The organism is Mesorhizobium sp. B2-3-4 (assembly GCF_006442315.1).
In the GTDB taxonomy this organism is placed as follows: domain Bacteria; phylum Pseudomonadota; class Alphaproteobacteria; order Rhizobiales; family Rhizobiaceae; genus Mesorhizobium.
Window position 1 is genome coordinate 52,893 of record NZ_VFVY01000007.1, and the last position, 230,686, is coordinate 283,578.

Genomic DNA, 230,686 nt, shown 5'->3' on the forward strand with positions numbered 1-230,686 from the left:
GCAGCCGGCGAGGGCGGCGGTCATGAGGACGGCCAAAATCGCCTTCTTGAGTATCATCTGGGAAACCTCCTTTTGAGGCCACGCGGGCCGATTGCGCCCAAGTGCGGTCGCATTGCGGCGGAACGGCGGCGCGCTTTCTCACGATGTGAGTCATGGTTTCTCGGGCGTTGATCGGCCGATGACGGCAAACACGCCTTTTCGAACAAGGCGATAGCGCCGCTTGCTGGCAGATCGATTCAGGCTCTTTTCGTCCGCGCCCGGCCGGCCGTCGCTTTGCCTTCGCTCCGGACGCTCGTCGTTCGGCACGCGAGGCAATTGGGTTGCCGGGCGCATGCCACACCACTTCCCGCCCCACCAACAATGGAGACATGAAATGACGCGTGGCCTTCCCCGCACACTCGCCAGAGCCGCTGCCCGCGAGGCCGGCCTTGCCCCGCCCAAGCTCGGCCTGAAGGCCGTGACCATCGGGCAGGGCGGCGCGTTCCGTACCGTGTTCACTTTCGCCGGCATGCAGGTGCCGGTCACCGATGCGCAGGCCTATGCCTCGCAGAAGATCTTCGACTTTTCCGACGGCAAGGTGCGCATCAAGGGCGGCACGGCCAGGTTGCAGTTCGCGGTGACGACCACGCGCGCATCGACCATCAACGACGCCGCCGCGCTTACCTGGTCGCTGGGTTCGGCAGCCGCGTCGAGCGCCACGCTTGCCGGCAGCATGGTCAATGTGCTGGCGGCCACCGGCCGCACGCTGGACGGCGTCGGCGCGGCACTCTCGTCGGCCTCCACCGCCGATATCGCGGCAGCCTCGACGCTGGACGGCAGCGTCACGCCGGTCGACCTCTATCTCAACCTTGCCTTCGCCACCGGCGCCGACATCGACGCCGACGGAACGCTCGCCGTGACCGGCACGATCACGCTGCTTTGGGAAAACTGGGGCGATAACGTCTAGGTGCTGACGCTCTTCCTTCTCCCCTTGTGGGAGAAGGTGGCCGTGCGGAGCGCGGTCGGATGAGGGGTGCTTCAGCTTGGCGCAACCTCATCCAACCGGCGACACGATCGCCGAGGTCTCCCATTCCTTCACCCAACCCTCAACCGTCTCGGTGCTGACGCGCCGATCGACCTTCTCCCACAAGGGGAGAAGGAGAAAAAGGAAAAAAGGAAAAATCACATGACAGATCTGGCAGATGCCGGGTCCGTGGCGGCGCGTGCGCTACCGGCGGGCAACCCAGTCGGGCCATCGGCGGCCGCGGATACCGGGTCCGCCGCACCGGCCGCGAAAAGTTGGTTTGACGGTCTTTCCGAAGGCAACCGCAAGCTTGCTGAAGCCAAGGGCTGGACCAAGGCCGAAAACCTCGATCGGGTTTTCACATCCTATGCGGAGCTGGAACGGCAGCAGGGCGAGAGCCTGCGCGTTCCGGCCAAGGACGCATCCAGGGAAGACTGGGACAAGTTCCACGCCCGGCTGCCCGAGCAGATGCGTCCGCTGACATCGGCCGAAAGGGTCGAGTACCGGCGTCCGGAAGGATTGCCGGAAAACTTCGCCTATTCGGACGATCTCGCCAGCGCCTCCAAGGCCTGGGCGGTCGAAGCGGGCGCCAGCCCCAGAACCGCGCAGGCCTATCATGACAAGTTCGTCGGCTACATGGCCGAGCAGGCTCAAGCGCAGCAGATCGCGCTCGCCCGCTCGGTCGAGGCCACCCATGACGATCTGGTCAAAGAGTGGGGGCCGACCGACAGCGACGGCTTTCGCCGCAAGCTCGAGGTCGCCAACCGGGCGATGAAGAAGCTCGGCCTGGTCGATGCCTACAAGGCCAAGGGCATCCTTTTGCCTGACGGGGCGCTGACCGATCCGCAAATCGCCAAGGCGTTCCACGCCATTGGCGATGCGATGTTCAGGGAAGACACGATCGACGCCGGCGCCCGTTCGAGCGGAGGCAATCCGTTCAAGCGCAACGCGACCGGTGACCGCAACCTGACGGCCATCTCGGCCCTCGTCAAAAGCGACCCAGCCCGCGCCCGGCGGCTGGCTCGCGAAGCGGGCGAGAATCCCGACCGCTGGATGCCCAACAACCCCCTCTAGTCCGTCCGGAAACTCTACTCCGGCGGCTATCCACCCAACCCACCTGAAAGGAAGAGAAAAATGGCAGATGCCTACACCCGTATCGCGGACGCGATCGTTCCGTCCGTCTATGCGCAATATGCTTTCGAGGAACACGTCCAGTCGCTCGAGATCTACCAGGCCGGAATCCTGTTTTCCGACCCGGCGATCTCGTCCAAACTGTCGATGGGCGGCCGCTCCGTCGACATGCCCGGCTGGAAGGATCTCGGTAACGACCCGTCCGAGCCGGTCAATGACGATCCGGCCGATTCCATCGAGATGAAGAAGGTCGGCTCGCGCCGCGAGGTCGCCGCCCGCAATGTCCGCGCCCAGGCGTGGGGCGTGCCGGACCTGACCTCGATCCTGGCCGGCGACGATCCGCAGAAGCTGATCGTCAAGCGGCAGACCGAGTACTGGCAGCGCGCCAACAAGCTGACGCTGCTCGGCATCCTGAAAGGCGTCGTCGCCGACAACATCGCCAATGACGGCGGCGACCTGGTGCGAACCACCGGCGCCTCCATCGTCGACACCGACATCATCGAGGCCGCCTATCTGATGGGCGACCGCGCCGACAAGTTCAAGACGATCTGGATGCACTCCAAGCAGATGAAGGCGCTGAAGCTCGCCGACCTCATCGACTACGTGCCGTCCTCCGAGCAGGGCGGGCCGCTCATCCCCTACTATATGGGGCTGCGCTGCGTGGTCGACGACGACATTCCGCAGGCCGCGGGCGTCTACACCGCCTTCATGTTCAAGGACAAGGCGATCCTGTGGAACGAGCTGCCGGTCAACACCGAGGGCGGCCCGCTCGAGTTCGACCGCAAGCCGCGCCAGGGCCATGGCGGCGGCGTCACCGAAATGGTCGGCCGCCGGCATTTCGTGCCGCACGTGCCCGGCACCCGCTTCCTCGACGCCTCCTCGGCCGGCGAGTTCGCCACCGACGCCGAACTCGCGCTGGCGGCGAACTGGGACCGCACGGCGTCCAGCGTCAAGAACATGACCTTCATCGCGCTGAAGACCACCGAGGCTTGAACCGAGGCGAGGGGGCGGGGGCTAGGAGCTCCCGCCCAATCTCGTCTGGACTGCATTTCTTCGCGCAAAGGGTCGAGACTTGGCCGACCCGAAATCAATGGAGGCGCTGACCCATGGCCATCACCCCGCTCGATATCGCCAACATGGCGCTCGCCGTGCTTGACGAGGCGCCGATCGACAGCCTCGACCAGGACGTCAAGGCGGCACGCCTGCTCAACCTGCATTTCGATCTGACGCGCGAAGGCGAACTGACCAGGCACGCCTGGGTGTTCGCGATCCTGCGCGCCACGGTCGCCGGGTCGTTCGCCGGCGACGGCGCCTGCGCGCTGAACTTCGCCTATGAGCTTCCCGCCGACTGCCTGCGCCCCTTGCCGCTGACCCACAATGCCGAACCGGACGGCGTGCCGGTCTCATGGCGACAGGAGGCGGGGCTGATCTACTCGGACCAGCCCGGGCCGCTGATCATCCGCTACATCGCCAATCTCACCGATCCCAACGATTGGGACGCGCTGTTCACCGAGGTGCTGGTGGCCGCGCTCGCCGTCAAGGTGGCGCATCCGTTGACGCACAAGTCGGGCATGATCGACATTGCCCGCTCGGCCTATGACCGGGCGCTGGACGCCGCCTTCAACGCCAATGCCGTCCAGCGCGGCGGGCGTCTCTACGACGGGTCATGGTCCATGCAGCGCGGCGACGTCAGGAGGGCGCGCTGATGGCCGCGCTCTATCCCGTCCAGGACGTCTTCACCCGTGGCGAGATCAGTCCGCGTCTGCATGCCCGTGCCTCGCTCGATTTCTACCGCGCAGCGCTCGCCAGATGCGAGAACTTCGTCACCTTGCCGCATGGCGGCATCCGCAAGCGCGGCGGCACCTATTTCGCCGGCGAGGTCAAGATCTCGGCAGGGAAGACGCGGCTGATCCCCTTCATCTTCTCGGCCGACCAGGCCTATGCGCTCGAATTCGGCGACCAGTATATCCGCGTCTATGCCTATGGTGCGCGCGTCGGCACGGTGGAGATGGCTTCGCCCTATCTGGAGGCGGACCTGTTCGAGCTCGCCTACGTCCAGTCGGCCGACCAGATGTGGATCACCCATCGCGACTATCCGCCCAAGGTGCTGACGCGCAGCGCACACATGGTATGGGCGCTCGACGACTACGATTTTCTCGACGGTCCCTATGATCCGATCAACGACACGGCCACGACGCTGAGGCCATCGAGCACGGGGCATGCGACGCCGAGGATGACCTCTTCGACGGCGCCGAGCGGCACCGTCACCGACGACGGCTCGGGCACCAACAGCTACAAGGTGTTCGACCGCGACATCACCCAGCAGATCGCCATCACCACGGGCAGCAGCGGCTTTGTCCAATACCAGTTTCCGGGCGGGCAGGGCAAAGCGGTGAACGCCTACTGGCTCGCCGCGTCCGATAATGTCGCCTCCAATGGCGACATGGCGACCCAATGGACGCTCTCGGCCTCCAATGACGGGGTCAACTACATCTCGCTCGACAGCCGCGCCGGCGAGGTCGGCTGGTCGGGTTCGGAAGTGCGCTTCTACGAGTTCCAGAACAAGTCTGCCTACGAATATTACAAATTCGCCTTTTCGGGCGGCGGGGGCGGCGATGCCGACATTACCAGCCTGGCGGAGATCGCCATGGCCGAGAGCGGCGACACGATGGCGCCGTTCGACCTGACGGCATCCTCGGTCACCGGCATCAATGGCGATACCGGCTTCCAGGCCAGCGATGTCGGCCGCGCCATCCGCCTGCTCGGCGCCGACAATGTCTGGCGCTGGGCGAGGATCACCAGCCGCACCAGCACGACTGTGGTGAAGATCCGGCTTTTCGGTCACGCACTGCCCGACGCCTCGCCGATAACGCGCTGGCGGCTCGGCACCTTCGTGCCCGGCAAATTTGTCGAGAGCGGATCGCTCTATGAGGAGCGGCTCGCGTTCAGCCGGCGGTTTTCCGTCTATGCGTCGGCGACCGGCGATTTCGACAATTTCGCGCTCGGCGAAAAGGATGACGATGCGCTGGAATTCATCCAGGCCGGTGGCGGCCAGGCCAACGACATCGTCTGGATCACCGATTCCGACGGAGCGCTGCTGATCGGCACATCGGGCGGCGTGCGCGCGCTGTCGGGCTCGGGCATAGACGAGGCGCTGACGCCGTCCTCATTCAAGAACCGGCGCTCGCGCACCTTCGGCTGCGCCCGCATCCGCCCGGTCGATGCCGGCCAGTCGTTCCTTTATGTGACGCGCTCGCGCAGATCGATCGCCGAACTGACGCAGACCGCGCAGAGCCGCTTCACCTCCGACGATGTCGGCCAGATCTCCGAGCATATTCCCAAGCAAGGCGTGGTCGAGCTGGCCTTCCAGACCGATCCCGACCCCTTGCTTTGGTTTCCGCTCGATAATGGCGAGCTCGGCGGCTACACGCACCAGCCGAGCCAGGAAGTGCGCGGAATGCACCGGCATCGCCTCGGCGGCAGCTTCAGCGGTATTGGCTGGGCGGTCGTCGAAAGTGCCGTAGTGACGCCTGGCCAGGACGGCAATGACGACCTTTGGCTGGTCGTCAAGCGCACCATTGGCGGCGTGACGAAGCGCTACATCGAGATCAAGACCGCGCCGTTCGAATATGTCGCCGTCACTGATGCCTTCGAGGTCGATTGCGGCCTGACTTATGTTGGTGCCGCGGTGACCACAGTCGGCGGCGCCATGCATCTCGCCGGCCAGTCCGTCGATGTGCTGGCCGACGGCAAGGTCTACCGCGGCCTTACCGTCAGCGGCGGCGGCACGGTGACGCTGCCTGGCGGCGCGACCGCCGCCAGATGGCAGCTCGGCCTGCCCTATGCCGCGGCCGCCGACACGCTGGAGCTCGATGTCGGCGGCCGCGACGGCTCCCTCATCGGACGCCGCAAGAAGGTGGCGAAGGCGATCCTGTCGCTGCTCGAGACCGACACGACCGGGCTGGAAGTGCAATCCCTGATGCGTGGTCTCTGGGAACCGGTGCGCCTGCCCTCGATCGTCGCACCCGACGGGCGGGCGACTTTGTTCACCGGCAATGTCGAGGTGCCGATCGACGACAGCTGGGAAGGGCAGGGCCGGGTGCGCATCCGCCATGTCAACCCGACGCCCTGCACGATCCGGGCGTTCACGCCGGTGTTTGACGCCGAGCCGTAGGAGCCGGCGCCGGAACTGCCGATCTCCCACCAAGTGGGGGAGATACCCCCCTTCGCCGGCCCACACTCCAAAAAGGACATCCCAATGACATCCCCCCATGCCGAACAGCTCGGCAGGGCGCGGACGGCTGCCGAATTCGCGGCCGTCATCGCCTTGCTCGACACCGACCTCAACGACGCGATCACCCGCAAGGGCGAACTGGCCGAGGCAGAGGACCGCGCGGTCTTCGGCGATGGCGACCTGGCCGCCGCGCGTGCGGCGCTCGACGACTGCAACGACCAGATCGCGCTTCTCGAAAAAGCCATCGACGCTGCCGGCAAGCGCCGCGCGGAGGCGGCGCTAAGCGAAGCCCGCGCCGACATCGCGGCCCTTGGCGAGGAGATCAAGACCAGGGCAATCCTGCTTGGCGAACGCTGGCGCGGCGTGCACCGGCTGGTCGAGCAGTTGCGCCAGGAACTGTTCGAGGCCGATGCGCTCGCCCGCGCCATCACCACCGCCAACGGCCTGTTCGATGCCGCCGGCGTCCGCGATCTGAAGGTGAACCTGACCACCACCCGCCGCGCCGCCATGGCTGGCGCGCGAGCGCCAGCACCCGCCCGGCTCAGCCGGCCGGCACTGCAGGCCGACAGGCTGCTTTTGTCCTTCCTAAGCCCCGGCGGCGCGCTCGACCCGCGCCCGCCGCTCGGCGCGCCCGTGGACGGCGTCAAAAGCAAATTCATTCCCGCAACTCCCTCTCTGAACGAACGAGGCTGAACTATGTGCACACTTGCCCTTCTTGGACTGGCAGGCACGGCCCTGTCGGTCGGCGGCGCGCTGATGGAAGGCCAGCAGCAGAAGCAGATGGCCGACTACCGGGCCAGGGCCTATGAGCAGCAGGCGCGGGCCGAGGCGCAGAGTTCCGCCTTCGAACAGAGCCAGGAGCGCCACAAGCAGGACCTGCTGCAGGCCCAAGCGCGCGCCCAGGCCGGCGCCTCCGGCGTCGGCATAGCGGGTTCGCCGACCGAGGTGCTGGCCGCCAACGCCAGGCAGGACCAGATGGACCTTAAGGCACTTCAGTACAGCTCGCAGCTGCGCCAGAACAACCTCAACGACCAGGCCACCATCTCGCGCTTCTCCGGCAAGCAGGCGGCCACGGCATCGATCTTCAGCGCCGGCAGCAATCTCGTTGGCGGCCTCTCCAAAATCTACGACCCGACGAAGGCCGTGACCTTTGGCAGTCCGGCATTTTCGCCTCGGGCGAGCGCGGCCATAGCCAACGGCTATTCGGGGCTTTACTAAAATGGTCCACGTCATCCCCCTTTCCGTTGGCCAGCGCCGGCTCGATACCGGCAATGCGCCGCGATATCCCCAGGGCTCGCCGATCGGCGGCGCCATGCAGGGTTTCGGCGACGAGCTTTCCGCTCTCGCCGAGCATTACCGGCAGATGACAGAGCGGCAGGAAGCGTTCGACGCCGAACTGGCGCGTCGCAAGTTCAATGGCCAGATCGCGCAGGCGGAAGACGAGGCGACGGCGAACGCGCCGGCCGACGGTGCCGGCCTGCATGACGCTATGTATGGCCTGGTCGATCCGCGCACCGGCCGGGTGGTGAAGACAGGCCTGTTCGACAAGCTGTTCGACAAGTTCCTGCCGACCATGCCCGAAAGCCAGCGTGCAAACTTCGCCCGACAGAAGGAGCCGATGCGCGCGATCGGCTCGCCGCGCATGGCGCTGCGGCAGAAGACGAGACGCGACGACTACGAGCTGGCCGAGTGGACCAAGGTCGACACCATGTCCACCAGCGCCATCGCGAACAGCGATCCGAACGACACCGCGAACTTCGAGGCGATCCGGCAGAGCGGGTCCAACCTGATCGCCAAGATCGGTAACCCGCTCATCAGGCAAGCGGCCGAAGTGGCCTGGCGCACCAACACCGCCAAGGCGCTGGTCCAGGCAATGATCGCCAAGGACCCGAAGCGCGCCGCGGAGATGCTGGGCGCGGCGCAGGGCCGGACGAAGGACGATGCCGCAGAGGTGGCTGGTGGTTCGCAACAAATCGGTGCCAGTCGCGAGAACGAGACCAGCGCTGTGGGCAGCACGGCGGCAGCTCCTTTGAATACCGACTCCACAGCGCCGGCGGTTGCGGCGGACAGAACCGCCGTCCTTGCGGCAGCTCCGTGGATTGCCGATCTGCCGCAGAACGATCTGCAGGATCTTGGCCAGAAGGCCCAAGTTGCGATGACGACACAACTCTTCGATGCGCGCACCAATGTCCAACTCGCTCACCAGTATGCACCGGACGCCCTCATGTACACCGGCTCTTACTCCGGCAAGAGACCGGACGATGCAGACTTCGCTGCGGTCTATGGCGCCGAGGAGGGCGGCAAACAGTCTCTGGATCTCGAACGGACGTTCAAGGTCGGCCACCAGGCATTCGACATGGTCAGAATGCCGAAAGATGCCATCGAGGCAAAAGTGCTCGCTGCCACGCCAAAGCCGGGCAGTGACACTTCGGAGCAGGATCAGGCAGAGTTTGACATAACGGCGGCCGCTGCCAGGCAGGTGTTGCAGGCTCGCGCCGCCGCTCCCGCCGACTTTGTTCGCAAGATTGATCCGACAGCGGACGCATACTGGAATGCGGTATCGAGCAAAGACAGCTACGATCCGAGCGATCTCCCGAAGGCGATCGCCCGCTCTGTCGCGGTTCAGCTGCAGCTTGGATTCAAGCAAGTCCAGCCGCTGCCGCCGTCTATCGTCAAAAACCTGGTCGACACCTTGAACGACGAGAAAATCCCACAGCGTGAGCGGGATGGCGTGCTGCAGGATTTATTTGCGGGCACGTCTGATCAGGGTGTCCTGGCAGCCATGGCGTTGCAACTGAGCAACGAGAACCAGTCTCGGATTGCGCGAAGCATTGCGAACAACGCAATTCCTGTATCCGCGGAGGAACGTGTCAACCGAAATCTGGCTGCCTTCGATGTCTTGCCTGCGCCCCTGAAGGCGCTCGTAGCGCTCAATGACACCGTACGTCTGATGGCGGACGGAGCGACATTTGGGTACGCGGACAAATTCGCCGCCACCATGAATTCGCTGATCTCGGGCAGCAGCTACGAGGAAGAACTCGCCGCTCAACGTGCCGGGACACAGGATTCGAGAGATCGAGCCAACTCTGCCGGGATCGTTGCGGAGGCACTTGGTGCGTATCTGACCGGCCGGGGCCTTGGAGAGTCCGGCATCACACTTACCGGCCGGTTTGGCACAGCTACGATGGAGGGCTTGTCCGGCGTTCTCGCTCGCGCAGGCCTTATGGGCATCGAGGGGGCGGCTTATGGCGGCGTCGAAGCGGCCGGTCACGATGAGCCGATCGGCAGCGGTATGGCATCCGGCGCGCTATGGGGCGCCGGCACTCAATTTTTGAAAGAAAAGGCAAATGTAATTCACAACGAGTTGCCGGGCTGGCTAGGAGGCCGCTCAAAGCCTCTTCGTAAGAAGTGGGAAATCGAGTATAATAAAGACTGGCCCATAGATCCCGATACAGGCCGGAATATGGATCTCCATCATAAGCGTCCACGGTCTGCGGGCGGGACAGACGACGTGTGGAATTATGAGCCTCTCAGTAGAGCCGACCACATCAAGCATCACAAAGAACAGGGCCACTTTAAGATTTGGGGCGGCTGGAGCAGAGGTAACAGAGGATCAAAACCGTGACAACAAGCCTGGATGATGCCAGCCCTGATTTGAATAGCGTAAAGCCTCTGGCGCCCGACGATCGGCGTTGGAGTGTAGAATTTAGGGATGCCCGCCGTCGGGCGCGACGATATCTTGAATCTCACAACTGGGTATCGGCTATCAAAGGTGAATACCTTGGATATCGGCTAGACGGCGTCATATACGTCTTCCTCTTCGAATTCTTGCCCGCTGAGCCCGATGTACCGTCATGGACATGGGTGATCATTGGCGATGTGCCTTCGGCTTACATTAGCTGTCACCATGCCAAGACGCCCTATGTGGCGCTGGACGGCTACATTGGCGCCATGGAAGAGTGGGTCGAAGCAGCCCGCGAGGGAAACTCGGTCGAAGACATTATCCCTGTGAACGTGCCTGCAACGCCTGCCTATGCAGAGATGCTTGCGAGCCGGCTCAAATTCATCGACGAGCAGATCCTGCCGCTGCTTCCGCACTGATTTTCCATACGTGGTCGTACGCGAACGCTCTTAGGTAGTGCACTCTTAACGATCTCCACGTGATTGGAGACCGACCCGTGGAAAAGAGTGCACTGTCACCGTAATTCCCATGGGGCGAAGATCAACAAAGTCACGATTGGAGATCGCTAGTGTTCGAGAGATTCCGGCGAATTTTTCTCATGGATGATGAGCGAACGCCTCCAATTAATAACCTTCCACTCGATACAAAAGTGGCTGGACTGAATGAATTGCTGGCAGAGTTCGGTGGCGCTTCGTTCAACCGTGGTTTGTACCGAATGGTTCGCGCATCAGACGTGGCGGATTGGAACGCCCGTGTCTGCCTGGGTTTCCCTAAATTCACTGGGCGCATCACCTGCTTTGGTTATGATTGGCAAGGAACGGCATTTGCCACTGACGCGTGGCGGTTGGAGCAAGGAGAGCCAGGCGTGGTGATGTTCGAGCCGGGCACCGGAAAGGCCCTGCAGATACCGGCCAATGTCCGAACTTTCCACGAGGTCGAGCTGATACAGGACGAAGACGCTGCGTTGGCCGCAAACATATACACTGATTGGCGCAGGGCTGGCGGCGCTGAGCCGTCCTACAACCAATGCATAGGTTACAAGAAGCCGCTGTTCCTAAATGGAAAAGACGAAATTGATAACCTGGAATTGTGGGACATTGATATATACTGGCATTTGATGGGGCAAATCTTGGTTCAGACCAAAGACTTGCCGCATGGAAGTTCCGTTCAAGTCAATCTTAGCTGAGAAAGATCGCGATAGAGGCAGTGTTGAGCTTCGGGTGGCATCACGCCCCCGAATCCAGAGTGATGCAACTCATCCCTAGATCTCAAAATTGCCTGCCAGGCGTTTGTGAGTTTTATGTGCTCAAGGCGGTCGGGGAGCTCTCTCGGGAGCCGGAGAATTCCCTGAATGCAATGGCTCCGAAATTGCAGGCATCTACCGGGGCGGCGGACGGTGGGATGACGCCATCGCCCTGGGCTCTTCACATGCCCGGCACGATGCCGAAGGCAGTTCGAGATATGGCCTCACCTGAGGTCCGGTCTCGACAAGACCAAACTTGCCGGAAAGAAAAGGCAGGGTTCAAGGTTCATATAGCGATTGGCTATCAGGCCTTTGGCCGCTGGTGAATTAGCGCAAGCGGCCTTGGCCCCCGCCTTCGGCATCGCTGTCCTGCAGCCGGCGGTTGTTCGACCACCAGATCAGATACAACGAGCCCATTTTCATGACCGGCACGCGGCGTTGCCGTTCGGGGCTGCGCAGTTCCCGGTAGAACTTTATCTTCAAGGTGCCACCCGGCAATCTGATGCGCACTGCCATCGGCTCGAACCTTTATGTGTGAGCCAATACTAAGACGATGTTGCCTGCCGCCGGGTCAACGTCTTGCCGTTGACTATTTCTGGGAGGGGTCGGTTGACCGTGACCTCCGCAACCGAACCCGCCACACGATCATCAATAAGTACCCGCCTGTGCGCGGCCTTTCATGGAGCAAGCCTCATGGCCCGACCTGCAACCGCTGCCGTTCGCCTGTTGACCGGCGAGCGCGAACCCGTGCGCCTGGCCACCACCGGCAATCTGGAGACGATCATCGTTGACGGGATTGCATGGATAGAAGGCCTAAAGTCCGTCGACGGCGTCCAGACCGCGGTTGGCGATCGCGTGCTGGTCAAGGACCAGGACGACGCCAGGCTGAACGGCATCTATACCGCCTCGGAAGGTTTCTGGTATCGCGCGGCCGATGCCCGCACCAGCCGCACGATGCAGAAGGGCACAACCGTGCACGTGCAGGAGGGCGCGGTGTCGGCCGGTTTCGTCTATGCCTTCCAGGCCCTGGCGCCGGCCGTGGGCCGCGACGAGATCACGCTTGCCTTCTTCAGTTCCGACGATCTGGTCGGCGATGCGACAGCCGCGGTGCGGGACGAACTGGCCGCCATCATCGCCGAGGCCGGGCACGCCCGCGACCTTGCCCAGCAATATGCCGCCGACGCCGCCATGGTGTCGGGCGTCAATGTGCCGATCTATGTCTCCGTCGCGGCGGCGGCCGGAGCCACCATCGCCGCCGGCGTGAAAGCCATCCGCACGCAGTTCTATGCCCCGGTGTTCACCACGCCGGCAACCCTTGTGGGAGGCGCGAACTATGCCCGCATGGCGCTATCGGCAATCACCGCAGGCAATTACCCGGCGCTATCCTGGTTCCGCTCGACGGACCGTTTCATGCCGGACGGAACCGTGAACTCGGTGGATGGCGGGTATTGGGTGCTGAGGGAGGGTGTTATCGACCTTCGCATGCTCGGCGCTGGTTTGGGAAACGCCAACGCTGACACGGCGGCGATGATTGCTGCTGTGCAGATCGTCGATGGGAAGAACTGCGGCAACATTCGACTGCCTCCTTCTGCCATCACGATCAACCAAACGATCGATATCACGCTCGGACTGTTCGATATCGAAGGTTTTGGCCGCAGCATATCGACCGTTGCCAGCGCAATGGTCAATGGAGCGCCGCTTTTCCGGCTCGTCGGCCATGCCTTGCGGCTTGGCTTTCACGATTTCAAGGTGTTGGGCAACCAACTGACCGGCGCTGCCGGCAATGGTCACGCTTTTGCGCTTTGGGACACTGACGGCATCGGCGTCGGCTCTGCGCTTCCACAGTCGGTGATTATGGAGCGAGTTGTCATCGACGGCTTTCGCGGCACAGGCCCGGAGGGAGGACCATTAGACAGCATCGGATCGATACCAGCATGCGGCGTCAACAACAAAGGCGGTTTAGGTTGCATTTTCCGCGATATCGAGATTCTACGTTGCGGCGGCGGTATCTATATGGGGAACACTCAAAACTGCTTGATAGACAACCCACTGTTCTCGCAAATCGACCGGTTTGGCATTCTGGATTACCGCTCTGCCTCATTACGCGTAATCAATGGTGACGTTCAAGATTGCTGTGGAGACGGAACGGATCTGACGGTGCCGGCAGCGATCCCTACGGGCAATATCGTCTCGTATTTCGGCAATGGAACAATCATTGAAGGTGTGAAGACCAAGGGTGCCGGTGGTAATTGCCAGATTTATGTTCGGGATGGAGCCGGCGTGAAAATCCGGAAATGCTGGCTTCAAGTCTACATGCTCGCGGACGTGGCTCATAACGGCATTATCATCCATCGCACGACCGGCTTCGCAGTTAATGACAACATGTTTGATATGTCGCAGTCGCCGTACGTGGCGACCCAGAAGAACCAGGGCATTCAGATCACTAATGATCAGGCCAACGACCCAGTCAGCGGCTCAGTAAGCGGCAACCAGTTTCGATTTTCTCCCGGCATGGGGATTTCGTCGTTCATTCGGATCGGCGCACCCTCGGGCAATCGCCTTTTTGGGGGCTTAGTGGTCGAGAATAACGTCTTCGGTGGCTTCCTCGCACCAAGCTCGGGCTGCACGGTCGATGACGGAATTCTTGTGCAGAACGCAAAGCTTGCTGGCTGCCGGATAGTCAACAATGTTTTCGACGCTACGACAGGAGTGACATTCACCAACGGCATTCGCTTCACAAACGTTACCGACGGTGGGAAGAACTGGCTTGGTGGAAACGCTATGAATGTCAGTGGTGGTGCGATTACGGCCGCCTTCAGCGGCATCACTGAAAGTGAGTTGCGTACGGTTGGGCAGACATTTGTCAATCCAACGCCCAGCATCCCCACCGGTACGACGCTAACTGTTCAGGTCGCTGTGCCAGGAGCGGCGCGTGGTGATCTAGTGATAGGTGTTGGCTTCACAGCCGATCTCCTCGGCTGCACTATACGAGATGCTCGCGTGATCACGGCCGACAACGTCGACATCATCATCGCAAACGACACTGGGGCTACGAAGGATCCCGGTAGCGGTGTGATGACTATTGTCGTTCGCAAGTGGCAGTTTGGTGGTTGATCATCGTAGTAGAGTGTCACCGAATAACATCGCTACGATGTTGCCGACAATCATTAGCCAAAAGAACGCCTGGAAGAAGGCGTTGCGCCAGATTGGGCCGAAAACCTCAACGAAAGCTGTCCGCCACCGGTCGATCTCCGCCAAATATTGCTCGGCTATCCAGCGGATCGACTTCATTACAAAATGCCCTTGGCCCAGTAACCGAAGAAAATTATCTGAGAGGCCACGGCTGCCGTGAGTGTGAGGCGGCGCCATTGAACATCGGGTATACCAGAGATTGCCACCGCCAAGGCGGGGAGCGCAAGGGCGACGAACCTAATGCCGTTCTGGTTATAGAGATACATCGCAAAGCAGAGCGATGATGCAAGCAGGACCATGAAGGCCGCAAATTTCCGACTAAACATCTGATTGAAGAACATAAACGGCACGGCATAAGCGGTGACCATGATCGTTAGTAGGAAGCCGCTAGTGTTCACCTCGATCATAGCGCGCCTGTCCCCGATAGAGCCGAGTAAGTAACTTTTGAGGAGGGTTGCAGCGACGACGACAGCGCCGATATAGCCAGCCGATATCAGGATGTGATGCCGTCGAGCCACGTTAAAACGAGTGATCAACTGGCCGACCGCAAACGCTCCAACGAAGACCAGAACGGCCGAATGGATGAAGGCGGCCACCGCAACGAACCCGTACTTGAGAAGGCGCCAAGGTAACAGTAGTGCCAGATAGATCGCCGCCATTGCCGTAGCGGATCGCACCTGTGAAAAAGCTAGATCGATTAGCTGCGGGTGAATTAACAGGAGAAGATAGGCAGGAGCAGAAGCCTTAACCGCCACATATGTGCTGAAAATCAACAGCGCAATCAGTGCCAACACGGAAAAAATGCTGCCGAGCTCGAAGCTTTCCTTGAGCGCATAGATGCTTTTTCGCCATAAATATTCTTGGGCATACCACTCAACCACTGAGGCCGCGTCTGGAGACACGTAGTAAGCACCCTTGTCGAAATTCATGATATAGTTTTGCAGATCCGGGAAAGGTGCTCCTCGGATTGAGACCCAATCAACCATCCAAACAGCAAGTGCGAACGTCGTCCCAATTGCGAGCTTTATGAGTAATTCGGCTCGTCCGCCATTTGTGTTCTGTATTCCGGGCGATGACGCGTATAACTGGCTCATTGACGTCTAACCCCCCAGGCATAGGCCCTCGAGTCAGACGCCACGAGTCGGCGAATCTCATATGCTCCCTGCTGTTCGATCTGCTCTACCGCTTCGACCACACCTTCGAATTGGCCCGGCGTGACGTCGTCGAAGACGATCATGTCGCCGACTTGCTGAAGGGCGGCGACCGCTTGATATTCGAGCAGAACGTTCTTCTTCGTGTGCTGCGCGTCGATGAAAGCGAAATGGATGCGGTTGACGCCGACCTTCGGCAGCTGGAACAGGGAATCGCCCTGCAGGAAGACGATCCGGTCGGCCAACGTCCGCCAGGGCTGAAGCAGTTCGGCTCGTGTCTTCCTGCCTTCATGATCGTCAATGCAGTTCCAGTAGATGCGGTGTTGATGCGGGAGAACGTCGAGCGTGACGATATGGCCGGCGGCGCCGGCATCGGCCATCGCCTTGGCCATGCAGATCGCTGAAAAACCACGCGCCGTGCCGGTCTCGACAATGGTGGTGAACGGCTCGGGCTTGTCCGCCAACCGGCGGCGAAGCAGGCTGTAGAGCACACGCCCGTGCGGGTAGGCCAGCGCGCTCGTCTTGACGGTGATCTGGGTGTGAAGGGCGAGTTCATCGAGCCAATCGCGGTCGATGGCGTAGCCGGTTTCGGCCTCCAGCCTGTCGATCTCCGCAAACGGCACCTGTCGTGCCGCTTCGAACAGTTGGAGATAGTCCGCCTTCGATGCACGCGGCGCCGCACCCAGCGGATCGGTGCTGTGCCGGCGATCGATGACAGCCGCCAGCCTGTTGAAGACCAGGCGTTGCGCGGCGCCAACATAGTTTCTCATCCGAAACCCATTCGTCCTGACAATGGATTTTTTCTAGCATGCGTCGGCCCGCGTGCAAGGCGGCATGCCCGACAACGCACAGTTACCGAGGCCGGGACGCTTTGCTTTTGGGCTGGCGCTCTTGAAAGACGGCATGGCCTGCTTCGCGTATTCAGCCAAAATCATCACAATCCGAAAGGAAACTCCCATGGACCGCAACTTCGCGCGGGCGCTTGCACTCGTCTTGAAATCCGAGGGTGGCTGGTCGGACAATCCGGCCGATCCCGGCGGCGCCACGATGAAGGGTGTCACGCTCACGAACTTCCGCCGCTATGTGAAAGCCGACGCCAGCAAGGCCGACCTTCACAAGATCGGCGATGAACAGGTGGCAACGGTTTTTCGCCGTTTTTACTGGGATGCGGTGCTGGGCGCCGAACTGCCGGACGGCGTCGACTTCGCCGTTTTCGACTTCGCGGTGAACAGCGGCCCGGGCAGGGCGGCGAAGTATCTGCAGGCGGTGGTGGGGGCTGTACAGGACGGCCGCATCGGGCCGGCTACGCTTGCCGCGGCCAGGGCAAAGCCGGCAGGCGTGGTGATCGACCAGCTCTGCAACGCGCGGCTGGCGTTCCTGCGCCGCTTGCCGACATGGGCGACATTCGGGCGCGGCTGGTCCGACCGGGTCAAGTCGGTACGGGCAGAGGCCCTGCTGATGTCGGCGCCGTCGGCCGTGCCAGCGCCGCTGCCCGCGCGGCCGGCGCCGGAAGCGGCTCCGCCAAAGGCTGGACCAGCGCAGGTTCATGCGCCGGAAGCCACGTCGGTACCGCCTGACAATTCCGGGATGCCGATGGCTGCCAGGATGGGCGGGATCATTGCCGCCTGCATGCTGGTCCTCCTTGCTGCCTGGCACCATGTCGCGGCTGCGCTTGAAAGGATATTCTGATCATGGCCACAGTCACCCAGCCGACCATTCGTCCGACCAACAAGCTGACGGCCGCCACCATCGCGGCCGCGGCCGTTTCCGTTTCCGGCGTCGTCGTGCGCAACCTCTGGCCGTCCTGGTATGACGCCGAGACATGGGCCACGCTCCTGCCGGTCGCGGTGTTTGCCGTCGGATACCTCGTCAGGGATGAGGCAAACCGATGAGCGCGCTGGTCAATTTCCTGCTCACCAATCCGGGCATTCTGGGCATTGGTGCCGCCATCGTGGCGGCGCTCGGCTGGGGGCTTCGCCAGCGGCTGGCCGGCGAACGCGCAGAGCGGGACCGGCAGGCCGCCGGCGAGGCCGCGGCGCGCGAAATTGCCGATCAGGTTCAGAACGATATCGGCGCGTTGCCCGCGGCAGCCGCCCGAAAGGAGCTCAAGTCATGGGCAAGGGATTGATGCTCGCCCTGGTTCTGGCTGCCACGGCCGGCTGCACCACCGCCAAGGGTGGATTTTGCGCGGTGTCGAGCCCGCTGCGCCTGTCGGTGGGCGCGGTCGACGCGTTGTCGGATGCCGAGGTCAAGCCGTTGCTGGCGCACAACCGCAAGGGCGAAAGACTATGCGAGTGGAAACCATGAGCGCGAGGGCGGTGGAATGATGCATGATCTCTTCGACCTGCTCGGCATCAAGGGGCCGGTCGTTGCCGCCGGTCTCGCCGGCGGCGTCCTGCGGGCCTTGTCGCGTCATCGCTACAAGTTGCGCGAAATGGTCGCGTCGCCAATCTGCGGGGCGCTGGCGGCGGCGTATCTGACACTGCCGGTGGTCCAGTATGCCCGCGCCACCGGGCTGCCGCTGGCCAATGACGACACGACGACGCTGGCCGCCGCCTTTCTCATCGGTGTCTGCGCGATGTGGATCTCGGACATCCTGGTCGAGCTCGTCGTCCGCCGGCTGAGACCCACCGTCGAGGAGTGATCCATCACCTGCAGCCAAGCCCGCTCCGGCACGCCGGGGGGCTTTTTGCGTTGTAGCGACCGCCAAGTTAATCATTCAGGTTATGCATAATCATTATTGTTAATTTTCGATTGAATTCCTTAAATTCGACAAAGACTTGAGCCAAATGTTTGTTCATATATTGTTAAGCAAGAGGTAGAACACGAAAGACGGAAGCCATTTCCATCAATCGAACGGGAGTAGCTTTCATGAACAAGTTCATTGTTATTTTCGCCGCAGTCGCAGTCGCATCCTCCGTCGGGGCCGCCGAGGCCGGATGCGGATCCGGCGGTTCGGGCGGATGGGGAGGCGGATCAAGCAGCCTGATCAACATTTCGCCGTCCATCGACCTCGGCAAGGTGGATGTGCTCAACGGCGTGCTGAACGGCAACAACGTCCTGAGCGGCAATCTCGTCTCGGGCATTCTGAGCGGCAACAAGACCGGCCTTGTCGGCGGTGTCCTGAGCGGCATCGGCATCAATCTGGCCGGAGGCAACGATTACAGGATCGGCAAGCGTCATTAGAGACCGGCATCCTCGTCGTCGACACCGAATAGCCCGTTCCGGTTCGCCGGGCGGGCTATTTCGCGTTTGCGGCGGCGGCCTCACACCGCAGCCACCGGCCTAGGCAAGGATGTTGACGGCGCGGGCCGCGACCAGCGCGATCGTCAGCAGCGAGATCATTGCCTCCGCCATCATCAACAGCTTGGCGCGTTGGGAAAGCGGCAAGGTGTCGGTCGGCGAGAATGCCGTCGCATTGGTGAAGGCGAGGAAGAAATAGTCGACGAAGCCGGGCAGCCAGTCGCGAATCTCGCGATCGTTGAGGGTCATCTGCGGGAACAGGAAATCGGAATGGGCGCGGTTGACGAGGCCGCAGGTCGGCGGCCCGCCGCGGTCGGTGCTCCAGAACCACAAGGCGAAGACGATGATGTTGGTGAGCCAGATGTTGAGCGCGTCGATCAGCAGCGTCTGGCCGCTTGAGCCGGCATGGCCCGCCAGCAAGGCGCGCACCAGAAGCACCAGCGAACCGCAGTTCATGACGCTGACGACGCCGGTCATCACCAGGGCCGTCCGGCGGATCAGGACGCGAAAGCGGCCGACCAGATGCCAGTGTTCCTCCTCGACCGCTTTCTGGGTGGCGACTTGCGTCCAGGCGGTGGCCACCGAAAGAGGTATGAGCAGGGCGGCCTCGATTGCCGGCGCCAGCCAGCGGGGGCCGAACGAAAGATCGTTGATGACCAGAAGCTGCAGGCAGATGATGACGAGGACCGCCGTGCGCGCCAGCCAGAAGTCGAGCGCGCGGTGGTGAATTACGGCATGGGGGTGGCGCATCGAATGTCCGGGATGTTCAGGCGAGATCGGGCGTACGGGCTATTCTGCCCCGGGCGGAGCAATGAGGCGTCGAAGTTGCCGCTCAATCTTGGTGTTGCAATGGCACGCAAGTATACATTTTTGTAAGCTTTGACGTTGGGGCTGTTCGACAATCCGGGCGATGTGGTTTAAGCGCCGCATGACGGGAATTGACGACTCCATGGATGGTTGGGCGCCGGCGGGATTGCCTGCCGTAGGGCTGGACTCGTCGTCGATCTGGTCCGCCCTGCTGCGGCAACCATGGTGTCTGCTGGCGCTTTTGTGCCTGGCGCAGATCCTGTGCTGGACGATGGTGCCGACACTCATCGATCCCGCGCCGCCCGGGGACGTTGTCGAAGGCTTCATGTGGGGCCGCGAATGGGTGCTTTTGACCTACAAACACCCGCAACTTCCCGGCTGGCTGCTCGAGACCAGTCATCTCCTGACCGGATCGTTCCGCTGGCCGCAATATCTGCTGTCTCAACTGACGATCTCGGCCACTTTCGTCCTTGTCTATTTGCTCGCGCGCGACATGCTGGGGCGCAGGAGTGCGCTGGCTGCCGTGCTGCTGATGCCGTCGGTCTATTTCTTCGGCTGGCCGACGCCGCAGTTCAACCACGACTATGCGCAGATGCCGTTCTGGGCCGCGATCTGCTGGCTGCTTTGGCGCGCCGGCCGTGGCGGCGGGCCGGGTTGGTGGCTGGCGCTCGGAATGGTGTCCGGGGTCGGGCTGTACGCCAAGTTCTCCACCGGCCTGCTGCTTGCTTTCGGCGCGCTGTGGCTGCTTTACGATCCACGCGCGCGCAGCCGGCTGGCGAGCCCCTGGCCATGGTTCGGCCTGGCCGTTTTTCTCGCGGTCGCCGCACCGCTGGCCGTCGCACTTTACCGTATCGACTTCCTGCCCCTGACCTATTTCGCCGGCCGCGACGCGTGGGTGAGCGAACATCGTGCGCGGCTCTATTATATCGGTGTCCAGATGGCGGGCCTTTGCGGCTTTCTCCTGGTGTTGGCGATATCGGGATTGTTGCGGCGCTCGCCACCGGCGCAAGACCCTGGCGAGCGCGGCACGCTCGTCTACCTCTGCTGGATGGGGCTTGGGCCGGCTGTTCTGATCATGGTGGCCTCGTTGTTCACCGGCACCGGCGAGGCTTGGGGCGCGCCCATGTACAACCTTGTCGGCGTCGTCGCGCTCGCCTTTCTCGGCCACCGGCTCGGCGCCGCCGAGATGCGACGGCTGGCGATCTGCGCTTTCATCTGCATCGTGGCCATGTCGAGCGCCTATGCCGCCATCCGCTGGACCGATTGCAATGTGCGCGGGCGCATGGACGCCGTCTGCTGGCCGGCGCGACCGATCTCGGACGAGGCCGAGGCGGTCTGGCATGCCGCGGTGCCGGGCCGGCTCGACATTGTCGGCGGCGACACCGAACTGGCCATGCTGGCCGGCCTCAATGCCTATGACAAGCCGTCGATTTTCACCGACCTCAACATGCGGTTCGCCCCCTGGATCACGAGGCAGCGGCTGCGCGACCACGGCATGCTGATGGTTTGGTCGGGCCGTCCGGTGCCGCCGGGGCTGCGGCCATGGCTGGACAACATCCCGGTCAAGACCGTTCTCTTCAACTGGTCGCGCAAGGCGCCGCCTGTGGCGATCAGCTTTGCCGCCATTCCGCCGGGCAGGCGATATCTGCCTGTCGCCGCCAGCAGCCGGACCCGGCATCCGCCCTTCTAAGGCGGGCGGCGTCATGTCCGCATAGCCGAATGGCCGCGCGTGCGACTGGACGAACCAGGCGACAATGCCCATTTATGGGATATCCAAATCTGTTGTCGCGCAATTCCCTTGGGAAAGCCGGTACTCTTTCCCCGGAATTGCTCTTTTGAGGAGACGTTACATGACGACTTCGAGCGAACGCGCAGTGCTTGCCGGCGGCTGTTTCTGGGGCATGCAGGATTTGATCCGGCGCATGCCCGGCGTCCTCGACACGCGTGTCGGCTATAGCGGGGGCGACGTGCCGAACGCCACCTATCGCAATCACGGCACGCATGCCGAAGCCATCGAGATCAGCTTCGATCCAGCGAAAATCAGCTTCCGCCAGCTTCTGGAATTTTTCTTCCAGATCCACGATCCGACGACGCGAAACCGCCAGGGCAACGATGTCGGCATGAGCTATCGCTCGGCGATCTACTACACGAGCGAGGAGCAAAAGCGCGTGGCGGAAGACACCATCGCCGATGTCGATGCTTCCGGCCTGTGGCCCGGCAAGGTTGTCACCGAACTCGCACCGGTCGGAGCGTTCTGGGAGGCCGAGCCCGAGCATCAGGACTATCTGGAGAAATATCCCAACGGTTACACTTGCCATTTCGTCAGGCCGGGCTGGAAGCTGCCGGTTCGTGAAAAGGCCGTTTCATAGGTTGGCGGGATCGGTCCTTGGCGGCGAGCCGACGTAAGCGCTTGCCGCAGGATCGCGAGAACTGCGGCTGTCGACCACTGCCCAGTGGTTGACAGCCCGCCGCGTTGCTGACCAACTGTGGCGGTTGATTTGGTCTCAGGGGTGAGCATGCGGAAGATTTACGAAAAACCTGTGTTGGTGAAGCGGGAAAGACTCTCCAGTGTCGCCGCGGCGGGGCCGCTTTCTCCCAAGCCAGGCTGACGGGCTCAGCCGGCCTTTGGGCCTGCCCGGACGGGTCCGTGACCGTGTCAGGATTGCTGGCGCATGGGCAGGCGATGCCTAGCCTCGCCGGGCACTGGAAATGACGTCCTCCAAGCCCGATGCCGCTGCCGGGCAGCTCAATGCGGTTTTCATACTGGATGTTTCTGCCTACACCGGGCCGTTGCTTTCCGGCTGGATCCAAGCGGGCAACCGTATCGGCGCGATCGTCGTGCCTGGCTTTCGGCGTCCATCCAGAGGTTTCAGCGTCGGCAATTTTCGGCGCAGGCTGAGGCGCCGGCTTCTGCTCAGGCGCTATCTCGGCGGCACGCCGGTCAAATTGATCGAATTCTCCCCGCCTTACGACTGGGACGAGCTTGCCCGGCAATTGCCCGACATCGCCGCGGATGTCCTGATCTGCTACGCTTTTGCGACCTTGATCCCCCAACAACTGCTCGGTCTCTTTCCCAAGGGCGGGCTTAATCTTCATCCGGCGCTGCTGCCCCACTACCGGGGGCCGCATCCTCTCCATCGCCTGGTAGCGGATGGGGAGCACGCCATCCATGGCGGCGTGACGCTGCACAAGATGTCCGCCAGTTTCGATGAAGGCGACATCCTTGGACAGGTGCCGTTCGGTGAAGCAAACTGGTCATCGCGGCGCGTCATGGTCGATAGCGTGGCGACAGCGATGCGCGGATTGGTGAGCGAGGTGGCGCCGGCCTATTGCAGGGACCAGGTGTCGGGGATGCGGCAGCCAACTGGAGATTTCGTCTGGGCGCGGCTTGAGCGGCACCACATGGCGATTTCATCCGACATGTCGATCGAGCACGTTGCCAGGCTGTGGCATGTGCTGGGATTCGATCCTGGTATCTATCTCAGGATTGCCGACCGCAAGGTCAGGTTGGCCTTCCAGGTCAAGCGGCTCGGACCGCGAACCGGAAAGGATCCGGTAAGGCGATGGGGCAGGGTGGAGTTCGATCTGGTCAACGGCCGGGTTCAGTTTCTGGTCTATGGTCGCCTGCTCAAACGGCTATTGAAAATGCACTTTAGACTCGCACGCGGGTCGGCTGCAAATTCCGCCCCTGAAATAAGGGTTTTCGGCAAGATGGACAGCGAAGCGACGCGTACGGTGAAGCGAGGCGAGGCTCCCGGGCACTGACATCGATGCAAATGAAAACCGCGAAGCCCGAGCTCCGCGGTTTCCTTGTGGTGATCGAACGCTATTTGCCGCAGTTGTTGTCGTTCACGGTCGGTGCCGTTGCATTGCCATTGGCATCCGATTGCGCGCCCTGCGGGCTAGTCGGGCAATTCTTGTCCGCATTGGAGTTCATGTCGCCCGGCGTGGTGGTCGTGCTATTGGTAGCGGCCGGGTCTACGGTATTGGGGGAAGCCGGGGTGCTCGGGTCGACGGTGATCGACTTGCTGCTGCCTCCAGACCCATCATTGTCAGTTGCGCCATTGCTTTGCGCCATGGCGGACGTTGCAAGGGCGATCGTGAAGGCCGAAGCCGCAAGGATTTTCATAAACGTCGTTGGTCTCCATTTTCTGTGAACCTGTCGCCTCGAACGGTGCAGTTCACTGGCGCGGCGAACCGCTTTGTCTCCTGGTTTTGACGCAAATCCCGACAGAAACCGTTTCACGATTTTCCTGAAATCGCGTCTGGCGACTGAGGGAACAACCTCTCGGTTCGGCGATAGTTCCAGACAAATTTACGCGCCGACGGCGCGCGGTCCTGCACGCCGGCGGTGCGCGATTGCCTGCGCGCTGGCGCAATGCTTTTGGTGCAGCTTGCTGAAAAAACAGCTTCCCCAACCGATCGAATGGTGCTTTAACGCGCCCATCCACAGGGGTGCTCCGTACGGTCGGGGCTGAGACGGGGGCGGCAAGCCCACAGACCCTAAAAGCTGATCTGGGTAATACCAGCGGAGCGAGGCGGGCGATGTTTTCAGGCGCACAGGTTTCCTTATATCCCATGACCGACGATTTCGTCGGCGTCATCCTTGGTGCGCTCGGCGCACTCGACCCCTGGCGCGACCGGCTCAGGATCGAGACCGACGACATATCGACCTTGCTGGTCGGGCCGCCCGAGGTGTTGTTTCCGGCGCTGCGCGACCTTTTCGTGGCAGCGTCCGGCAGCGGCAAGCATTGCGTGCTGTCAGCCGCCATTTCGCGTGGCTGCCCGGGCGAGCCGGACGATCCGATCTGCCACTCCGATAAGACAGGCGGACCTGCCGGACCGCTCGGCCCGCGCAAGCAAGCCGCCATCAGCGCCGTGCGCGGGGCGCCCGCAACCGGCCAGTCGGCAGCGGCGCAGTTCTCGCTCTATGTGATGGGCACGGGCGATCACATGGACGAGATTTACGGCTGCATCGACTTCCTGAAGCAGTCCGGCGTCTACGATCGCTCCAAGAATTTCTGCACCAAGCTGCGCGGCGATGCCGGCGCGATTTTCGCGGCGCTGAACGAAGCTTTTTGCCGCTTCGGACCGGGCGCCGGCCACGTAACCCTCGATGTCACGGTTTCGGCCAACAGTCCCACCGCCGTCTGATCCGCTCGCGCTGTCGCGCGACGGCCGTCAAGGGTCTCTCCTCTCGTGGCTTCATCGTCATTCAACCGCCCGCGCCAGTTTGCGGGCTTCTTCGCCAAGGCGGCGCCGCCAGTGATGTCGGTCGGTTTTCTGCTCGTGGCGTGGGAGCTCTACGCGAATCATTCCGGCATCAAGCCGACCATCCTTCCCGCGCCCTCGCGCGTCTTCGAACAGGCCGTGCTCAATCGCGAGGCGCTGATCGACAATGCCATCCCCACCATCCGAGCGACGCTGATCGGCTTTGCCTGCTCGCTCGGCGCCGCCTTCGTGCTGTCGATGCTGGTCGACTTCTTCCAGCCGTTGCGGCGCGCGCTGTTTCCTGTCTTCATCGTCAGCCAGACATTGCCGCTGGTTGCCATCGCGCCCCTGGTGGTGCTGTGGTTCGGTTTCGGGCTGACGCCCAAGATCATGCTGGTGGCGCTGGTCACCTTCTTCCCGATGCTGGTTGCCCTGGTACAGGGCTACGAGGCGACCGAGGCTGAGATCGGCCAGATGCTGCGCGTCATGGGGGCCGGGCGCTGGCGGGTCTTCATGCTGGCGCGGCTGCCTTCGGCGCTGCCATATTTCTTCGCCGGCCTCAGGATCTCCATCACCTATGCCGTGGTCGGCGCCATCTTCGCCGAGTATGCGGGCGCGGCCAAGGGGCTTGGCATCTACATGCTCAACGCCAAGAACAATTTCCGTCCCGACCTGGTGCTGGCCGCGGTCGGCGTCAGCGCCGGGCTGACCCTCGTCCTGTTTGGGCTGACGGTGCTGCTGCAGCGTCTTGCCATGCCCTGGGAGCGAGATGCCGGCAGGCAAATCGCTGGAAAGGGTCCGCGGCGATGACCCGGCTCGAATTGCGGCATGTGCGCAAGGCGTTTGGCGGGCTGGACGTGCTTGCCGACATTTCGCTCAGCGTTGGCGCTGGAGAGTTCGTCTCGATCCTTGGACCCTCCGGCGCCGGCAAGTCGACGCTGTTCCAGCTTGTGACGGGAGCGGAGCGGGGCCAGGGGGGCATGTTCTTCGACGGCGCCCCGCTCGACGACTATGGCAGGCATTTCGCCTTCATGCCGCAGCGCGACGCGCTGATGCCATGGAGGCGCATCCTCGACAACGCGACGCTCGGGCTCGAGGTGCAAGGCCTCGGCCGCAAGGCGGCGCGGATGCGGGTCGCGCCCCTGTTTGCCGAGTTTGGGCTTGCCGGCTTCGAGCGGCATTTTCCAGCACAGCTTTCAGGCGGCATGCGCCAGCGGGCGGCACTGCTGCGCACCGTGGTGCAGGAACGCGACATGTTGCTGCTCGACGAACCGTTCGGCGCGCTCGATGCGCTGACCCGCGCGGTCATGCAGCGCTGGCTCGAACAGATGTGGCGGCATCATCGCTGGACCGCGTTGCTGATCACCCATGACGTGCGCGAAGCCGTGTTCTTGTCCGACCGTATCTATGTGCTTTCCGCGCGGCCGGCCCGCGTCGTGCGCGAATTCAGCGTAGCGCTGCCACGTCCGCGCGACTCTACCGGCGTCGCCGGGCGGCGGGCCGGAACACTCGAGGCCGAGATTCTCGATGTTTTGCTCAACCTCCAGCCATCCAAAGGACATGACCATGACTGACTTGACGCGCAGGCAGGCCTTGCTGCTCGCCCTTGCCGGCAGCACTCCGCTGATCGTCGGATCGAGCCGGTCCTTCGCGGCCATGCAAAAGGTCACGGTTGCCCTCGACTGGACAGTGAACACCAACCATGTCGGGCTGTTCGTCGCCCGCGACAAGGGGTTTTACGGCGAGGCGGGTCTGGAGGTCGACATTGTGCCCTATAGCGATGCCGGCGCTGGCACGCTTGTCGCCAACCGCGTTGCCGATTTCGGCATCAACGGCACCATAAGCCTGTTCACCCAGAAGACTGCCGGCGCCGATTTGAAGGCCGTCTATGCCGTGGTGCAGTCAGAGACGGGCCGACTGGTGTTCAATGCGGCGCGCAGCGAGATCAGAAGCCCGAAGGATCTGGACGGCCTGACCTATGGCGGCTTCGGCAGCGCCTGGGAGAATGCGCTGATTTCGACCATCATCCGCCATGATGGCGGCAAGGGAGAATTCGAAACGGTGACGCTCGGCACTTCCGCTTACGAGGCGCTGGCCAACGGTTCGGTCGACTTCACGCTCGAAGTGTCGACCTGGGAGGGTGTCGAAGCCGAACTCAAAGGCGTCAGGCAGCGCAGCTTCGTCTATGCTGACCATGGCGTTCCCGACGAGCACACCACGCTCATCTCTTCGAGCGATGCGTATCTTCGGGAGAATCCCGAATTGGCGTCGTCCTTTGTCCAGGCAACGCGGCGCGGCTATCAGTTCGCCGTCGATCATCCAGGGGAAGCCGCCACAGTGCTCATCGCCGCCAACAAGGATGCCCTGACCAATCCGGCATTGATCTACGCCTCGCTTAAGGCGCTCATCGACGGGCACTATCTGCGCGGTCAAAACGGCACCATCGGCACCATGGATCCGGCCAAGATGGAAGCGATCGGCTCCTATCTCTTCGCCGCCGGCATCTTGCATGATGCCGATGGCAAGATCGTCGCGCAACGTCCAGATTTCGCGGAATATTTCAGCAATCTATATGTTGAATAGGGCGCCACGGCCCTACCGTTTCGCATTTCGACGGTTTGACGCCGATCTGATCGTCTCGGTTAACGGCGCGGCAATGCTTGTCGTGCAAAGGTCGCATGGAGGGACCACCGGGATACCTGCCTTGCTGATATCAAAAAGTGAAGCGCCTTCGCGTGCGGCCGACAACAGGCTTTTATCCACGGCACGCAAGCGCGAAATCATGCTTGACCTGCGCGAAGGCTTCTTTCGCGCTTGCGCGCTGTTGTGCGCGGGACTGTTCGTCTATCGTGGCGTTTCTCAACTTGTTGAAGATCCGACCCGGCTCAATGCCGCGCTGGTGGCGATTTCCGAGATACTCACCTTCACCTGGTTGCTACTGTCGCGCCGTCCGATGGAGCGCGATTGGAATCCGCTTACCGTCGTCGTCTCGGTGACAGCCAGTTTTGGCGTGGCGTTGGTAAGCCTCCAACCAGGCATTGCCATTATCCCCGTCCACGTCGCCGCGCCGCTGCAATTCATCGCGCTGTTGTTCGTCATCTGGGGCAAGATTTCGCTGGGGCGCTCTTTTGCCATCCTGCCCGGCAATCGCGGTGTGATGACGGGCGGCGCCTACCGGTTGGTGCGGCATCCCATCTATGCCGGCTATCTCGCCGGCCACGTGCTTTTCCTGCTGTCGGCCTTTTCCTTCCATAATCTCGCGGTCTATGCGGTGATCACCTACATGCAGCTTTACCGCATCTTGCGCGAGGAGGCGCTGTTGGCCGCCGCGCCTGAGTACCGCGCTTATATGGAACGTGTGCGCTACAGGCTGTTCTACCGGCTGTTCTGAGGTCGAGATCGCCGATCGCGGCACCAGTGCCAGTTCCGTCTGCCCGAGCAAAGGACAACGCCCGTCTGTGGTGCCTGGGCTTTCCTGGTTCGATTTGAGTATCGTCCACCGATGCAGGTAAGTGTCGGCACCATAGGGAGTGCCAAATCATAAAAACGTTTTTTTATTGAAATCCATCATTAAATCGATAATATTGATGTTGTCGGAAAAATATTTTTTACAAGGGTAATATACATTTATTATTTTTATCTCAACTGTATTTTTCTAATAAAAACCATCAGCTTTGCAAGCATCATTCTCTGTGAAACTGGAATTCGTCTTCTGCGTAGTTAGTTCTGCAATCGGCCGTGTGCCGACTGTCTTAGCGCAACTACAACAGGAGAGTGTTATGGCTTTTACGATCAAAACAGTCGCCAATGTGTTGGCAAGCAGTGCAATGGTCGTCGTCCTTTCCTTGCCGGCAAGCGCCGCGGGTCTTGGCGTCGGTGTCGGCGCTTCGGTTGGCGGTAGCGGCGGCGTCAATGCCGGCGTTGGCGCTTCCGTCGGTGGCGGTGGCGGTATCAGCGCCGGCGCCGGCGCATCGGTCGGTGGCAGCGGTGGTGTCAATGCCGGGGCCGGCGCCAATGTCGGTGGCTCTCGCGGCGTCAGCGCCGGGCTCGGCGCATCGGTTGGTGGCAGCAATGGCGTCAACGCCGGCCTCGGCGCCAATGTTGGTGGAACAGGCGGCATCAGCGCCGGACTTGGCGCGAATGGCGGCGGCACAAGCGGCATTGGTGTCGGCGTCGGGGTAGGTGTTGGCAACGGGACCAATCCCAGCAACCCGTCGAACCCGAGCAACCCGTCCAATCCCAGCCGCCCTGGCATTCCGGGTGCGGTGGCGCAGATGTCGGATGGCCAGGTGGCGCGCATGAAGAAGCGCTGCGTCGACGTCCTCAGCAGCGAAGGCACCTATGACCGGGACCTGCGCCAGCTCTGCCTGCTGATCGCACGCCGCTAGGGCTGAAGGATGAGGCTGCGGAACCAGCCGTGAGGCTCTGACCGCACTCTCCTGGCCTCCGGCCGGTCGGAAAGCCCGCCATTGTGGCGGGCTTTCTGCATCATGGGCCTAGCCCGGTTGCCTGCATTCCCGTTGAGGGCGGGTGGGATATTATTGATTTGCCGGCGCAGCTCCGGTTGCGCGCAACGCCAGCCAGGATCGGCGGAACGCTAATGCTGCTCGGACGTTCTTCGAACATCGCATGTAGCGATGTTCAACCGGCGTCAGCGCCACGGAGCGGGAAATCATGAGCTTAGGCACCATTCTCATCATCATTCTTGTCATTGCGCTGCTCGGCGGCTTCAGCGGTCTTGGCGGCGGTCCGTTCTACGGCACAGGCTACTATGGCGGTGGCGGGCTTGGCCTCGTCCTGTTGATTATCATCATCCTTGTCGTGCTCGGGCGCATCTAGCGGCCTCGATCGCAGGATAGTCGCGATCTCGTGAGGGTGTTGAGACGGGAGCGCACCGGATCGTGATGAAAGCAAGCCGGCTTGTGATCAGGCATTTTGCCGGACTCACGTATGGTGATTGCGGTCCACACCCCCCGTGGAAACAAGAGGAGAGGGTCCCACCCCTTCATCCTCCTCCAAGGCCCGCCCCGGTTTCCCGGAGCGGGCTTTCTTTTTCCTATCCGACCGTCGCGAAACGCACCGCCAGGGCTCGTTGACAGAATTCGCGCGCCAATATATTGAACAGGATCATACAGGTTCAATGAACAGGTACGCATATGAAGCGGCGGGCGGTTCAACTGTCTCCAGGCACGGGCAAGCCCGAGCAGATCGCCATAGTTCTCGAACATGAAATTCGCTCCGGCGTCCTGGGTTTCGGCGACCGCCTGCAAAGCGAGAATGAACTCGTTCAGCGCTTCTCCGTCAGCCGCAATACCGTCCGCAAGGGTCTTGAGGAACTCTCCAGCCGCGGACTGATCACCACCAAGGTCGGCATCGGCTCCTTCGTCACCTTTGATGGCAAGCCGGTCGATGACGCCATCGGCTGGTCGAGGGCGCTGGCTAATGCGGGCGCCAATGCGGAAACAAGAACGCTGCGGCTGGAGGTCATCGAGGATGCCGACCTGGCGACCTTGCTGGACGTCGAGAGCCCGTTCTTCATCGCTGTCGACCGGGTGCGCACCAATGCCAGCGACGGTCACGCAATCTCCATCGAACGCAGCCGCTTGCCGCTGTCGCCGGAGCTGGAGGACGTGCCGCTGCGTGGCCTGCGCGAGGGCTCGCTCCACCAGACGCTGCGCGGGGCAGGGTTGATACCGGACCACGGCGAGGAGTGGGTCGATATCGAGATGCTGAACGCCGATGACGCCGCCATTCTCGGCTGCCCACAGGGCACCCCGTTCCTGCGCGGCCGCCGGCTGACGCGTGCGGCCGATGAGAGGCCGATCGAATATGTCACCAGCCTGCTCAATCCCGCTCATTTCGCGCTGCATATGAGGTTCTGAGCGATGCCGGACAACATAACGCTTGATCGTGCCATCGGCGCGCTTGTCGGCGGGGCGCTGGGCGATGCGCTCGGCATGCCGACCCAGCTTTTGTCGCCGGCCCGTATTGCCGAACTCTACGGCCATGTCGAGGATTTCGTCGCGCCCTTCGCCGATCATCCGGTGTCGAAGGGACTGTCGGCCGGCACCATCACCGACGATACCGAACAGGCATTGCTGCTTGGCCGCATCCTGATCGAATCAGGCGATCGCTTCGACCATGGGCGCTGGGTCAACGCGCTGCTCGACTGGGAGCGCGAGGTCAAGGCGCGTGGCAGCTACGATCTCCTGGGGCCGTCGACCAAGCGTGCCATCGACGCCATCAACAATGGCGTGCCGGCGGAGGAGGCGGGGCGTAGCGGCGACACCAATGGCGCGGCCATGCGCATCGCACCGGTTGGCATCATGGTGCCGCTGCAGCCGCTCGACGCATTCGTGGCCAAGGTGGCGGAGACCTGCCGGGCGACGCACAACACGTCGATCGCCATTGCCTCCGCCGCGGCCGTTGCCGCCGCCGTGAGCCGTGGTGTTGCCGGCGGCGACTGGCGCGCGGCATGCGACAGCGCGGTCGCGGCGGCGCGGCGCGGAGCGACGCTCGGCCACTGGGTAACCGGCGGCGACATCGCCGCGCGCATCGTCTGGGCGCAGGATCTGGTGCGCGGCAAACTGAAGAGGGATGCGATCCGGCTGATTACCGACCTGGTCGGTACGGGCGTTGCCAGCCAGGAATCGGTTCCGGCGGCGTTCGCGGTGCTGGAAATCGCCGGCGGCGATCCGTGGCGAGCGGCTGAAATCAGCGCCAATCTCGGCGGCGACACCGACACGATCGGCGCCATCGCGGCCGGCATGGCTGGCGCCTGCACCGGCTTTTCACGCCTGCCGCAGGATCGCATCGTCGGCCTTAGGGGTATCGACATGGAGCAGGTTCGGGCGCTGGCCGCCGACCTTGTCGCGGCGCGGATGTCAAACGGTCACGTCGGCAAGGCCGGATCCGGCAAGGATGCGGCATGAGCGGGCGTCTCGTCCATGTCGGCAGCGCGGTGGTCGACTATGTCTACCGCATCGATGCCTTGCCTGCGCCCGGTACCGAGAAGACGGCGTCAAGCTATGCGCAGCTTGCGGGGGGCGGCTTCAACATGATGGCGGCTGCGGCGCGCACCGGCATGAAGGTGGTGTTTGGCGGCCAGCTCGGCAGCGGCCCGAATGGCGACTTCCTGCGTACCGCTTTCGCCGCCGAAGGTATCGAAACGCTGACGCCGCCATCGCCGGTCATGGACAGCGGCAATTGCGTCGCCATGATCTCGAGCGATGCCGAACGCACGTTCGTTTCGTGGCCGGGCGCGGAGAGCGTTCTTGGCCTCGACATGATGGCGCCGGTGGTGACCAGGCCCGAGGACTGGGTGTTCACGTCGGGCTACACGCTGAGCTATCCCCGAAGCCGCGATGCACTGACGGGTTGGATCGAGGCGTTGCCGGCGGACGTTCCCTTCGTCTTCGATCCGACGCCTGTCATTTCAGACATTCCGCGTGCCATTCTCGATCGCGTGCTCGCCCGCACGACCTGGCTGAGTTGCAACACGACGGAAGCGGCTGAGATTGCCGGCTCCGGCGACGCGCAAGTGCTCGCGGCGAGGCTTCTGAGGGATCATTGCCCAAAGGCCGATGGCGTCGTTATCCGGGCTGGAGCAGGAGGATGTCTGGTCCGGCTGGCCGACGGCACGGCACGGGCCGTCGCCGGCTTTAATGTGGCGGCCGTCGATACCAATGGCGCCGGCGATACGCATATCGGCGCCTTCGTCAGCGCGTTGGCGCGTGGCGTGCCTCCCTTCGAGGCGGCCATCTATGCCAATGCGGCGGCGGCTATTTCGGTGACACGCCATGGCGGCTCATCGGCGCCCACCGACGCTGAGATCCAGACTTTTCTGAGCCAGGCCGCTTTGACCGGCGCGCCGGGCCAGACGCGGAAGGCCCATCAGACAGCCTGACAAGCCCGGGAAGCGGGCAAACCAAAGAGAGGAACACATCCATGCGCATGCCTGACCTGACTGCTCTATTGACGGCGACCGCCGTCTTCACCTCCGCATTTGCCTTTACCGCCCAAGCCGGCGAGGTGCATGTGCTCAACTGGAAAGGTTACGGCGCCGACGAGCCGTGGGCCGTCGAGGCTTTCGAAAAGGCGACCGGCAACAAGGTCATCAACGATTTCTTCAATTCCGAACAGGAAATGCTGACCAAGATCCGGACCAATCCGGGACTTTACGACGTGGTCATGATCAACGCCGCCTTCAACGACCAGGCCATGGCGGAAAAGCTGATCCAGCCGATCGATACCTCCAAGCTGCCGAACTATGCCGATATCAGCAAGGACAAGGCCGGATCGCCGATGCTCGACCATGATGGCAAGGTCTATGGCGTGCCGTGGGTGTGGGGGCTGACGGCGCTCGCCATCAACGAAAAATCCTTCGACAAGGCGCCGACGTCGATCGCTGAAATGTGGGATCCCGCGCACAAGGGCCGCGTCGTCATCCGCGACGACGCCGTCGAGGCGGTGCAGTTCGGCGCCATCGCCACCGGCCAGAACATCAACGACATCAAGGATATGGACGCGGTCAAGACCAAGCTCACGTCGCTGATGCCGCAGATCAAGACCTTCTGGAGCTCGGAGAACGACTGGAACCAGATGGTCGCCTCCAACCAGATCGACATCGGCACTTATTGGAGCGGCTCGGCCGACCGCGCCAAGACGCATTTCAAGCTGCCGGTCTCGCTGGTCATCCCGCAGGAGGGCGCCGTCGCCTGGCTGGACGCCTTCTCCATTCCAGTAGGTTCCAAGAACGTCGGCGGCGCCGAGGCCTTCATCAACTACATGATCGACCCGAAATTCTATGTCGAATGGGTCACCAAGGTCGGCGCGCCGGTGTCGGCCAACACCAAGGCGGTGGAAGCGCTACCGGAGGATGCCTTCAACCGCAAGGTGATGGGTGATCCCGAGGTCGCCAAGCGAATCCAATTCCAGGCGCCGATCACCGACGCGCAGCGCGAAGTCTATCTGGCGCTCTGGCAGCAGCTCAAGGTCGATGTGAAGTAGGCTCATGTCCGGACCAGCCGGCGGTTGGCGCCGGCTGGTCTTCAATCCTGGGGAGGAGGGTAGCATGGCGGCACACGGCGCGGTCGCGGCGCGCGGCGGGCTGAGAAAGGCGTTGCCGCTTTTGGCGCCGGCCTATCTCTGGCTGACTGTGGCGATCTTCCTGCCGCTGTCGGCAATGGTCTTCTTCTCCTTCATGACCGACCTGCCGCTGACCGGAAAGCCGTGGGCGTTTACGCTTGGCAATTACGCCGCCTTCTTTTCGCAGAGCCTGTATCTGACCCTGCTGCTGGCCTCGCTGAGGCTTGGACTGGAAGTGACGCTGTGGTGCATCGTCATCGGCTATCCCGCGGCCTATGTGCTGGCCAAGGTGCTCAAGGGGCGCAGCCGAGAGGCGATCTTCCTGCTGGTCATCCTGCCGTTCTGGTCGAACGGGCTGGTGCGCATCTTCTCCTGGGCGATGGTGCTGCGCGAGGGCGGAATCCTCGACACGGCGCTCAACGCCGTGCTGCCGTTCAAGATCAACATCGATCTGATGTATTCCTATCCGGCGGTGATCATCGGGCTGGTGCACTCCTACGTGCCCTATATGGTGCTGACCTGCTATCTCACGCTGCAGGCGATCGACGACTCGCTGATCGAGGCCGGGCGCTCGCTTGGCGCCTCGCGACTACAGGTGCTGAAGCGGGTGATCATCCCGCTGTCGATGCCGGGACTGGTGGCCGGCGCGGCGCTGATCTTCGTGCCCGTCGTCGGCTCCTTCATGGAGCCGCGCATCCTTGGCGGCCGCACCGGCACATTCTACGGCACTGTCATCGAGGACCAGTTCGTCGCCGTGTTCAACTGGCCGCTCGGCGCGGCACTGTCCTTCATCCTGCTTGCCGTCGTTCTGGTCATCCTGGCGGTCGCTTCGCCGGTGCTGCGGAGGGCGACGTGATGGCGACGACGCGGATCCTCGAAGGGCTTGGCCGCCTCTACGTCTTCATGCTGCTCGCCTTCCTCTATCTGCCCATCATCATCATGGCGCTGATGTCGTTCAACGCCTCGCCTTTCTACCAGTTGCCGTTCGAATGGACTGTCGATTGGTATCAATCGCTCTGGCAGAACGGCCAACTGATCTCGGCGACCTGGAACAGCCTCGAGATCGCGGTCATCACCACCATCATCAGCGTGGTGCTCGGCACGGCGGCCTCACTGGCGCTCTATCGCTATGAATTCCGCGGCAAGAAACTGCTGCAGGCGCTGCTGTTTCCGCCTATCGCCATTCCATGGCTCATCACCGGCACGGCGATGCTGATCTTCTTCTTCGGCGTCGGCATCGGGCGCGGTCTGTTCGCCATACTCCTCGGCCATGTCGCGCTGGCGCTGCCCTATGTCATCGTCGTCGTCTCGGCGCGGCTGCAGACCTTCGCGCCGGAACTGGAAGAGGCAGCGCGCTCGCTCGGCGCCAACCAGTGGCAAGTGACGGCGCGTGTCACACTGCCATGGATCATGCCCGGCGTCATCGCCGGCGGGCTGTTCGCCTTCGCGGTGTCCTTCGACCAGTTCGTCGTCTCCTATTTCCTGTCGACGCCCGGGCAGACGACGCTGCCGGTCGAAATCTACGCCGCGATCCGCAAGGGCTTCACGCCCGAGATCAATGCGGTGTCGACCATCATCATCGTCGTGTCGATGGCGCTGATGCTGCTGACGGCGCGCTTCTTCAAATTCGGTGGAGAGAAATAATGGCCGGCGTCACCGTATCTGAAGTCTCGCGCCGTTTCGGCGCGCACAAGGCGCTGGACAATGTCTCCATCGATTTCGCCGATGGCGGCTTTTATGCGCTGCTCGGACCATCGGGCAGCGGCAAGACCACGCTGCTCAGGCAGATTGCCGGTTTCGATTTTCCCGACAGCGGCCGTATCTCGATCGGCGGCGAGAGTGTCGAGCGGGTGCCGGTCGAAAAACGGCGCATCGGCATGGTGTTCCAGAACTATGCGCTGTTCCCCAATATGAGCGTCGCCGACAATGTCGCCTTCGGCCTCTCGGTGCGCGGCGAGGCAAAGGCCGTTATCGCGACGGAAGTGCAGCGCGCGCTCGATCTCGTGCAGTTGGGCAAGCTCGGCGGACGGCGACCGCATCAGCTCTCCGGCGGCCAGCGCCAGCGTGTTGCGCTGGCACGCGCCATCGTCACCAAGCCGCGCGTGCTCCTGCTGGACGAGCCGCTCGGCGCGCTCGACAAGGCGCTGCGCGTCGACATGCAGATCGAGTTGAAACGCATCCAGCGCGAGATCGGCATCACCACCATCTTCGTCACTCACGATCAGGAAGAAGCGCTGACGATGAGCGACCGCATCGGTATCCTGCGTGACGGCAGGCTGGTGCAGGAAGGGCCGCCGGAGGAAATCTACGACCGGCCGAAAAGCGAATTCGCCGCCACTTTCCTCGGCGACGCCAACATCTTTCGCGGCGATGCCACCGCCAACGGTATCCGTCTGCCGGATGGCACGGCGATTGCCGCTGGGGTGGGAGACAGGCTCGCCGCCGGCGCCAAGGCGAGCTGCGCCGTGCGCCCCGAACGCATCCAAATTGCCACCGATGCCGGAGCTACGGACGGCGATGCAAATGTCCTGCGCGGTCAGGTGTCGAAACGAATCTTCGCAGGCAACAACAGCACCTATTTTGTCGATCGCGCCGGCCAGACGCTGAAGGTCATCGTTCAGAACACTGGTCTTGACCGGCTGGCGGAAGGGCAGGATGTGGTGTTGCGCTGGTCGCCCGAGAGCACGGTGTTGATCGCGGCGGCTGGCTGATCCACGTTTCGGCTCTTGCCAGACGACGGACAATGAGGAACGCATAGCCGGACGAAAGTCCGGAGCTGTGATGACCCTGGAACTGACCGCACGCGACCAATCCATGCTCGACGGCGGGCAAGGCCCATCCGCGGCCGCTGCCATGAAGATCCTGGTCGCGTTTTCCAATGCGGTCGGCGCCGAAAGCCTGCTCGACATATCGGGCGCCCATATCGATGGCTGCCTCTACCACGGCAAGGCCGGGCTCGATTTCGTCGAGCGGCTGGTCGAGGGCGGCGGGCGTGTCCAGGTGCCGACGACGCTCAATGTCGGCTCGTTCGACCTCATCCATCCCGGCATGGTAAAGATGCCTTCGAACGAAGAGGCTCCGGCGCGGCGGCTGATGAAGGCGCATCTGGAGCTCGGCTGTCAGGCGACTTTCACCTGCGCACCCTATCAGACCCGCTTCCGGCCTGAATTCGGCCAGCAGATCGCCTGGGGCGAATCCAATGCCATCGTCTTCGCCAATTCGGTGATAGGCGCGCGCACCAACCGCTATGGCGATTTCATCGACCTGTGCTGCGCCATGACCGGGCGTGCACCGGCCTGGGGCCTGCATCTCAGCGAGAACCGTCGCGGCCGCGTCCTGTTCGGACTGGATATCGCCGAGACAGAGCCAAGCGACAACCTGTTCGTCGGCGTCGGGCTGATCATCGGGCAAGCCAGTGGCGACCGCGTTCCGGTGATCGCGGGCCTGCCGGAACCACGTGATGAGGATCACCTGAAGGCGCTGGGCGCTGCGGCGGCGACGACCGGGGCCGTGGCGCTGTTTCATGCGGTTGGCATCACGCCGGAGGCCGGCACGCTCGACGAGGCTTTCCACGGCCGCGCCGCCGAGCAGACGATACGCATTACCCGCGCCGACATCGATCATGCGCTGGCCAGCCTGTCCGGTGTGCAGGATGGTGCGCCGCTTTCGGCCGTTTCGCTGGGCACGCCACATTTCTCGCATGAGGAATGGATGCGTCTGTTGCCGATGCTGCGTGAGGTCGCGCCGGGCAGAGGCATCCCGATCTACGTCAACACCGGACGCGCGACGCTGACGCGCTTGCAGGAGGAGGGTGCGCTTCTCGGCATGGAAGCATTCGGCTTGATCCCGGTCGCCGACACCTGCACCTATGTCACCTCGATCCTCGAACGGCTCGACGGCGTGGTGATGACCAATTCCGGCAAATGGGCGCATTACGCACCGGGCAATATCGGCGTGTCAGTCGCCTTCGCGGAGATGAAGGACTGCATTCGCTCCGCTGCCGTCGGGCATGTCGTGAGGGGGGCGGTATGACCCGGCTGGTGGAAGCCTTCGAAAGAGCTGGGACCTTTCAACTGGCCGGCAGCGCCGAGGGGCGGGCGCTGGTGTTTTCGCAGCCGCTCAGTTTCTGGGGCGGCGTCGATGCCGAGAGCGGCGAGATCATCGATCACTCGCATCCTGGCCTTGGCCAGAACGTCGCCGGCAGGATACTGGTGATGCCGAGCGGACGCGGCTCCTCGTCCTCGTCCTCCGTGCTGGCCGAAGCGATCCGCCGGGGTACGGCACCGGCCGGCATCCTTCTCGAGCGGCCGGACCCGATCCTGGCGGTGGGCGCCATCGTGGCGGAGTTTCTCTACGGGATCGGCATGCCGCTGGCGGTGTGCGACACTGCGAGCTTCGTCTCGGGTGAGCGCATCGTCATTGGCATTGGCGATGAAGGCGGAGCGATCGTGAGATCTTACCCCGCCATCAGCCCGGCGGCACCGCGCCGCCAGTAGGCCGCGGCCAGCGTCTGATCTCGGCCAAGCCGCAACGTGTCGCGCCAATATTCGCGTACGATCTTCGCGGCGGAAGCTTCCGCCGCGAACCAGCCGAAAGCCGAACCGTCTTGCGGCCACGCCACCGAGCGCACGGCTTCAGTCAGTAGCCGGTCTTCACCCGCCGGTACGCCGTCCCGCGTCAGCCAGTGCAGTTCGATGCCGGTGACGTTGTCGATTGTCTGCTTCTCGCGCTCGTCGGCGATTTCGACGAAGGCGACGCCCTTGGTCTCGGCGGGCAATGTTTCCAGCAGGCGTGCCAAGGCCGGCAGGCCGGTTTCATCGGCGCCCATGACATACCACTCGGCCTGCCGCACCGGGCGGCCGACCGGCCCCATGATGCCGACCTTCATCCCAGGCTTCGCCTGGATGGCCCAGGCGGAGCCGACGCTCTCGCCTGGGTGGACCAGGAAATCGACGTCGATGATGCCCTTGGCGACGTCGAGCGCACGGATCGTGTAGACGCGCGCCACCGGCTTGCGATCATCGGCCGGCCAGACCGGCAGGCCGTTGGCACCGAGCACGGGCCAGAGCGGATCGGGTACATCCATGGTCGGAAACAGCATGCGGATATGCATGCCGCCGAACTTGGCGAAGCGGCCTAGATCCTCGCCGGAGAAGCTGACGCGGCGCATATGCGCGGTGAGGTCGCGAACCTCAGTCACCGTCATCTCGCGGAACTGGGCCAGGCTGGTCTCGCCGGAGAGATCGCCGGTCCAGACGATCTCGGGATTTTCCGCCTTGGCATAGACCTGGACCGCGGTGGCGAGCAGGTCCTTGATGCGGGCGAGGCCGTCGCGGTCGGCGGCGTTGGCCCGCATCACGAGGCGCTCCATGTCGATGGACGCGCCTCCGAAGGCGAAGCGGAAATCGATGCGCTGTCCCTGATGGGACGCATCCGCCTCGAAGCTTTGCAGCCGGTCGGTGATGCTGTCCATGTAGTCGGGCAGATGCCGCAGTTTCAGCCGCGCCTCGCAGGCGAGTTCGCGCATCGATGTCTGGCTCATCCTTATCCTCCGATCCTGCCGGTCAGCGCCACCTTGAAGGTGCGGCCCTTGCCCTGTTCCGTTGCCGCCGTGGTCGACCATGCGCTTTGCGGGTCGGTGTAGGCGGTGTTGAAGACGTTATCGACGCCGAAATCGAGCTTGAGATTGTCGTTGATGGTCCAGTTGGCGAAGACGTTGACGAGGTCGAAACCGTCATCGACCACAGGCACCGCATTGGGATTGGTGCGGCTGGTCCGGGTGATCTTGCCGACGCTGAGATATTGCGCGCCGACGGTGAGCTGGTCTTCCAGCATGCGCAAGCCGAGTGTGGCCGAGAAACGGTCGAGCGGCGTGTTGTTCAGCGCCTGGCCGGAATAGACGCCGCTGACGACCTTGGCATCGATCAGCGCGCCGGCAAGGTTCACGAAGCCCGCGCCATAGTCATAGACCATCTCGGCCTCGACGCCTTTCAGGCGCGCATCACCGATGTTGATCGCCGTGCGGGGCAGCACGGTGAGGTCGACGTCAATGTAATCCTCGACATTGGTGTGGAAGACATTGAGCTTGGCGCGCACCCGGTCGCCGGCCGTCAGCACGTCGTCATACTTGACGTTGATGCCGGCTTCCCAGTTCTTTGCGGTCTCGGGTTGCAGCAGCAGGTTGGGGCGATAGCTGTCGCCGCCGCCATGGGCACCGCCGCCGCGGAAGACATCCTGCAGGCCCGGTGCCCGATAACCCTCGGAATAGGTGCCGTAGAGCTGAAAGCCTTCGAAAGGCGTGACGCCGACGGTCAGGCGCGGGGACCAGCGGTCGCCGGAGATGGAAGCCTGCTGCGGCGATGGCACGCGGGTCTCACCGTCCAGCTCATAGCCGTCGTAGCGCATGGCGGCGATGACCTGCAGCCAGTTGTCGTAGTCGCCCTGCCATTGCAGGAAGCCGCCATAGCCCTGCTGTTGCCCGGCTCCGAAATGCGCCGCTTCCGAGGACGCTTCGAGATAGTAATAGTCGAGACCGTAGGTCAGCGTATGGGCGATGCCCCAGGCATCGAAGCGCGAGGAGTTCTTCACGTTGAAACCCGATGTGGCGACATCGTAGAAGCGGAAATTGCCGATCGCGGAGGTCGGCCAGACCTGCGTTTGCTCGGCGCGGGTACGGTTGTGGTAGGCGTTGGCGCTGAGGTCGATCAGGTCGTTGTCGTCGGGCTTCCAGGTGTAGGCGGCGGTATAGGTCTGGTTGGTGGTGTTGGTGTCGTAGCGGCTGAGTGTCGGCGAGGTGGAGCCGCTCGAGCCGGTGATCTGGTCGTTGTAGCGTTGCAGGATGACGCCAAGCTTCAGCTCGTGGCCGTCGGCCGGCCGTAGCGTCGTCTTCAGATAGCCGCTGGTCACCCGCTCGCCGGTCCATGGCACGGTGTCGCCATTGCCGTCGGTGTAGCTGTCGCGGTCGCGATAGATGAGGTTGCCGATGATGTCGGCATCGTCGCTGAAGCGGTAGGCGCCGGTGGTGCTGGTGGTGAAACCGTCGCCATTGTCCTCATAGCCGAGCTTCTCGCTCAATGCCCAGCTTTCCCCGGACTTGAGGAAATCTCCGGCGTCCTTGGTCTCGAAGGAGACGACGCCGCCGATGCCGCCCGAACCATAGGCGTTGGACACCGGACCGCGGATGACGGTGGCTTCCTTGATCAGGTCCGGCTCGACATAGAAGGAGCCCGAGCCGTGGCCGACACGCCAGTAATCCTGGCGGGCGCTGTCAAGCGTCACGACGACACGGCCATATTGTTCCAGGCCACGGATGTTGATGGCGGTCGCGGGATCGTCGCCGTTCATGGAGGCCGCGACGCCGGGCGTGGTGCGGAAAATGTCCGCGGCCGTGTCGGGCTGGATGCGGTCGAGTTCGTCCTGGTCGACGGCGCTGATGGCGGCCATCGATTCGATGACGGCGGTCTTGATCATCGTCGCCGAGATGGTGATGACGTCGAGCATGGTCGCCGGCTGATTTTGCACCGCATTGGCCGGTGCCAGGCGGTCGGCCTTGGCGGCCTTTTTCTCCGGCTCCTGCTCCTGCGCGCTGGCGAAAGGCGCGGCGCAAAGGCCGAGCAAGAAGGCGAGCGCGGTGCTGGCCATCAAGGTCGTGTTTGTCGTCGTTCTCATGCAAAGCCCCCAAGCAAAGCAAACTGCTGGCGGCGGCTGAACGGCCCTGGCTGGCATGATTGAAATCCCGCGACCGAAACGGCCGGGGCAGGGGTCACATATTAAAACATGATGACACAAGTCAACTTTAAATTTATAGGCCAACCCATCGTCGAAAATGCATTTGGGCAAGGAGCAAAACATGGCTGGTGGTTTGGATGGGGCTGGACGGATGCCATGGTTCCAGCCGGGCAGGCTGGCAGCGATGCTGTTTCTGGCGCTGTCGGTGCTGGCGCCGTCCTGCGGCTTCAAGGCCATGGCCGCGGAGACCGTCGTCGATGCGCTGGGACGAACTGTCGCGCCGGGGCCAGCCACGCGAATCCTGACGCTTGGTTCCGATGTCACCGAGATCGTTTTCGCGCTTGGCGCCGGCGAGCGCATCATCGCTGTCGACCGGGGCAGCAAATATCCGCCCGAAGTGACCGGGAAGCCCAATGTCGGCTACCGCCGCCAGCTGTCTGTCGAGGGATTGGCGGGCCTGCGGCCCGACCTGATCCTGGCCGCCGAGGACAGCGGACCGCCCGAGGCGGTCGAGGTGCTGAAGTCGCTGGCGATCCCGATCGTCTTCATCCCGCAGGACAACACCCCGCAAGGCATCGAGCGCAAGATCACGCTGGTCGCGGCCAGTCTGGGGCTCGAGGACAAGGGCAAGTCGGTGTCGGCGGACGTGCTCGGCGCCTTTCAGGCAGCGGCCGACCTGGCTGCAAAAATCCCGCCGGAGCGGCGCAAGAAGGTGGTGTTCTTTCACGGGCTGGTAAAGCTGAGTGCCGCCGGCGCCGGCACTTCGGCCGACGCCATCATCCGCTATGCCGGTGGCCTCAACCCGATGGACGTCGTGCAAGGCTACAAGGCGGCGTCGGAGGAAAAGCTGGTCGAGATGGCGCCCGACGTGATTGTGATGATGAGCGACGGCAAGGGCGGCCCGACGCCGGAGCAGGTGTTCTCCAACCGGGCGCTGGCGACGACCCCGGCGGCGGCAAACAAGGCGCTGGTGGTGCTCGACGGCGCCTACATGATCGGTTTCGGCCCACGCACGGCGGACGCGATCCGCGACCTGGCGAAGGCGCTCTATCCGGAGACCGTCGATTAGAACTGGCGGTCAGATCTCCGGAATGTTCTCCTTGAAGATCACCTGCAGCCTGGGCTGGTGCAGTTCATAGGGCAGTCCGCGCACGGCATGGGTCAGGATGTTGAGCGCCTCGCGCGCCTCGACGCGCGGGTTCTGGTCGATGACCGCGTCGAGCGTGCCGTCGAGCAGCAGTTCCTTGGTGCCGTCCGTCGCCTCGTGGCCGAGGAAGACCATCGATTGCGCTCGGCCCCGTTCCTTGAGCGCGCGGGCGATGCCGGTGTTGCCGGCGCCGACATTGTAGATGGCGGCAAGGTCGGGGTGGCGCTCCAGAAGGGCCGAGGCCTCAGAATAGGCCTTCTCGCGGTCGTCGAGCATTTCGCGCATTTCGACGATCTCCAGATTGGGCGATTCCTCGGTCAGTATGTGCCGGAATCCCATCTCTCGTTCCTCATGGCCGCGATAGGAGAGCGAGCCGGCGAACAGCGCCACCTTGCCGGGACGGCCCGAGCCCATGAAACGGTTGAGCAGATAGCCGGCCAGGCGTCCGGCGGCGCGGTTGTCGATGCCGATATAGGCGACCCTCGGCACATGCAGGATATCGGAGGCGATGGTCACCACCTTGACGTCGTTGGCCGAGAGCGAGCGGATCGCCTCGCGGACCGTCGGATGGTCGAGCGCGATGACGCCGACGCCTTGCGTCTGGCCGCGCAATTCCTGCAGCAGGCGGGCGAGTCGATCGGGATTGAAGCCTTCTATGGTGGCGATATGGACATCGAGATCGGGGCGCGCCAGCGCCTGCGCCTCGATCTGACGATGCAGCATCTTGATGAAGGAGTTGGTGCCGGCCGGCAGCGCGAAGTCGAGCCGGATGACCTCGCCGGGCGAGGGCCTCGGCGGCGCTCCGTGCGGGCTCTCGGCGATGTAACCGAGGCGCTGCGCCATTTCGAGCACGATCTCGCGGGTGCGCGCCCGCACGCCGGGGCGGTTGTTGAGCACGCGATCGACGGTGGCGGCGGAGACGCCGGCTTCCCGGGCTATGTCGGTCAGGGTGGAACGCACCGTCTTCATCTCCTCAATGCATCAGGATCACGCAATGCCGGCTGCCGGTCCAATGCAGCCAATGCATCGCTATCCGCGATTCTGATGGGAAATGATGTATCCGGCCTTGGCCGATGTGCAAGCCGCCGGGCTAAATCAGCTCGCCCGGTACGATCATGTCGGGGCGGAAAAGCGCATTTCCCATCAAATCGAGGCATCTGGAGAGATGTATGGACCCCGGTATGACGCATTCTCTCGCCTCATTGCGATATTGTGAGGTGTTTTGACTATTTATGATGTTGACAGCCTTCCGATACTGCCGTCAATATCCCTCATGGGCTCGTGGAGGAAACGTTGGCCCTGAGGGAGGAATTCGAATGTCTGATCTGATCCGCATCTCGCGGCGCCGGCTGCTGGCGTCCGGAGGAAAGGCCGCGGTGTTCGTCGCGGCGACAGGTATCGCACCGCAATTCATTCGCCCCGGCCGCGCTTATGCCGCTGACGCACTGGCGCCCGGCATGATCGGCGGGCCGACCGGTTTCGAGGGCGCCGAGCGTTATCAGTATGGCGCCGACACGCCGGAAGGCCGCGCCGTCGAGGCCGCAAAGGCAATGAAGGGCGCCGGCAAGGCGCCGGCCAAGATCGTGCTCGGCCTCTCGGATGGCTCGATCGGCCAACTCACCCAGCCTTTCCCGGCCGGCGCGCCGTCGATCAAGGATCTGTGGGAAAAGGAGACGGGCATCCCGATCGAGATCGTCGGCCTGCCGAACGGTCAGGAATTCACCAAGACGATGCAGGACATCTCCACCAAGGGTGGAGCCTATGACATCTATTCGACCGAGTGGAACCGCCTTGGCGACCTTGCCGAGACCGGCGGCATCGCCAAGCTCGACGACTTCGTTGCCCAGTACAAGCCCGAATGGGACGATCCCAAGACCGGCTATGTCGACGGCGCCAAGGGCGTGTCGCTGCTCAACAAGTATCGCGGCTCGAACTATGGCGTGTCGCTGGACGGCGACTTCCAGACCTGGGTCTACCGCACCGACCTGTTCGGCGACGAGGCCGAGAAAAAGGCTTTCAAGGACAAATACGGCTACGATCTGGCGCCACCGAAGACCTGGAAACAGCACAGCGATGTCGCGGCCTTCTTCCAGCGTCCGGACAAGGGCTTGTTCGGCTCGACCGACCTGCGCAACCAGGGCTGGGGCTATACCAACTGGTACCAACGTTACGTCTCGATGGCCTCGCCCAACCAGTTCCTGTTCGGTGACGACGGCAAGCCGCTGATCAATTCCGAACACGGCATCGCCGCCACCAGCGAATATGTCGAGTCGCTCGTCCATCATTCGCCCGATGCGATCTCGTGGGGCTGGCCGGAGCAGTACGGCAATTTCGCCAAGGGTGGTGCGGCGATGACCTGCGCCTTTTCCAACCTGCCGAAATTCCTCGACAATGCCGGCAACAAGGATTCGAAGGTCACCGGCAAGGTCGGCACGATGCTGCCGCCCGGCCGCGAGATCGACGGCAAGCTGATCAGCCGCTCCGTGTTGTGGTTCTCGCTGACCGGCATGGTCTCGTCGCAGTCGAAGAACCAGGAGGCCGCCTATCTCCTGCTGCAATGGCTGGGCTCGGCCCGCATCTACGCCTGGATGAGCGCCAATCCCGGCGGTTATCTCGATCCGTTCCGGCTTTCGGATTTCTCCGATCCGCTGGTTCGCCAGACCTACCATGCCTACCACATGGACGTGGTGCGCGAGACGGTCGCCCGCACGGTGCCGACCATCAACTATCCCGGCGCCACCGCCTTCCACAATGCGCTTGACGAAAACCTCATGGCCTCGCTGACCAAGGCCAAGACGGCGGAGCAGGCGATGGCCGACACCGAGGCCGAATGGAAGAAGATCGCCCGGCGCATCGGCGAGGACAAATTGCTCGAAGCCATCAGGACCAACAAGGAGGCATGGCCGACCGTTCTCGATCCAATCAGCTGATCCATCTCCCTGGATCAGAGCCGGAGGGGAGGGGCGAAAGCTCTTCCCCTCCGCATCAACGCCACCAGCAAAAGCAGCCAGATGAAGCGTTCAGTTCCTTTCGAGATATTCCGCTACGCCGCGATCCTCGCGGCGATGGCGGTCACGCTGGTGCCGATCCTGTGGATGGTGTCGATGGCCTTCAAGCCGATCGCCGAATGGTCGGCGACCGGCGCGGACCTGACATGGTGGCCGAAGAACCCGACGCTCAGCAATTTCCAGTTCGTGTTCGGCGAGTCGACCAACAATCTGATCGTCGCGCTCGACCGCACCGCGCTGAAGCCGATCCTGTCGTCGCTGCTGTCGGCGGTGTTCGGCACCGCGATCGCCATGTCGGCCGGCACGGCCGCCGCCTATGGCCTGTCGCGGTTCGGTTCCGGCCAGAACCTGCCGCTGGCGCTGATCCAGCTCAGGTTGTTTCCGCCAATGGCGGTCATGATCCCTGTGATGATCATGTGGGCGTTCCTCAATTTCACCGACAGCTGGTGGGGCCTGGCGCTGATCTATGGCATCGTCACCTTGCCGTTCGCCTTCTGGCTGATGAAGACCTTCTTCGACGACATGCCGCGCGAGATCGAGGAAGCCGCGCTGGTCGAAGGCTGCTCGCGGCTGCGCGTCTTCACCCGCATCACGCTGCCAATGATGCGTGCGCCGCTGGCGAGCGCCGCGCTCTTCGTGTTCATCCTCAACTGGTCGGATTATCTGATCGCGCTGCTTCTGACGACGCGCGAATGGGTGACGATCCCCGTCTACATGGCGTCGCTGTCGTCCTCGATGACAGGCCAGCTCTATGGCGCCAAGGCGGCCCTCGGGCTCATTGCCGCCGTGCCGCCGGTCATCATGGGCATCGCCATCCAGCGCCATCTGGTGCGCGGGCTGACTTTCGGGGCGCTCAAGCAATGAGCGCCGTGGCCGCAACGATTTCGGAGGACGCGATGAATGCCGTGCGCGGCAAGCCGGTCTCGCGCGACGAGGGAGCGCGGCTCGGCTTTCGTCTGACCTTGCCCGCGCAGATACTGGTGCTGTTCATCTCGGCCTTTCCGCTCCTGATGCAGCTATACATCAGCGTCACCGACTGGTCGCCGCTCTCGGGCCTCGGCTGGTGGAACGCCTGGGAGATGTGGAACAGCTTCGCCAACTACACCGATCTCGTGGCGGACACGCGCTTCTGGAGCGCGCTGAAGCGCACCGCGATCGTCATGGTCGTCTGCGTGCCGGCCGAGTTCCTGTTGGGTCTCGCGCTGGCAACGTTGTTCGCCGACGATTTTCCCGGCAAGCGCATCTTCTATTCGATCCTGCTGATGCCGATGATGGTGGTGCCCGCGGTCGCCGGCTACATGTTCTTCATGCTGTTCCAGTCGGGCGGCCCGGTGAACGACATCCTGTCCGCCGTCACGGGAACCCAAGTCACCATCGCGTGGCTGTCGGACCCGACGCTGGCATTGATCGCGGTGATGATCGCCGACATCTGGCAGTGGACGCCGCTGATGTTCCTGATCCTGCTTGCAGGCCTCGTCGGCGTGCCGGAGGACCAGATCAAGGCGGCGACACTGCTCGGCGCCAATCCGTGGCAGCGCTTCACCACCATCGTGCTGCCGAAGATGAAGACGATCATCGTCATCGCGCTGGCGATCCGGGTGATCGAGAACTTCAAGATCTTCGACACGCTCTACATCATGACCGGCGGCGGCCCCGGCGTCGCCACCGAGACGATCTCCGTCTACATCTACAAGGTCACCACCCAGGACCTGATCTGGGGTTATGTCGCGGCGATCGCGCTCGCCATCCTGATCGTGCTTTCCATCGTTGCCGTGTTCGCCATGAAACGCATGGCGCGAGGAAGGCAGGTGCCGGCATGAGCGCGATCCAGCTCAAACACCTGACCAAGACATTCGGCGACTTCACCGCGCTGAAGACCATGGATCTCGAGATAGCGGACGGCGAGTTCATGGCGCTGCTCGGGCCGTCGGGCTGCGGCAAGTCGACGACAATGAACATGATCGCCGGCATGGAAGAGCCGACCAGCGGCAAGATTCTGTTCGGCGAGCGCGACATGGCCGGCGTGCCGATGGGCCGGCGCGGCGTCGGCTTCGTGTTCCAGAACTATGCGATCTTCACCCATATGAGCGTGCGCCAGAACCTCGCCTACGGGCCGAGGATGCGCGGCGCCGCCAAAGCCGAGGTCGATCGCCGCGTCGGCGCGATTGCCGAATTGCTGCAGCTTTCGCCGCTGCTGGACCGCAAGGCGGACCGGCTTTCGGTCAATATCCTGCAGCGCGTGGCGATTGGCCGTTCGGCGATCATGGAGCCGGCGATCTTCCTGCTCGACGAGCCGCTGTCCAATGTCGACGCGGCTTTCCGGGCGGTGATGCGCACCGAGCTGAAACAGCTGCAGCGGCAATTCAGGCAGACCATGGTCTACGTCACCCACGACCAGCTCGAGGCGATGACCATGGCCGACCGTATCGCTGTCATGGATCATGGCGTGCTGCAGCAGGTCGGCACGCCGCTCGAAGTCTACAACAATCCGGCCAATGTCTTCGTCGCCCGCTTCATCGGCGCGCCGGGCATGAATCTCATCAAGGGCAGGCCGGCCGAAAGCGACCGCGGACTGGTCGTCGATCTCGGCCCGCTGGGTGTGACGCCGCCGCTGCCGGATGAACTGGCGACCAGCTTGCGCGGCGCGCGCAGCGACGTGCTCTACGGTTTCCGGCCGGAGCAGGTCGCCCTGGCGCAAGGGGGGCGCGGGCTGGCCATGTCCGTCACCTTCGTCGAGCGCATCGGTGCCCGTACCATCGTTCATCTCGGCGAGGGCGAAAGCGCCGTGAAGGCGGTCTTTGAGAACGATGTCGGGCTCTCGATCGGGCAGACCGCGACCGTCGCGCCCATGGCGGCATCGGTACGCGTCTTCGATGCCGCCAGCGGCATCGCGATAAGGGCGGATTGAACCATGGCCGATATCGTCTTCCGCAATGTCAGCAAAAGCTACGGCGCGATGCTTGCCGTCGAGGATGCGTCGTTCACGGTCAACGACAACGAGTTCTTCTGCTTCTTCGGTCCGCCGCTGTCTGGTAAATCGACGATCCTGCGCCTGATACTGGGGCTGGAGACGCCGGATGCCGGGGAAATCCTGATCGGCGGCAAGCCGGTCAACACGGTATCGCCGGCCGAACGCAACGTCGCCATGGTGTTCCAGAACCTGGCGCTGTTCCCGCATATGAGCGCGCTCGACAATGTCCGCTTCCCGCTGGTCGAACGCAAAGTCGCCGATGTCGACATCAAGCGACGCGTCGCCGATGTCGCGGCCAAGCTGCATATCGGCCATATCCTGCACAAGCCGCCGGCGCAGCTTTCGGGCGGCGAGCGGCAGCGCGTGGCGATCGCGCGCGCGCTGGTGCGCGATCCCAACGCCTATCTGATGGACGACCCGATCTCGGCGCTCGATGCGCGGCTGCGCGAGGAGACGCGCGTCGAGCTGAAGCGTATCCAGCGCGACCTCGGCAAGACGCTGGTCTATGTCACGCACGACCAGGAAGAGGCGATGTCGATCGCCGACCGGATCGCCATACTGGACAATGGCCGGATCAGGCAGATCGGCGCGCCGGCGGAAATCTACGACCGTCCGGCCAGCACCTATGTGGCGCGGCTGCTCGGTTCGCCGGTCATGAACATCCTGAAATCCGTTCGTGGCGACGGCGGCGTCGAAGCTGCCGAAGGAACGGTCCGCATCGCCGACCGCGCGGCCCCGGCCGAGGCGATCGAGATCGGACTGAGGCCGGAGGACATCAAGGTCAAGCCATGGACGGGCAATGAGACGGCGGACGGGGGCCCGGGCCGCCCCGCGCGGGTGTTCGAGGTCGAGCCGCTTGGCGGCTACACCGTGGTGACGCTCGCCGCCGGGCAGGCGCGACTCAAGGCGCTGTTGCGCGGCCAGCCCGACATCAGGCCCGACGCGATGGTGGCAATATCCTGCGAGCCGGCCCGCGTGCATTATTTCGGACAGGGCGGGAGCGCGTTGGCGAGATGACGGTTGCCGCGAGGACAGAGTTTCGGGAGGAAGGCATGACAGGCAAGGATTTCGAGCCGGACGTGAAGGTCCGCACAAAGGAATATCGGATCGGCTGCGTCGGCGCCGGCATGATCATGGCCGAGTGCCATCTGGCCGCCTATCATGAAGCAGGCTTTCCGGTTGTGGCGATCGCTTCGCGCACCAGGGCGAATGCGCAGAAGGTCGCCGCACGCTGGGGCATCCCGACGGTGCACGATACGCCGGAACAACTCATCGAGGACGCCAATGTCGACATTATCGACCTTGCCTTTCCGCCGGACCAGCAACCGGCGCTGATCCGCCACGCGCTGAAGCAGAAGCACATCAAGGCGATCCTGGCGCAGAAGCCGCTGGCGCTGTCGGTCGAGGAGGCCGTCAAGCTGCGCGACGAGGCGGCGAAGGCCGGCAAGATCCTCTCGGTTAACCAGAACATGCGCTACGACCAGTCGATGCGCGTGCTGAAGCAGATCATAGACAGCGGCGCGCTAGGCGACATCGTCTTCGCCCAGATCGATATGCATGCCATCCCGCACTGGCAGACTTTCCTGCAGGGTTACGACCGGCTGACGCTCGCCAATATGAGCGTGCACCACCTGGACGTGCTGCGTTTCCTGTTCGGCGATCCCGATGAGATCACGACACTCACCCGGAAAGACCCGCGCACGACATTCGACCACTCCGACGGCATCACCGTCTCGACGCTGCGGTTCCCCTCCGGCGTGCTTGCCGTGTCGCTGGAGGATGTCTGGTCCGGCCCGCGCCAGGACGGCTACAAGGACGACCAGCACATCAACTGGCGCGTCGACGGCACCAAGGGCGTCGCCAAGGGCACGATCGGCTGGCCGACCGGTGCTGCCTCGACGCTGACCTATGCGTCGGCCGAGACGACCGGCGGCGAATGGGTGAGCCCGAGTTGGGAGACGATGTGGTTCCCACATGCCTTCATCGGCGTCATGGAACAGCTCCAGCACGCGGTGAAGACCGGCACGCCGCCGGCGCTTTCCGTCGCCGACAACGTCAAGACCATGGCGCTGGTCGAAGCGGGCTACCGCTCGATGGCGTCGGGACGCACCGTAAAACTTTCCGAGATCGCTATCTGATCACCGCAACCGAAACACCAGACAACTGAATCGCTTACAGGGAGGAATTCACACCATGATGCAGGCAGGTATTTTCACGGGCTATTTCCCGTACGGCCTTGAAGAGACGGCGAAGAAGATCCGCGGCCTCGGTTTCAACACGGTGCAGCTCGACCTGCATTTCAGGGATGTCGACCTGTCGGCCGGCCAGATCACCAAGGACAAGGCCAAGAAGGTGCGCGATGTCTTCCGCGACCACAATCTGCCGGTCTGCTGCGTGTCGGGCTACACCAACATCATCCATCCCGACAAGGCCGAGCGTGACAAGCGCGTCGGCTATCTCAAGGAGATCATCCGCAACGCGCGCGATTTCGGCTCGCCTTACGTGATCTCGGAGACCGGCACTTACAACACCGAGTCCGACTGGGTGCATCATCCCAAGAACAAGACCGAGGAAGGCTTCGAGGAATGCCGCAAGGTGATCGCCGACCTCGCCCAGACGGCCTATGACCATGGCGCGGTCTTCCTGCTGGAGACCTATGTCAACAACGTCGTCGGCTCTGTCGAGGAGACGGTGAAGATGTTCGCGCAGGTCGATCATCCCGGTCTTGGCCTGTTGATGGACCCGACCAACTATTTCGAGACCCACAACATCGACAGGATGGACCAGATCCTGAACCAGGTGTTCGACACGCTGACCGACAAGATCAGAATAGCCCACGCCAAGGACGTCAAGCGCTCGGGCGACGACAAGTCGGAGAAGCATGCCGATATCGGCGATGCCGATGCGATGGAGAGCCACACGTTCCGCGGCGTTGGCGAGATCGAACTGCCGGCGCCGGGTCTCGGCTCGCTCAACTACGACCTCTATCTCAAGCGGCTGGCGGAGAAGCATCCGAACATCCCGGTCATCATCGAGCATCTGTCGGAAGACGACGTGCCGCGCGCCAAAAAATTCCTCGACGGGAAGTTCCGCGCCAACGGGCTTTGATGGCTCGAAACAAGGGAGGAAAGAGTGTTGAAATTCGCATTGAAATTGGCGGCCGCCGCGACGGTGCTTGCCGGCGTCGCGTTCGGCTCGACCGCGCAGGCTGCTGACGGCCAGAAGACCTTTTATCTGCTGTCGCATGGCGGGCCTTCCGATGCCTTCTGGATCGACTGGAATGCCGGTGCCACCAACGCCTGTGACCAGCTCAAGGTGACCTGCAAGATCTCCTTCAGCGGCGGCGACATGGCGGCGCAGAAGGAAGCTTTCAACTCGGCATTGGCGGCCAAGCCCGACGGCATTGCCACCACCTCGGCGCAGCCCGGCCTGTGGACCGAGGAAGTCAAGGCGGCGAAGGCGGCCGGCATCCCGATCGTGTTCTTCAACACGGACGATCCGGCGACAGGCCGCCAGGCCTATGTCGGCGCCGATCTCAAGGAGGCTGGCGCGATCTGGGCGAAATATCTCGTCGACCACAAGATGGTGAAGCAGGGCGACAAGGTGTTCCTGCCGGTCGAGGTTCCCGGCGCCAGCTATCAGCAGCTGGAAACCGAAGGCATCGCCAGCGTTTTCGATCCGTTGGGGATCAAATATGACGTCGTCGATTGCGGCACCGATCCGGCCGGCATCATCGCCAAGATGACCGACTACATGGTCGCCAACAATCCGCCGGCGATCATTGCGCTCGGCGATTCCGTGGCGGCCAGCGTCAAGCGCGTCTTCGACGGCGCCGGCGTGCCGGCCGGCAAGATCCCGGTCGTCGGCTGGGGCAATTCGAAGGAGACGGCGCAGGCCGTCAAGGACGGCTTCGTCAATGCCGCAGCCTGGCAATATCCGTCGGCGCAAGGCTTCATGCCTGTGGCGCTGCTCGGTCTCGCCGCCTCGGGCGAGCCGATCGGCTACGACATCCACACCTTCGGTCTTTACGACGCCTCCAGCGTCGACCCGATCCTGAAGCTCTACGACAAGAAGTGAGAAAGCAACGCCCGCCGTGAAAGCGGCGGGCGTCTTCAAGCATGGTTCAAACAGTCATGACGATCGCCGCAGAAGACGAAATGCCTGTCGGGAAACGCAGAGCGAGCCTGATGCGCTCGCCGCAATTCTCATCGCTCATCATCCTGGTCGTTCTTCTCGTGGTCTTCGCGGTCGCCGACGCCAATTTCTTGTCGCCGCTCAACATCTCCAATATGATGGCCTTCCTGCCCGAGCTCGGCATCATCGCGCTCGGCATGACGCTGCTGTTGACGGCCGGCGAATTCGACCTGTCCGTCGGCGCGGTGTTTGGCCTGGCACCGGTGGTGGTGATGCTGTTGGTCCAGAACGCCGGTGTCGATATCGGCGTCGCGCTGCTGGCTGGACTTGTGCTGTGCATCGCGATCGGCGCGATCAACGGGCTGATCGTCACCAAGATCGGCATCTCGTCCTTCCTGGTCACGCTGTCGATGCTGCTCGTCGTGCGCGGGGCGGCCCTCTACATCACGCAGGGCTTTCCATTGAAATCCTGGGATCAGCCCGGCTTCTTCGTGACGCTGCTCGCCGGCAGCTTCAATGTCGGCTCGTTCCGCTTCTACACCTCGCTGTGGTGGTTCATCGGCCTGTCGCTGTTTGCGATCTATGTCCTGCGCTACGCCAAGCTCGGCAACTGGATCAGCGCCATCGGCTCCAACCACAATGCGGCGGTGGCGCGCGGCGTACCGGCCGATGCCGTAAAGATCTGGTTGTTTATCGCGACGTCGGTTCTGGCAGGCCTTGCCGGGATGATCAGCGCCTTCCGCATCTCCGCTGCCTCGCCGGTGGCCGGCACCGGCTACGAGCTGGAGGTCATCGCCATGGTGGTCGTCGGCGGCACGGCGCTGACCGGCGGACGTGGCACGATCCTCGGCACCATCGTCGGCGCGCTGATGCTGCGCGCCATTCGCAACGGCATCGTGCTGATCGGCGTGCCGGGGCTCGCCTACAACATCTTCGTCGGTCTGATCATCCTCGCCATGCTCATCCTGCACGCTTTGCTGCAGAAGAACGCCGCAAGCGGCTGACAATGGACATGCTCCGACTGCAGAATCTGCAAAAATCCTTCGGCAGCGTGCGGGCGCTGAAAAATGCCTCGCTGACACTGCGGGAAGGCGAGGTGGTGGCGCTGCTCGGCGACAACGGCGCTGGCAAATCGACGCTGATCAAGGCAATCTCGGGTGTGTTTCCCGTCGACCGCGGCGACATCTATGTGCGCGGCGAGAAGGTGTCGATCCGCTCGACCCGGGATGCGATGGACCTCGGCATCGAGACCATCCACCAGGACACGTCGCTGGCGCCGGACCTCAGCATCGCGCGCAATCTTTTCCTCGGCAGGGAGCCGGTCAACTTCGGCTGGCTCGGCGTGTTCGCGCCGCTCGACCTCGCCAAATTGCGCAATGCCGCCTCGGCGCTGCTGAAGCGCGTCGGCATCTCGAAGAAGCTCGATGCGGACGCGCTGGTCAGCACGCTTTCGGGCGGTGAGCGGCAGTCGATCGCCATCTCGCGCGCCATGCAGTTCGCCGCCAAGGTCATCATCCTCGACGAGCCGACCAACAATCTCGGCGTCGAGGAGACCCATGGCGTGCTGCGTTTCGTCAAGGAGGTGCGCGACGCCGGGCATTCGGTGCTGCTCATCACCCACAACATCCACCATGTCTTCCAGGTCGCCGACCGTATCGTCGTCATGCGGCGCGGCGAGATCGTCGCCGAACAGACGGTGGCCGATACCGACCTCTTGACGGTGGAAAGCCTGATCACCGGCGCCGACATGTCGGCCCTGCTCAAGCAGGCGAGGGCAAAGTGAAGGGCGCCGCATGGTAGAGCTTTACGGCAAGACGCTGTCGCGCCGGCAAGTGGCCGAGCGATCCGGCATGCTTTCGCAATTCGCCGGCGTGCGGCTGATGACGCTCGGCGACGGGGTGGAGCGCGGCATCCGAATGCTCGAATTCCGTACCGGTTCCGGCCTGCGCTTCACCGCGCTGGTCGACCGGGCACTCGACATCGCCGACTGCGACTTCAAGGGCCAGGCGATCGGCTGGCATTCGCCGAGCGGCTTTCGCAATCCGGCGCTGCACGAGTATGAAGGGGAAGGGGGGCTGGCCTGGGCGCGTTCCTTCTCCGGCCTGCTGGTGACCTGCGGGCTCGACCACATATTGGGCCGCGAGGACGTGCCGGCCGAGACCTACAATTACCCCGGCAAGAAGAGCGTAACCCATTCGCTGCATGGTCGTCTCGGCACGATCCCGGCGCGGCTGACCGGCTATGGCGAGCGCTGGGAGGGCGACCGCTGCGTGCTGTGGGCCGAAGGCGTCGTCCAGCAGTCCGCGGTATTCGCGGAGGATCTGCATCTGATCCGCCGCATCGAGGCCGATGTCGGCGGCAACGAGATCCGGCTGTCCGACCGCGTCGTCAACCACGGCTTCAACCGCACGCCGCATATGTATTTCTACCACGTCAATGTCAGCCATCCCTTGCTGGACGAGGGCTCCCGTTATCTGGCGCCGATCCGCGACGTCATCTGGGCCGGCCATGCCGGCGAGCGCTATGAGGCGCAGAGGGTCGGTTATCGCACGGCGCCGGCGCCGCAACTCGGCTTCAGCGAGCAGGTCTGGCAGCATGAGATGGATGCCGACGTGAAGGGCGAAGTGCCGGTGGCCGTCGTCAACGACCGCATCGGGCTCGGTTTGGAACTGGTTACGCGCAAGGACCAGTTGCCCTGCGCCTATCAGTGGCAGAATTTCCAGGCCGGGCAATACGCGCTGGGGATAGAGCCCTCGACCCACCATGTGCTCGGCGATCTCGCCGCCCGCCAACGCGGAGAGATGATCTGGCTGGAGCACGGCGAGAGCCGAGCCTATGATGCGGCGTTCCGGGTTCTCGACGGCGCCGGCGAAATCGCGGCGGCCGAAACCAGGATCGCGGCTATCGCCCGACAACCCGAGCAGGATTATCCTCAGCCGTCCGGCAATTTTCCAAGACTGGCGGACAGGACATGAGCTCGACAGCTATTCGATGCAAGCCCTCCGGCGGGCGGACCGGATTGCCAGCGCTGCGCGACGATTGGAGGTCAATGTGACGATGGCAAACAAGCGCGACTACAGCCTTGTCGGCGAGAGCACCAAAGCGGCGATCGAGACCGGGCTCGCCTCGGCCGAGTGGTATCATACCGATGTGCCGCGCAAGGCGATGAAGGAGCTGATGCAACGGTCCGACGGGCCGGCGATCCGCGATACGATCATCTGGATCGTCACGATCCTCGGCTCGGCCGCCGGCATCGTCTGGTTCTGGGGCACGTGGTGGGTGTTGCCGTTCATGCTGGTCTATGGCGTGCTCTATGGCTCGTCGAGCGACTCGCGCTGGCACGAATGCGGCCATGGCACGGCTTTCCGCACGCGCTGGATGAACGATGTCGTCTATCACATCGCCTCGTTCATGCTGATGCGCAATCCCGTGCAATGGCGCTGGAGCCATGCGCGCCACCACACCGACACCATCATCGTCGGCCGCGACGCCGAGATCGCCGTCATGCGCCCGCCGGACTTGCTGAAAGCGGGATTGGCCTTCACCGGCATTCTAGACTTCCGCTATTCGCTGCCGACACTGGTGCGCCAGGCCTTCGGCACACTGTCGGACGAGGAAAAGAGCTACATCCCCGAGATGGAGTTGCACAAGGCTGTCGTCGCAGCCCGCTGGCATGTCGCCATCTATGTCGCGACGATCGCTCTGGCGATCGTGCTGCGGTCCTGGATTCCGCTCGTGCTGATCGGCCTGCCGCGCCTCTACGGCACCTGGCACATGGTGACGACCGGCCTGCTGCAGCATATTGGCCTCGCCGACAATGTCATCGACCATCGGCTCAACACGCGCACCGTCTACATGAACCCGATCAGCCGGTTCATCTACTGGAACATGAACTACCATGTGGAGCACCACATGTTCCCGATGGTGCCCTATCACGCGCTGCCCAGGCTGCATGAATTGATCAAGCACGACCTTCCCGTGGCAAACCCGTCAATGTGGCATGCCTACCGCGAGGTCTGGCCGGTCCTGCTCAGGCAACTGAAATACGAGGACTATTACCTCAAGCGCGAATTGCCGCCGACGGCCCGGCCCTATCGCGGCGAGTTCCACGAGGTCGATATGTCGGCCGCGGCCGAATAGCGCCGCCAATATCCGCAGGAGACAGGAATGGCCGATTGGGTGCAAGCGTGCGCAGTGGACGATGTCGAGGAAGAGGATGTGATGCGTTTCGACCATGGCGGGCGAACCTTTGCCATCTATCGCTCGCCGGACGACGAGTTCTTCGCCACCGACGGTCTTTGCACGCATGAGAAGGTGCATCTGGCCGACGGGCTTGTCATGGACGACATCATCGAATGCCCCAAGCACAATGGGCGCTTCAACTACAAGTCCGGCCAGGCCAAGGCCGCGCCGGTCTGCGTCAATCTCAAGACCTATCCAGTCCGCATCGAGGCTGGCAAGGTGATGATCGATATCGGCTGAAGAGCCGGCCCAAGCAATCAAGGAAAGAGTTCCATGAGCCGAAAGAGACCGACCGTCGCCGACCTGCGCGCCATGAAGGGCAAGCGGCAACTGACCATGCTGCGCGTGCTGACGCTCGACGAGGCGGAAGCCGCCGAGCGGGCAGGGGTCGACATCGTCTCGGTGCCCCCCGAACTGGTGCTCAACCCGCAATATCGCGATGCCGCGCCCAGCCTGTTCACCATGCCGGGCGACAATTTCTTCGAGATAGGCACGGCTGACGATTTCGTTCGCTGGTCGTTCCGGCTCTACAAGGCCGGCGCCGACGCCGTCTATTGCAGCGCTGGTTACGCCACCATCAAGCGGATGGCCGACGACGCCATTCCGGTCATCGGCCATGTCGGCCTCATTCCTTCCCGCGCGACCTGGACCGGCGGCTTCAAGGCGGTCGGCAAGACCGCTGACACCGCCATGCAGGTGTTCGAGGCGGTGAAGCAGCTGGAGGCGGCAGGCGCCATCGGCGCCGAGATCGAGGTGGTGCCGGTCGAGGTGGCCAAGGCGATCTCGGAGCGGACGCCGCTGATCATGCTGTCGATGGGCGCCGGCACGGGGTGCGACGCGCAGTATCTGTTCGCCGAGGATATTCTCGGCAGCAATCGCGGTCACATGCCGCGTCACTCGAAGGTCTACCGCAACTTCGCCGCTGAATATGATCGGCTGCAGGCGGAACGGGTGGCGGCATTTTCCGAATATGTCGCCGACGTCAACAGCGGCGCCTATCCCGAGGACAGGCACGTCGTGCACATGGACCCGGCTGAGCTACGCCTGTTCCTCGACAAGGTCGGCCGGGGCTGAGCCCGGCTGCCAGCGTCCACTGGCAAGGGCCGCATGGAGCGTCTCGGCATCGATGCCGAGCGGCCGGTCCTGGCTGAGGGACGGGACCAGTGCGCGTATCGCCGCGTGGACGGCTGATGTGCGCGGCGCCAGTGCCAAGCCTTCGCGCAGGTCCACGGCCTGGGCCGCGGCCATCAGCTCGAAGGCGATCAGCCGCCGCCATAGCACGAGCATCCCTGCGCATTTCGAAACCGCCAGCGGCGTCTGCGTGGCGTGATCCTCGACGCCTTCCGAAACCGGCAGGAAGTCGAGCATCACCGGATTGGCCTTGTGGCGGATGGCCGCCAGGATCGACGTCACCGTCTTTTGCAACGGCACGAAACCGGCCGAGGCGCCACCAACCGGAGACAGGTATTTCGGCAGGCCGTTTCGGCCCGGGCCGGTGAGCTGGATGAAACGGGCGGCACTGGCGGCGGCACACTGGGCGATTGCCAGGCCCAGCGCCTCGAAGGCGAGCGCCAGCGATGCAGTGTGGAAATTGCCTGTCGACAGCACCAGCCCGTCGTCGCCCAGCACCAGTGGGTTGTCGGCGGCTGCGTTGAGTTCGATCTCTACGGCTTGTCCCGCCTGGCCGATCGCCTCGATCAGCGCGCCATGGATCGAGGGCATGCAGCGGATCGAGAGCGGATCCTGTATCGTAATGGGCGTCGGCGCCTCGTCGCGGGCGAGAAGATCATGCAGCGCCTTGGCGGCTTCCTGCTGGCCGGCGGCCGGCCGTGCCATGTGCAGACGTGGGTCAAGGATCGTGCGGTTGGCGCCAAACCCTTCCATGGTCAGCGCGCCGGCATGCTGCTGTTGCATCAACGCCGACAGCGCGTCCGTGACCACGAGGGCGCCGCAGCCGGCGGAGACCGCCGAGGCGTTGACGAGCGACAAACCGTCCTTCGGCGCCAGGCTTGTCGGTGCGAGGCGCGCCATCATCAGCGCCTTGGCGGCGGGCATGCGCCTTCCCTGGTAATCGGCCTCGCCTTCGCCGATCAGCAGGCGGGCGATTGCGGTCATCAGCACCAGGTCGCCAGCGCCAATCGAGCCCAGCGACGGCATGACCGGGTGGACGCCGGCGTTGAGGACATCGACCAGGGCGACGAACACGGCGGGCGACAGGCCGGAGCCGCCGGCCGACAGCATGGTCAGGCGGGCAAGCATGGTTGCCCGCACGGCCTCGACCGGCAGCGCTTCGCCGACCGCGCCGCTGCGACCCTCGAGCAACTGGCGCTGGAAGGCGCTGGCGTCGCCTTCGACCGATGTGCCGAGATTGGCGCCGAGACCCGTGTTCAGGCCGTAGATATGCTGGCCGGACGCGGCCGCCTGGTCGAGTATCTTGCGCGCCTTCTCCAGCCTGCCGATGATCTCGGCCCCGATTTCCACCTTGCGCGCATGGCGGGCGACAGCGGCGACGTCGTCGACGCTGACGCCGGCTCCGGTGAGGACGAGCGCGCTCATGCGAAGCGCAGCCTCTGGCCGATGCCTTGCGCCTGCGCCTTGGCCAGCATCGCCTTGCCCAGCGCGATGTCGGACAGCGACAGGCCCCGGTGCCAGAACAGGATGGTCTCGTCGTCGCTCTGCCGCCCGGGCTTCAAGCCGGCGGCGATCTGGCCGAGCTCGGCATGCAGCGTCTTTTCGCTCAGCCGTCCGGTTTCGACATGGGCGCGCAGCGAGCCGAACTTGCCGCCCTTGCACTGACCCCAATCGTCGACGACCATCTTCTGCATGATATCGGTCAGCGACAGCTCAACCGCGCTCATCGTGCCATAGGGCACGACCAGCGCGCCTAGCTTGATCCATGCGGTCTTCAGCAGTGGTTGCGGCTCGGGCAGGCGCGAAGCTTCGACGACGATGTCGGCGCCTTCGACGCAGCTCTGCCAGTCGGCCACCGCCTTGACCGGCTTGCCAAGGTCGTCGGAAAGCCTGGCGGCAAAGCCGTCGCGGCTTTCCGGGCGGCGCGAGTGGACGCGGATCTCGTCGAAGTCGAAGAGATGGTCGAGCAGGCGCACGTTCCAGTAGGCCGTGCCGCGCGCGCCGATATGGGCGAGCACCTTGGAATTCCTGCGCGCCAGGTGCTTGGCGCCGATGGCGGTGACGGCGCCGGTGCGCATGTCGGTGATGACGGTGGCGTCCAGGATGGCGCGAGGCGTGCCGGTACGGGGGTCGAACAGATTGAGGATGCCGAATTCGGAGGGCAGGCCATGCAGGTAGTTGTCGACATAGTCGCCGACGATCTTCACGCCGGCGGCGTCGAGCGGCGCGACATAGCCGCGAAGCACGTTGAAATGGCCGTGGAAGGAGGGGTCGGGCTCGAGATGGACGCGTGGCTCGATGACGGTCTGGCCCTTGCCCTGCGCGATGAGCCCGGCCTCGACGGCGCCGATGATCTCGGCATCGGTCATGGCAAGGGCGTCGATATCGAGGGCGTTCAGATAGTCGATATAGATGGGCTTCATGCGTGCACGGTTCCTCGGGAGCCCCCATCCCCTCCATAACAGGCAATCAGGCGACACGAAAGTTTGTTGGATAAGCTATGGACTGAGCCAGCCGGATGCTGTTCAAACCGGGGCGCCATGGCAGTCATTTCCGAAGACGAAACCGCATCGCAGCCGACGGGGACGCAGACTGAAGCCAATGCGCGGCGCGTGGCGCTGATCGTTGCCATCGCCTTCTTCATGCAATTGCTGGATTCGACCATCATCTCGACCTCGCTGCCGCAGATGGGCCAATCCTTCGGCGTGCCGGCGGTGGCGATGAGCATCGGCATCACCGTCTACATGCTGACCATGGCCATGTTCGTGCCGCTGTCTGGCTGGCTGGCCGACCGGTTCGGCGCCCGCAACATCTTTCTCATGGCGATCGCGCTGTTCACGCTGGCCTCGCTCGCCTGCGGTCTTTCGCAAGACCTGACCCAGTTCGTCGCGGCGCGCGCCGTGCAGGGCCTGGGCAGCGCGCTGATGACGCCGGTCGGACGAATTCTCGTTCTGCGCAACGCGTCGAAATCCGAATTGCTGAACGCCACGGCGCTCATCACCTGGCCGGCGCTGTTCGCCCCTGTCGTTGGTCCGGTGCTCGGCGGCTTCATAACCACCTATCTGTCGTGGCATTGGAATTTCTTCATCAACATTCCGCTTGGGCTGATCGGGCTGGCGCTGGTCGCCCGCTTCATTCCGGGCGATCGCGAGGCCGATCCCAAGCCGCTCGACTGGCCGGGGTTCTTCCTGACTTCGCTCGGGCTCGCCTGCCTGCTCTACGGCCTCGAGCGCATTGCGCATCCGGAAGATGGCGCCATGCCAACGGTGCTGCTGATCGCGGCGGGAATAGTCGTCGGCTGGGTGGCGGTGCGCCATCTCCGGCGCACGCCGCATCCGCTGCTCGATCTCTCCTCGTTCAAGGTACAGACTTTCGCCATCTCGACCCTTGCCGCCGGCACCATCTTCCGGGTGGCGATCAACGCCACGCCGTTCCTTCTGCCGCTGCTTTTCCAGGTCGGCTTCGGCCTCTCGCCGGTCGATGCCGGCATGATGATCCTGGCCTATTTTCTCGGCAATCTCGGCATGAAGACGGTGACGACGCCGACATTGCGCCGTTTCGGCTTTCGCTCGGTGATGGTGGTCAACGGCATCATCGCGTCCGCATCGATCATGGCGTGCGCGGCGATCTCGCCGCAGACGCCACAGGCGCTGGTGGTGGCCCTGATGCTTATTGCCGGTCTGACGCGCTCGATGCAGTTCACCGCGCTCAACACGCTGGCCTTCGCCGACATCGCCGCCGTGCAACGCAGTTCGGCGGCAACACTGTCGTCGATGCTGCAGCAGGTGGCGATGCTGTTCGGCGTCGCGGTGGCGGCGGCGATCTTGAACCTGTCGCAGATCGCCAGGGACCGGCCGGCGCTCGATCTCGCCGATTTTCGAATCGCCTTCCTGGCGATTGGCGTCATCGGCCTGGCGGCGTCGTTCCGTTTCCTGGTGTTGCCAAGGAGCGCCGGCGCCGAGGTTTCCGGCCATCGGGCCGGGAACTGAAATCGAATTTTCCCGTCCATCGCAGGGTTAAATTCCGTCTTCGCCTTTCGCCTTGGTGCGGTGCTTTCGCAAGGCGCCGCGATGGCGCGAATAATTGCCAAAAGTGTTGGAGTTTCCGGGCATTGCGCCAGATTCGGCAATCAATGCGTCCACTTTGCGAATCTCGCCGCCAGCTGGTGTTTTGAACGCGGATTCATTTGACGAAGCGACGCTGAGCCGATTAGCTTTCCCTCCCAGGGGTGGCCGCGCCGCCACCGGGGTGAAGACAGACAATGAACGCGATCGGTCGGCCTAGTCTCAGGAGCCTGAACCAGGAAGGCATTGTCTTTGCCATAGCGGTGGTGCTGTTCGTCGCCGCGGCTGTGGGCCTGCCCGGCTTCATCGATCCCAACAATCTGGTGGCAATCGTCCGCTCGGTCTCGGTGCTGGGCATTCTGGCGCTCGGCATGGCGGTCGTCATCATCGGCCGTGGCATCGACCTGTCGGCGGTGGCGATCATGGCGATGTCCGTCGCCTGGTATCTGCAACTGCTCAACACCGGCACGCCGGATGGGCTGGCCTTTGCCTATGTGCTGGCCGGCGTGCTCGCCATCGGCCTGCTCAACGGCTTTCTGGTCGCCTATGCCGATGTACCGGCGATCTTCGTGACGCTGGCGACCGGTTCCTTCGTCTTCGGCTATGTCCGCTCGCAACTGATCACACAGGATGCGGTGCCGGTGCCGCAGGACCATTGGGTGGAACTGCTTGGCGGCCTGCGTTTCCTCGACATCCCGATCGAGGTGTTCGTCTTCGCCGGGCTCGCCTTCCTGTTTTTCCTGTTCCTGCGCTACACCAAATGGGGCCGCTATATCTATTTCGCCGGCGACAATCCGGTCGCGGCGCGCAACATCGGCATTCCGGTGCGGCCCATGCTGGTGCTGCGCTATGTGCTCTCGGCCTTCGTGGCGCTGATAGCCGGCCTGCTGACGGCGGCCAGCCTGCATTCGATCAACACGCGGGTCGTCAACTCGACCCTGCTCTACGACATCGTGCTGGTGGCGGTTATCGGCGGCATCGGCCTGTCGGGCGGCAGGGGCGGGGTGCGCAACGTCTTGGTGGGCGCGGCGCTGATCGGCATCCTGCTCAACGCCATGACCATCATCGACATTCCGCTGCTCTACCAGAACCTGATCAAGGCGGCGATCCTGCTCGGCGCCATCATCGTCGACGGCATCATCAATCCGCGCGACGAACAGACAGCGCAGCAGGGCGACATTTAGAGCAGATGGGCCAGCCCATCTTGCTCTGGGGGTACCCGGCGCGATCGAGACGATCGGCCGGCAATGAAAACGAACCAGAGGATGTGACATGAAACTGATCAGAACACTGATGGTCGCCGCCACGGCGCTGGCCGCTACCGCCTTCGTGGCGCCGACCTTCGCCGCCGACGATCCGGGCCCGGCCGCCTACGCCAAGGCGCTCAACGGCAAGCGCGTCATGCTGGTGCCGCTGGCGATGGGCTTCGACCTTGCGCAGGGCTGGGCGCACTATCTGAAGAAGGAGGTCGAGGCCTGGGGCGGCACGTTCGAGACGCGTGATCCGAACTGGGTCGTCGATGCCGGCGCGCAGGCGATCACCGATGCCATCTCGTCCGACACGAGGCCCGACGTGCTGATCATCCACGCGCCCGACCTCAACTCCTATTCCAAGCTGATGAAGAAGGCGCAGGCCGCCGGCACCTATGTGATCCTGGTCGACAATCCCGCAAACTTCCCCGCCGACGCCTTTGTCGGCAGCGATTGGGACCGGCTCGGCCAGCTCGAGGCGGAAGCGGCGATCAAGGGCTGCGGCGAGAATTCGTCCAAGAAGATCGGGCTGGTGCAAGGCGACCAGGCCAACTCCTCCAGCCTCTATCAATATGCCGGCATCATGAAGGTGCTGGACAAGCATCCCGACTTCAAGGTGGTCGCCAAGCCTGATTCCAACTGGGACGCCACGACCTCGCGCAACGTGACCACCACCATGCTGCAGCAGAACCCCGACATCTGCTCGATCATCGATTTCTGGGATGGCGATGCGACCGGCGCATCGGCCGCGATCCGCGACGCCAAGCTCGACGGCAAGGTGTTCCTGGTCACCACCGGCGGCGGTGAAAAGGCGGCCGATTGCGACAAGCTGAACGATGGCACCTATGGCGCCGTGGTGATGACCGACCTTGCCCGCCAGTCGGGCGACATGAACGCGATCATAAAATTCCTGCTGCAGAGCGGCCAGCCGGCCGGCACCTCGCACACCTACATCTACACGCTGGAGAAAGCGACGACCAAGGCCGACCTCAAGCCCGACAGCTGTTGGGACCTGAAGGCGCTGCAGGCCGAGGCGGCGGCGAAATAGGCCGATCGTCTCCAACCGATATCACCGAGGTGGCCGGATCATCCGGCCACCTCTTTATCTTGTTTCTCCTGCAGCCGTGACCTGATGTCCCTTCGCGAACGCCTCCAGTCCTGGCGCTACAATCTCGTGCCCGACCATCTGGTCGGCGAGATCCTGACCAAGCGCTGGACCGACAACGCCATTCCCTTCCTGGCGCTGGTGGTGACATTGGCCAGTTTCGGCTCGATCATTCCGGGCTTCTTCAAACTCTCCTCGCTGCAGGAATCGACCCGGCAGCTCGGCGAGTTTTCGATGGTCGTCACCGGCATGACCGTGGTGATGCTGGGCGGCGGCATCGACCTCTCGGTCGGCTCGATTTTCGCGCTGTCCTGTTTCTCCGCCGTCTATGTCTTCTTCATCCTCGAACAGTCGATCTGGCTGGCGCTCTGCGCCTCGCTCGCCGCCGGTCTCATCTTCGGCGCCGTCAACGGCTATCTCGTCGGGTATCTGCGGCTGCGTGCTTTCCTCACGACCTTGGTGACCTTCATCTTCGGTCGGGCGTTGTTCGACATCCTGGTCACCACCTATGCCGCCGACGTGCAGCTTTCCCAGGCCACATCGGATGTGCTCGACTTCATCGGCGACGGCACCTTCTGGGGCCTGTCGGTCTCGGTTTGGCTGGCGATCATCCTGGCCATCGTCACCCATATCGCGCTGACCCGCTCGCGTCCCGGCTGGCATGTGCTGGCGGTCGGGGGCTCCAGGCGGTCGGCGCACAATGCCGGTATTCGTGTACGCCGCACCGTGTTCATGACCTACGTCTTTTCCGGCTTCTGCGCCTCGATCGGCGGATTCCTCATCGCCTGCCGCTTGAGCGGGGCAGGGCCTGGCACCGGGCTCAACCTCGAGATCATGGCGCTGACGGCAGCGGTGGTCGGCGGCGTCAGCCTGGGCGGCGGACGCGGCTCGGTGGTCAAGGGCCTGATGGGCGCCATCATCGTCTTGACCATGACCAACGGCCTGATCCGGTTGGGCTATGGCACCGGCACCAACCAGATGGTGCTCGGCATCATGCTGGCGGTGGCGGTCACCATCGACATACGCTGGCTGAAGAACCGCCATAAGGTGCTGAACGAAGTCTATGTCGCGCCGGTCTATCTCAAGATGGGCGACACACAGTCCGCGGTGCCCGGTTCGGGCACGCCCTACGCACTCGACAACCGGTTGTCCGCCGCCGACCATATCGGGCTTGGCGAACTGGAGGGACCGGAGGACGTCATCCTCGATCGCGACGACCATCTCTATTGCGGCACCCGCCACGGCGAGATCGTCCGCTTCTTCGCGCCTGACTATGTCAGATCGGAAGTGTTTGCCCATATTGGCGGGTTTCCACTGGGGTTGGCCTTCGACAAATCGGGTAATTTGATCAGCTGCGTCGGCGCCATGGGGCTTTATTCCGTGTCGCCCGATCGCGAGGTGAAACGGCTGTCGGCCGAGACCTCTCGTTCCTGGACCTCGATCGTCGACGATGCGCGGCTGCGCGATCCCAATGATTGCGACATCGCGCCGGACGGCCGCATCTATTTCACCGACTCCACCAAGCGCTATGACGCGCATGACTGGGCGCTGGACTCGATCGAGAACCGCGCCACTGGCCGGCTGCTGGTCTATGACCCCAGGGACGGCTCGACCAAGACGCTGCTCGACGGCTACCGCTACACCAACGGCGTGTGCATGGCGCATGACGGCAAGTCGCTGTTCTTCGCCGAAAGCTGGGCCTGCCGCGTGCATCGCTACTGGCTGGAAGGGCCGAAGGCCGGCACTGCCGAATGCGTCATCCGCGACATGCCGGGCTATCCCGACAACATCAACCGGGCCTCCGACGGCAATTACTGGATGGCGTGGCTCGGCATGCGTACGCCGAGCTTCGACCTGTCGCTGCGCCACCCCGACATGCGCAAGCGCATGACGCGCCGGCTGCCGCAGGACGAGTGGCTGTTTCCCAACATCAATACCGGCGGCGTGGTGAAGTTCAACGAGACGGGCGGCATTGTCGAGGCCATGGGAGACCTCTCGGGCGCCGCCCATCCGATGGTCACCTCGATGCGCGAGCACAAGGGATATCTGTTTGTCGGCGGCATCCTCAACAACCGCATCGGCCGCTACAAGATTTCTGGCGCCGATCCGGATTGGACCAGCCCCGCCTCCTATTGGGGGGCGAAGCCATGATCCTGGATCCGATCCTGGATGTTTTTCGCGGCAAGGCAGTCACCATCCCGCCGCTCGACGGCGCTTTTCGGCCCAACACGCGGCTCGATGATGCGCCTGTGTTCGCCGAGCTCACCGAACCGGACAATCTGTTGTCATCCGGTGACCGGCTGCTGGCCTCCAGCGGTAACGCCATTCATGCCCTTGCCGCCGGTTCGGAGCCCGTCGTGGTCGACACTTTTCAGTCGCCTGTCACGGCGTTGGCGCTGTCGCCATCGGGCGAACTGACGGTAGGGCTGGAGAGCGGCACGCTGCTGATCGCGGGCAGGGAGGTTTCGCTCCCGGCCGCCATCCGTTGCATCACCGCGCTCGCCTATGCCGATGATGGCACGCTCTGGCTGGCCAACGGCTCGGACCGCCACGCACCGTCCGAATGGGCGGCCGATCTGATGAAGAAGGGGGCTTCCGGTTCGCTATGGGCACGCATGCAGGGCGGCGATTTCCGCAAGGTGGCCGGCGACATCGCATTTCCCTATGGGTTGCATCCCGTCGGCGGTGACGTCCTGGTCAGTGAAAGCTGGCGCCACCAGCTTGTTCGCTTCAATACTGCCGGTCATCGCACAACGGTGCTTGCGCATCTGCCCGGCTACCCCGCGCGGCTGTCGCCGGCCGGCGATGGCGGGGCGTGGCTGACCCTGTTCGCACCGCGCAACCGGCTGATCGAATTCGTGCTGCAGGAAACGCATTACCGCCAGGATATGATCGAGCAGGTGCCGCCGGCCTTCTGGATCGCACCGGCACTTTCCTCCAGCCGCAGCTTCCTCGAGCCGCTGCAATGCGGCGGCATCCGAACCATGGGTATCCACAAGCCGTGGTCGCCCAGCCGCTCCTACGGGCTGGTGGTGAAACTTGACCAAGCCATGCAGCCGCAATTCAGCCTGCACAGCCGTGCCAACGGCACGCGTCATGGCATCTGCAGCGTGAGGGAGAATGACGGCCAGCTGTTCATCGCCTCGAAGGGCGGCGATTGCGTGCTGGCCGTCGATCTCGCTTCAGGAGGTTTCTGATGGAGCCGATCGTTCGTCTGGAGAACGTCACCAAGACTTATCGCGGCGTGCCTGCCGTGAGACAAGTCAGCTTCGAACTGCGCAAGGGCGAAATCCACGCACTGCTCGGCGAGAACGGCGCGGGAAAATCGACGCTGACCAAGATCATTGCTGGGGTGGTCGACGCCACCTCAGGCAAGATGTTCCACAAGGGCCGCGAGATCACTTACGCCTCGCCGCATGCTGCACTCGAAGCCGGCATCGCCATGGTGTTCCAGGAGACCAGCCTGGTGCCGTCGATGACGGTGGCGCAGAACCTCTATCTCGGTACTGAAAAATTCCTCAACCGGCTGCGCGGCACGTATATTTCAGCACAGCAGTTCCTGCAGTCGCTGAATTTTCCGGTCGATCCCAATGCCATGGTGGCGACGCTGGGCGCCGCCAAGCGGCAGATGGTCGAGATCGCGCGCGCGGTTCACCACAATGCCGAGATCATCATCTTCGACGAGCCGACGGCGACGCTGACGCCGGAGGAGAAGCGCCACTTCTTCGCGCTGATCCGCCGGCTGAAGGCAGGCGGCGTCTCCATCGTCTTCATCAGCCACGCGCTGGAAGAGGCGCTCGCCATCGCCGATCGCATCACCATTTTGCGCGATGGCGAACTGGTCATCACCGACGACACATCAGCCTTCGACCGTGACAGGATCGTCGCCGCCATGGTTGGGCGCACATTGTCGGGGCAGATCTACCGCCAGCGCGACGAGGGCAAGCTGCGCAAGGCCGGCAAGAAGGTGCTGTCGGTGCAGGATATTTCGATGAGCAATGTCGTGCGAAACAATTCCTTCTCGATCTTCGAGGGCCAGATCACCGGCGTCTTCGGGCTGATCGGCTCCGGCCGCACCGAGACCTTCAAGATCGTGTCGGGCATCTACAAGCGTGATTTCCTGCGCGGCGGCGCGATTGAACTTGATGATAAACCGGTGCGCTATCTCGTGCCGAGCGAAGCGGTGGCGGACGGCATCGTCTACGTCACCGAGGACCGCAAGAGCGAAGGCATATTCGAGACGATGGGCATCGCCGAGAACCTGTTTGGCGGGCTGCTGGCGGCGGGGCGCGAAAAGGCCTGGGTGATCAACCAGCAGGAAATGCGCGCGCTCTCGGCGGAATGGACGAAGACGCTGAACATCAAGGCGATCAACGACAATGCCCGCGTGGTCGAGCTGTCCGGCGGCAACCAGCAGAAGGTGGTGATCGGCAAGGGCCTTGTGCAGAAGCCGCGCATCGTCATCTTCGACGAACCGACGCGCGGCGTCGATGTCGGCGCCATCGCCGAAATCCACCAGATCATCAACCGGCTTGCCGATGAAGGGCTGGCCGTCGTCGTCATCTCGTCCTACCTGCCGGAGATCATGAACCTGTCCGACCGCATCCTCGTCTGCCGCCAGGGCCGCATCGTGGAGGAGTTCTCGCCGGCGGAGGCGACGGAGGAGAAGATCATGTACGCGGCGGTGCATTAGGGTGTGCCGATATTCAGGTGAGGCCGGCCTGCAAATGGCTGATACCTGCGCCTCCGGTGCTCACGTACTTCAGTACGTTCCGCTCTGGTTCTCGAAAGCCACCATTTTCGACTCGGCCTGACCTGAATCTCGACGTCGGCGATGGAGAGGTGAATCGGGCGAACGGATTGCCCGCAATTGCTCAAGGCCTGATTCAATTCACGCTACGATCCAAAGAAGGAAACATACCATGGCCACCACAAAACTCCTCAGCGATGCCGAGGTGGAAAAGATCCCGGCCGTGAAGGCGGTGTTCGACGATATCAGGGCGACACGCAAATCCGATTTCGTCAACAATTTCTGGCGCGGGCTCGCCAACGATCCGGTATCTCTAAAGCGGGTCTGGGAGCAGTTGAAGGCGGTGATGGTGGCCGACAGCGCCATCGATCCGCTGACCAAGGAAATGATCTACATCGCGGTGTCGACCGCCAATGGCTGTTCCTACTGCGTGCATTCGCACACCGCGGCGGCGCGGGCCAAGGGCATGACGGATGCGCAGCATGGCGAACTTGTGTCGATCATCGGTCTGGCCGGCCAGACCAACCATCTGGTGACGGCGATGCAGATCCCGGTCGATCCGCAATTCGAGGTGAAGTGAGCCCGACTTGCGGTCGCGTATCACAGGATTGTCAGCGCGGCCGATGCGCCGGCTAACGGCGGCAAATATCTGAAATATCTTCAATTTCCGCGCTGCGGCGATCGTCTCTGATGCCCTTCCCCGGCAGCTGTTCGCAATTGCACAATTTATCCCAGCCGCTGTTAAGGAAGTGACATGGAACGGCACTAAGGAAGCCCCATGCGATGCCGCTCGCCGGGGGGCTCGGCTCGCATGGTGGAGCCGGCATGAGAATCGTTCAGATCACTGACACCCATTTCAGCCCGACCAAGCCGCATTTCAACGGCAATTGGCAGCCGCTCGCGGCCTGGATCGAGCGGAGCGGGGCCGATCTCGTCATCCATACCGGCGATCTCAGCGTCGACGGTGCCGACAAGGACGACGACATCACCTTTTGCATGGATTTGATGCGGGAAATCTCGGTGCCGATGCTGCTCGTGCCCGGCAATCACGATGTCGGTCATCTCCCCGGTTCGCTGCAGCCGGTCAATGCCGGGCGCCTGGAACGCTGGCGCCGGCTGGTCGGCCCTGACTACTGGATGCAGGACGCCGGAAATTGGCGGTTTATCGGCCTAGACAGCCTGCTGATGGGCTTTGACGATGCCGAAGACGAAACCCAGTTCGAGTGGCTGCGTGCCGCACTGGAAAGCCGCGGCGGCCGGCGCGTTGCCATTTTTGCCCACAAGCCGCTGTTCATCGATGAGCCCGGCGACGGCGATACCGGTTACTGGAGCATCCGGCCGGCACAGCGCCGGCGCCTCTACGATCTGATCGCCGACCATGACGTCGCACTGTTCGCCAGCGGTCATCTGCACCGGGCATGGCAAGGTGTTTACGAAAACACGTCGCTGGTCTGGGGCCCCTCGGCGGCCTTCATTGTCGGCGACATGGAGCGCGACATGTCGGGCGAACGGCTGCTTGGTGCCGTCATCCATGAATTCGGCGACGACACCGTCACCAGCGAAATAGTCGCGGTTCCAGACATGACCGTCCATGTCCTCGATGATGTTGTCGAGGAGGTTTACCCGCACGAAGCGCACAAGGTCCGCAAGAAAGTCGCCTCATGAGCGCGCTCTCGCTTCGCGGGCTGAACAAGTCGTTTGGCGCTAACGCCGTCCTGAACGGCGTTAGCCTCGATGTCGAAGCAGGCGAGTTCATCGCTCTCGTCGGTCCCTCGGGCTGCGGCAAGAGCACCTTGCTGCGCATTCTCGCAGGGCTCGACCATGCAGACAGCGGCGAGATCGTCGTCGCCGGCAAGGACATGTCGGCGGTTGCCGCGGCCGACCGCAACATCGCCATGGTGTTCCAGTCCTACGCACTTTACCCGCATCTGACGGCCGGCCAGAACATCGCGGTTCCGCTCGCCATGAAGCGGCTCAGCCGGACGCAGCGCCTGCCGCTGGTCGGCTCTGTCCTGCCGGGCCAGAAGGAAATCCGGGCCGGCATTTCGCGCGATGTCCGCGAGATGGCGACCGTGCTCAAGATCGACCATCTGCTCGACCGCAAGCCGGGACAGATGTCAGGCGGCCAGCGGCAGCGCGTCGCACTGGCGCGCGCCATGGTGCGGCAGCCCTCGATCTTCCTCATGGACGAGCCGCTCTCCAACCTCGACGCCAATCTGCGCGTCCATGCGCGCGGCGAGATCGTCGAATTGCACCGCCGCGCCGGCGTGCCGACGCTTTATGTGACGCACGACCAGGCCGAGGCGCTGTCGATGGCCGACCGCGTGGCGGTGATGATCGGCGGCAACCTACTGCAGCTTGCCGCGCCGGAGGCGATCTACAACGATCCCGCCCATATCGAGGTCGCGCGCTTTGTCGGCCAGCCCAGGATCAACATCCTGCCCGCGGTCGCCGACGCCGGCCGTGTCGATTTCCAAGGCATTCGGCTGGCGCTGCTGGAGAAAGTGGCGAACGGTCCCGTCAGTCTCGGTATCCGGCCTGAATTCGTCAAACTGGCGCCCGATGGCCGCAGCGGTCTCGCGGGGCGGCTGGAACGCCTCGAATTCCTCGGCTCGGAAGTGATCGCCCATTGCCGTCTCGATGCCAGCGGCGACACGGTCATCGCCAAGCTGGCGCCGCATGAGGCGAGGGACCTCATCGCGGGAATGCCGGTGGGTATCCTTCTGTCTGTCGAACAGGCGATGGTGTTCGGGCCGGAGGGAAAGAGGCTGCGCATCGCCGGCACGGCGAGCGTCAGGCAGGAGCCGGCTTATGTCTAGCGTCGCGCTGGTGGGCAATGTCCCGAGCGCCGCGGCACTTCACAGGCGCAGCGAGGACCGCACCGCCTGGCTGCTGGCGGCCCCGGCGATCGTGCTTTTGCTGCTGTTCGTGCTGTTGCCGGTGGTTGCCGTCATCTTTCTCGGTTTCACCGATTTCGAGCTCGGTTACGGCAAATTCCGCCTGGTCGGCTTCGAGAACTACGCGCATCTGCTCAGCGACCGCACGTTCCGCAAGTCGCTGTGGAACACCACGGTCTATACGGCGATCGTCGCGCCGGTCTCGATCGGGCTCGGCCTGGGCGTGGCGCTCTTGATCGAGAGCGAGCCACGGGCGCGCGGCTTCTTTCGCACCGTCTATTTCCTGCCCGTGGCCTCGCTGATCGTCGCCATGGCTACGGTCTGGCAATATCTCTTCCATCCGACGATCGGGCCGATCAACGCGCTGCTTTCGCTTGCCGGCATTCCCGGGCCGAACTGGCTCGGCGCCTCCAACACCGTGCTCTACAGCCTGTCGATCATCGGCGTCTGGCAGTCCGTCGGCTTCAACATGGTGCTGTTCCTGGCCGGCCTGACGGCGATCCCGCGCGAACTCTATGCCGCCGCCCATGTCGACGGCGCCAGATCGGCGCTCGACCGGTTCTTCCTGGTCACATGGCCGATGCTCGGGCCAACGACGCTGTTCGTCGTCACCATCAGCATCACCAATGCGGTGAAGGTCTTCGAAACGGTGAAGATGCTGACCGATGGCGGCCCCAACAAGGCCTCCGAAGTGCTGCTGTTCACCATCTACCAGGAAGGCTTCGTCTATCTGCGCGTCGGCTATGCCTCGGCAATGACGGTCGTCTTCCTGGCGATCCTGGTCGTGCTGATGTTCCTGCAATACCGCGTGCTCGACCGGCGGGTGCATTACACATGAGAAGCATCCCGGCAGGTCGCGTCATCCGCTTCGCGCTGCTGTCGCTCGGCGCGCTGATGATCCTGGCGCCCTACATCTTCATGGTCTCGACGGCGGGCAAGACGCAGAGCGACATCTTCACCTCGTCGCTGTCGCTCATCCCCGAGCATTTCTACTTCGCTGAGAATTTCGCCAAAGCACTCAACAAGGTGCCGATGGCGACGCTGTTGTGGAACGGCGTCCTGGTGTGCGGCTTGATCTTCTTCTTTCAGGTTCTGGTCGCCATTCCCTGCGCCTACGCGATGGCCAAGCTCAGGTTCCGCGCCGCGCGGCTGATGATGGTGCTGGTCATGCTCGGCCTGCTGGTGCCGATCCATGCCACGGCGCTGCCGCTCTATGTCGCCTTCGACAGGATGTCGCTGCTCAACAGCTACACCTCGCTGGTCGCGCCGTTCACCATTTCCGTGTTCGCGATCTTCATGTTCCTGCAGTTTTTCCGCGCCATGCCCGACGATCTCATCCACGCGGCGCGGCTCGACGGCATGTCGGAACTCGGCATCGTGGCGCGCGTCATCGTGCCCAATGCCTGGCCGGCCGTCACCGCCTTTGCGATCTTCTCGGTGGTCGCACACTGGAACGACCTCTACTGGCCGCTGATCGTCGTCAGCAAGCAAGCCTATGCCACGCCGCCGCTCGGCCTGATGTATTTCCGCGCCGCAGAGGCCGGCGACGACTACGGCGCGCTGATGGCCGCCACGCTGATCATCACCCTTCCTCTCGTCGCCGCTTTCCTGCTCGCGCAGAAGCGCTTCGTCGAGGGCATCACCATGACCGGTCTGAAAGGCTGACCGGACCACGACCGACTGGCCAACAAGGAGTATGAAGCAATGAAGCATTTTTCCAGGATCTTCGCCGCCGCGGCGGTGTCGCTGGCGGCGGCCCTGCCGGCCTATGCCGAAACCACGCTGACCGTCCACTACCCGATGCCCGGCTTTTTCAAGAACGTGATGGACACGATCTCGAAGAAGTTCATGGAGGAAAACCCTGATATCAAGATCCAGTTCGCCAGCCCGTCGGCGACCTATGAGGAAGGCATCCAGACCATCCTGCGCCAGGCCGGTACCGACGAAATGCCCGACATCACCTTCATCGGCCTCAACCGCCTGCGCATGCTCAACGAGCGTGACGTCGCCGTCGATCTCGGGCCGCTGGTGAAGAAGGACGGCAACATGGCGGAGCTTGGCTTCTCCGACACGATCCTGAAGCTGGCGCAGGTCAACGGCAAGCAGATCGGCCTGCCTTTCGCCACTTCGAACCCGATCATGTACTACAATGCCGACCTGGTGAAGGCGGCCGGCGGCGATCCCGACAATCCGCCCAAGACCTGGGACGAGGTGATCGCGCTCGGCGGCAAGATCAAGGCGCTGGGCAACGGCGTCGACGGCATCGACTTCCGCTGGCAGGGCGACGACTGGATGTTCTCGGCGCTTTTGTTCGGTGCCGGCGGCAAGATGCTGAACGAGGACGAAAGCAAGGTCGCCTTCAACGGGCCGGAAGGCGAGAAGGCCGTGGAAATCCTGGAGCGGATGGTGAAGGAGGGCGGCATGCCGGTCTTCACCAAGCCGGCCGGCGAACAGGCCTTCGCGGCCGGCAAGGTCGGCTTCGAATTCCAGACCACCGGCGCGCTGGTCAACACCATCAAGAACGTCGGCGACAAGTTCACGTTGCGCACCGCAAAAATCCCGCTGATCGACCCGGTCAACGGCCATCTTCCGACCGGCGGCAACGCGGTGGTCATCCTGACCAAGGATGCCGCCAAGCAGGACGCCGCCTGGAAGTTCGCCAAGTTCGCCGCCGGCCCTTATGGCGCCTCGGTTGTCGTGCCGGGCACGGGCTATGTTCCCAACAATGAGCTCGCGGCCAAGTCTTCCGAATATCTCGGCGATTTCTACAAGAAGAACCCGCTCTTCCAGGCCGGGCTCAGCCAGATGCAACTGATGGTTCCGTGGTATGCCTTCCCGGGCACCAATGGGGTCAAGGTGACGCAGACCATCGTCGACAATCTGTCGCGCATCGTCGACCAGTCGGCCTCGCCCAAGGAAGCGCTGACGGATGCGGCCGGTGACGTCGAGGGCATGCTGCCGACGCAATGAGGAGGCTAGCGGGGCACCGCCGCGCCAGCGCGGCGGTGCCCGAGCCCGGGACATGACCGATGTGAGTATGGCGAACTGGCGTCGATCATAGGATCGGTACGACTGACCGGCCTCTGTTGATGCCGATCGGCCCGAAATTCGAGATGATGAGCTATCTGGCGCCTACCGTCTTGTCTCCTGCACCAGGGCAAGTGTGTCCAAGCGATTGACGATTTGGTTGGCCCGCGTTTCCTCCAGGAGATCAAAGCATGCTCCGGGCCATCGCTCGAGTGCTTTGCTGACGACAGCTTTCGTTTCCCGCTCGATCCAGTCGGGGTCGAGCTTCAGGAATTCGGCAACACGCCGAAACCGTTTGAAGCTGATATTCGCGAATGTGTGCGTACCTGCAAATCGCAGTGCCAAATCGTCATTCGGCGCATAAAAAATGGTCGGAACAATATCGTAAGCCGGCGAAAGCCTGACCTCGCGATTGTCGGGAAAGCAGAATGACCAGTTTTTGAGATGATTGTCTCCATTTCCGATCAGGACGTCGGCAACGATCCGGCGAAATCCCTCCATAACGTCGGCCCGCCAGTCGGTGCTGAAGCGGCGGATCATGTTGAGGATGGTTTCGTAGGTGGCCATCGTATATTTGCGCTCGCCGGTGGCTCCAATAATCTGGGCCGCATCCTCCGTATGGATGCGCTTTTCTTCGCCTGGCCGGTCGAAACGATCGGCAACCAAGGCCTGCTTGCCGCCTTCGAGAAAGGCCGCCGGAATGGATTCGATAGCGCTCGTCGGGACGAGGCGACAATCCGCTGTGTTGACGCCAATCATCCGTGAAAGGGTCATGGCGGCAAATTCCGCCTCCGGCAAACCAGGATATCGGGGGGTGGGCACCTTCAAGATACAGCGACTCTCTCCGGCTCTCGCCGGGACAGTGAGACGGTCGCCTATAGCCAGGGCGCCGAATTTCAACTGCACGCCAGCGAGCGAGAATTTCACAACACCCTCTGGGCGCACGAGATCAAGGCCTTGAGCATTTTCAAGACGAAGCGGCCCGGCCGAAGCCGACGGCCCAGTTTCCGGCGTGGCCAGAACCGCGCCCGGCAAATCCGCACCAAGTCGTGTCAGCAAATCGAATTGGTCATGGTTGCCTGGTCCCATCTCAGTCATGACCAGGTCGCGCAAGGCGCCTTCGGGGAGCAGTCCGGAAAACCAGGGTGGCAAGTAACCGTGGAGGCCTATCTTGTCGCCGCGCGCTGCAAGCCGTGCCCGTGTGGCTTCTTCGTCACCCGGCACAACCCAGGCGAGGCTGAGAATGGGTCGATCTGGATTTCTCAAATAGGCCTCGTCGACCACGAAGCTGGTCGCTCTGTCGCGGTCGCGCGTCAGGGTTCCCACGCGGATTCTTTTGCCGTGCCGATCCAAAAGGTACACACCCAGAACCGCGGCTGCCTCCATCATTATTTGTCCTCGTCATCGGACAGGTCGACGAACACGTCTTCGAAAGCGGTGGACTGGCCGGGTGGTATCTCACGCTCCACCCTTTTGGATGAAATCAACTCGCGTGCGGCGGCAAGCTTGGAATTGGGTACAAGCAATGGCGTCAGGTCAAGAGCGTCACAGATATCGACCAGAAGGGAGAGCCTGTCTCGTCCGATGCGCTCTTTGGTAAGGTCGCGTTCCAGTTCGGAAATACGTGCACGGTCCCGCCCTAGTCGTTCGGCAAGAGCTGGTTGTGTTAATTGCCGACGCTGCCTAGCTTCCTTGATTTGAGTTCCAAGGGATTGAAAAATCGACTGAGACATGCGCTTTTCCGCTTTTTATATGAAAAGAAGCGAAATTCCGCATACTCGATCTCTGGCGAAGCGTCAAGCGGAATTCCGCTCTACAATAGAAGTAGGAGCGGAATTCCGCACTCCTGCGTAAACCGCAGGCCCGCTCAGAGCCGATAGACCTTTTCCGCTGTGTTCCAGAAAATATCGGCCTCGGCGGCCGCACCGTGCTTTGCCACAGCCGTTCGGTGAGCCCCGGCAAGCTCGGCGTGGCTGGTCCACAGCTTCTCGATCGGGAAGTTCGAGCCGAACATCAGGCGGTCCGAACCCAGAATGTCGATCGCGTTGTCGACGATATAGGCGATCAGGGCCGGGTCGTTGCGGTGGACGAAAGTGCCGAGACCGGACAGCTTGGCGTAGAAATTGGGCGCGGCCGACAGCGTGCGCAGGCCGGCTTTCCACGCCTTCGTGGTTTCCGGCTCCGTGCCGGTCAGCATGCCGGCGTGGGTGAGGATGAAGTTGGTCTCGGGGTTTTCGCCAACCAGCGTCAGCCCGTCCTTCATCTGGGCGGGGAAGAGCTGCAGGTCGAAGGACAGGCCGTAATCCTTCAGCCTGGCGACATTGGCCCGTACCTTGGGATCGATGACCTGATCGGCCGAGGCGGCGAAGCGGAAGGCCGGAGTCTGGTGCCAGTGCAACTGCATGCGCACGCCGCGCAGCAGCCTGTATTTCATCAGCCGGTCGATCTGGGGCCTGACATCGTCGACCGTCATATCGGCATAGCCGACAATGGCGTGCGGCCAGCCGGTCTCGTCAGCCGTTGTCTGCAGGAAGGCGACTTCCTTCTCGAAATCCTCCTTGGCCCAGTTGGTCTGGACATAGACGGCTTTTTCGACGCCGGAGCCCTTCTGGTCTTCCAGGAATTCCGTGATCGGATAATCGCGGCGGATCGGCTCGTAAGGACCGAAGATGCGCGGCACCATCGGCCCGACCAGCCAGGGCTGATCCTTTTGGCGCCAGATGTGGAAATGCGCGTCGATGGCTTTCTGCATCACGATACCCTTTTCCAGATGGCCGCGGCCCTCGGGGCGGGCCGGGCGAGCGACAGGATGAAATCGGTGAGGCTGCCGACCGACGAGCCGTCGATGAGATCGTCGAGCGAAGGCAGGATGGCGCTGAGCGCTGCCGTTGCCGGGCGGAAGCGCGGGTCGCCGGCAAGCGGTGTCGCCAGCGACAGCCGGAAGGCACGGGCGCTGAGCCGGCGCATGGCCGTCTCCAGTTCGGCATGGCCGCCGCGCTCCAGAGCGTCGGACAGGATGACGACTGCGGCGCCGCGCGCGAAAGACGAGAAACGCGGCACCGACAGAAAGGCGAGCAGCGTCGGCCCCATGCGGGTACCGCCATCCCAATCGTCGACCTGGCCGGCCACGCGCGCCAGCGCCTGATCGCGGTCGCGCAGGCGCAGGGCCGAGGTGATGCGGGTAAGCCGCGTGCCGAAGGTGAAGATCTCGGCGCGGTCGGCGCCTTGCACGGCGGCATGCGTCAGCTTGAGATAGTCAGCCGTGTGCAGCTTCATCGAGCCGGAGACGTCGATCAGGATGAGCAGCTTGCGCGGCACGGTCTGGCGCCGGCGCAGCAGCGGGAAGGGCACGTCGCCATCGGCGCTGACGATTTCGCGCAGCGAGCGGCGCAGGTCGAGCTTGCCGCGCGAATGGGTGCGCACGGTGCGGAAGGAGCGCCGCGCCGGCAGGGCGCTCGACAGCTGGCGGCGAAAGGCGGTCAGCCGGTCGTCCTCGCGCTGGAAGTCGCGGCTGCTCAATTGCTCCAGCGCCGAGGACAGTTCGCCACCTTCCCGGGTTTGCTCGGCCTCGATCCGCTCGTCGTCGGCGCCGCCATCGTCCTTGACGCGGGTTTCTTCGTCCGCCTCTGCCTCAGTCCTGATTGATGTGTTGCCGTAAAAGTAGCTCTGGAAATGGGCTTCGAATTCGGTGTGGCGGTCGGGCGGCGGGGCCAGCGTGGCGAGAGCTGCTTCGCGGATATCGTTCATGGAGCGCGGGCCGAGCAGGGTTACTGCTTGCATGAAGCCTGTGATTTGTTCGGGGGCGATGGCGAAGCCGTAGCGGCGCAGCAGGCAGGCGAAGCCGAGGAAGGGTTGGGCGGCGCGGGGCAAGCTCTCCTCGCCCCGTTTACGGGGGTCCGAAGGACGGGTCGAGACCGGCGGCTCGACCCCCGATGCCGGCAGGCAGGTGAGGGGCGGCGCCGGGCTCTGCCCAGCGTGGCGCTGCCCCTCATCCGCCCCTTCGGGGCCCCTTCTCCCCGTAAACGGGGAGAAGGGGTCGTTGATGCCGCTCATCACCCCAGCGCCTCCTCGACAATCCTCCCAAGCTCCGGCGCGATATAGGACAAATCCTCCTCATCCTTGATCAGCACACCGATGGCGCGGCGGAAGGCTTCCGGCCAGGGGCTGCCGCCTTTTTCCAGGATGGTCGCGGCGTTGGCCCATTCGACAGCCTCGGCAATGCCGGGCGGCTTGGCGAGCGGACGGGCGCGGATCATTTGTACGGCTGATGCTACGGCCTGCGCGGTGGCCTCGGCCACGTCGCCGGCGCGAAGCATGATGATGGCGGCCTCGCGCCCGGCGTCGGGATAGCCGATCCAGTGGTAGACGCAGCGGCGGCGCAGCGCCTCGGCAAGTTCGCGGGTGCGATTCGAAGTCAGGATGACGATAGGCTGCGCGGTGGCGCGGATGGTGCCGCGCTCCGGGATGCTGATCTGGAAATCGGACAGGAATTCGAGCAGCAGCGCCTCGAATTCATGGTCGGAGCGATCGATCTCGTCGACCAGAAGCACACGCTGCTCCGGCGCCCGCAAAACCTGCAGCAGCGGCCGCGCGATCAGGAAGCGGTCGTCATAGATGTCGATCTCGTGTTCGCCGGCGTGGCGGATGGCGAGCAACTGACGCTGGTAGTTCCATTCGTAGAGCGCGTGCGCGGCGTCGATGCCTTCATAGCATTGCAGGCGCACCAGATCGCGGCCGAGCAGTTCGGCGATCGCCTTGGCCGCTTCCGTCTTGCCGACGCCCGGCGCGCCTTCGAGCAGCAGCGGTTTGCCGAGCCGGATCGCGAGAAAGATGGCGGTGGCAAGGCTGTCGTCGGCAAGATAGCGCGAGGCGGCAAGGTGCCGCGCTACCGCCTCCGGGGAGGTCGCGACGGCTTCGACATTTCCATCAGCCATTTCGACCACTCAGTTCGCTTGCGCCTTCAGCGCGCGCAAGATGCGCTCCGGCGTGATGGGCAGCGTGTCGACGCGTACGCCGACGGCGTCGAAGACGGCATTGGCGACCGCGGGGATTTGCGGGTTGGCGCACATCTCGCCCGGACCCTTGGCGCCATACGGCCCGTCGGCCGAAGGCCGCTCCAGAACGATGATCTCGGTTTCGGCGAGATCGCCTGGGCCGGGCATCAGATACTGGTTGAAGTCGGTGCCGCCATGGTCGCGGTTGGGATAATAGGGCTCGGTCGTTTCGTAGAGCGCGTGGCTGATTCCCATCCAGGAACCGCCGACGAGCTGTTGCTCGACCATCTTCGGGTTGAGCGCGCGGCCGATCTCGAAGACGTTCTTCACGGTGAGCACCGTAACCTCGCCGGTTTCGTCGTCGACCTCGACCTCGGCCACCGTGCAGGCATGGGCATAGCAGGTCGAGGGTTTCATCGCGCCGGTTTCCTTTTCGGGATAGGAGCGCGGGATCAGGAACATGCCACGGCCCGAGATAGAACGGCCACGCTTGAAATGCGCCGACAGCGCGACATCGAAGATCGAGATCGACTTTTGCGGCGCGCCCTTGACCAGTATGTTGCCCTGGCCGTCGGTTTCGAGATCGGAGGCATTCACCTCCAACTCCTCGGCCGCCACTTCCAGCATCACCTGGCGCGCTTCCTTGGCGGCCTGGATGACGGCATTGCCGGCGCGGTGGGTGCCGCGCGAGGCGAAGGTGCCCATGCAATGCGGGCCGGTGTCGGTGTCTGCTGTGTCGACGACGACGCAGTCGGTCGGCACGCCGATGGTCTCGGCGCAGATCTGCGCCATGATCTGCTTCATGCCCTGGCCGAGATCGACCGATGACAGCGTCACCATGAAATTGCCGGTCGGGGTCGAGTGGACCAGCGCCTGGGTGGGGTCGCCGCCGAGGTTCATGCCGGTGGGGTAGTTGATCGCGGCAACGCCGCGTCCACGCCGGATCGCCATCTCAGGCTCCTTTCTTGTAGGAGGACATCGCCATGTATTTCTCCGCCACCGGCCAGCTGGCGGCGCGCGCGGCCTCCTGCATGCATTCGATGAGTGCTGCCCCTTCCGTCGGCTGGCGATGCGCCTTCATGTCGCCGTCGCGGTAGGCGTTGATGAAACGGAATTCGAGCGGGTCCATGCCGATCAGCCGCGCCAGCTTGTCCATCTGCACCTCCAGCGCGAAGTCGCCGATGGTGATGCCAAAGCCACGCATGGCGGAGGAGGGGGTGCGGTTGGTGTAGACGCAGTAGGTGTCGATCCAGACATTGGGGATCGTGTAGGGGCCGGGGTAATGGCCGGCGCCCTTCTGCGCGCCGTAAGGCGAATGGCGCGAATACGCGCCGGCATCTGTGTAGCCGGTCACCTTGCGCGCGACGATGCGGCCGTCCTTCATGACGCCGTCCTTGATCACCACCTTTTCGGCGGCTCGCGGCGAGGAAATCTGCATCTCCTCCTCGCGGCTGTAGATGAAACAGACCGGTCGCCCGGTTAGTTTGGCGCCAAGGATCGCGATTGGCTCGACGATGACGTCGACCTTGCCGCCGAAGCCGCCGCCGACGGTGCCGCCGACGAAATGCAGCTTCGAGCCAGGCATCTGCAGGATGATCGAGGTGTTGTCGAGGGTGAAGAACATCGCCTGCGTGTTGGTGTAGCAGGTGAAGCGGTCATTGCCCTCCGGCGCCACTACGCAGCCGGTTGTTTCGGTCGGCGCATGCTCGATGGGCGAAGACTGATAGCTCTGTTCGAGGATGTGATCCGCGCCGGCGAAGCCCCCCTCGACATCGCCGAAACGCACTTTGCGGCACTCGCCGCTGTCATAGAGATAGTAGTTCTGGCCGTGATATTCGTTGACGATGGGCGCGCCGGGCTTCAGCGCTTCCTCCATGTCGAAGACGGCCGGCAAAACCTCGTAATCGACCTTGACCTTGGCGGCGGCTTCTTGCGCGGCGCGTTCGGTTTCAGCCAGCACCGCCACCACGGCCTCGCCCTTCCAGCGCACCTTGCCGTCGGCCAGCACCGTCTCGTCCTCGGGCCCGATCTGGATCAGGATCAGTATGGTGTAGACATTGTGCGGCACGTCCTTGGCGCTCAGCACGCGGACCACGCCCGGATGCTTCTCGGCTTCCGAGGTGTCGATCGACCGGATGCGGGCGTGATGATGGGGGCTGCGCACCATCTTCAGATGCAGCATGCCGGGGAAATTGCGGTCGGCGAAGAAGGCGGTCTTGCCAGTGACATGGCCGGGCGAGTCCGAGCGGGGCCGGGCCTGGCCGATCTCGTGCAGATCGTCCTTGCGGACATCGGCGAAGTAGCTCTTGCGCAGTTTCATTCTTTCGTCCCCTCAGAGCATGATGCCGAAAAGTGTGAAGCGGTTTTCGGACGACATCATGCTCTATCTCTTTGATTTAGAGACGGATTCAGATTTCAGGTCGAACAGACCTGAAATCATCCGACTCTAGGCCGCGTTCTGCGAATTGCCGCGGGCGGCGGTAAGCACTGCCTGGATGATCGGCTCGTAGCCGGTGCAGCGGCAGATGTTTCCCGACAGCGCCTCCACGACGTCCTCCCGACTGGGATTGGGCGTGTGGTCGAGCAGCACCTTCGCGGCCATGATCATACCCGGCGTGCAGAAGCCGCATTGCGTGGCGAAGGTGTCGAGGAAGGCGCGCTGCAGCGGGTGCAGCACACCACCTTCGGCAAGGCCCGACGTGGTCGTGATGGTCGCGCCATTGCAGGTTTCGGCCAAAGTCAGACAGGAAAGCCTGAGTTCGCCGTCGACGATGACGGAACAGGCGCCGCAGGTGCCTTGATGGCAGCCGCCTTTCGGCGAGGTGTCGCCGATCTTGTCGCGAAGCGCATGAAGCAGCGTGGTACCGCTGTCGATGAATTCGGCCTTTTCGGAGCCGTTGAGCGTAAACTGAACCGGGACCTTCGCCATTCTTTCCTCCTTGCGCGCCTGCCCCGCAGGGCAAGCGCGCGCCCCCCGACATGTGATTAGCTGAGCAGCAGCCGGCCGAGATGGACCGGCAGGACCTCAGCGCGGTACCAGGCGCTGGCGATGGGGTCGGTGATTGGCGCGGCCCCTTCGGTGGCGACGACCAGCGCGGCCGCGATGCCGTCCTGGTCGAGCGTCTTTCCCTCGAGCGCTTTTTCCGCCGCCCTGGCACGCACCGGCCGATCGGCCATGCAGCCGAGCGCGATCCGCGCCGAGGACACTGTCCCATCTCCAGCCTGCTCCAGAACGACGGCGATGCTGAGCACCGAAACCCCCTTGGGTTTGACCCGCGACACTTTGAGGAAGCGGAGGCCGCCGGCCTTCGGAAGCGTGAAGCTGACCGATGTGACGATGGCAGGGCTGTCGCCCCGCCTGGACAGGAAGGTCTCGAGGGGGCTTTCGCCGTCATCTGTGGCGACCGTCGCATCGAGCGCCAGCAACGCTACCGTGAAGTCGCCATAGGGCGCCGGCGCGAACAGGTTGCCGCCGACGGTCGCCATGTTGCGGATCGCCGGGCCGCCGACGGCTCGTGCGGCCCCGGCAAGCGCGCCAAGGTCGGGATGGCGGGCGATCTGCGCCATCGTCACCGAGGCGCCGATGCGAACCTTGCCGGCGCCGACCCCGATGGCCGACAGGGCAGGGTCGGTCGACCTGACAAGGCCGGAGACCGAGACGTCGCCTTCATTGGCCGCGCGGACCACCAGCGTGCCGCCGCCGAGATAGCGCGTACCGGCGGACTTCAGCGCGGCATTCGCGTCCTTTACCGTTGCAAAAGTCTGCAGCGCCAACGCCATGGCCCGCTCCTTCAGTCCTGGCCGGCGAAATGGTTTTTCAGGGCGTTGAAGCCGCCCTGGAAGACATTGGTGCCCATGCCCTCGGCGAGCTTGTCCGCGTCCTCGGGGGCGGCGTCGAAGCTGGCGGTCCATTCGGCATAGGTGCGATCGCCGTCTGTGACGCGCCTGAGCTGCAGCGTCGCCTTGTGGTTGGTGAGTGGCTGGGGCGTCTCCAGGATGGAATAGCTGACCAGGAAATCACTATCGGAAAAGTCGAGCAGTTTTTCGCGCAGCCGGGCGCCGCTGACGAGCTGGAAGTTGCGCACGCAGCCGATCGTGCCGGCATCCTTGCCGTCCTCGATATGGCTCTCCACCATGCGTGGGTGCCAGCCCGGCAGGCCGTTGAAGTCGCGTATGCGCGCCCAGACTTTTTCGACCGGCGCGTCGATGACGCTGGAGATGGTGACTTTGGGCATGTGATGTTCCCTTGCGGATGACCGTTGCGGCAAGGGTAGGGCGCTGGACCGGGCAGCGCTTATCAATGCGTCTTGAGCCTGTATCAAGCAGTCTGAAAAACAGATGTCCGCCGGTTCAGGCCGTTGCCCGTGCCGCTTCGCGATAGAGCGTCGGCGGCACGCCGACATGGTCGCGGAAGAAGCGCGAGAAATTGCCTTGCGTCGTGAAGCCGAGATTGCAGGCGACGGAGATCAGCGGTTCCTGCGACCATTGCAGCTGCCGCACCGCCTCTTCCATGCGTAGCGTGTTCCAGTAGACATTGGGCGTCAGATTTGTCTGTTCCTTGAACAGGGCAAAGAAATGCGGCCTCGACAGGCCGACGGCGCGTGCCACGTCGTCGAAGGAGATGCGCTCGCAGACATTGGCTTTCATCAGCTGGATCGCCTTGCGGACGCGGAAATCCTGCATGGTGCTTATGCGCGCGCGTAGCTCCTGCGGCGCCGAGGCGTCGGCGGCATCGAGCACGGAATCGATGAAGCGCTCGATCTCGTAGTTGGCGACATCGTCGACGCTTTCATTGTCGGTGAGATGGTCGAGCAGGCCGGCGGCGGCCTGATGCAGCCACGGCTCGAGCGCGATTGCCGCCTGCGAGAACAGCGGCGCACTGGACGGCAGGTCGCGGCGGCGGCGCGCCCAGTCCGGATCGATGTAGAAGGCGAGGAAAAGGCCTGGCCTGCCTTCCTGCGAGAGCACATGGCTGTGCGGCTGCAGCGAATTGATGCCGGCGGCGGTCCCCGGTCCGAGCCGGACCGTCTCGCGGCCGATGGTCATCTCGCCGGCCGTGCCTTCGAGCCAGATGATCAGATGTGCCTCGACATGGGCATGGGTGACGAAGTCGCTCGCGACATTCAGGACAGAAACATGTCCGAACCGGCCCCAGTAGAGCCTGATCGCTTCCGTCATAGGTATATCCTCCCGCAAGCGACTGGCCTCCCTTCGCTTGCATTGGGATTGTGCGGTGGGTTTTCGGTATCCGTCAAGGGATCGACCATTGGCCGGTCCCCAGGGCTCTGGGCTTCAGCCGATTTTCAGACTGAGCGATAGGAACCAGAACGAATAGCGCTTCGGCAAACGACAACCCCTCAGTCGCTGCGCCTGAAATTGCGGATGCGGTCGAACAGCACCGCCAGCAGGATGGCGCCGCCGATGAAGGTGCCTTGCCAGAAGGCGTTGATGCCGAGCAGGCCGAGGCTGTTGCGGATCACCTCGATCAGCGCCGCGCCGACGATGGCGCCGAAGGCGGTGCCGACACCGCCGGCGAGGTCGGCGCCGCCGATGACGGTCGCGGCGATCACCTGCAGTTCCATGCCGTTGCCGAGATTGGTGGTGACGGCGCCCAGCCAGCCGGTCTGGATGATGCCGGCAATGCCGGCCGACAGCGCCGAGATCATGTAGACGGCGACCTTGATCTGCTTCACCGGAACGCCGGTCAGCGTCGCGGCGTGCTCGTTGCCGCCAATGGCGAAGATATGGCGGCCGAACTTGGTCCAGCGCAGCACGAAACCGGTGATCAGCGCCAGGATGATCATGTAGAGAACCGGATTGGCGATGCCGAACAGCCAGGCGCCGCCGCCGAGCGCCAGAAGCTTGTCATGGTCGGGGCCGAACTGGAAGACCACGGTGTTGTTGGAGGCGACCATGGCCAGGCTACGGGCAATCGACAGCATGCCGAGCGTTACCACGAAGGGCGGAAAGCCGAGATAGGCGATGAATATGCCGTTGAAGGCGCCGATGGCCAGCGCTGTGACGATCGAGGCGAGGATGCCGATTTCGATCGAGTAGCCGGCATGCATGGTCACCGCCAGCACCATCGACGACAGGCACAGCACCGAGCCGACCGACAGGTCGATGCCGCCGGTGATGATGACGAAGGTCATGCCGAGCGCGACGATGGCGACGAAGGTGACGTTGCGCGTGATGTTGTAGAGATTTTTCGATGTGGCGAAGGCGTCGGTGGCGAAGGACAGGAAAATGCAGGCGAGGATGACGGCGATCACCACCCAGAAGGTCTGGGTGGAGAACAGCCGCGAGAGGAAGGTGTGCTGCTTCTGCGCGATCGTCTGGTCAAGAGTGACTGCCATTATCGACCTTTCCTGCCGGCAGCGAAGCGCGCCAGCGCAATGAAACCCGGTTTTGCCGCTCTCATGCCGCCTGCTCGATGGCGCCGGTGATCAGTCCGGTGACTTCCTCGGGCGAACTCGACGCGATTGTCTTGTCGGCGACCTTCCTGCCGCGCCGCATGACGATGACGCGGTCGGCGACGTCGAAGACGTCGGGCATGCGGTGGCTGATCAGGACGACCGCGATGCCCTGGTCGCGCAGATGGCGGATGAGGTTCAGGACTTCGGCGACCTGCCGCACCGAGATTGCGGCGGTCGGCTCGTCCATCAGCACGATCTTGGCCTGCGACAGCATGGTGCGGGCGATCGCCACCGCCTGGCGCTGGCCGCCAGACATCTGTTTGACCAGGTCGCGCGGGCGGGTCTCGGACTTCAGTTCGGCGAAAAGCTGGCCGGCACGTTTGTACATGGCCGCGTAGTCGAGGATGCGGAACGGACCGACGCCGCGGCGCAGCTCGCGGCCGAGATAGACATTGGCGGCGGCCGTCAGATTGTTGCAGAGCGCGAGATCCTGATGGACGATCTCGATGCCGTGCTGGCGGGCTTCCGCCGGCTTGTTCAGCAACAGCTCCTTGCCGTCCATGCGCATGATGCCATGGCTCGGGTGGAAATTGCCGGCAATCATCTTGACCAGCGTCGACTTGCCGGCGCCATTGTCGCCCATCAGGCCGACGACCTGTCCGGGCTCGATCGACAGGGATACGTCGTTGACCGCCTGGATGGCGCCGAAATGCTTCGAGATGTTGGTGAGTTCGAGAACCGCCACCAGCCTGCTGCCTCCCATGCCCTGCCATGCGCCCGAACAATGGACAATGGCTTTCTACAGTCGCTCCCCCGGCTCCTCCCTGAGACAGCAACGTCGTCATCTACGCAAAAGCCCGCCCGGGCGTCAATTGTCGTGTAGGCGAGAACCTGCGATTTGTCAGACGAATAGTGCCATTGCATTTTGAAAAATCCGTTTTGTAGGACAAATAGCAATTGACGTCGGCCGCCTGCCGTACTTAGCTGCATGTTGGAGGAAGATGTGTCGGCCGTCGTCAACGGCTGCCGGCATGGAACTGGCGGTGGTGCCGGCGAATAGCCGGGCGATCGCGTCTGATAAATGCTTATCGTCCCGCCATGATGGCAAGAGCGCTCGCGCCTTCGTCATCTCGGATCCGGGCCGGTCTGTGTGGCGGGCACGCCGTGTCCGTCTGTTTCCAAGGGAGGACTGACATGAGGAAAACAGTTTTGCTCGCCGCCGTCGCCGCCATGGCGCTGGGCGCCGGGCCGGCTCTGGCCAAGAAGCAACTCGTCATCGTGGTGAAAGGTCTCGACAATCCGTTCTTCGAGGCCATCCACCAGGGTTGCGAGAAGTGGAACAAGGAGAATGCCAGCTCGGAATATGCATGCTTCTACACAGGTCCGGCCTCGACTTCCGATGAGGCCGGCGAAGCGCAGATCCTGCAAGACGTGCTGAGCAAGCCGGACACGGCGGCGGTGGCGATCTCGCCGTCCAATGCGCCGCTGATTGCGCAGACGCTCAAGACCGCCAATCCGACGATCCCGATCATGACCGTCGACGCCGATCTCACCAAGGAAGACGCAGCCCTGCGCAAGACCTATCTCGGCACCGACAACTACCTGATGGGCAAGAAGATCGGCGAGTACATCAAGAAGGCCAAGCCGAATGGCGGCACGATCTGCACCATCGAGGGCAATCCGGCAGCCGACAACATCCTGCGCCGCGCGCAAGGCATGCGCGACGCGCTGACCGGCAAGGAAGGCCTCGCGGCACTGGCCGGCGAAGGCGGCTGGACGGAAGTCGCCGGCTGCCCGGTGTTCACTAATGACGACGGCGCCAAGGGCGTGCAGGCGATGACCGACATCCTCGCCGCCAACCCCAAGCTCGATGCGTTCGGCATCATGGGCGGCTGGCCGCTGTTCGGCGCCCCGCAGCCCTATCGCGACCTGGTCGGACCGTTGAAGGACCGGCTGGCCAAGAACGACTTCGTCATCGGCGCCGCCGACACGATCGGCGACGAGGTGGCGATCGCCAGGGATGGCCTCGTCACCGCGCTGGTCGGCCAGCGGCCCTTCGAAATGGGCTACAAGGCACCGTCGGTGATGATCGACCTGATCGAGGGCAAGAAGGTCGACGATCCGGTCTTCACCGGCCTCGACGAATGCACCAAGGACACGGTCGACACCTGCATCCAGAAGTAGCTCGCACTATCGGGGCGTCCTTTTCGAAGGGCGCCCCATCACTTCCCTCAGGGATAAGGACAAGGCAGCCTTGTCGGGCCAGCAGGCTCCGGCTTGACGTGCCCGTGCGTCTTGCCATGCGGCATGGACAACAGCGGGGCGGACAGTCGAACGGCCTGCGAGACAAGATTGCCGACGCCGGAACGAAGATGCCGGACGACAAGCCCACAAAGCGATCCGCCGCGGCCGAAATGCCGCCCAGCCCGCCCGCCGCCACGGTTCGCCGGCCCGATATGGCGTGGAATCCGGGATCGAGCGTGCATGCTTCGCTGGCCGGCGAGATCGGCCTCAGGATCGTGCGCGGCGACTACCCGCCCGGCACCATCCTGCCCAATGAGGCCAAATGGTCGGAAACCTTCAACGTCAGCCGATCGGCGGTGCGCGAGGCGATCAAGATGCTAATGGCCAAGAGCCTTTTGGCATCGCGTCCCAAGATCGGCAGCTGGGTCGAACCCCGGGAACGCTGGAACCTGCTCGACCGCGATGTGCTTGCCTGGTACGCGACCTCGCCGGACCGCGAGGTGTTCCTGCGCACCGTGCAGGAATTTCGCCATATCATCGAGCCGGAAGCATCCGCCTTCGCCGCCATCCGGCGCAGCGGCGAGCAGATGGCCGAGATCAGCCAGGCCTGTCGCGAGATGGGCGCGGCGACAAACCTGCAGGAGCGCACGCGCGCCGATACGCGCTTCCACCTCGCCATCCTCAGGGCCTCCGGCAACGATCTGCTGGTGCCGCTCGGCGTCCTGATCGAGTCCGCGCTCGACCATCTCTTCGTCTTCGTCACGCGCGAGCACAGCGACCAGCGGCGCGCGCAGGCGCTGCATGAGGCGATCGAGAAGAACATCCGCCTGCAGCGGCCGGCCGCCGCCAGGAGCGCGGTGCATAAATTGCTCGCCAACACCGACGAAGTGATCGAACGGTCGCGGCGGTAGGTCGGCCGCTCGGGCGTCAGATGGTCTGTTTCTTGCCATCCTTCATCGGCATCAGATCGATGCCGTTCACCTTGGCGATATGGGTCGCCAGCATCGGCACGAACTGCTCGGCCGGTCCGGTGGCGTGCGCCCCGGCGAATGAATTCTTGGTGGCGTTGCCGAGCGGGTTGGCGATGCCGGCCGCCCCTGCCATCGATTCCAGATAAGTCAGGTCCTTGAAGGCATTGGCGATGGTGAATTTGTGGGCGTCGCGGTCGCCTTCCAGGGTCCAGCGCATGAAGGTCTGGTAGAAGCCGCAATCCATGCGGCCGTTGCGGATGACGCTGTCGAAGCGCGGCGGCGAGATGCCGACCTTCTCGGCCAGCGCCAATGCCTCGGAATAGATGGCCGCATAGCCCAGCGAGATGAAATTGTTGAGCAGCTTCATGCGGTGGCCGTCGCCGGTGTCGCCGATATGGACGATGCGGCCGGCCCAGGTCTCGATCACCGGCTTGACCCTGGCGAAGACGGCATCGGGCGCGCCGACCATGGCGTCGAGCGTGCCTTCCCAGGCCTCCTTGGGCGTGCGGCTCAGCGGTGCATCGACAAAGTCGACGCCGATCTCCTTCAATTCGGCCGCAAGCGCCACCGTCGAGACCGGGTCGGAGGTTGAGCAGTCGACGACGACCGAACCCTTTTTCAAACCCTCCTTGAGGCCGCCGGGGCCGCGGATGATGGCTTCAACCTCGCGCGAGCCGGTGACGCAGATGAAGACGATATCGGATGCCGCCGCCACGTCGCGCGCGGTCGCCGCCTCCTTGGCGCCCCGGCCAAGCATATCTTCCGCCGGTTTGCGGTTCTTACGGCCGAGGAAAGTGAGGGGATAGCCCTTGTCGACGATGTTCCTGGCGATGCCGTGACCCATCAGGCCGAGGCCGACAAAGCCGATTTTTTCGTGGGTTGCGGTCGTGTTCATGCTGCCTGTCCTGTTTACGATTATCGATAATCTCGGCGCTGTTTTAGCCATAGACGGTTGCGGAAAGCAATATTGTCTGACAATAGACGCAAATCCCAGGGATTTTCGTGGAGACCAGGAATGACGAAGCGGATCATGTTTACCGGCGGCAGCGGCAAGGCTGGGCGCCACGTCGTGCAATATCTGGTGGAGCAGGGCTGCCAGGTGCTCAACATCGACACCAGGCCGCTCGACAATCCCAAGGTGCGCACGCTGATCACCGACATCACCGACAGCGGCCAGGTGTTCAACGCGCTGTCGAGCTATATGGGCCTGCACGAATTCGATCCGTCGCTGCGCCCGCAGCCGGTGGACGCCGTGGTGCATTTCGCCGCCATTCCACGCATCATGATCACCCCCGACAACGAAGTGTTCCGCATCAATGCGATGGGCACCTACAATGTCATCGAGGCGGCGGTGAAGCTCGGCATCCGCAAGGTGATCATTGCCTCCAGCGAAACGACCTACGGCCTTGTCTTCGCCAATGAGCCGCGCGATCCCAGATATTTCCCGCTCGACGAGGCGTATGACGTCGATCCGATGGACAGCTACGCGCTGTCCAAGATCGTCAACGAGCAGACCGCGCGCGCCTTCGCGCAGCGCAACGGCACCGACATCTACGCACTTCGCATCGGCAACGTCATCGAGCCGCATGAATATTCGCTGTTTCCGAAATGGTTCGCGGATCCCGGATTCCGCAAGCGCATCGCCTGGAGTTATATCGACGCGCGCGACCTTGGCCAGATCACGCTGCGCGCGGTCGAGAAGGACGGGCTCGGCTACCAGGTGTTCAATGCCGCCAATGACGACACCTCGTCGGACCTGCCGACGGCCGAACTCCTCAAGCGGTTCTATCCCAGCGTGCCGGTCAAGGAGGAGCTCGGCGAATACGAGACGCTGCTGTCGAACCGCAAGGCACGTGACCTGCTCGGCTTCCGCCCGGAACACAGCTGGCGCAAATACGTCAAGACCGCCTGACCATGGTCGAATCGTCGTTGGGTTGTGCATAGCCCGGGGCTTTGGCGCCCAACGACCGCACCGCGCTTGACAGCTTCCTTAAACCGGCCTTTCTGGAACTCATGCGGGACGCGAAGCCGAACAAGGAAAAATCGCCCAAAAAGGCTGTAGCCGCCGAGCGCCAGGCCGGCGTTCGCCGGCCCGACGCGGCGCGCATTCCCGGCGCCAGCGTGCACACGTCGCTGGCCAGCGAGATCGGGCTCAGGATCGTGCGCGGCGACTATCCGCCAGGCACCATCCTGCCCAACGAAGCCAAATGGTCGGAGACCTTCAGCGTCAGCCGCTCGGCGGTGCGCGAGGCGATCAAGATGCTGATGGCCAAGAGCCTGTTGGCATCCCGTCCCAAGATCGGCAGCTGGGTCGAACCGAAGGAGCGGTGGAACCTGCTTGACCGGGACGTGCTCGCCTGGTACGCGACGTCGCCGGACCGCGAAGTGTTCCTGAGGACGGTCCAGGAATTCCGCCACATCATCGAGCCGGAAGCGACCGCCTTCGCCGCCATGCGGCGGACCGAGGAGCAGATGGCCGAGATCAGCCAGGCCTGCCGGGAGATGGGTGAGGCGACCAGCCTGCAGGAACGCACCCGCGCCGACACCCGCTTCCACCTCGCAATCCTGCGTGCTTCCGGCAATGACCTGCTGGTGCCGCTCGGCGTGTTGATCGAATCCGCCTTCGATCACCTGTTCACCTACACGACCCGGGAGCTCGACGATCTGCAACTGGCGCAGAAGATGCACGAGGCGATCGAGAAGAACATCCGCCTGAAACGGCCGGACGCGGCGCGCAATGCCGTGCGAAAGCTCCTGGCCAATACCGACAACGTCATCCGGTCGCGATAGATTTCGCGACATCTCCGTTTGGCGCAGGTGTTGCCGCCGCGTGGCTCACGCCTTGCCCATGGCGATGGATTTGCGGAAAGCCGCGGCCAGACCCTTTGCCACCGCCTCGTCGAAACCGGCTTCGCGCATCGTCTCGATCGCGGCCGCGGTGGTGCCGCGATAGTCGAGGAAGGCTTCGACCGTATCGGCCGGAGAGGCGTCCCGCAGTTCAAGCAGCCGGCCGGTGCCCGCGAGCAGCGTGTTGACGGCGCGCTGCGCGACATCGGGCGAGAGGCCGAAGGCAACCGCGTCGCGGCGCATCGCCTCCGCCAGCAGGGCAGGGAAGGCCGGGCCGGAGCCGGCAAGTCCGGTCAGGTAGTCGATGTCGCGTTCGCTGCCGACCTCGTCCTGTATCCCGCAGGCGTCGAAGATCGCGCGCACGACGGCGCGGTCCGCCTCGGAGGTGCCGCCGCTTGCGATCCACGGCGTATAGGACCTTGCCACCTCGGCGGCCGCGTTGGGCAGCGAGCGCACCACCCTTGAGGTCGCATGCTTCCCGGCGATGTCGGCAAGACGGATGCCGGCCATCACCGAAACCACCAGTTTGCCCTTGGCGTCGACAGCCAGGGACGGCCAGTCTTCGGGCCGCACCGACAGCAGGATGACATCGCAGCGGTCGGCGAGCGCCTGGTTGTCGTCTGTCCAGAAGGCGCCGGGGAAGCGTGGCGGTTTCGCGCGCCGGTAGGATAGCGTGAGGTTTTCCGCGCGGACCACGCCAGCCGCAAGAGCCGCCCCGACAATCGCGCCGCCCAGCCAGCCCGCGCCACCGACAATGCCGAGCCTGATCGAAGCGTTCATGTATGCCTCCTTTTGTTGGCGCCAAGGTGAGGAAGGCCGCGATCCTTGTCCAGTGCGCGACGCAACCTCGAATGGCTGGCGGCGTTGGTCTGTTTTTGGCCGGCTGTCGAAGCAATCGGGCCGCCATCTCAACAAAATTCGAGGGCCTGTGTCGGATCGGCTGTGTGATGCCCGTCCTTGGGACATCGAAGAGGACCAAAAGGAGTAAGGAAAATGCCCAGCACCGTTCGTCTGCATCGCGTTCTGACCACCAGCCCGCAGAAGGTCTACCGCGCGTTCCTCGAGGCCGACGCGCTTGCCAAATGGCTTCCGCCAAACGGCTTCACCTGCACGGTCCATCATCTGGAAGGCAAGGTCGGCGGTACGTTCAAGATGTCGTTCCGCAACTTCACCACCGGTGACAGCCACTCTTTCGGCGGCGAATATGTCGAGCTCGTTCCAGGCGAGCTCCTGCGCTACACAGACAGGTTCGACGACCCCAATTTGCCGGGCCAGATCGAGGTGACCGTGACGCTGAAGAAAGTGTCCGTCGGCACCGAAGTGAACATCACCCAGGCCGGCATTCCTGACGTCATTCCCGCGGAAGCCTGCTATCTCGGCTGGCAGGAATCGCTGAGGAACCTGGCCAAGCTGGTCGAGCCCGAGATCAACCAATAGGCGCCGATGGCGGGCGAGGGAGGCTAGTCCTCCCTCGGGCGGCCAAACGCCTCGCGCAATTCGTCCTTGGCGTCCTCGAGCACCTTCTTCTGCTTTGCCAGCAGGTTCTTGCCGGCCCGGTTGATGTAGAAATTCAGCATCGACATGGCGGACTGGAAGGGTTCGGCCTTGCGGCGGTGGCTGTGTTCGGCCGATCGCTTGAGCGAGGCGGCAATCTTCCTGGCGTCGCCGGACTCAAAGATATGCTCCTCGAGATCCATCGCATCGCTGTGCTCGGTCACCCCGGCCGACCATTTTTGTGTGGCTGCGGTCATGGCTGGTCTCCTTTGCGGCTGTTGAGCGGAAACTCCAGATACTGGCGTCGGTTCCCCTTCGTGGTCGTTCTGGAGCCACGGATTTGCACGCTGTGGCGCTGCAGTGTTCCGCGAATGCGTCGATAGTAGCCAAAACAGCAGCGGCTGAAGCCGCCGACAGGAAACGCCTTTGACCCGAACCGATTTGAGCCGGCCCAGTCCCGGCATCGACAGTTCCTACGCCTGGATGCGGCTGGCCATCTCGATGCTGCTGGCAACGATCGGCGCTGTCGGCATGTGGGCTGTCGTCGTGGTGCTGCCGGCGGTGCAGGCCGAGTTCGGCGTCGACCGCGCTGCCGCATCCATGCCCTACACCGCGACCATGGTGGGCTTTGCCGCCGGCAATGTTCTGGTTGGCCGTGCCATCGACCGCATGGGCTACTGGATTCCGGCGCTGATCTCTTCGATAGCGCTCTCCGCCGGCCTCCTGCTCGCGGCGCTGTCGACCTCGATCCTGCAATTCACCCTTGCCCAGGGGGTGCTGATCGGTCTTGGCACATCGGTTATCTTCGGACCATTGATCGCCGACATCTCGCACTGGTTCAATCGCCGGCGCGGCGTGGCCGTCACCGCGGCGGCCGCCGGCAATTATCTCGCCGGAGCCATCTGGCCGACGATCATGCCGACGCTGATCAAGGCGGAAGGCTGGCGCTTCACCTATGCCGCCATCGGCATTTTCTGCCTGGTCACCATGGTGCCGCTGGTGCTGTTGCTGCGGCGTGGGGTTCCGGAAGCGGCGGTCGCCGGCTCACCCGGCAGCCGATCCGTACAGTCACTTGCGATGTCGCCGGCGGCCATGCAGGTGCTGCTGGTGGTCGCCGGTCTCGGCTGCTGCGTGGCGATGTCGATGCCGCAAGTGCATATCGTCGCCTATTGCATGGATCTCGGCTACGGCATGGCGCATGGCGCGGACATGCTGTCGATCATGATGGCGGCGGGCGTCGTCAGCCGCCTTGCCTCGGGCTTTGTCGCCGATCGCATCGGCGGCGTCAGAACCCTGATTATCGGCTCGGTGCTGCAATGCCTGTCCTTGCTGTTCTATATCCCGTTCGACGGGCTCGCCTCGCTCTATGTCGTGTCGCTGGTCTTCGGCCTGTCGCAAGGCGGCATCGTGCCTTGCTATGCGATCATCGTGCGCGAATACCTTCCGGCCAAGGAGGCCGGCCAGCGCATCGGCATCGTCATGATGGCGACGATCTTCGGCATGGCTATCGGCGGCTGGATGTCGGGCTGGATCTACGACCTGACCGGCTCCTACGCGGCCGCGTTCCTCAACGGCATCGCCTGGAACCTCCTGAACATACTGGCCATCGGCCTGTTCATGTGGAAGGCCAGGCAGAGAGTTGCCGCGGCCGCTTGAGGCCAGGCCAGGCACGGCTGGCTTGACAACAGCCGGTCACTGCGCGACGCCAAGAGCCGATGGGTGCGGCAACAGGCTGGTAAGATGGCGACGGCTGGAAAGATCGCATTGCGGGTCAGTGGCCACGCGCATGGTCCAAGGCCTTGATCAAGCCGCGCTCGCGCCGGGGCGGCGGCCGCCCGACCATATCGGATGTGGCACGCAAGGCCGGCGTCGGCGCCATCACCGTTTCGCGCGCGTTGCGCGAGCCGGAGCGCGTTTCCGAGGAACTGCGCCGCCAGATCCAGGCCGCCGTCGAAGAGCTCGGCTACGTGCCGGACCCCAATGCGCGGGCGCTGGCCTCGGCGCGGGCGGAGGTGTTCGGCGTGCTGGTGCCGTCGCTGACCAACAACGTCTTCGCCGAGGTGGTTCGCGGCATCTATGACAGCCTGTCGGACAGTCCGTTCCGCATCCAGCTCGGCAACACGCACTATTCCGGACTGGAAGAGGAGCGGCTGCTGCAGGTGTTCGGCTCGCAGCGGCCGGCCGCGCTGATCGTCGCCGGCATCGATCAGACGCCTGCCTCACGAAAACTGCTGGAGAATGCCGGGTGCCCGGTGGTCCAGGTGATGGAGACCGGGCCTGATCCCGTGGACATGATGGTCGGTTTCTCGCATCTCGACGGCGGCAGGGCGGCTACCGAGCACTTGATCGAGGCGGGATATCGCCGGATCGGTTTCATCGGTGCGCGCATGGATCCGCGCTCGCAGCGGCGCCTGGCCGGTTACAGGGTGGCAATGGAGAAGGCCGGCCTGCTGGACCCGCGGCTGATCACCACCACGCCGGTGCTGTCCAGCGTGTCGCTGGGCCGCGAACTGTTCCGCGACGCGCTGGCCAAGATGCCGACGCTGGATGGTGTGTTCTGCAACAATGACGACATCGCGCTCGGCGTGCTGTTCGAATGCCATCGCGCTTCGATCGACGTGCCGAAGACGATCGGCATTGTCGGCTTCAACGATCTAGACATGATGCAGGTGGCCTTTCCCTCGGTCACCAGCATCCGCACCCATCGCTATGAAATCGGCAGGCGGGCGGTCGCCATGGCGCTTGCCGCGATATCCGGAAACAGGCCGCAAGAGCGGATCGCCGATCTTGGCTTCGAGCTGAAGCGCCGCGAGAGCACGGCGCGCTGAACACAGTTTCGGGAACGCACCCGAATGGTGCTTTACACAACGTCATGGTAGCGCTACCATTTCTCTCGGCAGGCTTTGTCGTTGAGCGATTGACTCCTGTTTATTATACATAAGCGACAGCTGATGCTTGTTTATTATGGATAATATGATAAGTTTCTGCGACTGATGGGGACGGCCAAGGGGAGGGAGCGCGGAGGTCTTCGGCACCTGGAGGCCATGATGGGCAAGGCGGGAGGGCGCCAGCCGGAACGCAAAAATTGCATAGAACTGAACAGACAATCAGAACTGCAATCGGGAGGATTATCGATGATCAAGTCACTCGTCGGTGGCATTGTTGCCGCCAGCGCATTCGTCATGCTCAATTCGGCCGCCATGGCCGCCGGCCCTGAGATCGTCTCCGGCCCCGCCGCCCAGGCCGACTGTTTCGCGCCCTGGGGCGCGGATACGAAGTTCTTCAAATATCCAAAGAAGGAAGGTCCGTTCCGCATCGCCTTCGCCAATGGCTATATCGCCAACACCTGGCGCATCCAGATGGTGCAGACGGCCAAGGCCTACGCGGCACAGCCAGACGTCAAGGCAAAGATCAAGGAATTCAAGGTTGTGTCGACCGGCGAGGATGTGCCGGCGCAGATTTCGGCGATCAACAATTTCATCGATTCCGGCTATGACGCCATCGTCACCGACGCGCAGAACCCGACCGCTTTCGGGCCGGTCATCAAGCGCGCCAAGGAGGCCGGCATCGTGCTGGTCGCCTTCGACAACATCCTCGACACCAAGGACGCCATCAACGTCAATGTCGACCAGAAGGGCCTTGGCGAATTGTGGGCCAAGTGGCTGGTCGAGAAGGTGCCGAACGGCGGCAAGATCCTCGAAGTGCGCGGCGTCGCCGGCACATCGGTCGACACCGACCGCCACAACGGCATCCACGAAGTGCTCGACGCCTCGGGTAAGAAATGGGACGTGACCGAAGTCGCCGGCAAGTGGGACGACGGCGTGGCACAGAAGGTGACCGCCGACGCGATCGCCACCAACGGTCCGTTCGACGGCATCACCGGGCAGGGCGGGGACACCGGCATCGTCCAGGCGATGATCGACGCCAAGCATCCCTTCGTGCCCTTCGGCGGCGAGACGGAAAACGGCTTCCGCAAGTTCTGCGCGGCGCATTCGGCCGATGGCCTGAAATGCACCTCCGCCGGCTCGGGCCCGGCGCAGGTCGCCGTCGCCATCAAGACGGCGATCGCCGCACTCGAGGGCGAGGTGGTGCCGCAGGAGGTGAAGCTGCCTCTTGCCGTCGCCACGGATCCGGACATGAAGGAAGGCACGGATTACTTCCCGAAGGAATCCGACAATTTCTTTGTCGGCAACTCTTTCCCGACCTGCGGCATCAATTTCAGCGCCCAGGAAATCATGGGGCAGACCAAGGAAAACCAGTAGTCCCTTCCTCTCATCCGGCGCTGCGGCTCACCCCCGCGGCGCCACCCCTCACTCTTGAAATGCCCCGGGAGGGTTGATGGACGGTGCGGCAGCACTCTTTCGCATGGAAGGCATCTCCAAGCGCTATGGCGGCGTGCGGGCGCTGGAAAAGGCCGAACTGTCGGTCGAGGCCGGCAGCATCCATGCCATCCTCGGCGAAAATGGCGCCGGCAAGTCGACGCTGATCAAGGTCATGTCGGGCGTGGTCGCGCCCGATGAGGGCCGCATGATGCTGGACGGGCGCGAGGTGACCTTCGCCTCGCCCGGAGCGGCGAACAAGGCCGGTATCGTCTGCATCTTCCAGGAACTGTCGCTGATCCCCGAGCTCAGCGTCGCCGATAATATCGTCATATCGGACCCGCCCAAACGCTTCGGCATGATCGACCGCAAGGCACAGCGGCGCATCGCAGAGGACGCGCTGGCGCGCGCCGGTGCGGCCGACATCCATCCTCTGGCGCTGGTCAAGGACCTGCCGCTGTCGCGCAGGCAAATGGTCGAGATCGCCAAGGCGCTCGCCCGCAAGCCGCGCATCCTCATCCTCGACGAGGCGACTTCGGCACTCACGGCGGCGGACGTCTCCAAGATTTTCGGCGTGCTGAAGCGGCTGCGCTCGGAAGGATTGGCGCTGCTCTACATCTCACACCGCATGAACGAGATCGCCGAACTCGCCGACCAGTGCACGGTGTTCCGCAACGGTCGCAATGTCGCCAGTTACAAGGCCGGCTCGAAGAGCGACAATGAGGTGGTCGAACTGATGATCGGCCGTGAGTACAGCCATATCTTCCCGCCTAAAACGGCGGCGGCGCCAGCAAATGCGCCCCCCAGGCTCGAGGCGCGCAAGCTGTCATGGGCCGACCGGCTGCACGACATTTCGCTAACCGTCAGGGCAGGCGAGGTCGTCGGCCTCGGCGGGCTCGACGGCCAGGGCCAGCGGGAGTTGCTGCTTGCCTTCTTCGGCGTGCTGCGCGGCCTGTCGGGCGAAGTGCTGATCGACGGCAAGCCGGCGGCGATCAGCAGCCCGGCGGCGGCCCGCGAGGACGGCATCGGCATGGCGCTCATCCCGGAGGACCGCAAGACCGAAGGCCTGATGCTGCCGATGACGGTGCGCGAAAACCTATCCTTCGCCGCGCTCGACCGGTTGTCGAAGGGCGGCATCATCGACCGCGTCGCCGAACAGCGGCTGATCGACGACATGGTTGGCCTGCTGGCAATCAAGACGGCGGGGCTCGATATTCCGGTCGGCGCGCTGTCGGGCGGCAACCAGCAGAAGGTGGTCATCGCCAAATGGCTGATGCGCCAACCGCGCATCATCCTGCTCAACGACCCGACACGCGGCATCGATGTCGGCACCAAGCAGGAGATCTATCAGCTGATGCGCAAGCTTGCGGATGCCGGCGCGGCAATCCTGTTCTATTCGACCGACTATGACGAGCTGATCGGCTGCTGCGACCGGGTTCTGGTGCTCTATGACGGGGCGGTCAAGCGCGAGCTGGTCGGCGCCGAGATCACCGAGCGGGCGCTGATATCGAGCGCGCTCAACATCCATGGCGAGGAGAGCCCGGTGGGCCTGGGAGCAAGCGTGTGAGGGATTCGCGCTACTGGCTGGCCGAGCAGCGCGGAACGCTGCTGGCGCTTGGCATCTTCATCGTCATGTTCGTCATCTACACCTCCAATCATCCGGCGGGTTTCACCGCCAATGTGGTGCAGACGGCGGCCAACAAGGGCGTGCTGCTCGCCTTCGTCGCCATGGCGCAGACGCTGGTGGTGATCACCGCCGGCATCGACCTGTCCGTCGGCATGATCTTTCTCCTGACCAACTGCCTGGCGTCCTGGCTGGTGGTGGGTATGCCGACGCAGACGGCGCTCGGCGTCGTCGCCGTGCTGGCCGTAGGGCTCGTGTGCGGCGCGATCAACGGCGCCATCGTCATCTACGGACGGCTGCAGCCGATCGTCGCCACCATCGCTACCGGAGCTGTCTATTACGGCATCGGCCTTCTGCTGCGGCCCTTCCCGGGCGGTTCGGTCAATGAAGACCTCGCCGACGCGCTGACCGGCCGTGTGTTTGGCGTGGTACCGGCAAGCCTGGTCGTGCTGCTCGCCATCGTGCTGGTGATCTGGGTACCGTTCAGCCGCTCGGTGCTCGGCCGCGCGGCCTATGCGGCGGGGTCGTCGGAAACGGCGGCATACATGTCCGGCGTGCCGATAAGGCGCGGCAAGTTCGCCGCCTACACGCTGGCCGGACTGCTGGCATCGATCGGCGGCCTGTTCCTGACCTTCTTCACCTATACGGGCGAGGCGGCCTATGCGAGCGGCAATTCCTACACGCTGTTCTCGATCGCCGCGGTCGTGCTTGGCGGTGTGTCGCTGTTCGGCGGCAAGGGCAGCGCCATCGGCGCCATCTTCGGCGCGCTCGCGTTCCGTACCATTGGCGACCTGCTGTTCGTCTTCGATTTCGATCCGCTCTGGCAACCGCTGTTCCAGGGCGTTATCCTGCTGGTCGCCGTCAGCCTCGGCGCTTTCGCCCTGTTTCGGGTCCGCAACCGGTTGGAGTGGTTCTTGTGAGCGACATGACCCTTGCCGGCCGCATGCCCAAATTCATCCGCCGCGCCGACCCGGCGGTGCTGACCGCCTTTGCCTGCATCGTGGTGCTGCTGTTGGTGGGCAGCCTCTATTCGCGCAGCTTCCTGTCGCCTGAATATCTCCTGCAGCAGCTCAAGGTAGCCTCTTTCCTCGGCGTCATCGCCACCGGCATGATGCTGGTCATCCTGCTCGGCCAGATCGATCTGTCGGTGCCGTGGTCGGTGGCGGCGGGCGCGATGATGGCGTGCGCGGCGGCCGCCTACGGTCCGTCCGGCGTGGCGCTGGCGATCCCGTTCGGCATCTTTTGCGGCGTGCTGATCGGCATCGTCAACGGCATCGGCGTTGCCTATCTGCGCATTCCCTCGATGATCATCACGCTGGCCACCAACGCCGTCGCGCAAGGGTTGATGGTGGTCTATACCGGCGGCTTCTCGCCGCAGGATTCGGCGACCGGCGCCATGCGCTATCTGGCAACCGGCTTCGCCATTCCAGGCGTGCCAAACGCGGTCATCATCTGGGCGCTTATCGGCGCGGCAATGGTGTTCGTGCTGACCCGGACCGGCTTTGGCCGTGCGGTCTACGGCATCGGCAATCGAGAGCGGGCGGCCTATCTCTCCGGCATCGACACCAGACGCGTGGTGATGATCGCCTTCGCGGCCTCCGGCGGGCTGTCGGCCTTCGGTGGCGTGCTGCTGGCCGGTTACGCCTCCAAGGCGGCGCAGTCGATGGGGGACGCCTATCTCTTGCCGTCGATCGCGGCGGTCGTGCTTGGCGGTACCTCCATCCTGGGCGGGCGTGGTTCCTATCTCGGCACCGTCGCCGGCGTGATCCTGATCACGCTGCTGCAGTCCATCCTGTCGGTCATGCAGATGCCGGAGGCGGGGCGGCAGATTATCTATGGCGTCGTCATCGTCGCCATGCTGCTGCTTTATGGCCGCGCGCCGGCAAGCCGCTGACAGTGGACGAAAAGACAGCAGAGGCGCCGACGGGCGCTCCCGGCGCGGTGCCTGCGGCCATCGTCGTGATGGGCGTCGCCGGCTGCGGCAAGTCAGCCGTCGGTATCGCCCTGGCAACCGCAATGGGTGCCGTCTTCATCGAGGGCGACCGGCTGCACCCGTCCGAAAACGTCGCCCGCATGGCACGTGGCGAGCCGCTCACCGACCAGTTGCGCGAAGGCTGGCTCGATGCGATCGGCGCGCAGATCGCGGCCTCGGTTGACAAAGGGCAAGGCGCGGTCGCCGCCTGCTCGGCGCTGAAGCGGCGCTACCGTGAGCGCCTGCGCGGTTTTTGCCCCGGCATCGTCTTCCTCTATCTGGAGATCGATCCGGCCACGGCGCGGCGGCGCGTTGGCAACCGCAAGGGCCATTTCATGCCGGCAAGTTTGGTCGACAGCCAATTCGCCATCCTCGATCCGCCGGGCGTCGATGAGCAGGCGCTGACGCTTGACGCGACGCGGCCGGTCGCCGAGCTCGTCGCGCAGGCAATGCGCTCGATGCGCCGGTCATGAGCCTTCTTCAGAACCGATGGCAATGCTGTCCTGCGCTTCCGTCATCCGTTCATGGCGGGACCAGGACATCATCTGCTCCGGGTATGCCTTCAGCGCTTCCAGCAATCGGTCGCGCTTGAGCAGGATGTAGTGTGCCTGCAGCGCCATGTTCTTGGCTCCGTCCCTGGCTGCGTCCACCGAGGAGGGCGCCGGTATCGCCGGCACAAATTCGGGGCTTAGCACAGCCCGGTATTCCTGGAAGGGCACCACCTCGAAAGTCGACATGGCAAAGAGCGCCGTCTTGCCCCGGGCGGCGAAATTCGCCGGTGCCGAGGCAAGATGCGTCCAGCCCCTCTCGCCCAGCGCGACTTCGGTGAAGGTCGAGCCGGCGTGGATGGTGTTGGTCATCATCACGACGCCGTTCTGCCTCAGCATCTTCTGGATGCGGATGGTGACCTGATAGGCGTCGTCGCGGTCGAAGACGATCCGGCTTTTCAGAAACCGGTTCTCGACATCGACCAATGGCGGGTTGAGGAAGCGCAGCCCAAAGGCCGTCTCGGACACGCCGTGCGTGTCGACGCTGACCTGATGCGCCTCGATGCCGGCCTCGTATATGGCGCGCTTGCCGATCATGGTCTGGGCGGTGAACTGATCGCACCAGAGGATCGCGCCATGACCGCGCCGCAAGGCCGCCTGCAGACCCTCCAGTCCTTCCAGCCGGATCGTCGGCTTCCAGCGGCGGGCGACCAGGTGCGCGGCAAGTTGCATGCGCCGACGATGGCGCGCCGCCAGCAATGCCTCGAAAAGCTGGCGCGCATCGATACCATTGCCGAGCACCGCTTGCGCCGCGGCGGCATAGCCGTGGAAATCCTTGCGCATATGGCGCTTCAGGCGAAACCTTGACGCCCAATCGCAGATCGGCGCCCAGCATCGCACCGGCAGTGCCGCCGCGACGGCGAGATAGAAGAGGGCAACCAGACCTTCGCGAGAATCCCTGGTCGAGAAGCCGCGGAGCCTGCCGGGATCGACTATCTTGCGGCTGAAAAAGCGCACGTCCTCGCCATAGTCGGGGACGAAGACATCGGCGATGATCTCAGTGCGAAAACTGGCGGTCGATGGTTGCTTGCGTTCGGCTTTTCGGGATTTCGTGAACCTCGACAGCCTCATTCGCCCGGCTCTATATCTGGGATGTCAGCTCGACCGGAAAATCGTCATTGTCGGCATCGCGCATGGCGGCGAGGCTTCTGTTGTCCAACACCTCTGCGATCGCCTGGCGCACTTCCAGCATCATGTGGCGGACCTGGCAGGTCGCCTCGTCGCAGTCCTCGCAGCGCTGATATTGCGTGCGGCTGGCGCATGGGATCGGCGCCAGCGGACCATCGAGGACACGCACGACATGGCCGATCTTGATCTCGGAGGCCGGCCGGGCGAGGCGATAGCCGCCTTCCTTGCCCTTGCGGCTCTGGACAAAGCCGGCGTTGCGCAATTCGCCCAGGATGGCATCGAGAAATTTCTTCGGGATGTTATTGGAGACGGCGATGTCGTTGACGAAGGCCAATTGGCCAACCGGAAGATTGGAAAGATGCACGAGGGCCTTGAGGCCGTATTTGCCTTTTTTCGTCAGCATGCCCTGATCAACCCGCTAAAGCCCCAACCGCCCCGCATCTGGAGGCTGTTTGTGTGCAAATGATGACGGCTTTGCCCCTGCACGCTGCCGATTCGCGAAAACAAGCCATTGCAGGGCATGTTAGGCACAAACGCGTTGATTCTTTGTAACGTTTTGCACGCGGAGCGCCGGATCTGCCGTGTCGCACCGCATGAACGAGAAAAGCCGGCCCGGGGCCGGCTTTTGTGATCTTCCATTGGGCCGCGGCGGCTTTACCGGCTGCCATAAGCCTGGTCGAGCAGGCCGCCGGCGGCAAAATGCTCTTTCTGGACCTTGTCCCAACCGCCGAAGACGTCCTCCACCGTCAGCAGCCGCACATCCGGGAAATCGGCCTTGTATTTGGCCGCGACAGCCGCGTCGCGGGCGCGCAGGCCATTGTCGGCGGCGATGCCCTGGCCTTCGGGCGTATAGAGGAAGTCGAGATAGCTCTTGGCCAGATCGCGCGTGCCGTGCTCGTCCGCGACCTTGTCGACGATCGCCACCGGGAACTCCGCCAGAAGGCTGACCGAAGGTGTGACCTGCTCGAACTTGTCGTCGCCATATTCCTTGCGGATGCCGCGCGTCTCGGATTCGAAAGTGATCAGCACGTCGCCGATCTCGCGCTGCACGAAGGTGGTGGTCGCGGCGCGCCCGCCAGTGTCGAAGATCGGCACGTTGTTGAAAAGCTTGGTGATGAACTCCTTCACCTTGGCGTCGTCGCCCTTGAAGGCTTCCTTGGCGTAGGCGGTGGCGGCCAGATAGGTGTAGCGCGCATTGCCCGACGTCTTCGGATTGGGGAAGATCACCTGCACATCGTCGCGCACAAGGTCGTTCCAATCCTTGATGTGCTTGGGATTGCCGGCGCGCACGAGGAAGGACGGAAGCGAATAGAAGGGCGAGGCGTTGTCGGGGAAATCCTTCTGCCAGTCGGCGGAGACGAGACCCTTCTTGACCAGGAAGTCGACGTCGGTGACCTGGTTGAAGGTGACGACATCGGCGCCGAGGCCTTCTGCGATGGCGCGCGCCTGTGCCGATGTGCCGGCATGCGACTGGTCGATGCTGACGCCCGGATGCTTCTCGATGAAGGCCTTGTTGACCTGCACGAACAGTTCGCGGCCGACGTCGTAGGACGCGTTCAGCAGCTTGTCGGCGGACCAAGCCTGGGAAGATGCGAGGAGAAGGCCGGCGGCGGCTGCGCCGAGGAAAAATCGCTTCATGAAAAGCTCCGGATGCAATGCGGTTATGGCTCGACCATAGCCGTGGCGCATGGGTCAGGGCGAGGCATGGGTCTTAAAGCTTGGTGCTCATTGCTAGAAAAACCGTTGCCGTAATGGGCCGATCGTAGGATTTTCTTCCAAGTGGAGTCACTTTGTCTGGCCATGCGTACAGTCCCTTCCTGATAAAATAGATACACATTGTGTATGCAGGGCATGCTATGGTGCCGAAAAGGAGTCTTTCATGACAAAGGCCGCACCTGAGACCCACGCCAAGCCTGTCAATCTGCGCATCCGGGAGGACATGCGCATGCTGATTGACCGTGCCGCGAAAATACGGGGGAAAACCCGCTCCGATTTCATGATCGATGCGGCCTATCGAGCAGCTGAGGACACGCTACTCGACCAGACCCTGATCAAGGTGGATCCCGAGAGTTATCAGCGCTATCTCGACATCCTTGATGAACCGCCGAGCGGGGAAGGTTTTGCGCGCCTTATGAACGCCCCCAAACCATGGCAGGATTGATGCTATCGGCGCCGACGCCTCTGATCGATAGCCACGATCTCGGACTATTCCAAAGTGGCACGGAAAGCCTTGATCAATGGCTTCGTCGTAGGGCTCGGGCCAACCAGATCGGTGGCGCGTCGCGTACCTATGTGGTGGCGGAAGGCCCACGTGTTGTCGGCTACTATTGCCTGTCTTCGGGTGGGCTTGATCTTGCAGCGGCGCCTGGCCCCATCCGCCGCAACATGCCTGACCCTATCCCAATGGTTGTGCTCGGGCGACTCGCCGTGGACGCTGGCTGGCAAAGGAAGGGACTAGGGGCCGCGCTGCTGCGGGACGCTGTTCTGCGCGCCGCTCACGCCGCGACGATCCTTGGGATTCGCGGCATCTTCGTTCATGCCATATCGGATGAGGCCAAAGCCTTCTATGAGCACTATGGCTTCGCGGCTTCCCCGAAAAATCCGATGACTTTGGTGCTGTCGTTGAAGGGGTTGGCGAAAGAGTAGGTTCGATGGAATCGCCGAGCTACCATAACCATTTGTTTTTACACGGCTTTCCAGGGAAAGCGCTATGCTCTGTTCCCGAGAAAACCTTTATATACTTTTCCTGGAATTGTTTTACGCCGCCGGAAACAGTTTCCAGCGACCGGGCCGGAACGCCACGCGGCTCTTTTGCGCCGCCGGATGGCCTACCGGTAGCTCTATCTCGACCCGCTGGCGTTCGCCGCCGATCTCCAGCTCGACGCGGCGCGTGCCGGCGACGCGGCGGCTGGCGGCGACCGTGCCGGCGATGCAGCCGCTGCAGCCATCCAGCAATTCGACGTCATGCGGACGGAAATACAGCGTCGCATCTCCCGAGGACGCATGCGGCGCCTGCAATCCGATCGGGCGGTCGGCCAGCCAGATCTCGCCATTCTCGACCTTGACCGGAAGCGAGCTGGATTCGCCGATGAAACCGTAGACGAAGGGGGAGTTCGGCGTGTCGTAGATGTCGTCGGCGGTGCCGACCTGCTCGATGCGTCCCTGGCTCATCACCACGACACGGTCGGCCAACTCAAGCGCCTCCTCCTGGTCGTGGGTGACGAAGACGGTGGTGTGGCCGGTGGCGTCATGGATTTCGCGCAGCCAGCGGCGCAATTCCCGGCGCACCTGCGCGTCAAGCGCGCCGAACGGCTCGTCAAGCAGCAGCACCTTGGGTTCGATGGCCATGGCGCGCGCCAGCGCCACGCGCTGGCGCTGGCCGCCCGAAAGTTGCGCCGGATAGCGTTTCTCCAGACCCGACAACTGGACGAGGTCGAGCAGTTCCGAAGCGCGGCGGCGGATTTCCTGAGCCGGCGGCCGCGACGGTCCGTGCCGGACCTTGAGGCCGAAACCGATATTGTCGGCCACCGTCATGTGGCGGAACAGGGCGTAGTGCTGGAACACGAAGCCGACATTGCGATCCTGGATGGACTTCTGCGAAGCGTCCTCGTCGCCAAAGAAGATCTTGCCGCGCGTCGGGCGCTCCAGCCCGGCGATCAGCCTGAGCAGCGTCGTCTTGCCGGAGCCGGATGGACCGAGCAGCGCGATCAGTTCGCCCGACTTGATGTCGAGCGACACGTCGTGGAGCGCCGGAAACCGCTCGAACTCCTTGCGCACATTGGCAACGCGAACTTCCATCTAAAGAACCTCTTTTAGTTCATGCATGTCGTTGCCCCAAAACCGGCCTCCACTTTTGGGCGGCATGCATTAGTGCCCGCGCGTCGCGGCGAGTTCGGCGCCGTAGCGCATCTCGAGCAATGTTTTCAAGACCAGCGTGACGAGCGCCAGCCCGGCAAGCAGCGAGGCGACGGCGAAGGCGCCGACGGCATTGTACTCGTTGTAGAGGATTTCGACATGCAGCGGCATGGTGTTGGTCAGGCCCCTGATATGGCCCGACACCACCGAAACCGCGCCGAACTCGCCCATGGCGCGCGCATTGCACAGAAGCACGCCATAGAGCAGGCCCCATTTGACGTTGGGCAAGGTCACGTACCAGAAGGTCTGCCAGCCATTGGCGCCGAGCGAAAGGGCGGCTTCCTCGTCGCCATTGCCCTGTTCCTGCATCAGCGGGATCAGTTCGCGGGCGACGAAGGGGAAGGTGACGAAGACGGTGGCCAGCACGATGCCCGGCACGGCGAACAGGATCTGGATGCCATGACCCTTCAGCCATTCGCCGAGCAGTCCCTGAGCGCCGAACAGCAGCACGTAGACCAGACCCGAAATGACCGGCGAGACCGAGAAGGGCAGGTCGATCAGCGTGGTCAGGAAAGCCTTGCCCTTGAACTCGAACTTGGCAATGGCCCAGGCGGCCGAGATGCCGAAGACGATGTTGAGCGGCACCGAGATCGCCGCCACCAGCAAGGTCAGGCGGATCGCCGAACGCGTGTCGGCGTCGCCAAGCGATTGCAGATAGGTGCCGATGCCCTTGGCGAAGGCTTCCTTGAAGACGATGATCAGCGGCAGCAGCAGGAAGACGGCGAGGAAGACGAAGACAATGGCCATCAGCACGGCCTGTGCCGGCCGGCTTTCGGTCACCGCCGCCGATTTGCTGTCGTGATGCGGTTCCCAGGATTTGATCTCGGGGTCAGCCATAGCGCTTGCGGCTCCATGTCTGCACCAGATTGACGATCAACAGCATGAGGAACGACAGCGCCAGCATGATTGCCGCGATCGCGGTTGCCGCGGGATAATTGTATTCCTCGAGCCGGATGACGATCAGCAGCGGCGCGATTTCGGATTTGTAGGGCAGGTTGCCGGCGATGAAGATGACCGAGCCATATTCGCCGACGCCGCGCGCGAAGGCGAGCGAGAAGCCGGTGATGATGGCAGGCGCAAGGCCGGGAAACAGCACGCGGGTGATGATCTGGAAGCGGCTGGCGCCGAGCGTGGCGGCGGCTTCCTCCACCTCCTTGTCGATCTCTTCCATGATCGGCTGCACGGTGCGCACGACGAATGGCAGGCCGATGAAGACGAGGGCGATGACAATGCCGAGCGGCGTATAGGCGACCTTAAGCCCGAGTGGCATCAGCAGCTTGCCGATCCAGCCGTTGGGTGCGTAGAGCGTGGTCAGCGCGATGCCGGCAACCGCCGTCGGCAGCGCGAAGGGCAGGTCGACCATGGCATCGACGATGCGGCGGCCTGGAAAACGGTAGCGCACCAGCACCCAGGCGACGAGCGTGCCGAAGACGACATTGACGGCAGCCGCGATGAAGGCGGTGCCGAAGCTGATCCGAAGCGCATTGATCGTGCGGCGATCGGTGGCGATGGCCCAGAAATCGGTCCAGCCGAGGGCGGCCGAGCGCCAGATCAGCCCGGACAGCGGGATGAGGATGATGAGGGTGAGGTAGGCAAGCGAGAAGCCGAGCGTCAATCCGAAACCCGGAATGACGCTCGGCTGCCTGAACCGCCACCCCGCCTGCGCGGGTGCTGTGGTCATGTCGTCCTGATCTAGATATTGCTCACTGGGCCGGCTTGTAGATCTGGTCGAATATACCACCGTCGCCGAAATGATAAGGCTGCGCTTTCTTCCAGCCGCCGAATTGCGGATCGTCGATGGTCACCAGCTTGATCGCCGGCAGCTTGGCGAGATCCTCCGGCGGCACCAGTTCGGGCTTGGAAGGCCGATAGTGGTTCTTGGCGATAATGGTCTGGGCTTCCTTGGAGTACAGCCAGCCCAGATAGGCTTCGGCGACCTTGCGGGTGCCCCTGGCATCGACATTGGCGTCGACCACCGCGACCGGCGGTTCGGCCAGAATCGAAGTCGGCGGATAGACGATGTCGAAGTTGTCGGCGCCGAATTCGTCGAGCGCCAGATAGGCATCGTTTTCCCAGCCGATCAGCACGTCGCCCAGGCCTTTTTGGGCGAAGGTCACGGTCGAGCCGCGCGCGCCGGTGTCGAGCACGGGCGCATTGGCGTAGAGCTTGCCGACGAATTCCTTGGTCTTGGCCTCGTCACCGCCGTCATTGGCGTTGGCATAGGCCCAGGCGGCGAGATAGTTCCAGCGCGCACCGCCCGAGGTCTTGGGGTTGGGGGTGATCACCTGGACGCCGTCCTTGACGAGGTCGTTCCAGTCGTGGATGCCCTTGGGATTGCCCTTGCGGACGAGGAAGATGATGGTCGAGGTGTAAGGCGCTGAATTGTTTTCGAATTTCGTGCGCCAGTCAGGATTGATCTTCTTCGACTTCGAGACAATGGCGTTGATGTCGCCTTCGAGCGCCAGCGTCACGACATCGGCGTCGAGGCCGTCGATCACGGCACGAGCCTGGGCGCCGGAGCCGCCATGCGACTGCTGGATGGTCACGGTTTCGCCGGTCTCGGCCTTCCAGTGCGCGGCGAAGGCCTCGTCATAGGCCTTGTAGAGCTCGCGCGTCGGATCGTAGGACACGTTGAGAATGGTGGTGTCGGCAAACGCGAAACCGAGCGTGCCGAACTGGACAGATGTGGCGACCAGCGCGCCGAGCAGTTTCCGGAAATGAGGTTTGGTCATTTCTGCCTCCGTTGAACCCGCGCCAAATCTACCGAATTGATAGAAATAAGATGCATTGAATGTTGCCTTTTTTGCCCTCCTGAAGAAAATCTTCAACGCAATTTCGCAGCACGGAGAAATTTCTTCCTCACGGCGATGTCGGCGCGGCTACACCCGCCAGATGTTCTTATCCAGGCGGGGAGGAGCGATCCGCTCAGCCTTCGCTGTCGATGGTGATCAGCGAGGCCATGTTGGGGCTGTTGAGCGGCACCGACGAGGGACAGCGGCAGCCTGGAATGACGGCGATGTCGAACAGTTCAGTGATATGCCCCTTGAGCTCGATCCATTCGGCGATGCCACCGGTATGGAGGTCGATGATGTAGAGCGCGCAGCGCGGCTCGGCGTCGCGCGCCTGCAGATTGGCCTGCAACGGCAGGTCTTTGAACAAGCCGTCGCGCGGCAGTGACGTGGTGACGATGGCAAAACGGCCGTGAAAGCTCAGGCCCCGAAGAAAGCCGGGACAGAAGGCGATGTTCTGTCTTTCCCAGTTTTTGGGATTGATGCGGACCAGAAAGCCGCGGCCGGAATCGAGCACCCACAGCGCGCCGTCGTGGACGCGCGGCGAATGCGGCATCGACAGATCGTCGACCACCACCTTGTCCTCGGTGATATCGATGATCATGCCGCCTTCCCAGCGCCGGTCGCGCCAGCCGCTGACTGAATCCGACCGGCTGATGGCGCTGACATAGCGGGCGCGGCCGTTCTGCATGGCAAGGCCGTTGAGATGGCAGCGATCCTCCGGCACCAGCTTGCTGATGAAGGAAGGCTTCCACAGCGGCCGGAAGGAATGCGTCGGGCTCAGTGTCGCCAGACACGAGAATTTGGTGTTGATGAAGACGATCTGTCCGTCTTCCCGCACAGCCAGCTCATGAACGTCCAGGTCGCCGGTGTAGGAGGCCGCGCGGGGCACATACATCCGGTCGTAGGTATTGTTGGCGACCTGATCGGGGCCAAGGATGTTCTCCAGCCGCCATACCGCCGTATCGGAAGCGAGCACGATGCGCTGGCCCGCCACGGTGACGCCCATGGCCCTGGTGAAGTTGGTCTGATGGATCGAGGCCTTCCTGTCGCCGGTAAGACCGACCAGGAACAACTGTCCGGTCTGGTAGGAGGTGAAGGCGAGCGAGCACTGCGCCGTCTCCAGCCAGTTGATGAAGCCGCGCGACAGCGAGACATTGGTGTGCTGTTCGACCGGCGCGGCAGGCGCGGTCTCGGCCGGTTTCACCGGGGGTTCGTCGGCGGCGTTGGACGTGCTCACGCTTGCTCCAAGGGTAGGCCCATTCATGACTACGCCGGCCACGAGGGCCGGCGCAAGAATTTCAATGCAATCCGCGTGATTACCAGCCGTAGCGGATAGCCGCACCGATGGAGCCGGCGCTGTAGTGGTCGCCGAAGCGGACGCTGCCGCGCACCACGCCGGACCAGTTGCTGGCGCTCGCCACATTCACGCCGACGCCGACTTCACCAAACGTGCCGTTGCCGACGCTGTCGGTGGCCGAGAAGGCATTGCCGGGGAAGTCGATGTTGACGCTATTGCTGCCGCCGAAACGATTCCAGACGCTCAGCGTCAAATCGGGACTGACCGTCATGCCGTTCATCTGCATGTCGGTGCCGACCCGCACGCCGATCCTGGCGCGGCCGCTGCTGCCGTTCTGGAAGTCGACATCGCCGCCGAAGATCGAGACCGAGTCCATGCTGGTGTGGACCCATTCCAGGCTGGCCTGCGGCTCGATGAAGCCCCAGCCCATGGCGACACGATAGCCGGTGTCGAGGCGCACGCCGATGTTGGTGGCGTTTGTGCTCGCCTTGTCGTTGATCACTCCCTGGCTGTCGTTGATGTCGACGTTGAGGAAGTCGGCCTTGACGAGGCCGTCGAGATAGAAGCCGCCGCTGAGGTAGGTCGCATAGGCGCCGACCGTGCCGCCCTTGTAGTTCCAGCTGTCATCCGTCGCCTTGAAGTCGAGCTTGGAGGTGACGTAGCCGGCCATGACGCCGAACAGCATGTCGCCGCCGGCGACGCCTTCCAGCCCCATGTCGATGCCGCCGAGGAAGGCACCGGTCTGCTGCCGGCGATCGAGATTGAGCGTTTCGGTCTGCTGCGAAATCGGGTCGGTGTAGCTGGTGTCGCCATCCTGGCTCGACCAGTCGCCCGAAGCGCGGGCCCAGATGCCACCCATGCGCGTTTTAAGGTTCTCCTCGGGCATGTCGGCATTATGCGTCCCGGTCGTCTCGGTGCGCAGGTCCGCCATGCGGTCCTGCCAGAAGCCGGTGGTGTCCTGCCAGACATTCTGCGCGCCGGTGATGCCGGCCGGCAGTTCGAACGCGGCATTGCCAAGGCCGACATAGCGCAGGCCATGCTGGTTGCCCTGCAGGAAGAGGTCATAGGCGAACAGACCGGCGTTGACCGGCGCGGGGACATCGAAATTGCTGTCGGATGTCGTGCCGGTGACGGTGACGACCGGAATGAAGGTCGCGGTCGGCACGCCGGGTGCGATGGCGGTAACGTTCACCACCAGATTGGTGTGACCGGAGGAATTGCCGCCGATCGTCAGCGTGTCCGAGGTGTTGTTCGCGAAATCGGTGTCGACGCCGAGCTTGGAATTGCCCTGGCCGGTGAAGTTGCCTGACGTGGTCAGCTTGTCGCCGACCACGCCGTCGATCATCGTCGTCAGGCCGGGACCGGAGCCGAGGCTGCCGTTGACGAAGTTTTCGAGACCGGTGAGGGTGACGGTGTTCGGCGATGAGCCGAAATAGCTGCCTGAGGCATTGACGATGCCGGCATTGTTGAGCGTGTCGTTGCCGGCGCCGAAATTGCTGTCGGTAAACGCCCGGAAGGTGCCTTTCTCATCGATGTTCATGACGTTGCCGGCGTCGCTCAACTCGACGCGGCCCGCAATGATGCCATTGTCGTTGATCTCGACCGTGCCGACCGTCGACTTGATGGCGAGGAAGTTGTCGGCGCCGACATAGCCTGATGTGCCGACATTGACGGTTGCGCCACCGGTCGAATTGACCTTGATGCCGCCCATCTCGCCATACACGTCACCGTCAGTCGTGACGGTGATCGTGCTTGCAGCGCCGGTCGTCTCGGCAATCACGCCGAAGCCGACACCATAGAGGTTGGAATTCTTGTTGTTGGTGATGACGATATTGCTGTCGGCGCCGCTCGTATAGGCGGCAAGTCCCGCCACGCCGCCATAAGCGTTGACGGATCCCGAATTGGTGACGATGACGTTGCTGTTAGCGCCGTTCGACTTGGCGTAGATGCCTTCCTCGTTGGCCGAGTAGATATCGCCTTTGTTGGTGACGGTGACTGTGCCATCCGAGCCGTAGGTATAGGCGCCGATGCCCTTGCCGCCCGAGTTTATGGTTGCGGCGTTGGTGACGGTGACCGTGCCGCCATTGTTCGCGTTGGGGGGCTGGTTTTGCGGGTTCGCGCTGCCAGCCTGGGCAAAGATGCCAAAGGCGTCGGCACCCGTCGTGGTGATGTCGCCCCCGGCCTTGTTGTTGACGACGACGCTGCCATTGTTGGTGGGGACGATGACGTTGCCGCTGGTCACGCCGTAGTAGTTGGCGATTGCCGAAATGCCGGCGGCGGTGACGCCACTTGTCGTGATTCGACCGCTGTTGGTAACGGTGGCCAGTGTGTTGTCGCCGTTGACATCGGCGAAGATGCCGGTCGAACCGCCGTTGGTCGAAACGCTGGCGCCCGTCTCGATGTCGCCGGTGTTGTCGACCGTCACCTTTCCATTCGCGCCGGTCGACGCGGCTTTGATGCCCGCCGATTCCGCTCCGGTCGTGATGTCGCCCGAATTGGTGACCGAGATGACCAGGTTGGTGTCATTGAATCCGGGGCCATTGACGGCCTCGATGCCGACCGACTTGTCGCCACCGGCCGCGGTGTTGATATCGCCACTGTTGGTGATCGTGATGGTGGAGTTACCGCTGTTGGCCGACGCCTTGATGCCGTCGGAGCCATCGGCGCCACTGGTGCCCGAGGTGATGTTGCCCTTGTTGTCGATGGTGATGTTGCCGCCAGTGCCGTAGGTGAAGCCGGCGACGCCCATGTAGCCGGCGCTGACGGTGGCCGCGTTGGTGATCTTGACGGTGCCGCCATTGTTGGGATTGGGCGGTGAATTGGTCGGGTTGATACTGCCGGCCTGTGCAAAGATGCCGTAGGCCTCGTTGCCCGTGGTGGTGATGGTGCCGCCGGCCTTGTTGTTGACGACGACGCTGCCGTTGTTGCCGTGGTAATAGTTGGCGATTGCCGAGATGCCGGCCGCGCTGGTTCCGATCGTGCTGATGGCACCGTTGTTGGTGACGCTGACCTTGGTGTTGTCGCCATCGGCATCGGCGAAGATACCGGTCGAACCGCCGATGGTCGAGACGCTGGCGCCGGTCTGGATGGTGCCGCTGTTGTCGACGCTCACCGAGCCGTTATCGCCGGTGGAGGCGGCCTTGATGCCCGCCGATTCCGCCCCTGTCGTGATGTTGCCGGAATTGGTGACGGAGATAGCGAGGTTGGAGCCAGTGAAGCCGGGACCGTTGACGGCCTCGATGCCGACCGACTTGTCGCCGCCGCTGGTGGTGTCGATGTTGCCGCTGTTGGTGACGGTGATGGTGGAGTTACCGCTGTTGGCCGACGCCTTGATGCCGTCGGAACCGTCGGCGCCGCCGGTGCCCGAGGTGATGTTGCCCTTGTTGTCGATCGTGATGTTGCCGCCGGTGCCGTAGGTGAAGCCGGCGACGCCCATATAGCCGGCGCTGACGGTGGCCGCGTTGGTGATCTTGACGGTACCGCCATTGTTGGGATTGGGCGGAGAGTTGGTCGGGTTGGTACTGCCTGCCTGTGCAAAGATGCCGTAGGCCTCGTTGCCGGTCGTGGTGATGGTGCCGCTCGCCTTGTTGTTGACGACGACGCTGCCATTGTTGCCGTGGTAATAGTTTGCAATCGCCGAGATGCCGGCCGCACTGGTGCCGATCGTGCTGATCGTGCCGCCGTTGGTGACGCTGACCTTGGTGTTGTCGCCGTCGGCATCGGCGAAGATGCCAGTCGAGCCGCCGATGGTCGAGACGCTGGCACCGGTCTCGATGTTGCCGCTGTTGTCGACGGTCACGACACCATTGGCACCGGTGGAGGCAGCCTTGATGCCAGCCGATTCCGCGCCGGTCGTGATGTCGCCGGAATTCGTAACCGAAATCTTCAGGTTGGAGCCGGTGAACCCGGGACCGTTGACGGCCTCGATGCCGACCGACTTGTCGCCACCGCTGGTGGTGTCGATGTTGCCGGTGTTGGTGACAGTGATCGTCGAATTGCCGCTGTTGGCCGACGCCTTGATGCCATCGGAGCCGTCATAGCCTCCGGTGCCGGAGGTGATGTTGCCCTTGTTGTCGATGGTGATGTTGCCGCCGCTGCCATAGGTGAAGCCGGCAACGCCCATGTAGCCGGCCGTGACGCTGGCGGCATTGGTAATCTTGACCGTGCCGCCATCATCGGGATTGGGCGGTGCGTTGTTCGGCGCGATGCTGCCGGCCTGGGCAAAGATGCCATATGCCGCGTCGCCCGTCGCCGTGATCGTGCCGCCGGCCTTGTTGTTGATGACGATGCTGCTGTTGTTGCCGTGATAGTAGCTGGCGATCGCCGAGATGCCGGCCGCGCTGGCGCCCGTCGTGCTGATCGCACCATTGTTGGTGACGCTGATCTTGCCATTGTCGCCGTCGACATCGGCGAAGATGCCGGAGGACGTTCCGCTCATGGAGGCGCTGGCGCCGGTCTGGATGGTGCCGGTGTTGTCGATCGTCACGGCGTTGTTGGAGCCGTAGCTGGCGTTGGCGAAAATGCCTTCGGCGTTGGGGCCGGCGGTCAGATTGCCCGAATTGGTGATGCTGATATGCGTGTCGCTGCTCGACACCGGGCCGCTCGTGGCCGCGCTGACGGCCTTGATGCTGTCGCTGTAGGAATTGATCGTGCCGGTGTTCTTGATGGTGATGTCGGCACCGATGCCATTGGTGCCGGCATAGATGCCGCGTGCGCCTTTCGACTGCGAGAAACTGCCGCCTGGAGGCTGCGGAATGAGCGAGCCGGGGTCCGTCGTCAGCAGACCGCTGTTGGTGATGTCGACCGTGTTGCCATTGCCTGTCGTGACGATGCCGATAGCGTTGTCGCCGGCTACCGTCGCAGTGCGCGGAACGGTGTTGGTGCAGGAGATCGGGGTCGCCGCGCCGCTAACGGTGATGGGGGAGGGCGATGGCGGTTGCGTGCAGTTCGCCGCGAAGGAGGGGGAGGCGGAGAACGCCGCCAGTGTCGAGCCAAGTGCAGTGCCCAGAAGGAGAAGGCGGCGACGTTTTGGACGCGACGGAACAGCCCCGCGCTCGAACGCGACGTCAAAACCCGATAAAAAAGTCATATGAGGCACTCCCTACCCTAAGGGATGGGTACGCCTGCCGAAAAAAAATGCAATTTGAGTCTTTTATTTGCAGGTAGAAATTTAGTGATAGATAAAGTGTGTTGTAATAATGCAACATCACTCCGAATTCTGGCTGTACTAGTACGATTTAGTCGGCTCAGGACCCTTCACGACTTTGGCGCCAACCCCGGCCAAAGGCGGGGTTCTCAATTGGAAGTAATGGGAAAATCGAAGCGCTCCCTGGCGAAGGGTTCCGATGTCAGCGTGAAGTGCCACCATTCGCGCGCATAGTTCTTGAACCCGCCGGCACGCATCACAGCGACCAGCAACTTTCGGTTTGCCGCCGCTTCGGCGCCGAGCGGGCGGTGCGCCGTCTCGCTCATCGGGTCGAAACAGTCGAAGCCGGTGCCGAAATCGAGCGTATCGGCATCGATCGCGCCGCAGACCGGTTTCGCCATGGACGGACCGCCGGTGCGCGCGATGGCGACATCGACGGTCGAGCCGCGCGAATGGCTGGATAGTTTCCCGACATAGCCCTTGGCGATGAGATCGCCGCGTTCGACCTTGGGATACCATTGCGGATCCGGCGGCCCGCCGGCGGTCGTCCAATCGCCCATATCGGCCACGGCGCGGGCAGGGCGGTAGCAGTCGAACACGATCAGGATGAGCCCTTTCGCGGTCATCGCTTTCTGGACGCGAGATAGCGCCTTTGCCGCTTGCGCGGTGAGGATGCAGACCGGGGCGTCATAGCCATCAGCTTTGCGATGCAGGAAGTTTTCGAGACCGGCGTAGCGGATGTCCTGACGGATGGTCGGGTCGACATCGGCCAGCCTGACGAAGCCGGCGGGCAGGGGGGCGGCGTGAGCTGAAGGGGATATCAGCAGTGCCAGCGCTAGGAAGGATGCTGCCAGGAGGGGCCTCGCGCCGGACATACAACATAGAAGTGCAATCCTCTGAATCGCTTGCCACATCCTATTCGACGAAGACTTTCACGCTGGCCGCCCGTCCCACCGCGTCGATGACGGTCAGTGTCGAATAGCCCGCGCCGTCGGGCAGCCAGGTCGCGGTGCGGCGACGGTCGAGGCCGATGAGCGGCTTGCCGTTGGCCAGCCAGCGGAACGGCGCGCGGCCGCCTTGCAGCTTGAGCACAAGCGGCGAGGCATCGGTCGAGTTGGTGCCGAGATCGACGCGCGCGCCGTCCGGCGGGAAGATGATGGTCGGCGCGGGTTCGGTAAGCGTGGCCTGCACCAGGCCATCGGCGCCGGCGCCGAAGCGGGCCAGCGTCACCGGCAGCTCCTCGCGCCTGGGCGAGAAGGTGCCTGGCGGCTTGCCCGGCAACGGCACGGTCGCCAGCCCCGAACGGACAAAGCCTTCGAACAGGATCGGGGCGGCTGAGACATAACCGGAGAGGCCCGGCACCGCGCCGGCATCGGGGCGGCCGACCCAGACCCCAAGCACATAGCGGCCGTCGAAACCGACCGACCAGGCGTCACGATAGCCGTATGACGTGCCGGTCTTGTAGGCGATGCCGCGCTGCAAGGCGCCTTCAGGCGGCTTCACGCCCGACAATATGTCGATGATCTGCCAGTTGGCCTGGTCGTTGAGGATGGTGGTGGTTGAGCTCACGGCATTGGCCGGTTCGGTGCCGTCGCGCAGCGAGTGCGTCTTGCCGCCATTGGCAAGCCCCGTATAGAGCTGGACCAGATCGCGCAGCGTCACGCCGACGCCGCCGAGGCCGATGGCGAGACCCGGCGCCTGGTTGACGGGCAGGATCGGGTTGACGCCCGCCTGGCGGAAGCGCGCCGTCAGCCGCGCCGGACCGACCGCGTCGAGCACGCGGATCGCCGGTACGTTGAGCGACAGTTGCAAGGCCTGGCGGATCGAGACATCGCCCTGATAGCCCATGTCGAAGTTCTTCGGCCGGTAGCCGCCGAAATCGACCGGGCTGTCCTCGATCAGCGTTTCCTGCGCCACCAGTCCCTGCTCGAAGGCAAGGCCATAGATGAACGGCTTCAGCGTGGAACCCGGCGAACGCACGACCTTGGTCATGTCGATCCAGCCCGAACGGCTGGAATCGAAGAAATTGGCCGAGCCGACTTCGCCCAGAATGTCGCCGGTGCGGGCATCGGCCAGCACCATGGCGACGGACAGGCGCGGCCCGAGCCTGGTGGCGGCGTCCCTGGCCACCTGTTCCAGCCCCTGCTGGACGCTTTTGCGAATCGTCAGCTTGAGCGGCTGGCCGGGAATGGCTTTCGGCAGCATCGCGTAGGAGGCATGCGCGGCGAGCGCCGGCAAGGTGCGCCGCAGGCCCGAGACATCGTCGAGCGCGGCGCGTGCGGCCTCGCGTTCGCCGATCAGCCCTGAGGAGACCATGCGGGTCAGCACACGGTCGCGGGCGGCATGGGCGATCTGGAGATTGCGGTCGGGCCGGCGCTTTTCCGGCAATTGGGGCAGCGCCACGAGCAGGGCTGCCTCGGAGACGGTGAGCCGTTTCGGCTCCTTGCCGAAATAGGCCAGCGAGGCAGCGCGCACGCCCTCTAGATTGCCGCCATAGGGGGCCAGCGTGAGATAGCGTTCGAGGATCTCGCGCTTCGACAGGCGCCGTTCGATCTGGATGGCGCGCAGCATCTGCTTGATCTTGGAGCCAAGGCTGCGGCTTTCGCGTGGCTCGATCAGGCGGGCAAGCTGCATCGAGAGGGTCGAACCGCCGGAAACGATGTGGCCGCTGGTGACGAGCTGCCCGGCGGCGCGGCCGAGCGCCAGCAGATCGACCCCTTCATGGTCCCAGAAGCGCTTGTCCTCATAGGTGACCAGCATGTCGACGAACTGCTTGTCGACCTGGTCGAGGCGGGTCTCGAGCCGCCAATAGCCGTCCGGCGTGGCGAAGGCGCGAAGCAACTGGCCGTCACGGTCCTGGACTTCGGTGGAAACGGTGAGTTCCGCTGGCAAGGGCGGCGGGAAGACACGGTCGAGCTCCCAGAGGGAGGTCACGGCGATTGCCGTGAGCCCGACCAGCGAGGCTCCCGCGATTGCCGTTCGACGAAGGAATGCCCTGGAGAGCACGGCGATGCCCCTTATACCGCAGCCATTTCCTTCTCCCCGGCCGGGGAGAAGGAAACTGTCGTGAGCGCAATCGCCGTTTGCATGATCGCTACCATCGGCACCTTACGGCGCCTTGATTTCCATCATGCCGGTGGCGGTGCGAGCCGAAAACTGCGGCCGGTACATGTCCTCCACCGTCGCTGCCGGATGGGCGTAGGTGCCCGGCGTCACGGCGCGCACGACATAGGCGAGCGTCAGATTGTGGTCATGGTCGCCATCGGCCGGGTTGAACGCCGCCACGAAACGGTCGTCGCGGAATTCCAGATGCGCGGCGTCGGTCTGTGCCAGCCAGGAGAAGTTCGTCAACTGGGCGCTGGAAACCAGGCCCGGATTGTCGATCTCGAAGCCGGCCGGCAGAAGGTCGGTGACCAGCAGGCGCGACGGCCAGCTGTTCTGTTCCGTGACTTTGAGCACGACGACATAGCGTTCGTTCTGCGTTGCTTCCGTCACGTTGGCCTCGGTGCCGTCGAGCTTGTAGTAGGTGCGCTCGATGGTGAAGCCGTCGCCGCCGGCAGGCAGTGGCTGGATCGGCGAAGCCACCGTGGTGACGACGGCCTGCAGCGGAGTCTTGCCGGTGTTGGCGATTTCGAGCGGGCTGTCAACCAGCTCGGACCCGTTGACCTGGTTGGAATAGCCGCCCGAATGCGGCGCGCCATTGACGGTCAGCGTGATGGAGTCATTGCCCTCCTTCAGCGCACGGGCCGCCAGCAGCATCCAGGAATCGTCCTGGGTGCTGGTCCAGCGGACTTCCGCGCGTTCCCTGGTCACGAGCTTGATCAGTTCCGGCACGATCGTCGAGACCGGTTTCGATTCCGCCGCCAGCGACAGCATCGCGGCGCCGTCGCGCAGCGCCGAGCCGTAGTCGGAGCGGTACCAGTCGTAGTCGGTTTGCGACTTGGCGAGCTGCAGCGCGGTCTTGAACGTCGCCTCCGAGCGCTGCGTGTCGCCGTAGAGCGCCAGGCTCGCCGCCAGCTGGGCGACGGCCATCGGGCTCGAGAAGGCTTCGAGCTGGGTGTCCGCGTAATAGCGCAGATCGCCGATCGAGGCCTTCTTGTTGCGGGCCAGCACGTAGAGGGCGTAGGCGATCTCGCTGCCGCGGTCCTGTACGCTCTGGTCGTAGCCGAGCGAGTTCTGCAGGTTGTTGAGGGCCTGGTTCATGGCCAGGCTCGGCACGTCGTATTTCTGCTCGCGCGCCCTGGTCAGGAATTCGCTGACATAGGCGTCGAGCCACAGATCGCCGGAGCCGGGACCCCACAGGCCGAAGCTGCCGCTCGAGGACTGGTAGCTCAGGACCTTGTAGATCGCATCCTGGATGCGGCCATGCAGGTCCGGATCGCTTTCCATGCCGATCCCTGACGCCATCTCGTTGACGTAGAGAAGCGGCATGGCGCGGCTGGTGGTCTGCTCGGCGCAACCATAGGGATAGCGATCGAGGGTCATCAGCAGCGAAGGCACGTCGAAGGCAGCCGCCTGCGAAACGCCGACCGAGACCGAAGCGCCGTCGAGCAGGCTGGCAGCCAAGAGTTCCTTGTCGACGCGCAGCGCGCCGCCATTGCCCTTGAGGTCGACCACAAGGCGCGTGGTGACCGGCAATTGCGCCGGGCGCACCGGAACGTAGAGCGTCTGCTCGACCTTGGTGCCGTCGGCATGCGCAAGCTTGATGGTCAGCGAGGCATTGCCCGGCGTCCTTGCGATCAGCGGCACGGTCAGCGTCTGGCGCTTGCCCTGGGCGAGCGTCAGCTTCTGGGGCAGGGGCTTGTCGCCGGTCGACAGGTCGCCGGTCGTGTCGATCGACAGCGCATAGTCGCCGGCCGGGCCGTCGGTGTCGGCCACGTCGAGGCGCATGACGGCGTTGTCGCCAGGTGCCAGGAAGCGCGGCAGGCCGGCGGTGATCACCACGGGATCACGCACGATGACGTCCGACTGGGCATGGCCGACCGCTTCCTTGGTCCAGGCGACGGCCATGACGCGCACGGTGCCGTTGAACTGCGGAATGTCGAAGTCGATCCGCGCCTTGCCGTCGGCGTCGAGCTGGACGATACCGGAGAAGAAGGCGACCAGCTTTTCGGTGGGCGGGCTGCCTTGCGTCTGCATGTTGGCGCCATCACCGCCGGTCCTGAGCTTGCCGGTGGTGCCCAGCGAGCCGTCGATCAGGCGGCCGTAGATGTCGCGGATCTCCATGCCCAGCATGCGCTGGCCGAAGAACCAGTTCTCCGGATCCGGCGCCTTGTAGTTGGTCAGGTTGAGGATACCGACATCGACCGCCGCGACCGTGACATAGGCGTTGGTGCCCGGCTGCACGCCGGCCACGGAAACCGGGATCGACAGCTGCTGGCGCGGCATGGTCTTTTCCGGCGGCGTGAGCGTAACGGCAAGCTTCTTGGCACCCGGGTCGACCGTCAGCCATTTCACGCCGATGGCGCGAGCCGGCATACGGCTTTCCTGCGCGTCGCCCGGCCGGAACAGGGTTGCCGTGACATAGGCGCCGGCGCCCCAGTCGTCGCCGACCGGAATGTCGACGGTGCTGCCGCCGGCCGGCACGGTCGCCGTGATGGTCTTCAAGAGCTTGTCGGAGCCGATATTGATCAGAAGTTCGCCGGCAAAATGCGGCGAGACCTTGAGCTTGGCCACTTCGCCGGCGGCATAGTTGTCCTTGTCCAGGGCAATCTCCAGGCCGTCGGGCGTTTCGGTGGTGGTCGAGGCGACATACCAGCCGGCGTCGAACTCATAGCTGGTCGCCGGTCCCTCGGGGTCCGCCGTCTCGACTTCGAACCGGTACTGGCCCCAGTCGACGGGGACAGAGACCGTGGCATCGCCATCGGCGCCGAGGTCGATCTGGCCGTTGGCGATCGACTTGGTCAAGGTCACCGGCTCGTAGTTCCACGAGTTGTTGGAGCGGTACCACTGATAATTGCGCTCGACCTTGACCAGCGACCATTGCGCGCCTTTCAGCGCCTCGCGCTTGCCGTCGGGATCGACGGCGATCAGGCTGAACTTGGCCGTGCCGCCCTGCGGCACCTCGTCATCGGCGAAATCGGGACGGATGCCGATCATATGGCCTTGCGGGCGGATGCCAATGTTGAGCGAGCGCTCGATGGCGCGGCCGCCGGTTTCGCGCATACGCACCGTCACCTTGCCGTTGACCAGCTTGGTGGTCGAGGGCAACTGGTCGACGGTGACAGGGAAGGTCGCCTTGCCGTCATCGCCTACCAGCGGCAGGCCGGTGAGCGGCGTGACCGTGGGCTCGGCCGACTGCTCGTCGGCGAGGCCGAAGGAAAAGTTGGGGAAACGGTCCCAGTCGCGCGACGTCGACAGCGTCAACTCGCCCTCCAGCGCCAGGCCGGCCGCCGGCGCGCCGTAAAGGAAGCGCCCGTCAATGTTGATGTTGGCGGTTTCGCCGCGCGCAATCTCCTGCTTGTCGGCCTTCATGTCGAATTCGATGCGATCCGGCACGAAGTCCTCGACCAGGAACATCTGGCTGGCAACCGCCGGCTGCTTGGGATCGGTGTAGATCGACACCGACCATGTTCCGCGCATGGCGTTGGGTTCGAGCGCCAGGTCGACGGCGTGGCCGCCGGCCGATACGCCGTCGCTGACGATGCGACGGTCCTCGACGCCATCGGGGCGCGAGAAGATGAAGGTGAGCGGCAGGTTGTCGACCGCCTTGGCCGCGCCGTCGCGGGCGAGTGCTGCGACATGGACGTCCTCGCCGGCGCGGTAGATGCCGCGCTCCGTCCAGGCATAGACGTCGAGCGCGCCGGGCGCGGCGCGTCCGGTGACGCCGCGGTCGGACAGGTCGAAGCCGGCCTTGGCCATGTCGAGGAAGACGAAATCATTGTCGCCCTGCTTGGCCATCAGCACGGCCGGCACCATGCCGCCATCGCCGCGCGTCAGGCCGGGATTGAAGACCGCGTGGCCGTCGGCATCCGACGTCGCGGTGCCGAGAACCTCGTTGTTCCTGGCAACCAGCGTCAGTTCGGCGCCGGCAATCGGCTTGGCGGAGCCCAGCGAGCGGGCAAAGACATTGAGCCCGTCCTGGCCGGTATAGGTCGACAGGCCGATGTCGGAGACGACGAACCACTGCGTGGCCATCGAACCGTAGTCGTCGCTCTTGTCGTTGACGGACTGCGCGGTCAGCACATAGACGCCGGGTTTGCGCTGCGGCAACGCTTCGTCGACCGGGAACGATGTGGTGACTTCCTTGTTGAGGTCGTTGACGATGTCGAGCTGACCCTTCCAGACCGGCTCGCCCATCTGCTCGGAAATGTTGGAGATGTCATAGCCATCGAGCTGGTGCAGGAACTGGTAACCCGACAGAAGCTGCGCCAGCGAGCGGTCGCCGATCCGGTAGAGCTTCATCTCGGCGGCATTCATGTTGACGGTGACGACCGGGATGCCGCGGCGCGCACCGGCCGGCAGCACGAAGCTGTCACCGGTGAAGCGGGCGGACGGAGCACGGTCCTGCACGTAGATCGACAGCACGGTCGGGGCGGCGGTCACTTCGCCGATCGCGGCCGGCAGGCCCGCCCGGAAAGTGACGTCATAATGCTGGCCGTGTTCGAGCCCTTCGACGCAGATCTGCTTGTCCTTGGCCTCGACGCCCTTGGGCGGCGCATTGTCGACAGTCACGAACTGCGCGTAGTCGACGCCGGTCTTGACCAGATCCTCGGAGAATTGCGCGCAGATGCGCGGCGCGCTGGTGTCGGCATCGACGGAATGATCGATGACGCGGAACCCCTTGCGGGCCTTGAGATCGGCATAGTCGGCCTGGACCGCGGGCGAGCTTTCCAGGGCAAGGCTGGCCTCATAGGCCTGCAGCGCCGGCCGGTAGAGATCGCGCTTGTCGAGGCCGTTGCCGAGCAGCGCCAGCACTTCGGCACGCGTCTTGGTGGTGCGCAAAAGCTTGTAGGCGTTGAAGGCCGCCGAGGTGCCGTTCATCGGCAAGGTAGAGGCTTCGGTGGTGTTGGCCGCCGGCTGCACGGCCAGCGTTTCGCGCGCCAGGTTGAGCCAGAGCTGGCCGTCGTCGGGCAGCACCGAGACGGCGGATTCGTATTTCTGCATGGCGGAGCGGTGGTCGCCGGTCAGCACGGCCTGCTCGGCCGCAGAAAGCAGCGCCGCCATGCCCTCGGTCGGCTTGTCGAAGGCCGGGCCAAGCAGCTTGTTGCGGTATTGCTGGGCCTGGTCGGCCATCCAGTTGGGGAAAAAGGCGAGTTCCGGCGGCGCGCCGATGTCGGGGTCGCCGTCTATGTTGACGATCTTGCCGGCGACGGCGCCATTGAAGGTTTTCAACTGGTTATAGTCGGATTTGAGAAAGCACCATTTTGCCTTGGTATTGTAGGTGAAGGCGCGGCAGGCCGGATCGCCAAGACATGTCGTCTTGCACTGGTCGAGCGTTACATTCTGGTCGGACCTGAGGTCGAAGCCGAAATAATCGGAATTGTCCGTCGTTGCGATTCGCCGGGCTTCGGCCGATTGCGCGACACCGCTCCAGGCGAAGAAGAGAAGGACGAGAACCGACAGACCACGAGCCGCGCGCATTGCCATAACACCCTCCAGACAAGTGCAAACGTCCGGGCATGTTCAAGCTTCAGCCGGGCTTGTCAACGCGCGAACGCGGCAGGTGCCGCCTGCCAACGGTTTATTTTCCGGCCAAGTGCCGGTATGCGAACAGTAACCTCCATAGGACAGGGGATCACGCTTTCTTGCGACGACGCAGAAGGTGTGAATTCCAAGCCCGTCCTATTTCAGACAATTGGATTGTGGCCCCTTTACGAGCGCTTCAGAACTTCATTCCAATTTTAGGTTTAGGAACTAGGTTGTCTTAATGCCGGCGCATGAAAAGCAGATGTCAGGAGGGAAAGCGCCAGGGCGCGTCCTTCCGCGCGCCCTGCTTTTTGCCATGATGTGCTCGACCGTGCTGCTCTGCGAATCGAGGCACGCGGCCGCGTTCGAGCTTTTCGGCATCAAGCTTTGGGGGTCGTCCGACAACGACGACGCCGACATTGTCGATCCGCTGCGCTACACGGTCACCATCTCGGCACCCGACGCCGACAAGGACCTCGTCAAGAAGCTCGAAAACGCTTCGGCGCTGAAGGGCGACGAGGACCGGCCGGTCTCGGGCTCGCTCGGGCTGATGGCCAAGGCGCGCGGCGACCGCGAGCAACTGGTCGCGGCGCTTTATGCCGATGCCCGCTATGAAGGCGTCGTCACCATTACCATCGACGGCAAGCCGCTCGACGAATTGCCGCCGGACGCCGAGTTCAAGGGACCGCAGCCGATCCCGGTCGCGATCGACATTGCCGCCGGCCCCAAATTCACCCTCGGCAACATCCGGCTGGAGGGCGACGCGGCGGGGCTGATGAGCGCCGATTATGGGCTGATTGCGGGTGGCGACGCCGGATCGGGCGCAGTCCTGAAGGCCGAGGCGTTGATCGTGCGGACGCTGAAGGAGCAAGGCAGGCCGCTGGCCAAGGTGACCGACCGTCAGATCGTCGCCGACCACGCCAGTTCGACACTCGACGTGACGCTGACAGTCGCGGCCGGGCCGGTGGCGGGCTATGGCGCGACCACGGTGGAAGGCACCGAGAAGGTCGACCGCGACTTCACCGAATACATGACCGGGCTGAAGCGCGGCCGGCAATATTCACCGCAGGAGATCAGCGACGCGCGCGACAGACTGCTGGCGCTCGAGGTGTTCAACAGCGTAACGTTCAAGGAAGCCGACAAGCTCGATGCCGACGGCAACATCCCGATCGGCGTCCAGGTCAGCGAGCGCAAGCCGCGCTATTTCGGAGCGGGCGCCACATTTTCCAACACCGAAGGCCTTGGCCTGGAAGGCTATTGGGGGCATCGCAACCTGTTCGGCCACGCCGAAAAGCTGCGCATCGACGGCGCCATAAGCGGCATCGGCAGCAACAATCTGTCCGAACTCAACTACAATGCCGGCATCATGTTCGAGAAACCCGGCGTGATCGGGCCGGCGTCGAAGTTCTTCGCCAGCGTCAAGACGGTGCTGGAGCATCCGGACGCCTACGACCATTTCTCGGTCAAGGGCAGCACCGGCCTCTCCTATGAACTCGACAAGAAGCAGACCGTGTCGGCGGAAGTGGCGCTCGACTACTCACGCATCCACGACGCCTTCGGCAAGCACAAATACCTGATCGCCAGCATTCCGCTGCAATATGTCTACGATAACAGGGACAACCGGCTCAATCCGACCAGTGGTTTCCGTGTTCTCGCTTATGCCGAGCCGAGCTACGACATATTGAGCGGTGCCGCCTTCCTCAAGCTGAAGGGCGAGGGATCGGCCTATCAGTCGCTGGACACTGCCTCGAAATTCGTGCTGGCCGAGCGCGTCGCGGCCGGCTCGATCGTCGGCACGGGGCTCGAGAACGTGCCGGCCGACCGGCGCTTCTATTCCGGCGGCGGCGGCTCGGTGCGCGGCTATGCCTATCAGGGCATCGGCCCCAAGGACTTCACCGGCCAGCCGATCGGCGGCCTTTCCTTCTTCGAGACCTCGGTCGAGATGCGCATCGCCGTCACCGACACGATCGGCATCGTGCCGTTCGTCGACGCCGGCACAGTGTCGACCAAGTCGGTTCCCAATTTCTCGGATGTGAAGGTCGGCGCCGGCGTCGGCCTGCGCTATGTCACGCCGTTCGGCCCGCTGCGCATCGACGCCGCGGTGCCGCTCAACCGCGACCCTGGTGATCCGCGTTTCGGCATCTATGCCGGCATTGGCCAGGCGTTCTGACAATGAAGATGGTCTGGCGCATCCTTCGCATTGTCCTCTACACGCTGCTGATCGTGGTCGCGGGCGCCATTGGCGCGTTGATCGTGCTGACCAAGACCGAGCGCGGGCGCGACAATCTCGCCGGGATCGTTTCGCGGCTCGCCTCCAGCGACGACCGCAAGGTCACCGTCAGCGGCATCGACGGCATCTGGTCGGGTAATCTCAGCGTCGACCATGTCGTGCTGGAGGACCGCGAGGGCGCCTGGCTGGTGGCGCGAAAAGTCGCCGTCGACTGGTCGCCGACGGCGCTGCTGTCGAAAAGCTTCAGTGCCGACCGTATCGCCGCCGGGCGCATCGAACTGGCGCGCCTGCCGGTGGCCGGTTCGCAGCCGCCGGCGCAGGGCGGCACGACGACGCTGCCGGTCTCCATCGACATCAGGCAGATCGACCTGCCGGAAATCGCGCTTGGCGAGCAACTGGCCGGCAGCGGCATCGCCGAGCTCGCGGCCAAGGGAATGCTCAAGGCCGACGCCGCACCGCTGGCGGTCGAGACGACGCTCGACATCAGCCGCCACGACGGCAAACAGGGCAATGTCGATGCCAAGATCCATTTCGCACCCGCCGACAACAAGCTGGACCTCGACCTCAAGGCGTCGGAGCCGGCCGGCGGCATCATCGCCAACCTGCTCAAGCTGCCGGATGCACCACCGGTCGATATCGTGGTCTCGGGCAGTGGGCCGCTTGCCAACTGGAGCGGTGTCGGCACCTTCCTCGTCGACCACCAGATCGTCACCCAGCTTACCGGCCGCCACCAGCTCACCGACAAGGGCAACCATGTCGAGGCGAAGGGCGACGGCGATTTCGCGCGCTTCCTGCCTGAAAATCTGAAGCCTTTGTTTGCCGGCAGGACCAGCTTCGATGTCGCAGGCACGGCAACCACCGCCGGCGGCATCAGTGTCGATCGCGCCAGCATCGAAAGCGATGCCGTGCATGGCACGGCCAAAGGGATCGCCGATCCCGCCGGGGCCAGCGATCTCTCGATCGAACTCGCCGCCAAGGGCCCGCCCGTGGTGATCAGCGTCGGCAGCAAGGCACAGCCGATCACGCTGGCGATCAAGAACGCCACCGCGCGCGCCTTCGGCGATGGCAAGGCGCCGATCGTCGACATTGGCGCCTCCTTCGTTTCGATCGTCGCCGGCGGCACGCGGCTCGACGATCTGGCGGCGCAAATCCATTCCGATGGTTTCGATATCCAGAATCGCGCCGGGCCGGTTACGGTCAAGCTGGAGGCGGGCGGCCTGAAAAGCGACGTCGCGACGTTGGCGCCGCTGATCACCGGCAAGGTCGATGTCGATCTGGCCGGCTCGGTCAGCAAGGACGCCATCGCCATCGATCAGGGTACGCTGCGCTCCGACGCGCTCAATGCGTCGCTGACGGCGACCGTGGCGCTGGCCGACATGTCGATGCAACTCAAGATGAATGCCGACGCCGTGGCGACCGCATTCCCGCAGCAGATCGCCTCGGTGCTCGGCGGGCGGGTGAAATTCTCGGCCACGGCATCGCGCGATCCGCAGGGGTCTTTCGCCGCGAACTCGATCGAACTCACTTCGGGATCGCTCAGCGCCAGCGGCACGGCCAGCATGCAAGGCACGGACATCCAGGCCGACATCAAAGGCAAGCTGGGCGACGTTTCGGTGTTGTCGCCGACGGTCGGCGTGCCGGTTGCAGGCGGCGTCGATTTCGCGCTGTCGGCGACCGGCGCGATCACGGCGCCGGATTTCACCGTCAGCGCCGACAGCGACAGCCTGACCGCTTCAGGCCGCACGGTGAAGGCGATCAAGCTCTCCGCCAGCGGCAAGGCCGATATAACAAGCCCTTCCGCCAACGTCTCGCTGACCGGCGCCGTCAACGAGCAGCCGCTCGATATCAAGGCGGCCCTGGTGACCAGCGAAGGCAAGCGCTCGATCAACGGCTTCCTGGTCTCGCTCGGCGACAACAAGGTCTCGGGCGACCTGACGCTGGACGACAAGTTCATGCCGCTCGGCACGCTGACGCTCGCCGCACCGGCGATCGACCAGCTGGCCGCACTTGCCGGTCAGGCGGTGACCGGCGACATCAACGGCACCATCCAGTTCGCCAAGGACGGCGACGCGCCTTCCATTGCCATCGACGCCAGGAGCACGTCGGTCGCGCGCGGCGAGGTGACGGCGAAGGCGATCGCCATCAACGCGCTGATCGCCAATTATCTCAAGGCGCCGGCGATCTCGGGCACCATCAAGGCCGATGCGGTCACGTCCGGAAGCACCGAGATCGGCGGCATCGGCGTCGATCTCAAGCGCGACGGCGACTGGACCGATTTCACCGGCGGCGCCACGATCGCGGGCATTCCGGCGACCGCTGCCGGCCGAGTGAAGATCGCCGGGGGCACCACGAGCGTCGAGATCGGTTCGGGCGAAGCCACCATTCGCGGCATCAAGGCGGCGATTGCCGAACCGTCGGCTTTGACCATCGCCAACGGCACGGCCAACATCGACAAGCTGGCGCTCGACATTGGCGGCGGCCGGGTGGCGCTGTCGGGCAGTGCCGGCGAGACGCTCGATCTTACGGCGCAGGTCTCCGCTTTGCCCGCCGCCCTTGCCAATGCGTTTTCGCCTGGCCTGGATGCCGCTGGAACGCTTGACGGTATCGCCGAAGTAAGCGGAGCGCCGGCCGCTCCCGACATAAGGTTCAACGCGAAACTGACCGGTGCCGAGACCAGCCAGACCAGGCAGGCAGGGCTCGGACAACTCGCCATCGATGCGGCCGGCAGCTACACGATTGCCGGCGGCGTCGCCCTCGACCATGCGACGCTTTCCGGCGACAAGGTTTCCGGCCAGGCCACCGGCACCATCAATCCGAACGGGACCAGCGATTTCGCCATCGACCTGACCTCGTCCGGCCCCAGCCTGCCGTTGACGGTCGGAAGCGCCGAGAGCCCGGTCAAGATCGAGGTCAGGTCGGTATCGGCCAAGATTGCCGGCGAAAGCACGCGTGCCCGGCTGGACCTTTCCGCGATCCTGCCCTCCGTCACCACCAGCCCGGCCAAGGTGGACGGGCTGACCCTGGCGCTGCATTCGGACGCGTTCGATCTCGCGAATCGCGCCGGGGCCGTTTCCGGAACGATGTCCGTGGACAAGGTCGGGCTCGACAATCCCACGATTGCGCCGCTCATCGCCGGCAAGGTGACGGCCGCCCTCAACGCGCGTCTGAGCGCCGACGCTGTCGCCATCGACAGCGGCTCGCTGAAAAGCGATGCGCTGAGCAGCCAGGTCGCCGGCCAGGTGTCGTTGCGTGACGGTGCCATCGATCTCAAGCTGAATGCGGACGCGCCAGCCTCGGCCTTGCCGGCGGCGGCGCGCGGCATGCTTGGCGAACGCGCGCGGATAAGCGCCGCGCTGAAACGCGACCCCAACGGCAGTATCAGTGTCGATGGGCTGAAGCTGGTCTCTGGAGGACTGACCGCACAGGGGCAGGCGAGCCTTGCCGACAACAAGGTGGCCGCCGACATTAGCGGCGCCCTTGCCGACATCTCGCCGCTGTCGAAGGACGCCAGGGGCGCGATTGCCTTCGCGCTGAACGCGCAAGGGCCGGCCATGGCGCCCGATTTGTCGCTGACGGTCAACAGCGATCGCCTTGTCGTGGCCGAGCGCGAGATTACCGGGCTGAAGCTCACCGCCAGCGGCAAGGCGGACGCCGCCAATCCGGCGGCCAATGTGCAGCTGACCGGCAATGTCGCGGGACAGCCGCTGCAAGGCAGCGCCGTGCTGGCGACGGCGGACGGCAGGAGCGCCATCAACGGCCTGCTCCTTTCGCTCGGCAAGAACAGGATATCCGGCGACCTGGCGCTGGACGACAAATTCGAGCCCGAAGGCACGATCTCGCTCGATCTGCCCGATATCGGGCCGCTGGCCGCGCTGGCGCTGGAGAAGGCCGAGGGCGACGTGCGCGGCACCATTGCGTTCTCGAAGAACGGCGGCGTACCCCAGGTCATCGTCAAGGCGGCAACCGGCTCGATCGTGCGTGGCGACCTCCAGGCCAAGGCCGTCTCGGTCGACGCGCTGATCGCCAACTATCTGGCGGCGCCGGTGATCTCCGGGAAAGTGCGCGCCGATACCATCACCTCGGGCGGCACCGTGATCAGCGGCATCGACGTCGACCTCAAGCGCGACGGCGACTGGACCGGCTTTTCCGGCGGCGCCACGGTCAAGGGCATTCCGGCCAGGGCCGCCGGACGCGTCAAGGTGGCCGGCGGCACCACCACCATCGAGCTCGCTTCGGGGCAGGCGACCGTCCAGGGCATCAAGGCGGCCATCGCCCAGGCCTCGACCGTCAGCATCGCCAACGGCACGACAAGCCTGGACAGGCTGGTGCTCAACCTGGGCGGCGGCACCGCGACGGTCACCGGCAAGGTCGGGCAGGCGCTCGACATCAACGCCGTGCTGGCGCGCGTGCCGATGTCGCTCGCCAACAGCTTCTCGCCCGGGCTCGATGCCGCCGGGTCCATCTCCGGCACCGTGAAGGTGACGGGCGCGCCGACGAACCCCAACGTCGCCTTCAAGATAGACGCGGCCGGCGTGCAGACCTCGCAAACCCGTGGCGCGGGCGTCGGCGCGGTGAGCGTATCCTCGTCGGGCACCTTTGCCGGCAACAAGCTGACCTTCGATGCCAATGTCAGCGATGGGGCCGGGCTTGGGCTGAAGGGCGGCGGTTCGGTGACGACGGCCGGCACGCCGGCGCTGGTGCTCGACTTCAACGGCGCGGTGCCGTTCGGCCTGCTCGCCGACAAGCTTGCCGCGCAAGGCCTGTCGCTGACTGGTACCGCCAGCGTCAACGTCCAGGTCCGCGGTCCGGCGACATCGCCCGTCATCGGCGGCAGCGTCAAAACCTCGGGCGCGCGGCTGGTCGACGCGCGCTCCGGCCTTGCCGTCAACGATATCGCGGCCGACGTCTCGATCGGCAATGGCGTTGCCCGGATAAACCGGTTGACCGGTACGCTGTCGACGCGCGGCAGCCTGTCGGCCAGCGGCACGGTCGGCATCAATCCGGCGCAAGGGTTTCCGGCCGACCTGTCAATCAAGCTTACCGATGGCCGCTACACGGATGGACGCGTGGTCACCGCCAACCTCGGCGGCGACCTGACGATCAAGGGTCCGCTTGTCTCGGCACCGGCGATTGCCGGCACGGTCAACCTCGCCAAGACAGTCATCACGGTTCCCGACAAACTGCCCGGTTCGCTGTCGGCGCTCGACGTCAAGCACAAGAATGCGCCGGGGCCGGTCAGGGCGCAGGACAAGGCGTTGCGTCCGGCAACGACATCAGGCAAGGGCGGCGGCAGCGGCCTCGCGCTCGATGTCACCGTCAACGCGCCGAACCAGATCTTTATCCAGGGCCGGGGCGTCGACGCCGAACTCGGCGGTTCGCTCAGGCTGACAGGCCCGGCCTCGTCGCCGCAAGCCGTCGGCACCTTCACCTTGCAGCGCGGCCGGCTGTCGATCCTCGGCAAGCGGCTGACCTTCACCGAGGGTACGGTCGGGTTTTCGGGGTCGCTGGTGCCTTACCTCAACCTGACGGCAACGACGACCACGACCGGCGCCACGGTCACCATCGTGGTGTCGGGTGAGGCGACCAATCCGAAATTCACCTTCTCATCGGTGCCGGCGCTGCCAGAGGACGAGGTGCTGGCGCAATTGATCTTCGGCCGCTCGATGTCGAACCTGTCGCCGCTGCAGATCGCGCAACTGGCGGAGGCAGCCGCGCAATTGGCCGGCGTCGGCGGTTCGACGTCGCTGCTCGAAAACCTGCGCAGCGCCATCGGCGTCGACGATCTCGACGTCACCACCGACGACCAGGGCGGCACGGCCGTCTCGGCCGGCAAATACCTCAACGACCGCACCTATGTGACGATCCAGAAAGGCGACAAACCGGGCTCCGGCAAGGCGACCATCGACCTCAATGTCGGGCGCGGCGTCAAGTTGCGCGGTGAGGCGACCGATGCCGGCGAGGCCAAGGGTGGCATCTTCTACGAGAAGGAATATTGAGGGCCTGGCCCTCGTGCTGACCGAAACTGGCGCTGTCCTAACCAGTGTAAATGTCTCAGTTTAATCGCCCGAAGAGATTGGCGAAATCTGGGCGCAATAGCAATTTTGCGCCAAGACTGTCGCTATCACGCGAACCGGTCCCCTCCCAAAGTTGCACATTCGCTAACATGTTCCCAATCCATGTCGTCTTTGACATCATGGCCTGGATGCGGAATGTTAATCGGCGGAAAGCCAACAATGGGAGTTAGTCATGACAATTTACAAGAGTAATGGCGACAGCGTTCCGGATCACATCCTGGCGATGGCCGAAGAAGCCAAGTCGGGTAAGGTCGACCGCCGCGAATTTCTCGCGCTCGCCAGCGTTTTCGGCGCCTCGACGGCGATGGCCTACGGCCTGCTCGGTCTTGCCGCTCCGACCCCGGCCAAGGCCGAGGACGTGCAGGGCAAGAAGGGCGGCGTCCTGAAAGTGGCGATGTCGGTCAAGGATCCCAAGGATCCGCGCACCGCCGACTGGTCGGAAATTTCCAACGCCGAACGCCAGGCGCTCGAGCCGCTGGTGAAATACACCCACCAGTACACTTTCGCGCCCTATCTGCTGGAAAGCTGGGACATCAACGACGATGCCACCGAGTACACGCTGCATGTGCGGCCGGGCGTCGAATGGAACAATGGCGACAAGTTCACCGCCGACGACGTGATCTACAATTTCACCCGCTGGGCCGACAAGGCGGCGGAAGGCAATTCGATGCCGGGCCGCCTCGGCAGCCTCGTCGACGAGGGTACCAAGAAGCTGCGCGAAGGCTCGGTGGTCAAGGTCGACGACATGACCGTCAAGCTGAAGCTCTCCAAGCCCGACATCGCCATCATCCCGAACCTGACCGATTATCCGGCGCTCGTCGTCCACAAGACTTTCGACGAGAAGGGGGCCAACTTCAAGAACTGCCCGATCGGCACCGGTCCGTTCGAACTCGTCTCCTATGACGTCGGCCAGAAAGTCGTCTACAAGCGCCGCGAGACCGGCAAGTGGTGGCAGGGCGAAGCCTTCCTCGATGGCGTCGAGTTCATCGACTACGGTACCGATCCGGCAGCGACGGTTTCGGCGTTCGAATCGGGCGAGGTGCAGACCAACCACGAAACGACGGCCGACTACGTCAAGATCATCGCCGATGTCGGCGCGCCGCCTTCGGAAGTGGTGACCGCGGCGACCGTGGTGTCGCGCTTCAACGTCAACGCCAAGCCGTATGGCGACCAGAAGGTGCGTCAGGCGATGTGCCTGGCCGTCGACAATTCGGTCGTGCTGCAACTCGGCTACGGCAATGCCGGCACGGCTGCTGAAAACCACCATGTCGCGCCGATTCATCCGGAATATGTCGAACTGCCGAAGATCAAGCGCGATGTCGCCAAGGCCAAGCAGATGCTGACGGAAGCCGGCGTGATCGATTTCGAGCACGAGCTGATCAGCAATGACGAGGACTATCACAAGAACACCACGGACGCGATCGCGGCCCAGCTGCGCGAGGCCGGCATCAAGGTGAAGCGCACCGTGCTGCCGAGCTCGACCTTCTGGAACGACTGGACCAAGTATCCGTTCTCGGAGACCAACTGGAACATGCGTCCGCTTGGCATCCAGGTCATCGCCATCGCCTACCGCTCGGGCGAAGCCTGGAACGAGACCGCCTATGCCAATCCCGACTTCGACAAGAAGGTCAACGAGGCGCTCGGCATCGCCGACGCCGAGAAGCGCAAGGTGGTGATGAAGGACATCGAGCAGATGCTGCAGGATTCCGGCATCATCATCCAGCCCTACTGGCGCAAGCTCTACATCAACATCAAGCCCGAGGTGAAGAACCACTCGATGCACCCCACCTACGAGCACGACTTCGGCAAGGTCTGGCTCGATCAGGCGTGACCCGCGACTTGATGAATATGAGGGGCGCGTGCCCCTCATATTCGCAGGATCGTCGCCGTTGCACAGGATGCAGCGGCGGCGGGACGTCACAAGGTTTTTCGAAACAGGGTTGAACCTATCTGACCCCAACCCGGCCGGCAGGGGGGCACAATGTTCGCATTCATCATCAGACGCATCGGCACGATTCTGCTCACGATGCTGTGCCTGACGCTGGTCGTCTTCTTCCTCGTCAATCTCGAACCCAATCTGAAGAAGCTGGCGATCAGCCAGACCGAAATGCACACATCGGCCGAGCAGCTCGAAAGCTGGCTGGTCAATCACGGCTATCGCCAGAACTTCTTCGTGCGTTACGGGCAGTGGCTGGGCGTCGTGCCCAAGCAGCCGATCACCGATCCGGCGACAGGCAAGACGACGCAGCGCTTCTCCTTCTGCAACGATCCGACCGTCTCGACATTTTCCGGCGTGATCGAGGGCGATTTCGGCTGCTCGACCAAGTTCAAGACCACGGTCGCGGCCAAGCTGTTCCCGGCGCTCGGCGCCACCGGCATCCTGATGTTCTGGGTGCTGGCGGTGATGGTGCCGGTCTCGCTGCTGATCGGCATTCTTGCCGGCATGCGCGAGGGGTCGCGCACCGACCGCGTGCTGTCGGTCGCCTCGATCGCGTCGACGGCGACGCCTGAATATGTGTCGGGCGTCATCTTCACCGTCGTCTTCGCCTCCTGGCTCGGCTGGCTGAACGGGTCGGCCGCGTCCGCAAGCCAGGGCATCACCTTCTACAATTTCACCCTGCCGGTGATCACGCTGGCGATCTACGGCATCGGCTACATCGCGCGCATGACACGCGCCTCGATGGTCGAGGTGATGACGCAGCAATATATCCGCACCGCGCGCCTCAAGGGGCTTTCCTTCAAGGGCGTCGTGGTCAAGCATGCGCTGCGCAACGCGCTGATCGCGCCGTTCACCGTCATCATGCTGCAATTCCCCTGGCTGCTCACCGGCGTCGTCATCGTCGAGGTGATGTTCCGCTACCAGGGCTTCGGCTACACGCTGGTCGAGGCCGCCGGCAACAACGACATCGATCTCCTGCTCGGCTGTTCGCTGGTTTCGGTGTTCATCGTCCTGATCACGCAGCTCATTTCCGATGTCGGCTACGCGTTCCTCAATCCGCGCATCCGGGTTCAGTAGGGAGAAGGCGCATGCAAGCTCAATATATCGGCGCCTCTACCATCATCCTCGAAGTGCTCTGGCGCTTCTGGCCGGTCTGGGTCGCGCTTTTCATCGTCATGGGCTCGAGCTTCCTCTACAAGAAGAAGCTGGCGCTTTACGGCCAGCTGTTCGACAGCGGCGTCGGCATAGCCGGGGTGTTCATCTGCCTGTTCTGGCTGTTCACGGCAATCTTCGCCTCGACCATCTCGCCTTTCGATCCGCTCGGCCAGATCCCGATCATGAAGGATACGCTGCCGGGCGCCATCGAGCCGCAATCGGGGCTCGCCTACCTGTTCGGCGGCGACAAGCTGGCGCGCGACGTCTTTTCGCGCATGGTCTATGGCAGCCAGATCGTGCTGATCATCGCTCCGGCGGCGACCGGCTTCGCGCTGATGGTCGGCATCACGCTCGGCCTGCCGGCCGGCTATTATGGCGGCAAGATCGATTCCATCCTGTCGTTCCTGGCCAACCTCGTGCTGGCCTTCCCGGTCATCCTTTTGTTCTACCTGCTGGTGACACCGGGCATCATGGACACGCCGATACCCTACGCGCTGGCCGGCGTCTTCTTCCTGTTTCCGATCATCTTCTTCAGCGTGCTGTTCTGGACGCGATACAAGAACCGGCCCGACCGGATCTATATCCTGCTTGGCCTGACGCTTCTGATCGGCGGCTGGATTTATGTCGGCCTCGTCTTCGACAGGGATCCGCTGAAGATCGTGCACATCGATCCCAACCAGCTCAACATCTTCGTGGCTGTCGTCTTCGCCTCCAGCCCCGGCGTGTTCCGCATCGTGCGCGGCCTGACCATGGACATCAAGACGCGCGACTATGTGGCGGCGGCGCAGACGCGCGGTGAATCGCCCTGGTACATCATGCTGTGGGAAATCCTGCCCAACGCACGCGGGCCGCTGATCGTCGATGCCTGCCTGCGCATCGGCTACACCACGATCCTGCTCGGCACGCTGGGCTATTTCGGCCTGGGCCTCGCGCCCGAGAGCCCGGACTGGGGCACGGCGATCAAGGACGCCAGCCGCCTGCTGCGTTCCTTTATCCACCCGGCGCTGCCGCCGACGATCGCGCTGATGTCGTTCGTGCTGGGTCTCAACCTGCTCGCCGACTCGCTGCGTGAACAATCGATGAAGGATTGACGGCGGGGTCCAAGACCCCACCTGGCCAGAACTTAAGGATTGGAGCGACCCATGAACGAGGCAGTTCGAAATCCGGCACAGCCGATCATCGAGATCGAGAACCTTTCGATCTCCTTCTTTACCCGCAAGGGCGAGATACCGGCGGTGATGGATTTTTCCTGCACCGTCATGCCCGGCGAGGCGATGGGCATCGTCGGCGAATCCGGCTGCGGCAAGTCCACCGTGTCGCTCGGCATCATGCGCGACCTCTCCAACATCGGGAAGATCGTCGGCGGCAAGATCAAGTTCCAGGGCAAGGACATGGGCGAGCTCTCCGAGGAGGAGCTGCGCGCCATCCGCGGCAACCAGATCGCCATGATCTACCAGGAGCCGATGGCGAGCCTCAACCCGGCCATGAAGATCGGCCAGCAACTGATGGAAGTACCGCTGATCCACGACAAGGTGTCGAAGGAAGAGGCTTATTCCAGGGCGCTCGAAATGGTGCGCTCGGTCAAGCTTCCCGATCCCGAGCGCATGATGCGTTCCTACCCGCACCAGCTCTCCGGCGGCCAGCAACAGCGCATCGTCATCGCCATGGCGCTGCTGTCGAAGCCGGCGCTGCTTCTGCTCGACGAGCCGACGACGGCGCTCGACGTGACGGTGGAGGCGGGCATCGTCGAACTGGTCAAGGGTCTGGGCGAGAAGTTCGGCACCTCGATGATCTTCGTGTCGCACAATCTGGGCCTGATCCTGGAAACCTGCGACAAGATCACGGTGATGTATTCGGGCGAGGCGGTCGAGACCGGCAAGATCAAGGACGTGTTCGACCGGATGCGCCATCCCTATACGCAAGGGTTGTTCCGCTCGATCCCGCTGCCGGGCGCCGACAAGAATTCGCGACCGCTGATCTCGATCCCCGGACAGCTGCCTTTGCCGCATGAGCGGCCGAAGGGTTGCAATTTCGGTCCACGCTGCCACCATTTCGTCGAGGGCGTCTGCAACGCGGCCGAAATCCCGATGATCGAGGTTGCCGGCCACGAGGGTCATTTCTCGCGCTGTGTGCGTTTTAACGAGATCGACTGGGAAGCACTGCCGCCCGGCGCCAAGAAGGTCAACGAGAAGGTGGTGCCCGGCGCGCCCGTGCTCAAGATCGAGGACCTGAGGAAGTACTACAAGGTCGGCGGCAGCGAGGTGTTCGGCTCGAGCGATGGCCGCGTCGTCAAGGCCAACGAGACGATCTCGTTCACCGCGCGCGAATCCGAGACCGTCGCCATCGTCGGCGAATCCGGCTGCGGGAAATCGACGTTGGCCAAGGTGCTCCTCGGGCTCGAGACCGCGAGTTCCGGAACGGTGTCGCTCTCGAACAAGGAGATACAGTCGACCGGCATCGAGAGCCGCGGCGTCGACACGGTGTCGTCGATCCAGATGGTGTTCCAGAACCCGTTCGACACGCTGAACCCCAGCCATTCGGTCGGCTCGCAGATCATCCGTACGCTGGAGAAGTTCAATGTCGGCAAGACGGTCGCCGACCGGCGCAAGCGCATGCTGGAACTGCTCGACCTGGTGAAGCTGCCGCGCGCCTTCGAAACCCGCAAGCCGCGCCAGCTTTCCGGCGGCCAGAAGCAGCGCATCGGCGTGGCGCGCGCCTTTGCCGGCGATGCCAAGGTGGTGGTGGCCGACGAGCCGGTTTCGGCGCTCGACGTCTCGGTGCAGGCGGCGGTGACCGAACTTTTGATGGACATCCAGCGCAAGAACAAGACGACGATGCTGTTCATCAGCCACGATCTGTCGGTCGTGCGCTACATCGCCGACCGCGTCGTCGTCATGTATCTGGGCTATATCGTCGAGCAGGGCACGACCGACCAGATCTTCGCGCCGCCCTATCACCCCTATACAGAGGCGCTGCTGTCGGCGATCCCGATCGCCGACACCAGCGTGGTCAAGAAACACATCGTGCTCGAAGGCGACATTCCCTCGGCGATGAACCCGCCCACCGGTTGCCCGTTCCAGACGCGCTGCGGCTACAAGAAGCTGGTTCCCGATAATCTCTGCGAGACCAAGGTGCCGCCGGTCAAGAACCTGGGCGACGGCCATATGAGCCTGTGCTGGCTCTCGGACGACGTGCTCAAGACCATGGAACCGGTGATCAAGTTCGACAAGGAGCACGCCGCCCATGAAGGCGTGCCGGATGATGCGCACGGCGCCGGACCGGGTTCGGCCGGGACAGCGCCCAACCGGCCGCGCGGCAAAACGGGCAGCCCGGAAGCCGACCAGATCGGGGACGCGGTGGAGCAAAGCGAGGCTGGCATGCGAGCCCGTCGCCACGAAGTGCGCGACGAGGTTTCTGAAACCGGTGTGTCAAAGCCAAAGGATACGACAAGGCGGCACTGACGCGGGCCGTATGTCAGTTGCCGCACTGCCTTAGCTGCGCGTCATAGTCTCGCGCCATCTTGTCCGTCGCCCTGGCATAGCTCTGGACGCCGGCGTCGCCACGGTTGCCCCGGCCATAGGCTGTCCAGCCGAGATAATAGGCGAGATAGAGGTTGTAGGTGTCGTTGCGGGCGACGCCGTAGGTGTCCGCCGTCTTGGAATGATACCAGCCGACGAAATCGACGGCGTCGGCGAATTTCGTGCGCCGGGCGGCCCAGTTGCCGGTTTCTCGCTGATATTGCGACCAGGTGCCGTCCAGCGCCTGCGAGAAGCCGGTGGCGGTCGAGACGTGCTTCCACGGGATGAAGCCGAGCAGCTTGGTGCGCGGTGGCCGGGCATTGCTCTTGAAGCCGGATTCCTTGCGCACGGTGGCCATCAGCACCGGTACCGGCACACCATATTTCTGCGACGCGCGCTCGGCAGCCGACTGCCAGTTGTCGAACCAGCCGTCATTCTGGTCGAAGACGGCGCAGACATTGTTGATGTGGCTGGGCGCGGTGGCGCAAGCCGAAAGCGCCAGCAGCGCGCAAACCGCTACGATTTTACTAAAACTCGACCTACGCATGGCAGGAGCAATAGGCCGAAATCATAAAGGGAATCTTGCGGCCGCCGTTAACTGCTCGCGGCGGTTTGCCGACTGCGAAGACATACTGTTAGGATAACGTCGTATTCCGTCGCTTTTTATATACTGTCTCTGCAAAAATGCCGCCGTGGCTAAAATCACGCCCGCAGATGGCGTATTTCTGACAGCCTGCCGGATTTGCCAGGGCTTTGATGCCGGGCATGAACGAACCTAGACGCAAACGCGGCGCCGAGCGCACCAGCAACCGGGGACCGGCCGCCATCCCGCAATTGCCGCTCCGGCGGGTGACCAATCCTTACCCGCCAATGGCCTTGCTGTCGCCCGACCAGATCGAGGCGATCCATCAGGCGTCGATACACATTCTGGAGAATTTCGGCATCGAGGTGATGAGCCCTCGGGCGCTATCGCTGTTCGAGAAGGCCGGCGCCAAGGTCGACCACGCCTCGGCCAATGTCCGTGTCGATCGCGGCATGGTCGATGAGGCGCTGAGGACGACGCGGGCAAACTATGTGCTGACGCCGCGCAATCCGGCCAATGCCATTCATCTGGGCGGCAACACCATCAATTTCACGCTGGTCGCGGGGCCACCCAACGTGCACGACATGGAGCGCGGCCGGCGTGCCGGGAATCTGCGCGACTATGCCGACCTCACCCGGCTGGCGCAGCATTTCAACTGCGTGCACATGCTCGGCAACCAGGTCTGCGCGCCGGTCGAGTTGCCGGCGAACTCGCGCCATCTCGACACCTACTTCACCAATCTGACGCTGACCGACAAGAGTTTCCATGTTTCGGCGATCGGCCGGGGCAGGGCGCTGGACGGCATCGAGATGATGGCGATTTCGCGTGGACTGACACTGGACCAGATGCGCGATGACCCCGGCATCGCCACCATCATCTCGGTCAACTCGCCGCGCCGCTTCGACGAGATGATGGCCGAGGGGCTGATGACGATGGCCGAGTTCGGCCAGTCGGTAGCGGTGACGCCGTTCACGCTGATGGGGGCGATGAGCCCGGTGACGCTGGCCGGCGCGCTTGCGCAGCAGAATGCCGAGGCGCTGTTCGGCGTCGTGCTGACGCAACTGGTGCGTCCGGGCGCGCCCGTCATGTACGGCGCCTTCACCTCCAATGTCGACATGAAGTCCGGCGCGCCGGCCTTCGGCACACCCGAAAACACCAAGGCCAACATCGCCTCGGGACAATTGGCGCGGCGCTATGGCCTGCCATACCGCACGACGCCGGGGTCCGCCTCCAACGCCGCCGACGCGCAGGGCGCCTATGAGACGCTGATGGCGCTATGGGGCGCGGTCCTTGGTCACGGCAATCTCGTCTACCATGCCGCCGGCTGGCAGGAGGGCGGGCTGACGGCGTCGTTCGAGAAATTCATCATCGATGTCGAGATGATCCAGCACATGATGGAATTCCTGCGCCCGATCGTGGTCGACGAGGCCGAGCTTGCCGTCGAGGCGCTGGGGGCGGTGCCGACCGGCGGTCATTTCTTCGGCGAGCCGCACACGCTGGAGCGCTACGCCACGGCTTTCTACCAGCCGATGCTGTCCAACTGGCAGAATTTCGAAGCCTGGCAGGAGGCCGGCGGCCTCGACACGACGGCCCGGGCGACGCGACTTTGGAAGAAGGCGCTTGAAGAGTATGCCGAGCCGGCGATGGATGTTTCCGTGCGCGAGGCGCTGGAGGCCTATGTCATCAGGCGCAAGGAAGCGATCGGGTCGGGTGAGCCGTGAGTTATTTGGCGTCGGCCCGAGGCCCCCCTCTCTGCCCTGCCGGGCATCTCCCCCTCAAGGGGGGAGATCAGCAGCTTCGGCGAAGGCGCTATTCCTACAATGTTGGCGATTGGCGAAAGCGGTCACAGCATCTGATCTCCCCCCTTGAGGGGGAGATGGCCGGCAGGCCAGAGAGGGGGGCCTCGCGCTGCCTCTCCGATTCACTTTATCTCTCCAACGCACTGATATTAGAGAAAAATCCATGAAATCGCATGCAAAGGTCGTGGTCATTGGCGGCGGGGTCGTCGGATGTTCCGTGCTGTTCCATCTTGCCCGCCATGGCTGGACCGACGTCGTGCTGCTGGAGCGTGACGAACTGACCTCGGGTTCTACCTGGCACGCGGCCGGCGGCATGCACACGATCAATGGCGACCCCAATGTCGCCAAGCTGCAGAAATACACGATCAACCTCTACAAGGAGATCGAGGAACTGTCGGGGCAGGCGACCGGCGTGCATCTGACCGGTGGTGTGCTTCTGGCCGCCACCGAGGCGCGGCTAGACTGGCTGCGCGGCGTCGTCGCCAAGGGCCGCTATCTCGGCATCGATCTGGAGGAGATCTCGCCGAAAGAGGCTGCCGAACTGATGCCGCTGCTCGATCCCAAGCAGTTCGTCGGCGCTGTGCGCAACAAGGAGGACGGCCATCTCGATCCATCCGGCGTCACTCATGCCTACGCCAAGGCGGCGCGAAAGCTCGGCGCCGAGGTCGAGCGCTTCACCAAGGTCGAGGACATAGTACGCCGCCCGGACGGGCTGTGGCGCGTCATCACCAACAAGGGCGAGGTGGTGGCCGAGCATGTCGTCAATGCCGGCGGCCTGTGGGCGCGCGAGGTCGGTCGCATGGTCGGGCTCGAATTGCCGGTGCTGGCGATGGAGCACATGTACCTGATCACCGAGGACATGCCTGAGGTCGCCGCCTGGAATGCCAGGACCGGCGAAGAGATCATGCATGCGGTCGATTTCGATGGCGAGCTCTATCTGCGCCAGGAGCGTGGCGGCATGCTGATGGGCACCTATGAGAAGGCCAACAAGCCGTGGTCCGAGTTCCAGACGCCGTGGAATTTCGGTCACGAATTGCTGGAGCCCGATATCGACCGCATCGCGCCGTCGCTCGAGGTCGGCTTCCGGCATTTCCCGGCTTTCCAGAACACCGGCATAAAGCAGATCATCAACGGGCCTTTCACCTTCGCGCCCGATGGCAACCCGCTGGTCGGCCCGGTGCGCGGCCTGCCGGGCTTCTGGGTCGCCTGCGGCGTCATGGCCGGCTTCAGCCAGGGCGGCGGCGTCGGGCTGGCGCTGTCCAACTGGATGATCGAGGGCGATCCGGGCGCCGACATCTGGGCAATGGACGTGGCGCGTTATGGCGACTGGGCTGGGATGGCCTACACCAACGCCAAGGTGCGCGAAAACTATTCCAGGCGGTTTTCGATCCGCTTCCCCAATGAGGAACTGCCCGCCGGGCGGCCGCTGAAGACGACGCCAGTCTACGACCTGCTGTCGGCCAGGGGCGCGCAGTGGGGCGTCGCCTACGGGCTGGAAGTGCCGCTCTGGTACGCGCCGGCAGGCGTCAGGGATGAGTTTTCCTGGCGGCGTTCCAGCGATTTTTCCCATGTCGCCAAAGAGGTGGCGGCTGTCCGCGACGGCGTCGGCCTGTCGGAGATTTCGAGCTTCGCCAAATATAAGGTGACGGGCGAGGGCGCGGCTGCATGGCTCGACCGCATGCTCGCCTGCAGGCTGCCGAAGTCGGGCCGCATGACGCTGGCGCCGATGCTCAAGGAGGACGGCAAGCTGATCGGCGATTTCACGCTCGCCAATCTGGGACCGGAAGGCTGGTTTCTCGCCGGTTCGGGCATTGCCGAACAGTACCATATGCGCTGGTTCGAGGCGCATCTGCCGGGGGATGGTTCGGTCCATATCGAGGCGCTGGGCGCGAAACTCAGCGGCCTCGCGATCGCCGGGCCGAAGGCGAGGGAGGTTCTGGCCAAGGTCAGCCGCGCTGACGTTTCCAATGCGGCGTTTCCGTTCATGGCGGTGGCCAGGATGGATATCGGCATGGCGCCGTGCCTGGTCGGTCGCGTCAGCTATACGGGTGATCTCGGTTACGAGATCTGGGTGGCGCCGGAATACCAGCGCGCCGCCTATCAGGCGCTGATGGCGGCGGGCGAGGAATTCGGCATCGGCCTGTTCGGCTCGCGCGCGCTCAATGCGCTGCGTCTCGAAAAGAACTACGGCTCATGGGGGCGCGAATACCGGCCGATCTACGGGCCGCTCGAAGCCGGCCTCGACCGCTTCGTCGCCTATGGCAAGGACGCCGATTTCATCGGCAAGACGGCGGCACTCGCCGAGCGCAGGGAGGGCGGCAAGCTCAGGCTGCGCGCTTTCATCGTCGATGCTGTCGACGCCGACGTCATCGGCGACGAGCCGATCTGGTTCGGTGGCGCGGTGCGCGGCTGGGTGACATCGGGCGGTTATGCGCACCATTCGAAGAAATCGGTCGCGGTCGGCTATGTGCCGAAGGAGATCGCCGAGGAGAGCGATGGTTTCGAAATCGAACTGCTGGGCAGGCGCCACGCCGCGCGTATCCAGGCGGCGCCCCTGTTCGATGCGAATTTCGAACGAATGCGGGGGTGAGCTTTCACCCCCGCATGGGACATCAGGCGTTGCCGCGATTGTCCAGCGCGAAGGCGCCGGCGCCGGCGAAGACCAGATAGAGGAAGATGAAGCAGAACGAGATCGCCGCGTCGCCGCTATTGTTGACCGGGAAGAAGTCGCGCGGATAGTGCGCCGTGAAATAGGCGATCGCCATCTCGCCGGCCAGAAGGAACGCGACCGGACGGGTGAACAGACCCAACGCCAGCAAGATGCCGCCGGCGAATTCGAGGATGCCCGCCGTCAACGTCAATCCGCTCAGGGCATGAGGCTGGGCGTTGATGGGGAAGTTGAACAGCTTCTGGGTGCCGTGCTCGATGAATTGCAGCGCGGTCATGATGCGCAGCACACCGAGCGCCTGCGGCTGGTATTTGGCAAGGCCGTCGAAAAGCTTCATCCGAAACTCCATTTTACCCTCCCGGCCCGGCCATAGATTATCGACCGGAAAGGGACCATTCACATCCCATGGCCCGCCATCAACAATTGGTGATTGGCAAAGTTCCCCGGTCCGGCTTCTCATGATGTGCTCGCAGAGGTTGCGTTTGTAAATTTTTGGTTGTATTGAGTTGTGGATGCTCTCCAGACACGGGTTTCCCTCGTCATGAAAAAAGTCGCCATCAGCCTGTTCGCAATCCTTGCAAGCACCAGCTTCGCCTTGGCCGAGGACGCCGGCTGCGAGGCCTTCAAATGGCCGGTGACGCGCGAAGAAGCGCTGTTTGCAGCGGCACCCTCGACGCCGTCTGGAGCGAAGCTGGCTGTGGGGGCCGCGGCGGATCTGGCGCTGGTGCCGACCGAGAAGGCGGGATTTGCGGTGCCGCCTGAACATGCCCCGGCCGAGGGCACCTTCGGCGCCGTCGCCAGCGTGTCGGTGCCGCCCGATGGCGCCATCCAGATCAGCCTGTCGGGCGAAGCCTGGATCGACGTCATTCAGGACGGCAAGGCGGTGAAGTCGTCCGGCTACAGTGGCGTGAAGACCTGCCCCGGCATCCGCAAGAGCGTGCGCTTCAAGCTTGCGGCCGGCCCGGCTACGGTGCAGTTCAGCGGTGCCAAGAAAGAGACCCTCAAGGTCGCTGTGCTGGCGCCGGAATGAACCGGAGCCAGCGAGCGTGACATCGGGCGGTGGCGCGGACGCCTACCGCACCGGCGCCATCAAGGCGAAATGCGCGCCTTGCGGATCCTGGCATTGTACGATCCAGCTGCCGCCGGGGACCTCCATTGGTCCCATGAGGATTTTGCCGCCATTGTCGGTGACGCGTTTTGCTGCCGCGTCGATACCGGTGACGTTGAAATAGAACTGCCAGACCGGGACGGGTATCTGGGCCGGCTTGTTCATGATGCCGCCACCGGATTCGGGGCCAGCCGTGAAGGTCTGGTAGGTGCCCATCGGCCCCATGTCGAAATCGCCGGCATTGGCCCAGCCGAACTGGCTGGAGTAGAAATCGAAGGCGGCCTTCCAATCGCTCGTATAGAGCTCGTGCCAGCCGATATGGCCCGGCGTGCTGGCCGGCACCATCGGCTGGTCCGGGCCGTTCGGCTGGAGGAACATGAAGGTCGCGCCTTGCGGATCGGCGACGACGGCGAAGCGGCCGACGCCTGGAATGTCGTCGGGCTGGCGGTGAACGGATCCGCCGGCTTGCCCCAGCGAGGCCGTGGCCGCATCGACATCCCTGGTGTGGATATAGCCCAGCCAGGCGGGCGGCATGCCCATCTTTGCCGCATCCTGCGGCATCGTCATCAGGCCGCCGACGCCACGCTCGCCGACATTCATGACGATATAGCGCGGCATGCCCGGGGCCTTGTCGAAAGGCTCGGCCGTCCAACCGACCACGGCGGTGTAGAAAGCCTCGGCGGCGTCGACGTCCGATGTCATCAGTTCGTACCAGAAGAAGGGCATGGGGGATTTTGGCATGGTCGGTCTCCTCACCTTTGTGCGCCGATCGTCGTTCGATCCATCCTAGGACGATCTCCACGACGGAAATCCGACACCCGCCCGGACAATAATGGTCGACCCACGCCAAGCGTTCCCGGGCTTGCGCCTGCCCCGGTTTTCAATTTGTCTGCGGCAAGGGGGACGTCGTTTCATGCGCATTATGTCGCTTACGCCAGAGCTTGTCGCACTGTGCCATCGGGAAGAGGTAGATCCTGGCCCGGATCCGAGCTGGACCGAGTTGAACGACGAGGATTTCCGGGCGCTTGCCTTGCGGCTTTCCGGCGAAGCGGACGAGGGGCCGCTCTGGGTGTTCGCCTATGGATCGCTGATCTGGAAGCCGGAATTCGAATCGGTCGAACAGCAGCTCGCCACCGCCTTTGGCTGGCACCGCTCGTTTTGCCTCGACATGGTGCGCTGGCGCGGCAGTGCCGAACAGCCGGGATTGATGATGGCGCTCGAACGCGGCGGGCAATGCAACGGGGTGATCTATCGCCTGCCTGACGGCGACAAGCCAACCCAGATCGAAAGGCTGCTGCGGCGCGAGATCTCCGACCATGAGAGCGTCAGCTCGGTCCGATGGCTGCCGGTACGCACGGCACAAGGCGCGCTGCGGGCGCTTGGCTTCTGGGTCGGGGTTACGGGCAGGGGGACATCGCTCGGCCAACCGCCGGAGACAGTGGCGCGCGTGCTGGCCAGGGCGTGCGGGCATATCGGATCGGGGGCCGAGTATCTCTACAACACCGTCAGCCATCTCGAAGCGTTCGGCATCCACGACCGCAATCTATGGCGGTTGCAGGAATTGGTGGCGGACGAGATTCGGACCTTGCATGGCAGCTCGCATGATTTCGGTTCTTCCGTGCCGTAGAGCGACCATCGCAGCCATAACATGAGTAAAAAAATCATGTTTTTATCAAGCATTATCAGTGCCTTGCTCCGAAAATTGACCAATTGATAAAAAAATAAAACGTGCTAGCCTTCCCCAAAACAAAACATGGGGAACTGAGAATGCCAGAGGGTCAGTTCAAAGAGGGTATTGTCGGTGGCCGGCTTCCGGCTGACCAGTACGCGGACAATTTTTCCGACCTGCATCCGCCGCTCGATCATCACGAGGCGCTGGTCGAATCCGACCGCTGCTATTTCTGCTACGACGCGCCGTGCATGAACGCTTGCCCGACCTCGATCGACATTCCGCTGTTCATCCGCCAGATTTCGACCGGCAATCCGATCGGCTCGGCCAAGACGATCTTCGACCAGAATATTCTCGGCGGCATGTGCGCACGCGTCTGCCCGACCGAGACGCTGTGCGAAGAGGTCTGCGTGCGCGAGGTGGCGGAAGGCAAGCCGGTGCAGATCGGCCGCCTGCAGCGCTATGCCACCGATGTCGCGATGGCCGAGAACAAGCAATTCTATCCGCGCGAGACGGCGACGGGCAAGACGATCGCCGTGGTCGGCGCCGGCCCGGCCGGCCTTGCCGCCGCGCATCGTCTGGCCCGCCATGGCCATGACGTCACCATCCTGGAGGCGCGGCCGAAGGCCGGCGGTCTCAACGAATACGGCATCGCCGCCTATAAGAGCGTCGACAATTTCGCCCAGGCCGAAGTCGACTATGTCACCGCGATCGGCGGCATCGACATCCAGAACGGCAAGGCGCTCGGCCGCGACTACCAGCTCTCCGACCTGACCCGTAATTACGACGCGGTCTTCCTCGGCATGGGGCTGGGCGGCGTCAACGCGTTGCGCGCCGACGGCGAGGATGCCGCCGGCGTGACCAATGCGGTGGAATTCATTGCCGAACTGCGGCAGGCGAGCGACCTTTCGGGATTGCCGGTCGGCCGCCGCGTCGTCGTCATCGGCGGCGGCATGACGGCGATCGACGCCGCGGTGCAGTCGAAGCTGCTCGGCGCCGAGGAGGTGACGATCTGCTACCGGCGCGGGCAGGAGCACATGAACGCCTCCGAATTCGAGCAGGATCTGGCCGCGGCCAACGGCGTCACCATCCGCCACTGGCTGCAGCCGAAGCGGGTGATCGCCGAAGGCGGCAAGGTATCGGCCATCGAACTCGAATACACCGCGCTCAATGGCGACAGGCTTGCCGGTACCGGCGAAACGCTGACGCTCACCGCCGACCAGGTGTTCAAGGCGATCGGCCAGAGCTTTGTGCCGGCAGCGCTGAACGGCAGCGGGGCATCGATCGACCTCGAGGCCGGCCGCATCAAGGTCGACGCGGAAGGGCGCACGTCGCTGGCCAAGGTGTGGGCCGGCGGCGACTGTATCTTCGGCGGCGACGACCTGACCGTGTCCGCCGTGGCACAAGGACGCGATGCGGCCGAGAGTATCCATAGGAGTCTGACCCAGGGATAAGGATCATGACCACGGTGGAACCGGGCGTTGCCCGTCACTACGAGATTTCTGGGCTGGAGCAGCGGATTCTCGCCGCGCTCGCCGAGACGGGCGTGGATATTGCCCATCTGCGTGCAAGCGATCTCGAAGCGGTCGACGAATTCCACATTGGCGGCGTCGCCGCGACAAGAGAACTGATCGACCAGATGGGGCTCACGCCCGGCGCCAGGCTGCTGGACATCGGATCGGGGATAGGTGGCCCGGCCCGCTTTGTCGCCAGCGCTGCCGGCGCCGAGGTCACCGGCATCGACCTGACGCAAAGCTATGTCGATATCGCCACCAGCCTGTCGAAACGCACCGGCCTGGGCGAGATGACCCGCTTCGTGCAAGGCAGCGCGCTGGACATGCCGTTCGCCAAGGCCAGCTTCGATGCGGCTGTCATCCTGCATGTCGGCATGAACCTGCCCGACAAGCCGAAGCTGATGAGCGAGACCGCTCGCGTGCTGAAGCCGGGCGGCGTCTTCGCCGTCTATGACGTGATGCGGCTCAAGGACGGCGATCTGACCTATCCGCTGCCGTGGGCATCCGATGACACCATGTCCTTCGTCGCCACACCCGATGATTATCGCTCGGCCGCCGTCGCGGCGGGCTTCTCGGTGACGGCGGAGCGGCCGCGCGGCGCTTTCGCCATCGAGTTTTTCGCTGCGATGCGTGCCCGGCTGGCCGCGGCGCAAGCCACGGGCAAAAAGCCATCGCCCGGTCTCGGCCTCGTCATGGGCGACGACGCCCGCACCAAGATGACCCACCTTGTCGCCGCCCTCGAAGGCGGCATTCTCGCGCCTGTCGAATTGATCCTTCGTCTCGGTTGAAAGGGACCTGCCATGGCTGACATCAGAAATAATTTCGTCGGCATCAAATCGCCAAATCCGTTCTGGCTGGCCTCGGCGCCGCCGACCGACAAGGCCTACAATGTCGTGCGCGCCTTCAAGGCAGGGTGGGGCGGCGTAGTGTGGAAGACGTTGGGCGAGGAAGGCCCGCCGGTCGTCAACGTCAACGGCCCGCGCTATGGCGCGATCTGGGGCGCCGACCGGCGCCTGCTCGGCCTCAACAACATCGAGCTGATCACCGACCGCGACCTGCAGACCAACCTGCGCGAGATGAAGCAGGTCAAGATGGACTGGCCCGACCGGGCGCTGATCGCCTCGATCATGGTGCCATGCGTCGAGGAAAGCTGGAAATCCATCCTGCCGCTGGTCGAGGAGACCGGAGCCGACGGCATCGAGCTCAATTTCGGCTGCCCGCACGGCATGTCGGAGCGCGGCATGGGTGCGGCCGTCGGCCAGGTGCCGGAATATATCGAAATGGTGGTGCGCTGGTGCAAGCAGTACACGCGCATGCCCGTCATCACCAAGCTGACGCCCAACATCACCGACATCCGCAAGCCGGCGCGGGCAGCACACGCCGGCGGCACCGATGCGGTTTCGCTGATCAACACGATCAACTCCATCACCGGCGTCGACCTCGACAGTTTCGCGCCGATGCCGACCATTGACGGCAAGGGCTCGCATGGCGGCTATTGCGGCCCGGCGGTGAAGCCGATCGCCATGAACATGGTTGCCGAGATCGCGCGCGATCCCGAAACGCGCGGCCTGCCCATTTCGGGCATCGGCGGCATCACCACCTGGCGCGACGCGGCCGAATTCATGGCGCTCGGCGCCGGCAATGTGCAGGTCTGCACCGCGGCGATGACCTACGGCTTCAAGATCGTGCAGGAGATGATCGCTGGCCTCGAAAACTGGATGGACGAGAAGGGCCACCGTTCGCTCGACGACGTCATCGGGCGCGCCACGCCCAACGTCACCGACTGGCAGTATCTCAACCTCAACTATGTCGCCAAGGCGCATATCGACCAGGACGCCTGCATCAAATGCGGCCGCTGCCATATCGCCTGTGAGGACACATCGCACCAGGCGATCACCAACATGGTCGACGGCGTCAGGCATTTCGAGGTGATCGAGGCCGAATGCGTCGGCTGCAATCTGTGCGTCAATGTCTGTCCGGTCGATAATTGCATCACCATGGAGCCGCTGGCTGTGGGCGCGATGGACCAGCGCACCGGCAAGCCGGTGTCGCCGATCTATGCCAACTGGACCACGCATCCGAACAATCCGATGGCCAAGGTGGCTGCGGAGTAGGGTTTTCTTTCGTGGTTTGGCTTAGTCGCCCCGTGCCTTGGCATGGGGCGATCTTGTATGGGGTAGGCGCCTCGATTTCAGAAGTCCGCGCCGCCCCTCATCCGCCCTTCGGGCACCTTCTCCCCGTGAACGGGGAGAAGGCAAGCTGCGTCGCCCTTGGTGCACTTCTTGCAACGTCGCCAATTGGCGACATCATCGATGAAGGCATCTTTCGCCCCCGTTTACGGGGAGAAATGCCCGGCAGGGCAATGAGGGCAGCACCGACCTGCGAGGGAATGCGCGCGAATTCCTTGCTTCCCTCGGTCCCGCTGGCACAACCAATATCACCATCGCGAACATGTGGATTTCCGTACTTTTCTATTGCAGACAAAAATTATCCACGATAAAAGATATCCATGAATTGGAGATCGAGACCATGAAGCTGGGCGAAGGGGTCGAAGCGGCCATCCATTGCGCGGCCACGCTGGCGAGCGTGGAGGGCAACAGCACCATGCCGGGCGCGGCGCTGGCGGAGGCGTTTGGTCTTTCGCCGAGCTATCTCCTGAAGCATCTCAATATGCTGACGGCGGCGCGCATCCTGGAATCGGTGCCGGGGCCGGCGGGTGGCTATCGGCTGGCGCGGGCGGCCGAACGCATCACGCTGCTCGACATCGTGCTGGCCGTCGAGGGCCGCGAACCGGCGTTTCGCTGCGGCGAGATCCGCCGCAACGGTCCGGTCAAGATCGATGCCTCGGCCTATGTCAAACCTTGCGGCATCAATGCCGCGATGCTCAGGGCCGAGCGCGCCTACCGGGCAGCGCTGGCCGAGGTGAAGATCTCCGACATCGTGGCGAACTATGCGGCCGAGGGCGATCCCCGGTCGATCGCCGCGAGCTGCGCCTTCGTCGAGCGCCACCAGCGGCCGCAGAAATCCAGTTCCACACCTCAAAACCCAAAGCAGATGTAAAGGACATCAAGATGAAACAGAGAATGCAGTTCTTCGCCAAGGCGCCGGAGATCATGAAGGCGGTGTCGGCGCTCAACAAGGCGGTCGACGAATGCGGGCTGGAAGTCGGCCTGCTGCACCTGATCAAGCTCAGGGCCTCGCAGATCAATGGCTGCTCGTTCTGTGTCGATATGCACAGCCGCGAGGCCAAGCGCGACGGCGAGACCGAGCAGCGTCTCTATCTCGTTGCCGCCTGGAAGGAATCGCCGCTGTTTTCCGAGCGTGAGCGCGCGGCCTTCGCCTGGACCGAGGCGGTGACGCTGATCGCCAACAATGGTGTGCCGGACGAGCTTTACACCAGCACGCTGGAGCATTTTTCGGACGAGGAACTGGTCAAGCTCTCGGTGGCGGTCGGCATGATCAACACCTGGAACCGGCTGTGCATCCCGTTCCACGCCATCCATCCGGTGCCGGCGGCCAAGGCTGCCTGATCGTTCCGGCATATAAGGGAGCGCTGTCGCGAAGGTGGCGCTCCCGCTGTTTTTAAGGAAGCCTTTTCAAGGGAGAGTTTGATGCCTGCCGATTTGCCTTCGAGCCTGCTGTTTGTCGGCCGCCTTTTGCTTGGCGGCGCCTTTGTCTTCGCCGGACTGCGCAACATCCAGAACCAGGGCTTCCTCACGGGGCTGATGGCCGCGCGCGGCGTGCCGCAGGCGCGGCTTGCGCTGTGGGCCGGCATTGTCCTGCAGGTCATCGCCGGTGTGCTGGTGATGGCCGGGCTCTGGACCGCGCTGGCCAGCGCGGTGCTGGTGCTGTTCCTGATCGCCGCGACCCCGATGTTCCACAATTTCTGGGACCATCAGGGCCCGGACCGCGCGTCGCGCATCAACGGCTTTGTCGGCAATGTCGCGCTGAGCGGTGGTTTTCTGACGCTGATCGCGCAGTCGCTTTGAGGGGCGAAGCTAGGCGGCGAACCGCAGGCCGCCATCGCAGGTCAGCACCTGGCCGGTCATGAAGCCGTTGGAGACCAGGAAGGCTATTGCCGAGGCGACATCCTCGGCGCGGCCGATCCTGCCAACGGGTGTCTTGCCGGCATAATCAGCAAAGACCGCCTGCCTCTGATCGTCGGGCAGGAAGTCCCACCACGGCGTGTCGATGACGCCGGGCGCCACGACGTTGACGCGCAGCGGCTTCAATTCCACCGCCAGGATCGGCGCCACCGTCAACAGCATGCCGTTGATGGCGCCGATTCCGGCAACGCCCGGCATCGCGACCTGCGCCGATACGGCCGAGATGAAGGTGACGGATCCCGATTTGTTCAAGGTCGGCAGGGCGGCCTGCAGGCAGGACAGCTGCGGCCGCACCTTTTCGTCGACGCCGCCGCCGAGGTCGGCGAGGTCGAGGGTCTGGAAGGGGCCAAGGCCCTTGCCGCCGCTCGCCGCCAGAACGAGATGGTCGAACGGCCCGAGGCGCTCGAAGAACCGGCGCACCTCATCCGGCTTCGAAGCGTCGAAGGCGGCCTTGTCGGCGGCGCCGCCAAGGGTTTTCCAGGCACCGACCAGCTTGTCCTGGTTGCGTCCGGTGATGGTCACCTTCATGCCGGGGCCGAGCAGTTTGCGTGCGGTCGCCAGGCCGATGCCGGACGAGCCGCCGATGATGACTGTGTGTTCGGTCATGACTGTTCTTCCTTCGCTTTGGTGGAGGCCAGCCCGACAAGGTCGAGGCTCAGGCTTCGTAATTTTCGTCTTGCCTCGGCATCGTAAGCCTGGGCGTCGGCGCGGGATTCACGCAGGCCGTCGAAATAGAGGCCGCTGCGGCCTTCGAGCGCGGACGAGGTGGCAAGGTTCAAGATGGCTTCGGCGCCGGTTTCGACCGAACTCCATGGCGTCACGCCGGCCTGGCGGACCATGGTGGTGTTCATGTAGCTCGCCGGATGCAGCGCGTTGACGGTGATCCCGGTGCCTTTCAGATGCTCGGCCAGATCGATGGTGAACAGGATCTGCGCCAGCTTGCTCTGGCAATAGGCACGCACGCCGCTATAGCCGCGGCTCAACATGACGTCGTCGAAATCGATCGCCTGCTGGCCGGCGGACGCGACGTTGACGACCCGCGCTCGGGCGCTTGCCTTCAGTAGCGGCAGAAGTTCCGACGTCAGCAGGAAACCGGCGAGATAGTTGACGGCGAAGCGCAGTTCGTGGCCATCGGCACTTGTCTGCCGCTTGTCGCCGGCCGTGCCGACACCGGCATTGTTGATGAGGATGTCGAGGCGGCTCGTCCTGCCGCGCACGAACTCGGCGAGGCGTCGAACCTCGGCCAGCGAAGCGAGATCGGCCGCGAAGAATTCGGCCGTGCCGCCAGCGGCTTCGATTTCGGCGATAACAGCCTTGCCACGCGACGCATCGCGGCCATGCACCAGCACCCGTGCGCCCGCGGAGCCGAGCCTTTGTGCCACGACCCGGCCGACGCCGTCGGTCGATCCGGTGATGAGAACGGTCTTGTCTTTCAATTCCATGTTCAGAGCCTCCTGTTGCTGCTCCGCACACAAGATGGGACGCCTCGGCGACCCCAAACAGTTCAAACTTTATCCTGGTATCAATACTGCTATAATGGCGGCCATGAACGCATCCACCGCCGCCGCCTCGAGCCAGTCAGCCGACGAAAGCCGCCGGCGCGAACTCGGCGCTTTCCTGCGCTCGCGCCGGGAAAGGCTGACGCCATCGGCCACCGGCATCGCAACGGGGCCGCGACGGCGCACGCCTGGTCTGCGGCGTGAGGAGGTGGCGATGATCGCCGGTGTCGGCACCACCTGGTACACCTGGCTCGAACAGGGCAGGGATGTACGGCCTTCGGTGGAAGTGCTTTCGGCGCTTTGCGAGGCATTGCGTCTCGACGCCGTCGAGAAGCGGCATCTGTTCATCCTCGCCGGCCGCCAGCAGCCCGAGCGCCGTGTGGCGACGCCGGAGAAGGCCGATGGTCCCCTGTTGCACATGCTCCAAAGCCTCGTCCTGCAGCCCGCCTATGTCGTCGGCCGGCGTTGGGACGTTCTTGCCTGGAACGACGCGGCCGTGGCGGTGTTCGGCGACTATGGCCTGCTGGAGGGCGATTGCAGAAACATCGTCCACATGGTGTTCACCAGCCCGCACCATCGCCACCTGCTGGTCGACTGGGAAGAGCTTGCCCACATCGTGCTCGCCTCGTTTCGCGCCGAAAGCGCCAAATATGTCGGCAATCCCGATTTCGACCGGCTGATCGCGCTGATGATGCGCTCGAGCCCCGAGTTTCGCGACTGGTGGCCGCGGCGCGACGTGGCACGCAAGCTGACCGGCGTGAAGCATGTCCGGCATCCCGTCGCCGGCGCCATGGCATTCGAACATATGAGCCTGTCGATCGACGACGGCTCGGACATGCGGCTGGTCGTCTATACGCCGCTCGCCGAGCAGAATTCGATCGCCAAGCTGCAAAAACTGCTCGATGAATTGCCGTCCGAACGGCGCAGCGCCTGAATCACTGGTGGCGCTGTCAGCCCTTCGGCTTCAGCCCATCCAGAAACAACTGCTCCAGAAACCGCGCCGCGTCCTCGAAGCGGCCGTCGCCGCCGCGGTTGGGTCCCAGCACGGCGCGGACCTGGACGTCGAAATCGGCATAATGCTGCGTCGTTGCCCAGATCGAGAAGATCAGGTGCCAGGGATCGGTGCGGGCGATCTTGCCGGCGCGCATCCAGCCCTTGATGACTGATGCCTTCTCGTCGACCAGCGTCTTCAGTTCGCCCGCCAGCAGCGGCATGATGCGCGGCGCGCCTTGCAGGATCTCATTGGCGAACAGCCGGCTCTCGCGGGGAAAATCGCGCGCCATTTCCAGCTTGCGCCTGATGTAGCTCCTGAGCTCGGTCATCGGATCGCCGATGTCGTCGAGTTCCCTCAGCGGCGCCAGCCAGGTTTCGAGGAGCCGCTCCATCAATGTCTCGTGAATGTCCTCCTTGCGGCGGAAATAATAGAGCAGGTTCGGCTTCGACATGCCGGCGGCTTCGGCGATCTGGTCGATGGTGGAGCCACGGAAGCCGTTGGCGGAGAACACTTCAAGTGCTGCTTCCAGGATGAGTTCGCGCTTTTCCTGCTGGATGCGGGTGCGGCGAGGGGCTTCCGTGCTGGCGGTCACCGTTGCTTGCCCTCGCGTTGCCAAACCTCGTGTTCAAGGTCGTCTGGACCAATTCTCTGGACCAGTTTTTCCCCAGCCTGTGGAACGCGCTTCCGGTGCCGCATTTCCGCTAGTAATCCCTTGACCGCCGACAGGGCGGTGCTAACGTTTGTCCAATCGGTCAAAATTTGCGTAGCATGAAAGCGCGGCAAAGACCAAGCGTTGGACGCACCGAAACAGGTTACAAGGGGAAGTCTTGGTCATGTCCAACCGGCTGAAAGTCACGCCGAACGATCTCAGCGCATTCTGGATGCCGTTCACGGCAAACCGGCAGTTCAAGCAGGCGCCGCGCATGTTCGTGTCCGCCAAGGACATGCACTACACCACCAGCGACGGCCGCAAGGTGCTGGACGGCACCGCGGGCCTGTGGTGCGTCAATGCCGGCCACTGCCGGCCGAAGATCACCGAGGCGATCCAGCATCAGGCCGCAGAGCTCGACTACGCCCCGGCCTTCCAGATGGGCCATCCCATCGTGTTCGAACTGGCCAACCGCCTGGTCGATATAGCCCCCAAGGGCATGGACCATGTCTTCTTCACCAATTCCGGCTCGGAATCGGTCGACACCGCTCTGAAGATGGCGATCGCCTATCACCGCGCACGCGGCGAGGGCGCGCGCACCCGCCTCATCGGCCGCGAGCGTGGCTATCACGGCGTCAATTTCGGCGGCATCTCGGTCGGCGGCATCGTCACCAACCGCAAGATGTTCGGCACGCTGCTCGGCGGCGTCGACCATATGCCGCACACGCATCTGCCGGAGAAGAACGCTTTTTCGAAGGGCGTGCCGGAGCATGGCGCGGAGCTCGCCAACGAGCTGGAGCGCATCGTTGCGCTCCATGACGCCTCGACCATCGCTGCCGTCATCGTCGAACCGGTCGCCGGCTCCACGGGCGTCATCTTGCCGCCGAAGGGCTATCTCGAGAAGCTGCGCGAAATCTGCACCAAGCACGGCATCCTTTTGATCTTCGACGAGGTCATCACCGGTTTCGGCCGCCTCGGCGCGCCGTTCGCGGCGGATTATTTCGGCGTCACGCCCGACATCATGACCACCGCCAAGGGCGTCTCCAACGGCGTCATCCCGATGGGCGCGGTGTTCGTGAAGAAGGAAATCCACGACGCCTTCATGACCGGCCCCGAGCACATGATCGAGTTCTTCCACGGCTACACCTATTCGGGCAATCCGATTGCGTGCGCTGCGGCGCTCGGCACGCTCGACACCTACAAGGAAGAGGGCCTGCTGACCCGTGGCGAGGAACTGGCTCCCTATTGGGAAGACGCGCTGCATTCGCTGAAGGGCGAGCCGCATGTCATCGACATCAGGAATATCGGCCTGATCGGCGCGATTGAGCTGGCGCCGATCGCCGGCAGCCCGACCAAGCGTGCGTTCTCGGCCTTCGTGAAAGCGTTCGAACGCGGCGCGCTGATCCGCACCACAGGTGACATCATCGCGCTGTCGCCGCCGCTGATCATCACCAAGGGCCAGATCAACGAACTGATCGACCATGTGCGCGAAGTGCTGCGCTCGATCGACTAGACTTGGCTTTATCCGGGCGGCTGGCGATGGGAACCGTCAGCCGCCCGGACCATGAAATGGAAGGACTTTGAATGGCCGCACCCGGCGAGAATCTGCGAATCAATTCAGACCGCTTGTGGGATTCGCTGATGGAGATGGCGAAGATCGGCCCCGGCATTGCCGGCGGCAACAATCGCCAGACCGTGACCGACGAGGACGGCGAGGGAAGGCATCTGTTCAAGCGCTGGTGCGACGCGGCCGGGCTCGAAATGGGCGTCGACGAGATGGGCACGATGTTTGCCCGCCGCGAGGGCACCGATCCCAGCCTGCCGCCGGTCTATGTCGGCAGCCATCTCGATACGCAGCCGACCGGCGGCAAGTATGACGGCGTCTTGGGCGTGCTCGGCGGGCTCGAAGTCGTTCGCTCGCTCAACGATCTCGGCATCAAGACCAAGCACCCAATCGTCGTTACCAACTGGACCAACGAGGAAGGCGCGCGTTTCGCGCCGGCGATGATGGCATCGGGCGTGTTCGCCGGCGTGCTCGACCAGGCGGACGTCTACGCGCACACCGACAAGAACGGCAAGAAATTCGGCGAGGAACTGGAGCGCATCGGCTGGAAGGGCACGGAAAAGGTCGGCGCGCGCCAAATCCATGCCTTCTTCGAACTGCATATCGAACAGGGGCCGATCCTGGAGGACGAAGATATCGACATCGGCGTCGTCACGCACGGCCAGGGCCTGAAATGGCTGCAGGTGACGCTGACCGGCAAGGAAGCGCATACCGGCTCGACGCCGATGCCCAAGCGCCGCAATGCCGGGCTCGGCATGGCCCGCGTGATCGAACTGGTGCACGAGATCGCCATGGACTACCAGCCCGACGCCGTGGGCGCGGTCGGCCACATGGAGGTCTATCCCAACTCGCGCAACATCATTGCCGGCCGCACCGTCTTCACCATCGACATCCGCTCGCCGGAGAAGGAGGTGCTCGACGCCATGGACGGCCGCATCCGCGAGGGCATAGACACGATCTGCGAGGCGCTGGATATCAAATACAAGATCGAACAGGTCGGCCATTTCGATCCGGTGACCTTCGACAAGGGCTGCGTCAAGGCAATCCGCGATGCCGCCGAACGGCTCGGCTACACGCATCGCAACATCGTCTCCGGCGCGGGTCACGATGCCTGCTGGATCAACCGCGTCGCGCCGACGGCCATGGTGATGTGCCCCTGTGTCGACGGGCTCAGCCACAATGAGGCCGAGGAGATCACAAAGGAATGGGCTTCGGCCGGCGCTGACGTGCTGTTCCACGCTGTGGTGGAGACAGCCGTCATCGTGGAGTGAAGTTAGAAAACGACCTTCCAAACGCCGCTCACCAAGAAGCGCGAAGAGAACAAGGGAACAAGAAAATGACCAAAGTCATCAAGAACGGCACCGTCGTCACCGCCGACCGCAGTTGGAAGGCCGATGTGCTGTTCAGCCACGGCAAGATCGTCGCCATCGGTTCAGACCTGCATGGCGATCATGAGTATGATGCCACCGGCTGCTATGTGATGCCGGGCGGCATCGACCCGCACACCCATCTCGAAATGCCGTTCATGGGCACCTATTCGGCCGACGATTTCGAATCCGGCACGCGGGCGGCGCTCGCCGGCGGCACCACCATGGTGGTCGATTTCTGCCTGCCGGCGCCGCAGCAATCGCTGCTCGAAGCCCTGCAGATGTGGGACAACAAGACCTCGAAGGCCGCCTGCGACTACTCCTTCCACATGGCGATCACCTGGTGGGGCAAGCAGGTGTTCGACGAGATGGCCACCGTCGTCGACAAGGGCATTACCTCGTTCAAGCACTTCATGGCCTACAAGGGCGCGCTGATGGTTGATGACGACGAGATGTATGCCTCGTTCCAGCGCTGCGCCGATCTCGGCGCGCTGCCGCTGGTGCATGCCGAAAACGGCGACGTGGTTGCGGCCCTGTCGCAGAAGCTGCTCGCGGCCGGCAATAACGGACCCGAGGGCCACGCCTATTCGCGGCCACCGGAAGTGGAAGGCGAGGCGACCAACCGCGCCATCATGATCGCCGACATGGCCGGCGTGCCGCTTTATGTCGTGCATGTCTCCTGCGAGCAGAGCCACGAGGCGATCCGCCGTGCGCGGCAGAAGGGCATGCGCGTGTTCGGCGAGCCGCTGATCCAGCACCTGACGCTGGACGAGAGCGAGTATTTCGACAAGGACTGGGACCATGCGGCGCGCCGCGTCATGAGCCCGCCCTTCCGCAACAGGCTGCATCAGGATTCGCTTTGGGCCGGCCTGCAGGCGGGTTCGCTGCAGGTGGTGGCGACCGACCATTGCGCCTTCACCACGGACCAGAAGCGCTTCGGCGTCGGCAATTTCACCAAGATTCCGAACGGCACGGGCGGGTTAGAGGACCGCATGCCGGTGCTGTGGACCAAGGGCGTCAACACCGGCCGGCTGACGATGAACGAGTTCGTCGCGGTGACCTCGACCAACATCGCCAAGATCCTCAACATGTATCCGAAAAAAGGCGCCATCGTCGAAGGCGCGGATGCCGACATCATCGTCTGGGACCCGAAGCGCAAAAAGACGATTTCGGCCAAAAAGCAGCAGTCGGTCATCGACTATAACGTGTTCGAAGGTGTCGAAGTGACCGGCCTGCCGCGCTTCGTGTTCTCGCGCGGCGAACTGTCGATCGAGGAAGCCGAGGTCAAGGCCAAGCCCGGCCACGGCCAGTTCGTCGGCCGCGAGCCGAATGCGGCGGTCAACCGGGCGCTGTCGACCTGGAAGGAGATCACCGCGCCGCGCAAGGTCGAGCGGACGGGCATTCCGGCGACCGGGGTCTGAAGTGAGGCGCGCGGGGCTTTTTCTCACCGCGGTCGTTGTTCTCGCGGCTGGCCACGCGGTGGCCGCGGGCATCGACCTCACCAAGCCTTATGGCAACAAGTCCGGCTGTATCAACAAGGCCGGCCAGCAAGTCTATGCCGAGGATATGCTGCTTTTGACCAGCGAGGCATTCGTCACCGTGGCGAGCGCTTGCACCTTTACCGATAAGAAGACCCAGGCCGACGGGTCGCTGCTGGTCAAAGCGACTTGCCAGGCGGAAGGCGAGGAGGGCGAGACGCCCACGCAGTTCACCATCAAGCGCAGCGCGAAGAACGCCAAGAAGCTGACGATCGCCGACGAGGACGGCAATGTGATGGGAGAAGTCGCCCTGTGCAAATGACGGCGGTCCCGTCAGCCTCAGGCGACCAGCGCATCCAGTTCCGGCAGCAGGACGACGCTTTCCTGTTCGTTGGGATCGGTCCGGGCAATGACCGCCGAGGACGGGGCGTTGCTCAGATTGGCCGGCAGATGCGGCACCCCGGCCGGAATGTAGAAGAGGTCGCCGGCCTTGACGACGATGTGGTGTTCCAGCCTGTCGCCGTACCAGGTATGGACCTCGCCGGAGAGCACATAGATCGCGGTTTCATGGTTCTCGTGCAGATGCGCCTTGGCGCGGGCGCCGGGCGGCATGGTGAGCACATGCATGCAGATGCCGGAAGAGCCGACCGATTCCGTTGCAATACCGGCGAAATAGGTCAAACCCTGCTTGCCTTCATAAGTGCTTTCAGGGCGGATAAGATGACAAGTGGGTTTGGGCGACATCGGGGAAACTCCGGGCGTCAATCGAGTGGGATAAATTCAATGGGACTGGGCGAGTGGAAAACAACGTCGCGATAAAAGCAATCGGAATCCGGCCGGCGCCGCAAGGGCGGGACAAGGCAGGCGGCCGCCGATGACGGGAACTTCGCCAGCCGTCGTTTCGGCAAGCAAACTTGGCCTCACCTTCCAGACTAATGACGGGCCGGTACAGGCGCTGTCCAATGTCGACCTGACGATCGGCAAGGGTGAGTTCGTCTCCTTCATCGGCCCGTCCGGCTGCGGCAAGACCACGCTGCTGCGCGTCATCGCCGATCTGGAGAAGCCGACTTCGGGGACGATATCGGTCAACGGGATGACACCGGAACAGGCGCGCGAGAAACGCGCCTATGGCTATGTCTTCCAGGCGGCCGCGCTGTTTCCATGGCGCACCATCGAGCGCAATGTGGCGCTGCCGCTGGAGATCATGGGCCTGTCCAGGGCCGAGCAGGGTGAGCGCATCAAGCGCACGCTCGACCTCGTCAACCTCAGTGGCTTCGAGAAGAAATACCCCTGGCAGCTTTCCGGCGGCATGCAGCAGCGCGCCTCGATCGCGCGTGCGCTCGCCTTCGACGCCGACCTGCTGCTGATGGACGAACCTTTCGGCGCGCTGGACGAGATCGTGCGCGACCACCTCAACGAGCAGCTGCTGCAATTGTGGGCGCGCACCGACAAGACGATCTGCTTCGTCACCCACTCGATCCCCGAGGCGGTCTATCTCTCGACGCGCATCGTCGTCATGTCGCCGCGGCCGGGCCGCGTCAGCGACATCATCGAATCGACGCTGCCGAAGGAGCGGCCGCTGGATATCCGTGAAACGCCGGAGTTCCTGGCGATCGCGGCCAGGGTGCGCGACGGGCTGCGGGCAGGGCATAGCTATGATGACTGAGCGCCCTCGCCGGAGAGCGCCCTACGCCTTCGCCATCCTAGGGCAGGTCAGGCGCGCGGCGGCCATTACAAAGGGAGCCGCCCCCCGCGATTTCGTCATCCTAGGGCGAAGCAAGGAGCGTAGCGACGCGGCGCAGACCCTAGGATCCATGCCGTTACCTCTCCCCCCCGCGACGGTGCAAAACGATGCACCCTCCGCTGTGCCTTTGAAGGGGAATTTGCCCTACCGCTTACACCACTCGATCGACGTCACGGAATGGATCCTAGGGTCTGCGCGACGCTTCGCGTCGCTCCGCCCTAGGATGACGAACGCGAAGGTGCTCGGCCTTCGCTTCGCTCCGGCCACCCTCTCCCCATGGGGGAGAGGAGAAGGGCTCGGCTAATGGACACCTTCCGTTCGAAACTCGTTCCCGTCACCTCGATCCTCGCCGGCGTGGTCGTGCTCTGGTACGTCTTCGCCGTCATTCTCAACACGCCGTTCCAGCGCGATCTAGATACTCGCGCCAACACGACCCCAGGCACGGTCGAATTCATCGGCAAGACGCTGTCGCAGCCCAAGCCGACAATGCCGGCGCCGCACCAGGTGGCGGTGAATTTTTTTGAGAACACGTTCCTGCGGCCGATCAATTCGAACCGCAGCCTCGTCTACAATGCCTGGGTGACGCTGTCCTCGACGCTGCTCGGCTTTGCCTTCGGTACGGCGCTCGGCATCGTCATTGCCGTCGGCATCGTGCATGTGGCGACGCTCGACCGCAGCCTGATGCCGTGGATCATCGCCTCGCAGACCATTCCCATCCTGGCGGTGGCGCCGATGATCATCGTCGTTCTGGCGGCTATCGGCGTCACCGGGTTGATCCCGAAGGCGATGATTTCCACCTACCTTTCGTTCTTCCCGGTGACGGTCGGCATGGTGAAGGGCCTGCGCTCGCCCGAACTGATGCATCTCGATTTGATGCACACCTACAATGCCAGCCGTTCGCAAACCTTTTGGAAGCTGCGTGTGCCGGCCTCGGTGCCGTTCCTTTTCACCTCGATGAAGGTGGCGGTGGCGGCGAGCCTTGTCGGCGCCATCGTCGGCGAACTGCCGACCGGTGCGGTCGCCGGCATCGGCGCCAAGCTTCTCGCCGGCGCCTATTACAGCCAGTCGATCGACATCTGGTCGGCGCTGGTGGCGGGCTCGATCGTGGCGGCACTGCTGGTCATGGTGGTCGGCATTGCCGGTCGCCTCGTCGACCGCGCCATGGGCGGGAGGCCGGCATGAACTGGCTGAAACCTTCCTGGCAGGCGGTGCTGGCAATCGTGCTTTGCCTGATCGCGGTCGCGCTTGGCGCCATGTCGAAACCCGAAGCGGCAGCGCTCGCCGATCCGACGGCCAGCATCAATTATCCCTATCTGGGAACGAAGGGCTTGATGCTCGGCCTTGCCGTGGTCGCGGCGCTGATCTCGATGGTCCGGATGCCATCGGTTGCCGAGGCCGTGGTTCTGTTCATCGGCGCCCATCTCGTCGCCTGGCTGCTGATCTCGGGCATTACAGGGTTCGAGGGTAGCGCGCTGGCGCCGTATTTCCTGCTGCTGACAGCCGCATGGCTGCTCGGCTGGCGTTGCGTCGCGGTGTTGTCGGGACTTCGCCCGATAGCGGGCTGGCTGCGCACAGCGTTGCGTCTGGTCATCCCCGCCATCTTCGGTGCCTGGATCCTGATCATCTGGGAGGCGGTAACGCGGGGCGCCGGTATCCCCTTCATCCTGTTGCCGCCGCCCAGCGCCATCGGTGTGCGCATCGCCAGTTCGCTACCGGTGCTCGGCGCCGATGTCCGGCAAACCATCTTCAAGGCAGTGCTGTTCGGCTATGTCGTGGGCAGCGGTGCCGGCTTCATCACCGCCATCCTCGCCGACCGCGTTCCGTTCCTGCGGCGCGGGCTCTTGCCGATCGGCAACATGGTCTCGGCGCTGCCGATCATCGGCGTGGCACCCATCATGGTCATGTGGTTCGGTTTCGACTGGCAGTCCAAGGCGGCTGTCGTGATCATCATGACCTTCTTCCCGATGCTGGTGAACACGGTCGCAGGCCTTGCCGCCTCCGGGCATATGGAACGCGACCTGATGCGCACCTATGCGTCGGGTTACTGGCCGACGCTCATCAAGCTCAGGCTGCCGGCCGCCGCTCCCTTCATCTTCAACGCGCTGAAGATCAACTCGACGCTGGCGCTGATCGGCGCCATCGTCGCCGAGTTCTTCGGCACGCCGGTCGTGGGCATGGGATTCCGCATCTCGACCGAGGTCGGGCGGATGAACATCGACATGGTGTGGGCCGAAATCGCAGTTGCAGCCCTTGCGGGTTCGGTCTTTTATGGTGTGGTCGCCCTTGTCGAAAGGGCAGTCACGTTTTGGCATCCCTCTGTCCGTGGTGGATAGGGGCGGTGGGTTCAGGGCACTAACTTCAGAGGGTAAAAAAATGAAAAGACTGATTATTCCAGTTCTGGCCGGTGCAATGTCGCTGGCCGCGTTTCAGGCAATGGCCGCCGACAAGGTGACGTTGCAGCTGAAATGGGTGACACAGGCTCAGTTTGCCGGCTACTATGTCGCCAAGGCCAAAGGCTTCTATGACGCCGAAGGTCTCGACGTCGACATCAAGCCGGGCGGCCCCGACATCGCGCCCGAACAGGTGATCGCCGGCGGCGGCGCCGACGTCATCGTCGACTGGATGGGCGGCGCGCTCGCCGCGCGCGAAAAGGGCGTGCCACTGGTCAACATCGCCCAGCCGTTCAAGAAGGCGGGCATGGAACTGGTTTGCCCGAAGGACGGCCCGATCAAGACCGAAGCCGACTTCAAGGGCCATACGCTCGGCGTCTGGTTCTTCGGCAACGAGTATCCGTTCTATGCCTGGATGAACAAACTCGGGCTGAAGACCGAAGGCGGCCCGGACGGCGTCACGGTTCTCAAGCAGAGCTTCGACGTGCAGCCGCTGATCCAGAAGCAGGCGGATTGCATCTCGGTCATGACCTACAACGAGTACTGGCAGCTGATCGACGCCGGCTACAAGCCGGAACAGCTCACCGTGTTCAACTACTCCGCGATGGGCAACGACCTGCTCGAGGACGGGCTCTACGCCTCGGAAGACAAGCTCAAGGACCCGGCCTTCGAGGACAAGATGGTGCGCTTCGTGCGCGCTTCGATGAAGGGCTGGAAATATGCCGTCGACAACAATGACGAGGCCGCCGGCATCGTCATGGACGGCGGTGGCCAGGACGAGAACCACCAGAAGCGGATGATGAGCGAAGTCGCCAAGCTGATCGACAATGCCGACGGCAAGCTCGATCCAGCAACCTACGAGCGCACCGCCAAGGCGCTGCTCGACCAGAAGATCATCACCAAGGAGCCGACCGGCGCCTACACGACCGCGATCACCGACAAAGCGGTCAAGTAAGCGCCGCCGGCGCGACCGACAGCGCTTGCGGGCGGCTTGACGGCTGACATCGAAAGGGGCGGGCGACCGCCCCTTTTTCATGCGCCGCGATCACAAAACCGTGTGCCGGGATACATTGCGCCGTCCAACCGTTGCATTGAGGCATGCGCGCGCCGGGGAGCCGCGACGGATGCTTCATCCAATCGGAGGTTCTTCATGCGCGCTCACTCCTTCCTGCCGGCGTTGTCGGCGCTCGCCGTTTCCACCGCGTTCCTGTTCGCGTCACCGGCCATGGCCGAGACCGTGAAGTATAAGGCGACCCTCGATGGCGGCCAGCAGAGCCCGGCGGTCACCACCAAGGGCAAGGGGACAGCCACTTTCACTTTCGACACGACCAAGAAGAAACTCAGCTGGAACGTGAAATATTCCGGCCTCAGCGGTCCGGCGACCGCGGCGCACATTCACGGCCCGGCCGCGGCGGGCGAGAACGCGCCCCCCGTGGTGCCGTTCAAGGGCAAGCTGAAGAGCCCGATCAAGGGATCTGCGACGCTGACTGACGCCCAGGCCGCCGATCTGGAGGCCGGCAAATATTACGTCAACGTGCACACGGCCGCCAACAAGGACGGCGAAATCCGTGGCCAGATCGAAAAGGCGATGTAGCGACCGGGAGCGCAGCCTGGGCTTGAGGATCTGACCGGCCTCAAGCCTTGTCGCGTATCTGCGTCATCGTGCGGGTCGGCGTGATCGCTTCCGGGTCGAGCCGGATTTCGACGATCGCCGGCTTGCCGCTGGCCCGCGCGCGCTCGAAGGCGGGCGCGAAGTCGGAGGTTTTCTCCACCGTCTCGCCATGGCCGCCATAGGCCCGCGCGAGCGATGCGAAGTCGGGATTTTTCAGGTCCGTTCCGACGACGCGGCCTGGATATTCACGCTCCTGATGCATGCGGATGGTGCCGTAGATGCCGTTGTTTACGACGATGACGACGATCGGCAGGTCGTATTGCACGGCGGTGGCGAATTCCTGCCCGTTCATCAGAAAGCAGCCGTCGCCGGCAAAGGCGACCACGGTGCGGTCCGGATAAAGCGCCTTGGCGGCGACCGCCGCCGGCGTGCCGTAACCCATCGAGCCCGATGTCGGCGCGCCCTGCGTGGCAAAGCGGCGGAAGCGATGGAAGCGGTGCACCCAGGTGGCATAGTTGCCGGCGCCGTTGGTCAGGATGGCATCGTCGGGCAGTACCTTTTCCAGATAGTTCATGATCGGCCCCATCTGGACCTCGCCGGGACCGGTTTCCGGGGGCGTCGACCAGTCGAGATAGGCAGCGTGCAACCTGGCTGTCTCGGCCGCCCATGGCGGCGTGCCGGCCGGTTTGCGCTTGGCAAAGGCCTCGACGAAGGCGGCGGTCGAGGCATTGATCGCCAGCGCCGGCCGGTAGACCCGGCCCAGTTCGCCGGCATCGGCATGGACATGCACCAGCGCCTGGTCGGGATAGGGGCTTTTCAGCAGCGTATAATCCGAGGAGGGCATCTCGCCCATGCGGCCTCCGATCAAAAGCACGACGTCGGCCTGCTTGATCGCCGTCGCCAGCTTCGGATTGATGCCGATGCCGACATCGCCGGCATAGTTCGGATGCAGGTGGTCGAACAGCATCTGGCGGCGGAAGGAGCAGCCGACGGGAAGCGACCACGCCTCGGATATAGCGCGCATCCGCGCCACCGCGTCTTCGTTCCAGCGTGTGCCGCCGAGGATGACGACCGGTCGCTTGGCGCTGCCCAGCAGCATTTCCAGCGCGTCGAGTTCGGCTCCGCCGGGATAGGTCTCGACCGGCGTGTGCGGAAGTGCGTCAGGCGCCTCGACCTCGCTGGTCAGCATGTCCTCGGGCAGCGAGATGACCACCGGGCCGGGCCGGCCCGAGGTTGCGACCGCGAAAGCGCGGGTCACCAATTCGGGGATGCGCGAAGCATCGTCGATCTCGACCACCCATTTGGCGATGTCGCCGAAAAACCTGACGTAATCGACCTCCTGGAACGCCTCGCGCTGCTTGGCGTGGCTGGCGACCTGGCCGATGAACAGGATCAGCGGAACGGAATCCTGCATGGCGATGTGGATGCCGGCCGAAGCGTTGGTGGCGCCGGGGCCGCGGGTGACGAAGCAGATGCCGGGCTTGCCGGTCAGCCGGCCCTGGCAGTCGGCCATCATGGCGGCACCGCCTTCCTGGCGGCAGACGATGGTGCGGATCGAGGAGTCGTGCAGCGCGTCGAGCACCGCGAGGTAGGATTCGCCCGGTACGCAGAACATGCGGTCGGTGCCGTTGGCTTCGAGGGCCTCGACGATCAGTTGTCCACCGGTCTTCATTTCCCAGACTTCTCCAGTTCGGCGAGGATTTCGTCAGTGTGCTCGCCAAGACGCGGCGAGGGGCGTTCATAGGTAAGCGGTGTGCCCGACATCACCATCGGCGCGCGCACCGAGGGCAGGCGGTTGCCATGGCCGTCATCAAGATCGAGCCGCATGCCGCGGGCAATGGTCTGCGGGTCGTCGAACATCTGGCCGATCGTGTTGATCGGGCTTGCCGGCACGCTTGCCGCTTCGAGCTTCGCCAGCAACGGATCGCGATCCCTCCTCTTCAGCGCCTCGATGATGCGTGCGCGAAGTTCCACACGGTTGGCGACCCGGGCCGGATTGGTAGCGAAATCGGCACTCACCGGCAGTTCGTCCAGCCCGACCGCGGCGCAGAATTTGGCGAACTGGCCGTCATTGCCGACCGCCAGGATGATGTGGCCGTCCCGGACCGGAAGCACTTCGTAAGGGGCAATGTTCATATGCGCATTGCCCATCTGCACCGGCGACCTGCCGGAAACGAGATAGTTCAGGTTCTGGTTGCCGAGCGCCGAGATCTGGGTGTCGAACAGCGCCATGTCGATGTGCTGGCCTTCACCGGTCTGTCCGGCATGGCGAAGGGCAGCCTGGATGGCGATCACCGAATAGAGGCCGGTGAAGATGTCGGAAATGGCGACGCCGGCCTTCTGCGGTTCGCGGCCGGGCTCGCCGGTGATCGACATCATGCCCGCCATGGCCTGGATGATGAAATCGTAGCCCGCGCGCGGTGCGTAAGGCCCGTCCTGGCCGAAGCCGGTGATGGAACAGTAAACCAGCCGTGGGTTGATCGCTTTCAGGCTCTGATAATCGAGCCCGTATTTCTTCAGGCCGCCGAGCTTGAAGTTCTCGATCAGCACATCCGCCGTCGCGACCAGCCGGCGCACCGTCTCGGCGCCTTCCGGGGTCGAGAAGTCGATGGCGATCGACCGCTTGCCGCGGTTGCAGGAATGATAATAGGCGGCCGACAGGTTCTCGCCGTCATGACCCATGACGAAGGGCGGACCCCATTTGCGGGTGTCGTCGCCGCCGTCGGGGCTCTCGACCTTGATGACATCGGCGCCGAGATCGGCAAGCAACTGCCCGGCCCAGGGCCCGGCAAGGATGCGGGCGAGTTCGACGACGCGGACGCCTTTCAGCGGGGGCTCAGCCATAAATCACCGTGGTTGCCGCAATCACGCCGATTGCCGCGAAGGGAGAGCCTCTATCAAGCCCGGCAGCGGCTGTCACGGTCCTTGCAATGGGCCAACCCGTCACGCTCTCAAGACATTGTCCGCCCAAGCGACGAAATCGTCCATGATGGTGTCGCGGTTCACCTCGTTCAGGCTTTCATGGCGGGTGCCGGCGTAAACCTTTGAAACCAGATTCGAAAAGCCCATCCTGCGCATGCGATTGGCGAGGTGGCCGATGCCCTTGCCGTAATCCGAGGCGGGGTCCTTCTCGCCGCCGACGACGGCGACGGGGAGGTCGCGGCGGACACCGGCAAAGCCCGCATCCTTGCCGCCGTTCAGCGCCATGGCGACGACATCGCGCCACATCGAGATCGAGGCATCCCAGCCGCAGAGCGGATCGGCGATGTATTTCGCCACCTCGGCCTCGTCGCGCGACAGCCAGTCGAACAAAGTGCGATGGTTGGGCACCGCCTTGCCCCAGGCCTGGAAGGTGAGTTTCGGCAGCAGGCGCGACGGGACGTCGGAGCCGAGCCGCATCCGTTCCCAGGCAAGGACACCGAGCGCCACCTGGCCGAGCAGGCCCTGCGAGAAATTGCCGTTCCAGATCGCGGCGGCATGAATGCGTCCGGAATGGCTCAGCAGGTAATTGAGCGCCACGGAAGCGCCCATGGAATGGCCGAAAAGGATCACCGGCAGGTCAGGCTGCTCGCGGGCGATGAGATCGTGGACGGCATCGACATCGGCGATGACCTTGGCAGGGCCGCTTTCCCGCGCAAACCGGCCGAGCGGCGCATCGGGCGCCTTGGTCGCGCCGTGACCACGATGGTCATGGACATAGGTGTGAAACCCGTGCATGGCGAGGAAATCGGCGAAACGGGCATAGCGGGCGGCATGTTCGGCCAGTCCGTGATTGATCTGGATCACCGCGCGCGGACGGCTATCGGCCTGCCTGACGAACAGATTGAGGTCGGCGCCGGTCTGCGAGCTGACCATGCGCTGCTGGCTGAATGGCATGCCGGCCGGTCTCCCCCTTGGTGCGCCTTCGTGGCGTTTGCCCTGTGTGCGCCGTCGCCGGATTTGGGTCAATCCAGCCGGCCGACCTTTCCGCGACGATCTTTCTTGCCACGGACCTGCAAAATATCGCAATTCTGACATGGAAACAGCTTCAGTCTGTTGCCCACTTTCTTCCAGCCGGGGATTCTGCATGCGCATTGGGGTTGTTTTCGGATTGGCCTTGCTGGCGGCATCGTTGGCTGGTGCCGCGCAGGCCGACGTCAAGATGAGCGGCACCTTCGTGGCCGACGCCTCCTGTCCGGCAACGCAGGCGATCAAGAACGGCAAGAACCCCGGCAATGTCTCGACCGATGCCGGACAGAGCTACCAGCTAGTCGCCGGCAACAAGGACACGCCGACCCATTACCTCATCCTTGTGCCGGGCGCCGATCCCGAGCGCCGCTGGGTGAAGGTGAGCTGCGGCCATCTCTCGGGCAGCAGCGCCGCGGCCGTGCCGGCGGCACCGGGCGGGCAAGGCAAGCCGGCGGCTTCGGGAAAACCCGAATATGTCTTCGCCCTGAGCTGGCAGCCGGCCTTCTGCGAGACCAAGTCGAACAAGACCGAATGCAAGGCGCAGAACCCGAACGAATTCGATGCCACCAATTTCACGCTGCACGGCCTGTGGCCGCAGCCGAACGGCAATTTCTATTGCCAGGCTTCGGCCAGCGACAAGGCAAACGACAATCCGGCCCACTGGCAGGATCTGCCGCCGGTCAATCTCGACGCCGATACCCGCGCCGAGCTCGACAAGGTGATGCCGGGCACGGCCTCGAAGCTGGAACGGCATGAGTGGATCAAGCACGGCACCTGCTACGGCAAGAGCCAGCAGGAGTATTTTTCCGACGCGCTGCACTTGATGCGCGAGGTGAACGCTTCGCCGGTGCGCGACCTCTTTGCCAAGAATATCGGCGGCAAGCTGACGGCGGACCAGATCCGCGGCGCCTTCGACCAGGCCTTTGGCGCCGGGGCGGGGGACAGGGTACGGGTGTCCTGTCTCATCGATCCGTCGAGCGGCCGGCGGCTGATCGGCGAACTGACGCTCGGCCTTGCCGGGCCGATCGGCCCGAACAGTTCGCTCAAGGACCTGCTGCTGGCCTCGGTGCCGACCAACAAGGCGGGTTGCCCGACCGGCACGGTCGACGCGATCGGGTTCCAGTAACACAAGAGACGGATCCGGCAGCCGGGCTTTCGCTTGTCGCGGCTGGTGGTATGTTTGCATGGCGGTTCATTCAGCGGGGGTTGCAATGAGTGGCATGACGAGCGGCGCGCTGGCGCGGCTGGCCTTCTGGGCCAAGGGCATGGTTCTGATCAACGATGCCCGCATGGAATGGCCGGGTTTTTCCTACAGCGAGCCCGAATGGGCGCGGATGCGCGCATTGTCCGCGCCGATCGGCGCCGGCACCTATCAGCTCTTCACGATCGTCAACGCGGCGATCTTCATCGCCATCGCAGCGCTTGGCATTTTCGGCGTCTTCCTGCCGCTGGCGACGCTGCTGTTTCCCGTGCCGGCCGAGACCAGCGCGCTGAAGTTCTCGATGCTTTTAGCTGCCTGCGCTTTCCTGATCATCGGGCTCGGCCTGCCGATCTCGATGCGCCTTTCGGCCATGCTCGTCGGCGGCAAGAGGGTGCGCGAGGCGCTGGTTCCGGCGGCAGGCGACGAGGCGCTGGCTTCAAAAGTGTCCTGGCAGATCAACCGCATCATGCTGATCATGTGCGGTCTGCTGGTGCCTGGCATCCTGCTGTTCATCGCTTATGACATCGAGGCCGGGCCGATTATCACGGCGCTGAAATGGCTGGCGGTCGCGCTGATGACGGTCTCGACGCTGACAGGCATTGCGCGGCAGAGGAAGTCGTAGCGAAAAGCTAGATCTGCACGGATCTGGTCCAGGCGATCGCGGCATCGGCCTCAGGGCCTCCAGGTTCGCCGACGACGCGGTCGCGTCCGGTGGATTTTGCCTTGTAAAGGCGTTGGTCGGCGAGCGCGAAGAGGTCGGCCAGGCACTGCGTCGTTTCGCTGACGGTGGAAACCCCCGCGCTGACGGACAGTTCGAACCGGCTGGTGGCCGCCGATGCCTTGACCGCGGTGCGGATGCTTTCGCCAAACAGCCTGGCGACGGAATGCGGACGCGAACTCAGAATGGCGAATTCCTCGCCGCCGATCCGGAACACCTGGTCCTCGGCACTTGCTGCCTCGCAAAGCACGGTCGCGACCGCTTTCAGCACCTTGTCGCCCTCGGCATGGCCGAAACGGTCGTTGATCGACTTGAAGTGGTCGACATCGACGATGATCAGGCTGAGCGGCCTCGCCGTGCGCAGGCTGGACTGGACGGCGGCTTCGCCATCGGCGTCGAAGCGTCCGCGGTGCAAGAGGCCGGTCAGGCCGTCGCGGCCGACATGTTCGACCAGCGCTTCATAGCGTTCGCGGTAGGTCAGGGTCTCGAAAATGTCGGTCAGGCCGCGCGGCACCTGGATGTCGCGGACCTCGAACCATCTGAGATAGGCGACCAGCATGGCGCTGAAAGTCAGCGCCGCCGCCATCTTGGCGAACCAGCCGCCGAAGAAGACGGCGATCGGCGCGCCGGCGACGAAATGCAGCGCGGTGAAGAAGCCCGCCTGATCGAAGGTGAGCACGCAGGCGACGCAGATCAGGATGCGCGCGAACTGTGCCTTGCGTAGATAACGTCCGAGCTTTTCGTAGAGCAGGATGATCAGGATGGCGTCGACGAACAGCAGCGTCGTGCCCCACACCATCAGCCAGCCCATCTCGTCGATGAAGCCGATGTCGGGCATTTTGCCGTCGGGCAGGGGCGCGATGGCATGCATGCGCAGCAACAGCCCCAGACCGATCATCAGCGCATTGCCAAGCAGCAGGCCATAGATCGGCTGGCGCACGGTTGCGGCGTCTTCCTTTATGTAGAGCAGGAGCAGCATCACCAGCTTACCGGAAAACAGCACCGCCGAACCCGGCGAGACCATGCCGAACGGCAAGGCGACGTAAAAGACGCTGGCGAGATAGGTTTCCAGAAAATGCATGGCGCCAAGCGCGCAGACGAAGACGCCGAGGCCGATGCGCTTGCGGAAGCGGAAAAGCGCCACCATGACGGTGAAGTAGACGACCGCTTCGGCGAGGAGCAGGAAACTGTTCAACACTGCCGTCGATCCGTTCTCTCTCGCGCCAGAAACCGCGGCAAGCCGGCGATTCCACCCCGATCCTGTTTTGACGCCCAACGGTTAACCAGAGATTTCGAGGCGCGTGGCTGTCGGTGGAAAACTTCAGGGGACGCGCGCACATATGCGTGTGGCCGGCCCGATCCGGCAAAAGCGATTGCCGTTCGCCGCCGCATCGCCTACATAGCGGCCAACCTCCATTCAATTCGGCACATCCAGTCAGTTTTTCAGGGAAAGCGCGCGTGGCACGCCAGTTCATCTATCACATGTCAGGCCTGTCGAAGGCCTATGGCACCAAGAAGGTGCTTGATAACGTTCATCTGTCCTTCTATCCGGACGCCAAGATCGGCATTCTCGGTCCCAACGGCTCGGGTAAGTCGACGATCCTGCGCATCATGGCCGGGCTCGACAAGGAGTTCCAGGGCGAGGCCTGGCTGGCCGAGGGCGCGACCGTCGGCTACCTGGCGCAGGAGCCGCAGCTCGACAACTCCAAGACCGTGATGGAAAACGTCATGGACGGCGTTGCCAGGAAGACCGCCATCATCGAGCGCTACAACGAGCTGATGATGAACTATTCCGACGAGACGGCGGACGAGTCCGCCAAGCTCCAGGACGAGATGGACAGGCTGAACCTGTGGGATCTCGAGCAGCAGGTCGAAATGGCCATGGACGCGCTGCAGTGCCCGCCTGGCGATTCGGAAGTGACCAACCTGTCGGGCGGCGAGCGCCGACGCATCGCGCTGTGCCGGCTGCTGCTCGAGCAGCCCGACCTTTTGCTGCTCGACGAACCGACCAACCACCTCGACGCCGAGACGACCGCCTGGCTGGAAAAGCACTTGCGCGACTATCCGGGCTCGGTGCTGATCATCACCCACGATCGCTACTTCCTCGACAATGTCACCGGCTGGATCCTGGAACTCGACCGCGGCCGCGGCATTCCCTACGAGGGCAACTACACCCGGTATCTCGACGCCAAAGCCAAGCGCCTGATCCAGGAAGGCCGTGAGGACGACGCCCGCCAGAAGTCGATCTGGCGCGAGCGCGAATGGATCCAGTCGTCGCCCAAGGCGCGCCAGACCAAGTCCAAGGCGCGTATCAAGGCCTATGAGGAGTTGGTCGAGCAGTCGCAGAACCGCAAGCCGACCGACACGCAGATCGTCATCCCGTCGAGCGAACGCCTCGGCAATGTCGTCATCGAGGTCGAGGGCCTCAACAAGGGCTTTGGCGAAGAGCTGTTGATCGAGAACCTGTCGTTCCGGCTGCCGCCGGGCGGCATTGTCGGCGTCATCGGCCCGAACGGCGCCGGCAAGACGACGCTGTTCAAGACCTTCACCGGCCAGGAAAAGCCGGATGCGGGCTCAGTGCGCATCGGCGAAACGGTCAAGCTCGGTTATGTCGACCAGAGCCGCGACGCGCTCGATGGCAGCAAGACGGTGTGGGAGGAAATCTCCGGCGGGGCCGAAGTCATCAAGCTCGGCAAGCACGAGATCAACAGCCGCGCCTACTGCTCGTCCTTCAACTTCCGCGGTGGCGACCAACAGCAGAAGGTCGGCAATCTCTCAGGCGGCCAGCGCAACCGCGTGCACCTGGCCAAGATGCTGAAGAATGGCGGCAACGTGCTGCTGCTCGACGAACCGACCAACGATCTCGACACCGAAACGCTGGGCGCGCTGGAAGACGCGCTCGAAGCCTATGCCGGCTGCGCCGTCATCATCAGCCACGATCGCATGTTCCTCGACCGCATGGCCACCCACATGCTCGCCTTCGAGGGCGACGCGCATGTCGAGTGGTTCGAAGGCAATTTCGAGGAATATGAGAAGGACAAGCTACGGCGCCTGGGCGCGGAAGCAGCAGCCCCGCACCGCATGACGCACAAGCGGCTGACGCGGTAAGGGTTGATTGGGCGGCGAATTTCTCTGGGATACGAGGAGAGCTCGAATGGCTGACTGGTCCGCCGCCCAATATCTGAAGTTCGAAGACGAGCGCACGCGGCCCGCGCGTGATCTGGTCGCGCAGGTGCCGGTCGATTTTCCGCGCCGCGTCGTCGACATAGGCTGCGGGCCGGGCAATTCGACGGAACTCCTGGTCGAGCGCTGGCCGGACGCGCAGGTGAGCGGCTTCGACACCTCGCCCGACATGATCGAGAAGGCGAGGGCGCGGCTTCCCAATGTCACCTTCGATCTGGCTGATGCCTCCCAATGGCAGCCCGAGAAGCCGGTCGACGTCATCTTCGCCAATGCGGTCTTCCAGTGGCTGCCCGACCATCCGGCCGTGTTCCAGCGGCTGATGGGGTTGCTGGCGCCGGGCGGCGCGCTCGCCGTCCAGATGCCCGACAATATGGGCGAGGATTCGCACCGGCTGATGCGCGAAACGGCGGCGGAAGTGCCTTTTGCGGCAAAGATAAAGGGGGCGGCGCGCGCGCCGCTGCCGCCGGTATCGTTCTACTATGACCTGTTATCGCCGCTCTCGGATCGGCTCGACATCTGGCATACCGTCTACAACCACCCGCTCGCCAATGCCGAGGCGATCGTCGAGTGGGTCAAGTCGACCGGGCTGAAGCCGTTCCTCGATCCGCTGGAAGCCGACGAGCGCGAGGTTTTCCTGGGCAGCTACACAGCCAAGATCGCCAAGGCCTATCCGAAGACGGCCAATGGCAAGGTGCTGCTGCGCTTTCCGCGTCTCTTCATCGTCGCCAAGCGGGCCGGCTAGACTTGGACCGCGCCGTCGCCGGGGCTTTGCCGCGACCGCTTGACCCGCTTTCGCCGCCATGCGCAATTCATCATGCAGGCTCATGATGGCCCGCGTGGCAGGGGGGATGAATGACGATGTTGAGAAAACTGCTTTATGGGTGTGGCGTGTGCGCGACGGCACTTCTGGCCTTCTCGGTCTCGGCCGAGGCCAAGCGGGCCCGCTGCTTCACCACGGATGACGGGTATTTCGCCTGCACCTACAGGGCGATCGACGATGCCGGCAGCTTCCGCATCTCGGCACCGGGCTATCCCGCCTATGTGCTGGAGATCGACGGACCGGGCTTCGCCTATGGCTATGTCAATCTCGGGCGGCGCAACGTGCCGCTGCCGGGGCAATTCGTGCGCAGCCGCGACGACGGCGCATGCTGGAACAACCCGCAGACGAACACCAAGCTGTGCGCCTGGTGAAGCCTGTTTGGGCTGGCCCAAACCTTTGGTTTAAGCCGGCCTAAACCTTTGGCTTAAGCCGGCATAAACCGGCCGATGAGAAAAGTGTTGCGCCGGAGCGTTCCGGCGCCCACATGAAGCCGCAGCGCCAGCGGATGGGACGGACTGAAACATGCATCGCGTCATCATCAGCGGCATCGGCGCTGAAATCCCCAAGCCTGTCATTACGAACGAGGAACTGGTCGCCAGCTTCAATGCCTGGGTCGATACGGAGAACGCGCGGCGCCAGGCTGCCGGCGAGACGCCGCTGCAGAAATCGGACGCCGACTTCATCGTCCATGCCTCGGGTGTGCGCTCCCGCCACGTGATCGAACGTGAAGGCATTCTCGACCCGACCCGGATGGCGCCGCGCATCCCGGCGCGCCCCGACGACGCGCTCTCGCTGCAGGCGGAATTCGGCGTCGCTTCGGCCAGAAAGGCGATCGAGCATGCCGGCGTCGAGGCGTCGGAGATCGATCTTGTGATCTGCTCGTCCTCGCACCAGCAGCGGCCGTATCCGGCGATCGCCATCGAAATGCAGGAGGCGCTGGGTACCCGGGGCGCGGGCTTCGACATGGGGCTCGGCTGTTCGTCGGCGGCGGCGGCACTGCACATGGCGGTCAATCTTGTCCGCTCGGGCGCCCACAAGCGCGTCCTGGTCACCACGCCCGAGATCATCACCGGCCATCTCAACTTCCGCGACCGGCAGACGCATTTCATCTTCGGTGATGCGTCGGTGTCGATGGTGGTCGAGGGGCTCACCCAGGGCGAGAAGCGGCCGGGCCGCTTCGAGGTGCTGGACACGCGCCTCTGGACGCAGATGTCGAACAACATCCGCACCAATCTCGGCTACCACACCCGCACCGCCCAGGACGATCCCTACATGATCGACCTGGAAGGCAATCTCATCAAGCAGGTCGGCAACAAGGTGTTCAAGGAAGTCACCGTCGCCGGGCACAAATTCATCGTCGACTTCCTGGCCGAACACGGGCTGACGCCGCAAGTGGTGCGGCGTTTCTGGTTGCATCAGGCCAATGCGCGCATGAACGCGATGATCCTGAAGTTGGCGTTCGGCCACGACGTCGACCACGACCGCGCGCCGATGGTGCTGGAGCGTCTGGGCAACACGGCGGGCGCCGGCGCCATCGTCGCGCTGTCGGAGAACCATGCCGACATGAAGCCCGGCGATTTCGGTCTGATCTGCGCCTTCGGCGCGGGATATTCGATAGGCGGGGCGCTTCTGCGGATGCTTTGAGCGCGCGCCGCCTCAAGTCGGCATGAAAGGCACAAGCATCGGCACGCGCCTGCTGTAATCATCATAGGACGAACCCAGTTCGCCGCGCAGGAAACGTTCCTCCAGCCTTGCCTTGACGACGATTCCGACGAGCAGCAAAGCGGCGCCGGCTATCCCCCACACCGTGCCCTTGACCGCCATGGTGGCCAGAATGGAAAGCAGCAAACCGGTGTAGATCGGGTGGCGGACCAGCCCATAGGGGCCGGTCTCGACCACGCGATGGTCAGCCTTTGCCGTTACCGTGGCGGACCACAGCCGGCCGAGATGCAGGCGTGCCCACCAGGCGAAAGCAATGCCCATGGCGATCAGCGCGACGCAGATCCAGGCTTCGGTAAGTGTCGGCGTCCATAACCGCAGACCGCCGTGATAGCCGTGCGCCGGAACGAACATCAGCACCGTGCCGGCCAGCCAGAGGATCCTGTACCGGGCCTCGGACTTGAAGTCCGCGCGCTTCTTTGCGGGATCGGCCCAAGACGCCGCGAGGATCCAGGATACAATCCAGAACAGCCAGAGCGCGGCGATAGCGTGTCCAACCTGCATGGCCTGATCTTCTCCCGAACTGGCGCCGTCGTCTATGCCGGCGACGCGGCGGCAATGCGGCGCTCAGCGCATGAAGGCGGAGTTTGCGGTAATAACGTCGTGATCGCCATCAAGCCGCGTGATCGGATCATCAGCGCTTTCGACTAGACCGGGATGTCAGAGGCCACTAGACCAGCGGCATGCGGGAAACAAACCTCGAGCTTTTTGCATCCGCCGAGCCGACCGTCGATATCGTGCCGGGCCGCAAGCTGACGGCAAGGGCGGCGGCGCTCTATGTCGCCCCGTTCGATCGTTTCGAGACGCAGGCCGTCGAGCAATTGCACCTCGGCTTCGATGGCATCGCCGGTGATTTCCACGCCGGGCCGACGCGGCGCTCCGGGGGCCGCGAACCCTGGTATCCGCGCGGCACCGAAATGCGCAACGAACGGCAATTGTCGCTGGTCGCGGCCGATGAACTGGCGGTCGTTGCCGACCGCATGGGCCTGAAGGAAATCCGGCCGGAATGGATCGGCGCCAATCTCCTGATAGAAGGCGTGCCATGGCTTTCGATGCTGCCTGCCGGCTCGCTGATGTTCTTCAAGGGAGGGGTGACGATCAAGGTCGAAGCGCAGAACAAGCCGTGCCGCGTTGCCGGACAGTCGATCGCAAAACATGTCCGCGCGTCGGACCATGACGCAACTGCGCTGCTCTTCCCAAAGGCGGCGAAACGTCTGCGCGGGCTGGTCGCTTGGGTCGAGAAACCTGGAATCATCAGGACCGGCGAAGAGATCTCGGTGCGCGTGCCGGAGCAGTGGATCTACAAGGCATAGCCACGCCGCCGGGGAGGCGGCGTGGCAACGGCAAGGTCAGCCCTTGCGGTTCTTGTTGGCGCCTTGCGCCATGACGGAGACGTGGTCCCACTTGTCCCAGGTGGCGAGGCGGTTGGCGTATTCCTGGCGGATCATCGGCAGGCCGCCGTCGCCGAAGAAGACCCTGAGCGGCGGCTCGGCCGCGTCGACGATTGCCAGCATCGCCGGGCCGGTTGCCTCGGGGTCGCCGGCGACCGAATTGGCGCGGCGCTCGGCCATCTTGGCGCGGGCGGGCGCATAGGCCTCGATCGGCTTGGAGACCTTGGCCGAGGCACTCGACCAGTCGGTGGAGAAACCGCCCGGCTCGACCAGCGTGACATGGATGCCGAACTCCGCGACCTCGATGCTGAGTGACTGGCTGAAGCCTTCCAGCGCCCATTTCGACGCATGGTAGAGACCGAGCGAGGCAAAGGCGTTGACGCCGCCGATCGACGAGATCTGGATGATGTGGCCGGAACGCTGGGCCCGCATGATCGGCAGAGCGGCCTGCGTGACCCAGAGCGCGCCGAACACATTGGTCTCGATCTGGTCGCGAGCTTCCTCTTCGCTGACTTCCTCGATGGCGCCGAAATGGCCGTAGCCGGCGTTGTTGATGACGACGTCGAGCCGGCCAAAGCGCTTGTGGGCCTCGGCGACAGCGGCATCGACCGCCTTCTTGTCGTTCACGTCGAGCTTCATGGCGGCGACGTTGTCGCCGTACTTTTCAACGAGATCGGCGAGCGTGCCGGCGTCACGGGCGGTCGCTGCGACGCGGTCGCCACGCGCCAATGCGGCCTCGGCCCAGACGCGGCCAAAGCCCTTCGACGATCCGGTGATGAACCAAACCTTTGATGTCATGATGTGGGATCCTTGCCCCTGCGGGCGCAATTTCTATGGAAGCGGAGGCTTCTCCGCTTTCGGGCATATACGGCCTGTCGCGCGATTTTCCAGAGGCGAGGGGAAATCTTTTTGAACAAGGCGCGCCTTCTGATCCCTGATCAAGCGTTGCTTGGTCAGGGATAGTTCACCCGAGACGACCAGGCCGGGTCGTCGTGCTTTTGCCAATAGAGCGCCATCAGCCGGCTGGTGACAGGTCCGACCTTGCCGTCGGCGACGCCAGCGCCGTCGATCCTCGTCACCGGCATGATGCCGCCGGCGGTCGAGGTGATGAAGACCTCGTCGGCTGCCTTGAGCGATGCCACGCTGACGTCGGCGGCCTTCGCGGTGAGCCCTTCCTCGCCACAGAGGTCAAAAACGGTGCGGCGGGTGATGCCTGGCAGCACGCCAATGGCCGGTGTCGACAGTTCGCCATTCCTCACGGCGAAGACGTTGAAGCCCGGGCCTTCGGCGACGTTGCCGTTGAAATCGAGAATGAGCGCGGTCTCGGCGCCACGGTCATAGGCATCGTAGAGGCCGCGCACGAGATCGAGCCAATGATAGTTCTTGATGGCCGGATCGATCGAGGCGGGCGGAATGCGCACCTTGTCGCTGATGGCCAGGCGCAGGCCGCGCTGCAATTGTTCGGTATTGGCGACCGAGCCGAACGGCACGGCGAATGCCATGAAGCGGTTGATCGCCTGGCGCGGGTCGCGGCTGAAGGTCGGCGAAGCGCCGCGCGTGCACAGCATTTCGACATAGGCCGCGCGATGTCCCGACAGTGCGACACAATTGTGCAGGATCTCTGTAACGCCGTCGCGATCGAAGGGGATCGTCATGCGCAGCTTTTCCAGTCCGGCGAAAAACCGGTCGAGATGCAGATCGAGGCGGAAGAAGCTGCCGTTCCAGACATGCACCGTGTCATAGGTGGCGTCGGAATGCAGAAAGCCCCAGTCCAGCACCGAGACCTTGGCTTGCGACATCGGCAGATACTGGCCGTCGAGGAAAGCAATGCCGGCGGGGTAGGAATGCGGGTCGACATGGCGGTCGCCGACCAAGGGCAGTTGCGTCGCATCCCGCATCTTCGTCGTCGGGCTCATAAGGGCTCCTGTCGCACAAGGCGGACCAACAGCCTATCGGTCCGGCGGGGAGCGCATAGGGCCAGCCGCCCGGCGCAGTTCGTCCTCGGTCACGATCTGGCCGATACATCGAATTAGAATTGTCTTATAGTCCGGTGGCTTGTTGCGGGAGGGGGATATGAGCAGGTTTGGAGCCGCGATCGCGATCACGATGATCTTTGCCGCCACGGGCGAAGCCAGCGCCCAGTGCACCAGGCAAGGCGAGGAGCTTTGCCAACGCGGCCAGACCTATCGCTGCGAAAAGACCGGCAGCGAGCTGACACCAATCTTCCAGAACCTGCCTTGCGGCGTGAACGTGCCCGCGACGTCCTTCAACGGCACCTGGACCGGCAACGGCCATCAGAGCCCGCAGGGCGATGCCGGCGCCGACTGGTCGATCACCATGACGATCGGCGATGGCAGCGCCTCGATCGACTATCCGTCGCTCGGCTGCGGCGGATCGCTGTCGCAGACATCCAGGGACGACATGTCGGCTGAATTCCACGAAAGCATCACCTACGGCCAGGACAAGTGCATCGACGGCGGCGACATCACCGTCAGGTTCTACAAGGGGAACCTGTCCTGGACCTGGGTCGGCCAGGCCGACGGCCAGCCCTACAATGCGATCGCCGTGTTGACGCGGCAATAGCGCCCCGGGCCTCAATCCTCCTCGTCATCGGCGTCGAGCAGGCGAGTGGCGCGCCAGCGCGTCAGCACGATGTTGGTCTGCTCGATGACGAAGAAGCGGGCGGAGTCGCGATCATAGCCCTCGGCCAGCAGCTTTTCGTAGTCGGTGTGCATATGACGGATATGCGCGATCGTCGCCAGCCACACCGCGATCGTCGGTGGCAAGGTCTTCATATGCACCGAGCCGGCATCGGCCCGGATCTTCTCCATGTCGGCATAGGGCGCCAGCGGCAGGAGTGCCGTCAGCGCCTTGGCGATGGCCCGGCGGCGGCCGGTTGGCGCGCTCATCTTTCCTCGCGCCCTTCGACGGTTGCCTCCGGTATCGCGTCCGTCGAGGCGAAGTAGGGCTTGATGTCGATGACCGGCGTGCCGTCGAGCACGTCGATGGCGTCCAGATCGATGCGGCCGGCGCCGATGTCGAGCGTGACCAGCTTTGCCACATGCAGGCCGACCGGGTTCGGACGGGCAGGGGAGCGCAGCCCGAATACGCCTTTGGCTTCAGCCGCATGGCGGGGGTTTTGCACAATCAGATTCCGCGGCGCGTGGTGCAGCCAGGACAGGATGACGACATGGCTGGCGCGCTCTAGTCCGCGCAGGCCGTCACGATAGGGTGCATCGATGGTCAGCACTGCGCGCTGGCCGGTCTCGCGCGCCGCGCGCATGTTCTTGGGGCAGCTTTCGCGGGTGATCCAAGGTGAGGCGATGCGGCCGATGAAGACGATGCCGCCATCGGGCGGCATCGTCGCCGGATCCTGGTCCAGTCTCCGCTCGCCTTCGCGTGCCTCGAACCTCTCACGCGTTTGGGTCATCGGCCGATCTTCTTTTCGATGCATGTCATTGGCCTCAGACCGCTACACGTTTTTGGACGGCATGCACCGAAAAATCACGCATGCGGCATTTTCTTGTCCGGAAGCGACATAGCGCTTGCATCGTTTTGAAAATCGACATAAACATATGTTTATATCTTTTTCAACGTTAGTGCGTTGAATGTGAATGCACTGAAAAGAGAATACGCCGATGCACGTCTCGCTCGACACCATGGTGGACACATTGAAGGCAGCGGCAGAATCCAGCCGGCTGCGCATACTGGCGCTGCTGTCGCGCGGCGACCTCACAGTGTCCGACCTTACCGAAATTCTAGGTCAGTCGCAGCCACGCGTTTCCCGGCACCTGAAGCTGCTGCTCGAGGCGGGGCTGATCGGCCGCTACCAGGAAGGGTCGTGGGCCTTCTTTCGCTTGTCCGACGCCGATTCGGCGCGCGATTTCGTGCTGCGGCTGGTGGCCGGCATCCGTGACGCCGATCCGCAGGTCGAGCGTGACCTCGAGCGGTTGGCCTCGGTCAAGCGCAAGCGCCAGGATCGCGCCACCGAGTATTTTTCGCAGAATGCCGCAAGCTGGGACCATATCCGGTCGCTGCATGTGCCTGACCGCGCCGTGGAGGCCGCGATGCTGAAGCTGGTCGGCAAGCGGCCGTTCCAGTCCATGCTCGACCTCGGCACCGGTACCGGGCGGCTGCTCGAAATCTTCTCGCCGCTCTACCGGCGCGGCATCGGCATCGACATGTCGCGCGAGATGCTGACCGTGGCGCGCGCCAATCTCGACAAGGCCGGCGTTTCGAACGCGCAGGTGCGGCAGGGCGATATCTTCTCACCGCCGGTCGAGCGCGATGCCTTCGATCTCGTCACCATCCACCAGGTGTTGCATTATCTCGACGACCCAGCCCGCGCGATCCACGAGGCGGCGCGGCTGCTGCGCCCGGCGGGCCGTCTGGTCATCGTCGATTTCGCGCCGCACGCGCTGGAATTCCTGCGCGACCAGCACGCGCATATGCGGCTTGGCTTTTCCGACCGGCAGATAGGGGAGTGGTTCGCCGAAGCCGGCCTCGATCTCGAGGATGCCCAGGAGTTCGAACCGCGCGGTGGCAACGAGGCCAGGCTGACCGTCAAGCTTTGGCTTGGCCGCGACCGGCGCCTTTTGATCGCCGATCCCGCCAATGCCAGCCAGCAGACCAGAGTGAGCTCGATAGGGGAAATCGCCTGATGAACCAGTTTCGTTTTTCCCGCCGTCCCGACATTGGCGACAAGGTCCGGGTCTCGTTCGAATTCTTCCCGCCGAAGACCGACGAGATGGAGGCAAGGCTGTGGGACACGGTCACAAGGCTGGAGCCGCTGCAGCCCAAATTCGTCTCGGTGACCTATGGCGCGGGCGGTTCGACGCGTGAGCGCACGGCGCGCACAATCGGCCGCATGCTGAAGGAGACCAGTCTGACGCCGGCCGCGCATATGACCTGTGTCGACGCCGCCCGCCATCAGGTCGATGCCGTGATCCGGGAATTCACCGACATGGGCGTCAAGCGCTTCGTCGCCTTGCGCGGCGATCCGGCAGCAGGCGTCGGTACCGCCTATCGGCCGCATCCGGACGGCTACGCCAACGGCGCGGAGCTGGTGGGCGCGCTGAAGGGCGCCGGCGATTTCGACATTTCGGTTTCGGCCTATCCTGAAAAGCATCCGGAAAGTCCCGATTTCGCCACCGACATCGACATGCTGAAGCGCAAGGTCGACAATGGCGCGACGCGGGCGATCACCCAGTTCTTTTTCGACAATGATCTTTACGAGCGCTACGTCGAGCGCGCGCGCCGCGCCGGCATCTACATCCCGATCGTTCCCGGCATCCTGCCGGTACACAATTTCACCCAGGTCGCCAATTTCTCGGCGCGCTGCGGTGCGCTGGTGCCGGCGTGGCTGGCGGAGCGTTTCGACGGCCTGCAGAACGATCCGCAGACGCATGCGCTGGTGGCATCCGCCGTGGCGGCCGAACAGGTGCTGGACCTGGTCGAGCGCGGCGTTGGCGATTTTCACTTCTATACGATGAACCGGGCCGATCTCGTCTTCGCCGTCTGCCACATGATCGGCATCCGCTCGCATGAGGCGGAGGCGGCCGGGTCAGCGGCCGCGTAAGACACGGCGAACAGCAAAAGGCCGGGTAAAAACCCGGCCTTTCGAATTGGTTGGACTATTTGGTGCTGGTCTTCCCCGTCTTGGCGGGTTCAGGGAAGGACGCCCATAATGAGGGCGCCGATGAAAGCAAACGCAGCACAAATCATCAATGCGTTGATTGGCCTCGTAAGTCCCATGACATAGCCTCCTCTTAAAGAGCTATGCCCTGGAGTCTAGGTCCATTTGTGCCACAGGCAAGCGGAAAATGTGCTGCATTGCGACGTGATTGTGGATTTTGCGACCCCGGTTTCGCCGTTAGCCGTTGAAACTCCTTGGCAAAAACCCGCTTCGCACCTGTGAATAAATTGTGGCGGGATGGTGTCGCCGGCGTGTCATGACAGCGCTACCGCCGTGAAAGTCGCATTCGACTTTCGCGTTGAAAGCCGCATTTCGAATTTCACGTCACGCCTCGCTCTGACGGCGTGCGAACATCCGCCCGTCGATGGTCACCAGGCCTAGGGCGATCAGCACCACGCCGCCGATCTCGAACAGTTCCAGCCGCTCGCCGAGGAACAGGAAGCCGAGCAGCATGGCGCTGGCCGGCACGACCAGCGTGACCAGCGAGGCGTTGGTGGCGCCGGCCGAGGCAACGAGGTTGAAGTAGAGGATGTAGGCGAAGGCGGTGGACAGAAGCGCCAGCGCCAGCACGGCCGCCCACACCGGCGGCGAGGCGGAGAACAGGCCGGCCGGGCCGTGGGTCAAGAGCACGACCGGGATCATGATGATGGTCGAGGCCGTCAGTTGTCCGGTGGCGACGACCGGCGAGGGCACGCCCTTGAAGCGGCGGGCAACCATCAGCGCAATGCCATAGGACAGCGAGGCGCCGATCAGCGCGAATTTGGCCCAGACCGGACCGCCGAGCCCGGCAAGCAAGCCGGGGCCGATCATGACGGCCGTGCCGGCGACGCCGAGCGCTATGCCGGCGAGCTTGTTCCATGACAGCTTTTCGTCCGACGTCAGCGCATTGGCCAGGATCAGGGTCCAGAATGGCGTCGTGGCATTGAGCACGGAGGCGACGCCGGCACCCAACTGCGTCTGGCCGGCGAAGATCAGCGAGAAGGGGACGACATTGTTGGTGAAGGCCAGCAGGAAGAACAGGCCGGCATGCGGCAAGGCGAGGCGGAAGGACGGGCCGCGCAGGCCGAGATAGAGCTGCAGCGCGATCGCGGCAATGGCGACGCGAAACAGCACCAGGACCAGCGGGTGAAGTTCCCCCACCGCGATGAGGGCGAAGAAGAACGAGCCGCCCCAGATCGCGCCGAGCAGCAGCAATTGGCCCCAGTCGGTGAGCGTCATCGGCCCGCGCGGTGCGGATGTCGTGGCTATCGCCATGTGTCGTCCTCCCCCAGACGGCCTGAATGCCAGCCAGTCGGACACAAGGCATATCGGTTCCGGCGACAAGGGCCACCCGAAACCTGATCGCTGGCAGGCGATGCTGCCGGAAGCTAGCGCCGCTGCGTCATGTGCACGAGACACAGAATTGTTTTCATTAGCCGCTAGCTTGGATTAATTGTGCGCAGGCTGAAGTCGAGGATTCGTCCATGCAGCGATTCGAGAATGCCCGCGAGGCGGCACTGGCGCTTCGTCCGGACGATCCGGTCTATTGCTTCCGCCCGCAGGTCCTGAAGGCCGATGCCAGGCAGTTCATGGGGATGTTCCCCGGCAAGACCGCCTATGCGGTCAAGACCAATGGCGAGCAGATCGTGCTGAAGACGCTGGTCGAGGCCGGCGTCACGGCCTTCGACGTCGCTTCACCCGGCGAGTTCGCCGCCGTGCGCGCGGTCTCATCGGACGCCGAGATGCTCTACATGCATCCGGTCAAGGCGCAGTCCGACATCAAGCTGGCGCTGGAGAAATACGCCATCCGCGTCATCTCGCTCGACCATGAGGACGAGATCACCAAGCTGACCCGGGTGGTGCGGGCGCTCGATATCGATCCGGGCGCGGTCAGCGTGTTCGTGCGGGTGCAGACCAAGGGTCATGCCGCCTACGAGCTGTCGAAGAAATTCGGCGCCGGGCCTGCCTATGCGGTCGAGCTCGCCGAGCGGCTGAACCGTACCGGTTACAAGGTCGGGCTGTGTTTCCACGTCGGCAGCCAGATCGAGGATCCCGACACCTATGAGCGGGCCTTGGCCTCCGCCGACTGGGTGCGTAACCGGCTGACCTTCGACATTGCCGGCCTCGACGTCGGCGGCGGCTTTCCCGCCGAATACGGACACGACCCCAACCGCAAGCAGATCGAGATGCCGTCGCTCGGCCAGATCATGTCGCGGCTCTCCGGCGACCTGAAGGAATATCAGTTCGACCAGATACCGCTTGTGGCCGAGCCGGGCAGGGTGATCGTGGCGCGCTGCCTGTCGCTGATCGTGCGTGTGCTGTTGCGCAAGGGCAAGCGGCTCTACATCAATGACGGCATCTGGGCGTCGCTGTCGGATTCATGGACCGGCAAGATCACGCTGCCGGCGCGCTTCATTCCCGATCCGGCGATCCGGACCCGCAATGGCGACGAGAAGAACATCGTGCCGTTCAAAGTGTGTGGTGCGACCTGCGATTCCGTCGACATCCTGTCCAGGCCGTTCTGGCTGCCGGAAACCGTCGACACCGGCGACTGGATCGAGATCGGCCATATCGGCGCCTATTCGCTGTCGCTCCGGACCCGCTTCAACGGGTTTTATCCCGACACATTCGTCGAGGTAACGACGCCCTTCGACGAGGGCGACGCACCGCAGGGGTTTGCCAGCCTGGAGACGATGGCTGATTAGTGAGTAGTCAGTAGTGAGTAGTGAGTAGTGATTAGTGAGTAGTGAGTAGTGAGTAGTGAGTAGTCAGTAGGGAATTTCTATTTCACTACTCACTATTCACTACTCACTACTCACTACTCACTCTCTTCACAACTTCCCCAGCAGTTCCGGCGTCGGCCATCCATCCACAGGCAGGCCGAGCCGCATCTGCTCCTTGCGGATGGCTTCGCGGGTGTTGGTGCCGAGAATACCGTCGACGGTGCCGACATCGTAGCCCCTGGCCTCGAGCTTGGTCTGCAGTTCCTTCATCTGGTCGTTGTTGAGACCGGGCTCGGGATTGCGCGGATCGAGCGGTGGCGCACCCGCCAGCCGGGAGGCGAGATTGGCCGCGGTCAGCGCGTAGGTGAAGGACTGGTTCCATTCGAGATAGACGTCGAAATTTTCGTAGGTGAGGAAGGCCGGACCCTTGCGGCCCATGGGCAGCGCCAGGCCGGCCTTGAGGCCCTTGTCGACCAGCGGCGAGCCGTCGGGATTGGTGACGCCCCACTGTGCCCACTGCGTCAGCGGCAGTTTGTTGGTGCGTCCGGTCTGGTCCCACGGCATCTCGTCGGGCACGCGCACTTCCTGGATCCAGGGTTCGTCGCGCTTCCAGCCGCGCGACAGCACCTTGTTGGCGGTGGTCATGATCACGTCGGGAACGGAGCCGCGCAGATCGATCTTGCCGTCGCCGTCGCCATCGACGCCACGCGCCAGATAGTCGGACGGCAGGATCTGCGTCTGGCCGATTTCACCTGCCCAGGCGCCGGTGACATCGGCCGGCAGCACGCCGCGATCGATCAGTTCCAGGAGCGGCACCAATTGCTGGCGGAACAGTTGCGGGCGGCGGCAGTCATGCGAGAGCGTGACCAGCGCGCTCAGCGTGTGGAAATCGCCCTGCACGGCGCCGAAATCGGTTTCCAGTGCCCAGAAAGCGGTAATGACCGGCGCCTGGACGCCGAACTGCTGGTCGGCGCGGGCGAAAATATCGGCGTATTTCTTCATGTTCGCCGCACCTTGCTTCAGCCGGTAGGCCGAAATCATGCGGTTGGAGAACTGGATGAAGGTCTGGGTGAACACGCCCTGCGCCCGGTCGCGCGCCAGCGCCCTCTCGTCGATCCTGGCGTCTTCCAGCGCGTCGAGCCCGACGGCGCCGACACCGGCTGCCTTGGCTTCCGCCGCGACGCCCTGTTTCCAGGTTTCGAAATCGCCGCCGCATTCCTGCGCCATCGCCGGCAAGGCCGTGGCGCACAAGAACAGCGCCGCGAGGGCTTGGGAACGCAGTCGCATCGACTTCCTCTCGAAATGAACAGGGGCAATTTCGTCGTGCCTAGCTGGGAAACCCAACGCCCCGAATTACCGGCGGTTGCACTCTTGACCACCGGCTGTGTCGAAAAGCAGGCGGCAAGCCCGGTGTCAACGGTTCTTCTGCCTCTGCGGCCATTTCGTGCGCTTTGCGGCCGTTGCCACGGTGTCAACGGTTCTTCTGCCTCTGCGGCCATTTCGTGCGTTCTGCCACCGTTGCCACGGCGTCAACAGTTCTGCCGCCGAAGTCTCCCGTTGAGGGCGATTTCGCCGCTGAGCCGGTCTAACGGGTGTTCTGCCGCAGCCACTTGTTCCAGGCAGCTTCCGAGCCGTTGAAGACGTTGATGTCGGATTTGCCGGTCATGCCGGGAACGATGCCGGTTCCGGTGTACTGCCAGAAGGTGAAGGGGTGGCTGCCATATTTCTGGCGCGGATGGCCGGCGACGGAGCGCAGCCAGTAGGGATAGCCGCGGAAGGTCGACAACTCATTGTCGTCGAAGAAGTCCACGGAGGTGTAGATGATCGGTTTCTTGCCGTAGTGCCGCTCGACGATTTCCAGGAAGGTGGTCATTTCCGCGCGAACGGTGGCAGCGTCCGGACGCAGCCGGCAGGTCGGCGATTTCGGGTTCCATTCCATGTCGAGCACCGGCGGCATCGCCGAGCGGTCGACAGGCACGTTCTGGATGAACCAGCGCGCCTGCTGGGCGGCCGGAGTGCAGAAATAGAAGAAATGGTAGGCGGCGCGCGGAACGCCGGCGGCCTTGGTGCGCGCCCAGTGCTCGCTGAAATACTCGTCGAAACGGTCGCCGCCCTCGGTCGCCTTGATGAAGGCGAAGGAGATGCCGCTGGCCTTGGCCGTCGGCCAGTCGACCGAGGTCTGGTATTTGGAGACGTCGGTGCCGTGGACGGCGTAGTTCCAGGGTGCGCCGCTGTCCCATTCATGCGGTTTGGAATCGGCGAATCGCGGCGCACGCACCGCCACCGTAGGACTGCTGGAAGCGGACGGCGACAGCGGCGACAGATCATCCACGGTCGAGCAGGCGCCGAGCAGCGTCAGCATGAACAGGACCGCAAGACGGCGCATCGCAACTTCCAAGCCGGAATCAGCCGGTCGCTGATGGGTCTGTCGACTGATGGCCGAAGCTGGTCTGGCCCCCTCCAGGCGATCGCCCCACAGCATCGCCTGATCTCTTGATTATCTGATCGCCGATCATGGTTGATAATCCGTTGATGGCGCTCGACAAGCGACCCGATTTTGCGGAAGCAATGGCGGCAATTCGATGACATAACGGTCAGGTAAGCGCCTGGGAGGAAACGGATGCGGATCATCGTCAAGATCGTCAAATGGCTGCTTGGGCTGGTCGTGCTGGCGGTCGCCGCGCTGTTTGCCTGGCTCTACATCGCGCCGCCTGAGCTGATCCGCGTCGGCTCTGGCTATTCGGCCAAGATCGTCTGCTCCAACGTCTTCATCGCCGGTCGCGATGCCAATGAGGTGCTGGCCGTCGACGTGCAGGCACCCGGACACCCGCTGCTGCGGCTGATGCGGGTCTCGGTCGACAAGAACCGGGGGACGGTTTCGGCCGGACTGCTCGGCTTCCTCGGCAAGAGCGAGGCGGTTTCCCGCGACGGGCTGGGCTGCGCCTCGGTCCCCGACGGCGATGTCGGGAAGGCGCGGCGCACGGCGGTCTATGCCGAACCGGCGGCAACCAGCCAGGATGCACTGTGGCCCGAGGGCGAAAAGGTCGACGCCTCGCAGAATCCCGAGGTCGTGAAAATTGTCGGCGACGAGGCGATGGCCGGCACCGGCATGCGTGCGATCGTCGTGGTCAAGAACGGGCGGGTCGTCGCCGAGCGCTATGGCGAAGGGTTCTCAGCCAAGACGCCGCTGCTCGGCTGGTCGATGACCAAGACGGTCAACGCCGCCATCATAGGCACGCTGGTCAAGGATGGCAAAATGGCGGTCGACAACAAAGGCCTGTTCACGCCGTGGAAAGCGGATGGCCGCGCCGCCATCAGCCTTGCCGACATGATGGCGATGTCGAGCGGGCTGGAGTTCAACGAGGATTATGGCGACGTCGCCGACGTTACCCGCATGCTCTATCTCGAACCCGACATGGCGGGCTTTGCCGAATCCAAGCCGCTGACCGGCGAGGTCGGCAAGGTGTTTTCCTATTCGAGCGGCACGGCGGTGATGCTGTCGCGGCTGTGGCAGGACGCGATCGGCGACAAGGCCAAGGCGCTGACATGGCCGCGCGCAGCGCTGTTCGAGCCGCTCGGCATGCACAGCGCGGTGCTCGAGACCGACGAGCAGGGCACTTTCGTCGGCTCGTCCTATCTCTACGCCACGGGGCATGACTGGGCGCGCTTCGGCCAGTTCCTGCTGCAGGGCGGCGTGTGGAACGGCAACCAGGTGCTGCCGGCCGGCTTCGTCGACTGGATGCGCGAGCCGGCGCCTGCCTCGAAAGTCTATGGCAAGGGCCAGCTGTGGATCGAAGCCCCGGGCGACGAGGAAAATCCAGGCGCCGGCGCCGCCGCCGGCCTGCCCAAGGACACCTACTGGATGGAAGGCCATGACGGGCAGACGGTCGCCATCATACCGTCCGAGCAATTGGTGGTGGTGCGGCTCGGCCTGACGCCGGCCAAGCTTGGTTATCGCCCGCAGACGATGGTGGGCGCGCTGGTGAAGGCGCTGCATTAAGCGCAAGTCGATCGCTGTCTTCTATGCCGCAGTCGCCAAAGGCCTCGCGCGATCGACGCGCGCCCGCTCGTCGGGTGAATTCATGACGGTCCAAATGTCGCTGCGGCGCTGCACGTTGAGCCAGAAATCCGGGCTGTTGCCGAAAACGCGCGCCAGAATGAGCGCGGTTGCGGCCGTCACATTGCGGCGGTCGTTGCACAATTCGTTCACATGCTTGCGCTGCACCCCCATCGCTTCGGCCAAAGCAGCCTGTGTCAGGCCAAGCGGATGCATGAACTCTTCCGTGAGTATCTCGCCCACCGTTGCCGGCTTGCGTGTGGTCATCAACATGTGTCACCTCATCGGTAGCTATGATCGTCGAGATAGATATCCGACGCTTCGCCGCGGCCGCCATCCCACCGGAAGATCAGCCGCCATTGGTTGTTGACGCGGATCGAATGCAAGCCATGGAGATTGCCGCGCAACTTTTCGAAATGGTTGCTCGGCGGCACACGCAAATCCTGATCGGTCATTGCGTCGTCGATCATCTGGAGCTTGCGGAACAATCGGCTTTCAAGATCGGAGGGAATGTTACGGGAGTGGATGTCTTCCACGAAAAAAGCCCGTAGCCATCCGTCCCGAAACCCGACGATCACTTGCTATCTCCAACATGGAGACAATGTACCACTCCTTGGGACGCCTCGCAATGCGCTGAACAGCTCTACTGTATTCGTCGGATTGCCCGGTTGGTTGCAGCGTCGGGCGCCGATAGGCCGGCGTTGGGGCGGCCGTTATCTCCGAGACGTCGGATGCCGGACTTTGATCACCGCCAGCCAGGTATAACCGCGATAAAGCGTGCGGAAATGGAAGGTTGCGCCGGTTCGCTCGGCTTCCGATTCCAGAACATCGCGCAGGGATTCGCGCGGTGTGACGTGGAATTTTTTCAACCAGCCGCGCAACAGCGCCCGGAACCAGCGCGGCAGGCCCTCCTGCTGGCCGAAATCGACGACATGCAATGAGCCGCCAGGGGCGAGGGCTGCAAGGGCCGCGGATACGGTCTTCTCCCAGCCGGGGATCATCGACAGCGAGTAGGAGACGAAGACGCGGTCGAAACTGGCCTGCTCAAACAGCGCCTTGGCGTTGAAATCCGTGGCGTCGCCCCTGGCCAGCATGACGCGACCGGACAGGCCTTCGCGGGCAACAGCGGCGCCGGCCGTCTCCAGCATTTCGGTGGAGATGTCGAGGCCGTAGAAGCGCGCGTCGGGATAGGCGCGGGCGGCAAGAATGATGTTGCGGCCGGTGCCGCAGCCAAGTTCCAGCACCGTGCCGTCGGGCGGTGCGTCGAGCCCCGATATCAGCTTGTCGCGGCCGAGCAGGTAATATTTGCGGGTCAGGTCGTAGATATGGCGCTGCCAGCGGTAGACGCCGTCCATCAGTTCGGCGTGGCTGGCCGGCAGCTCCGTCGTGCTCATGCGGCGCGCTTCACATAAAGGTGGAAGCCGCCATAGATGGCCGAACGGTCGCGAGCCGAGAATTCGCGCGAGGCGTCGCTCTCATAGCTCCACTGATCAAGCAGCGAGGCGGAGACGCGCCCCGGCAACAGGCTGGGCTCAGCGGCGGTGCGGAAGATGACGCGGGCGCCGGCGGAAGCCGTGCGGGTGATTTCCGACCACAACGCGTTGAGCTGGTCGTCGGTCATCCAGTCCTGCGCGTCGAGCAGGATGAAGCGGTCGACAGCGCCCGCATCCTTGCCGGCGAGGAATTCGATCAGGTTGGCGTGGTGGATGGCGACACGGTCGATGTTGCCGCGGATGGTCTCGTAGTTGCGCTTTTCCAGATAGGCGGGCAGGGCGGCCTCACCAGGCTCGGGATAGCGGCGGGCGAAAGCCTGCCAGGCGAAATAGTTGTTTTCCAAGGGAAAATCGCAGGCGAGCTTTTCCAACCGGGCCCTCAGCACGCTGGCCATGGTGCCGTCACCGGAGGTGATCAGCGAATCATACTGTGCCGGCGGAATGCCGAGGCCAAACAGAGAGGCCTTGCGTGACGTCGCCCACTTGAGAAGCTTGTTGTCGAAGACCGGCGCCAGCTCCTCGTTGAAGAAACGGCGCTGTTCGCCGATGTTCCTGGCTTCCATCATGCGGGCCGGGTTCACGCCGAAGAATTTCGCCGTGCGGTGGCCCATGGCGATGAACAGGCCGAGCAGGCCGGTCTGGTAGAAATTGCGATCGAAAACACCGATACGCCGGCGCCCGCGCCAGTTGCGGCGCTCCCAGTAATGGCGGCTGACCGGATCGAGATGCGGGGCGATGAAGCGGTCGTAGGCTTCTGAATTGTGGCTGGTGTCGGCGGCTCCGAAGAAGCGGAACAAGTCGGCCTGCGAAGGCAGGCGGCGCACCGCCTCGAGCTTCATGCGGTTCAGAGCGATATGCGCGGCATTGAGATCGACTGCGTCGACCCTGGCCGGCGAGCGGGTGAGGTAGGCCAGGATGTTGCAGCCGCCCGAAGCGATGGTGACGACGCGATGGCCCTGGCCAAGCTGCATCGCTTCCATGTCGACATCGGGGTCTTCCCAGATCTGCGGATAGACGAGGCCGGAGAACAGAAAGGCGAACAGCCGTTCCGAAATGCCCGCCTTCGAAAGCGGACGGTTCTGGTAGACGGCCTTGCCAACTTCCTTGCCGCGGCGAAAAACCAGGTCAGAAGAGACGTCCGTCATGGCAAAGTGATTCCCCATTTGCTTTGGCGCAAGCGGGTAGCGCAGGGTCATGACAGGCCGGTGACAGCCTGTTGACGCGTTCTTTACAGCTTGCCAAAGCCACCTGGCGTCGGCGTCGTCAGGATGACGGCCTCACCGGCATCGAGCATGGTCTGGTCGCAGGCCTTCAGCACGTCGACCGTGCCGTCGTTGCGGCGCACCTTGGTCGAGCCGACTTCGCCGTCGCCGCCACCGTCCAATCCTTGCGGCGAGCGGTTGCGGTGCGACGACAGGATCGCGCATTCCATCTTCTCGAGGAAGCGGATCGTGCGCCTGGTGCCGTCGCCGGCGCTCCATTTGCCCTTGCCGCCGGATCCCTGGCGGATGTGGAAATCCTCCAGCACCACGGGAAAGCGCAGTTCCAGCACTTCGGGATCGGTAAGACGCGAATTGGTCATGTGAGTGTGCACCCCCGAGGTGCCGGCAAAGCCGCGCCCGGAGTTCATGTGACCGGCCGGCGAGCCGGAGCAGATTGTCTCGTAATACTGGTACGTCTTGTTGCCGAAGGTCAGGTTGTTCATCGTTCCCTGCGCATTGGCCATGGCGCCCATGGCGCCGAACAGCGCGTTGGTGACGTGCTGCGAGGTCTCGACATTGCCGGCGACGACGGCCGCAGGATAGGCGGGCTTCAGCATGCAGCCATCGGGGATGACGATGTTGATCGGCCTGAGGCATCCGGCGTTCATCGGGATCATGTCCTCGACCATGACGCGGAAGGCGTAGAGGACCGCCGCGCGGGCAACCGGCTCGGGCGCGTTGAAGTTGTTCTTCTCGACCTTCGACGTGCCGGTGAAATCGACGGTCGCTTCGCGCTTTTGCCGGTCGATGGTGATCTTCACCTTGATGACCTGGCCGGTATCGGTCGGATATTCATATTCGGAGGCATCCGGCAGCCGTTCCAGCACACGGCGCACGCTCTCGGCGGCGTTGTCCTGGACATGGCCCATATAGGCCTGGACGACATCGAGGCCGAAATGGGCGACCATCTTGCGCAGTTCGGCAACGCCCTTTTCGTTGGCGGCGATCTGCGCCTTCAGGTCGGCGATGTTCTGGTGCGGATTGCGCGCGGGGTAACGGTGGTTGGTCAGCAGCGTGTGCAGCTCCGTCTCGCGGAATTTTCCGCGATCGACAACGCGGAAATTGTCGAACAGCACGCCTTCCTCGTCGACCGTGGTGGCGAGCGGCGTCATCGAACCGGGGGCGGTGCCGCCAATGTCGGCGTGGTGGCCGCGCGAGGCGGTCCAGAAGAGGATGTTCTTCCTGGCGTCGTCGAAGACCGGCGTCACCACGGTGATGTCGGGCAGATGCGTGCCGCCATTATAGGGCGCGTTCAAGGCAAATACGTCACCGGGATGGATGTCGCCGGAGTTCAGCCGGATGATGGTTTCGACCGAACGGTCCATCGAGCCGAGATGCACCGGCATGTGCGGCGCATTGGCGACCAGTGCCCCGGTGCGATCGAAGACGGCGCAGGAAAAGTCCAGCCTTTCCTTGATGTTGACGGAGTAGGCGGTGTTCTGCAGCGTCACGCCCATCTGCTCGGCGATCGACATGAAGAGATTGTTGAAGACTTCGAGCATCACCGGATCGGCCTCGGTACCGAGGGCAGCCGTGCGCGCTTTTCTTTCCGTGCGGCGTATGACGACGTGGTTGACATCGGTGATTTCGGCCTGCCAGCCCGGCTCGACGACGATGGTCTGGTTCGGCTCGATGATCAGGGCCGGACCGGCAACCAGATTGGATGGCTGGAGGGTCTCGCGGCGGTAGACGCCAGCCTGATGCCACCGGCCCTCCGTGTAGATCGGCCTGGTCTCGGACGTGTCCGGCTTGACCCTGGCAGGTCCGGCGGGCGCATGGGCTTCGGCGCCGCCCTGTCCGGTTTCGCTGCCTTCGACGCCTACGATCTCGACGATCATCGGCTTGTCGTCATAGACGAAGCCGAATTGCGCCTTATGGGCGATTTCGAAATCGCGCCTGGCCTGAAAGATCGAGTCCGCCTCGAAATTCACGGGCAGTGCCGTGTCGGTGCCGTCATAACGGATGTGCAGTACCGGCCGGGTGACGATCATGTTGCCGTCGATGCCTTGCGCCGTCAGCTCCGCGACCACCGCGTCCTTCAAGGTGGCGATGAGGCCATCGATCTCCGTTCTGGATTCTTCGGCGAGCGGCTTCAGCAACGCCTGCTGGCGCGAGGCGAAGACGGAGGCGAGGCCGATGCCGTACGCAGAAAGCAGGCCGGAAAAGGGATGGATCAGCACCGCCTCCATGCCGAGCGCGTCGGCGACCAGGCAGGCGTGCTGTCCGCCGGCGCCGCCAAAGCAGTTCAGCAGATATTCGGTGACATCGTAGCCGCGCTGGACGGAGATCTTCTTGATCGCATTGGCCATGTTCTCGACCGCGATTGTGACGAAGCCTTCGGCAACCGCCTCCGGCGAGCGGCCGTCGCCGATTTCGGCGGCAAGGGCGGCGAATTTTATGCGCACGGTTTGCGCGTCGAGCGGCCCGTCCTGGCCGGGGCCGAAGATCGAGGGGAAGAAATCGGGCTGCAGCTTGCCGAGCATGACGTTGGCATCGGTGACGGCCAGCGGCCCGCGGCGCCGGTAGGCGGCGGGGCCTGGATTGGCGCCCGCCGAGTCCGGGCCGACGCGGAAACGGCCGGCCTCGTAATGCAGGATCGAACCGCCGCCGGCGGCGACGGTGTGGATGCGCATCATCGGCGCGCGCACGCGCACGCCGGCGACTTCGGTGTCGAAGGCCCGCTCATAGGCGCCGTCATAATGTGCGACGTCGGTGGAGGTGCCGCCCATGTCGAAGCCGATGACCTTGTCGAAGCCGGCGGCCCTGGCCGTCTCGACCATGCCGACGACGCCGCCGGCCGGGCCTGACAGCAACGCGTCCTTGCCCTGGAACATGTCGGCGGCGGTGAGGCCGCCGGAGGACATCATGAACATGAGGCGAGGGGATTCGTCGTCCCCTGCGGCTGTGCCCAGTTCTTTCGCCACCCTTTGCACATAGCGCGACAGGATGGGCGACAGATAGGCGTCGACCACGGCGGTATCGCCACGGCCGACGAGCTTGATCAGCGGTGAGACCTCGTGGCTGACCGAGACCTGGCCGAAGCCAAGCTTGCGGCAGACCCTGGCCACCGCCTTCTCGTGATCTGGGTACTTCCAGGCATGCATGAAGACGATGGCGACGGCGTCGATGCCGTCGGCCCTGGCTTGTTCGATAGCCGGGCGGCAGGCGGCGATGTCGAGCAGCCGTTCCACGCAGCCATCGGCAAGGACGCGCTCGTTGACCTCGATGACGCGTTCATAGAGCTGCTCGGGAAGAACGATCTCCTTGGCGAAGATGTCGGGCCGCGCCTGATAGGCGATCCTGAGCGCATCGCGGAACCCCTTTGTGACGAGCAGCAACACCCGGTCGCCTTTGCGCTCCAACAAGGCATTCGTGGCCACCGTCGTTCCCATCTTGATGTCGCCGATAAGGCCGGGCGGGATCGCCGCACCCGCTTCCAGGCCGATCAGGTCGCGGATGCCCTGAATGGCGGCATCGGCATAGGCTTCGGGGTTCTCCGACAAAAGCTTGCGTGGATGCAGCGCACCCTTTGGGTCCCGGCCGATAATATCGGTGAAGGTGCCGCCGCGATCGATCCAGAAATCCCATTTCGCGGTCATGCTTCTGTCTCCGGTATCTCGTTTCCAGTGCCGTTGTTAAAGCGCCGGGACGCCGGCAGCAATGTCGCCTGCATGCCATTGATGTTACATGCGGAAACGCAACGTTACGAAACCCGTGGCCGTGTGATGCATTTTCCCTTCGACCGCTCACTGCAACGTGAGCGTGTGTTGAAGGAGAGATGTTATGAAAAAGCTCATTCTTGCTTCCGTGTCCGCTCTTGCCCTGCTGGGCGTCGCCGCCTGTAGCGACAGCGGCACAGGCACCGACAGCACCACGACGCAGAGCACCAATCCGCCGGCCGCCGAGCAGCCGATGAAGCCTGCGGCGCCTGTCGATAACTCAACCAAGCCCGCCGAGCCGGCTCCGGCAACGCCTGCTCCTGCGCCTGCGCAGTAGTTTGTAAGCAGTAAGCGCGTCTTGGGAGGAAGGCCGGCTCGATGCCGGCCTTTTCTCTTGGGCGTACCGCCTGGACCGGCAATTCGTCTCTGCTTCCACGCGCCTGGGCCAGCGTCCGTTATTGGCTTGATAGCGGGGACCGGTTGGCTTTATGAAGCTGGCCATGTCGATTTGGGACCGCCTCGGCGACTTCATCACCCGGGTTTCATCTTCAGCCACGTCCGGCGTCGCCGACGTGGTCGAGGCGGTGCGCACGGTTTTCTCCGGCGACGCCGACCTGCGCCGACGCGTTGCCTTTTCGGTGGCAATGATCGCGCTTTCGGCCAAGATGGCTAAGGCCGACGGCATCGTCACCCAGGATGAGGTGCGTGCCTTCCAGGAAATATTCGAGGTGCCGCCGAAAGAGACGCGCAACGTCGCGCGGCTGTTCGATCTTGCCCAGCAGGACGTGGCCGGCTTCGAAACCTATGCCGAGCGCATGGCGCAGCTCTGTGGTTCCGGACACTCCAACTGCGTGATGCTGGAAGACATACTCGATGGCCTGTTCCACATCGCCAAGGCCGACGGGCTGGTGCACGAGCGCGAAGGCATCTTCCTGCACCGCATCGCCGAAATCTTCCGCATCGACGAGGCACATTACGAATCGATCCTGGCGCGGCACGTCAATCTTGGCGCCGGCGACCCCTATGTCGTGCTCGGTATCGAGCGCGGCAAGCCGTTCGAGGAGGTCAGGAAACGCTATCGCAAGCTGGTGTCCGACAACCATCCGGACCGTTTGATCGCGCGCGGGTTGCCGCAGGAGTTCATCAAGATCGCTACGACCAGGGTGGCGGCGATCAACGCCGCCTACGAGATGATCGAACGGGGCCTGCGCCACGCATGAGCGGCTTCCTGCCCGACGAGCCAAGCGCCGAGGTCAGGGTGTCGCCAAATTTCGGGCCAAGACGGGATACACCGACCCCCGACATGATCGTACTGCACTATACCGGTATGGCGACCGGTGCCGGGGCCGAAGCCTGGCTGTGCGATCCGGCGAGCGAAGTCTCGTCGCATTATCTCGTCCATGAGAATGGCCACATCGTGCAGATGGTGCGGGAAAGCGATCGCGCCTGGCACGCCGGCAAGAGTTCCTGGTTCGGACGCACCGATATCAATTCCTGCTCGGTCGGCATTGAAATCGTCAATCCGGGCCATTCATTGGGCTATCCAGGCTTTCCGCGCCGCCAGATCGACGCGGTGATCGGACTGTGCCGGGGGATTGCCGCGCGGCATGCCATCGCCGCCACGCGGGTACTGGCGCATTCCGACGTGGCGCCGGGTCGAAAGATCGATCCAGGCGAGAAGTTCCCGTGGGTCGCGCTGTTCCAAGCCGGTGTCGGCCATCTCGTGCCGCCCGCTCCGGTCAGGCGCGGGGCCGCGCTGGGGCCCGGCGACCGAGGTGCCGATGTCGAGGCACTGCAGTCGATGCTGTCGCTCTATGGCTATGGCGTCGAGATATCGGGTGTTTTCGACGATCGGACGCGGATTGTCGTCGAGGCCTTCCAACGGCATTTTCGGCCGCGCCGGGTCGATGGATTGGCCGACGGCTCGACGCTGCGCACGCTGCGAAGGCTGGTTGCTTCCCTTAAGACAGCTTCGGCCTGACAGTCCATTTTGCATCACTAAATTACAATCTGTCACTCAAAGTGACTTGCCTCGCCTTCATTGCCGCCAAATCGGCCGTCAAAGGCGTTTCGTGCAAGTTATCGGATATCTAGCCCCCCCGGATGATCCGATGTTGAATTGGCTTTATCGCGTGAAAATCTTCGCGCGGTTCTAACAGAACAGGACCACATGCAAAATTTGACCGTTTTAACGGCAGCCGTTGCTGCCGGTATGATGACTTTTGCCATCGGTACGGCGAATGCCGCGCCGCAGAGCCTGCGAGCCGACACTGGCTTCGCGGCCGTATCGGGCAAGACCGCCAACCAGAAGGCGGCTCCCGGCCCGAAGGCAAAGAAGGCATCGGCCGCGAAGATACAGAAGGCTGCCGCGGTGAAGGCGAGGAAACCAGTCGCCAAGCGCTACACCAAGCGAGGCCGCAAGAACGTAGACCTGACGACCACTGCGTCGATCCATCCGGAGATCAGCACGACTTCCGGCGCTACGATGGCTGGCGGCGGCCAGTATTCCGCGATCATCGCCCGCTATGCGGCGATCGAAGGCGTGCCGGTGTCGCTGGCCAAGGCGGTCATCAAGATCGAAAGCAACTACCGGCCCAACATCGTGGGCAGTGCCGGTGAGATCGGGCTGATGCAGATCAAGCCGGCGACGGCGCGGATGATGGGCTACAGCGGCTCGGCCAAAGGCCTGTTCGATCCCGACACCAACATAAAATACGGCATGAAGTACCTTGCCATGGCGCGGGGTCTTGGTGGCGGCACGACCTGCGGAACGATCCTGAAATACAATGCCGGCCATGCCGCGACCCGTATGAACCCGGTGTCGGCTGCCTATTGCAGCAAGGTCAAGGTGCAGATGGCCGCGCTCGGTTCGCCGGCATGACGATGCAGGGATAAGCGGCTTTTTCATTTGCGTTTTGCCGCCTGAACCCCTTTATACGCCCAGCCAGCTGGCTGGGCGGCCGCACTCGCAAACGCCGAAAGGCCGCGAGTGAGGAAAGTCCGGGCTCCATGGAGACACGGTGCCGGTTAATGGCCGGCGGGGGCGACCCCAGGGAAAGTGCCACAGAAAGCAAACCGCCCCGACTTGTCGGGGTAAGGGTGAAAGGGTGGGGTAAGAGCCCACCGCGCGACTGGCAACAGGAGCGGCACGGTAAACCCCACCGGGAGCAAGACCGAATAGGGGCGGTGCGAGGGGAAACCCTCGGGGGCTGTTTCCGGCTCACCGTCCGGGTAGGTTGCGTGAGGTGCATGGCAACATGCGCCCAAGATGAATGGCCGCCACGTTCTCGCCTCGCAAGGGGCGAGGGCCATACAGAACCCGGCTTACAGGCCAGCTGGCAGTTTTCTCCCCGACATTTCCGGTAAGTCTTTCAAAATCAGAAGGTTGCGCCCTTGGGCGCAGCTTTCGATTCAAGGCGAGAACGTTGCCCTTGCATCGGGCACGAGCCAAGGGCTCGCCGGCTTTGTTGAAACTGGTGCGATTAAATCGTACCATGGCTCATCGTCGGGAGTCTATCATGGGTCAGGTTGATAAACGCAGCATCACGCTTTCGCCGGAACTGGCGCAGGCGGTTGACGATGTGGTCGCCGCTGGAGAGTACGCCTCGGCGAGCGAAGTGATCCGCGATGCGTTGCGGCAGTGGAAGGACCGCCGCGACCTGCTCGGCTACACGGTCGAGGAGTTGCGCAGGCTTGTGCAGGAGGGGATCGACAGCGGGCCGGGCCGGGACGGCGGAGAGGTCATGGATCGATTGCGCGCCAAATACCTTAAGATGGCGGGGCCGAGAGGCTTCCATGAGTGAAGTATCGCCTGCTTCCTCAGGCGGTCGACGATCTCGAAGACATCGGCGACTACATCGCTAGCCATGACCCGCGGGCTGCCGTCCGTCTCGTGGACGTGCTGGAAAGCCGTTGGGATTTGCTGACGTTGCATCCCTTCTCAGGTGCGCCACGTGACGATATCGCGCCCGGCGTCCGACATATCGTGGTTAGCAACTACCTCACTCTTTACCGCGTCGGCGGCGACGCCATCGAGATCATTCGGGTGCTGCATGGTCGTCGTAACGTCGATGCGGACGCCCTCGGCTCCTGATCAGGGCAGGTCAGCCGCTGATCCGATCCAGCGAAGCCTCGATCGCCTTCCAGAGTTCCTCCACCGGCTCGCAGCCGACCGACAGGCGTACGAAGCCAGCCGGCACCGCGTCGCCTCGCTTCAGGCGCCGCTCGGCCGAGCTGTGGACGCCGCCAAAGGATGTCGCGGCCTGCATGAGTTGGCAGCCATTGATGAAGTCCTCAGCCTTTTCCTCCGAGGCGAGTTCGAAGGAAATGAGGAAGCCGAAACGCTCCATCTGGGCGCGGGCAAGGTTGTGCGATGGGTCGCCTTCCAGCCCGGGATAGCGCAGACCGGTAATCGCCCGATGGCCTTGCAGCCGTTTCGCGATGATTTCCGCCGACGAACACATGCGGTCGAAGCGCACATCAAGCGTTTCCAGGCCGCGATGCACCATCCAGGCTTCGAAAGGCCCGGGGATGGCGCCCGAGACCTCGCGCCAGCCGGTCACGGCAGAAATGACATCGGCATTGCGGCTGGCGACGTGGCCGAACAGCACGTCGGAATGGCCATTGGGCGCTTTGGTGTCGGCGGCGACGACGATATCGGCGCCGTGGTCGAGCGGGCGCTGGCCGAAGGGCGTCATCGTCGTGTTGTCGACCACCAGCAACGCGCCGGCTTTATGAACGGCCGCGGCCACCGCCGCTATGTCACAGATGTCCAATCCCGGATTGGCTGGCGTTTCGACGAAGGCGAGGCGATAGCCGTCGAAACCGCCGTCGAGAAAGGTCGATGTCGGCCTGACGTCATAGGCAACGCCGAACGGTTTCAGGAAACGGTCGGCGAGCGCTCGTGTCGTGTGATAGCCGTCGGACGGCAGAAGGACACGGTCGCCGGCTTTGAGCAGCCCGAAGAACACGGCCGAGATCGCCCCCATGCCGGAAGGGAAGGCTACGCAGGGCGCGTCTTCCAGATGCGCCAGCATATGTTCGACAGCGCCCCAGGTCGGATTGCTGAAGCGGCCGTACTGGTCGAAGCCGGTGGCGTCGCCTGGGGCATGAAAGATCGCCGCCATGGTCAGCGGCAGCGGAATGGAATCGCCCTTGGCAAGTCCGCCACGACGCAGATGTGGGAGTGCCGCGGCGCGGGCTTTCGCAGTGTCAGGCATCCGGGTTCAGTCCTTGTCAATCGAAATAAGGTGGGTACCGCGGCCTGTTGCGGCCTGGCCAGGTGATCTAGTTCGGACGATCGGGGTGGCGATACGGCCGCCCCTCGGGCATTCCATGTTTGAGATAATGTTCGCGCGCATTCATGCCCGATCGCCTGACGTCTTCGTGCAATTCGAGATAGACGTCATCGCGAAAGCCCCTGGGCAGTCTTATGTTGGCCTTGACCACGGGGGAAAGAACCAGTTTGCCGTCGCCTGGGTGTCCAGGAAAATAATCCGGCGTGAATCCCAATTGCCTGGCGATCACGTTGAACGACAGTTGATCGCGGTAAGAATACGCGCAGACCTGGTCGAACCATTGCTCCATCACGGCTTGCAACCGCGCATCGTTGTGCCGGCGCAGAAGGACGCCGCCAAAGATCAAGCCGGCATCCTCGGGGTGGCCAATCGAGCGGTAATGCCCCATCTGATCCTGGATGACCCTGATGTCATCATAGCGCTCCTTGGCGACGAGCTCCGCCTCCTTGTAAACACATGACCGCTCGGGATGGCAGAAGCAGACCATTGGCGCTCCGTCATTCCCGAGGTGCGCAAAGATCTCGGACACCGAGCAAACGAGCTGAGCCGTGTTGTTGAGATACAGGCTTGTTTCGTACTGGCCGACATAACGATGCGCCAATATCTTGACCATCTTCGCGACCCTGACCGGGTCCATCGTCTCGATGTCGACGTACACGAACTTCCAAGTCTTCGACCGTAGGCTCCTGTCGTCGGTGAAACAGATGAAATCGGTCAATCCGTCGCGGCGGTATTTCGTGTCCGCGAGCAATTCGGAATAGCCGAAAAGACAGGTATAGACCACGCGCCGGTTCTGCGGCGGCGCTGACAACCCCAAAATTCTACGAAAAAAGTCTCTCAAGCTATCTTGTCATGTCGATAATCGAAGAGCCGACAGCGGCGGCGGCTCTGCTCAAAAATTATCAGAACCATCCGAGATTGCAAACCTTGCGCAGGCGCTATTCAGGCGCCGCGGGCGCCGACCGCGATGCGCGCATACCGGCTAAACGGTTCGTTAGGCTTAATGGATCATAAAGACGAAACGTGCCGTCAAATGTCCATTCTCCTCAGTGTCGACACGCATGTTTGTGAAGCCTGTTCCCGTTGACGCCCATAGTGCCCCATGATATCCCATCCAGACATCAAAGCCTTCGTTCCGCGTCAGGGTAAAGCGTACGCCAATCGGGCAGCCGCGGCGGCTGCGCGTTTGCCGATTTTTGCCCGTTTGGACGAGGTTGGTGCGGGGCAGAGAACGCGCTGCGGCGGCGCGTACGAGACGATGAAGAGGGGTGCGGCGGCGCAAGCGGCTGTAGCGTGTGATGGACCGGTTTCTGTCGAACACGGTGAGCAGGATCGATGCGAAGGGGCGGGTGTCCGTTCCAGCGCATTTCCGTGCCGTTGTGCAGAAGCGCGGCTATTCGGAACTCTACGCGCTGCGTTGCCTGGACCTGCCGGCGATGGATGTCGGCGGGCTCGACCTGCTCGATCGCTACGAGCAGCGCATCGCGCAGGAAGACCCGTTCCTGCAGACGGCGGACGACATGTCGTTCTTCTGCCATGGCGACGGAACGTTCCTGAAGCTGGATCAGGATGGCCGCATCACCATGACCGATTTCATTCGCGAGCACACCGGCATCTCCGCGGAGGTCGCCTTTGTCGGACGCGGCAATTTCTTTCAGATCTGGGAGCCGGGACGGCTTGCGGCCTACGGGGCGCAGGCGCGGGCCAGGCTTTTGCAGCTTCGGCAGGGGACGAAGCCTGGGGAGCGACCGGAATGACGGCGGGCCACGGCGATGAAATCAACGCCGTTGGCGGATCGGTCCGCCACATTCCGGTCCTCCTTGGCGAAGTGCTGGAAGCGCTGGCGCCGGCCAAGGCCGACGTCATCGTCGACGGCACGTTCGGCGCCGGTGGCTACACCAAGGCCATCCTGGCGTCCGGAGCGTCGGTGATTGCCATCGACCGCGATCCCGATGCCATCGCGGCCGGGCGCGATCTCGAGGCCCGGTCCGGCGGCAGGCTGAGACTGGTACAGGCGCCGTTCTCGACGCTGGACGAGCATGTTGAAAGCGCCGATGGCGTCGTGCTCGACATCGGCGTGTCCTCCATGCAGCTCGACCAGGCCGAACGCGGCTTTTCATTCCGCTCCGACGGCCCGCTCGACATGCGCATGGCGCAGGCCGGGATCAGCGCCGCCGACGTCGTCAACAGTTTCAAGCCGGGCGACCTTGCCCGCATCTTCGGCTTCCTCGGCGAGGAGCGCCATGCCGGGCGCATTGCCCGCATGATCGAGGCGCGGCGCGAGAAGCGTCCGTTCGAGCGCACCCTTGAACTCGCAGACGCCATCGAGACGCATATCGGCCGCGCGCCGAAGGACAAGATCCATCCGGCGACGCGGGTCTTCCAGGCGCTGCGCATCTTCGTCAATGACGAGCTTGGCGAACTGGCACGAGCGTTGCTGGCGGCCGAACGCGTGCTGAAGCCGGGCGGGCGTCTGGTGGTGGTGACGTTCCATTCGCTGGAAGACCGTATCGTCAAGCGCTTCATAGCCGACCGCGCGGAGGCCGCCAGCGGCTCTCGCCACATGCCGGAGGCGCAGGCGCGCAGTGCCACCTTCCGCAAGGCAGGCGGTGGCGTGACGGCGGGTGACGCCGAGGTCGCCGCCAACCCGCGCGCCCGCTCGGCCAGGCTGCGTGCTGCGGTTCGCACCGAGGCACCGGCGCGCAGCGGCGATTTTTCGATTTTCGGCCTTCCAAAACTTCCCGGCATCGATCGGCCGGGGGAGAGGTAAGCACGTGTTTCGTACCAGCGACATTGTCCTGATCGCCGTCATGGTTTCGGCGGCGGCCCTGACCTACAAGGCCAAGCGCGAGGCCGAGGATCAGTTGGCGGCGGTGCAGAAGATCCACGCCCAGATACGCTACGAGGAGGACACGATCGACCTGCTCAAGGCCGACTGGAGCCTGCTCACGCAGCCGTCGCGGCTGCAGAAGCTGGCCGAGCTCTACAAATCGCAGCTCGCGCTGGAGCCGGTCAGTGGCCGGCAGATCGTGGGCCTCGGCGACCTGCCGGCCAAGGCCCTCGACATCCAGGACATCCTGAACGGGCGCCAGGGCGCCATGGCCGACAATTCCGACAAGGCGCCCGCGGGCGACAAGGATCCCGTCGTGACCGGAGACATCGCCCAATGATCGGCAAACTGCTGAAGCGCTTCGCCACGGCACGCCGCGCCAGGACAGGTGAGGACAGGTCGATCGTGGTCGAGGGCGCCCGCAAGGCGACAGGCGGCAAGGGCAAGGCGCGCATCGTGATGACGATGGCCGTGTTCTTCGGCATCTTCTCGACCATATCGGGGCGGCTGGTCTATCTGGGCTTCCAGACTCCCGACCTGTCGGGCGGTCCGCAGAGCCGGGTGACCGCATCGCGCCCCGATATCGTCGATCGCAACGGCGAAGTGCTGGCCACCGATATCAAGACGGCGTCGCTGTTCGCCGAACCGCGCCGCATCGTCGATGCCGACGAGGCGATCGAGAAGCTGTCGACGGTGCTGCCAGAGATCGATTACGAGCAGACCTATCACAAGCTCAAGAGCGGCGCCGGTTTCGTCTGGCTGCAGCGGCAGCTGACGCCCAAGCAGCAGGCCGACATCATGCAGCTCGGCATTCCCGGCTTCGGTTTCCGTACCGAGAAGCGCCGTTTCTATCCGAGCGGCGAGACCTCGTCCTACATTGTCGGCCTGACCAACATCGACAATCAGGGCATCTCCGGCATGGAGAAGTATATCGACGAGCAGGGGCTCAGCGACCTGCAGGCGTCGGGCCTGGCGGTGGCCAAAGACCTCAAGCCGGTGAAGCTGTCGATCGATCTGCGCGTCCAGCATGTGGTGCGCGACGAGATCGCGGCCGGCCTGGAGCGCTACCGCGCCATGGGTGCTGGCGCCGTCGTGCTCAACGTCAAGACCGGCGAAGTGGTGGCGATGGCCTCGGTGCCGGATTTCGATCCGAACAATCCCTACAATGCCCAGGACAAGGACAGGCTGAACCGGATGTCGGCGGGGCTCTACGAGATGGGCTCGACCTTCAAGAGCTTCACCTCGGCCATGGCGCTCGATTCTGGCAAGGCGACGATGTCGAGCCGGTTCGACGCTTCGCATCCGATCCGGGTCGGCCACCAGGCCATCCACGATTTCCACGGCAAGAACCGTGTGCTGTCGCTGCCTGAAGTTTTCCTCTATTCCTCCAATATCGGGTCGGCGAGGGAGGCCGAACTGGTCGGCATCGAGGGGCATCGTGAGTTCCTGCATCGCCTTGGCATTCTGGACCGGATGCAGACCGAACTGCCTGAGGTCGCCCGCCCGACCGAACCGAAGGTCTGGAAACAGGTCAACTCGTTCACCATCGCCTTCGGCCATGGCGTGTCGACGACGCCGCTGCAGGCCGCCGTCGGCTGCGCGGCGCTGATGCAGGGTTATCTGATCCAGCCGACATTCCTCGTGCGCAGCCAGGAGGAGGCGATGGCCGTGGCCAAGAAAGTGGTCAGCGAGAAGACCGTCGAGGGCATGCGCTACCTCTATTCGCTCAATGCCGAGAAAGGCTCGGCCAGAAACGCCCGGGTCCCCGGCTATCGCGTCGGCGGCAAGACCGGAACGGCCGAGAAGGTCATCAACGGCCGCTACTCCAAGGACTTGAATTTCAACACCTTCGTCGCCGCCTTCCCGATGGACGACCCGCAATATCTGGTGTTCACGATCGCCGACGCGCCGCATCCGGAAAAGCCGGGGATGACCGACGTTGCGGCCAACAATGCGGGGGTTATGGCCGGCAATATCATCAGGCGTACAGCGGCCATGCTTGGCGTGAAGCCAGATTTCAGCCATGAAAATGGTGCAACGCTGGTTTCCTATCAGTGATTCTTAGGGCGCGCCGGCAACTGCGCGCTATTTTGTTGCGGTGAACGGGACTCGATGAAGCTCAAAGATCTAGCCGGTATCCTGCCAGTCGAAGGAACAGCTTCCGCCGATCTGGAGGTCACCGGCATCTCGTCGGATTCCCGCCAGGTGAAACCCGGCGTCGTCTTTTTCGCGCTTGCGGGCAGCAAGGCGGATGGCTCCGCCTATGCCGCCGACGCTGCCAGGCGTGGCGCTGCCGCGATCGTCGCGGGTAAAGGCAGCGCCCTTGCCGGTCTGCCTGTTCCGGTGCTGGCGGTCGATGATCCGCGGCTGGCCCTGGCGTTGAGTGCCGCGCGCTACTTCGGCAAACAGCCGAAAACCATGGTCGCGGTGACGGGCACCAGCGGCAAGACGTCGGTCGCGGCCTTCACCAGGCAGATCTGGGAGCAGGCGGGATACGCCGCCGCCTCGATCGGCACCACAGGCGTGGTGGCGCCCGGCCGCAACGACTATGGCTCGCTGACGACGCCCGATCCGGTCGCCCTGCATCAGTTGCTCAGGGAATTGGCGGATGCCGGCGTTACCCACGCCTCAATGGAGGCCTCCAGCCACGGGCTCGACCAGCGCCGCCTCGACGGCGTCAAGCTCGCCGCCGGCGGCTTCACCAATCTCGGCCGCGACCACATGGACTACCATGCGACTGTCGAGGATTACCATCGCGCCAAATTGCGCCTGTTCGACACGCTGCTGCCGAAGGGCGCACCGGCAATCGTCTTTGCCGACGATCCGTGGTCGGAACCGACGATCAAGGCGGCGCGGGCCGCCGGGCTCGACGTGCTGACAGTCGGTCGCCATGGCGATTTCCTCAGGCTGAAGCGGGTCGAGCACGAGCGCCATCGCCAGCGTGCCGAAGTCGAGGCCGACGGCGTCATCCACGAGATCGACCTGCCGCTTGCCGGCGATTTCCAGATTGCCAATGCGCTGGTTTCGGCGGGGCTTGCCATTTCCACGGGAACGCCTCTCGCCAAGGCCTTGGCGGCGCTGGAGAAATTGAAAGGCGCGCCTGGCCGGCTCGACCTCGTCGGCACCACGGCGAGCGGCGCGCCGGTCTATGTCGACTACGCCCACAAGCCCGACGCGCTGGAGAATGTGCTGGCCTCGGTGCGTCCGTTCACCACCGGGCGCGTGATGGTGGTGTTCGGCTGCGGCGGCGACCGTGACCGTGGCAAACGCCCGATCATGGGCGAGATCGCCACCCGGCTCGCCGATGTCGTCATCGTCACCGACGACAATCCGCGCTCGGAAGTTCCCGAAACCATCCGCGCCGCCATTCTTGCCGCGGCACCTGGCGCCATAGAGATCGGCGACCGGCGCAAGGCAATCCACGAGGCCGTCGGCATGCTGCATGCCGGCGACACGCTGATCGTGGCCGGCAAGGGGCATGAGGAAGGCCAGACGATCGGCACCGAGACCCTGCATTTCTCCGACCACGAGGAAGTGCGCGCCGCGCTCAGGGAGCGTGCCGCATGAGTTTGCTGTGGACATCGGAAGCACTGGTCGCCGCCACGGATGGTCGTCCGCTCGGCCCGATGCCCGATGGCATATCGGGCATTTCGATCGACAGCCGCAGCCTGCAGCCGGGTGACGCTTTCTTCGCCATCAAGGGCGAAGCGATGGATGGCCATGACTTCGTCACCGCGGCCATCAAGGCCGGCGCCGGCGTGCTGGTGGTGGCCGAAGGCAAGCTGCCCTCGCTCGGGCGGCTGACGGCGCCGATCATCGTCGTCGAGGACGTGCTGGCCGCACTGGAGAAGCTCGGTGTCGCCGCGCGGACGCGCTCCCAGGCGAAAATCATCGCGGTCACCGGTTCGGCGGGCAAGACCACCACCAAGGAGGCGCTGCGCCACGTGCTTTCGGCGGTCGGCAAGGTGCATGCCTCGGCGCAGTCCTTCAACAATCACTGGGGCGTGCCGCTGACCCTGGCGCGCATGCCCGCCGATTGCGACTATGCCGTGTTCGAGATCGGCATGAACCATCCCGACGAGATCCGGCCGCTGGTGAAGATGGTGCGGCCGCATGTCGCCATCGTCACCATGATCGCCGCCGCGCATCTCGGCTTCTTCCGCAATCTGGACGAGATCGCCAAGGCCAAGGCCGAGATTTTCGAGGGGCTGGAGCCTGACGGCGCGGCGGTCCTCAACCGCGACGATGCCCGTTTCAAGCTGCTGGAAAAGATGGCGCAGGCCGCCGGCGTCGAGCATGTCTATGGCTTCGGCGAGAATGCGCGCTCGACCTTCAAGCTCACCAAGTGCGAGTTGCATGCCGACCATTCCGACATTGCCGCCAGGATCAGCGGCCACGACATGATCGCGCGCATCGGAGCGCCCGGACGGCACATGGTGCAAAACATCCTGGCGGTGCTGGGTGCCGCGCAACTGGTCGGCGCCGATCTCGACAAGGTGGCGATGGCGCTGGTCGACCTGTCGGCTGAGCGCGGCCGCGGCAAGCGCCACGTGCTGCGGCATCCCGGTGGCTCGACTTCGAGCCACGCCGGCGGCTCCATCACGCTGATCGACGAGAGCTACAACGCCAATCCGGCCTCGATGGCGGCCGCGATGGCGCTGCTCAACGCGACGCCGGTGACGGGCGAGGGACGCCGCATCGCCGTGCTTGGCGACATGCTGGAGCTCGGCGACCATTCGGCCAAGCTGCATACCGCCCTTGCCGACCTCATCGTCGGCACGGGCACGCGGACGGTCTTTCTCGGCGGGCCGGAAATGCGCTCGCTGGCGCAAGCGCTGCCTGATGACATCAAGACGGAATATCGCGCCGGCGTCGAGGAGTTGAAGCCGGTGCTGCTCGCCGCGCTGAAGCCAGGCGACGTGGTGATGGTCAAATCGTCGAAGGGCATCGGTTTTGCAAAACTGGTCGATGCGCTGCTGGGCAAATTCCCGGCTGAAACCACAAGCGGCAATCAGGCCTAGTTCAAGTCGGGGGACGAAAGCGCATGTTCACACTGCTGGTCGATTTCGCGGACAAGATCTCGGTCTTCAACGTCTTCCGCTACATCACGTTCCGCACCGGCGGGGCGTTGATCACCTCGGCGCTGATCGTCTTCATCTTCGGGCCGACCATCATCAACTCGCTGCGGCTCAGGCAAGGCAAGGGCCAGCCGATCCGCGCCGACGGACCGCAGACGCATTTCAAGAAGGCGGGCACGCCGACCATGGGCGGGCTGATGATCCTTTCCGGCATCATCGGCTCGTCGCTGCTGTGGGCGAACCTGTCGAGCATCTATGTCTGGGTGGTGCTTCTGGTGACGCTGGGCTTCGGCTCGATCGGCTTTTATGACGACTACCTGAAGGTGACCAAGCAGTCGCATCTGGGCTTTTCCGGCAAGGCGCGGCTGGGGCTGGAATTCGTCATCGCCGGCATCGCCGCCTGGGCGATCATGCACAACGGCCAGGCGCCGTTCTCGTCGTCGCTGACGTTTCCCTTCGCCAAGGAATTCATCATCAATCTCGGCTGGTTCTTCATTCCGTTCTCCTGCTTCGTCATCGTCGGCGCCGGCAATGCGGTGAACCTGACCGACGGTCTCGACGGGCTGGCGATCGTGCCGATCATGATCGCGGCGGCGTCCTTCGGCGTCATCGCCTATCTGTCGGGCAACGCGGTGTTCGCCGAATATCTGCAGATCCATTTCGTGCCCGGCACGGGTGAACTGGCGGTTGTGCTGGGCGCCGTCATCGGCGCCGGCCTCGGCTTCCTCTGGTTCAACGCGCCGCCGGCGGCGATCTTCATGGGCGACACCGGCTCGCTGGCCATGGGCGGCCTGATCGGCACTGTCGCTGTCGCCACCAAGCACGAAATCGTGCTGGTCATCGTCGGCGGCCTGTTCGTGGTCGAGATCCTCTCGGTCATCATCCAGGTCGGCTACTTCAAGATGACCGGCAAGCGCGTGTTCCTGATGGCGCCGATCCATCATCATTTCGAAAAACTCGGCTGGACCGAAAGCCAGGTGGTGATCCGCTTCTGGATCATCGCCGTCATCCTGGCGCTGGTCGGCCTCTCCACCCTCAAGCTCAGATAGGCGCCTCTTGATCCCCGCCGCATCCTTCGCAGGCAAGCGTGTTTCGCTCTTCGGGCTCGGCGGCTCGGGGATCGCCACGGCGCGCGCGCTGATCGAGGGCGGCGCGCAGGTGCTGGCCTGGGACGACAATCCCGACAGCGTCGCCAAGGCCGCCGCCACCGGCATTGCAACCGGTGACCTGCGTGGCGCCGACTGGGGCGGGTTTTCCGCCTTCGTGCTGTCGCCCGGTGTGCCGCTGACCCATCCCAAGCCGCATTGGACGGTGGAACTGGCGCGTGGAGCGGGCGTCGAGGTCATTGGCGATATCGAGCTGTTCTGCAGGGAGCGCGCACAGCGTGCGCCGGACGCGCCCTTCATCGCCATCACCGGCACCAACGGCAAGTCGACGACGACCGCGCTGACGGCGCATATATTGAAAGCCTCGGGGCGTGACACGCAGATGGGCGGCAATATCGGCCGCGCGGTCATGACGCTCGATCCGCCGACGCCCGACCGGCACTATGTGGTTGAATGCTCGTCCTACCAGATCGACCTTGCGCCCTCGATCAATCCGACGGCCGGCATCCTGCTCAATCTGACGCCCGACCATCTCGACCGCCACGGCACCATGCAGCACTACGCCTCGATCAAGGAGCGGCTGGTCGCCGGCAGCGAGACGGCGATCATCGGCATCGACGATTCGTGGTGCGCGCAGATCGCCGAACGGCTGGAGCGGGCGGGGCGGCAGGTCATCCGTATTTCCAAGCGGCTGCCGCTGACCGACGGCTATTTCGCCGACGGCACCAATCTGATGGAGGCCGTGCACGGCCGCTACAGCCGGGTTGCCTTCCTCGAAGGCATCGGCTCGCTGCGTGGCCAGCACAATGCGCAGAACGCGCTGGCCGCGGTCGCGGCCTGCCTCAAGGTCGGGCTCGACCTCGGTGAAATCCAGTCGGGGCTGGAAAGCTTCCCGGGGCTGGCCCATCGCATGGAGCAGGTCGGCCGCAAGGATCATGTGCTGTTCGTCAACGATTCCAAGGCGACCAATGCCGACGCGGCGGCGCCCGCTCTGTCCAGCTTCAACCGTATCTACTGGATTGCCGGCGGCCTGCCCAAGGAAGGCGGCATCGAGCCGCTGCGCGGCTTCTTCCCGCGCATCGCCAAGGCCTATCTGATCGGCGAGGCCGCGCCGGCCTTTTCGGCGACGCTGGGCGAAGCCGTGCCTTACGAGATTTCGGGCACGCTCGCCGCCGCGGTCGAGCACGCGGCGCATGACGCGGCCGGCGACGACAGCGGCGAGGCGGTGGTGCTGCTGTCGCCGGCCTGCGCCAGTTTCGACCAGTTCAAGAATTTCGAGGTTCGCGGCGAAGCCTTCAGGCAAGCTGCGAGCGCTATAGATGGCGTCAAACCCATCGGAGGGGCACGATAATGCAGAGCCGTCTCGACAAAAGTCCTGTTGCAACCTGGTGGTGGACCATCGATCGCTGGTTCCTGGCGGCGTTCCTGTCCTTGATGGGGCTCGGTATCGTCCTGTCGTTCGCGGCAAGCCCTGCCGTCGCCGAACGCATCGGCCTCGACAGTTTCCACTTCGCCACAAGGCAGATCATCTTCACCGTGCCGGCGCTCGGCGTGATGCTGCTGGTCTCGTTCCTCGATTCCCGAGAGATTCGGCGCATGTCGCTGATCATGCTGTGCCTGATGCTGGTGCTGATGGTGGCGGTGCTCTATGTCGGTGTCGAGGTGAAGGGCGCGCGCCGCTGGGTTTCGTTCGCCGGCCTCTCGATCCAGCCGTCTGAATTCCTCAAGCCGGCCTTCGTCATCATGTGCGCCTGGCTGTTCGCCGAACACAAGCGCCAGCCCGACATTCCCGGCAATCTGTTCGCCATGCTGCTCCTGGTGCTGGTCGTGTCGCTGCTGGTGGCGCAGCCGGATCTCGGCCAGACCATGCTGACCACCGGCACCTGGGGCATCATGTTCTTCATGGCCGGGCTGCCTTGGCTTTGGATCATCGTGCTGGGTGCCGCCGGTGTCGGCGGCGTCTTCGCCGCCTATACGGTGTTTCCGCACGTCGCGCTGCGCATCGACAAGTTCCTCACCGGCGAAGGCGATACGTTCCAGGTCGATATGGGCCGGGACGCGCTGATCAATGGCGGCTGGTTCGGCGTCGGGCCGGGCGAGGGCACGGTCAAGCGGGTCATCCCCGACAGCCATGCCGACTTCGTCTTCTCGGTCGCGGGCGAGGAGTTCGGGCTGATCATGTGTTTCTTCATCATGTCGATCTTCGCCTTCATCGTGCTGCGCGGCCTCAACACGGCGCTCAAGGAGCATGACGACTTCACCCGTTACGCGGTCGGCGGCCTGGTCACCGTGTTCGGCCTGCAGGCCGTCATCAACATGTGCGTCAATCTGCAGCTGGTGCCGGCAAAGGGCATGACGCTGCCCTTCATCTCCTATGGCGGCTCCTCGCAGATCGCCATCGCCATCTCGATGGGCATGGTGCTGGCGCTAACGCGCAAGCGGCCGGAGAAGCGCAAGCAGATGGGCTTTACGCTGCCGCAGCGCGCCATGCCGGCGGAGTGACATGGCCAGAGGCGTCATTCTTCTGTGCGCGGGCGGTACCGGCGGACACCTGTTTCCAGCCGAAGCGCTGGCGCATGAACTGATCGAGCGCGGCTGGACGGTGCATCTGGCGACCGACACCCGCGCCGAGCGGTTTGCCGGCCATTTCCCGGCCGCCGCCATCCATCCGATCCAGTCGGCGACCCTGGGCTCGAAAAATCCCGTGGCGCTGCTTGGCGCCTTCTGGAAAATCTGGAGCGGTGTGCGCCAGGCTTCCGGCATCATCGGCAGGATCAAGCCGGAGGCCGTGATCGGTTTCGGCGGCTATCCGACCCTGCCGCCGCTCTACGCGGCGACGCGGCGCAAGGTGCCGACGCTGATCCATGAACAGAATGCGGTGATGGGGCGCGCCAACCGGGCGCTGTCGGGCCGGGTCGATGCGATCGCCGGCGGCTTCCTGCCGCAGGACGCGAGCGTCGCCGGGGCCAAGACGGTGACGACAGGCAATCCGGTCCGCCCGCAGGTGATCGAGGCCGCGAAGACGGCCTATGCGGCATCGGGGTTCGACGACCCGTTCCGCCTGCTCGTGTTCGGCGGCAGCCAGGGCGCCCAGTTCTTTTCCGATGCCATGCCGGGCGCTATCGCCCAGCTTTCCGAGGCGCGGCGCAAGCGGCTGGTGATCACACAGCAGGCCCGCGCGGACGACGTGACGCGGGTCAAGGATGCCTATGCCGCGCTTGGCGTCGCCGTCGAGGTTTCGCCCTTCTTTACCGACATGGCGGCCCGCATGGCGGCGGCACACCTGGTGATCTCGCGTTCAGGGGCCTCGACCGTGTCGGAAATCGCCGTCATCGGCCGGCCGGCGCTGCTGGTGCCTTACCCCTATGCGCTCGACCATGACCAGGCGGCCAATGCGGCAGCCCTTGCCGCTGCCGGCGGCGGCGAGGTGCATGCGCAATCCTCACTTTCGCCCGAGCGTATCGCGGCATTGCTCGGCGCCCTGATGGAAGAGCCGGAGCGGCTGGCGGCGATGGCGGCGGCGGCGAAGTCGGTCGGCAGGCCCGACGCCGCGCGGTTGCTCGCCGACCTGACAGAGGCTATTGCGGCCCGCAAAACAGTATCGGATTTCAAGAAGGGGACGCACGCATGAAGATGCCGCAGACCATCGGCCTCGTGCATTTCATCGGCATTGGCGGCATCGGCATGAGCGGCATCGCCGAGGTGCTGCACAATCTTGGCTACAAGGTGCAAGGGTCCGACCAGGCCGACAGCGCCAATGTACAGCGGCTGCGCGACAAGGGCATCGAATGCTTCGTCGGTCACAAGGCCGAGAATCTCGGCGATGCCGAGGTCATCGTCGTTTCGACGGCGATCAAGAAATCCAACCCGGAACTGAAGGCCGCGCGGGAGAAATTGCTGCCCATCGTGCGCCGCGCCGAGATGCTGGCCGAACTGATGCGCTTCCGCCAGGCCGTGGCGATCGGTGGCACGCATGGCAAGACGACGACCACCTCGATGGTGGCGACGCTGCTCGAAGCCGGCGGGCTCGATCCGACCGTCATCAATGGCGGCATCATCAATGCCTATGGCACCAATGCCCGCATGGGCGATGGCGAATGGATGGTGGTCGAGGCCGACGAGAGCGACGGCACGTTCCTCAAGCTGCCGGCCGATGTCGCCGTCGTCACGAACATCGATCCCGAACATCTCGATCACTACGGCAGCTTCGACAAGGTGCGCGAGGCGTTCCGCCAGTTCGTCGAGAACGTGCCGTTCTACGGCTTCGGCGTGATGTGCACCGATCACCCGGAAGTGCAGGCCCTGGTCGGCCGCATCGAGGACCGCCGCGTCATCACCTATGGCGAGAACGCGCAGGCCGATGTGCGCTTCACCAACCACCGCATGGCGGGCGCCACTTCGGAGTTCGACGTGGTCATCCGCGACCGCAAGGGGCGGGGTCATACGACGATAGCGGATTTGCGCCTGCCGATGCCTGGCCGCCACAACGTCTCCAACGCCACCGCCGCGATCGCGGTCGCGCACGAACTCGGCCTGTCCGCCGAAGCGATCAAGAAGGGCCTGTCCTCCTTCGCCGGCGTCAAGCGCCGCTTCACCCACACCGGTTCGTGGAACGGCGTCGACGTGTTCGACGACTATGGCCACCACCCGGTCGAGATCTCGGCGGTGCTGAAGGCGGCGCGCAGCGCCACCAAGGGGCGCGTCATCGCCATTGCCCAGCCACATCGCTTCACCCGGCTGCATGACCTGTTCAACGAATTCTCCGCCTGTTTCAACGACGCCGATACCGTGATGGTGGCGCCGGTCTATGCGGCTGGTGAAGAGCCGATCGACGGCGTGACCTCGGACGCGCTGGTGTCGCGCATCCGCGCCGGAGGCCATCGCGACGCGCGCTATATCGAGGGGCCGGCCGATATCGCGCCCATCATCCGCGACATCGCCAAGCCTGGCGATTTCGTCGTCTTCCTCGGCGCCGGCAATATCACCCAATGGGCCTATGCGCTGCCCAAGGAGCTCGCCGCCTCATGATGAACGGCCAGGCCCTGATCGACAGACTTGGCGACCGGCTGGCCGGCCTGCGCGGCCGCGTCACGCCGAATGCGGAAATGGACAAGATCACCTGGTTCCGCGCGGGCGGTCTGGCCGAGGCGCTGTTCCAGCCGGCCGACGAGGAAGACCTTGCCGCATTCCTCAAGGCGGTTCCCGAAGAGGTCCCCTTGACCGTCGTCGGCGTCGGCTCGAACCTTCTCGTCCGCGACGGCGGCATTCCTGGTTTCGTCGTCAGGCTTTCGGCCAAGGGCTTCGGCGATGCCGAGGTGATTTCGCCGATCAGGATCAAGGCGGGTGCGGCCACGCCCGACAAGCGTGTGGCGGCGGTGGCGCTGGAGGCCGGCATTGGCGGGTTCCATTTCTATCACGGCATTCCGGGCGCCATCGGCGGCGCGCTCAGGATGAATGCCGGCGCCAATGGCGTCGAGACGCGCGAGCGCGTCATCGAGGTGCGGGCGCTCGACCGCAAGGGCAATCTCCAGACGCTGAGCAATACCGAGATGGGCTACGCCTACCGCCATTCGGCAGCGCCCGCCGGGCTGATCTTCACCTCGGCCGTTTTCGAAGGCTTTGCCGAAGACAAGGCGGCGATCAAGACGGCGATGGATGCCGTGCAGAACCATCGCGAAACCGTGCAGCCGATCCGCGAAAAGACGGGCGGCTCGACCTTCAAGAATCCGGAAGGGACGTCGGCCTGGAAGGAAATCGACAAGGCGGGTTGCCGCGGCCTGATGATCGGCGGCGCGCAGATGTCGCCGATGCATTGCAATTTCATGATCAACACCGGCACGGCGACCGGCTACGACCTAGAATATCTCGGCGAGACGGTGCGCGCGCGGGTGCTCGAGCATTCCGGCATCCGGCTGCAATGGGAGATCAAGCGCCTCGGCAATTTCCGGCCCGGACATGCCGTGCAGGAGTTCCTCGGGCAGCTTCTCTGAGACGCCTTGAAGTTCATGTGATGGATGAACTTCAACGGGTTCGCAAATCGCGCAAAAACGTTGCCGGAAAGACTCAGCGACACGGTTTTCGCGTCCATTTTCTCACAAAGTGAATCTCTCGGAATCATAAGCACTTGCCAGTGAATCAACTCTCTGATTCTCTGCCCTAAAGCGTTTCCTGATTTGAGTCGTTCGACGCGTTTTCAGCGTTTTCCGTCTGGGGGGCAACCTGCCGGGAGACTCGGACTCAATGTTGCGGAGATCTTTGGGTTTTGGTCCGCCGCGAGAGGGGATGACGGGGAATGAAGAGCAAGCATGTGGCTGTATTGCTGGGAGGTTTCTCGTCCGAGCGGCCCGTGTCCCTGTCTTCCGGAAAGGCTTGTGCCGATGCGCTTGAGCAGGAAGGCTATCAGGTCACCCGTGTCGATGTCGGGCGCGATGTCGGCTCGGTGCTTGCCGCGCTTCGGCCCGACGTCGCCTTCAATGCGCTGCATGGGCCTTTCGGCGAGGATGGCACCATCCAGGGCATCCTCGAATATCTCGGCATTCCCTACACCCATTCCGGGGTGCTCGCCTCGGCGCTCGCCATGAACAAGGAGCAGGCGAAGAAGGTCGTCAAATCGGTCGGCGTGCCCGTTGCCGAATCCAAGGTCGCCAATCGCTTCTCCATCCAGAACAAGCATCCGATGAAGCCGCCCTATGTGGTCAAGCCGGTCAGTGAGGGGTCGAGCTTCGGCGTCGTCATCGTGTCGGAGGGGCAATCGCATCCGCCGCAGGTTGTCGGGTCGTCGGAGTGGAAATATGGCGATACCGTCATGGTCGAGCGCTACATCCATGGGCGCGAACTGACCTGTGCCGTCATGGGCGATGTGGCCCTCGGCGTCTGCGAGATCATCCCGACGGGGCATTCCTTCTACGATTACGATTCAAAATATGTCGCGGGCGGATCAAAACACGAATGCCCCGCAAAAGTTTCACCGAATATTTACCAAAAAATACAGACACTGGCGCTCAAGGCTCACCAAGCTGTCGGCTGTCGGGGCGTTTCCCGGTCGGACTTCCGTTATGACGATCGTCACTCCGAAAATGGCGAAGTTGTATGGCTCGAGGTCAACACCCAGCCTGGCATGACGCCGACGTCTCTGGTGCCTGAAATCGCTGCCCAGGCCGGGCATTCGTTTGGTGATCTGTTGAGTTGGATGGTGGAGGACGCTTCGTGTCTGCGTTGAAATGGGGACAGGGAAAGGTGAGGGGCGCGGCCGGGCCGTCGCTGTTCGGCCTGCCATTGTCGTTCGACCATTTCGTTCTGCCGCGCGTGCTTCGCCGCCCGGTCCGTATCTTCGCGCGCCTGTGCGATGGTGAATTCCAGGCGCCGCGATTCTCCGCCGCTGTCATGTCGTCGGTGCTGTTGGCCTCGAGCGGTGCCTATGGCTCCTATCTCGGCGGTCATGCCGACGGCATCATCCAGAGCATCACGGCGCGCACCGGCTTCGCCGTCGACCAGGTCAAGGTGGTCGGCAACCGCCAGACTTCGGAGATCGATATTCTCGACAGGCTCGAACTCGACGGCTGGACGTCGCTGATCGGCTTCGATGCGGAAGCCGCGCGCGAGCGCATCGCGGGTTTGCCGTGGATCGAGGTCGCGGCGGTGCGCAAGGTCTATCCGCATACGCTGGAAGTGCGCGTCGAGGAGCGTGAGGCCTTCGCGCTCTGGCAGCAGGGCAGTGACCTTTCCGTCATCGAGAAGGACGGCGCCGTCATCGCGCCGTTCTCGGGTGGCAAGCAGGTTCTGCTGCCGTTGCTGATCGGTGCCGGCGCGCCCGCCACGGCGCCGGGCTTCATGGCCAAGATCGAACAATATCCAGACCTTGCCAGCCGCATCAAAGGCTATGTCCGTGTCGGTGAGCGGCGCTGGGACCTGAAGCTGGACAACGGCATCACCGTCAAGCTGCCCGAGGATGGCGAGGACCAGGCGCTGGCCGAACTCGTCAAGATGGATCACGACAAGGGGCTGTTGTCGCGCGACATCGCCGCCGTCGACATGCGTCTTTCCGACCGGCTGGTCGTGGAGTTGACGCCTGAGGCGGCAACCCAGCGCGAGGCCGCGCTCAACGAGAAACCAAAGACCCTCAAGCGCAAGCCGGAGACGAAGATATGAGCTGGCTTGGCGGTTCTGGCGATGCCTCGTCGCGCCGGTCCGGCACCCTGACGGTGCTGGATGTCGGCTCGAACAAGGTCTGCTGCATGGTGGCCAAGCTCAAGCCGTGCGACGACGGCAAGCTTTTGCGCGGCCGCTCGCACCGGATCCAGGTGATCGGCATCGGCCATCAGAAATCCCAGGGCGTGAAGTCGGGCGTGGTCGTCGATCTCGACCGCGCCGAACATGCCATCCGCCTGTCCGTCGACGCAGCCGAGCGCATGGCGGGGCTGACGGTCGATTCGCTGATCGTCAACATGACCGCCGGACGGCTGAAGAGCGAAGCCTTCTCGGCCACGATCAATCTTGGCGGCCACGAGGCCGACGAGGCCGATATCAAGCGCGTGCTCGGGGCCGGCGCCAAGCAGGCGCTGAAGGCCGAGCGCGAGGTGATCCATTCGTTGCCGGTGGGCTTCTCGCTCGATGCCGAGCGCGGCGTGCGCGATCCACGCGGCATGGTGGGCGACGCGCTTGGCGTCGACATGCATGTGCTGACGGGCGATGCCGCGCCGATGCGCAATCTGGAACTGTCCATCAACCGCTCGCACCTGTCGGTCGAGCGCATGGTGGCGACGCCCTATGCAAGCGGGCTGGCGGCACTTGTCGACGACGAGCTGGAACTGGGCGCCGCCTGTATCGACATGGGCGGCGGCACGACCACCATCTCGGTGTTTTCGGAAGGCAAGTTCGTCCATGGCGACGCAATCGCCATCGGCGGCAATCACGTGACGCTCGACATGGCCAAGGGGCTGTCGACATCGCTCGACGCTGCCGAGCGGCTGAAGGTGATGCACGGCTCAGCGTTGCCGGGCAGCGCCGACGACCGCGATCTGGTCTCGATCCAGCCGATCGGCGACGATGGCGACGTGCCGCTGCAGATACCGCGTTCGGTGATGACGCGCATCGTGCGCGCCCGCATCGACGAGACGCTCGAGCTGTTGCGCGACCGGCTGAACAAGTCGGGCTACGGCAATGCCGTTGGCAAGCGCGTCGTGCTCACCGGCGGCGCCAGCCAACTGGCCGGCCTGCCTGAGGCGGCGCGCCGCATTCTGGGACGCAATGTGCGCATCGGACGTCCCCTCGGCGTGGCGGGCTTGCCCGAGGCGGCGAAGGGACCGGCTTTCTCGGCCGCGGTCGGACTTCTGATCTATCCGCAGATGGCGAATTTCGAGAGCCATCCGGCGAAAGGCATTTCCGGTCTCAGGATGACCGGAACGGGCGGAAAACTGCATCGCATGAGTCAGTGGTTGAGAGACAGTTTCTAATTGACGGGGACAGCCCCATAGGCGGCCGCGGCGGCGAAGCGGCGTGAAAGGCAAAGGACGGAGACAATGACCATCAATCTGCAGAAGCCGGACATCACCGAGCTGAAGCCGCGCATCACCGTGTTCGGTGTCGGCGGCGGCGGCGGCAATGCCGTGAACAACATGATCACCGCCGGTCTGCGCGGTGTCGAGTTCGTGGTGGCCAACACCGACGCGCAGGCGCTGACCATGTCGAAGGCCGACCGGCTGATCCAGCTCGGCGCGCATGTCACCGAGGGGCTCGGTGCCGGTTCGCAGCCGGAAGTCGGCCGTGCGGCGGCTGAAGAGTGCATCGATGAGATCATCGACCACCTGTCCAACACCCATATGTGCTTCGTCACCGCCGGCATGGGCGGCGGCACCGGCACGGGCGCTGCTCCGGTGGTGGCGCGCGCCGCGCGCGAAAAGGGTATCCTGACCGTCGGCGTCGTCACCAAGCCGTTCCATTTCGAAGGCGCGCGACGCATGAAGACAGCGGACCTCGGCATCGAGGAGCTGCAGAAGTGCGTCGACACGCTGATCGTCATCCCCAACCAGAACCTGTTCCGGCTGGCCAATGACAAGACCACCTTCGCCGATGCCTTCGCGATGGCCGACCAGGTGCTCTACTCCGGCGTCGCCTGCATCACCGACCTGATGGTCAAGGAAGGCCTGATCAATCTCGACTTCGCCGACGTGCGTTCGGTGATGCGCGAGATGGGCAAGGCGATGATGGGCACCGGCGAAGCTTCGGGCGAGGGCCGCGCAATGGCCGCCGCGGAAGCCGCGATCGCCAATCCGCTGCTCGACGAGACCTCGATGAAGGGCGCCAAGGGCCTGCTGATCTCGATCACCGGCGGCCGCGACCTGACCCTGTTCGAAGTCGACGAAGCGGCGACCCGCATCCGCGAGGAAGTCGACCAGGACGCCAACATCATCCTGGGCGCCACGTTCGACGAGGAACTCGAGGGTGTCATCCGCGTCTCGGTGGTCGCGACCGGCATCGACAAGTCGGCGGCTGAAATCGCCGCCGCGCCGATCTCGATCCGCACCGCGCCGCAGAAGCCGGCCGCCCGTCCGGCCGTTGCGGCGGTGGAAAGCCGCCCGGCGCCGGTCCAGCAGCAGGCTGTCTACGAGCCGCGTGCCGTCGATCCGGTGGCGGAAGCGATCCAGTTGGCCGAAGCAAACGCCGCCGCCATGGCTCAGCCGCGCCCGGCACCCGTTGCCCATGCGGACGATTTCCGCCCGCAGAGCAAGATCTTCCAGGCGCCGCCCGCGCAGCAGCAGCCGATGCCCCAGCCTGTCGTCCAGCAGATGATGCAGCCGGCTCCGCAGCCGCGCGAAATGCTGCGCGAGGTCCCGCAGCCGGTGGCGATGGCGCCGCAGCGCATGCCGCGCGTCGAGGACTTCCCGCCGGTCGTGAAGGCCGAGGTTGATGCCAAGAGCCGCCCGGCTGACCATGAGAACAGCGGGCCGATGGGCCTGCTGAAGCGCCTGACCAATGGCCTGACCCGCCGCGAGGAAGAGCCTGCACGGCTGCAGCCGGCGCAGCCGCGCGAACCCAAGCTGCGCCAGGCCGCGCCGGAAGTGCGCCGCCTTGCCAGCCAGGACGCACAGCTCTACGCGCCGCGCCGCGGCCAGCTGGACGACCAGGGCCGCTTGACGCCGCAGGTGAGGGCGACTCAGGACGACGACCAGCTGGAGATTCCGGCCTTCCTGCGCCGCCAGGCCAACTGAGCGGTTAACGGACTGTAACAATTGTTAACAGGCAGGCAAGAGATTGCTTGCCTGTTAACGTTTAAAGCGCTGCATAATCAATCGGTTATGATGCCGTACATGTTCCAGTTCGCGGTTACAGAGAGTAAGAAACCGTGATTTGGAGTCTCCCTGCCGGGACATTATCTTCGCTGCCTACCATAGTCGGTTTGCTGGGATTTCGGGGAAGTGGCCCTGCCTGCCGATTTAACAAGAGCCGCGCCCTCGGGCTGGAGAAGCGGACCTAGGCAGTACGGGCTTATGGGGATTGTCTTGCAAGACCATCAGACGACAGTGAAGACGCGCGCGTCGCTTACAGGCACCGGCGTTCACAGCGGCAAAGAAGTTTCCATCAGTTTCCTCCCCGCGGATGCCGATACCGGCATCGTGTTCCAGCTTCTCAATGACGAGGGGCAGAGCCGCGAGTTTCGCGCCCTGTTCTCCGAGATCGGCGCCACCGACCTTTGCACCATGCTTGGCGATCCCTCGGGCGAGCACATCGCCACCGTGGAGCACATCATGGCGGCGCTGTTCGGGCTCGGCATCGACAATGTCGTGATCGAGATCGACGGCCATGAGGTTCCCATCCTCGACGGCAGCGCCATGGCCTTCGTGGAGGCCATCGACCAGGCCGGCATCGAGACGCTGGCCGTCAAGCGCCGCTATATCAGGGTGGTCAAGCCTGTCCGTATCGAGAACGGCGCTTCCTGGGCCGAGTTCCGGCCTTATGACGGCACCCGCTTCGAAGTCGAGATCGATTTCGAAAGCCCGGCCATCGGCCGCCAGCTTTTCGCATCCGACATCAATGCCGACATTTTCCGCCGCGACATCGCGCGCGCCCGCACCTTCGGTTTCATGAAGGATGTCGAGCGGCTCTGGGCCGCCGGCTATGCGCTGGGGTCCTCGCTGGAAAATTCACTGGTGATCGGCGACGACAACCGCGTCATCAACATGGGCGGCCTGCGCTATCCCAACGAATTCGTGCGCCACAAGACGCTCGACGCCATGGGCGACCTGGCGCTGGCCGGCGCCCGCTTCATCGGCTGTTTCCGTTCCTATCGCGGCGGGCACCGGCTGAACGCCGCGGCGCTGCGGCGCCTGCTGTCGGACCGCACCGCCTTCGAGATCGTCGAGACGACACGCCGCGAGCGCGGCCGCGCCGCCGAGATGAACGCCGTCAACGCACCGCTCTACGCACCCTGGATGATCTGATTTCCCATCTCAGGGCGCTCGCGGTCCGATATCGTTGCGAATGCCTGCATATTTTCGATACCGTGCGCCGTTTTTGCGCTTTGTTATGGCTCGCTAATGTTGCATGATTGCATCAGTAGGCGACCAAATCGTATTGCCGGCCGAGTGGCGCGAACCCGCCACAAAAATGTGCGATTGGCTAGACATAGCGTTGCCGGGCAAGACGGTTATGGTTTATGGCTGCTGCCGTCGATTAGTGCATGTTCGCCTGGAAGTGGGGACCAGTTTTGGGAGAACTGCATGCAACGAGCACTAAAATAACGCCGAAAGGGCGGAATCCAATCATGTTCTTCACGCGACTCGGTCAATCGAAGGCGCCACGGCGGTCTGTTTTCCTGGCGCTTTCGGTGGTTGTTCCATCGCTCTTTCTGTCGGCCTGCATGTCGTCCGAGAAAGATATCGACCTGTCGACCTATGTCGACCAGACCGAACCGGCCGACGTTCTCTACAATCAGGGCCTGGCCAACATGAATGCCGGACGCCTGGATGAGGCGAGCAAGAAGTTCGACGCGGTCGACCGCCAGCACCCCTATTCGGAATGGGCCCGCAAATCGATGGTGATGGGCGCCTTCGCCGACTACCGCAAGGGCAGCTACGACGACGCGATCCAGTCGGCGAAGCGCTATCTGGCCCTCTATCCGTCGACGGACGACGCCGCCTATGCCCAGTACATCATCGGTCTCAGCTATTATCGTCAGATCAAGGACGTGACGCAGGACCAGAAGGAAGCACGCCAGACCTTGCAGACGATGCAGGATCTGGTCACGCGCTGGCCGAATTCGGAATATGTGGACGACGCCAAGGAGAAGATGCGTTTCGCCAACGACCAGCTCGCCGGCAAGGAAATGCAGATTGGCCGCTACTATCTGGAGCGGCGCGAATACATCGCCGCCGTCAAGCGCTTCCGCACCGTGGTCGAAAGCTATTCCAACACCCGCCATGTCGAGGAAGCGCTCGCCCGCCTCACCGAAAGCTATTACGCGATGGGGTTGACCTCGGAGGCCCAGACAGCCGCCGCGGTGCTCGGCACCAACTATCCGGACAGCCCGTGGTACAAGGATTCCTACAAGCTGCTGCAGAGCAACGGCCTGGCACCGCGCGAAAACGCCGGATCGTGGATATCCAAGGCGGGCAAGCTGATCACCGGCGCCTGACCGCGAGAGCGCGCCGCCGCGGCGCGCTTTTTCGGATTGATCCGAAGCTCAAACAAAAAGATAGTGCGGCGCTGCGACTCCATCGTCGGGGTGCCGCTTTTTGAAGCGCGTCGTGCTTGAACGGATCCATGCGACGCGCTTTAAGTCTTTTGCTTTTGTGCATGTCGTTGTCCCAAAACCGGGTCCACCTTTGGGCGGCATGCAATAGGTCCGGGTTCCGATGCTTTCCAGACTGTCGATCCGCGATATCGTCCTGATCGAGAAGCTGGACATCGACTTCCAGCCGGGCCTTTCAGTGCTGACCGGCGAAACCGGCGCCGGCAAATCCATCCTGCTCGATGCACTGTCGCTGGCGCTCGGCGCGCGCGGCGACGCCTCGCTGGTGCGCCATGGCGCTACCCAGGGGCAGGTGATTGCCGTGTTCGACGTGCCGCGCAACCATCCCGTGCGCGCCCTGCTTGCCGAAAACGCCATCGAGGACGATGGCGACGTGATCCTGCGCCGTGTCCAGACGGCGGACGGGCGCACGCGTGTCTTCGTCAACGACCAGCCCTCCAGCGTGACGCTGATGCGCGATGTCGGACGGGCGCTGGTCGAGATCCATGGCCAGCATGATGAGCGCGCCCTGGTCGATCCCGGCGCCCACCGCGACGTGCTCGACGCTTTCGGCGGCCATCTGGGCGCCGTTCGTTCGACGGGGGAGGCTTGGCGGCACTGGCGCGCCTGCGAGCAGGAGCTGACACGCCACCGCGCCAAGGTGGCGGCCGCCGCACGGGAAGCCGACTATCTGCGCGCCGCGGTCACCGAGCTGAGTAAGCTCGATCCGCAGCCTGGCGAGGAGACGGAGCTTGCCGAACTGCGCGCCCACATGATGCGCGCCGAGAAGATCGCTTCGGAAATCCACGATGCGCAGGACGTGCTGTCGGGCCCGTCCTCGCCCTTGCCGCAGCTTGCCAGCCTGCTGAGGCGGCTGCAGCGCAAGGCGGGCGAGGCGCCGGGATTGCTGGACGACGTGGTCAAGTCGCTCGATGAAGCGATGCTTTCGCTCGATGCGGCGCAGTCGGGCGTCGAGGCCGCGCTGCGTGCCACCGAATATGACCCGCAACGGCTAGAAAAGGCCGAGGAGCGGCTGTTTTCGCTGCGTGCGGCCTCGCGCAAGCACAGTGTCGCCGTCGATGACCTGGCACAGTTGCGCGACACGATGGTTGCCGATCTCGCCGATCTCGATGCCGGCGAGGAGCGCCTGCATGGGCTGGAAGAACAGGCTGGCGCCGCGCGCGAAGCCTATGACATCGCCGCCGCACAGCTGTCGTCGCTTCGCCATGGCGCGGCCGCGGGTCTGACCAAGGCCGTCATGGCCGAATTGCCGGCGCTGAAGCTCGAACGCGCCGCCTTCATCGTCGAGATGAAGAGCGAGGCCGAGACGCGCATGGAGGAAGGCATCGACCAGATCGAGTTCTGGGTGCGCACCAATCCCGGCACACGACCCGGACCGATGATGAAGGTCGCATCCGGCGGCGAGCTGTCGCGTTTCCTGCTGGCGCTGAAAGTGGCGCTCGCCGACCGAGGCTCGGCGCCGACACTGGTTTTCGACGAGATCGACACCGGCGTCGGCGGCGCGGTGGCCGACGCGATCGGCCAGCGGCTGGCGCGGCTGTCGAAGCGCGTGCAGGTGCTCTCGGTCACCCACGCGCCGCAGGTGGCGGCGCGCGCGGCAACGCATTTCCTGATCTCCAAATCAGGCAGTACCGACCGTGTGGCGACCGGAATCGCCGAGATGGACCGGCCGGCGCGCCAGGAAGAAATCGCCCGCATGCTGGCAGGCGCTACGATCACCGACGAGGCGCGCGCCGCCGCCGAGCGGTTGCTGCGCGAGAACACGAACGCGGCATGAGACCATCGGGTCATGATCCGAGTCAGGATATGGCTCCATCCTGCTGTTCAGGAATGATTTTCCCAAAATCCTGATCTATTGTGACGCGCCACCGTTCGGGGACAAGAAGCATGGCCGAAAAACCTGTCGATTCGCTCAGCGAAAGCGAGGCCGAGGCCGAGCTCCGGAGCCTTGCCACCGAGATCGCCGAGCACGACCGGCGCTACCATGCCGAGGACGCGCCCACGATCTCGGACGCGGAGTATGACGCGTTGCGGCGGCGCAACCTCGCCATCGAGGAGCGCTTTCCCGGCCTTGTGCGCGAGGATTCGCCTTCGCTCAGGGTCGGTGCGGCGCCGGCGGAAGGGTTTACCAAGGTGCGCCACGCCGTGCCGATGCTCAGCCTCGCCAAGGCCTATACAGACGCCGACGTCACCGATTTCATCGAGCGTGGCCGGCGTTTCTTCGATCGCGACAAGGATCTCGACATCGCCTTCACCGCCGAACCGAAGATCGACGGGCTGTCGGCTTCGCTGCGCTACGAAAAGGGCGTGTTCGTGCAGGGCGCGACGCGCGGCGACGGCGCGGTCGGCGAGGATATCACCGCCAATTTGAGGACCATCGCCGACATTCCGGCGAGGCTGAAAGGTTCGGATTGGCCAGAGACGATCGAGATTCGCGGCGAGGTCTACATGACCTACGCGGAATTCGAGGCGCTCAAGGCGCGCTCGGCGGCCGTCGGCGGCCAGGACTACGTCAATCCGCGCAACACGGCGGCCGGATCACTGCGCCAGAAGGACCCATCCGTCACCGCCAGCCGCAACCTGAAGTTCTTCGCCTATGCCTGGGGGTATACGACCGCCGACCCGGCTCCGACGCAGTTCGGTGCGGTACAGAAATTCGGCGAATGGGGGTTCAAGATCAGCCCGCTGATGGTGCGCGCGAAGTCCGTCGAGGATCTGATCGCGCATTATCACCTGATCGAGGAGCAACGCTCGTCGCTCGGCTACGACATAGACGGCGTCGTCTACAAGGTCGACCAGCTGGAACTGCAACGGCGCTGGGGCTTCGTCACCGGCGAGCCGCGCTGGGCGGTGGCACACAAATTCCCGGCCGAACAGGCGATGACGACCGTTGAGAAGATCGACATCCAGGTTGGCCGCACCGGCACGCTGGCGCCGGTCGCGCGGCTGGCGCCGGTGACGGTGGGCGGCGTCGTGGTGGAGAACGTCACGCTGCACAATGAGGACTACATCAAGGGACTGGACAGCACCGGCCAGCCGATCCGCGACGGCATCGACGTGCGCATCGGCGATACGGTCGTGATCCAGCGGGCAGGGGATGTGATCCCGCAGATCGTCAGCGTCGTTATCGACAAGCGGCCGTCCGACGCCGTGCCTTACGAATTCCCGCACTCTTGCCCGATCTGCGGCTCGCCGGCGACGCGCGAGATCAACGAGAAGACCGGCAAGGAGGATTCGCGGCGGCGTTGCACCGGCGAACTGATCTGTGCCGCCCAAGCGGTCGAAAGGCTGCGCCATTTCGTGTCGCGCGGCGCCATGGATATTGAAGGCCTGGGTGCCGAGAACAT

General features: G+C 63.7%; 209 protein-coding genes, 1 other RNA gene and 1 riboswitch (2 of these 211 only partly in view). Of the genes, 144 read left to right on the plus strand and 66 right to left on the minus strand.

Features of this window, described 5'->3' with window-relative positions:
- Positions 1-57: the 5' portion of a YMGG-like glycine zipper-containing protein gene (locus FJ967_RS12750; RefSeq protein WP_140732100.1), read on the minus strand. Its footprint begins 261 nt before the window's first position; the window shows 57 of its 318 coding nt (coding positions 1-57); the start codon lies at positions 55-57; the stop codon falls past the left edge of the window.
- A gap of 316 nt (positions 58-373) precedes the next feature.
- Here FJ967_RS12750 and FJ967_RS12755 point away from each other — a divergent pair, with 316 nt between their 5' ends.
- The 10 genes from FJ967_RS12755 (at position 374) to FJ967_RS12800 (ending at position 11,236) form a co-directional block, all read left to right on the plus strand.
- Positions 374-946 (plus strand): hypothetical protein, encoded by a 573-nt coding sequence (locus FJ967_RS12755; protein ID WP_140732102.1) that lies wholly within the window; start codon positions 374-376, stop codon positions 944-946.
- 219 nt (positions 947-1,165) lie between these two features.
- Positions 1,166-2,077, plus strand: coding sequence for a hypothetical protein (locus FJ967_RS12760; RefSeq protein WP_140732104.1), 912 nt, complete (start codon positions 1,166-1,168; stop codon positions 2,075-2,077).
- Between the two features lie 60 nt (positions 2,078-2,137).
- Complete coding sequence (locus FJ967_RS12765; RefSeq protein ID WP_140732106.1) at positions 2,138-3,127, plus strand: Coat protein; 990 nt, start codon at positions 2,138-2,140, stop codon at positions 3,125-3,127.
- A 113-nt stretch (positions 3,128-3,240) separates the two neighbouring features.
- Positions 3,241-3,840 carry a hypothetical protein gene (locus FJ967_RS12770; protein WP_140732108.1) on the plus strand — a complete coding sequence of 200 codons (600 nt, stop codon included), beginning with the start codon at positions 3,241-3,243 and terminating at the stop codon, positions 3,838-3,840.
- Positions 3,840-6,308: a hypothetical protein gene (locus FJ967_RS12775; RefSeq protein WP_140732110.1), complete on the plus strand. Its 2,469-nt coding sequence runs from the start codon at positions 3,840-3,842 to the stop codon at positions 6,306-6,308. Before FJ967_RS12770 ends, FJ967_RS12775 begins: the two co-directional genes overlap by 1 nt.
- Before the next feature lie 84 nt (positions 6,309-6,392).
- Positions 6,393-7,061: a hypothetical protein gene (locus tag FJ967_RS12780; RefSeq protein WP_140732112.1), complete on the plus strand. Its 669-nt coding sequence runs from the start codon at positions 6,393-6,395 to the stop codon at positions 7,059-7,061.
- Between the two features lie 3 nt (positions 7,062-7,064).
- Positions 7,065-7,586, plus strand: a complete 522-nt coding sequence (locus tag FJ967_RS12785; RefSeq protein ID WP_140732113.1) for a hypothetical protein — start codon at positions 7,065-7,067, stop codon at positions 7,584-7,586.
- A gap of 1 nt (position 7,587) precedes the next feature.
- Positions 7,588-9,993, plus strand: a complete 2,406-nt coding sequence (locus tag FJ967_RS33380; protein WP_181175823.1) for an HNH endonuclease signature motif containing protein — start codon at positions 7,588-7,590, stop codon at positions 9,991-9,993.
- Complete coding sequence (locus FJ967_RS12795; RefSeq protein WP_140732115.1) at positions 9,990-10,469, plus strand: hypothetical protein; 480 nt, start codon at positions 9,990-9,992, stop codon at positions 10,467-10,469. Before FJ967_RS33380 ends, FJ967_RS12795 begins: the two co-directional genes overlap by 4 nt.
- A gap of 149 nt (positions 10,470-10,618) precedes the next feature.
- Complete coding sequence (locus FJ967_RS12800; RefSeq protein WP_246675265.1) at positions 10,619-11,236, plus strand: T6SS immunity protein Tdi1 domain-containing protein; 618 nt, start codon at positions 10,619-10,621, stop codon at positions 11,234-11,236.
- A gap of 384 nt (positions 11,237-11,620) precedes the next feature.
- Here FJ967_RS12800 and FJ967_RS12805 read toward each other — a convergent pair whose 3' ends face one another.
- On the minus strand, positions 11,621-11,809 hold the full coding sequence (locus FJ967_RS12805; protein ID WP_140732117.1) for a hypothetical protein: 189 nt from the start codon (positions 11,807-11,809) through the stop codon (positions 11,621-11,623).
- Between the two features lie 177 nt (positions 11,810-11,986).
- Here FJ967_RS12805 and FJ967_RS12810 point away from each other — a divergent pair, with 177 nt between their 5' ends.
- Positions 11,987-14,407: a hypothetical protein gene (locus tag FJ967_RS12810; protein WP_140732118.1), complete on the plus strand. Its 2,421-nt coding sequence runs from the start codon at positions 11,987-11,989 to the stop codon at positions 14,405-14,407.
- On the opposite strand, the gene FJ967_RS33385 is transcribed toward FJ967_RS12810, so the two are convergent.
- The 3 genes from FJ967_RS33385 to FJ967_RS12820 form a co-directional block, all read right to left on the minus strand.
- Positions 14,408-14,584: a hypothetical protein gene (locus tag FJ967_RS33385; RefSeq protein ID WP_181175824.1), complete on the minus strand. Its 177-nt coding sequence runs from the start codon at positions 14,582-14,584 to the stop codon at positions 14,408-14,410.
- A complete protein-coding gene (locus FJ967_RS12815; protein WP_140732119.1) occupies positions 14,584-15,414 on the minus strand; it encodes a hypothetical protein in 831 nt (276 codons plus the stop codon). Before FJ967_RS12815 ends, FJ967_RS33385 begins: the two co-directional genes overlap by 1 nt.
- A gap of 161 nt (positions 15,415-15,575) precedes the next feature.
- The gene (locus FJ967_RS12820; protein WP_140732121.1) at positions 15,576-16,406 is read right to left on the minus strand and encodes a class I SAM-dependent methyltransferase; all 831 of its coding nucleotides are present in this window, start codon (positions 16,404-16,406) and stop codon (positions 15,576-15,578) included.
- A 187-nt stretch (positions 16,407-16,593) separates the two neighbouring features.
- Here FJ967_RS12820 and FJ967_RS12825 point away from each other — a divergent pair, with 187 nt between their 5' ends.
- From FJ967_RS12825 to FJ967_RS12850, 6 genes are all read left to right on the plus strand, one after another.
- Positions 16,594-17,325, plus strand: a complete 732-nt coding sequence (locus FJ967_RS12825; protein ID WP_246675270.1) for a glycosyl hydrolase 108 family protein — start codon at positions 16,594-16,596, stop codon at positions 17,323-17,325.
- Positions 17,326-17,327: 2 nt separating this feature from the next.
- Positions 17,328-17,528 carry a hypothetical protein gene (locus FJ967_RS12830; protein ID WP_140732122.1) on the plus strand — a complete coding sequence of 67 codons (201 nt, stop codon included), beginning with the start codon at positions 17,328-17,330 and terminating at the stop codon, positions 17,526-17,528.
- Positions 17,525-17,764, plus strand: a complete 240-nt coding sequence (locus tag FJ967_RS12835; RefSeq protein WP_140732123.1) for an ABC transporter permease — start codon at positions 17,525-17,527, stop codon at positions 17,762-17,764. Before FJ967_RS12830 ends, FJ967_RS12835 begins: the two co-directional genes overlap by 4 nt.
- Positions 17,749-17,943, plus strand: coding sequence for a hypothetical protein (locus FJ967_RS12840; protein ID WP_140732125.1), 195 nt, complete (start codon positions 17,749-17,751; stop codon positions 17,941-17,943). Before FJ967_RS12835 ends, FJ967_RS12840 begins: the two co-directional genes overlap by 16 nt.
- A gap of 19 nt (positions 17,944-17,962) precedes the next feature.
- Positions 17,963-18,280 (plus strand): hypothetical protein, encoded by a 318-nt coding sequence (locus FJ967_RS12845; RefSeq protein ID WP_140732377.1) that lies wholly within the window; start codon positions 17,963-17,965, stop codon positions 18,278-18,280.
- Between the two features lie 227 nt (positions 18,281-18,507).
- Positions 18,508-18,822 (plus strand): hypothetical protein, encoded by a 315-nt coding sequence (locus FJ967_RS12850; RefSeq protein WP_140732126.1) that lies wholly within the window; start codon positions 18,508-18,510, stop codon positions 18,820-18,822.
- Positions 18,823-18,921: 99 nt separating this feature from the next.
- On the opposite strand, the gene FJ967_RS12855 is transcribed toward FJ967_RS12850, so the two are convergent.
- Positions 18,922-19,629, minus strand: a complete 708-nt coding sequence (locus FJ967_RS12855) for a hypothetical protein (protein ID WP_140732127.1) — start codon at positions 19,627-19,629, stop codon at positions 18,922-18,924.
- Positions 19,630-19,807: 178 nt separating this feature from the next.
- Between FJ967_RS12855 and FJ967_RS12860 the strand changes: the two genes are divergently transcribed.
- The 20 genes from FJ967_RS12860 (at position 19,808) to FJ967_RS12960 (ending at position 38,480) form a co-directional block, all read left to right on the plus strand.
- The gene (locus FJ967_RS12860) at positions 19,808-21,376 is read left to right on the plus strand and encodes a glycosyltransferase family 39 protein (protein ID WP_246675266.1); all 1,569 of its coding nucleotides are present in this window, start codon (positions 19,808-19,810) and stop codon (positions 21,374-21,376) included.
- 160 nt (positions 21,377-21,536) lie between these two features.
- Positions 21,537-22,055: a peptide-methionine (S)-S-oxide reductase MsrA gene (gene msrA, locus FJ967_RS12865; RefSeq protein WP_140732130.1), complete on the plus strand. Its 519-nt coding sequence runs from the start codon at positions 21,537-21,539 to the stop codon at positions 22,053-22,055.
- Positions 22,056-22,632: 577 nt separating this feature from the next.
- The gene (locus FJ967_RS12875) at positions 22,633-23,451 is read left to right on the plus strand and encodes a formyltransferase family protein (RefSeq protein ID WP_181175828.1); all 819 of its coding nucleotides are present in this window, start codon (positions 22,633-22,635) and stop codon (positions 23,449-23,451) included.
- A gap of 11 nt (positions 23,452-23,462) precedes the next feature.
- Positions 23,463-23,843: a hypothetical protein gene (locus FJ967_RS33390; RefSeq protein WP_181175829.1), complete on the plus strand. Its 381-nt coding sequence runs from the start codon at positions 23,463-23,465 to the stop codon at positions 23,841-23,843.
- Positions 23,844-24,127: 284 nt separating this feature from the next.
- A riboswitch (TPP riboswitch) is annotated at positions 24,128-24,241 on the plus strand.
- Complete coding sequence (locus FJ967_RS12885; RefSeq protein ID WP_140732136.1) at positions 24,232-24,840, plus strand: YkoF family thiamine/hydroxymethylpyrimidine-binding protein; 609 nt, start codon at positions 24,232-24,234, stop codon at positions 24,838-24,840. It overlaps the preceding riboswitch by 10 nt.
- A gap of 45 nt (positions 24,841-24,885) precedes the next feature.
- On the plus strand, positions 24,886-25,707 hold the full coding sequence (locus FJ967_RS12890) for an ABC transporter permease (RefSeq protein WP_181175831.1): 822 nt from the start codon (positions 24,886-24,888) through the stop codon (positions 25,705-25,707).
- Positions 25,704-26,471 (plus strand): ABC transporter ATP-binding protein, encoded by a 768-nt coding sequence (locus FJ967_RS12895; RefSeq protein ID WP_140732137.1) that lies wholly within the window; start codon positions 25,704-25,706, stop codon positions 26,469-26,471. The genes FJ967_RS12890 and FJ967_RS12895 overlap by 4 nt, the downstream gene beginning before the upstream one ends.
- Complete coding sequence (locus FJ967_RS12900; protein WP_140732139.1) at positions 26,464-27,480, plus strand: ABC transporter substrate-binding protein; 1,017 nt, start codon at positions 26,464-26,466, stop codon at positions 27,478-27,480. Before FJ967_RS12895 ends, FJ967_RS12900 begins: the two co-directional genes overlap by 8 nt.
- Positions 27,407-28,288 (plus strand): isoprenylcysteine carboxylmethyltransferase family protein, encoded by an 882-nt coding sequence (locus FJ967_RS12905; RefSeq protein ID WP_246675267.1) that lies wholly within the window; start codon positions 27,407-27,409, stop codon positions 28,286-28,288. The genes FJ967_RS12900 and FJ967_RS12905 overlap by 74 nt, the downstream gene beginning before the upstream one ends.
- Before the next feature lie 388 nt (positions 28,289-28,676).
- Positions 28,677-29,285, plus strand: coding sequence for a hypothetical protein (locus FJ967_RS12910; RefSeq protein WP_140732140.1), 609 nt, complete (start codon positions 28,677-28,679; stop codon positions 29,283-29,285).
- Positions 29,286-29,571: 286 nt separating this feature from the next.
- Complete coding sequence (locus FJ967_RS12915) at positions 29,572-29,736, plus strand: DUF3309 family protein (protein ID WP_064983672.1); 165 nt, start codon at positions 29,572-29,574, stop codon at positions 29,734-29,736.
- 317 nt (positions 29,737-30,053) lie between these two features.
- Positions 30,054-30,779, plus strand: coding sequence for a GntR family transcriptional regulator (locus FJ967_RS12920; protein WP_140732142.1), 726 nt, complete (start codon positions 30,054-30,056; stop codon positions 30,777-30,779).
- A gap of 3 nt (positions 30,780-30,782) precedes the next feature.
- Complete coding sequence (locus FJ967_RS12925) at positions 30,783-31,829, plus strand: ADP-ribosylglycohydrolase family protein (RefSeq protein ID WP_140732143.1); 1,047 nt, start codon at positions 30,783-30,785, stop codon at positions 31,827-31,829.
- The gene (locus FJ967_RS12930; protein ID WP_140732145.1) at positions 31,826-32,803 is read left to right on the plus strand and encodes a PfkB family carbohydrate kinase; all 978 of its coding nucleotides are present in this window, start codon (positions 31,826-31,828) and stop codon (positions 32,801-32,803) included. The genes FJ967_RS12925 and FJ967_RS12930 overlap by 4 nt, the downstream gene beginning before the upstream one ends.
- Positions 32,804-32,844: 41 nt before the next feature.
- Positions 32,845-33,906, plus strand: a complete 1,062-nt coding sequence (locus tag FJ967_RS12935; protein WP_140732146.1) for an ABC transporter substrate-binding protein — start codon at positions 32,845-32,847, stop codon at positions 33,904-33,906.
- A gap of 64 nt (positions 33,907-33,970) precedes the next feature.
- Entirely contained in the window at positions 33,971-34,840 is an 870-nt protein-coding gene (locus FJ967_RS12940; protein WP_140732148.1) for an ABC transporter permease, read from the plus strand.
- Positions 34,840-35,628: an ABC transporter permease gene (locus FJ967_RS12945; RefSeq protein ID WP_140732150.1), complete on the plus strand. Its 789-nt coding sequence runs from the start codon at positions 34,840-34,842 to the stop codon at positions 35,626-35,628. Before FJ967_RS12940 ends, FJ967_RS12945 begins: the two co-directional genes overlap by 1 nt.
- A complete protein-coding gene (locus FJ967_RS12950; protein WP_140732152.1) occupies positions 35,628-36,695 on the plus strand; it encodes an ABC transporter ATP-binding protein in 1,068 nt (355 codons plus the stop codon). The genes FJ967_RS12945 and FJ967_RS12950 overlap by 1 nt, the downstream gene beginning before the upstream one ends.
- A 70-nt stretch (positions 36,696-36,765) precedes the next feature.
- Entirely contained in the window at positions 36,766-38,016 is a 1,251-nt protein-coding gene (locus FJ967_RS12955; RefSeq protein WP_140732154.1) for an aconitase X, read from the plus strand.
- The gene (locus FJ967_RS12960; RefSeq protein WP_140732155.1) at positions 38,013-38,480 is read left to right on the plus strand and encodes a DUF126 domain-containing protein; all 468 of its coding nucleotides are present in this window, start codon (positions 38,013-38,015) and stop codon (positions 38,478-38,480) included. Before FJ967_RS12955 ends, FJ967_RS12960 begins: the two co-directional genes overlap by 4 nt.
- On the opposite strand, the gene FJ967_RS12965 is transcribed toward FJ967_RS12960, so the two are convergent.
- Both FJ967_RS12965 and FJ967_RS12970 read right to left on the minus strand, forming a co-directional pair.
- A complete protein-coding gene (locus tag FJ967_RS12965) occupies positions 38,441-39,526 on the minus strand; it encodes a siderophore-interacting protein (RefSeq protein WP_140732157.1) in 1,086 nt (361 codons plus the stop codon). The two genes, FJ967_RS12960 and FJ967_RS12965, sit on opposite strands and share 40 nt — an antisense overlap.
- Positions 39,527-39,528: 2 nt before the next feature.
- Positions 39,529-41,652: a TonB-dependent hemoglobin/transferrin/lactoferrin family receptor gene (locus tag FJ967_RS12970; protein WP_140732159.1), complete on the minus strand. Its 2,124-nt coding sequence runs from the start codon at positions 41,650-41,652 to the stop codon at positions 39,529-39,531.
- Between the two features lie 181 nt (positions 41,653-41,833).
- Between FJ967_RS12970 and FJ967_RS12975 the strand changes: the two genes are divergently transcribed.
- Positions 41,834-42,781, plus strand: coding sequence for an ABC transporter substrate-binding protein (locus FJ967_RS12975; RefSeq protein ID WP_140732160.1), 948 nt, complete (start codon positions 41,834-41,836; stop codon positions 42,779-42,781).
- Between the two features lie 9 nt (positions 42,782-42,790).
- On the opposite strand, the gene FJ967_RS12980 is transcribed toward FJ967_RS12975, so the two are convergent.
- Positions 42,791-43,819, minus strand: coding sequence for a LacI family DNA-binding transcriptional regulator (locus tag FJ967_RS12980; protein WP_140732162.1), 1,029 nt, complete (start codon positions 43,817-43,819; stop codon positions 42,791-42,793).
- Positions 43,820-44,175: 356 nt separating this feature from the next.
- Here FJ967_RS12980 and FJ967_RS12985 point away from each other — a divergent pair, with 356 nt between their 5' ends.
- The 14 genes from FJ967_RS12985 to FJ967_RS13050 all read left to right on the plus strand — a co-directional run bounded on the left by FJ967_RS12985 (position 44,176) and on the right by FJ967_RS13050 (position 58,288).
- Entirely contained in the window at positions 44,176-45,789 is a 1,614-nt protein-coding gene (locus FJ967_RS12985; RefSeq protein WP_140732164.1) for an extracellular solute-binding protein, read from the plus strand.
- An 81-nt stretch (positions 45,790-45,870) separates the two neighbouring features.
- A complete protein-coding gene (locus tag FJ967_RS12990; protein WP_015317068.1) occupies positions 45,871-46,731 on the plus strand; it encodes a carbohydrate ABC transporter permease in 861 nt (286 codons plus the stop codon).
- Entirely contained in the window at positions 46,728-47,687 is a 960-nt protein-coding gene (locus tag FJ967_RS12995) for a sugar ABC transporter permease (protein WP_140732165.1), read from the plus strand. The genes FJ967_RS12990 and FJ967_RS12995 overlap by 4 nt, the downstream gene beginning before the upstream one ends.
- Positions 47,684-48,775: an ABC transporter ATP-binding protein gene (locus tag FJ967_RS13000; RefSeq protein WP_140732167.1), complete on the plus strand. Its 1,092-nt coding sequence runs from the start codon at positions 47,684-47,686 to the stop codon at positions 48,773-48,775. Before FJ967_RS12995 ends, FJ967_RS13000 begins: the two co-directional genes overlap by 4 nt.
- 3 nt (positions 48,776-48,778) lie before the next feature.
- A complete protein-coding gene (locus tag FJ967_RS13005; RefSeq protein WP_140732169.1) occupies positions 48,779-49,855 on the plus strand; it encodes an ABC transporter ATP-binding protein in 1,077 nt (358 codons plus the stop codon).
- Between the two features lie 35 nt (positions 49,856-49,890).
- Positions 49,891-50,976, plus strand: coding sequence for a Gfo/Idh/MocA family oxidoreductase (locus tag FJ967_RS13010; protein ID WP_140732171.1), 1,086 nt, complete (start codon positions 49,891-49,893; stop codon positions 50,974-50,976).
- A gap of 55 nt (positions 50,977-51,031) precedes the next feature.
- Entirely contained in the window at positions 51,032-51,946 is a 915-nt protein-coding gene (locus FJ967_RS13015; protein ID WP_140732173.1) for a sugar phosphate isomerase/epimerase, read from the plus strand.
- A 24-nt stretch (positions 51,947-51,970) separates the two neighbouring features.
- Positions 51,971-52,915: a substrate-binding domain-containing protein gene (locus tag FJ967_RS13020; protein WP_140732175.1), complete on the plus strand. Its 945-nt coding sequence runs from the start codon at positions 51,971-51,973 to the stop codon at positions 52,913-52,915.
- Between the two features lie 56 nt (positions 52,916-52,971).
- Positions 52,972-53,976, plus strand: a complete 1,005-nt coding sequence (locus FJ967_RS13025) for an ABC transporter permease (RefSeq protein ID WP_246675268.1) — start codon at positions 52,972-52,974, stop codon at positions 53,974-53,976.
- A 2-nt stretch (positions 53,977-53,978) separates the two neighbouring features.
- Positions 53,979-54,755, plus strand: coding sequence for an ATP-binding cassette domain-containing protein (locus FJ967_RS13030; protein WP_140732179.1), 777 nt, complete (start codon positions 53,979-53,981; stop codon positions 54,753-54,755).
- 10 nt (positions 54,756-54,765) lie between these two features.
- A complete protein-coding gene (locus FJ967_RS13035) occupies positions 54,766-55,947 on the plus strand; it encodes an aldose 1-epimerase family protein (protein ID WP_140732181.1) in 1,182 nt (393 codons plus the stop codon).
- 82 nt (positions 55,948-56,029) lie between these two features.
- Positions 56,030-57,112, plus strand: a complete 1,083-nt coding sequence (locus FJ967_RS13040) for a fatty acid desaturase family protein (protein ID WP_140732380.1) — start codon at positions 56,030-56,032, stop codon at positions 57,110-57,112.
- A gap of 27 nt (positions 57,113-57,139) precedes the next feature.
- Positions 57,140-57,454 carry a MocE family 2Fe-2S type ferredoxin gene (locus tag FJ967_RS13045; RefSeq protein WP_140732183.1) on the plus strand — a complete coding sequence of 105 codons (315 nt, stop codon included), beginning with the start codon at positions 57,140-57,142 and terminating at the stop codon, positions 57,452-57,454.
- Between the two features lie 33 nt (positions 57,455-57,487).
- Positions 57,488-58,288 carry a 3-methyl-2-oxobutanoate hydroxymethyltransferase gene (locus FJ967_RS13050; protein WP_140732185.1) on the plus strand — a complete coding sequence of 267 codons (801 nt, stop codon included), beginning with the start codon at positions 57,488-57,490 and terminating at the stop codon, positions 58,286-58,288.
- Here FJ967_RS13050 and hutH read toward each other — a convergent pair.
- Positions 58,253-59,770, minus strand: coding sequence for a histidine ammonia-lyase (hutH, locus tag FJ967_RS13055; protein WP_140732187.1), 1,518 nt, complete (start codon positions 59,768-59,770; stop codon positions 58,253-58,255). The genes FJ967_RS13050 and hutH overlap by 36 nt on opposite strands.
- Positions 59,767-60,768: an ornithine cyclodeaminase family protein gene (locus tag FJ967_RS13060; RefSeq protein WP_140732189.1), complete on the minus strand. Its 1,002-nt coding sequence runs from the start codon at positions 60,766-60,768 to the stop codon at positions 59,767-59,769. Before FJ967_RS13060 ends, hutH begins: the two co-directional genes overlap by 4 nt.
- A 117-nt stretch (positions 60,769-60,885) precedes the next feature.
- On the opposite strand from FJ967_RS13060, the gene FJ967_RS13065 reads away from it, so the two are divergent.
- The gene (locus tag FJ967_RS13065; protein WP_140732191.1) at positions 60,886-62,334 is read left to right on the plus strand and encodes a DHA2 family efflux MFS transporter permease subunit; all 1,449 of its coding nucleotides are present in this window, start codon (positions 60,886-60,888) and stop codon (positions 62,332-62,334) included.
- Between the two features lie 27 nt (positions 62,335-62,361).
- Here FJ967_RS13065 and FJ967_RS13070 read toward each other — a convergent pair whose 3' ends face one another.
- Positions 62,362-62,607, minus strand: a complete 246-nt coding sequence (locus FJ967_RS13070; protein ID WP_140732193.1) for a hypothetical protein — start codon at positions 62,605-62,607, stop codon at positions 62,362-62,364.
- Between FJ967_RS13070 and FJ967_RS13075 the strand changes: the two genes are divergently transcribed.
- The 11 genes from FJ967_RS13075 (at position 62,607) to FJ967_RS13125 (ending at position 75,381) form a co-directional block, all read left to right on the plus strand.
- Positions 62,607-63,593 carry an ABC transporter permease gene (locus FJ967_RS13075; protein WP_140732194.1) on the plus strand — a complete coding sequence of 329 codons (987 nt, stop codon included), beginning with the start codon at positions 62,607-62,609 and terminating at the stop codon, positions 63,591-63,593. The genes FJ967_RS13070 and FJ967_RS13075 overlap by 1 nt on opposite strands.
- A gap of 88 nt (positions 63,594-63,681) precedes the next feature.
- Positions 63,682-64,707, plus strand: a complete 1,026-nt coding sequence (locus FJ967_RS13080) for a sugar ABC transporter substrate-binding protein (protein ID WP_140732196.1) — start codon at positions 63,682-63,684, stop codon at positions 64,705-64,707.
- 84 nt (positions 64,708-64,791) lie between these two features.
- Positions 64,792-66,915, plus strand: coding sequence for an SMP-30/gluconolactonase/LRE family protein (locus FJ967_RS13085; RefSeq protein WP_140732197.1), 2,124 nt, complete (start codon positions 64,792-64,794; stop codon positions 66,913-66,915).
- Positions 66,912-67,961: a hypothetical protein gene (locus tag FJ967_RS13090; protein ID WP_140732199.1), complete on the plus strand. Its 1,050-nt coding sequence runs from the start codon at positions 66,912-66,914 to the stop codon at positions 67,959-67,961. The genes FJ967_RS13085 and FJ967_RS13090 overlap by 4 nt, the downstream gene beginning before the upstream one ends.
- Positions 67,961-69,457, plus strand: a complete 1,497-nt coding sequence (locus FJ967_RS13095; RefSeq protein WP_140732201.1) for a sugar ABC transporter ATP-binding protein — start codon at positions 67,961-67,963, stop codon at positions 69,455-69,457. The genes FJ967_RS13090 and FJ967_RS13095 overlap by 1 nt, the downstream gene beginning before the upstream one ends.
- A gap of 229 nt (positions 69,458-69,686) precedes the next feature.
- On the plus strand, positions 69,687-70,094 hold the full coding sequence (locus tag FJ967_RS13100; RefSeq protein WP_140732203.1) for a carboxymuconolactone decarboxylase family protein: 408 nt from the start codon (positions 69,687-69,689) through the stop codon (positions 70,092-70,094).
- A 245-nt stretch (positions 70,095-70,339) separates the two neighbouring features.
- Positions 70,340-71,179, plus strand: coding sequence for a metallophosphoesterase (locus FJ967_RS13105; protein WP_140732204.1), 840 nt, complete (start codon positions 70,340-70,342; stop codon positions 71,177-71,179).
- Complete coding sequence (locus FJ967_RS13110; protein WP_140732206.1) at positions 71,176-72,333, plus strand: ABC transporter ATP-binding protein; 1,158 nt, start codon at positions 71,176-71,178, stop codon at positions 72,331-72,333. Before FJ967_RS13105 ends, FJ967_RS13110 begins: the two co-directional genes overlap by 4 nt.
- A complete protein-coding gene (locus FJ967_RS13115) occupies positions 72,326-73,249 on the plus strand; it encodes a sugar ABC transporter permease (RefSeq protein WP_140732208.1) in 924 nt (307 codons plus the stop codon). The genes FJ967_RS13110 and FJ967_RS13115 overlap by 8 nt, the downstream gene beginning before the upstream one ends.
- Positions 73,246-74,076, plus strand: coding sequence for a carbohydrate ABC transporter permease (locus FJ967_RS13120; RefSeq protein ID WP_140732209.1), 831 nt, complete (start codon positions 73,246-73,248; stop codon positions 74,074-74,076). The genes FJ967_RS13115 and FJ967_RS13120 overlap by 4 nt, the downstream gene beginning before the upstream one ends.
- A gap of 39 nt (positions 74,077-74,115) precedes the next feature.
- A complete protein-coding gene (locus tag FJ967_RS13125; protein WP_140732211.1) occupies positions 74,116-75,381 on the plus strand; it encodes an ABC transporter substrate-binding protein in 1,266 nt (421 codons plus the stop codon).
- A gap of 162 nt (positions 75,382-75,543) precedes the next feature.
- Here FJ967_RS13125 and FJ967_RS13130 read toward each other — a convergent pair whose 3' ends face one another.
- The 13 genes from FJ967_RS13130 to FJ967_RS13190 all read right to left on the minus strand — a co-directional run bounded on the left by FJ967_RS13130 (position 75,544) and on the right by FJ967_RS13190 (position 87,593).
- A complete protein-coding gene (locus FJ967_RS13130) occupies positions 75,544-76,827 on the minus strand; it encodes a type II toxin-antitoxin system HipA family toxin (RefSeq protein WP_140732212.1) in 1,284 nt (427 codons plus the stop codon).
- Complete coding sequence (locus FJ967_RS13135) at positions 76,827-77,171, minus strand: helix-turn-helix transcriptional regulator (protein ID WP_140732213.1); 345 nt, start codon at positions 77,169-77,171, stop codon at positions 76,827-76,829. Before FJ967_RS13135 ends, FJ967_RS13130 begins: the two co-directional genes overlap by 1 nt.
- 134 nt (positions 77,172-77,305) lie before the next feature.
- Positions 77,306-78,190, minus strand: a complete 885-nt coding sequence (locus tag FJ967_RS13140) for an amidohydrolase (RefSeq protein WP_181175835.1) — start codon at positions 78,188-78,190, stop codon at positions 77,306-77,308.
- Positions 78,190-79,308, minus strand: a complete 1,119-nt coding sequence (locus FJ967_RS13145; RefSeq protein WP_140732215.1) for a VWA domain-containing protein — start codon at positions 79,306-79,308, stop codon at positions 78,190-78,192. The genes FJ967_RS13140 and FJ967_RS13145 overlap by 1 nt, the downstream gene beginning before the upstream one ends.
- 182 nt (positions 79,309-79,490) lie before the next feature.
- The gene (locus FJ967_RS13150; protein WP_140732217.1) at positions 79,491-80,372 is read right to left on the minus strand and encodes a MoxR family ATPase; all 882 of its coding nucleotides are present in this window, start codon (positions 80,370-80,372) and stop codon (positions 79,491-79,493) included.
- A 9-nt stretch (positions 80,373-80,381) separates the two neighbouring features.
- Positions 80,382-81,383 carry a molybdopterin cofactor-binding domain-containing protein gene (locus FJ967_RS33960; RefSeq protein ID WP_140732218.1) on the minus strand — a complete coding sequence of 334 codons (1,002 nt, stop codon included), beginning with the start codon at positions 81,381-81,383 and terminating at the stop codon, positions 80,382-80,384.
- Between the two features lies 1 nt (position 81,384).
- The gene (locus FJ967_RS33965) at positions 81,385-82,752 is read right to left on the minus strand and encodes a xanthine dehydrogenase family protein molybdopterin-binding subunit (protein WP_140732220.1); all 1,368 of its coding nucleotides are present in this window, start codon (positions 82,750-82,752) and stop codon (positions 81,385-81,387) included.
- A gap of 126 nt (positions 82,753-82,878) precedes the next feature.
- Complete coding sequence (locus tag FJ967_RS13165; protein WP_140732221.1) at positions 82,879-83,361, minus strand: (2Fe-2S)-binding protein; 483 nt, start codon at positions 83,359-83,361, stop codon at positions 82,879-82,881.
- A gap of 56 nt (positions 83,362-83,417) precedes the next feature.
- On the minus strand, positions 83,418-84,212 hold the full coding sequence (locus tag FJ967_RS13170) for an FAD binding domain-containing protein (protein ID WP_140732222.1): 795 nt from the start codon (positions 84,210-84,212) through the stop codon (positions 83,418-83,420).
- 11 nt (positions 84,213-84,223) lie between these two features.
- Positions 84,224-84,667 carry an SRPBCC family protein gene (locus FJ967_RS13175; protein WP_140732223.1) on the minus strand — a complete coding sequence of 148 codons (444 nt, stop codon included), beginning with the start codon at positions 84,665-84,667 and terminating at the stop codon, positions 84,224-84,226.
- Between the two features lie 115 nt (positions 84,668-84,782).
- Positions 84,783-85,610 (minus strand): AraC family transcriptional regulator, encoded by an 828-nt coding sequence (locus FJ967_RS13180; RefSeq protein ID WP_140732224.1) that lies wholly within the window; start codon positions 85,608-85,610, stop codon positions 84,783-84,785.
- A gap of 179 nt (positions 85,611-85,789) precedes the next feature.
- Positions 85,790-86,788 carry an ABC transporter permease gene (locus FJ967_RS13185; protein WP_140732226.1) on the minus strand — a complete coding sequence of 333 codons (999 nt, stop codon included), beginning with the start codon at positions 86,786-86,788 and terminating at the stop codon, positions 85,790-85,792.
- A 61-nt stretch (positions 86,789-86,849) separates the two neighbouring features.
- Positions 86,850-87,593: an ATP-binding cassette domain-containing protein gene (locus FJ967_RS13190; protein ID WP_140732381.1), complete on the minus strand. Its 744-nt coding sequence runs from the start codon at positions 87,591-87,593 to the stop codon at positions 86,850-86,852.
- 449 nt (positions 87,594-88,042) lie between these two features.
- On the opposite strand from FJ967_RS13190, the gene FJ967_RS13195 reads away from it, so the two are divergent.
- The gene (locus FJ967_RS13195) at positions 88,043-89,032 is read left to right on the plus strand and encodes a sugar-binding protein (protein WP_140732227.1); all 990 of its coding nucleotides are present in this window, start codon (positions 88,043-88,045) and stop codon (positions 89,030-89,032) included.
- Positions 89,033-89,220: 188 nt separating this feature from the next.
- Positions 89,221-90,003 carry a FadR/GntR family transcriptional regulator gene (locus tag FJ967_RS13200; RefSeq protein ID WP_140732229.1) on the plus strand — a complete coding sequence of 261 codons (783 nt, stop codon included), beginning with the start codon at positions 89,221-89,223 and terminating at the stop codon, positions 90,001-90,003.
- A gap of 16 nt (positions 90,004-90,019) precedes the next feature.
- On the opposite strand, the gene FJ967_RS13205 is transcribed toward FJ967_RS13200, so the two are convergent.
- Positions 90,020-90,958 (minus strand): NAD(P)-dependent oxidoreductase, encoded by a 939-nt coding sequence (locus FJ967_RS13205; protein ID WP_140732231.1) that lies wholly within the window; start codon positions 90,956-90,958, stop codon positions 90,020-90,022.
- Between the two features lie 120 nt (positions 90,959-91,078).
- On the opposite strand from FJ967_RS13205, the gene FJ967_RS13210 reads away from it, so the two are divergent.
- A complete protein-coding gene (locus tag FJ967_RS13210) occupies positions 91,079-91,975 on the plus strand; it encodes an NAD(P)-dependent oxidoreductase (protein ID WP_140732232.1) in 897 nt (298 codons plus the stop codon).
- Positions 91,976-92,076: 101 nt separating this feature from the next.
- On the plus strand, positions 92,077-92,853 hold the full coding sequence (locus tag FJ967_RS13215) for a FadR/GntR family transcriptional regulator (protein ID WP_140732233.1): 777 nt from the start codon (positions 92,077-92,079) through the stop codon (positions 92,851-92,853).
- 45 nt (positions 92,854-92,898) lie between these two features.
- Here the strand turns inward: FJ967_RS13215 and FJ967_RS13220 are convergent, their stop codons facing one another.
- A complete protein-coding gene (locus FJ967_RS13220; protein WP_140732234.1) occupies positions 92,899-93,690 on the minus strand; it encodes a pyrroline-5-carboxylate reductase dimerization domain-containing protein in 792 nt (263 codons plus the stop codon).
- A gap of 213 nt (positions 93,691-93,903) precedes the next feature.
- Between FJ967_RS13220 and FJ967_RS13225 the strand changes: the two genes are divergently transcribed.
- Positions 93,904-94,347, plus strand: a complete 444-nt coding sequence (locus FJ967_RS13225) for an SRPBCC family protein (RefSeq protein WP_140732236.1) — start codon at positions 93,904-93,906, stop codon at positions 94,345-94,347.
- Between the two features lie 23 nt (positions 94,348-94,370).
- On the opposite strand, the gene FJ967_RS13230 is transcribed toward FJ967_RS13225, so the two are convergent.
- Positions 94,371-94,661 (minus strand): DUF3175 domain-containing protein, encoded by a 291-nt coding sequence (locus FJ967_RS13230; RefSeq protein WP_140732238.1) that lies wholly within the window; start codon positions 94,659-94,661, stop codon positions 94,371-94,373.
- 169 nt (positions 94,662-94,830) lie between these two features.
- Between FJ967_RS13230 and FJ967_RS13235 the strand changes: the two genes are divergently transcribed.
- The 7 genes from FJ967_RS13235 (at position 94,831) to FJ967_RS13265 (ending at position 102,792) form a co-directional block, all read left to right on the plus strand.
- The gene (locus FJ967_RS13235; RefSeq protein ID WP_140732239.1) at positions 94,831-96,060 is read left to right on the plus strand and encodes an MFS transporter; all 1,230 of its coding nucleotides are present in this window, start codon (positions 94,831-94,833) and stop codon (positions 96,058-96,060) included.
- A 143-nt stretch (positions 96,061-96,203) separates the two neighbouring features.
- Positions 96,204-97,232, plus strand: a complete 1,029-nt coding sequence (locus FJ967_RS13240) for a LacI family DNA-binding transcriptional regulator (protein ID WP_140732241.1) — start codon at positions 96,204-96,206, stop codon at positions 97,230-97,232.
- Between the two features lie 306 nt (positions 97,233-97,538).
- On the plus strand, positions 97,539-98,666 hold the full coding sequence (locus FJ967_RS13245; RefSeq protein WP_140732243.1) for a sugar ABC transporter substrate-binding protein: 1,128 nt from the start codon (positions 97,539-97,541) through the stop codon (positions 98,664-98,666).
- A gap of 76 nt (positions 98,667-98,742) precedes the next feature.
- Entirely contained in the window at positions 98,743-100,290 is a 1,548-nt protein-coding gene (locus FJ967_RS13250; protein WP_140732244.1) for a sugar ABC transporter ATP-binding protein, read from the plus strand.
- On the plus strand, positions 100,287-101,267 hold the full coding sequence (locus FJ967_RS13255) for an ABC transporter permease (RefSeq protein ID WP_140732245.1): 981 nt from the start codon (positions 100,287-100,289) through the stop codon (positions 101,265-101,267). The genes FJ967_RS13250 and FJ967_RS13255 overlap by 4 nt, the downstream gene beginning before the upstream one ends.
- Positions 101,264-102,241, plus strand: a complete 978-nt coding sequence (locus FJ967_RS13260; protein WP_140732247.1) for an ABC transporter permease — start codon at positions 101,264-101,266, stop codon at positions 102,239-102,241. Before FJ967_RS13255 ends, FJ967_RS13260 begins: the two co-directional genes overlap by 4 nt.
- Before the next feature lie 2 nt (positions 102,242-102,243).
- Positions 102,244-102,792: a gluconokinase gene (locus FJ967_RS13265; RefSeq protein ID WP_140732249.1), complete on the plus strand. Its 549-nt coding sequence runs from the start codon at positions 102,244-102,246 to the stop codon at positions 102,790-102,792.
- Here FJ967_RS13265 and FJ967_RS13270 read toward each other — a convergent pair.
- The 3 genes from FJ967_RS13270 to FJ967_RS13280 form a co-directional block, all read right to left on the minus strand.
- Positions 102,787-103,938: a hypothetical protein gene (locus FJ967_RS13270; protein WP_140732251.1), complete on the minus strand. Its 1,152-nt coding sequence runs from the start codon at positions 103,936-103,938 to the stop codon at positions 102,787-102,789. The genes FJ967_RS13265 and FJ967_RS13270 overlap by 6 nt on opposite strands.
- A 10-nt stretch (positions 103,939-103,948) precedes the next feature.
- Positions 103,949-104,398 (minus strand): Rrf2 family transcriptional regulator, encoded by a 450-nt coding sequence (locus FJ967_RS13275; protein WP_140732252.1) that lies wholly within the window; start codon positions 104,396-104,398, stop codon positions 103,949-103,951.
- A gap of 251 nt (positions 104,399-104,649) precedes the next feature.
- Positions 104,650-105,633, minus strand: a complete 984-nt coding sequence (locus FJ967_RS13280; protein ID WP_140732254.1) for a sulfate ABC transporter substrate-binding protein — start codon at positions 105,631-105,633, stop codon at positions 104,650-104,652.
- Between the two features lie 241 nt (positions 105,634-105,874).
- Between FJ967_RS13280 and FJ967_RS13285 the strand changes: the two genes are divergently transcribed.
- Positions 105,875-106,156: a DUF1778 domain-containing protein gene (locus FJ967_RS13285; RefSeq protein WP_140732255.1), complete on the plus strand. Its 282-nt coding sequence runs from the start codon at positions 105,875-105,877 to the stop codon at positions 106,154-106,156.
- Positions 106,156-106,641 carry a GNAT family N-acetyltransferase gene (locus FJ967_RS13290; protein WP_140732382.1) on the plus strand — a complete coding sequence of 162 codons (486 nt, stop codon included), beginning with the start codon at positions 106,156-106,158 and terminating at the stop codon, positions 106,639-106,641. Before FJ967_RS13285 ends, FJ967_RS13290 begins: the two co-directional genes overlap by 1 nt.
- Before the next feature lie 111 nt (positions 106,642-106,752).
- Here the strand turns inward: FJ967_RS13290 and FJ967_RS13295 are convergent, their stop codons facing one another.
- From FJ967_RS13295 to FJ967_RS13335, 9 genes are all read right to left on the minus strand, one after another.
- Positions 106,753-107,793 (minus strand): sulfate/molybdate ABC transporter ATP-binding protein, encoded by a 1,041-nt coding sequence (locus FJ967_RS13295; RefSeq protein ID WP_140732256.1) that lies wholly within the window; start codon positions 107,791-107,793, stop codon positions 106,753-106,755.
- A 69-nt stretch (positions 107,794-107,862) separates the two neighbouring features.
- Positions 107,863-108,747: a sulfate ABC transporter permease subunit CysW gene (gene cysW / locus FJ967_RS13300; RefSeq protein ID WP_140732258.1), complete on the minus strand. Its 885-nt coding sequence runs from the start codon at positions 108,745-108,747 to the stop codon at positions 107,863-107,865.
- Positions 108,740-109,591: a sulfate ABC transporter permease subunit CysT gene (gene cysT, locus FJ967_RS13305; protein ID WP_140732259.1), complete on the minus strand. Its 852-nt coding sequence runs from the start codon at positions 109,589-109,591 to the stop codon at positions 108,740-108,742. The genes cysW and cysT overlap by 8 nt, the downstream gene beginning before the upstream one ends.
- Before the next feature lie 22 nt (positions 109,592-109,613).
- Positions 109,614-110,642 (minus strand): sulfate ABC transporter substrate-binding protein, encoded by a 1,029-nt coding sequence (locus tag FJ967_RS13310; RefSeq protein WP_140732261.1) that lies wholly within the window; start codon positions 110,640-110,642, stop codon positions 109,614-109,616.
- A 193-nt stretch (positions 110,643-110,835) separates the two neighbouring features.
- Complete coding sequence (locus tag FJ967_RS13315; RefSeq protein ID WP_181175837.1) at positions 110,836-111,939, minus strand: TIGR03032 family protein; 1,104 nt, start codon at positions 111,937-111,939, stop codon at positions 110,836-110,838.
- Positions 111,940-112,018: 79 nt separating this feature from the next.
- Positions 112,019-117,088, minus strand: coding sequence for an autotransporter outer membrane beta-barrel domain-containing protein (locus FJ967_RS13320; RefSeq protein WP_140732264.1), 5,070 nt, complete (start codon positions 117,086-117,088; stop codon positions 112,019-112,021).
- A gap of 206 nt (positions 117,089-117,294) precedes the next feature.
- A complete protein-coding gene (locus tag FJ967_RS13325) occupies positions 117,295-118,020 on the minus strand; it encodes a M15 family metallopeptidase (RefSeq protein WP_140732265.1) in 726 nt (241 codons plus the stop codon).
- Positions 118,021-118,060: 40 nt separating this feature from the next.
- A complete protein-coding gene (gene pbpC / locus FJ967_RS13330; protein WP_140732267.1) occupies positions 118,061-120,151 on the minus strand; it encodes a penicillin-binding protein 1C in 2,091 nt (696 codons plus the stop codon).
- A gap of 102 nt (positions 120,152-120,253) precedes the next feature.
- A complete protein-coding gene (locus tag FJ967_RS13335) occupies positions 120,254-125,734 on the minus strand; it encodes an alpha-2-macroglobulin family protein (RefSeq protein WP_140732268.1) in 5,481 nt (1,826 codons plus the stop codon).
- Between the two features lie 280 nt (positions 125,735-126,014).
- Between FJ967_RS13335 and FJ967_RS13340 the strand changes: the two genes are divergently transcribed.
- The 6 genes from FJ967_RS13340 (at position 126,015) to FJ967_RS13365 (ending at position 140,632) form a co-directional block, all read left to right on the plus strand.
- A complete protein-coding gene (locus tag FJ967_RS13340; RefSeq protein WP_140732270.1) occupies positions 126,015-127,943 on the plus strand; it encodes an autotransporter assembly complex family protein in 1,929 nt (642 codons plus the stop codon).
- 2 nt (positions 127,944-127,945) lie between these two features.
- Entirely contained in the window at positions 127,946-133,999 is a 6,054-nt protein-coding gene (locus FJ967_RS13345) for a translocation/assembly module TamB domain-containing protein (protein ID WP_140732272.1), read from the plus strand.
- A 250-nt stretch (positions 134,000-134,249) separates the two neighbouring features.
- On the plus strand, positions 134,250-135,908 hold the full coding sequence (locus FJ967_RS13350; protein WP_140732273.1) for an ABC transporter substrate-binding protein: 1,659 nt from the start codon (positions 134,250-134,252) through the stop codon (positions 135,906-135,908).
- A 150-nt stretch (positions 135,909-136,058) separates the two neighbouring features.
- A complete protein-coding gene (locus FJ967_RS13355; RefSeq protein ID WP_140732274.1) occupies positions 136,059-137,093 on the plus strand; it encodes an ABC transporter permease in 1,035 nt (344 codons plus the stop codon).
- A gap of 11 nt (positions 137,094-137,104) precedes the next feature.
- Positions 137,105-138,262, plus strand: a complete 1,158-nt coding sequence (locus FJ967_RS13360; RefSeq protein ID WP_140732276.1) for an ABC transporter permease — start codon at positions 137,105-137,107, stop codon at positions 138,260-138,262.
- A gap of 51 nt (positions 138,263-138,313) precedes the next feature.
- Positions 138,314-140,632 (plus strand): ABC transporter ATP-binding protein, encoded by a 2,319-nt coding sequence (locus tag FJ967_RS13365; protein ID WP_140732277.1) that lies wholly within the window; start codon positions 138,314-138,316, stop codon positions 140,630-140,632.
- A 13-nt stretch (positions 140,633-140,645) separates the two neighbouring features.
- Here FJ967_RS13365 and FJ967_RS13370 read toward each other — a convergent pair whose 3' ends face one another.
- Entirely contained in the window at positions 140,646-141,236 is a 591-nt protein-coding gene (locus FJ967_RS13370) for a transglycosylase SLT domain-containing protein (RefSeq protein ID WP_140732278.1), read from the minus strand.
- Positions 141,237-141,454: 218 nt separating this feature from the next.
- Between FJ967_RS13370 and FJ967_RS13375 the strand changes: the two genes are divergently transcribed.
- Both FJ967_RS13375 and FJ967_RS13380 read left to right on the plus strand, forming a co-directional pair.
- Positions 141,455-142,993, plus strand: coding sequence for a trimethylamine methyltransferase family protein (locus FJ967_RS13375; RefSeq protein ID WP_140732279.1), 1,539 nt, complete (start codon positions 141,455-141,457; stop codon positions 142,991-142,993).
- Between the two features lie 241 nt (positions 142,994-143,234).
- Positions 143,235-145,661 carry an FAD-dependent oxidoreductase gene (locus FJ967_RS13380; RefSeq protein ID WP_140732281.1) on the plus strand — a complete coding sequence of 809 codons (2,427 nt, stop codon included), beginning with the start codon at positions 143,235-143,237 and terminating at the stop codon, positions 145,659-145,661.
- 22 nt (positions 145,662-145,683) lie between these two features.
- On the opposite strand, the gene FJ967_RS13385 is transcribed toward FJ967_RS13380, so the two are convergent.
- Positions 145,684-146,076 carry a DoxX family protein gene (locus FJ967_RS13385; protein WP_140732282.1) on the minus strand — a complete coding sequence of 131 codons (393 nt, stop codon included), beginning with the start codon at positions 146,074-146,076 and terminating at the stop codon, positions 145,684-145,686.
- Positions 146,077-146,280: 204 nt separating this feature from the next.
- Between FJ967_RS13385 and FJ967_RS13390 the strand changes: the two genes are divergently transcribed.
- Positions 146,281-146,769 carry a hypothetical protein gene (locus tag FJ967_RS13390; RefSeq protein ID WP_140732283.1) on the plus strand — a complete coding sequence of 163 codons (489 nt, stop codon included), beginning with the start codon at positions 146,281-146,283 and terminating at the stop codon, positions 146,767-146,769.
- Between the two features lie 42 nt (positions 146,770-146,811).
- Here FJ967_RS13390 and FJ967_RS13395 read toward each other — a convergent pair whose 3' ends face one another.
- Entirely contained in the window at positions 146,812-147,588 is a 777-nt protein-coding gene (locus tag FJ967_RS13395) for a VOC family protein (RefSeq protein ID WP_140732285.1), read from the minus strand.
- 172 nt (positions 147,589-147,760) lie between these two features.
- On the opposite strand from FJ967_RS13395, the gene FJ967_RS13400 reads away from it, so the two are divergent.
- The 7 genes from FJ967_RS13400 (at position 147,761) to FJ967_RS13430 (ending at position 154,019) form a co-directional block, all read left to right on the plus strand.
- The gene (locus FJ967_RS13400; RefSeq protein WP_140732286.1) at positions 147,761-148,474 is read left to right on the plus strand and encodes a gamma-glutamylcyclotransferase; all 714 of its coding nucleotides are present in this window, start codon (positions 147,761-147,763) and stop codon (positions 148,472-148,474) included.
- A gap of 140 nt (positions 148,475-148,614) precedes the next feature.
- On the plus strand, positions 148,615-149,970 hold the full coding sequence (locus FJ967_RS13405) for an NAD(P)-dependent oxidoreductase (protein WP_140732288.1): 1,356 nt from the start codon (positions 148,615-148,617) through the stop codon (positions 149,968-149,970).
- Positions 149,971-149,975: 5 nt separating this feature from the next.
- Positions 149,976-150,818: a methyltransferase domain-containing protein gene (locus FJ967_RS13410; protein ID WP_140732289.1), complete on the plus strand. Its 843-nt coding sequence runs from the start codon at positions 149,976-149,978 to the stop codon at positions 150,816-150,818.
- Between the two features lie 12 nt (positions 150,819-150,830).
- Positions 150,831-152,144 carry an NAD-dependent dihydropyrimidine dehydrogenase subunit PreA gene (gene preA / locus FJ967_RS13415; RefSeq protein WP_140732291.1) on the plus strand — a complete coding sequence of 438 codons (1,314 nt, stop codon included), beginning with the start codon at positions 150,831-150,833 and terminating at the stop codon, positions 152,142-152,144.
- Positions 152,145-152,559: 415 nt separating this feature from the next.
- Positions 152,560-153,090 (plus strand): Rrf2 family transcriptional regulator, encoded by a 531-nt coding sequence (locus FJ967_RS13420; protein WP_140732293.1) that lies wholly within the window; start codon positions 152,560-152,562, stop codon positions 153,088-153,090.
- A gap of 11 nt (positions 153,091-153,101) precedes the next feature.
- On the plus strand, positions 153,102-153,560 hold the full coding sequence (locus tag FJ967_RS13425; RefSeq protein ID WP_140732295.1) for a carboxymuconolactone decarboxylase family protein: 459 nt from the start codon (positions 153,102-153,104) through the stop codon (positions 153,558-153,560).
- An 81-nt stretch (positions 153,561-153,641) separates the two neighbouring features.
- Entirely contained in the window at positions 153,642-154,019 is a 378-nt protein-coding gene (locus FJ967_RS13430; RefSeq protein ID WP_140732296.1) for a DoxX family protein, read from the plus strand.
- Positions 154,020-154,028: 9 nt separating this feature from the next.
- Here the strand turns inward: FJ967_RS13430 and FJ967_RS13435 are convergent, their stop codons facing one another.
- Together FJ967_RS13435 and FJ967_RS13440 are read right to left on the minus strand one after the other, a co-directional pair.
- The gene (locus tag FJ967_RS13435; RefSeq protein ID WP_140732297.1) at positions 154,029-154,742 is read right to left on the minus strand and encodes an SDR family oxidoreductase; all 714 of its coding nucleotides are present in this window, start codon (positions 154,740-154,742) and stop codon (positions 154,029-154,031) included.
- The gene (locus tag FJ967_RS13440) at positions 154,739-155,578 is read right to left on the minus strand and encodes an SDR family NAD(P)-dependent oxidoreductase (protein WP_140732299.1); all 840 of its coding nucleotides are present in this window, start codon (positions 155,576-155,578) and stop codon (positions 154,739-154,741) included. The genes FJ967_RS13435 and FJ967_RS13440 overlap by 4 nt, the downstream gene beginning before the upstream one ends.
- A gap of 103 nt (positions 155,579-155,681) precedes the next feature.
- Here FJ967_RS13440 and FJ967_RS13445 point away from each other — a divergent pair, with 103 nt between their 5' ends.
- Positions 155,682-156,569, plus strand: a complete 888-nt coding sequence (locus tag FJ967_RS13445) for a helix-turn-helix transcriptional regulator (protein WP_140732300.1) — start codon at positions 155,682-155,684, stop codon at positions 156,567-156,569.
- Positions 156,570-156,585: 16 nt separating this feature from the next.
- Here the strand turns inward: FJ967_RS13445 and FJ967_RS13450 are convergent, their stop codons facing one another.
- Positions 156,586-157,221, minus strand: coding sequence for a TetR family transcriptional regulator C-terminal domain-containing protein (locus FJ967_RS13450; protein ID WP_140732302.1), 636 nt, complete (start codon positions 157,219-157,221; stop codon positions 156,586-156,588).
- A 241-nt stretch (positions 157,222-157,462) separates the two neighbouring features.
- Here FJ967_RS13450 and FJ967_RS13455 point away from each other — a divergent pair, with 241 nt between their 5' ends.
- The 4 genes from FJ967_RS13455 to FJ967_RS13470 all read left to right on the plus strand — a co-directional run bounded on the left by FJ967_RS13455 (position 157,463) and on the right by FJ967_RS13470 (position 162,009).
- Positions 157,463-158,791, plus strand: coding sequence for an aspartate aminotransferase family protein (locus FJ967_RS13455; protein WP_140732304.1), 1,329 nt, complete (start codon positions 157,463-157,465; stop codon positions 158,789-158,791).
- A gap of 71 nt (positions 158,792-158,862) precedes the next feature.
- A complete protein-coding gene (locus FJ967_RS13460; RefSeq protein ID WP_140732305.1) occupies positions 158,863-160,113 on the plus strand; it encodes a Zn-dependent hydrolase in 1,251 nt (416 codons plus the stop codon).
- A 65-nt stretch (positions 160,114-160,178) separates the two neighbouring features.
- Positions 160,179-161,630 (plus strand): dihydropyrimidinase, encoded by a 1,452-nt coding sequence (hydA, locus tag FJ967_RS13465; protein ID WP_140732307.1) that lies wholly within the window; start codon positions 160,179-160,181, stop codon positions 161,628-161,630.
- A 1-nt stretch (position 161,631) separates the two neighbouring features.
- Positions 161,632-162,009 carry a hypothetical protein gene (locus FJ967_RS13470; RefSeq protein ID WP_140732308.1) on the plus strand — a complete coding sequence of 126 codons (378 nt, stop codon included), beginning with the start codon at positions 161,632-161,634 and terminating at the stop codon, positions 162,007-162,009.
- A 17-nt stretch (positions 162,010-162,026) separates the two neighbouring features.
- Here FJ967_RS13470 and FJ967_RS13475 read toward each other — a convergent pair whose 3' ends face one another.
- Positions 162,027-162,431, minus strand: a complete 405-nt coding sequence (locus FJ967_RS13475) for a cupin domain-containing protein (protein ID WP_015317160.1) — start codon at positions 162,429-162,431, stop codon at positions 162,027-162,029.
- A gap of 130 nt (positions 162,432-162,561) precedes the next feature.
- Between FJ967_RS13475 and FJ967_RS13480 the strand changes: the two genes are divergently transcribed.
- The 5 genes from FJ967_RS13480 (at position 162,562) to FJ967_RS13500 (ending at position 167,415) form a co-directional block, all read left to right on the plus strand.
- Positions 162,562-163,353, plus strand: coding sequence for an ABC transporter ATP-binding protein (locus tag FJ967_RS13480; RefSeq protein WP_140732309.1), 792 nt, complete (start codon positions 162,562-162,564; stop codon positions 163,351-163,353).
- 381 nt (positions 163,354-163,734) lie between these two features.
- Complete coding sequence (locus FJ967_RS13485; RefSeq protein WP_140732310.1) at positions 163,735-164,613, plus strand: ABC transporter permease; 879 nt, start codon at positions 163,735-163,737, stop codon at positions 164,611-164,613.
- Positions 164,610-165,764: an ABC transporter permease gene (locus FJ967_RS13490; RefSeq protein WP_140732311.1), complete on the plus strand. Its 1,155-nt coding sequence runs from the start codon at positions 164,610-164,612 to the stop codon at positions 165,762-165,764. Before FJ967_RS13485 ends, FJ967_RS13490 begins: the two co-directional genes overlap by 4 nt.
- Positions 165,765-165,804: 40 nt before the next feature.
- Entirely contained in the window at positions 165,805-166,776 is a 972-nt protein-coding gene (locus tag FJ967_RS13495; protein ID WP_140732312.1) for an ABC transporter substrate-binding protein, read from the plus strand.
- A 195-nt stretch (positions 166,777-166,971) separates the two neighbouring features.
- Entirely contained in the window at positions 166,972-167,415 is a 444-nt protein-coding gene (locus tag FJ967_RS13500) for a CHRD domain-containing protein (protein WP_140732313.1), read from the plus strand.
- A 40-nt stretch (positions 167,416-167,455) separates the two neighbouring features.
- Here FJ967_RS13500 and FJ967_RS13505 read toward each other — a convergent pair whose 3' ends face one another.
- From FJ967_RS13505 to FJ967_RS13515, 3 genes are all read right to left on the minus strand, one after another.
- Positions 167,456-169,105 carry a thiamine pyrophosphate-binding protein gene (locus FJ967_RS13505; RefSeq protein ID WP_140732314.1) on the minus strand — a complete coding sequence of 550 codons (1,650 nt, stop codon included), beginning with the start codon at positions 169,103-169,105 and terminating at the stop codon, positions 167,456-167,458.
- Entirely contained in the window at positions 169,102-170,277 is a 1,176-nt protein-coding gene (locus tag FJ967_RS13510) for a CaiB/BaiF CoA-transferase family protein (RefSeq protein WP_140732315.1), read from the minus strand. Before FJ967_RS13510 ends, FJ967_RS13505 begins: the two co-directional genes overlap by 4 nt.
- Positions 170,278-170,376: 99 nt before the next feature.
- Positions 170,377-171,309 carry an alpha/beta hydrolase gene (locus FJ967_RS13515; RefSeq protein WP_140732316.1) on the minus strand — a complete coding sequence of 311 codons (933 nt, stop codon included), beginning with the start codon at positions 171,307-171,309 and terminating at the stop codon, positions 170,377-170,379.
- 190 nt (positions 171,310-171,499) lie between these two features.
- Here FJ967_RS13515 and FJ967_RS13520 point away from each other — a divergent pair, with 190 nt between their 5' ends.
- The gene (locus FJ967_RS13520) at positions 171,500-172,507 is read left to right on the plus strand and encodes a ribonuclease (RefSeq protein WP_140732317.1); all 1,008 of its coding nucleotides are present in this window, start codon (positions 171,500-171,502) and stop codon (positions 172,505-172,507) included.
- A gap of 85 nt (positions 172,508-172,592) precedes the next feature.
- Complete coding sequence (locus FJ967_RS13525; protein WP_140732318.1) at positions 172,593-173,204, plus strand: hypothetical protein; 612 nt, start codon at positions 172,593-172,595, stop codon at positions 173,202-173,204.
- Positions 173,205-173,211: 7 nt separating this feature from the next.
- Here FJ967_RS13525 and FJ967_RS13530 read toward each other — a convergent pair whose 3' ends face one another.
- Positions 173,212-174,498, minus strand: coding sequence for a GGDEF domain-containing protein (locus FJ967_RS13530; protein ID WP_140732319.1), 1,287 nt, complete (start codon positions 174,496-174,498; stop codon positions 173,212-173,214).
- Positions 174,499-174,758: 260 nt separating this feature from the next.
- Here FJ967_RS13530 and ettA point away from each other — a divergent pair, with 260 nt between their 5' ends.
- The 4 genes from ettA (at position 174,759) to FJ967_RS13550 (ending at position 178,947) form a co-directional block, all read left to right on the plus strand.
- Entirely contained in the window at positions 174,759-176,408 is a 1,650-nt protein-coding gene (gene ettA, locus FJ967_RS13535; RefSeq protein WP_140732320.1) for an energy-dependent translational throttle protein EttA, read from the plus strand.
- A gap of 46 nt (positions 176,409-176,454) precedes the next feature.
- Positions 176,455-177,225 (plus strand): trans-aconitate 2-methyltransferase, encoded by a 771-nt coding sequence (gene tam / locus FJ967_RS13540; protein WP_140732321.1) that lies wholly within the window; start codon positions 176,455-176,457, stop codon positions 177,223-177,225.
- Positions 177,226-177,335: 110 nt separating this feature from the next.
- The gene (locus tag FJ967_RS13545) at positions 177,336-177,674 is read left to right on the plus strand and encodes a hypothetical protein (protein ID WP_140732322.1); all 339 of its coding nucleotides are present in this window, start codon (positions 177,336-177,338) and stop codon (positions 177,672-177,674) included.
- Between the two features lie 151 nt (positions 177,675-177,825).
- Positions 177,826-178,947, plus strand: a complete 1,122-nt coding sequence (locus tag FJ967_RS13550) for a beta-ketoacyl-ACP synthase III (RefSeq protein WP_140732323.1) — start codon at positions 177,826-177,828, stop codon at positions 178,945-178,947.
- A 12-nt stretch (positions 178,948-178,959) separates the two neighbouring features.
- Here the strand turns inward: FJ967_RS13550 and FJ967_RS13555 are convergent, their stop codons facing one another.
- Positions 178,960-179,526, minus strand: a complete 567-nt coding sequence (locus tag FJ967_RS13555; protein WP_140732324.1) for an isoprenylcysteine carboxylmethyltransferase family protein — start codon at positions 179,524-179,526, stop codon at positions 178,960-178,962.
- Between FJ967_RS13555 and FJ967_RS33605 the strand changes: the two genes are divergently transcribed.
- A complete protein-coding gene (locus FJ967_RS33605) occupies positions 179,512-179,673 on the plus strand; it encodes a hypothetical protein (protein WP_210243576.1) in 162 nt (53 codons plus the stop codon). The two genes, FJ967_RS13555 and FJ967_RS33605, sit on opposite strands and share 15 nt — an antisense overlap.
- A gap of 32 nt (positions 179,674-179,705) precedes the next feature.
- Positions 179,706-180,335: an MOSC domain-containing protein gene (locus tag FJ967_RS13560; RefSeq protein ID WP_140732325.1), complete on the plus strand. Its 630-nt coding sequence runs from the start codon at positions 179,706-179,708 to the stop codon at positions 180,333-180,335.
- 36 nt (positions 180,336-180,371) lie between these two features.
- Here the strand turns inward: FJ967_RS13560 and FJ967_RS13565 are convergent, their stop codons facing one another.
- Both FJ967_RS13565 and FJ967_RS13570 read right to left on the minus strand, forming a co-directional pair.
- Positions 180,372-181,211 carry an SDR family oxidoreductase gene (locus FJ967_RS13565; RefSeq protein WP_140732326.1) on the minus strand — a complete coding sequence of 280 codons (840 nt, stop codon included), beginning with the start codon at positions 181,209-181,211 and terminating at the stop codon, positions 180,372-180,374.
- Between the two features lie 155 nt (positions 181,212-181,366).
- Positions 181,367-182,329: a D-amino acid aminotransferase gene (locus FJ967_RS13570; RefSeq protein WP_140732327.1), complete on the minus strand. Its 963-nt coding sequence runs from the start codon at positions 182,327-182,329 to the stop codon at positions 181,367-181,369.
- Between the two features lie 157 nt (positions 182,330-182,486).
- Here FJ967_RS13570 and FJ967_RS13575 point away from each other — a divergent pair, with 157 nt between their 5' ends.
- Positions 182,487-182,996: a hypothetical protein gene (locus FJ967_RS13575; RefSeq protein ID WP_140732328.1), complete on the plus strand. Its 510-nt coding sequence runs from the start codon at positions 182,487-182,489 to the stop codon at positions 182,994-182,996.
- A gap of 11 nt (positions 182,997-183,007) precedes the next feature.
- Here the strand turns inward: FJ967_RS13575 and FJ967_RS13580 are convergent, their stop codons facing one another.
- Complete coding sequence (locus FJ967_RS13580) at positions 183,008-183,322, minus strand: DUF2293 domain-containing protein (RefSeq protein WP_140732329.1); 315 nt, start codon at positions 183,320-183,322, stop codon at positions 183,008-183,010.
- Positions 183,319-183,843, minus strand: coding sequence for a tRNA (N6-threonylcarbamoyladenosine(37)-N6)-methyltransferase TrmO (tsaA, locus tag FJ967_RS13585; protein ID WP_140732330.1), 525 nt, complete (start codon positions 183,841-183,843; stop codon positions 183,319-183,321). Before tsaA ends, FJ967_RS13580 begins: the two co-directional genes overlap by 4 nt.
- Before the next feature lie 208 nt (positions 183,844-184,051).
- On the opposite strand from tsaA, the gene FJ967_RS13590 reads away from it, so the two are divergent.
- Positions 184,052-185,074: a metalloregulator ArsR/SmtB family transcription factor gene (locus FJ967_RS13590; RefSeq protein ID WP_140732331.1), complete on the plus strand. Its 1,023-nt coding sequence runs from the start codon at positions 184,052-184,054 to the stop codon at positions 185,072-185,074.
- Positions 185,074-185,991 (plus strand): methylenetetrahydrofolate reductase [NAD(P)H], encoded by a 918-nt coding sequence (metF, locus tag FJ967_RS13595; protein WP_140732332.1) that lies wholly within the window; start codon positions 185,074-185,076, stop codon positions 185,989-185,991. The genes FJ967_RS13590 and metF overlap by 1 nt, the downstream gene beginning before the upstream one ends.
- A gap of 441 nt (positions 185,992-186,432) precedes the next feature.
- On the opposite strand, the gene FJ967_RS13600 is transcribed toward metF, so the two are convergent.
- Positions 186,433-187,362: a DMT family transporter gene (locus FJ967_RS13600; RefSeq protein WP_140732333.1), complete on the minus strand. Its 930-nt coding sequence runs from the start codon at positions 187,360-187,362 to the stop codon at positions 186,433-186,435.
- A 209-nt stretch (positions 187,363-187,571) separates the two neighbouring features.
- Here FJ967_RS13600 and FJ967_RS13605 point away from each other — a divergent pair, with 209 nt between their 5' ends.
- Positions 187,572-188,792 carry an alanine racemase gene (locus FJ967_RS13605; protein WP_140732334.1) on the plus strand — a complete coding sequence of 407 codons (1,221 nt, stop codon included), beginning with the start codon at positions 187,572-187,574 and terminating at the stop codon, positions 188,790-188,792.
- Between the two features lie 126 nt (positions 188,793-188,918).
- On the opposite strand, the gene FJ967_RS13610 is transcribed toward FJ967_RS13605, so the two are convergent.
- The gene (locus tag FJ967_RS13610; protein ID WP_140732335.1) at positions 188,919-190,097 is read right to left on the minus strand and encodes a lytic murein transglycosylase; all 1,179 of its coding nucleotides are present in this window, start codon (positions 190,095-190,097) and stop codon (positions 188,919-188,921) included.
- Positions 190,098-190,395: 298 nt separating this feature from the next.
- Entirely contained in the window at positions 190,396-191,196 is an 801-nt protein-coding gene (locus tag FJ967_RS13615) for a GH25 family lysozyme (protein WP_140732336.1), read from the minus strand.
- A gap of 234 nt (positions 191,197-191,430) precedes the next feature.
- Here FJ967_RS13615 and FJ967_RS13620 point away from each other — a divergent pair, with 234 nt between their 5' ends.
- Positions 191,431-192,810, plus strand: a complete 1,380-nt coding sequence (locus FJ967_RS13620; protein WP_140732337.1) for a serine hydrolase — start codon at positions 191,431-191,433, stop codon at positions 192,808-192,810.
- A 21-nt stretch (positions 192,811-192,831) separates the two neighbouring features.
- Here FJ967_RS13620 and FJ967_RS13625 read toward each other — a convergent pair whose 3' ends face one another.
- From FJ967_RS13625 to FJ967_RS13645, 5 genes are all read right to left on the minus strand, one after another.
- Positions 192,832-193,140: a HigA family addiction module antitoxin gene (locus FJ967_RS13625; RefSeq protein ID WP_140732338.1), complete on the minus strand. Its 309-nt coding sequence runs from the start codon at positions 193,138-193,140 to the stop codon at positions 192,832-192,834.
- 8 nt (positions 193,141-193,148) lie between these two features.
- Positions 193,149-193,445, minus strand: a complete 297-nt coding sequence (locus FJ967_RS13630; protein WP_140732339.1) for a type II toxin-antitoxin system RelE/ParE family toxin — start codon at positions 193,443-193,445, stop codon at positions 193,149-193,151.
- 135 nt (positions 193,446-193,580) lie between these two features.
- On the minus strand, positions 193,581-194,261 hold the full coding sequence (locus FJ967_RS13635) for a class I SAM-dependent methyltransferase (protein WP_140732340.1): 681 nt from the start codon (positions 194,259-194,261) through the stop codon (positions 193,581-193,583).
- Positions 194,258-195,556, minus strand: a complete 1,299-nt coding sequence (locus tag FJ967_RS13640; RefSeq protein WP_140732341.1) for a DUF3419 family protein — start codon at positions 195,554-195,556, stop codon at positions 194,258-194,260. Before FJ967_RS13640 ends, FJ967_RS13635 begins: the two co-directional genes overlap by 4 nt.
- A gap of 32 nt (positions 195,557-195,588) precedes the next feature.
- On the minus strand, positions 195,589-199,221 hold the full coding sequence (locus tag FJ967_RS13645) for a hydantoinase B/oxoprolinase family protein (RefSeq protein ID WP_140732342.1): 3,633 nt from the start codon (positions 199,219-199,221) through the stop codon (positions 195,589-195,591).
- A 184-nt stretch (positions 199,222-199,405) separates the two neighbouring features.
- Between FJ967_RS13645 and FJ967_RS13650 the strand changes: the two genes are divergently transcribed.
- The 7 genes from FJ967_RS13650 (at position 199,406) to FJ967_RS13680 (ending at position 203,374) form a co-directional block, all read left to right on the plus strand.
- Entirely contained in the window at positions 199,406-199,618 is a 213-nt protein-coding gene (locus tag FJ967_RS13650) for a hypothetical protein (protein WP_140732343.1), read from the plus strand.
- Positions 199,619-199,781: 163 nt separating this feature from the next.
- Entirely contained in the window at positions 199,782-200,501 is a 720-nt protein-coding gene (locus tag FJ967_RS13655) for a DnaJ family molecular chaperone (protein WP_140732344.1), read from the plus strand.
- On the plus strand, positions 200,498-201,262 hold the full coding sequence (locus tag FJ967_RS13660; protein WP_140732345.1) for an N-acetylmuramoyl-L-alanine amidase: 765 nt from the start codon (positions 200,498-200,500) through the stop codon (positions 201,260-201,262). The genes FJ967_RS13655 and FJ967_RS13660 overlap by 4 nt, the downstream gene beginning before the upstream one ends.
- Before the next feature lie 189 nt (positions 201,263-201,451).
- The gene (locus FJ967_RS13665; RefSeq protein ID WP_140732346.1) at positions 201,452-202,162 is read left to right on the plus strand and encodes a transglycosylase SLT domain-containing protein; all 711 of its coding nucleotides are present in this window, start codon (positions 201,452-201,454) and stop codon (positions 202,160-202,162) included.
- 63 nt (positions 202,163-202,225) lie between these two features.
- Positions 202,226-202,624: RNase P RNA component class A (gene rnpB, locus FJ967_RS13670), an RNA gene on the plus strand.
- A gap of 175 nt (positions 202,625-202,799) precedes the next feature.
- Entirely contained in the window at positions 202,800-203,084 is a 285-nt protein-coding gene (locus tag FJ967_RS13675; RefSeq protein WP_140732347.1) for a type II toxin-antitoxin system ParD family antitoxin, read from the plus strand.
- Positions 203,081-203,374: a type II toxin-antitoxin system RelE/ParE family toxin gene (locus FJ967_RS13680; protein WP_140732348.1), complete on the plus strand. Its 294-nt coding sequence runs from the start codon at positions 203,081-203,083 to the stop codon at positions 203,372-203,374. Before FJ967_RS13675 ends, FJ967_RS13680 begins: the two co-directional genes overlap by 4 nt.
- 10 nt (positions 203,375-203,384) lie before the next feature.
- On the opposite strand, the gene FJ967_RS13685 is transcribed toward FJ967_RS13680, so the two are convergent.
- Both FJ967_RS13685 and FJ967_RS13690 read right to left on the minus strand, forming a co-directional pair.
- On the minus strand, positions 203,385-204,500 hold the full coding sequence (locus FJ967_RS13685) for a cystathionine gamma-lyase (protein WP_140732349.1): 1,116 nt from the start codon (positions 204,498-204,500) through the stop codon (positions 203,385-203,387).
- 67 nt (positions 204,501-204,567) lie between these two features.
- The gene (locus FJ967_RS13690; protein ID WP_140732350.1) at positions 204,568-205,362 is read right to left on the minus strand and encodes a glycosyltransferase domain-containing protein; all 795 of its coding nucleotides are present in this window, start codon (positions 205,360-205,362) and stop codon (positions 204,568-204,570) included.
- A 514-nt stretch (positions 205,363-205,876) separates the two neighbouring features.
- On the opposite strand from FJ967_RS13690, the gene mraZ reads away from it, so the two are divergent.
- From mraZ to ligA, 20 genes are all read left to right on the plus strand, one after another.
- Positions 205,877-206,335: a division/cell wall cluster transcriptional repressor MraZ gene (mraZ, locus tag FJ967_RS13695; protein ID WP_056573299.1), complete on the plus strand. Its 459-nt coding sequence runs from the start codon at positions 205,877-205,879 to the stop codon at positions 206,333-206,335.
- Complete coding sequence (gene rsmH, locus FJ967_RS13700) at positions 206,332-207,348, plus strand: 16S rRNA (cytosine(1402)-N(4))-methyltransferase RsmH (RefSeq protein WP_140732351.1); 1,017 nt, start codon at positions 206,332-206,334, stop codon at positions 207,346-207,348. The genes mraZ and rsmH overlap by 4 nt, the downstream gene beginning before the upstream one ends.
- Positions 207,349-207,352: 4 nt before the next feature.
- Entirely contained in the window at positions 207,353-207,748 is a 396-nt protein-coding gene (locus FJ967_RS13705) for a hypothetical protein (RefSeq protein WP_140732352.1), read from the plus strand.
- Positions 207,745-209,466: a penicillin-binding protein 2 gene (locus FJ967_RS13710; RefSeq protein WP_140732353.1), complete on the plus strand. Its 1,722-nt coding sequence runs from the start codon at positions 207,745-207,747 to the stop codon at positions 209,464-209,466. The genes FJ967_RS13705 and FJ967_RS13710 overlap by 4 nt, the downstream gene beginning before the upstream one ends.
- 54 nt (positions 209,467-209,520) lie before the next feature.
- Positions 209,521-210,975 (plus strand): UDP-N-acetylmuramoyl-L-alanyl-D-glutamate--2,6-diaminopimelate ligase, encoded by a 1,455-nt coding sequence (locus FJ967_RS13715; RefSeq protein ID WP_140732354.1) that lies wholly within the window; start codon positions 209,521-209,523, stop codon positions 210,973-210,975.
- Positions 210,972-212,429, plus strand: coding sequence for a UDP-N-acetylmuramoylalanyl-D-glutamyl-2,6-diaminopimelate--D-alanyl-D-alanine ligase (locus FJ967_RS13720; protein WP_140732355.1), 1,458 nt, complete (start codon positions 210,972-210,974; stop codon positions 212,427-212,429). The genes FJ967_RS13715 and FJ967_RS13720 overlap by 4 nt, the downstream gene beginning before the upstream one ends.
- A 23-nt stretch (positions 212,430-212,452) precedes the next feature.
- Positions 212,453-213,535: a phospho-N-acetylmuramoyl-pentapeptide-transferase gene (gene mraY / locus FJ967_RS13725; RefSeq protein ID WP_140732356.1), complete on the plus strand. Its 1,083-nt coding sequence runs from the start codon at positions 212,453-212,455 to the stop codon at positions 213,533-213,535.
- A gap of 7 nt (positions 213,536-213,542) precedes the next feature.
- Positions 213,543-214,943: a UDP-N-acetylmuramoyl-L-alanine--D-glutamate ligase gene (murD, locus tag FJ967_RS13730; RefSeq protein WP_140732357.1), complete on the plus strand. Its 1,401-nt coding sequence runs from the start codon at positions 213,543-213,545 to the stop codon at positions 214,941-214,943.
- Positions 214,943-216,094, plus strand: a complete 1,152-nt coding sequence (ftsW, locus tag FJ967_RS13735) for a putative lipid II flippase FtsW (RefSeq protein WP_140732358.1) — start codon at positions 214,943-214,945, stop codon at positions 216,092-216,094. The genes murD and ftsW overlap by 1 nt, the downstream gene beginning before the upstream one ends.
- A gap of 1 nt (position 216,095) precedes the next feature.
- Entirely contained in the window at positions 216,096-217,223 is a 1,128-nt protein-coding gene (gene murG, locus FJ967_RS13740; RefSeq protein ID WP_140732359.1) for an undecaprenyldiphospho-muramoylpentapeptide beta-N-acetylglucosaminyltransferase, read from the plus strand.
- The gene (gene murC, locus FJ967_RS13745; protein ID WP_140732360.1) at positions 217,220-218,620 is read left to right on the plus strand and encodes a UDP-N-acetylmuramate--L-alanine ligase; all 1,401 of its coding nucleotides are present in this window, start codon (positions 217,220-217,222) and stop codon (positions 218,618-218,620) included. The genes murG and murC overlap by 4 nt, the downstream gene beginning before the upstream one ends.
- Positions 218,617-219,582, plus strand: a complete 966-nt coding sequence (gene murB / locus FJ967_RS13750; RefSeq protein WP_140732361.1) for a UDP-N-acetylmuramate dehydrogenase — start codon at positions 218,617-218,619, stop codon at positions 219,580-219,582. Before murC ends, murB begins: the two co-directional genes overlap by 4 nt.
- Positions 219,583-219,884: 302 nt before the next feature.
- Positions 219,885-220,811, plus strand: coding sequence for a D-alanine--D-alanine ligase (locus tag FJ967_RS13755; protein ID WP_140732362.1), 927 nt, complete (start codon positions 219,885-219,887; stop codon positions 220,809-220,811).
- The gene (locus FJ967_RS13760; protein WP_140732363.1) at positions 220,799-221,740 is read left to right on the plus strand and encodes a cell division protein FtsQ/DivIB; all 942 of its coding nucleotides are present in this window, start codon (positions 220,799-220,801) and stop codon (positions 221,738-221,740) included. Before FJ967_RS13755 ends, FJ967_RS13760 begins: the two co-directional genes overlap by 13 nt.
- Positions 221,737-223,044 carry a cell division protein FtsA gene (gene ftsA / locus FJ967_RS13765; protein WP_140732364.1) on the plus strand — a complete coding sequence of 436 codons (1,308 nt, stop codon included), beginning with the start codon at positions 221,737-221,739 and terminating at the stop codon, positions 223,042-223,044. Before FJ967_RS13760 ends, ftsA begins: the two co-directional genes overlap by 4 nt.
- Before the next feature lie 66 nt (positions 223,045-223,110).
- A complete protein-coding gene (gene ftsZ / locus FJ967_RS13770) occupies positions 223,111-224,799 on the plus strand; it encodes a cell division protein FtsZ (RefSeq protein ID WP_140732365.1) in 1,689 nt (562 codons plus the stop codon).
- A gap of 279 nt (positions 224,800-225,078) precedes the next feature.
- A complete protein-coding gene (gene lpxC, locus FJ967_RS13775; protein WP_140732366.1) occupies positions 225,079-226,029 on the plus strand; it encodes a UDP-3-O-acyl-N-acetylglucosamine deacetylase in 951 nt (316 codons plus the stop codon).
- 323 nt (positions 226,030-226,352) lie between these two features.
- Positions 226,353-227,222, plus strand: coding sequence for an outer membrane protein assembly factor BamD (locus FJ967_RS13780; protein WP_140732367.1), 870 nt, complete (start codon positions 226,353-226,355; stop codon positions 227,220-227,222).
- 220 nt (positions 227,223-227,442) lie between these two features.
- Complete coding sequence (recN, locus tag FJ967_RS13790) at positions 227,443-229,116, plus strand: DNA repair protein RecN (protein WP_140732369.1); 1,674 nt, start codon at positions 227,443-227,445, stop codon at positions 229,114-229,116.
- A gap of 110 nt (positions 229,117-229,226) precedes the next feature.
- A protein-coding gene (gene ligA, locus FJ967_RS13795) for an NAD-dependent DNA ligase LigA (protein ID WP_140732370.1) crosses the window boundary here: on the plus strand, positions 229,227-230,686 show its 5' portion. The gene runs 745 nt beyond the window's last position; the window shows 1,460 of its 2,205 coding nt (coding positions 1-1,460); the start codon lies at positions 229,227-229,229; its stop codon lies off the right edge, out of view.

Bases quoted from the DNA above. Each gene is read 5' to 3' on its own strand.
- FJ967_RS13510 (WP_140732315.1), bottom strand. From the start codon at position 170,277: ATGGCTGAGCCCCCGCTGAAAGGCGTCCGCGTCGTCGAACTCGCCCGC.
- FJ967_RS13025 (WP_246675268.1), top strand. From the start codon at position 52,972: ATGACGATCGCCGCAGAAGACGAAATGCCTGTCGGGAAACGCAGAGCG.
- FJ967_RS13600 (WP_140732333.1), bottom strand. From the start codon at position 187,362: ATGGCGATAGCCACGACATCCGCACCGCGCGGGCCGATGACGCTCACC.
- FJ967_RS13180 (WP_140732224.1), bottom strand. From the start codon at position 85,610: ATGACGGAAGCGATCAGGCTCTACTGGGGCCGGTTCGGACATGTTTCT.
- FJ967_RS12905 (WP_246675267.1), top strand. From the start codon at position 27,407: ATGATGCCGATGGCAAGATCGTCGCGCAACGTCCAGATTTCGCGGAAT.
- FJ967_RS13640 (WP_140732341.1), bottom strand. From the start codon at position 195,556: ATGACCCTGCGCTACCCGCTTGCGCCAAAGCAAATGGGGAATCACTTT.
- FJ967_RS13710 (WP_140732353.1), top strand. From the start codon at position 207,745: ATGATCGGCAAACTGCTGAAGCGCTTCGCCACGGCACGCCGCGCCAGG.
- FJ967_RS13780 (WP_140732367.1), top strand. From the start codon at position 226,353: ATGTTCTTCACGCGACTCGGTCAATCGAAGGCGCCACGGCGGTCTGTT.
- FJ967_RS13460 (WP_140732305.1), top strand. From the start codon at position 158,863: ATGGCCGCACCCGGCGAGAATCTGCGAATCAATTCAGACCGCTTGTGG.
- FJ967_RS12805 (WP_140732117.1), bottom strand. From the start codon at position 11,809: ATGGCAGTGCGCATCAGATTGCCGGGTGGCACCTTGAAGATAAAGTTC.
- FJ967_RS13580 (WP_140732329.1), bottom strand. From the start codon at position 183,322: ATGAGCGCGCCAACCGGCCGCCGCCGGGCCATCGCCAAGGCGCTGACG.
- FJ967_RS33390 (WP_181175829.1), top strand. From the start codon at position 23,463: ATGAAAACCGCGAAGCCCGAGCTCCGCGGTTTCCTTGTGGTGATCGAA.
- FJ967_RS13475 (WP_015317160.1), bottom strand. From the start codon at position 162,431: ATGTCGCCCAAACCCACTTGTCATCTTATCCGCCCTGAAAGCACTTAT.
- FJ967_RS13550 (WP_140732323.1), top strand. From the start codon at position 177,826: ATGCATCGCGTCATCATCAGCGGCATCGGCGCTGAAATCCCCAAGCCT.
- FJ967_RS13290 (WP_140732382.1), top strand. From the start codon at position 106,156: ATGCTATCGGCGCCGACGCCTCTGATCGATAGCCACGATCTCGGACTA.
- FJ967_RS12820 (WP_140732121.1), bottom strand. From the start codon at position 16,406: ATGAGAAACTATGTTGGCGCCGCGCAACGCCTGGTCTTCAACAGGCTG.
- FJ967_RS13135 (WP_140732213.1), bottom strand. From the start codon at position 77,171: ATGTCTCAGTCGATTTTTCAATCCCTTGGAACTCAAATCAAGGAAGCT.
- FJ967_RS13130 (WP_140732212.1), bottom strand. From the start codon at position 76,827: ATGATGGAGGCAGCCGCGGTTCTGGGTGTGTACCTTTTGGATCGGCAC.
- FJ967_RS13270 (WP_140732251.1), bottom strand. From the start codon at position 103,938: ATGAGGCTGTCGAGGTTCACGAAATCCCGAAAAGCCGAACGCAAGCAA.
- FJ967_RS13575 (WP_140732328.1), top strand. From the start codon at position 182,487: ATGAGCAGGTTTGGAGCCGCGATCGCGATCACGATGATCTTTGCCGCC.
- FJ967_RS13435 (WP_140732297.1), bottom strand. From the start codon at position 154,742: ATGACCGAACACACAGTCATCATCGGCGGCTCGTCCGGCATCGGCCTG.
- FJ967_RS13350 (WP_140732273.1), top strand. From the start codon at position 134,250: ATGACAATTTACAAGAGTAATGGCGACAGCGTTCCGGATCACATCCTG.
- FJ967_RS13515 (WP_140732316.1), bottom strand. From the start codon at position 171,309: ATGCCATTCAGCCAGCAGCGCATGGTCAGCTCGCAGACCGGCGCCGAC.
- FJ967_RS12950 (WP_140732152.1), top strand. From the start codon at position 35,628: ATGGCCGGCGTCACCGTATCTGAAGTCTCGCGCCGTTTCGGCGCGCAC.
- FJ967_RS12810 (WP_140732118.1), top strand. From the start codon at position 11,987: ATGGCCCGACCTGCAACCGCTGCCGTTCGCCTGTTGACCGGCGAGCGC.
- FJ967_RS13095 (WP_140732201.1), top strand. From the start codon at position 67,961: ATGGAGCCGATCGTTCGTCTGGAGAACGTCACCAAGACTTATCGCGGC.
- FJ967_RS12995 (WP_140732165.1), top strand. From the start codon at position 46,728: ATGAGCGCCGTGGCCGCAACGATTTCGGAGGACGCGATGAATGCCGTG.
- FJ967_RS12900 (WP_140732139.1), top strand. From the start codon at position 26,464: ATGACTGACTTGACGCGCAGGCAGGCCTTGCTGCTCGCCCTTGCCGGC.
- FJ967_RS12830 (WP_140732122.1), top strand. From the start codon at position 17,328: ATGGCCACAGTCACCCAGCCGACCATTCGTCCGACCAACAAGCTGACG.
- FJ967_RS12780 (WP_140732112.1), top strand. From the start codon at position 6,393: ATGACATCCCCCCATGCCGAACAGCTCGGCAGGGCGCGGACGGCTGCC.
- FJ967_RS12860 (WP_246675266.1), top strand. From the start codon at position 19,808: ATGACGGGAATTGACGACTCCATGGATGGTTGGGCGCCGGCGGGATTG.
- ftsW (WP_140732358.1), top strand. From the start codon at position 214,943: ATGCAGAGCCGTCTCGACAAAAGTCCTGTTGCAACCTGGTGGTGGACC.
- murG (WP_140732359.1), top strand. From the start codon at position 216,096: ATGGCCAGAGGCGTCATTCTTCTGTGCGCGGGCGGTACCGGCGGACAC.
- FJ967_RS13335 (WP_140732268.1), bottom strand. From the start codon at position 125,734: ATGGCAATGCGCGCGGCTCGTGGTCTGTCGGTTCTCGTCCTTCTCTTC.
- FJ967_RS13500 (WP_140732313.1), top strand. From the start codon at position 166,972: ATGCGCGCTCACTCCTTCCTGCCGGCGTTGTCGGCGCTCGCCGTTTCC.
- FJ967_RS13665 (WP_140732346.1), top strand. From the start codon at position 201,452: ATGCAAAATTTGACCGTTTTAACGGCAGCCGTTGCTGCCGGTATGATG.
- lpxC (WP_140732366.1), top strand. From the start codon at position 225,079: ATGGGGATTGTCTTGCAAGACCATCAGACGACAGTGAAGACGCGCGCG.
- FJ967_RS13375 (WP_140732279.1), top strand. From the start codon at position 141,455: ATGAACGAACCTAGACGCAAACGCGGCGCCGAGCGCACCAGCAACCGG.
- FJ967_RS13310 (WP_140732261.1), bottom strand. From the start codon at position 110,642: ATGACCAAACCTCATTTCCGGAAACTGCTCGGCGCGCTGGTCGCCACA.
- tam (WP_140732321.1), top strand. From the start codon at position 176,455: ATGGCTGACTGGTCCGCCGCCCAATATCTGAAGTTCGAAGACGAGCGC.
- FJ967_RS13210 (WP_140732232.1), top strand. From the start codon at position 91,079: ATGACGAAGCGGATCATGTTTACCGGCGGCAGCGGCAAGGCTGGGCGC.
- FJ967_RS13615 (WP_140732336.1), bottom strand. From the start codon at position 191,196: ATGCGCCGTCTTGCGGTCCTGTTCATGCTGACGCTGCTCGGCGCCTGC.
- FJ967_RS13370 (WP_140732278.1), bottom strand. From the start codon at position 141,236: ATGCGTAGGTCGAGTTTTAGTAAAATCGTAGCGGTTTGCGCGCTGCTG.
- FJ967_RS12945 (WP_140732150.1), top strand. From the start codon at position 34,840: ATGGCGACGACGCGGATCCTCGAAGGGCTTGGCCGCCTCTACGTCTTC.
- FJ967_RS13280 (WP_140732254.1), bottom strand. From the start codon at position 105,633: ATGAAGCGATTTTTCCTCGGCGCAGCCGCCGCCGGCCTTCTCCTCGCA.
- FJ967_RS13040 (WP_140732380.1), top strand. From the start codon at position 56,030: ATGGCAAACAAGCGCGACTACAGCCTTGTCGGCGAGAGCACCAAAGCG.
- FJ967_RS13425 (WP_140732295.1), top strand. From the start codon at position 153,102: ATGAAACAGAGAATGCAGTTCTTCGCCAAGGCGCCGGAGATCATGAAG.
- FJ967_RS13170 (WP_140732222.1), bottom strand. From the start codon at position 84,212: ATGGCGTTGGCGCTGCAGACTTTTGCAACGGTAAAGGACGCGAATGCC.
- FJ967_RS12895 (WP_140732137.1), top strand. From the start codon at position 25,704: ATGACCCGGCTCGAATTGCGGCATGTGCGCAAGGCGTTTGGCGGGCTG.
- FJ967_RS13205 (WP_140732231.1), bottom strand. From the start codon at position 90,958: ATGAACACGACCGCAACCCACGAAAAAATCGGCTTTGTCGGCCTCGGC.
- tsaA (WP_140732330.1), bottom strand. From the start codon at position 183,843: ATGACCCAAACGCGTGAGAGGTTCGAGGCACGCGAAGGCGAGCGGAGA.
- FJ967_RS13230 (WP_140732238.1), bottom strand. From the start codon at position 94,661: ATGACCGCAGCCACACAAAAATGGTCGGCCGGGGTGACCGAGCACAGC.
- mraY (WP_140732356.1), top strand. From the start codon at position 212,453: ATGTTCACACTGCTGGTCGATTTCGCGGACAAGATCTCGGTCTTCAAC.
- FJ967_RS13490 (WP_140732311.1), top strand. From the start codon at position 164,610: ATGAACTGGCTGAAACCTTCCTGGCAGGCGGTGCTGGCAATCGTGCTT.
- FJ967_RS13250 (WP_140732244.1), top strand. From the start codon at position 98,743: ATGGACGGTGCGGCAGCACTCTTTCGCATGGAAGGCATCTCCAAGCGC.
- FJ967_RS13660 (WP_140732345.1), top strand. From the start codon at position 200,498: ATGAGCGGCTTCCTGCCCGACGAGCCAAGCGCCGAGGTCAGGGTGTCG.
- hutH (WP_140732187.1), bottom strand. From the start codon at position 59,770: ATGAGCGCGCTCGTCCTCACCGGAGCCGGCGTCAGCGTCGACGACGTC.
- FJ967_RS13610 (WP_140732335.1), bottom strand. From the start codon at position 190,097: ATGCGACTGCGTTCCCAAGCCCTCGCGGCGCTGTTCTTGTGCGCCACG.
- FJ967_RS13345 (WP_140732272.1), top strand. From the start codon at position 127,946: ATGAAGATGGTCTGGCGCATCCTTCGCATTGTCCTCTACACGCTGCTG.
- FJ967_RS13565 (WP_140732326.1), bottom strand. From the start codon at position 181,211: ATGACATCAAAGGTTTGGTTCATCACCGGATCGTCGAAGGGCTTTGGC.
- FJ967_RS12775 (WP_140732110.1), top strand. From the start codon at position 3,840: ATGGCCGCGCTCTATCCCGTCCAGGACGTCTTCACCCGTGGCGAGATC.
- rsmH (WP_140732351.1), top strand. From the start codon at position 206,332: ATGACGGCGGGCCACGGCGATGAAATCAACGCCGTTGGCGGATCGGTC.
- FJ967_RS12990 (WP_015317068.1), top strand. From the start codon at position 45,871: ATGAAGCGTTCAGTTCCTTTCGAGATATTCCGCTACGCCGCGATCCTC.
- FJ967_RS13320 (WP_140732264.1), bottom strand. From the start codon at position 117,088: ATGACTTTTTTATCGGGTTTTGACGTCGCGTTCGAGCGCGGGGCTGTT.
- FJ967_RS12960 (WP_140732155.1), top strand. From the start codon at position 38,013: ATGACCCGGCTGGTGGAAGCCTTCGAAAGAGCTGGGACCTTTCAACTG.
- FJ967_RS13555 (WP_140732324.1), bottom strand. From the start codon at position 179,526: ATGCAGGTTGGACACGCTATCGCCGCGCTCTGGCTGTTCTGGATTGTA.
- ftsZ (WP_140732365.1), top strand. From the start codon at position 223,111: ATGACCATCAATCTGCAGAAGCCGGACATCACCGAGCTGAAGCCGCGC.
- FJ967_RS13275 (WP_140732252.1), bottom strand. From the start codon at position 104,398: ATGCTGACGAAAAAAGGCAAATACGGCCTCAAGGCCCTCGTGCATCTT.
- FJ967_RS12985 (WP_140732164.1), top strand. From the start codon at position 44,176: ATGTCTGATCTGATCCGCATCTCGCGGCGCCGGCTGCTGGCGTCCGGA.
- preA (WP_140732291.1), top strand. From the start codon at position 150,831: ATGGCTGACATCAGAAATAATTTCGTCGGCATCAAATCGCCAAATCCG.
- FJ967_RS13200 (WP_140732229.1), top strand. From the start codon at position 89,221: ATGCCGGACGACAAGCCCACAAAGCGATCCGCCGCGGCCGAAATGCCG.
- FJ967_RS13570 (WP_140732327.1), bottom strand. From the start codon at position 182,329: ATGAGCCCGACGACGAAGATGCGGGATGCGACGCAACTGCCCTTGGTC.
- FJ967_RS12910 (WP_140732140.1), top strand. From the start codon at position 28,677: ATGGCTTTTACGATCAAAACAGTCGCCAATGTGTTGGCAAGCAGTGCA.
- metF (WP_140732332.1), top strand. From the start codon at position 185,074: ATGAACCAGTTTCGTTTTTCCCGCCGTCCCGACATTGGCGACAAGGTC.
- FJ967_RS13220 (WP_140732234.1), bottom strand. From the start codon at position 93,690: ATGAACGCTTCGATCAGGCTCGGCATTGTCGGTGGCGCGGGCTGGCTG.
- hydA (WP_140732307.1), top strand. From the start codon at position 160,179: ATGACCAAAGTCATCAAGAACGGCACCGTCGTCACCGCCGACCGCAGT.
- FJ967_RS13195 (WP_140732227.1), top strand. From the start codon at position 88,043: ATGAGGAAAACAGTTTTGCTCGCCGCCGTCGCCGCCATGGCGCTGGGC.
- FJ967_RS13380 (WP_140732281.1), top strand. From the start codon at position 143,235: ATGAAATCGCATGCAAAGGTCGTGGTCATTGGCGGCGGGGTCGTCGGA.
- FJ967_RS13430 (WP_140732296.1), top strand. From the start codon at position 153,642: ATGCCTGCCGATTTGCCTTCGAGCCTGCTGTTTGTCGGCCGCCTTTTG.
- FJ967_RS12755 (WP_140732102.1), top strand. From the start codon at position 374: ATGACGCGTGGCCTTCCCCGCACACTCGCCAGAGCCGCTGCCCGCGAG.
- mraZ (WP_056573299.1), top strand. From the start codon at position 205,877: ATGGACCGGTTTCTGTCGAACACGGTGAGCAGGATCGATGCGAAGGGG.
- FJ967_RS13340 (WP_140732270.1), top strand. From the start codon at position 126,015: ATGCCGGCGCATGAAAAGCAGATGTCAGGAGGGAAAGCGCCAGGGCGC.
- FJ967_RS13090 (WP_140732199.1), top strand. From the start codon at position 66,912: ATGATCCTGGATCCGATCCTGGATGTTTTTCGCGGCAAGGCAGTCACC.
- FJ967_RS13035 (WP_140732181.1), top strand. From the start codon at position 54,766: ATGGTAGAGCTTTACGGCAAGACGCTGTCGCGCCGGCAAGTGGCCGAG.
- FJ967_RS13485 (WP_140732310.1), top strand. From the start codon at position 163,735: ATGGACACCTTCCGTTCGAAACTCGTTCCCGTCACCTCGATCCTCGCC.
- FJ967_RS13080 (WP_140732196.1), top strand. From the start codon at position 63,682: ATGAAACTGATCAGAACACTGATGGTCGCCGCCACGGCGCTGGCCGCT.
- FJ967_RS12815 (WP_140732119.1), bottom strand. From the start codon at position 15,414: ATGAATTTCGACAAGGGTGCTTACTACGTGTCTCCAGACGCGGCCTCA.
- FJ967_RS13100 (WP_140732203.1), top strand. From the start codon at position 69,687: ATGGCCACCACAAAACTCCTCAGCGATGCCGAGGTGGAAAAGATCCCG.
- FJ967_RS12915 (WP_064983672.1), top strand. From the start codon at position 29,572: ATGAGCTTAGGCACCATTCTCATCATCATTCTTGTCATTGCGCTGCTC.
- FJ967_RS13715 (WP_140732354.1), top strand. From the start codon at position 209,521: ATGAAGCTCAAAGATCTAGCCGGTATCCTGCCAGTCGAAGGAACAGCT.
- FJ967_RS13185 (WP_140732226.1), bottom strand. From the start codon at position 86,788: ATGGCAGTCACTCTTGACCAGACGATCGCGCAGAAGCAGCACACCTTC.
- FJ967_RS12840 (WP_140732125.1), top strand. From the start codon at position 17,749: ATGGGCAAGGGATTGATGCTCGCCCTGGTTCTGGCTGCCACGGCCGGC.
- FJ967_RS13545 (WP_140732322.1), top strand. From the start codon at position 177,336: ATGACGATGTTGAGAAAACTGCTTTATGGGTGTGGCGTGTGCGCGACG.
- FJ967_RS13625 (WP_140732338.1), bottom strand. From the start codon at position 193,140: ATGTTGATGACCACACGCAAGCCGGCAACGGTGGGCGAGATACTCACG.
- FJ967_RS12765 (WP_140732106.1), top strand. From the start codon at position 2,138: ATGGCAGATGCCTACACCCGTATCGCGGACGCGATCGTTCCGTCCGTC.
- FJ967_RS13400 (WP_140732286.1), top strand. From the start codon at position 147,761: ATGCGCATTATGTCGCTTACGCCAGAGCTTGTCGCACTGTGCCATCGG.
- msrA (WP_140732130.1), top strand. From the start codon at position 21,537: ATGACGACTTCGAGCGAACGCGCAGTGCTTGCCGGCGGCTGTTTCTGG.
- FJ967_RS13010 (WP_140732171.1), top strand. From the start codon at position 49,891: ATGACAGGCAAGGATTTCGAGCCGGACGTGAAGGTCCGCACAAAGGAA.
- FJ967_RS13120 (WP_140732209.1), top strand. From the start codon at position 73,246: ATGAGAAGCATCCCGGCAGGTCGCGTCATCCGCTTCGCGCTGCTGTCG.
- ftsA (WP_140732364.1), top strand. From the start codon at position 221,737: ATGAGCTGGCTTGGCGGTTCTGGCGATGCCTCGTCGCGCCGGTCCGGC.
- FJ967_RS13395 (WP_140732285.1), bottom strand. From the start codon at position 147,588: ATGCCAAAATCCCCCATGCCCTTCTTCTGGTACGAACTGATGACATCG.
- FJ967_RS13685 (WP_140732349.1), bottom strand. From the start codon at position 204,500: ATGCCTGACACTGCGAAAGCCCGCGCCGCGGCACTCCCACATCTGCGT.
- FJ967_RS13085 (WP_140732197.1), top strand. From the start codon at position 64,792: ATGTCCCTTCGCGAACGCCTCCAGTCCTGGCGCTACAATCTCGTGCCC.
- FJ967_RS13420 (WP_140732293.1), top strand. From the start codon at position 152,560: ATGAAGCTGGGCGAAGGGGTCGAAGCGGCCATCCATTGCGCGGCCACG.
- FJ967_RS12825 (WP_246675270.1), top strand. From the start codon at position 16,594: ATGGACCGCAACTTCGCGCGGGCGCTTGCACTCGTCTTGAAATCCGAG.
- FJ967_RS13590 (WP_140732331.1), top strand. From the start codon at position 184,052: ATGCACGTCTCGCTCGACACCATGGTGGACACATTGAAGGCAGCGGCA.
- FJ967_RS13115 (WP_140732208.1), top strand. From the start codon at position 72,326: ATGTCTAGCGTCGCGCTGGTGGGCAATGTCCCGAGCGCCGCGGCACTT.
- FJ967_RS13175 (WP_140732223.1), bottom strand. From the start codon at position 84,667: ATGCCCAAAGTCACCATCTCCAGCGTCATCGACGCGCCGGTCGAAAAA.
- FJ967_RS13495 (WP_140732312.1), top strand. From the start codon at position 165,805: ATGAAAAGACTGATTATTCCAGTTCTGGCCGGTGCAATGTCGCTGGCC.
- FJ967_RS13480 (WP_140732309.1), top strand. From the start codon at position 162,562: ATGACGGGAACTTCGCCAGCCGTCGTTTCGGCAAGCAAACTTGGCCTC.
- FJ967_RS13050 (WP_140732185.1), top strand. From the start codon at position 57,488: ATGAGCCGAAAGAGACCGACCGTCGCCGACCTGCGCGCCATGAAGGGC.
- FJ967_RS13525 (WP_140732318.1), top strand. From the start codon at position 172,593: ATGAGTGGCATGACGAGCGGCGCGCTGGCGCGGCTGGCCTTCTGGGCC.
- FJ967_RS13440 (WP_140732299.1), bottom strand. From the start codon at position 155,578: ATGGAATTGAAAGACAAGACCGTTCTCATCACCGGATCGACCGACGGC.
- FJ967_RS12855 (WP_140732127.1), bottom strand. From the start codon at position 19,629: ATGCGCCACCCCCATGCCGTAATTCACCACCGCGCGCTCGACTTCTGG.
- FJ967_RS13635 (WP_140732340.1), bottom strand. From the start codon at position 194,261: ATGAGCACGACGGAGCTGCCGGCCAGCCACGCCGAACTGATGGACGGC.
- FJ967_RS13045 (WP_140732183.1), top strand. From the start codon at position 57,140: ATGGCCGATTGGGTGCAAGCGTGCGCAGTGGACGATGTCGAGGAAGAG.
- FJ967_RS13390 (WP_140732283.1), top strand. From the start codon at position 146,281: ATGAAAAAAGTCGCCATCAGCCTGTTCGCAATCCTTGCAAGCACCAGC.
- FJ967_RS13030 (WP_140732179.1), top strand. From the start codon at position 53,979: ATGGACATGCTCCGACTGCAGAATCTGCAAAAATCCTTCGGCAGCGTG.
- FJ967_RS13000 (WP_140732167.1), top strand. From the start codon at position 47,684: ATGAGCGCGATCCAGCTCAAACACCTGACCAAGACATTCGGCGACTTC.
- FJ967_RS12850 (WP_140732126.1), top strand. From the start codon at position 18,508: ATGAACAAGTTCATTGTTATTTTCGCCGCAGTCGCAGTCGCATCCTCC.
- FJ967_RS13245 (WP_140732243.1), top strand. From the start codon at position 97,539: ATGATCAAGTCACTCGTCGGTGGCATTGTTGCCGCCAGCGCATTCGTC.
- FJ967_RS13150 (WP_140732217.1), bottom strand. From the start codon at position 80,372: ATGGCTGATGGAAATGTCGAAGCCGTCGCGACCTCCCCGGAGGCGGTA.
- FJ967_RS13295 (WP_140732256.1), bottom strand. From the start codon at position 107,793: ATGGAAGTTCGCGTTGCCAATGTGCGCAAGGAGTTCGAGCGGTTTCCG.
- FJ967_RS12975 (WP_140732160.1), top strand. From the start codon at position 41,834: ATGGCTGGTGGTTTGGATGGGGCTGGACGGATGCCATGGTTCCAGCCG.
- FJ967_RS13355 (WP_140732274.1), top strand. From the start codon at position 136,059: ATGTTCGCATTCATCATCAGACGCATCGGCACGATTCTGCTCACGATG.
- FJ967_RS12885 (WP_140732136.1), top strand. From the start codon at position 24,232: ATGTTTTCAGGCGCACAGGTTTCCTTATATCCCATGACCGACGATTTC.
- cysT (WP_140732259.1), bottom strand. From the start codon at position 109,591: ATGACCACAGCACCCGCGCAGGCGGGGTGGCGGTTCAGGCAGCCGAGC.
- FJ967_RS33380 (WP_181175823.1), top strand. From the start codon at position 7,588: ATGGTCCACGTCATCCCCCTTTCCGTTGGCCAGCGCCGGCTCGATACC.
- FJ967_RS13285 (WP_140732255.1), top strand. From the start codon at position 105,875: ATGACAAAGGCCGCACCTGAGACCCACGCCAAGCCTGTCAATCTGCGC.
- FJ967_RS13015 (WP_140732173.1), top strand. From the start codon at position 51,032: ATGATGCAGGCAGGTATTTTCACGGGCTATTTCCCGTACGGCCTTGAA.
- FJ967_RS13650 (WP_140732343.1), top strand. From the start codon at position 199,406: ATGAAAAAGCTCATTCTTGCTTCCGTGTCCGCTCTTGCCCTGCTGGGC.
- FJ967_RS12835 (WP_140732123.1), top strand. From the start codon at position 17,525: ATGAGCGCGCTGGTCAATTTCCTGCTCACCAATCCGGGCATTCTGGGC.
- FJ967_RS13410 (WP_140732289.1), top strand. From the start codon at position 149,976: ATGACCACGGTGGAACCGGGCGTTGCCCGTCACTACGAGATTTCTGGG.
- FJ967_RS13105 (WP_140732204.1), top strand. From the start codon at position 70,340: ATGAGAATCGTTCAGATCACTGACACCCATTTCAGCCCGACCAAGCCG.
- FJ967_RS33965 (WP_140732220.1), bottom strand. From the start codon at position 82,752: ATGAAACTGCGCAAGAGCTACTTCGCCGATGTCCGCAAGGACGATCTG.
- FJ967_RS12785 (WP_140732113.1), top strand. From the start codon at position 7,065: ATGTGCACACTTGCCCTTCTTGGACTGGCAGGCACGGCCCTGTCGGTC.
- FJ967_RS13060 (WP_140732189.1), bottom strand. From the start codon at position 60,768: ATGAAGCCCATCTATATCGACTATCTGAACGCCCTCGATATCGACGCC.
- FJ967_RS13165 (WP_140732221.1), bottom strand. From the start codon at position 83,361: ATGGCGAAGGTCCCGGTTCAGTTTACGCTCAACGGCTCCGAAAAGGCC.
- FJ967_RS12845 (WP_140732377.1), top strand. From the start codon at position 17,963: ATGCATGATCTCTTCGACCTGCTCGGCATCAAGGGGCCGGTCGTTGCC.
- FJ967_RS12965 (WP_140732157.1), bottom strand. From the start codon at position 39,526: ATGAGCCAGACATCGATGCGCGAACTCGCCTGCGAGGCGCGGCTGAAA.
- FJ967_RS13645 (WP_140732342.1), bottom strand. From the start codon at position 199,221: ATGACCGCGAAATGGGATTTCTGGATCGATCGCGGCGGCACCTTCACC.
- cysW (WP_140732258.1), bottom strand. From the start codon at position 108,747: ATGGCTGACCCCGAGATCAAATCCTGGGAACCGCATCACGACAGCAAA.
- FJ967_RS33385 (WP_181175824.1), bottom strand. From the start codon at position 14,584: ATGAAGTCGATCCGCTGGATAGCCGAGCAATATTTGGCGGAGATCGAC.
- FJ967_RS12935 (WP_140732146.1), top strand. From the start codon at position 32,845: ATGCGCATGCCTGACCTGACTGCTCTATTGACGGCGACCGCCGTCTTC.
- recN (WP_140732369.1), top strand. From the start codon at position 227,443: ATGCTTTCCAGACTGTCGATCCGCGATATCGTCCTGATCGAGAAGCTG.
- FJ967_RS13620 (WP_140732337.1), top strand. From the start codon at position 191,431: ATGCGGATCATCGTCAAGATCGTCAAATGGCTGCTTGGGCTGGTCGTG.
- FJ967_RS12955 (WP_140732154.1), top strand. From the start codon at position 36,766: ATGACCCTGGAACTGACCGCACGCGACCAATCCATGCTCGACGGCGGG.
- FJ967_RS13405 (WP_140732288.1), top strand. From the start codon at position 148,615: ATGCCAGAGGGTCAGTTCAAAGAGGGTATTGTCGGTGGCCGGCTTCCG.
- FJ967_RS13125 (WP_140732211.1), top strand. From the start codon at position 74,116: ATGAAGCATTTTTCCAGGATCTTCGCCGCCGCGGCGGTGTCGCTGGCG.
- murB (WP_140732361.1), top strand. From the start codon at position 218,617: ATGATGAACGGCCAGGCCCTGATCGACAGACTTGGCGACCGGCTGGCC.
- FJ967_RS13675 (WP_140732347.1), top strand. From the start codon at position 202,800: ATGGGTCAGGTTGATAAACGCAGCATCACGCTTTCGCCGGAACTGGCG.
- FJ967_RS13605 (WP_140732334.1), top strand. From the start codon at position 187,572: ATGCAGCGATTCGAGAATGCCCGCGAGGCGGCACTGGCGCTTCGTCCG.
- FJ967_RS13365 (WP_140732277.1), top strand. From the start codon at position 138,314: ATGAACGAGGCAGTTCGAAATCCGGCACAGCCGATCATCGAGATCGAG.
- FJ967_RS13005 (WP_140732169.1), top strand. From the start codon at position 48,779: ATGGCCGATATCGTCTTCCGCAATGTCAGCAAAAGCTACGGCGCGATG.
- FJ967_RS12940 (WP_140732148.1), top strand. From the start codon at position 33,971: ATGGCGGCACACGGCGCGGTCGCGGCGCGCGGCGGGCTGAGAAAGGCG.
- FJ967_RS13445 (WP_140732300.1), top strand. From the start codon at position 155,682: ATGAACGCATCCACCGCCGCCGCCTCGAGCCAGTCAGCCGACGAAAGC.
- FJ967_RS13505 (WP_140732314.1), bottom strand. From the start codon at position 169,105: ATGAAGACCGGTGGACAACTGATCGTCGAGGCCCTCGAAGCCAACGGC.
- FJ967_RS13755 (WP_140732362.1), top strand. From the start codon at position 219,885: ATGAAGAGCAAGCATGTGGCTGTATTGCTGGGAGGTTTCTCGTCCGAG.
- FJ967_RS13215 (WP_140732233.1), top strand. From the start codon at position 92,077: ATGCGGGACGCGAAGCCGAACAAGGAAAAATCGCCCAAAAAGGCTGTA.
- FJ967_RS13720 (WP_140732355.1), top strand. From the start codon at position 210,972: ATGAGTTTGCTGTGGACATCGGAAGCACTGGTCGCCGCCACGGATGGT.
- FJ967_RS13385 (WP_140732282.1), bottom strand. From the start codon at position 146,076: ATGAAGCTTTTCGACGGCCTTGCCAAATACCAGCCGCAGGCGCTCGGT.
- FJ967_RS13140 (WP_181175835.1), bottom strand. From the start codon at position 78,190: ATGCAGAAAGCCATCGACGCGCATTTCCACATCTGGCGCCAAAAGGAT.
- FJ967_RS13455 (WP_140732304.1), top strand. From the start codon at position 157,463: ATGTCCAACCGGCTGAAAGTCACGCCGAACGATCTCAGCGCATTCTGG.
- FJ967_RS12970 (WP_140732159.1), bottom strand. From the start codon at position 41,652: ATGAGAACGACGACAAACACGACCTTGATGGCCAGCACCGCGCTCGCC.
- FJ967_RS13110 (WP_140732206.1), top strand. From the start codon at position 71,176: ATGAGCGCGCTCTCGCTTCGCGGGCTGAACAAGTCGTTTGGCGCTAAC.
- FJ967_RS33960 (WP_140732218.1), bottom strand. From the start codon at position 81,383: ATGGCGATCCGGCGTGGACGCGGCGTTGCCGCGATCAACTACCCCACC.
- FJ967_RS13075 (WP_140732194.1), top strand. From the start codon at position 62,607: ATGAACGCGATCGGTCGGCCTAGTCTCAGGAGCCTGAACCAGGAAGGC.
- FJ967_RS12920 (WP_140732142.1), top strand. From the start codon at position 30,054: ATGAAGCGGCGGGCGGTTCAACTGTCTCCAGGCACGGGCAAGCCCGAG.
- FJ967_RS12925 (WP_140732143.1), top strand. From the start codon at position 30,783: ATGCCGGACAACATAACGCTTGATCGTGCCATCGGCGCGCTTGTCGGC.
- FJ967_RS12770 (WP_140732108.1), top strand. From the start codon at position 3,241: ATGGCCATCACCCCGCTCGATATCGCCAACATGGCGCTCGCCGTGCTT.
- FJ967_RS13325 (WP_140732265.1), bottom strand. From the start codon at position 118,020: ATGTCCGGCGCGAGGCCCCTCCTGGCAGCATCCTTCCTAGCGCTGGCA.
- FJ967_RS13560 (WP_140732325.1), top strand. From the start codon at position 179,706: ATGCGGGAAACAAACCTCGAGCTTTTTGCATCCGCCGAGCCGACCGTC.
- FJ967_RS12930 (WP_140732145.1), top strand. From the start codon at position 31,826: ATGAGCGGGCGTCTCGTCCATGTCGGCAGCGCGGTGGTCGACTATGTC.
- FJ967_RS13360 (WP_140732276.1), top strand. From the start codon at position 137,105: ATGCAAGCTCAATATATCGGCGCCTCTACCATCATCCTCGAAGTGCTC.
- FJ967_RS13520 (WP_140732317.1), top strand. From the start codon at position 171,500: ATGCGCATTGGGGTTGTTTTCGGATTGGCCTTGCTGGCGGCATCGTTG.
- murC (WP_140732360.1), top strand. From the start codon at position 217,220: ATGAAGATGCCGCAGACCATCGGCCTCGTGCATTTCATCGGCATTGGC.
- FJ967_RS12760 (WP_140732104.1), top strand. From the start codon at position 1,166: ATGACAGATCTGGCAGATGCCGGGTCCGTGGCGGCGCGTGCGCTACCG.
- FJ967_RS13065 (WP_140732191.1), top strand. From the start codon at position 60,886: ATGGCAGTCATTTCCGAAGACGAAACCGCATCGCAGCCGACGGGGACG.
- FJ967_RS13225 (WP_140732236.1), top strand. From the start codon at position 93,904: ATGCCCAGCACCGTTCGTCTGCATCGCGTTCTGACCACCAGCCCGCAG.
- FJ967_RS13655 (WP_140732344.1), top strand. From the start codon at position 199,782: ATGTCGATTTGGGACCGCCTCGGCGACTTCATCACCCGGGTTTCATCT.